Genomic DNA, 226,445 nt, shown 5'->3' with positions numbered 1-226,445 from the left:
AGGGCGAGATTCCAGCTTGCTCACATGCAACGATTTCCGTGCCTGTGTAGTAGCCCCGGTCGGCAACGACATTCAGCGATTCAGTACCGATTTGGTCACGCGCTTGCTTCGCCATGTTGCTCAACTGGCCGCGATCATGACCGACATTCGTCACCTCATGTGCAACGATCAGATGGTGCTGATCGTCAACGGCCGTCTGCACGTTATAGCCAACGGTGCCACTGCCCCGACCACCAACTGACATGGAGCGAGCATCGGGATCTGTGAGAGAAATTTGTTTGTCTGGGGTTTGAAGTAGCTGCGTTTCAATGTCTTTGAGCTTCTGCATCTGCTGTTTCAGCGTTTCGATCTTCTCTTTCAGTCGCTCGGCCTTGGCCACAGCTACCTCCGGCATTGCCCGGTCCGCCGAATCCATCGCTGTCAGATAGCGCTCAATGCTCTGCTCGACTTGCTGCATACGGGCCTTCACCTTGGCCTGGGTGAAGTTACGGTCGCGATTGTTCACGGCTTTGAACTTGCTGCCGTCGATGGCAATGATTGAGTCAGAGAACAGGTTGAGGTTGCGACAGAGGATCACGAACTGACGGCAGACACTGCGAATGGCTTTACCGTTGTCCTTGCGAAAGTCGGCGATGGTTTTGAAATCTGGAGCCAGACGCCCCGTAAGCCACATCAACTCGACATTGCGTTCAGCTTCACGCTCGAGCCGGCGGCTGGACTGAATGCGGTTTAGGTAGCCGTAGATGTAGATCTTCAGCAGGACCGCTGGATGGTAGGCCGGGCGACCTGTTGCTGCCGGATCGACGCCTGCGAAACCGAGCGCGCTCAGGTCGAGTTCATCGACAAAGACATCGACCACTCGCACTGGGTTTTCATCGGTGATGTAGTCATCTAGGCACTCTGGCAGCAATGTGACCTGCGTCCGAGCCTCACCTTCGATGAACCGCTTCATGATTGTCCCCGCCACGATCACGACGGTCAGAAGGTTAGACAACTGCGGGCGTTTTCACACAGCCTGGGTCGAAAGCAGCCGGTCGTGAGTGACCGCTATCGACCCAAAGCCGCCCGTTGTGGAGGGCGCTAACGGCCAAAATCGGACAGTGATAGAAAAATAAATCTGTCGCCTTTCGATCGTCTTTTTTGGCTGTGGGTTGTAAGCAGTGGCAATTGCGGGCAACGTTGTACCGCTCAGCTATCACGACTTTCAAAATAAGGACGGGTCATGAAACTCAAGGAATGGGCTCAACTCGAGGCCCTTTATAAAATCAGTCGTAAACAACCCAACAAACACATCTTCAAACTCCATAATGCTCGCAAGTTATGGCCAATGTGGTCAGCTGTAGGGTCAACCGCATTGCTTTTTGTGTTCGCAATGTTCGGCATCAAGAACCCTACGCTAATTCCTTACACCTACATGGCACTGGCTCCTTGGGCTCTTCTACTCTATGTCACGCGCCTTAAGGCATTGCGCATAGTTTACCCGAAGCAGTTTGCAGATCACGCGATTGACCAGCAGCCGAGCCTTGAGCGGGAAAACACCCTTTGTTATGCCTTCTTTCTGGAGGGATTGCACAAGGAGGGCTACACGGTAGAGAAACTACGCGAGTTGTCAGCTTATGCAGGCCTGACCGGAAAACCCGCCAGGCCTGCTTTATCGCAGAACCTGAGTTTCGCCTCTCTGATCGCCCTAATGATCGCGTTGTGCACGGAAATTATTAAAGCCACGCCTTTGTTCACATGGGGCAAGGGCTCGGTGATCGTGGTGCTGGGTATGGGCGCACTGTTCTTGAACTGGCTGGTACTGGACGGTATTCGCAGCGTTTCCTACGAGCGGATGTGCATAAAACGCTATGTCGAAATGGCCGTTTTCGACTTGGGTGAACTTCTTGAGAAGACGGCCGAGGTACCTGTGGTGCAGCAGCTACCGGTGGTGTTGAGCATCGCAGAACGAGACAGTAGCGTCAGCCCTGTCGCTGATTTGTCCTAGCTTTTTGGCTGCGAGGTAGATGCAGCCTTTTCAAGGTATTCAGGTAGAACAGGCAATAAGTAACCTGTGGCGAGCGGGCTGAGGGTGTCAGAAATTTTGTGTTCGGGCATAACATGAGTAAGAGGTGCATGTATGCCAACCAAAAAGAAACCCTTGCGTGACCTGCCCAAAATCCCCAAAGAGCTGCTGGAGCAGTTCGGTGAGGGTCTGATGACCGCAGAGGCTATCGAGGATGCCTCTGCGGCGTTCAAGAAGGCCTTGATCGAGCGCGCTCTGCATGCCGAACTTGGCCACCACCTGGGCTATCCGCCGGGCGCGCAGCGCCCAGAGGATGAAACCAATCAGCGTAACGGCAAGAGTGGCAAGACGGTTTTGACCGGTGATGGCCCGCTGCGGCTGGAAATTCCTCGTGACCGAGACGGCAGTTTTGCGCCCATTCTCATCCCCAAGCATGAGCGGCGGTACACCGGTTTCGATGACAAGATCATCGCCATGTACGCCCGTGGCATGACGGTCAGAGAGATCCGGGCCTTTCTGTCCGAGCAGTATGGAACAGAGGTCTCACCCGACTTCATCAGCTCTGTGACAGACGAGGTCATGGAAGAGATTGGCACGTGGCAACAACGGCCACTGGAGCCGATGTACCCGGTTATTTTCTTCGATGCGCTGCGGGTGAAGATCCGCGAAGAAGGCTTGGTGCGCAACAAGGCCATTTACTTGGCGCTGGGCGTTCTACCCGACGGGACGCGCGATATCTTGGGCATCTGGATCGAGAACACCGAGGGTGCGAAGTTCTGGATGAAGGTCTTCAACGATCTCAAGACACGTGGTGTCGAGGATGTGCTGATTGCCGTGACCGATGGCCTCAAAGGCATGCCAGAGGCTCTCAGCGCCGTGTTTCCAGAGGCGACGCTGCAGACCTGTATCGTGCACCTGATCCGCAACAGCCTGGACTACGCGGCCTGGGACAAGCGCCGGGCACTGGCCAAGGCGCTCAAGCCGATCTACCAGGCCATCAACGCCGAAGCGGCTGAGCAGGCACTCGATGAGTTTGAAAACGGGCCCTGGGGCAAGCAGTATCCAACGGTCGTTGCGGCCTGGAGACGCGCCTGGGATCGAGTGATTCCCTTCTTTGTCTTCCCGCCAGCCATCCGGAAAGTGATCTACACCACCAACGCCATCGAGAGTATCAATGCCCAGCTGCGCAAGATCATTAAGACCCGAGGCCATTTCCCGAACGATGACGCAGCTACCAAGCTGATCTGGCTGGGGCTGCGAAACATCACGGCGAACTGGGGCTCAGCGGCGCATGATTGGAAAAGTGCAATGAATCAATTCGCGATTTTGTACGGAGATCGGTTCATCAGGGCGACTTGGTGAAAGTCAGGGCCTGCCTGACGGCAGGCCGTTACCGGCCCGCACACAAAAAATCTGACACTTCCAGCGGGCTTGTCCCGCGTTTGGTTGCGAAGCAGCCCCAAAACCAGCAGTCGAAGAGTGCCTGACTCACCGTACTCTTTCTTTTGGGGTCGCTTGGCAACCCAACGAAAAGGGGACAGATTTATTTACCGTTCCTCAGTCCGCTTCTGGCAAATTGCTGCCCCTCGTGAAGGGCAGCTTTGGGTCGTAAGTAGCCATCCACGACCGGCAACTTTCGACCCTTATCGGACGTCCAGCGAATGCGTAGCCCTTGCAAGTAGGCAATACGTTCTTTCTACGCGTCGTACCATGGTCACAAACGCCCTGGGCTGTTCGACTTCAGATTCCATTCAGATTCGGTTCCGATAATCCCTCCGTCGAACCCAAACGGGGGGAGTTTCATGACCCAGCCTCACTGGAGCACTCTGCTCCCGCTACCCATTGGTAGCCATGCCGACCATCACGCGCACCTGACGCTTCACATTGCAGGTGATCCGGCACGCGAAGCCTTGCAGCATTTCATCCACCAGTGCTTTGCCACCGTGCATCAGGCAGATGTGCAGCATTACTTGCCAGAACTGCTGGCATTGCATGACAGTCGTGGCCGACTGATTGCTGCCGCCGGCATGCGACCGGCGAGCGACGGTCCTCTGTTCCTCGAGCGATACCTGGATGCGCCTGTAGAGGCGACCATCTCGCAGGTCGCCGGCGTTTCCCTGGACCGGGCATGCATGGTCGAGGTGGGCAACCTGGCGTCATCCAGCGCCGGCAGCGCGCGGATCATGATCATTGCCGTGACGTGGTTGTTGGCCATGCGTGGTCTGGAGTGGGTCGCATTCACGGGTGCGGCGACGCTGATCAACAGCTTCCAGCGGCTGGGGCTGATGCCCACGGTATTGGCGGCGGCCGACCCGGAACGTCTAGAGGGCCAGGTGGATCAGTGGGGTAGCTACTACGATCAACGCCCCCAGGTATTCGCCGGCAACATCGGCTTTGGCTTCGATGCCCTGACCCGCGCGGGTGTGTTTCAGCGCCTTGGGTTTCCCTGTCTAGCCCAGGAGGCCGGTCATGCCGCATGAACCGAGCGCCTTTCGGGCCTTGCTGCTCCAGCATGCCGAGCACAAAGCTGATGCTGTAGCTGTGCAGGGCCCCGTTCAGCGTTATACCTACCGGCAACTCCTCGACGAGGTTGAGTCCCGTATAGCCCGCTTGCAGAGCCAGCCACCGGGCGCGTTCGTGGTGGTACTGGATAACGGTCCTGAAGTGCTGTTCTGGGACCTGGCGGCACTGTTCGCCGAGCGTCCGTGCGTGATCGTACCGTCGTTCTTCAGCGCGGCTCAGTTTCGACATTGCCTGAAGCAGAGTGGTGCGACGATTGTTTTGTGCGAACCACCATGGACGGCCCAGCTCCTTGAGCAAGGCTTTGCCCAGCAGCCAGGGGGCTTCTGGACGCGACCGCACGGCGCCATTGCGATGCCGGCGGGCACGGCAAAGATTACCTACACCTCTGGCAGCACCGGGGCACCAAAGGGCGTGTGCCTGGGAGCAGAGGCCATGTTGCGGGTGGCGCGTGAGTTGGAAGCTGCCAGCCGGCCAGCCGAGCCTCAGCGTTATCTGGCCGTACTGCCTCTGGGCGTCTTGCTGGAGAACCTGGGCGTGTACGCCGCGCTTATGGCGGGTGCCTGCGTCCAGCTCTATCCACAGCAACAACTGGGCATGGGCGGGGCAAGCCAGGTGGATTTCAAGCGCTTGCTGGGGGCCATTGCGCTCAGTGGCGCGCAGAGCCTGATCCTCGTGCCGCAGTTGCTGATGGGGCTGGTCACCGCCGTCGAGCGCGGGCTTATGCGTGTTGGCCCGCTGCGCTTCGTGGCGGTGGGCGGCGCGCGGGTGTCACCCAGCCTGCTGGCCCGGGCCGAGACGGTGGGCTTGCCGGTGTTCGAGGGTTACGGGTTGTCCGAGTGCGCCTCGGTGGTGGCGCTGAACCGGCCAGGGGCCGTGCGCGTTGGCAGCGTCGGCAAGCCGTTGCCCCATGTGCGGGTGCGCATCGCGGGGGATGGCGAGGTGCTGGTGGCCGGCTCGACCTTGTTGGGCTATCTGGAGGACACACCGGTCAGCGACAAGTGGTGGGCAACGGGTGACCTCGGTCACCTCGACGAAGAGGGTTACCTCTACCTCGACGGTCGCAAGAAGCACCAGTTCATCACCAGTTTCGGGCGTAACGTCAACCCGGAATGGGTGGAGTCCGAACTCACCCAGGGCGGTGTGATTGCCCAGGCGTTTGTGCATGGCGAAGGCCTGCCGCGCAACCTGGCACTGCTCTGGCCACTGGACCCCACGGCCACCGACGAGGCCATCGAGCTGGCCGTACAACACTGCAACGCGCAATTGCCCGATTACGCCCAGGTACATACCTGGCGCCGTCTTCCCGCTCCCTTGAGCGAGCGCGACGAAACCCTGACTGCCAACGGCCGCCCGCGACGCGAGGCGATCCTGCAGCGCTATCACGCCCTGTTATCCGACATTTCGCTGTGAGGTTGACCATGTCCTTTTTCGACACCCTGCAAATACAAACTACTCAGGAACGTCAGGCGCTGTTCGCCGTGCCGGTCATCCGGGACGCGCTGGCCGGCCAGGTCAGCCTGGACAGCTACATCGCCTTCCTGACCCAGGCCTATCACCATGTGCGCCATACCGTCCCGCTGATGATGGCTTGTGGCGCGCGGCTGCCTTCGCGCCTGGAGTGGCTGCGCGGCGCGGTATGCGAATACATCGAGGAGGAGTACGGCCACGAGCAGTGGATCCTCAACGACATCAAGGCCTGCGGCGGCAATTGGGAGGCCGTGCGTGATGGTCGGCCAGCGCAATCGATCGAGCTGATGGTCGCCTACCTCTACGACTTGATCGCCCGCGGCAACCCGGTCGGGCTGTTCGGCATGGTCAATGTGCTCGAAGGCACCAGCATCGCCTTGGCCACCCAGGCTGCGGGCACCATCCAAGGCACGCTTGCCCTGCCTGATACCGCCTTCAGCTACCTGAGTTCCCATGGTGCGCTCGACCAGGACCACATGGTGACCTACAAGCAGCTGATGGACCGCCTCGACGATGACGCTGACCAGCAAGCCGTCATCCACGCGGCCAAGGTCGTCTACCGCCTGTACACCGAGATGTTCCAAAGCCTGCCACGCGCCGGGCAGCACGAGGTGCGCCATGCGCTTGCCTGAATCCGTGGTGATTCTCACCGGTGCCAGTGGTGGCATCGGCCTGGAGCTGGCCGAACAATTGTGCGCAGCCGGTGCCCGGGTGCTGGCGGTCAGCCGGCACATGGGCAAGCTGGCAGGCCTGATGAACCGCTACCCGGACCGGCTGCGTTGGCAGACCGCCGACCTGCGTAACCAGGAGGGGCGCGAGCAGGTGGTCGCTCGGGCCCGCGAAATGGGTGGCGTCAATGTGCTGATCAACGCTGCCGGGGTGAACCGCTTCGCCTTGCTCGACCAACTGGACGAGCACGCGCTCGACGAGTTGCTGGACATCAACCTCAAGGCCCCTCTGCAATTGACCCGTGCCTGCCTGCCGTTGCTGCGCGCCCAACCCAAGGCGTTGGTGGTCAATGTCGGCTCCACCTACGGCTCGATCGGCTACCCCGGCTATGCCACCTACTGCGCCAGCAAGTTCGCGTTGCGCGGCTTCTCGGAAGCGCTTCGCCGCGAGCTGGCCGATACCACGGTGAATGTGCTCTATGCAGCGCCCCGGGCAACGCGCACGGCAATGAACAGCAGCGCTGCAACAGCGCTCAACCAGGCTTTGAAGGTCGGTATGGACGACCCGGCGGATGTTGCCCGTGCAGTGCTCGAGGCGGTGCAGTCCGAGCGCAGCGAGCTGTACCTGGGTTGGCCGGAAAAGCTCTTCGTGCGCATCAACGGCATGTTGCCGGGTGTGGTCGACCGAGCACTGCGCAAACAACTGCCTGTCATCCGCCGCTACATCGGTAGCCATTCCAAGGAATCGATCAAATGAAGCGACTGCTTATCGCCAGCTTGCTGGCCTTCGCCCCCTTCACCTGGGCGCTGGACCAGGCAGGTACGCAGCACCTGAGCGATCTACAACAGCGCTGGGCGCAGATCCAGTACCAGTTACCCAAGGACCAGCGTGCCGACGCGTTCGAAAAACTGGCAGGTGACGCGGCGGCATTCGTTCATCAATACCCCGGCACAGCAGAGCCACTGATCTGGGAGGGCATCATCAACAGCAGCTGGGCGGGAGCCACTGGCGGCCTTGGCGCACTGAGCAAGGTCAAGGCGGCGAAGGCCAGCCTTGAGCAAGCCATGAAACTTGACCCCAATGCCCTGCAGGGCTCGGCCTATACCAGCCTGGGCACACTGTACGACCAAGTACCCGGTTGGCCGATCGGTTTCGGCGATGCGCAGATGGCCGACAAGCTGCTGCGCAAGGCCTTGGAGATAAACCCCGGCGGTATCGACAGCAACTATTTCTGGGCTGATCATCTGTATCGACAAAAACACTACCCAGAAGCAACTGCAGCCCTGCAGAAAGCCTTGCAGGCTCCGCCTCGGCCGGGGCGTGAATTGGCCGATCAGGGTCGGCGTGCCGATATCGATGCTTTACTCAAGGCCATCAAGGACAAGCAGGACTGAACATGCGGCTGTTGCTGGTTGAGGATGACATTGCACTGGGGGAAGGGATCTGCGACGGCTTGCGCCAGGAGGGCTACACCCTCGACTGGCTGCGTGATGGCGTCAGCGGCTTGCATGCGTTGCAGCACGAGACCTTCGATCTGGTGATTCTGGATCTGGGCTTGCCCCGTATGGATGGCATTGAACTGCTGCGGCGGGTACGCGCCGGTGGTGACAGCCTGCCGGTGCTGATACTCACCGCACGGGACGCCCTCGACGATCGTATCACCGGCTTGGACGCCGGTGCCGACGATTATCTGGTCAAGCCGTTCGACCTCAACGAGTTGAAGGCGCGCCTCAGGGCTTTGCTGCGGCGCAGCGCCGGGCGCGCCAAGGTGTTGATCGAACATGCCGGGGTCAGCCTCGACCCGGCCACCCAGCAGGTTCACTACCACGGCGTTGAAGTGGTGCTGACCCCGAAGGAATACGTGCTGTTGCACGAACTGCTGGCGCAACCCGGCAAGGTATTCACCCGTGAACGGCTGACCCAGCTGCTGTATGGCTGGGACGAGGAGCCCGAGAGCAATACCTTGGAGGTGAACATCTACCACCTGCGCAAGAAGCTGTTCAACGGCCTGATTCGCACGGTGCGCGGTATTGGTTACCTGGTCGAGGCCAAAGCATGAGCTCGCTGCGCCAACGCACCCTGTGGCGGGTGATGCTGTTGTTGCTGATCGGCACCGGCTTGCTTGCCTTGTACAACTACCAAGACAGCCGCCGCGAAATTAACGAGGTGTATGACGCCCATCTCGCCCAGAACGCCCGCCTGCTGCAGGGTGTCATGAGCATGCCGGTGCAGGAAGGTGCGCGTGAGGCGCTGTACCAGGCGTTCAACGATGCCTTGGGCAAAGCTGGGCGACACCAGGTGGGCCACCCCTATGAAAGCAAGTTGGCCTTCCAGGTTTGGCAGGACGGCGCTGGCCTGCTGGTGCACACCCCCAGTGCACCGACCATCGAGCCGCCACCGACTACACCTGGGTTCTATGACTTTTCCAATGCTGGTGAGCAGTGGCGCGGTTTCGTGCTGCCGGTACCTGAGCGGCACTGGGTGATCTGGGTCGGCGAGCGCGACGATGTCCGCTACGACCTGATCGACCGCATCGTCCGCCATACCCTGTTCCCGTTCCTGCTCGGTAGCCTGGCTTTGGCGCTGTTGGTCTGGGCCGCCATCGGCTGGGGGCTGCGGCCCTTGCAGAACATGGCTGATGTCATCCGCGGGCGCCACGCCGACTCGCTGGAACCGTTGCAACTTGTGCCGCTACCCTCGGAACTGGAGCCCATGCAAGCGGCCATCAATCGCTTGCTGGCACAGATCGAGGACCTGCTGCGGCGTGAACATCGGTTCATCGCCGATGCCGCCCACGAAATGCGTACCCCCCTGGCCGTTCTGCGTCTGCATGCGCAGAACGCGCTGGAGGCCGGCAACGATGCCGAGCGGCAGAAAGCGCTGGGTTTTCTGATGGGCGGGGTCGACCGGCTCACCCGGGTTGTCAATCAGTTACTCACGCTCGCCCGTGTGGAGCCGCGGCTGGGGCAGCGCGCGAGCACACAGGTCGACTTGGCCGAGGTGGTCACCGATACCTTGGCTGACCTGACCCCATGGATACTGGACCGTGGCCTGGAACCTTCACTGGATATCGGTGAAGGCGACCATCACCTGGCAATCGATGCCGGCGCCCTGGGTATCGCTTTGCAGAACCTGGTATCCAATGCGGTAGAGCATTCACCGCCTGCCGGACGTATCACCGTGTCACTCAGGCGCCAGGGCAATCACTTCGAGCTGGTCGTCGAGGATGAGGGGCCAGGTATCGATGAAGCGAGCCTGTCGAGGGTGTTCGAGCGCTTTTACAGCCGTAACAGTCCGAATGGTGCAGGCCTTGGGCTCTCCATCGTAGCGACCATCGTAGAGCGGCTTGGCGGGCAGGTGCGCCTGGACAACCGGGCAAGCGGCGGGCTAGCCGCCACTTTGCTTTTTCCAACGGGCTGAATGCTCCAGCCCAGGCGCTGACGGCCATGCAGCCGGCAGCTGACGCGGGTGACTTCAGACTTCTTTAAGCTTGAGCCAGCAACCTGACACTGTCCGGTTGCCGGGAATGGCTCCTCCATCGCGCCTTGTGGCAACGGATATCCCCCTAATTGTGCGAGGCCATGGATATGAAGCGCGATTCAACTACTGACCGATATGGTCGACTGTCCATCATCATGCACTGGAGCATGGTCATCTTGTTCATCGGCATTTATGCCTGCATCGAGTTGCGTGGCGCATTGCCGAGAGGGAGTGCACTGAAGAGCCCATTGCTTGGGATTCATGCGCTGATGGGGATCGCCGTATTCGCATTGGTATGGGTACGCCTGATCGGTCGGCTTAGCCCTCGTCCTCCCATTCTGCCCAAGCCACCTGCCTGGCAGGCGGCGATGGCCAGCGTCACCCACCTGGCCCTGTATGGGTTGATGATCGTCACGCCGCTGTTGGCCTGGCTGATGCTGGGCGCTGAGGGTAAACCATTGCCGTACTGGGGCATGATTCTGCCTTCGCCGCTGCCTGTCGATCCAGCTTTGGCCAGGACGCTGAAGGACTGGCATGAACTCATTGGCAACGCCGGCTACGCCTTGATCGGGCTTCATGCCTGTGCAGGGCTTGCGCACCATTATTTGATCAAGGACAACACCCTCAAGCGCATGCTGCCTGGACTGTAGTTGGCGGCCTGCATTACTTAAAGATGCTTGTGCAGAACGCAGAGGTGTCCCGACAGGTCTATCATTGTTTTCTTGCTCCGGGCGGTAGCACGAGGGTGAACATATGACCGAAGATGATCGCCAGAAGTTTACTGAAATGCTGCGTTTGTGCGCCGAAGCAGTTGAGTCAAAGCAAGAAGATGAGAGGAAAGAAGCGATCTGCCGTCTTGAAGAAAAACAAAAGGAACGCCTGATGAAAAATATCACTCGGCCAGTTTGTGAGTCTTCTTCTAAAGGCGGGAAATCTATCTCGAAGAGAACTGCTGACCTCGCTAGTAGTCAAGAGTCGACAAGGGACAGCAAAAACGCGGGGCGAGACTTGGGCTAGGACAGTTAATCAGAGATATTTTTTGAACGTCGTAGTGGTGATCGCCACCGTGAAACCAAGTAGGACTGCGCAAGGCAGCAACACACATATAGGATTGAGTGTCCAAGGCAGAGAGAGATAGATCACCCATGGGCTCACCATCAGCGGGAAAATTGCCCTCTTTGCGCGATGGTAGACGAAGCTGCTTTCGCGGTCTGCCCCGAACTTGCGCAGGTCGCGACGCATAAGCCCATCGACAGCGCCGGTGATCACCGCAAGCAAGAACAGCGGGGTGGCCAGGGTCAAAACGGCTAGACGCACTACGAAAGTAAATACTGTAAACAGGGCCGCCAGCAGGTAGTCCTGCATCACAACGTAGACCTGCGCGAACTGCCCCTGCATTGACGTTTCTCGACTGAGCAGTTTCAGCTGGGTATCGGATTGCGCCCAACCAGAGCGCACCACGAACCAGTGGTTCAGCTGTTCGAGGACCTTGGCGGTCGCTTGCGCCGGTTCTTGCACGAGCAACGAACTCTTGAAGTGATTGCTGAGCCAGCCCAATTCGCTTAGCCACATGGCATGGCTGTGATGCCAGCCCTGCTCGGGCCAGAACCAGAGCATGCCCACCAGCTCCAGCACGATGGAAAAAAACAGCGAAGCGAACAGCAGGCCGAGCAGCCGCAGACACAGCTCGAGCATGCCCAAGATGAGTCCAGGACTTCGCTGTGGAGCAGGTGGGCTAGCTGGGGGGGGCGGCATAGGGGCTCCACAGTCCTCGGTTGCTCACGACGCGTTCATTAGGAGTGCCGGCGTCCGGGTGGAGGCATCTCGGGATCGAAATCGACCGTCGGAGCACCGCCGGTGGTGCTCCACCAACTCCCCGCATTGGCGTTGTAGGATTCGCGCATGCGTGCGGTTAGGGCCTGCAGATCCGCCGGCATCGCATCGTCGCTGGCCGGCTTCGGTAGGGGCATACGCACCTTCCACAATTGTCCTCCCTCCTGGAAAGAGAACATCTGCCCCTTGGGCAAGGCGATGATGTGCGCGGGTTCAATCAGTGGTACCGAAGTGGTGGTGACTCGATCCTGCGAGGAAGAGGTGAAGTCGGTGCGGGCATCAGGATCGGCAGTATCTGTCGCGCTGGAGACCAGCGTGCGGGTCTGCACGTTGACCTTGGGCAGTTGGTTGGTCAGCAGTTCTGCGGTGGCGGTTTCCCGCACCCGCAGCATCTGCAGAGTATTGAAATTGCCGATGACCTGGCCGGCCTTGGCCCGGTTGCCGATACGCGCCTCGATGTCGCTCAAGGTCTGGGTGTAGGCAGTGACTTGAATTCCGGCGCCACCACCTTTGTTGATCAGCGGAATGAATTCGTCACCCATCAGCTCGTTGAACTCGTCGGCGTGCAGGTTGATCGGCACCTTGTCCGCGGCGCTGGAGGATCCAGGCAGGCCGTGATCAATGCCGTGTTTGTAGATATGGCCAGCGACCGAAACCAGGTCGGCAAACATCGAGTTGCCGACGGCAGCCGCCACCTCGGCGTCGGACAGCGCGTCCAGGCCAACGTAGACGATGCCGCGTTTGCGGATGACCTGGAGCCAGTCGAAGATCGGCCGCGGATCGTCGAGGTCGGTGTAGTTGGGGGCGAGCAGTTGCGCGGTCTTGCCGCTGGTGAGTTTTTCCAGCAGTGGCAGCAGCGAGGCCACGATCTTGTCGAAATAGGTGCGGTCGTAGCGCACTGCCGAACGCAGGCCGTCCATCACCGGATCGAAAATGCGCTTGGCAGTCAGGTACTGCTCGATGGCGACCACGCGCTTTTCCCGACCGATCATGTGCCGCGGTATGTTCTTCTCGTTCAGGCGACCTTCGATCTGCACGATTGCTTCCCAGGCCTGCGGATCATGGCGGGCGAAGAAGTGCTGAGCGTACTCGATGAACAGCGCATCGATGTTCACCACGTGCCGCTGAATCTGCAGGTAGTCAGGGCGCCGGCCGAGCTCGATCAGCGCCCGGGCGATGATATTGACGAAGCGCCAGGCGAACTCGCGAAATGCGGCCGAGTTGCCTTCGCCGCTCAGTTGGCCAGCGATGCGGGTGGCGACTTCGGAAATGCGGCCGAAGCGGCCGATGGCGTTGTAGCGGGCGGAGATCTCCGGCCAGCCTAGGTGGAAAACGTAAAACTCTTGCTCACGGCCGGCGCGCCGCGCTTCCACGTACATGCGCTTGAGCAGGTCGGCATCGCCCTTGGGATCGAAGACGATCACCACCTCCTGGCTTGGTCGATGAATGTCCTGGGTGATGTACACCTCGGCCAGGCGCGTCTTGCCGACCCGCGTGGTCCCCAGCACCAGGGTGTGGCCGACGCGCTCGCCCAGTGGCAAGCCGGCTTCCTGTTCCTTAGGCTCGACGCCGTGCAGCAATGGCGAGCCACCCACAGGCGGCAGCGGACGCACGGGATTGAGTGGACTGTCCCAGGCGGTCAGGCGAGGCAGCAGTGACAGCCCGGGCGGGGCCTTCTCCAGCAGGTGTTCCATCCGCCGCGCCCATTGGTGGGCGGCCGATTGATTGACGTAGCGGGCCAGCGCTGGGTCTTGTGCTTCGAGCAGACGCTGGGTGTGCAGGCGGGTCCAGCGAAAGCCGCGGCCCATGAACAGGCGCTTGCCGCTGATCGGAATTTGTCGGCTGGTCAGCGAGTAGCGCGGCAGGCGGCGGATATTGCGCCGGTAGCGCAGGACGATCCGCGCCTCATTGAGCCGCTTCAGGCCAAATGCGGTATAGGCCAGGGCCATGCCTGCGCCTACCTCGGGCGACAGCGCCACCGCCCAGGGCGAATGCAGGCACAGCGCGCCGGCACCGGCGCAGATGCCCACGGTGTACAGTTCCACCGCAGGGCGCAGCAGGGACTCCATCGCATGTTCGGTCATGGTGCACCCTCACTGTTCCAGGCCGGTGGGCGTGATCAGCACCGGGTAGTGCTCCAGCTCCAGGCGTTCGGCGATGTCGTCACCACTCACCGGCCAGATGTCCAGCCCCGGGGCTGCCGCCTGGATGCGGCGCAAGGCTGGGGCGTCGGCCACTTCAACCGCCAGGCCGCTGGCGCCCAGGTCCTGCAGGGTCTGCGCATGCTTGGCCAACCATTCCAGAGAGGCGGCGTCGTGCCCGACCAGGAACAGCGGCGTGAACCCTGGCAGCTTCAATGTCCTTGGCGACACGGCACCGGGTGACAGGCGTGTGCTGTGTACGGGCAGGGCCCATGTCAGCGCGCGGGGATCGGGTAGCTGGCTGGGGGCACCGAGCGCGCCAACCGTCCACCAGAGACAAATACACAGCGTTACCCAGCGCCGACGGTTCATGGCCGTGGCCCTCTCGGAGATCCCACAACTGCCTGAACCCGCTGCCAGTGCTGGCTGAACTGTCGGCGGTACTGCGCTGCGGGTTTACCGCCGGCAGGACGGTGATAGCGGCCTGCCGCCACGACCCAGTCACCGCTGTCGGCATAGTGGGCGCGCAGCAGCTCGGCAGTCACAGCCAGGTTGGCGCGTGGATCGAGGGCCTCGCAGGCACTGTGATAGCGGTCCAGGTGGTAGCCGAGGTTGGTCTGCCCCAGCCCGACATCGATGCGCTTGGGGTCGTGGCGGATCAGCGCCTGCTTGAGTGCAGCACACGCCTCATCACGGCGGGCGAAGCGCAGCGGTGTGCCGGCGACATTCAAGGTCCAAGGCCAGGGCATGAGGTGACCCCGCAGCGGCGTACCGCTCTCCTGCAGGGCGATGGCGAACAGCACTGACGCTGGGATGCCAGCGCGCTCGGCGGCCAGTTGATACGCCGGCGGCGGCAGCGAGCCCGCATGAACGGCCGTAGTGCCGGTCAAGGCCAGCGCCAGGATCAGTCGATACGCTGCCATTTGCCGTCCACCTGCTGGAAGCGCGCTGGCAAGGGGCGGCTGGCGCCCAGGGCGAACCAGCGGCCGCGGTCATGGTTGAGGGTGATCTGGCCACTGCTGACCTGGGCGGGGGTAATACCGGCATCGCGTGCCCACTGGCGTAGACGCCCATCGTCACCCTGGCTGCCGACCAGGTACACATCGAGGCGCGCGCCGCCATGCAGCCACTGCTGGGTGTTGGAGACGCAGGGCGGGCAGCGTTCTTCCACAAACAGGGCAAAGCGGCCGGCAGCGGTAGCCGCAGAATCGTCGGCCATACCCTGTACGGGCAGCATCCCAGGGAACAGGCGTGCCCAGGCGGCGGTGTAGGCCTTCTGGTAGGCCAACTCGCGCTCGGCGCGCTTGGCCTCGAGACGGACCTGCAGCTCGGCGTAGCGTTGCCGTTCCTGGTCCGAGTCGGCCTCCACACCGAGGGTGGTGAGTGGGTCGAGCTGCGGCGACCAATAGAGGCGGGGCCCAGCCTGCAGGCGCTCGAACTTGGCCCACTCATCCTCGGTCAGCCCCCAGGCCTTGGCCCGAGCCGCAGCGGATGCCTGCCGATCTAGCGGCGTCTGTTCGCTGAACTGCGGGGCCGAGTCGACCAGCTTGGGCGCGCTCCACGCCAGTCCTGCAAACAGGCAGCCGGGGAGCAGGATGAGCGAGAGAATGGAGAGCCGAGTCATACGCACCTCGTCACGGCAGTGGCAGTGTGTGGTCGCCATGCCCCGGGACATGGAACACCACCTGATCCGCGCGGATCGCGCGTAGCTGCCAGCTGTTCAAACTGTCGCCGGGCTGTAGCAAGTGCACAGTTTTCAGCGAGTGCGCACCAGCAGGCAGGGCGGACACGAACCTGACTTCACCTCGGGTCTCGATACCCAGCAGGGTGAAGGGCGGGGCTAGAGGCTTGGCCTTGGCTTTTTCACTGGTTGAGGCCTTTGGCTGCGTGGTGTCGGCCGTAGGCACAGCAAGGCGTGCCGACAATTTCTCTAACGTCGCCTCTGCCGTGGCCAGCCGATGTTCCAGCGCCTTCAGATCGGTGCGGCTTGGACCTGGCGGTGCTGCCTGGAGCGTCTTGAGCGAGGCGGCCAGCTCATCCTGCTGCTGGCCGAGGGCGACCTGCGCCGTGGTGTGTCGACCTTGCGACTCGCCCAGCGCCACGACCTGCGGTTGTAGCGTCGTGAGCTTATCGGCCAACGCATCGATATCGCGGCGTAAGGCTGGTGCTGGATCGGCCGGGGCATTGCGGGCGGCAGCCTGAAGCTCGGCCAATTGCTGATGATGGTTGTAGGTTTCGGCGGCGAGCACGGCGGCGCTCAGGCACAGGGCACCGACCACCAGGGCCTGAAAATGAAGGACCTTCATGGCGTAAGCTCCAGGGTCGAAAAGGGGGGCGCGGGCGAAGGCACGCGCAGGACATAGCACACGGTCCGTTCGACCGGTTCGATGTCGAGTCGCCAGGCCGGGCCGCCGATGATGGTCAGGGCGTCCAGCAGCGAGATCGGTCCGAGCCGGTGCTGTACCGCGGGCAGAGGGCGACGGAACAAGCGATCCACCGCAGCGCTATCGGCACACAGCGCGTAGCCTGAGCGTTGCAGCACGTGGTGCAGGGCTTCACCGACGGTGGCATGCAGGGCTGGCGTAATTTGTACGTTGACCAATTGATACAGCGGCTGGCGCTGCTCCAGCGTTGGCCGGGTGGTGACCAGGGTGTAACGGTCCTGGCGCACCCAACCCGGCAGCTGGCCTTTCGGCTTTGGCAATACCGCCGGTAATGCGGGTGGTGCTACGGGAGCCGGGGCCGGAGGCGGTGGCGGCGTGCTGCAGCCCGCCAGGGCGATCATCAGTCCGAAGGTGGAGAGTGTGGGTGTGTGCATGACCGTGTCTCGACAAATGTTGCCTATACGATGGCGAAGGCGTGAGTCGAGTCCCCACTGGAAAACCGAATCTGGCCAGCAAGCTTTACAGCCGGCTACCACAAAAAAGGCGCCCGGGAGGGCGCCTTGGTCAGTCTTCAGTGAATAGCGGTAGCTCCGCCAGTGGTGCGGCGTCAGGGTCAAAGATCAGCAGGCGGGTGTCTGCCTGGCCTGCCAGCATCAGCAGCTGGAGCAGCACCGGCGGGACATGGTCATCGCGCATGCGCGCACAGACTTCGCTGGCGCTCCAGCCGATCCTGCTGGCTTCATGTGTCGCTACCCACGGTGTCGAGTACAGCTTGCACCCCATGGCATGGTTGCTGTTGAGCTCGAAGCACTCGAAAAAGCCCGCTGGCGAATTGCACCAGGTGCACACCTGCAGGAACTCGAACTCGTCTGCGGGGAGGTGCGCGCTGCTGATCTCCCAACTGCGGCTGTAGTGTCCGGTGGCAAAGGACAGTTGCTCGATCAGGTTACGCGCAGCCTCGACGTTGCCGAGGTCGCCGATATGCATCGAGCGTCCGAGCTGATTGCCCAGGATCTGGTAGAGCACCGTGTTCACCAGGCCATCGGCCGGGCAGTGCATGCGCAGAAACTCGGGTACGCACACACCATCGGTGATCACCGCGACGTCGTCATCGAACAGGCACGGCTGCAGGTTGATGGCTTCATCGGGCAGCTGGTTCTGAGCCGGGTGCAGCGTGCGGTAGCACGGTAGGCAATCGTCGGCATAGCTGATCTGCAGGACGCGCTCATAGCGCAGGTCTTGGAAACCGCGAAGAAACGGATTGGGCAGGGAAGGGTGCATGGTGATTCTCCGGAAGCGCCGAGGCCACCCCGAACGGGCGGTGACCTCAAAGGCAAGGTGGGCTGTCACATCCAGCCGTACTCGGCCAACGAAAGCGGGGTTCCTTCGCCGACGATGATGTGGTCCAGGACACGCACCTCGACCAGGGCCAAAGCCTCGGTCAGGCGGGTGGTGAGTACCCGATCGGCGCCGCTCGGTTCAGAGCAACCGGAGGGGTGGTTGTGGCTGAAGATCACGGCGGCGGCATTGCGTTCGAGGGCCTTGATGACCACCTGGCGGGGATACACGGAGGCACCATCAATGCTGCCGGTGAAGAGGATGTCGAAGCTCAGCACACGGTGGCGCGAGTCCAGGCAGAGCAGGGCAAACACCTCGTGGTGGTAGGGGGCGAGTTGCAGTTTCAAGTAGGCCGCAGCATCGGCGGGGGTTATCAGCACCTCGCCGCGCTGGAAGTGACGCTGGTCCAGCAGCTGCAGGGCCCCGGTGATCAGCGCGTCCTCACGGGCGCGTTGGGCCAGTACGGGATCGAGCGGATCGACCAGGTTCAAGGCAGTGTTCATGGGCAATTCCTCGTGAGAGATGGAGCGCCCTCCTGGGGGCGTGCCCCAGGCTGGTTTAGGTGTGTGATCAAAGGCGCGTGAAGCGATGTCGCGTGCCATGCAGCGGGCTTTGGCAGCCCACGCACGGTTGCATGGAGAAGGTTTCGATACCGGCGCCGGTATGCGGATCGAAATCGGCGCTCAGCGGTAGCAGGGCCTGCAGTTGTGCGCGCATGTGAGCAATGCGGTGTTCGATTTCAGCCTCGCTGTAGTACAGCGACAGCGCACTGAAATCGTCGTAGGCGACCGCCTGCAGGCAGTCCTCGCAGAGCCAGAAGCTTTCCATGGCGACCTCCGATGTGAATGAACAACAGGCGCTCATGAGAGCGCCTGCTGCGAGCGGCCAACCTGCCTTAGGCAGATTGACGTGCGGCGGTGGATTTACGTGCAGCGGGTGGGGTTGGCTGGCCTTGGTCAGCGTCACCGTCAGCCGGTTCCGACTCTGCTGATTCAGCAGCCTCAGGGGCGGCGGTGTCGGTGCGAGCTGGCGCACGGTAGCTGAATTGGCCATCGACTTTGATCCACTCGATGAAGATCAGTCGGCCTTTGAGGCTGGCGCCGGGTTGCCCCTTGCGTTCGCCTTTCTCGTACATGAACGGATCGACCCAGAGGTCGCCGATGCGAAACGCGATGAGGACCTTGCGTTCCGCGCGGACGTCTTCCAGGTGTTCACGGATCAGCCGGTCGGCTTCACCGCTGGCGACCTTGCAGTCGAAGCGGGTGTACTCGACGTCGTCCGAGGCACCGTGCAAGGCAGCGATGTCACAGGCCATGAACGCTTGGCCGCGGCGAACCGGGACTTCGCGAACTCGGTTCAGGTAACCGATGCCTTGGGTGTGCAGGTTGAAGTAGGTGGTGGGGGCGTTATTGCTTGCAGTAGTCATGATGGAGCTCCTGTTCAGCAGAACGCGGACATCCACCGGCCCTGGCGGCTGGTGAGTTCCGCAAGGGGAGGTGCAAACACATGATCGGTCGAGAAGGCGCTCATCACCGATGGGACGGTGACCGTGCGAGCTGCCGAGCGCGAGTCGCACTTTGGGGGAGAACCACCCGAAACGGGCGTAGCCTTGAAGGTCCTGGCTACCTGGGTGCTGTCAACGACAGCGGTGTGCAGCTCATCTATAAAACGCCATGAAAGGCCCGTCAACCCTGGTCCTCAGGCGCTCTGAGCGGGCGGAATCGGGTGGCTTTCGGTGGATTGTTGGCGGCGAAAAAATAGCCCGACGGTCATCAGGCTAGGAGGAGTTGGACCACCCTTGACCCGGCGATGTGGCACCGGAGTCCGTCGCAGAGCTCCACTGCCGATCCACCTGGATCAACCGACCCTTGTCGTGGCCTGGGTCGGAATCAACTGGCACGCATCCGCGCACAAAAGGTGCCCAGTGTTTCGCCGGCGGGCACCGGAGCTGAGCATCGTCGCCGAAGCGGATGACCCCTACGGCTTGATACAAGTCGCACGGGTCATCCTCCTGGGAGACTTGGAACGCTGAGAAGTCATCCGCAGATGTGCTGAAGTGTGGCTCCGAACTCTAGGAGTCTGACCGAGCTGCCCGGAGCGAATCGGTCTTGGTCGCCAAGCGGCGAGGGGCCAGATCACTACACCAGCGCTGTGGTGTGCCGTCAAGTCATGTGTTTTTCGCCCGCTTGGTTTTTGCCACCGGTTTGGTGCCCTTGCATTCGGGGTAGCGGATACACGACCAGAAGCTGCCGGTGCGACCTTTGCGTTGGCGCATGGCGCTGCGGCAGACCGGGCAGAAGGGCCCCTTGCTGGGGGGCGGGCGCAGGGTGAGCGTCGCGTTACTGCGCACCAGTCGAGTCAGCCATTCTGTCTGCTTGGCGAGAAAGGTCTCGACGCTCAGTTGGCCCGACTCGATACGGTCCAGCGCCTGCTCCCACAGTGCGGTCATGACCGGGTCGGCCACCTCTGGTGGCACCGCTTCGATCAAGGTATGCGCCGCCGCGGAGGCAGCCAGGCTGCGTTTCTTCTTGGTCAGGTAACCGTGATCGATCAGGCCCTGGATGATGGCCGCGCGGGTGGCCTCGGTACCGAGCCCGCAGCTGTCCTTGAGCTTCTGCTTGAGCCGCGAATCAGCCACCTGGTTGGCGATGGTTTTCATCGCTCTGACCAGGGTGCCTTCGGTGTAGGCCTTGGGCGGTTGTGTGCGCTGTGCGTTGAGGGTGGCGTCGATCAGCGCCACCGTCGCGGATTCACGCAACGTGGGTAATCGCTGCGCCTGTTCGGCCGGCTCGTTACCGTCGGCCTCGTTGATCACTGCCTTCCAGCCGCGGGCCAGGATCTGTTTGCCGCGCGCCACCAGGTGATCTGCCTGGCTGTGCAACTGCGCCTGGGTTTTCAGGTACTCGTGCTCGGGCATGAACTGCGCGAGGTAGCGTGCGCGAATCAGCGTGTAAACCGCACGCTCGCGCTCGGAGAGCTGCGCCAAATCCAGCGTGACGGCGGTGGGAATGATGCCGTGGTGCGCGGTGATCTTGCTGCTGTTCCAGGCACGGGAGCGGCGGCTGGGGTCGACCTCCTTGAGGATTTCCCCCAGCGATGGTGCGGCGGCGGCCAAGGCGTGAAGGACGCGCGGCACCTCATCGAGCATGCTCTCCGGCAAGTAGCCGCAGTCGCTTCTCGGGTAGGTCGTCACCTTGTGGGTCTCGTACAGGGCCTGGGCAGTGGCCAGGGTCTCCTGTGCTCCGAGTCCGAGCTTGGCCGAGCAGATCTCCTGCAGCGTGCCCAGGTCGAACGGCAGTGGCGGACCTTCCCGCACCCGCTCGACCTCGACGCTGTCGATCTGTGCGCTGCCAGCTTGAGTGAGGCGCCTGAGCGCCTGCTGCGCGGCGGTTTCGTCGATACAGCGTCCAACCGCATCGCTGACCGCGTTCGGGGCCTGCCAGCGCGCGTGAAAACGGATCCCGTCCTGTTCCAGGTGCGCATCGACGGTCCAGAATGGTAGCGGCACAAAGCTGGCGATCGCCCGGTCGCGCTCGACCACCAGGCGCAAGGTGGGGGTTTGCACACGTCCCACCGGCAGCAGGCCATCGAAGCCAGCGCGGCGGCCGAGCAGCGTGAACAGCCGGCTCAAGTTGATGCCGACCAGCCAATCGGCACGGGAGCGGGCGAGTGCACAGTGGTACAGCGGCAAGGTCTGCTCCCCCGGGCGCAATGCGCTCAAGGCTCGACGGATCGATGTTTCATCCAACGCGGACAGCCACAGGCGCAGAATCGGCCCCTGATACTGGCATCGTTCGAGAATCTCCCGGGCGATCATCTCGCCTTCGCGGTCGGCGTCGGTGGCGATCACCACTTCGCTGCAAGTGCGCAGCAGCTGGCTGATCACCTTCAGCTGGCCAGCGACCTTGGGTTTGGCCACCAGTTGCCAGCGGCTGGGAATGATCGGCAGGTCGTCCAGCGACCAGCGTTTGTAATCGCCATAGGTTTCAGGAGGCGCGGTCTCCAGCAGATGACCGACGCACCAGGTGACGGTGAGGTTCTGACCCGTCAGGCAACCATCACCGCGGCGGCTGGCCTGCAGCACCCGGGCGATGTCGCGGGCTTGGGAAGGTTTCTCGCAGATGAACAGGCGCATACACGTGCCCTCTCGGTGGGTACCGACAGGGTGGGGGTGTGGTTGCGAAGCGCCAGGGTAAATCCGAAGGTGCCGCGTTCATATCGACTGGCGGGTGTTACTTGCGTTGTGCGAGGTGGTTCGCCAGCGTTTGCAGAAACTCCAGGGCGAACTGCTTATCCGCTTCACCCAGCTCCTTGATGATCGACGTGATCTGCTGGCCCTGATCCTGGGGGCGGGGGCTGATAGCCAGCAGCAACTCATCGGCAGGGCAGCCATACAGGTCGGCCAATTTCAGCAACTTGCTTACGGAAAGCTCAACCTCGCCTCGTTCGAGGCGCGATACGGCTTCCCCGGAAATCTTCAGGTACTCACCCACCTTCGCCTGAGTGAGGCGGCAGGCACGGCGGTAAGCCGCCAACTGGCGACCAATGTGATGTGGGCTAGGCTCTTTCACGGGCAATGGGGGCGCTCTCCAATTCGACTTATATGGTCGAACAGCAACCCAAAGATATGAACGACTCAGAAGGTTGACTAACAACTCTATGAGGCGTATCACCAGAAAAAGATGGATGACTCGACCGTCACCACGGAGGCAACAACTTGCACGGAACCCACCAGAGTGAGGCAGATGCATTAGCGATCAAGGCCTATGAGCTGTTCATGGCCACCCATCTGGAACCGGACAAGGAGCAGGCTCGGGCCCGGCTAGTCGCCTGGGTTCAGGAGAGTCCACTGCACTGGCGGGCATTCCTTGCCCTAGACCAGTACTTGGCGGAAGTGAAGCAAATGCTGGAACATGAGCGGCGCAAGAGCTTCCGGCGAGAGTGAATCAAACGGCAGCAGCCGGTGTTGCCCGCCTAGCTGTCTGCATCGTTTCAGTGGTACCGCGCTGCAGGCGGCGATTCCACTGAGTACCACGCACTTACCCGGACTTGCGTGGTGCCTTCTTGCCACCCCCTTTACGCGAACTATTGGCGTTATCGCTGGCTTTCTCGCGCATGGTCACCGAGGCCAGGCGGTGCGGCAGAATACCGATGCGCCGCGCCTCCACCTTGAACGTCACGCGGGCGTTGTCCTCGCTGTCCTCCCATTCCTCCTTGACCGTGCGCCCTTCAACCAGAACGCGCATGCCTTTCTGGTACAGCGTGGCCCAGTGTTCGGCGTCACGGTTCCAGAGCTCGACGGGCGCCCAATAGCCGCCGCGATCCTCGTAGCCACCTTCACGCGGTACCGGGTTGTCGAAATAGACATTCAGCCGCAGCAGGCGCCGCGGCTCATCCGGGTTGGTGTTGAACTCCTGATACTCCGGCACGCTGCCGATGTTGCCTTCACCAACAAACAAAGTGCTCATGCGGGTTACTCCTCGGTGGGGGAACGGGTTAGGACGAGCTCGGCGGCCTCGAGCTTGCTGGCACCAGTGATGGCCTGGCGATACAGCGACTGCAGGCTGCTCATCTGCAGGTTCAGCACCACGCGATTGCTCTCCAGCTGATACAGCGCCTGCCGCAGCTCAGGGTGCAGACGCGGCTGAACCACCGCCTCCTGCCACACCTGCACGCCCATGCGCAGAAAATCCGGGCTGCGCCAGCGCAGGAAATCGGTGCCCGTCGCGCTGTGCTGGACGACTAGTCGCAGGTCCAGCAACGAGAAGGGTGGCTGGGCCATGATCGCCAGCATCACCGCCATCAACTCGGCGACTTGGGTGCGCAGATGCAGGATCGTCTCGGCGAACTGCTGCAGCTCCCCCTTACCCTTAAAAGGCTTTAAAAGGCCTTTTAGGGAGGCACCTTGTGCGAACTCGCGATAGGCATCGGCTGACAAACGCCGGGCGATGGCTTCAGCCAGGGTCATGCCTCACCCCCGTCGTTCGGGGTGTCGGCTGTGGGCTGTTCCTCACCTTCGGCCGGATTAGGGCCTTCGATCTCGGACGGCGCTTTGCTGCGGGCGATTGGCGGGGCGAACTGGGAGCGGCGTGTCCCTTCGAGAATGTCCTGCGGCAGGGTGCCGAACTTGTCGATGGCTTCGCGGGCGCGGGCGTTGTTGGCGGCCATGTCGTCGCGGCTCACCCCGGCCAGGCGGTAGCGCTGCGCCAGGCCGAACAGGCTGCGCAGCAGATGGGCGCCGCCATCGATCCAGGACTCCATGTCGCCCCGGCCGATCAGCGCCGTGTGGTGGGCAAGCAGCACCCGCCGGACCAGGGTGTCGTAGTCGGTGAGCAGGTAGATCGCGAGAAAGCCCAGCTGGCTGCCGATGAACAGCGGCAGGGTGACGGGGTGGATATTGAGGTTGTCACCGACATCGACCTGCGTGGGCAGGGCTCGTTCCACTCGGCTCATTTGCTGCGTCAGCGCGGCCATGTCTAACCTGGCCTGCAGCAGCTTTTCCTCCAGCTGCAGCATGAACCAGTCCGCGTACGGATCGCCTTGGCTGCAGGCCTGCTTGAGCAGGTTGGTGACACTGATGTAACCGGGCATTCCGAGAATCGGATGTACCCCGTCGCGACCGCTGCGCCCCTGCCACAGGCGTGCCGCATGGTGGGTGTGCAGGGTCAGGGTGATGCTGCTGCGCAGGGAGCCCAGGTTGAGTTGGTAGTGATCGACCATCGCCAGTACCTCGCCGTCGGAATGACGCCGACGATGGGCCGATCCTTGGCTGGCGATGCGGATCTACCTGAAGGTGGATTGCTCGCATTTTCCCGAGAGTGGATCCCCCTGGAATCGATGGCATCGACATTAGATCCATTGAGTTCCAGCCCTATGTAGCCGCAGTGATCCCTCGGCAGCGTTGTTTCAGTTCCTCCAGGCAGGAGAGGGCAAGTGGCGACGCGGTGCGCTGACCGCTGCGCTTGGATCGCTCGCGGGGCGGACTTTCCGACGCAGGCTTGGCTGTGCGTGAGGGAGGGGTTGTAGATTTTTCATCCTCGGTACGCGCGGCCCACAGGGTGAACTCGCCCTGGCAGGCGCGCTTGATCAAACCCATCAAGTACGCGACGGGTTTTCGGATCTCACCGCGGGCACAGCGCACCGCCGCTTCATTGATCACCGCTTGTTGCTGTTCCGGCTCGAGCTGACGCATTGCCTGGGAGGCCATGCGCCGCTCGTTCGGGTTCAGTGGTAAATCTTCGGGCCATCGCGCTCGACCGAACTCCACCTGCCCCAGTACCGTACTTTTTTTGCTTTGGTCTTTCTGTACTGTACGGCCAGCGTCGGCATTCCGAACCACAGCCAAATCCGCTGCATTGCCGCAGGGTTCGGAATCTGTTGCGCCAGCCGGAGAATCCCGAACGAGGTCGAGTGCGCCAGGTTCGGGATCCTCTGTCTTTGTTTCATCGTTCATCAGCGGCAGTGTTTGCTGTTGGACTAGCGGCAGCGAGCCGAGGCTGTCTTTGTCTATCTGAGCTACCTGCGGGTCCGCTTGGATTTCCGCGATCACATGCTTCGCCACGTCCCGGACCCCTTTGGTGGCATGAGAGAGGTTCTGTCGCAGCAGCGCCGCATAGCCGCTGTCCAGCTCCAGTTGCTCGGTCGCGGTCAACGGATCACCGTGCAGCACATAGACGCAACCACGCAGGCAGCCGTTGGCATCGCGTGAGCGCTCCACCAAACTGAGCCAGCGGGTGGTGCGCAGGACATTGAGCGCCCGGGCGATGGTTTCCCGCGAGGCCTGGGTACCGCAGGGACTGGTCGCCAGGTAGGGCTGCAGGTCCCGGTAGCGTGGCGTCTTGACCTTACCTTCGGTGATCAGCCAGCGCAGTACCTGCCAGGTGTTGCGCTCCAGTGGCGTCAGCCGGCGATCCAGCAGCAAGGTCTGCGGCAGCGGGTTGTTGTCGCCGTAGTAGATCGTCCGCACCGCGGGCTCCTCGGTGGGGACAACCAGTTTGCCGTTCGCTGCGTACCACTCATTTCGGCGCCGAAGGGCGTCGTAGCACTGACGCACCACGTCCTGCCAGTCGACCTCGTAAAAGCTCAGCATGGTGTGCCTCCGTACAGTTCGACCTGTTGCCAGACCAGGGTCAGGCTGATGTGTTGCTCCTCGGCCAGCATCATCATGGTGTCCAGCGGATCGTTGTCCGGATCTTCCGTGCGCAACTGGCTCCAGCGATTCCACACGGCATGCTCCTGCGCTTCACTGAGTTGGACCGGTCGACCGCGGTGCGTCTCGATCTTCAGCACACGGCGGCGCAACGCGGTCTCCGAATGGTCCAGGCCAAAGCAGCGGTACATGATGGTGGAGCTCGCGCCCAATTTGAGCGCACGATTGATCAATCGCTCGTTCTGTTCGTCCCGTTCGGCCTGAACGATCAGACGGCGCAACACGGTAATGTCGACCTTTACTTCGACCCAGGCGATCGAAGAGTGCGCCAGGTGAGACAAGGTGGTCGGCGGCAGCGACTGCAGCACCTCAATGTCTTCATCGGCCAGGCCCAAGGCTTTGCAGCGCTGTAACCTGCCATGGCGCAGCTCATGCAGCACCTGGTTCAACATGGCATGGTTCAACAGATTGAAAGTGGTGCTCATGAGGTGGCTCCTCACGTTATCGAGTGGACGACAGCGTCAGTTCGATCAACTGCCGGGCGTGGCGGATCAGCGTGAACAGCTGCTCCAGCTGGTCATCAGGAAGCCGTTCAAGGCCCACCGTCAGGGCTGGGCGGTCGGTGAAGGGCAGGTCGTAGACGCCGATCAGCAGCTGACCAAACAGCGCTGCCGGCAACTGCTGACGTTCCTTCCAAGCCACGTCGTCCTGCAGGCGCAGCAGGGCCGAGAGCAGCAGCTGGATACCGGTGCGCCGCGAGCTGAGTCGCTCGCCATGCCCCGGTGAAAGCGTGAAGCCCAGGCCGTCCACGATCGGGCTGACCATGTCGCTGGCGTCTGCGTAAGCGGCAAGGTCTGCGGCTAGGGCGGCGCAGCTCGCGCGCAAGTCGCTGATATCGTCCAGCGACCCGGAGCATGACGGTGCTGAGCCGATCGGGCTCGGAGTATCCTCGAGCTCTTCCTGGTGCTTTTCAGGCAACGGTTCTTCACGCAGTGCTTGGCGTATATCGGGTAAGCGTGGTGCCTGCAGTGGCTGGAGGGGCTCTGCAGGCTCTGGCTTGGGCGCCGTGGTCTTTCTTCCCGGCGCATGGACAGGTGTTGGCGAGGCCGCAGGGGAATCCTCAGACAGGGCTGAAAGCGGCGGACGTTGCCCCTGGTGGAGCTCCAGAGCCAACAGGCGAGGTGTCTGTTCCAGGCTCGCTGCCATCTTGGCAATCAATTCGTCCTGCAGCTCACTGGAATCCAGCTCGGGCTTTTCACCGTCGAACGCTGACAGCACTTCAAACCACAGCAGCGGGAACTGCTCGGGGCTGCCGAAGTACCGGTTCCAGATAGCCTCAGCCCGCCGTCGCAAGCTGATAAGGCGCCCGATGGCGTTTTTGCCCAGGCCCGCGTACAACACCTGCGGGATGACGGGTAGCAGGTGCTCGAGTGCGTCGAACATGCGGCTGATGTGTGACTGCGAGATGGGGTAGCCACCCTCACTCAAGCGCGTCGCGAGTTCGCGCTGGGTGAGGTGGGCGTCGCTGGGCTGAAACATGTCCTGGAGCTTCGCCACGGCCAGCGCCCGCTCGATAAACGTCAACTGGCCGTGCAGGTCACTCTCGGCCAGATGACCGAGCAAGGCATGCGCTTCCGATTGCCAAGGGCGGAACAGGCAATGGATACGGAAGAATCGCTCTTCGCGCGTTTCCTGCCACAGCTCGCCGAGGATGCTCAGGCGAGTGTTACCGCCGTTGCGGATGATGAAGTGCGGTTCATCGGGGCGGCGGGTGATGGAGGGTGGCTGATCCAGGCCACGCTCGCGGATCGAGGCCTTGATGTCCTCATACAGCGGGTTGCGCACCACCCGCGGGTTGAGCTCGTAGGGCCGCAGTTGCTCGAGACTGACTACCATCGGTGTATCGCCAACGGGGACTGCTGTGAGGTCGCGTCCGTGTTTCTGCGGAAAGTGCGACTGCTGCAGTTGGCGCGTGATGTCTTCGGAGGTTGGCGGCTTCATCACTCATTCTCCGGTCAGCCGCGATGGATCAGCCTGGCGCTCGGCAGTGGCCGGGCGGCCAGCTACAGGCGCGGCGTGAGTACCGAGCTGCTCGGCCCATTGTGGGAACAGCTCAATGGCCAAGCCGCGCATGATCTCGGCGGCACAAGGGCTGCGGCTGCCGGGCGGTGGAACTGGTTCTACCCGGTGCACAGGCAAGCCGAGCGAGGCGGCATTCGGATAAGCCACGCGGTCGGGAATCACCATGCTACAGACGCTGACATGCGGGTCATCCTGAAAAGAGGCTTGCAGGCTCCGGATGATCAAGCGGGTATCGCGGCGATTGGCGTTTACCTGGTTGAGCAGCAGCTTCACCGACGGCAAGGCAACGCCTAAGTAGCGGTAGGGCTCCAGTTCTTCGAACAGGCCAAGCGTACCGCGACGCAGCTCGCGCGCGGCAAGCATTTCCGGTGGGACCGGGCACAGAGCGCAAGCGGAGGCGAGGATGACCATCTCCACCACCACGCTGCGTGCGCCCTGGGTGTCGATGATCAGCACATCGTAATGATCCTCGAAGGCAGGCAGCAGGTTACGCAGTCGTAGTCGGCCATCGGCCGCGTGAAGCAGCAGGGTGCTGATATGTCCGGCGCGGTCGTTGGAGACGATCAAATCGAGGTGCTGAATGACGGTGGTGGAGATGACCTGCTCATGCGCCGTGAGCCGTTGGGCAATGAGCTCGTAGCTGCCGCCCTCCCGGGACTCGCCCAAGGCGAAGTAACTGGACAGCGTTGGTTGGCTGTCCAGATCGAGCAGTAGAACGCGAAGGCCGGCATCGGCGAGCACACCGCCCAGGTTGGCGGCGACGGTGGTCTTGCCTGCGCCGCCCTTGGTCGAAATAAGTGAGAGGACGTCCATGGTCACTCTCCCGTGGACAGCCGGTCCTGGACCCATTGTTCGATTTCCAGTGAGTCCCAACCGACGGCGCGCGTCCCGATGCGCCGGCATTGTGGGAACTGGCCGGCCTTCATCAGGTTGTAGATGTGCGAGCGTTTGAAGCCGGTTTTTTGCTCCACTTCATCGCGGCGCATGATGTGACGGTTGACTGGCAGAGGGGCAGGGTTGGTCGATTGCATGATGTCACTCCGTAGCGCCGGGTGGCGCGTGGTGGGAAGTGACAGTCAGTGAAGGTCGGAACAGGGTGAAAAACATTGTCAGGCAATGCCGAGCATTGCCTGACAATGCGGCGTCAGCCCCGTTTTACCTGGGCTATAAGACGGCGCGCGTCGGCAAATCGCCGATCAATGGTACTTTTGCTCAGGCCATCCACTCCTGGAAAACGCAGCAGGATGGCTTGGACCAGTGCTGCTTGACTGGAGTAGATCGACTGCTGCTTGCCGTTTGGGTTTTTCCCGAGCGTGGTCGCGAGCATGGCGCCGATCAGCGTGTCGTGCATAGCTTCCGAAGTCTCAGACGGGATGCCAAGCGACTCGAGTCGCGCTTTCAGTTTGTCGTTAAGCGCGGACAGGGATGCCATCTCATCAGTGGCGGCAGTATAGGTTTGTTGCAGTTGCTCAATTGTATGCAGGGCATAGTCGAGCTCGGCTTGCTTGGCTAAATGCGCATTCAGGCTGACGCATCCTGAGTGGTCAACGTCTTGGGTAAACAGGAAGGCGGGCTTCTGATCGGGCTGGCTGCGTAAGAACCAGAGCAGTAGATCGGCGCGCCGAACGGAGTAGTACACTCGGTGGACAATGCTATCCGAAGTGATCGGCTGCCCCAGGTAGGTGGCGGGCAATTCGCCGCTGAGAATGGCGTCGTAGATGCACTCGAGATGGTCGTGTAGACCCGGCCACTGCGAGAATTGCTTTCGCAGGCTGCCAGGGTGGGAAAACTCCACCTGCAGAATCTCTTCTTCATACTCTGAAAGGCCACACCACAGAATTGCGGCATCAATCGGGTGGTACGAGCTTCTTATCGAGATCATGGCACACAGCCTCCTGCTGCGTTTCTCCTGAAATCGCTGGCGGGGGCTGTTGCTTTGGCCCCTGTCTAGCGAGCCGGGTTCCGAAAAACCATTTTCGGATCCATTGATCATGACAATGCTTTTTTGAGTTTGTTCGATGGAGGGCATTTGGGAGCGACAGGTTTCGCCGCGCCTGAGCTGTGGCGGCTTATGAATACTGTGCTGAGGGGGGAGACAAATCCCTATTCTCAAAGTCTTACTCTTGACAGCGGTTGCCGAGAGACTCAGATCTAAGATGGGCTGCAGATCCCCAAATCCCTGCTCACTCGAGCTTGAGCTTTTCCATTATTACGCGCAGTGGGGTTCATGAAGGACGGCCAATGTTCGTTACAGGATTGGTTCTCCGCTGTCGCCAGGCTCGGGAACGAGATGGTCGCTGGCTCGAACTGTACCATGCCGGCAGCGGTTGCGGTGCCGTCCAGAGTAGGCAGTCCGTCATCACCGCCTAGGCGCAAAGGGGGGCCGTTGAGGTTGACTTTCTTAGCATTCAGGTTGGAAGCCTTCAATGTGAAGCAGTTTGCGGCAGAGGGTTAGATCAGCGTGCTGGTCTGATGTTGGTCGGTATTGATCACGAGCATCGCCACACCATCGGTTATACCACGCAGGCAATGGGCGTTGACGTGCAGGCTGGCACGGTTAACGACGCCTGGATCCAGTGCGGTAGTACCCATCAGCACGACTTTGACTTTGCCAGCCTAGGGCTTCTTGGCCTGACGTTGATGAACCGTTATATCCAGGGGCGCGACATCGATGTGTCCCCGGCAGACCATAATGGCAAAGAATTGATACGCGAATCAGAACTCGCCTATTCGGTACAGACCGGGACGTTCAAGGACCTGGTGCTTTAATGGCGCAGCGCCACGGTGAGGCGTGATTATCAGGGTAGGCAGGACTTCGACCAGCATCGGTTGATTTTGGTCTATCCGCCGACACTCCATTGAAGTAATGGGCCTCAAAGGCATGAAGCGGTGAATCGACATGACTCTATCGGCTACGTGTTGCGTTCGATCATTCAAGGAAGCTGCTCATGATCTTCAAATTACAAGGTTCTAGTGTGTTGCTGGCAGGGGTTTTCATCGTGGCGTCTCAGGTGGTCATGGCAGCAAATACACAGGCAGTGACTCAGATTTATGCGGGGTCCGAGGGCAACGTAATCGGTTACTCCCTTGCGTTTGATGGCATAATCACGCAGAATAGCGTGATTCAATTGCCTGCACTCTTACAGTTCGCAGTTGCCGAAAAAGGCAATCGACACCTTTATGTTGCGTCCAGCAACATCGACGATGCCAAGCCTGGCGACTTTCACAGGCTTAGCGCTTTCACCATCGATCATGCTTCAGGTCACTTGGAACCCCTGGACGACCCAGAGAAGTTTGAACAGTGGCCAGTCTATCTGACGCTCGATCGCGATGGCACACATTCCTGCTGGCCTACAATCTGGCGCCAACTCTCACCGTTCATGCGCTGGGGTCAGATGGTCGTTTCGGTGTACAGATCAAGCAGGATCAACCGATTAAGTCGGGGGTTTTCACCCGTCAGGTCACGGTCGTACCCAAACAACAGATTTGTGATATCACCGGGTCGTGGCAATGATGCGAGCTCCAGCAACCCGGAAAATTTGGGGACGCTTTCCACATATGCTTATGTGCACGGCAAGTTTCCCCCAGTGGGGGGCGATACCTTTGCATCCAAGGTTGGTCCATGCCATGTCGTCTACCACCCTTGTGCGCCCCTGGCGTACATGGCGAAGGAGCGAGGCAGCAGTATCTACACCTATCGGTTGACCCAAGAAGGGCGGTTGGCCAACGAACCCGTGTTCAAAACCAGTATCCTCAACCCGCACTGGCAAGCCGAAGACGATGAGGGCATCAACAAAGACGGGGTGATTCTGGTGCGGCCAGACGGCAAGTATCTATACGGCACGAACCGCTCCGATAAGCTTCACACGATCGGAAAACCCGCCGTGTTCAAACATGGGAAAACGACGTAGCGGTGTTTGCACTGGATGCAAAAACGGGTGAGCCGAAGCGCTTGCAACATATTTCGACGCATGGGGTAGAAGCCCTCACGATCAGTGTGGCACCCGGCAATCAATGGCTCATCGTGGGCAACCAGAAAGACGGGCAAGTCCAGCGTGGCCCGGTAACGGAAAGGTCAGCGCCAACATCGCAATATTCCGCATCAAGCCCGACGGAATCTTGGCGATTTACCGCAAGTACGACATGTCCGAAGCTGGTAAGTCGCTGATTTGGGTTGAAGCGTTGCAATTGTAACTGCAGGGCTGTTCGATGCCCGCCGGAGCCACGCAAGGTGGCTCAGGCCAAAAAATTGATGAGTGTTTTCAATCGGCACTTGTGCCCAGAGTGCATTCAAATGTGCCATCAGAATAAAGAGAGTTCACGCCTCCGAACATCCTAACCCTCTCAGGGGACCTTGAAGTCAAGTACGCAACAGGAGAAAACCCATGCCCTTCGAACCACCTTCAGATCAGCACCGCGACGGTGTCGATCCGATCACGTCAGGAGGCGTAAAGTCGATTCCTGCGCCTGAGCGTAGTAAATTTGGCGGTACCGATCGCCTGTCCAGGCGTCCAAGCTACGATGACGATACACCCGTATCGCGCAGCGACCTGAGCAAAGGCCATGACGAACTCGTCGAGCATCGTGAGGTTCATATCAACTGGAGCGTCTTGTTGATTTCGTCAGTGGTGATACTGTCGTTTTCCATCACCACGATCCTCATGCCCGATGCTGCACGTGTGGCAATGAAGCAGATCACAGACTGGATCGCGACGAACCTGGGCTGGTACTACGTACTGACGATGACCCTGGTGATCGGGTTCGTGCTATGGGTGGCGTTTTCCAAAGAGGGGGACGTGCGTATTGGCCCCGACCACTCGCGGCCGCAGTACAAGCTGGTGACGTGGGTCGCCATGCTGTTTGCCGCAGGGGTCGGGATAGACATGCTCTTCTATTCGGTCACCGGCCCGGTCGTGCAGTATTTGCACCCGCCCAGCGGCACCGGCGGGACTGCCGAGGCTATACAGGACGCAGTGATCTGGACCATGTTTCACTATGGCATCGCAGGTTGGGCGATGTATGCCTTGCTGGGCATGGCCATGGGTTACTTTGCCTATCGATGGGACATGCCGCTGTCGATTCGCGCTGCGCTCTATCCGCTGTTTGGCAAACGCGTGCGCGGCCCGTTGGGCGATGGCATCAGCATCATTGCTTTGGTCGGTACCGTGTTTGGCGTCGCCACATCGATGGGCATCGGCGTGGTACTGTTGAGCGTGGGTTTCTCGCTGATTTTTGGTCTGGATCAGGGCCTTACCTTGCAGACCGTACTGGTAGTGGGGGCTGTGGCACTGACCATTGCGGCTACCACGTCCGGCGTCGACCGTGGTATCCGCTGGATCGCCGAGCTGAACCTATGGAGCGCCGTGGCCATGATGCTCTACATTCTACTGACCGGGGAGACGGCATTCCTGCTAAACGCACTAGTGTCGAACATTGGGCAATTTCTTGTCACGTTCCCCGCGCGTACCTTTCAAACCTTCGCCTACTCGCCCGATGGTGCCGGATGGATGGCGGGCTGGACGTTGTTCTTCTGGGCCTTCTGGCTGGCATGGGGGCCATTCGTTGGCGTGTTCCTGGCGCGGATTTCGCGGGGGCGCACGCTGCGCGAATTCGTCCTGGCGGCAGTGACCGCGCCGGTGCTGTGCGATTTCATCATTGTTTCACTGTTTGGCAATTCCGCACTGTTTGAGGTGCTGCAGGGCAATACCGCTTTTGCCCAACTTGCGATGGACAGCCCCGAGCGGGGTTGGTACGCACTGCTGGAGATGTTCCCGGCCCCAATGTTCTTGATTGGCCTGGCGACGCTGTCAGGTCTTTTGTTCTACCTCACCAGCGCCAATTCCGGGGCAATGGTGATGTCGAATTTTTCGGCCTCGATTCCCGACCCTTCCCATGACGGGCCAAGCTGGCTGCGTATCTTCTGGGCCTTGCTCACGGCCATGCTCACCGTGGCGATGCTAGTTGCGGGAGGGGTCAAGACAATGGAGTACGCCACGCTGATCTTCGCGCTACCGGTGACGATCATTGCTTATCTGGTGATGGCATCGTTCTACAAAGTATTGCGCATGGAGCGCGCTGAACGCGAGGGAAGGGTAATACGTCGTCCTTCCACGACAGCTATCGGGGGGCATGTCCCGGAGCGCTCCTGGAAGCAGCGGCTCGAGCACTTGCGGGCATTCCCATCGCTGCGCCAAGTCACCCAGTTCCTCAACCGTATTGTCGGGCCAGCACTGGACGAAGTCGCGGCCGAGTTTCGCAATCAGGGGTATGACGTCACACGGGAAAGTGTGGTCAACAGCGATGGTTTCGAGGAGCCGTTGCTGCTGGTCTCGATGGATACGTTCCGCGATTTCCATTACCACGTGGCCATCGTAGAGGCGCCAGTGCCCATGTTCAGCGGCCGTATGACGCGAGAGATCGATGTCTATTATCGGTTGGAGGTGTATACCCAGACCGGGTCTGGTGGATATGACCTGATGGGGCTGACCAAACGGCAGGTCATCGACGATGTACTCGATCGATATGAGACCCACCTGGCGTTCCTTGTCTTTTCGAGCGAAAATGCTACTGCCTCTGTTCTGACACCCAGGCAGTACCAGCCCCCTGAGGCGCCCGATGAATCCGGGCAGGGCCCGCGCTGATACGTCGATGCGGATTGACAGCAGGTGCCCAGGCCCGGGAGCCAATCAGGTTCTTGCCCTGTTCAGTACTGTGGCAGAAACCGCATTGCGTGGCGAAAAGGGCCTTGCTTTGAGCGGCATCGCTCTCGGCCATCGTCAGGGGGCGTGCAGGAGCAGTGCGCTGGCAACCAGCAGTTGTGGAGGGTTCATTTGATTTCCTTCGGATAAAACCGCCAGGTCAGGCATGGCGGGGCTTTAAGAACAAACGGGAGTCGATCTGACTCCTGTGTTTGCCAAAATGGGAAGGCAAGGCGATATCCTGCTCGAGGCCACCCAGCAATTGATAACGTCGCAATTCGCTAAGCGTGATGCGGATTCGTCTTTTGCCCAACCCTACTTGCTAGTATCACTGCGGTGGCGTTACTACTCGGCGCAGTGACGGCCTGGACCATCACTCGGCAAATCACTACACCGTTGCGGCATGCCCTCAAGGATGCAATCGCATTGCCTCCGGCGATTTGAGTCAGGATGTGCTGGTCAATCGCCACGATGAGTTGGGGCAATTGCAAATCAGCCTGCAATAGATGACCACCAGCCTACGCGAACTGATTGGCGGTATCGGCGCTAGCGTCATCCAAATCGCCAGCGCCGCCGAAGAGCTGTCGGCGGTCACCGAGAAGACTAGTGTCGGAGCCAACAGTCAGAAGATCGAGACCGACCAGGTGACCACCGCCATGAACGAAATGACCGCCACTGTACTGGAAGTCACACGGAATGCTGTGGAAGCATCCAAAGCCGCCGTCGTCGCCGACCAACAGGCTCGCAAAAGCGACAAAGTCGTTGGCGAAGCCATCGCCCAAATCGAACGCCTAGCGCTCGGGGTAGGAGGGTCTACTCAGGCCATGAGCCAGCTGAAGCAGGAAAGTAACAAGATTGGCAGTGTTCTCGATGTGATCAAATCAGTCGCCCAGCAGACCGACCTGCTGGCGCTCAATGCTGCTATTGAGGCTGCGCGGGCCGGTGAGGGCGGGCGCGGCTTTGCCGTGGTGGCTGATGAGGTACGCAGCCTGGCCCAGCGCACCCAGCAGTCCACCGAGGAAATCGAGGAGTTGATTGTTGGTCTGAAAAGTGGGACCGAGCACGTCGCGAAGGTGATGGAAAGTAGTCACGACCTGACCAATATCACTGTCGAGCTGGCCCGCCGGGCCGCCTGCTCACTGGAAAGTTTCACCCGCTCGGTGTCGTCAACCCAAGCGATGAATCAGCAAATCGCTGCCGAGCAACAAGGCACTGTGGCTGAAGACATCAACCGTGATGTGCTTAGCGTGCGTGAGATCTCTGAACAAACCGCCAGTGCTAGCGATGAGACCGCCGCCTCAAGTATCGAATTAGCACGCCTTGGCCATGAGCTTGATTACTTGGTTAAGCGCTTTCGACCATAGACCTATGCCTTTGTTGCTGCTGAGCTTCTCAAAGTTCGTCTCCAAAAAGCCTAGATACCGCGTTAAGCCGGATGGCTAGTATGCGACTTCCTTACCACCCGGCAGGAGACAATCATGTCCAAGCAACCCAACTTCATCAGCCAGCAGCGCCATTCGCAGAACCACAGATCGGATGCACTGAACAATAATCGCGGCACGTCGGGTAGCAACCCGACTAATGCTCTCGTTCATGGCAATCGCGGCAAACAGCTCAACCCAAGCCAGCGCGAGGCGTGCGTTTCCCCAGTCATCATTGGCCGGGGGTATCAAGGATTTCAGTTGAGTAGAGATACTTGCTTGGTCACCGAATGCGAGTTGGTCAAGCTGGCCTTCGATGCATTCGGCGTGCTTCTCCGCAAGGAAGCCAGTCATGATAAAATCGATCAGACGCAGAAGAAGACCATCCAAAAACAGTTGGCGAGACTGTCCCAAGAAGAAGGGGGCTTGCTCGACTTGTCCAGATAGAGAAGTAGCTGAGAGGGAAAGACATTAGCTCGATAGTTGGCTGCCACCAGTCGGATGGCATGGGGTAGCGCATAAAGATAATGGGTAGAGTGGAGAGTCATACAATATCCCATCGTTGGAATTTACGGGAGGGCATTTCGATACTTGGGCCTGTTGACCGCGGTCATGTCCTTGTTGAGTGAGTGAAAATGATCGATTTCAGGTAGCATCATTACAAGTCCCTGGCACTTTCTTCGGTATGCTTGCTGAGACTCAACCGCAAGCGGTATCGGTCATGGCATAGGAGCATTACTGATATGTCCCTTCTATTTCTAAAGTTAATGTCTTCGGCGAGCATTGACGCCGTGGTACAGTCCGATTTTTTCATGCGCGAGCCAGTCAGAGGGCACCAGATGCAGAGCCTGACGGGTGTAGAGCCTTGAGCTTGACCCTTAATGAAGTCCTGCACCTGCCCGGCTTGGAGGGCATGAGGGTCCGCGCAGGCGAGCGTTACTTGCAACGACGAGTATGCTGGTCATACGTGGCGGGAAATGAGGGTATTACCGCGTGTAAAATGGGCGGCGAACTGGTATTTATCTCGGAAATCAATTACCTATGTGACGAACCCAAGCTGCTCACTTTGGTCGAGGTTGGTGCTGTGTTGGGCATTGCCGGGGTAGTGGTTCTTACTGGCGGCTCGTTTCCCCAGTGCATTTCGTCCTCGGTAATCGCTCGTGCTGAACAGTTGGGCTTACCGCTGATCGAGCAACCCTCATCGCTGAGGTTGGTATTTGTGACCCACCTGATCGATAGGGCCCTGATGCATATGACTCAAGTACGACGCTCGCGCAACCACATTCTCGGCCAGTTGCTGACCGGAGATTACTCGAGCTTGGCCATTGCACGACAGCGGGCTGCGCATTTGCAACTGACGCTTGATATCCCACGGCGACTGGTAGCGCTGCGTTTGTTTGGTATCGAGACGCTGTTTGAGCGCCAAGGCCTGGCTCAGGGCGAGCAGTTGTGGCAAGCCACTCGGCAGGTCTTGGAAGACCAACTTGAAGCCTGGAGCCGCAGCCGCCCAGGAACGGTGACGGTAGATATGCAGGGCGACCTCTTCGTGCTGCTGCTAGTGGATGCCGATGACCTGCCGGCAGCCTTGACCACGTTGCGTCGGCAACTGATCGGAGTGGCAGGGGAGTTGGAGGTGTACATGGGTCTGTCGAGCCTGGCTGAAGACTGCGGACATTACTGCCGACTGCTCAACGAAGCGCGTCAGGCGCTGAATGTGGCGCAGAACCTGCGCCCGGAGAGCGGTTACTGCGATTTCAACAAGTTGGGCGTGTTGGGTTTGCTGCAGGGGATAGTCGACCACACGCTAATCGATGACTTCGTCGAAATGACACTCGGCCCGCTGTTCGTGCCCGGTCGTAAACACCCTAATGTACTTGTACATACCCTCGAGGCTTTGCTCAAGGAAAACGGCAACGGGATCAAGGCTGCCCAGCGCCTGGGACTTCACCGCAACACTATTAATCAACGTATCCAGCGCATCGAACAAAGGAGTGGGAAATCCTTGGATGATCCACTTTTTCGTATGAATGCTTCGATCGCTATTATGGTATGGCACATGTCTGTAGCCCGAGGTAAGGAATAATGACATGAACATCATCGATGCGCTCCTGCGTGGCAAGCGTAGTCCGCTTCGCCCTGAATGGCATGACATCTAGCCAGATCGTAGTGATAGCCCAAGGCAGGACGGGGGTGACCTCGATTTCCGGCAGAACAATGGTGATGTCGCCTACATGGAGCGCCACATCCTGGATGTCCCCCACATTGCAGGTCCGCTGAGGGGTGTAGCATGGCGAGGGCCCCTAGACCGCGCGAAGAAAACTAACGACAGGGTTGTTCAGTGATGTGAAGAGGCTACTTTTTTTCGCTCGCCGATTGGTGAGACACCAAAGAAGCGACTGTAGCACTTTGAGAAATGCGCTGGCGAAATGAATCCACAGGCGAGGGCAATATCACGCACTTGAGATTCACTGTGCAGCAGTAGTTGCCTGGCCCGTGTCAGGCGAAGCTCCAAGTAATACTGACTCGGTGTGTTTTGAAGGTGCTTGTGGAACAAACGCTCCATTTGCCGAACGGAGATCTCATTCAGTTCGGCAAGCTCTTCCAAGGTCATAGGGTCTTCAAGGTTGGCTTCCATGATAGTAACAATCTGACTGAGTTTGGGCTGGGAAGTGCCGAGTTTTTGCCGCAAAGGCACACGCTGGCGCTCTTGCGAACCACGTACTCGATCACACAACAACAGTTCAGCCGCATGACTGGCAATGTCTCGTCCGCCAGGTTCTCGGGCAATTAGTTGTAGGAGCATGTCCATGGAGGCCACGCCGCCGGAGCTCGTGAAGCGGTCACGGTCAAGCTCGAACAGTTGGTTGGAAATGATAATGCCGGGAAATCGCTCCTTTAGCGCCTCGATATCTTCCCAGTGGATGGTGCACCGATAACCCGTGAGCAGATTGGCGCGCGCTAGCAAATGGCTGCCCGTGCAAATACCGCCCAACGGCACCTGGTCATGTGCCAGCTTGCGAAGCCAGTTGAGGATGGGGCGGGTATTCTGATCGGAGACGATCGGGTTTGGCCCGACCACGAACAGCATGTCCAGCTTTGGGGCATCTTTGATACTGAAGTCGGGCAGGATGCGCATGCCGTTGCTGGCACTCACTGGCTCCATGTCGGCTGCAATGATCAGGGTCTGGAACATGGTTTTGCGTGCTGCCAGGTTGGCCATGCGCAAGGTTTCCACCGCCGAGGCGAAGCCAATGGTGGTGAAATTGGGAGTGATCAGGAAACCGACGACCCTCAGCAGCGGGGCATCATTGACAGGGTATTCCGGTGCCAACGGCGAGGATTTTAACGTACCCATCAATATGACTCCTTGAATGCAAAAAATGACGTGCTCTGCGTCTGTTTGCCGTGAATCGGCAATTCATTATGTTTAGGTTGATGCATTTGTCCGAGTGATAGTACACGCAGTGCCTGAGCATTGGGAGGCGCCCCAGCGAAAAGCAAAAAACCCTGCGAAAGCAATGCCTTCACAGGGTGGGTAGCGACTGGGCCTGGTCAGGCAGGCTTGCTCGCCACAGTGGCCGAAGTGCTTTTTTTAGACGAGAAAATAGCGCTGATACAGACGATGGACAGCGCCAGCGCGCCGGTTGCCACCACTTCCATGCGATGCCCTGGCATCACCAGCATCATCGTCAGAATGCTGATTATGGAGCAGATGACCAGGTAGCTGAGCCAGGGGAACATCCACATCTTGAAGTCCAGCGCAGTGCCTTGGCTGTCCATCCGCTTACGCAGAACCAATTGCGAAACAGCGATTGCCAGATAGACCAGAAGCGCTACCGCCCCCGAACTTGCCAGCAGGAAGGAAAACACCTCGTCGGGAGCAAAGTAATTGAGTGCAGTGGTCAAGAAGCCCACTGCGGTACTGGCCAGCACTGCAATCACTGGCACGCCCGCCGCTGAGGTGCGCTGCAGAACGCGTGGGCCGTCGCCGCGCTTACTCAGCGAATAGACCATGCGCGATGCGGTGTAGATGGCTGAGTTGAGGCAACTGGCGACGGCAATCAGCACCACGATATCGACGATCATTTTGGCGTGCGGGATGTTCATCAATTCAAGGGCCCGTTGATAGGAACCGACCTGCACCAGCATGGGGTCGTTCCAGGGGACGATGGAGATGATTAGGAACACCGAGACGATGTAGAAGATCCCCATTCGCCACACCACTGAATTGGTGGCACGGGTGATTTGCTTGGAGGGATTTTTCGACTCGGCGGCGGCAATGGTGACAATTTCAGTACCCATGAAGCTGAACACGGTGGTGAGCATAGCACCGATGACCGCGGTCATGCCGTTGGGCATGAAACCCCCAAACTCATGGCTCAGGTTGACCACGCCGCTGACCGAAACATCGGGCAACGCGCCGGTCAGTGCCAATGCACCTAGAGCAATGAACCCCAGCACCGCGATAACCTTGAGCATCGCAAACCAGAACTCGAATTCACCGTAGCGCGCCACACTGAACAGGTTGGTCAAGGTCAGCAAACCGGTGACCGCCAGGGCGAATTCCCAGGTTTCTATCGCGGGGAACCAGGCATGCAGAATGGCCGCTGCCGCAATGGCTTCGATTGGAATGACCAGCACCCAGAACCACCAGTACAGCCAACCGATGGTAAAGCCTGCCGTACGTCCCATTGCCCGTTCGGCGTAGGTCGAGAATGACCCGGTATCGGGCGAGGCCACCGCCATTTCTCCGAGCATGCGCATGACCAGAACGACCAGCGTGCCAGACATGATGTACGCGAGAATTGCCGCAGGACCGGCCGCAGCAATGGCATGCCCCGATCCGATGAACAGGCCGGCGCCGATAGCGCCAGCGATTGACAGCATGGTGACGTGACGCTGCTTGAGGCCGGGGGCCAGAGTTGAGTTGCTGGACATGCTAATTACCCTTTTTATTCTTGAAGGAGGGTGAACTGCGTACGGCGGTAGTGCTCTGGGCTGGAGGGTGGTGCTATTTCTGCAGGTCGAAGGCCTCCCGCACAGCGCTGCTGATGCCCTCTACGCAAACCCGCAGAGTCAACTCGCCTTTTTCTCGGCTGGCGCCCTTGGGCGAGGAAAGCGTTCCGCAGGCGGGGGTGCGTTCAGGGATGATGGGGAAGACGTCGTAAGGTGGGAATTTTGCCGGTGGGTGGTCGACGGCGCGGCTCAGGTCGACCTTTTCAGGGTGCAGGGCCAGCATCAATGAAGTTTCGAAAACGCCACCGTGCTCGATGTCCCAACCGAGGAAACCTTCGGGGTAGAGCTCTTCGATGACCGCCGGCGCATTGACGAAGTCCCAGTAGGACAGAACCACCACCTTGAAGTCGGTGATACCGCCATAGCGCAGTTCGCGCAGCGCCAGGTCAATGCCTTCGACGATGAACATCGAGTTTTCATAATGGCCATTCATCAAGACCAGCTTGCGCGCCCCATGCCGGGCGAGCTCGCGGATGATGTCCTGGATGGTATGGGTCAGCGTTGCGCCATCCAGGCTGGTGGTGCCGGGGAAGTGGTTGCCGCCGCCGGACTTCTGCTGTGACTTGTAGCCGTAGGCCAAGGCGGGCAACACCAAACCGTCGACTTCTCGTGCTACCGCCTTGCACAGGGCGGTAGGCAATAGCACATCCACTTCCATGCACATGTGATGACCGTGCTGCTCCAAGGCGCCCACCGGCAAGAAAATCGTGCTGCCGGACGCTACCTTCTGTGCGTACTCAGGCCAGGTGAGTTCGCCAACCACTACGCTCTCGTTCATCGGTTATCTCTCTATGTTCTTGTATTCTTTGAAGTAGTCCGTTTGCAGCGAGCCAACACTTACAATGATTTGATCAGATCACAACGACATTCATTTGTCAGTTCCCGACCTGAATTTGACAAATTCTGACGGACCTGCGATTCAGGTGGGTCGGTCTGAGAGGGGGCGAATTTGACAAAATACAGGTCGGAAAAATACAACTTGCCCTAGTGGCAATCTGCTGCAATCGGTAATCACACAGGCGGTGAAAACCTTGGGAAAGCGGGGCGAAAGCTCGGCTGGGCCAAAGCACTTTTGATTACCGAGGGTATCTCCATGACGTATCGCGCCGATCTTTCACGCCGCACCTTTATCAAGAGCAGCAGCATTCTGGCCGGTGTCGCGGCGCTTTCCGGGGTACTGCCGAGCAGAACCTTTGCCGCGGCCGAAAAAGAACTGGTGATACTGGCGTGGGCAGGCCACGCCGCGCCCGACATCGTCGCGGATTTCGAGCGCGAGCATGGGGTCAAGGTGCGGGCCAAGTACTACACCGGCGGCGATAACATGCTGGGGCTCATTTCGCAGTCACCACCGGGCACCTTCGACCTGATCCTGTCGGATGCCGAGTATGTGCAACAACTCAACGCCGCCGACTATATCGAGCGACTGGACCCTGCCGATTATCCTTTCGATGACTTCTACCCAGAGTTTCAGCACTTTCCAGGGCACTGGCAGGGCGATGAATTGTACTCGGTCATGGTCCGCTTCGGCTTTCTCGGCATCGCCTTCAATACCCAGCTGCTGCCGGAGTCCAAGGCGAAAAGCTACCAAGTGTTCTGGGACGACAGCCTCAAGGGCAAGGTCGGTCACTTCGACTGGCACCTGCCGAACCTGGGGCAGATCAGCTTGCTCAATGGCAACAGGCTGCCCTACGACATCGACGCGGCGCACTGGAAGAGGCTCCAGGAGAAAACCATGAGCCTACGCGGGCAGGTGGCCGGGTTCTTCGATTATGGCAGTACCTTCTCCTCCCTGAAAAACGGCCAGATCCACGCGATGTGTGGCATTGGTGACTGGATTACCGGGGTCTTGCAGCGTGCCGGGGCACCGGTAAAAACAGTGATACCCGAGGAGGGCGGCCTGCAATGGACCGAGTCGTATTGCATCGCCAAGAAAGCCCGCAGCCCGGAACTTGCGAAGAAGTTCATTCAATACATCACCTCTCCTGAAGGCCAGGTGAAGTCGGCGAAGATGGAGGCTTACCCGGCGCTGATTCCCAACAAGCGCGGCTGGGAGTTGCTAAACACTACCGACCTTGCCGAAGCCAAACGCCAAGGCATGGTACTGGGCCAGCGCAATGTCATGGATGACATCCGCGAGGGGCGTATTCAGTATCGCGCGCTCCCCGTGCAGCAGAGCCTGGAGGACTGGAACGACTTCTGGTCGCAATACAAGGGCGCTTGATGGCGCTTACCGAGGAGCGGCGTAATGATTTCGAACAAGCTATCGCCCCCACTGCCCGCCAGTGAGGAGCCTGCACGCACGCGTGGGCAGTTCGGCAAGCGCACCTGGCGCCTGCCGGGGTATGGGCTGAGCCTGTCTCTGCCGATACTGGTCTGGCAACTGCTGTTTTTTGTAGCGCCCTTATTGTTTCTGCTGACCATCAGCTTTTGGCTGGTGCGCAACTTTCGCATGGTCCCTGCGTTCGAGTGGCTGAACTGGAAGTACCTGTTCAGCCGCGAGTACTTCTGGGATGCGTACTTGCACACCTGGGCGATGGCGGCGGGCGCCAGTGTGCTGATTAGTGCCGTGGCTTTTCCGTGCGCTTATACCATTGCCTTCAAGTTCCGCGAATCAACCCGGCAATGGTTGGTGCTGATGTTGATCACGCCATTTTTTACCAGTTACCTGGTGCGCACCTATTCCTGGCAAGTCTTTCTCAGTGACCAAGGGCTGCTCAATAGCGCCCTGGCGTTGCTGGGGGTTGGCCCGTTGCCCATGCTCAATACCACCTTTGGCAGCTATGTGGGTTACTTCACCCTGTGCCTGCCGCTGGTGGTGTTGCTGCAGTTGTTCAGCCTCATGTACATCGACCGCACGCTGATCGAAGCTGCGCACAACTTGCGCGCGGGCCGCTTGCGCACGGTATTTGGGGTAGTGCTACCGTCGACGCGGGTCGGCATCGTCATCGCCGCGCTGTTCTGTTTCATCATGACCTTCGGTGACTTTGTCAGCCCGCTGTATCTGGGGGGTGGCCAACCACCAACCTTGAGCACCTTGATTACCGACACGACCAAATCGGGGCAGCAATGGCCACGCGCTGCGGTTATTGCCACAACGATGATCGTGACTTTGCTGGCGACAGCGTTCCTGATGGTTCGCTACGCCTACAGGAGGCGCGCATGAACGAACATCGAGTCATCAATTTCATGCTGCGCAGCTTCGTAGTGCTGGTGTTCTTGTTCATCCTCACGCCAATCATTGGCAGCTTCGTGTTTTCCTTCGACGTCGACCGCTTTCCTTCCTTGCCCTTGGGTGGCTTCAGTTTGCGCTGGTACGAGGCGATTGCCGCCGACCCGCAAGTCTGGCAAGCCTTCAACAACAGCCTGGTGGTTGGTGTGGTGGTATCGCTGGTTTCCACGCTGTTGGGCTTCACTGCAGCCTACACCGACTTTCGTTATCACTTTTTTGGCAAGTCGGTGTACATGGCATTGGCACTGCTGCCACCGACCATTCCGGTAGTGATTCTGGGCCTGGCGATGCTCGCGTTCTTGTCGCGAATCGGCCTGTCCGGCGAGCTGTATGCCGTCATGATCTGCCACATCGTCATGTGCTCACCCTTCGCCATGGCGGTGATTCGCATGCGCCTGGCGCAGATGGAGCCGCAGCTGGAGGCCGCTGCCTGGAACCTGGGTGCCAGCCAATGGCAGGCCATGCGCTACGTGATCCTGCCGTTCACCGCCCCGAGCATTTTCGCCGCACTGTTCGTGACCATGGCCGTGTCGTTCGACGAGTTCGCGGTGGCCTGGTTCGTCTCGGGGCTTAACGAGACAGTCCCGGTACGCATCCTCAATACCTTGCAAGGGCAGGTCAGCCCGACCATCAATGCGATAGGCACGATCGTTTTCATGACCACGATTACGCTGACGATCGTTGCCCAGGTTTTGCTCATGCGCCGGCAGAAGAAACCGGCATACGGCAAAAACAGCTGAACATCCAATGCCGACGCAGGAGCTCGCCATGACTCAACCGTTAGTGGTATTCGATAACGTAGCCAAAAACTTTGGCAGTTACGTCGCTGTCGAACCGATGAACCTGGAAATCCACAAGGGCGAGTTCGTTGCGATCATGGGTTCCAGTGGCTGTGGTAAAACCACCACGCTGCGCATGCTTGCCGGGCTCGACAAGCCCAGCAGCGGCGAAATTCGCTTGAACGGCGAGCGCATCAACGACCTGTATTCCTGGCAAAGGGACACCCCACTGGTGTGGCAGAACCTGGCGCTGTTCCCCTTTCTGACCGTGCTTGAAAACGTTGAGTTCGGTTTGCGCATGCGCGGCATGGGCAAAGCCGAACGGCGCAAAAAAGCCCTGCAATGGCTAGAGCGCCTGGACTTGGGCGAGTTTGCCAAGCGTGATATCAGCATGCTTTCTGGCGGGCAACGGCAGCGGGTGGCGCTGGCGCGTTCACTGGTTACCGAGCCCCCGATACTGCTGCTGGACGAACCGCTCAGTGCCCTCGATGCGCACCTGAGCGTGCGCATGCAGGCGGTGTTGACTGGGTTGCAGAAGGACCTTGGCATCACCTTCGTCTATGTCACTCACAGCCAATCAGAAGCCTTCGCCATGGCTGACCGCGTGGTGATCATGAGCCGTGGCCGGGTCGAGCAGATTGGCACGCCCAAGGCTATTTTCTTCGAACCGCACAACCGTTTTGTCGCTGAGTTCGTCGGCGGCAAGAACATGTTTGACGGCGTCGTGCTTGGCCTCGACGACACCGGGCTGGTGCAACTGAACTCGGCGCATGGCCGCTTTCTGGCGCGCTTGCCCGAAGACCGACCTGTCGAGGTAGGTGAAGAGGTCACCCTGTGCATCAGTGCCGAGCATATCAACCTGGCCGTACAACCGACCAGCACCAGCCGCCTGGAGTGTACCGTGGTGGGAGAGGAGTTCATCGGTTCGATGGTCAACGTCTACCTGGAAACCGCCAACGGGCTGGAACTGCAAGTGCAGAGGCTGCACGCGGATTACGACTTGCTTGGGCTCAAGGGTGGGCAGACGGTGCATGCCGGGTGGGACGACGCGCGGGCGCTGATTTTACGTGGCAATTAGAGGTCGATATCTGACATCTCTGCAGGGGCGGTGGCGTGGACAATGGTAGATGTACCCACGCCCAGTTGACCCGAAGGAGGCAGTACATGCAGCAATTGACTGAAACCAGCGAAAACCTGGCCAGCGCCGTGCGTATTGGCTTCCTGCTGGCCGAAGGGTTCGATTTCTACGCCTTGGCCGCTGCGCTGGAACCCTTGCGCCAAGCCAACGACGTGGCCCGCTGCGTGGTCTGCGAATGGCAGATACTGAGCCTTCAGGGCCAGCCGCTGAAGGCCAACAATGGTATCGTGATGGCTACCGTACAACTAAGCCAGGCCAAGCCTCTGGATGTGCTGATTCTGTGCCTAGGCAGTGAGTTGCAGTTGTGTACCGATGACAGCGTGCGGGAGTCGCTGGCGCTGCTGACCAAACCTACTTGCCGCACGCTCGATGTGGGCGAATTGACCGAGCTGATCGGAATCGCCCGGTTGAGCCCGTAGCGCGTGCTCGCCCGCTACCAGAGATGAACCTGCCTCGAGCATTATCTTGATCCGCACCTGCAATGGGCGCGGCATTGCACGTTTCCTCTCCTTCATTTTACCTCATCGATAGCCTCTGCATCTGCTTTCTGCAGCGAGGCCTGAACGGCCGTTGCGGGCAATATTGTCCTTTCCAGAGCGGTATTTACAGCAAGGCGGATCTGATCATCTAGGGGTCGGATTCGCACAAAAAAGCCCCCCGTTTATCTGTTCGAATGATCTCCAGTGGCACCGACAACAGGGCCTCTCTACTGATCACCTACCAAGGACTGAAGACATGCAAATGCCGAAAACAATACAGATTCACAACGGCGAAAAAGTTAAGCCGACGTTCTCGCACCAGGAATACGCCAACCGTCAATCCAAGTTGCGCAGCTACCTGGCCCAGAACAATATCGATGCCGCCGTCTTCACGTCGTATCACAACATCAACTACTACAGCGATTTCCTGTATTGCTCGTTCGGCCGTCCTTATGCCCTAGTGGTGACTCAGGATGCCGTGGTGTCGATCAGTGCCAACATCGACGGTGGCCAGCCATGGCGACGTACCGTGGGCACCGAAAACATCATCTACACCGACTGGCAGCGCGATAACTATTTTGTCGCGATTCAACAAGCCTTGCCCAAGGCCGGACGTATCGGTATCGAGTTCGATCACCTCAACTTGGTCAACCGCGACAAATTGGCCAGCCGCTATCCGCAGGCCGAGCTGGTGGACGTTGCCGCGCCGTGCATGCGTATGCGCATGATCAAGTCGGCTGAAGAACACGCCATCATTCGTCACGGCGCCCGGGTTGCCGATATTGGTGGTGCTGCGGTGGTCGAGGCCTTGCGAGACCAGGTGCCTGAGTACGAAGTGGCGCTGCACGCCACCCAGGCCATGGTCCGTGAAATTGCCCGCACCTTCCCCGATGCCGAACTGATGGACACCTGGACCTGGTTCCAATCCGGTATCAACACCGATGGCGCGCACAACCCGGTCACCTCGCGCAAGGTCAACAAGGGCGACATTCTGAGCCTCAACTGCTTCCCGATGATCGCCGGTTACTACACCGCGCTGGAGCGCACACTGTTCCTCGACCATTGCTCCGATGAGCACCTGCGCCTGTGGGAGGTAAACGTCAAGGTCCACGAGGCCGGCCTGAAGCTGATCAAGCCTGGCATGCGCTGCAGCGATATCGCCCATCAGTTGAACGAGATTTTCCTCGAGCACGACCTGCTGCAATACCGCACCTTCGGTTACGGCCATTCGTTCGGCACCCTGAGCCATTACTACGGTCGTGAAGCGGGCCTTGAGCTGCGCGAAGACATCGACACCGTGCTGGAACCTGGCATGGTCGTGTCCATCGAGCCGATGATCATGCTGCCCGAAGGCCTGCCGGGTGCCGGTGGCTACCGCGAACATGACATTCTGATCGTCAACGAAAACGGCGCTGAAAACATCACCAAGTTCCCATACGGCCCGGAACACAACATCATCAAGAAGTAAGCGAGCACGCCGTACAGGAAACTGTGCGGCTTTTTTTATCTGCATGGCTTTGTCATTGCCCAAGGTTCAAGGAGGACACGCGTGGAGCACACAGCAGCGCACGCTCGCAATGAACAGGAGCTGCCGCAACCTGGCGCAATTGCCAAGGGCTCGCGGCTTTTTTATTTCGCCTGCAGCATTATTTTCGTAGCCTTCAACCTGCGCACTGCATACCCAAGCCTTGCGGCTGTGCTTGCCGATATATCAAGCAAATTGGGCCTGCCGCCTGCCGCCGCCAGTGCAATTACCACGCTGCCGGTACTCTGCCTGGGGTTGTTCGCGCCCGTGGCGCCCTGGCTTGCCCGCAAAATGGGCACAGAACGCACGATATTGGTATTGATGGCGGCGTTGTCCGTGGGACTATTGATACGTGGCGCTGGGAACGTCAGCGGCCTGGTGGTCGGTTCGATCGTTATCGGCAGTGCCATCGCCGTCATCAACGTATTGCTGCCTGGGCTTATCAAACGTGACTTCGCCAATATCACCGGGCTGATGGCCGGCCTCTACTCCATGGCGCTGTTGAGCGGTGCGGCGACTGCCGCAGGGTTCACCCTGGCGCTGCAAAGCACCTTGGGCGGTGGCTGGACAACGGCGTTGGCGCTGTGGTCAGTGCCCGCAGCGGCAGCCTGTGCCTGCTGGATTTTCCAACTGCCCAAGGGCAGGGCGCTGGCACCCAAGGCTGCGCCGCGCGTACTAGGGGTGTGGCGTTGCGCGCTAGCCTGGCAACTTACGCTGTTCATGGTGCTGCAGTCGATGTATTCGTTCACCGTGCTCGGCTGGTTGGCCCCGTTTCTGAATGGCCGGGGGATGACGCCGCTGCAGTCCAGCGTCGTCGTCTCCAGTTCGATCCTGCTGCAAATTGTCGCTTGCCTGCTCGGGCCGCTGATAGCCACACGCTTGCCGAATCAATCCTGGTTCAATGTGGTTGTGGTGGTGCTCACCACGGTCGGTTTCCTTGGATGCCTGTCCGCGCCGCTCGGCACTGTATGGCTATGGGCTGGGGTACAAGGCATCGGGCAGGGCGCCCTGACTTCCATCGCCATCACCATGATTGTGCTGCGCTCGGCAAATGCACAGGTCGCGGCAGAGCTTTCGAGCATGGTGCAAGGCGTCGGTTACGGCCTGGGCGCACTCGGGCCGCTGCTGGTCGGGGTACTTTACAGGCCGGCCATTGGCTATGCGCACATTGAGATATTTCTTAGCGTGGTAGGCGTAGCGATGCTGTATTTCGGGTATACCTCAGGTCGACACCGGCTCGTAGCCGCTCGCTAATAGCGCTATTTTGAAACTAACACCTAGTCATCGGGGCGCTGGGAACATGAAGCAATAGACGAAGCGGTACAGATCCGCTTGGCATATAATCCAGGAAAGATGGAGCTGCGCCGACACCGCTGAGGATTTCTTTCAGCCAGGTAATGGCATCCGTGCGCAGAGAGCCGACAGGCCGGACCGACGAGTGAGTGGGCGGCGAAATGCTCCAAGAGTGCGGGGGCTTCTTGATGGACGTACCGATCATAGTGTTTGCGGTGTGCAAACGGTACCTCGGCGCGATATCGGGCGCTGCGTAAAAGCATATTGTCGCTCTGGCTGACCCACAAAATGCTCGAAGAGGCCGATCCCATCCAGAACATGATTCGGTTCAACGAAGCGATTGACGAATCACTTGTAAAATCAATTACGGGGTATGGATCAGTTGTCACAGCGCACGCTGGAGTAACTTCCTGATCAATGATCTACTTGATCTGGCCCGTTGCAAGCTGGGAACAGGCATTCAGTTGACTTGCGGAAGGTGGAGTTGAACTCGATTTGCCGCGATATTGTTGCTGAGCTAAACACTGCGGTTTCGCAAGCGAAGATCTTTCTGAATAAACAGGTGCGAATCACCGGTCAATTCGACTCTGACCGCATATCTCAGTTGTTCACCAGCCTGATAAGTAATGCCCTGCTCTATGTTGATTCAACGGCCTCAATCAAGGTTACGGTGGGTAAGGTGTGGGATTCCACGGATCAGTGTTCGCAATTCGGGTGAGCCTGTCCCCCAGGCGCTATCATACATCTTCGAGCTGAAGCGGCGATACTCACACTATTCAGCCGAGAAAAGGGGATCTGTGGCGGGACTTGGTCCCGGACTATTCATTGTGTCGGGAAACGTCGCGAAAGATGGTGTCTGGATGGAGGTGGAGTTAACTGAAGAGGGGAACGACAGTCGAAGCGATTATACTCTCTTCATCCGGATTAGGCATTTATAACCTGGTGCTGCCACAGCTGCCACGGCATTTCCAGCTTCTTCGTAGGAGTAGTTTTGTGGGTTTTCCTGCCGACGGTCTAAATGAGAGCCGACAATCTCCTTGAGAGTTGAAATCTTACCACCCCGCGCTATGTTGTTAGACTAGAAAACTAAAATCGCAGGAGAGCGGCATGCGGATACGCGGTGAGGTTTTTTGGGCTTGGGCCGATCCAGCGCTTCATCACCGGAGTCATGACGAGGAGCTGAATGACGGTACCTCGATTGATGTCCAGGTCAGGCTTGCCCGAACTGGCCAGACGCAGATGTTCATTGGCGTGTATGCACACTGCGGGATGGCGCTTTATGAAGAGGTATTCTTATCTCGACCGGGCGAATCTATGACTCGGGCATTGGCTTGGGGAGTGGGGTGTGCAAGACGCCTTGCTGCCGATCAGAAATAAAATGTGAAGCATGTTGCATAGGCCTCCCGCGCCGCAGGTGGCCTTTACTCACGGACTTTAGCGACCACCATCTTCGTCGAATCCTGACTGCCTGCAGAGGATCCAGGCTATGTGAAAACACCTCGGGTACATCGAATAGGAAGAAATGTGGGCTTAGCGCTGATCGATCACACATATGCAGCTGAGCTATCCGGCCCCGCGGCAGCGGACCAAATAGTGTTGCCGTTGAACGAAAACTGACCCAGGTGTTCAACTGCTTCTGCTCACTTTAAGAGCAGGAAAGCTCCCGGTGATCAGTGAAATGATGGCGGGAAATTCGGCTGAAGCTGATGTACTTAATCGTGATCGGGCCCCGGTAGATAATCACATCTATGGCGCGTTTGGACGGGACTTTGAAACCGCTGATGGTCAGCGTCTCATGGTCGCTGCTATAACCGCATCACAGTGGCGCTCGCTCGTTGCATGCTGCGACCTTGAACTTCAGATTGTTCAGTTTGAGGCTCAGCATCGCCTTGATTTCAGTGATGAAATACAGCGCTATGAAGGAAGAAACGCTATCGTCGGCCTGCAGGAGCCCTGGTTCCGCAGTCGCTCATTAACAGTGTTGCAGAGCGGCTCGATCAGTTCCAAGTGTCATGGGGCAAGTATTCGAGTGTGAAGCAATTGCTCGATGACGATCCTCGCGTTGGGCTCCACAATCCTATATTCGAAACCCTCAACACTCAGGGCGTCGGTTGCCACATAAACGCTAAAATTGCAGCCAGATTTGAAGGGATTGCTCCAGGGCTTGGTTCGCCTGCTCCGTTGCTGGGTACTCATACCGATGAGGTACTGCACGATGTCCTAGGCCTGTCAGGAATCGAAATTGCGCGTCTGCATGATTCTGGTGTGATCGCCGGTGCGGACGCTGACCCATTAGCCCGAGCCTAAATCGCAGTAACCGTCTTCGCTTTGTTGGTCGCAAAGTAAGGGCCATTTTTTATTGGCCCTTTTTTTTACTTCGCACCTTTATCAGCCAGCTTGGTTCACTTGACGAGGCAGACGCAGGCGTAAGTGGAAGGTGCGATGTCCAGCAAGCGTCTAAGCCTCTCGCTGAAACTACCGAACGTGAAACCGAGTTCATCAACAAACGCGCTCACGATGGAGCCCACGAGCAAACGTGCTGAGGCATAGCCGAATGTATCGCGCCAAGCACTGCGGCGAGAGCAGGGGGCTTGCCTACCGCAGAGAATGAGTCCAGAATCAAGGCTATCTCTGTTTCAGGGATTGCTGAAAAGCCTTAATTTTCAACGGCTCGGAAGGCGGATGTGAGTCTCGTTTCCCGCTCCAAATTCGATCCCCAGTGCGTCGCTGGGATCACAAAAAAGAGGCCTAAGGGCCTCTTTTTTTTTGTGCCTGCGATTTGGCAGGTTACCTGCGTGCCGGCGACAGCGCCCGCCCAGGCGAAGAAGGCTTAACGGCCTAGCGCACGGTGCGCGGCTCGGTCGGCATCTGCATGCGGATTCCACGACACTTGGACACCCAGCCCACGATCATTTGGACGCTCATTCCACGCTCACTCGGACAGGCAGTCGGAGCGCAGCGACGCAGGTTTGAATTGTTAGTCTGAAGCCGCTGCCGCCGTCAATTTCGTTGCGCGCCTGCGCATCGATTCGCCCTTCAGTTCGATCCGATAAGCGTTTTGCACCAGCCGGTCGAGGATCGCATCGCCCAAGGTCGGATCGCCGATCAACGCATGCCATTTGTCCACCGGCATCTGGCTGGTGACCAGCGTCGAGCGGTTGCCGTAGCGGTCGTCCAGCAGTTCGAGCATGTCGCGACGTTGCGCTGCGGTAAACGGTGCCAAGCCCCAGTCGTCCAGGATCAGCAGGTCAGTCTTGGCGTATCCGGCCATCAATTTGGCGAAGCGACCGTCGCTGCGGGCAAGGCCCTGGCCCCAGGGCGACGCAATCCGGTGTGTACCCATGCTCATTCAGGCATCGGTCGCTGATCGGTCGGCACTGGCGCTGCCGGTGGAAACAGCCGTCGATTCAAAGGTAGCGTTTTCGCCACTTGAACACTGTGGTTGAAGTGATCTCTAACTGCTCACAGATGGCCTTGAGGTCACCCCTTCAGCGAGTAAAAGAAGTATCCGCGCCCGTTGCCCGAGGCTTCGCTCCAGCATCCTCCTGCGTAACCAATGTTGAAGCGTAATGGCGTCAGCAGGTTGCAGTTAAAAGGAAGCGATGGGTCGGGGCATCCGAGAAACCAGGCGAGGTATGAAGGCAGGCAGTATATCAATATTCGTTAGAAAATTAACTAACCGCTCACGACGCTAGTACATGTTTGCTATTTGCGGCTTTGGTTTGGGGTGGCGCTTTTGAGCTTGTAAGAATTTTCTGTTCTGGTGTGGCTTGGTGGAAATAACTTGCATTTTATGCATGTTGATCATTATTTCGTCTGTGGTTGTTTTTGTTGATCTGGGTCAATGCGTCGATGACGGTCGGGTTGCTCTTATTAAATGCATCAATATTGGCGCTCTGGTGTGCTGCTTCGAACATTTGTTGTCATCTTAGGTATGTCTTGTAGGACGCTTCCTTATTTTAGAAAGGGGGTGGCGCGGCGCGAAAATATGCGCCATGGTTATCGGGGAGGCACTTCCGGGTAGCGCTTCCGCCCAAGCAGTCGTACGCAATGGTTCGACTGGTCTTAATTGATTTTGTTGGGGGTTCGGTGGCGCTCATTTGGGCGTTGGTTCTCGCTAGGAATCCCGGTTCGCAGGAGGTGGTATGGCTTCAAATAGCTTTCAGAATGAAGTGCCGAAGGCACGTGTCAATATCAAGCTTGATCTGCATACAGGTGGCGCCCAGCGCAAGGTGGAACTTCCCCTTAAACTCATTCTGATGGGAGACTACAGCAACGGGAAGGAAAAGCGCCAACTGTCAGAGCGGCCGAAGGTAAATATCAACAAGAATAATTTTGACAGCGTGCTGTCCGATCTCTCTCCGAGTCTCAAGGTCATTGTTGACGATACGCTGTCGGGCGAGGGTGGGGAAACACCGGTCGAACTGAGCTTTCAGCGCATGAAGGACTTCGAGCCAGAACAGGTTGCTCTGCAGATTCCTCAGTTGCGTGCACTATTGGCGATGCGAAATTTGCTGCGCGAATTGAAGGCCAATCTTCTGGATAACGCAACGTTCCGTGCTGAATTGGAGCGGATACTTAAAGATGAAGCACTGAGTGACGAGTTGCGTAAGGAACTTGCTGCCCTTGCACCGCCAAGCGAGCGCTAGAAAACCATCATCTCGACAGACTGGAATCTAATATATGTCCGAAGATCAATCTTCTGCGCAATCGCGTGGCGCCACCGTGCAGGTGGAAGAAAACCAGAGCGTCTATCACGCGCTGTTTGAAAGAATAAACCTTGAGCCGCTTGAACAGATGGGTGGCATTGAGGTGTTCCAAAGTATCGATGCGTTGTCAGAAGCGACAGCTAATGAGCGCGTTACTGCTTCGGTGAGCGTTTTTCTGGACCGTCTCAAACAAGTCTCTCCGAAGGTGGAAAGGCTCGACAGGGCTCTACTGGATGAGCACATCGCCTCGATTGACGCTCAGATCAGCAGCCAGCTGGACGCGGTCATGCATCACCCGGATTTTCAACGGGTCGAATCAATCTGGCGCGGCGCGAAGTCGTTGATTGACCAAACGGATTTCCGTCAAAACGTCCGAATTGAGCTGCTCGATATCAGTAAGGAGCATCTGGCGCAGGACTTTGAAGACGCGCCGGAGATCGCGCAAAGCGGTTTGTATCTGCATACCTATACCCAGGAATACGATACGCCTGGTGGTGAGCCTATCGCGGCGGCAGTTTCGAATTATGAGTTTGGGCGAGGGGCGCAAGATATCGCATTGTTGCGCAATGTTTCGAAAGTGGCGGCTGCATCCCATATGCCGTTTTTGTACTCGGTTGGTCCGGCCTTCTTCGGAAAAAACACCATGGAGGAAGTGTCCGCGATCAAGGATATCGGTAACTACATGGATCGTGCGGAGTATATTAAGTGGCACGGCTTCAGGCAAACTGACGATGCTCGTTATGCGGGCGGGATAACACCCCGCACATTAGGGCGCTTGCCTTATGGGCCTGATACGAACCCTGTGCGATCTTTCAACTATGTGGAGCGAGTCAAGGGGCCGGATCACAGCAAGTATTTATGGGTAAGCTCGACATTCGCGTTCGCGGCGAACATGGTTAAGAGCTTTATTGCCAATGGATGGTGCGTGCAGATTCGAGGGCCACAGTCGGGTGGCGCGGTTACCGACCTGCCGATTCATTTGTACGACATGGGGACGGGTAGTCAAGTCAAGATCCCCTCGGAAGTTATGATTCCGGAGACCCGAGAGTTTGAATTTGCCAATTTGGGCTTGATTCCGCTCTCGTATTACAAGAATCGTGACTACGCATGTTTCTTCTCGGCCAACTCAGCGCACAAGCCGGCAATCTATGACACGGCGGAGGCCACGGCAAATAGTCGTATCAATTCGAGGTTGCCCTATGTGTTCCTGCTTTCTCGCATTGCACATTATTTGAAAGTTATCCAGCGGGAGAATATCGGTACAACTAAAGACCGTCGCCTGTTGGAGTTGGAGCTCAATAGATGGGTCAGTGGCCTGGTCACCGAGATGACCGATCCGGGAGATGACTTGCAAGCTTCCCACCCGCTGAGAGAGGCAAAAGTGGTTGTCGAGGACATTGATGACAACCCGGGCTTCTTCAGGGTCAAGTTGTTCGCTGTGCCGCATTTCCAGGTTGAAGGTATGGACATCAACCTCTCATTGGTTTCGCAGATGCCCAAAGCAAAATCTTGATTGCGGTCGCAGGAGTGTATGTCGTGAAAATCGACCGGCCTTTATGGGCGTCCGGAGTGGTGTTGTCTGCGCAGCAGTTTCAACAGCAGGCCCGCTTTGAATCGTGGACCAACCAGAGTATTGCCTCACTGGGCTTGGTCCACCCTTGGGGCATCCGAAGTGTGGCGTTTGATGCAGATGCGCTGAGGTTGGGTAAGCTGATGGCCACTCGGCTTCAGTTGTGCCTACCAGACGGTACTTTGATCGACACCGATCGGCTGGATCGACTACCCAGAGCCCTGGAACTCTCTCGGGTATTGCCCGGAGATATCCAGACGGCAACGGTTGTGATCGCTTTGCCACTGGAACAGGCCAATGGTAACAACTGCCTGTTTGAGGGTGGCAGCGCTGAGCGGCCCGTCAGATATCACCAGGTATGGCGTGATACCAAGGATCTCTACACCAGTGAAATACAGTCAATCAGCGTGCTCGAACATGCGCTGAGCTTGCGTCTGGCTGATGACGATAATGCGGATTATCTGACCTGCCCGGTGGGTCGTTTGCTGCGTGATGGCAAGGATGGGTGGGCCATTGATGATACCTACATCCCGCCGTTGCTGAAGTTTGATGCTCATGCTGGGTTGTTGCTTCAACTCGACAACCTGCTCACCCAGCTGTCCGCCAAGCGTGAGCGTTTGATGGGAATGCGCCGGGAGAGCAACCAGCGAATGGCGGATTTCGCTGTTGCAGATGTCACGTTGTTCTGGTTGCTCAACGCACTGAACACCTATCAGCCGGTGTTGGCAGACCTAAAAGCGCAGCCTGCTCGCCATCCGGAGCAGGTATATCAACAGTTGGTGAAGCTTGCAGGTGGCCTGCTGACCTTCTCGTTAGACCAGCACATAGAGGACATACCCGCCTACCAGCACGCGGACCTTGAGGCGGTTTTCCCGCCCTTGATGCGTACCCTATCCACATTGCTGGAGGCGAGCCTGCCGTCCCGCGTGCTGGCGCTGATCCTGGAGGCGCGTAGCGCAAACCGCTGGCAGGTTTCTCTGAGCGATCCACGTCTGCTTGAGCCTGAAGGTGCTGACTTCTATTTGTCGGTCCGTTGCCGGCTGCCAGCCGTACAAGTTCAAAGCCAATTCCCAAGGCTGTGCAAGATCGGTTCCCCCGATGATGTGGACCATCTCGTCAATGCGGCACTCGATGGCGTTCCACTGAAACCTTTGAGCCATGTGCCCGCCGCGATACCGCTGCGGCTGGAGAATCAGTACTTCGCGCTCGACCTCAGCCATGCCAAGGGCCGCGCCATGCTGGCTGATGGGGTCTGTGCCCTCTATGTCCCGAGTGTGTTTCAGGATGTCCAGCTCGAATTGTTCGCGGTGCTTCGCTCATGAGTCGCGCGATGCAGAAGCACAGCGCAGCCAAGGTGGACATCGACGCGTTGCTGCAGGACACCTATCTGTTGGTTGTCGAGTTGCGACACGGTACCGATGCGCACAGTAGTCCGCAGCTGTGGTCAAGGTGCGTGGCTGATGTCGAGCATGTACGAGCCATGCTTCAGCAGGAGGGTCTGGACCGCCGCAGCGTCGATCTGATCAGTCATGCGCAGTGTGCGCTTCTGGACGAAACAGTACTTGCCCGCGCCGAAGGCAGTGCCCATGAGGATTGGGCGATGGAGACCTTACAGGCAAGGTTTTTCAGCAGCCATCAGGCGGGGGAGTCGCTCTACGAAGATATGCGCTCTGCGCTGCAGGAAGCCTCTGTGCACCCTTGCGTACTCATAGTATTTCATCGAGTCCTGATGCTTGGATTCCTGGGGCGCTACCGAGAAGCAAACCACCCGGAGCGGCAGCAGTTGTTGACTGCCATCTCCGCGCAAGTGCCGCCTCTGGATACAAGTCAGTCGCTGGTCGTCCAGTTAGGCAGTGGCCCACGGATGCCGATGTGGGGTTGGGTGCGGTCTCCTCTGCTTCACATCGTGATGGCAGCGGCTCTGTTGGTAGGTGCTTGGTGGGGGCTTGATCACGCGTTAGGTGAGGCAGTGGCCTCGCTCTTGCCGGTGCAGGAATGAGCGCAATGGCGCAGGTACACAAACAGGGGCTTTGGCTATGGGCCGGTGCGCTGTCCTGGTTGTTGATTGCCACGTTGCCGCTGGCTGTAGAGGTTCAAGCCATCGCTACTCTGGTAGTCACTGCCTTGCTGGTGTTGGGTTGGCGCCGGACTCAGCGCGCTGCCAAGAAACGTACACCATTGCAGTGGGGCAGCGGTGTCCGCCTGCCTGCTGGCTCGTATCGTCATCCTATCGTTCTAGCGGTCGGCGATTGCTTGGCTGAGCTGTTTGAGGCCGCGTCTGCTGAGCAGTTGGTGCCACGGGTAACAGCGGAGGGGTGTTATGTGCCAGTGCCCGATCTCTTGAAGTTGTGCGCAACCGTGGCCGATCTGCTGCTGGAGCGGCCAGAGTGGGACGGGCAGCTCAGTGTCATGTGGCTCGTCAATCCCAGTGCCCATACTGACGGCGCAGTGCTTGCGAACCAGATACAAAGCTTGTGCCACCAGGTTGCGATATTGCGCAAGCGAGGTAGACCGCTTCCGCTGCTGATTGTGGGCTACTTCCCTAGCGCAGTTGGGGTGTCGCCCTGGTTCAGCTGGGAAACTGAAGCATCAAGTGTGCGAGCGCGTGAGGCGGGTGAGTGCCTGACGCTGTCCGAATGGGAGCGCAGGGGCACAGAACCTGAGAACCAGGCTGATCGATTACGAACCACGGTGCAGTTGAGCGCTGCCGTGGGTTGGCTGAATCAAGCGTGCTTGCCGGAAATTGGCAAACGTAATTCCCGCGAGGGGATCGTAACAGCGGTCGCCGTTGCGGTTGCATTTTGCCCCAAGTCTGAGGGCGCGCGTGATGGCAACCTCTGGCACCGTTGGCTACAGGAGCGGACTGGCCTTTCCTTCGCAGGTAGTGGGTCTAAACATACAAACGCGTCGTTACCCTTTCCTGATGCACTGCTCCATGTGTTGCCTGGCAGTACTCCACACAGTCGGCGAAGCAAGGCTGTGGTGATTGGAATCTGGTTGTTCGTACTGACGGCTTGCGTTGCGCTGATTAGTTCGGCGAGGCAGAACACGCTCTTGATCCGTCAGGTCACCGATGATTTGCGACGCTACAGCACGGCTTCGCTGAGCCCCGATTCGGACAAAGTATCGCAACGCCAGGAGGCACTGATGGTGCTTCGCCAGGATGCGCAGCGCCTGGATCACTACTACCGCCAGGGGGAGCCGTGGTCACTCGGTATCGGGCTGTATCAAGGCGAAAGATTACGGCCTTCACTGCTGGCTGCGATCAGCGGCTATCGTATTCCGGCGATGCCCCAAGGCGTGCCTGACAAGCCACGCACGGTTCGCCTGGACAGCTTGTCACTGTTCAACAGTGGCAGCGCGCAGTTGAAGCCAGAGTCGACCAAATTCTTGGTGAATGCGTTTGCGGGCATCAAGGCCCAGCCAGGTTGGTTGATTGTGATCACTGGCCATACGGATGCGACGGGCAGTGACGAACAGAACCTGCGCTTGTCGCGAGCACGCGCCGCAGCAGTTCACGACTGGATTCAACACATGGGTGACATACCCAACAACTGCTTCGCAGTGCAAGGCTTGGGGGCGAGTGAGCCCGTTGCAAGCAATGACACGGAACAAGGACGGTCGACCAATCGCCGAGTTGAAATTCGCCTGGTGCCGGAGGCGGGGGCTTGTCAGTCCTCGACTACTGCTTCGGGACTGCAACCCCTGTCGCACTCCGCGACTCCCAACGCTTGAAATGAGGAACTTCTAAATGGCTATTCCTGTTTATCTGTGGCTGAAAGACGATGGCGGAGCCGATATCAAAGGCTCGGTGGATGTAAAGGGTCGTGAGGGTAGTGTTGAAGTGGTCGGTCAAGATCATGACCTGTATATCCCCACCGATAACAATACCGGCAAATTAACCGGTACGCGCATCCATACGCCTTTTGTTTTCACCAAGGAAATAGACGCGTCCTCTCCTTATCTCTACAAGGCCGTGACCACGGGGCAGACGCTGAAAGAAGCAGAATTCAAGTGGTACAAAATCAATGATGCCGGGCAAGAGGTGGAGTATTTCAACACCAAATTGGAAAACGTCAAGGTCGTGAAAGTTGCACCAAAAATGCACGACGTCAAAGACCCAGCGAAAGAAAAGCACAATCACTTGGAATTGGTCGAGCTGCGCTACGAAAAGATCACCTGGGCATTCAAGGATGGGAACATCATCCATTCGGACTCTTGGAATGAACGCCCTAGCGCCGCTGCGGCAGGGTAAATCCTGATTGTCAGCCCTGGCTGGTTGACAGCCTCCAGTGTCTTGGGTTGAGCGTCCGTGCGCGGGCGTTCAGCCAAATACACCTCAGATATTCAGACGCGCTCGCACTTGCGGCGACATGCTGATCATTGACGACAAGGATGCCCTGTATGGCACACGATCCTGCACGTTTGCTTCGCCGGCTCAACTCATATTGTACCCAGGCACTCACGGCAGCGGCATCTTTATGCCAGACACGTGGGCACAGTCATATCACTGTTGAACATTGGCTGTTGAAATTGTTTGAACAAGGTGAGGGCGATCTCGTGGTCATCGCCCGCCGATATGAGTGGGATATAGATGCCATCTGGCAGGGACTGCTTGACCACTTCAATACATTGCCGCGCAGCGTTCTCGGCAAACCTCAGTTGAGCAGTGAGGTGCAGCAGCTGATCACCAATGCCTGGTTGTTGGCATCGTTGGATCGTGACTGTGGACAATTGCGGTCCATTCACTTGCTGTGGGCGCTATTTGAAGCGCCAAACTTGCTTAAGTGTTCAGCCGCTTGGCCTCTGTTGAGCATCGGTCCTACGCAATCGGAGCAAGTGAAAACGCTGCTTGAATTCGATTCGGAAGAACGTCAATCAGAGCAGAATTCATTGTTTAAGCCAGAAGTGCCAGAAGAGGCTAAGGCTGTGGTCGGCACAGGAGGTGATTCGGCACTGCTCGCTATCTTGGATCAGTTCAGCCATGACGTTACTGCAAAGGCTGCAGCAGGGCAGATTGACCCGGTGTTCGGCCGTGACGATGAAATCCGCCAGGTGATCGATGTACTGAGCCGTCGGCGCAAGAACAACCCCATTCTGGTAGGCGACCCGGGTGTCGGAAAAACCGCACTGGTCGAGGGGCTGGCTTTACGCATCGCCAGCGGCGATGTGCCCGATAGCTTGAAACCCGTGTGTATCCGTACGCTGGACCTGGGGTTGCTCCAGGCGGGCGCAGGGGTCAAAGGCGAGTTCGAGCAACGGCTGAAGAACGTAATTGAGGCCGTCCAGCGGTCAGAGACGCCGGTGCTGCTGTTCATCGATGAAGCGCACACCTTGATCGGTGCTGGCAATCAGGCAGGGGGCGCAGATGCGGCGAATCTGCTGAAACCGGCTCTGGCGCGTGGCGAGCTGCGCACCATCGCTGCCACCACTTGGAGTGAATACAAGCAGTACTTCGAGCGCGATGCGGCGTTAGAGCGTCGCTTCCAGATGATCAAGGTCGATGAGCCGGATGATGCCAATGCTTGTGTGATGCTGCGAGGGCTCAAAGCGCGTTATGCCAGCTACCACGGCGTGCATGTTCAAGACGCTGCGGTGCAGGCGGCGGTCAGCTTGTCTCGCCGCTTTTTGACCGGGCGCCGTTTACCGGACAAAGCTGTGGATCTGATTGATACCGCCTGCGCGCGTGTTCGCATGAGCTTGGACTGCGAACCTCAGGCCTTGGTCCAGCTGAAGTCGCAGAAAATGGCCTTCACGGCAGAGAGGGTGGTGCTGGAAGAGGACGCGCAGCTTACCGGTATTACGGATGAATCTCGCTTGGCGAAGATCACTACCCAGCTGGTGCAGCTGGAGAGTCAGCAAGCCGCGTTGGAGCTGCAGTACCAACAAGAACTCGACCTCACCCACCAGCTGCTCAATGCTCGCCAGGGCGAGCAGGTTGATACAACTGTCTGCGCTCAGCTGCAAGAACACCTCAGCTACGTGCAGGGGAGTCGGCCACTGCTGTCCCTCGATGTGTGCGCACGCAGTGTGGCTGAGGTGATCGCAGACTGGACGGGCGTGCCTCTCGGTAGTCTGCTGAAAGACGAACACGCCAGCTTGTTGAACCTGGAAGATCAGTTGGCCGAGCGTGTTGTTGGCCAAGACCCGGCGCTGGTTGCTCTTGCCCAACGGTTGCGCGCCGCCCGAACGGGCCTCACTGACGACAAGGCATCGATGGTTGTCTTCCTGCTGGTCGGTACCAGTGGCATCGGCAAGACGGAGACGGCGCATGCACTGGCCCACAGTCTGTTCGGTGGCGAGAAATCCTTGATCACCCTCAACATGTCGGAGTATCAAGAGGCGCACACCGTCAGCCAACTCAAGGGTTCGCCGCCGGGTTATGTGGGTTACGGCCAGGGTGGCGTACTCACCGAAGCCGTTCGCCAGCGCCCTTATAGCGTGGTGTTGCTGGACGAAGTCGAAAAGGCCCACCGTGATGTGCTCAACCTGTTCTATCAGGTGTTCGACCGCGGCTTCATGCGTGATGGAGAAGGAAGGGAGATCGATTTTCGCAACACGGTCATCCTCATGACTTCGAACCTGGGAAGCGATCTGCTGCAAGGTAGTATCGAGCGGCAGCCAGGCATTGAGGAAGCGGCACTGCATGAGATATTGCGTCCCGTGTTACGCGAGCACTTCCATGCTGCACTGTTGGCTCGTTTCCAGACATTGATCTTCCGCCCATTGGGGCCCGATGCACTCAAGCGCATTGTCGCCATCAAACTCGATCAAGTGGCCAAGCGCTTGCTGCGTCATTACGGCCTGCAATGTGAGGTTGATGACTCGCTCTACGAAGCGCTGGTCGCCGCCTGCCTTTTGCCCGATACCGGCGCTCGCAATATCGATAGCTTGCTCAATCAACAGATCCTGCCGGTGCTCAGCCAGCAGTTGCTGCAGCGCCAAGCCCTCGGCCAGCCAACACAAGCCGTGACGCTCGGGTACTGCGAAGACGCTGGTATCAGTTTGAGCTTTGCAGATGAACACCACGCAGCCGCGGTGGCTGCCGAGGGGGTTTGATCATGACGAAGCCAATAATGGGTTTCACCCATAACCACTACCAGCTTGAAGTCGACCAGCTTGCTGTTGAGCTTGATGTACTGTCGTTCAAAGGTGAAGAGTGGCTGAGCAAACCGTTCAAGTACACCGTGGTATTCACTTCCCCGGAGCAGGATATCGAGGCTGCGCAGATCCTCGGGAAGGATGCCAGCTTCTATCTGGGCAAGTCTCAACCCACCGTCCAGCTCTCAATGATTAACGCTGCTTCACGTACGCTGCATGGCGTGATCACCGGTTTCAAGCGTGTCTCCGGCTCCCGGGATGAAGCCCGCTACCAAGTCACACTCGAAGCGCACCTGGCATTGCTCGGGCGTGGCAAGCAGTACCGGATCTACCAGCATCAGTCGGTGCCGGAAATCGTTGAAAGTGTTCTCCGTAGTCGCCACCAGTTCGAAGGGCAGCACTTCTTGTTTGACCTGGCGCGCGAGTATCCCAAGCGTGAACAGGTCATGCAGTACGGTGAGAGCGATCTGGCCTTCATCAGCCGCCTGCTGGCGGAGGTCGGCATCTGGTATCGCTTCACCCACGATGATCGCCTTTCCCTCGATGTGGTCGAGTTTCACGACCATCAACGCCACTACCAGTTTGGACTCACGCTGCCGCATCGCCCGCTGTCGGGTTTGACCAGCAATGGGCAGGAGGGCGTATGGGCGCTCCAAGTTGAGCATCAGGTGGTGGAGCAGCACATCAATGTGCGGGCTTATCACCACCGGGACGCGGCCGCCTTCCTGGATGGTGAGGTTGATCACAGCCGAGGTGCCACCACCACCTATGGCGAAGGCTATCACTACGGCGAACCCTATACCGCGCTGGGTGACGCCATTGACCAGGATGAGGACCTGCTCAGCGAAAGTGGCTATTTCTATGCGCGCCTGAATCATGAACGCTTTCTCAACGACCAGACGCGTTGCAATGGCGTTAGCAGCAGCGTGACGCTTGCCCCAGGGCAAGTGCTGACGGTCTCTGACGGGGCGCCACAGGTGTTCGAGCCTGGGGTGGTCATTACACATTTGACCGTCGAGGCAGCACGCGACCGGAGCTTGGAGGCCAAGTTCGACGCGATTCCCTACTCGGAGGCGATAGGCTTTCGGCCAAAATTGCTGGGCAAGCCACAGATTGCCGGTACGGTGCCGGCGCGGGTCACCAGTACGCAAAAGAACGATCCTTATGGCCATATCGATATGGAGGGCCGCTACCGGGTCAATTTCCTGTTTGACCGGGACACCTGGCGTGCAGGCGAGGAGAGTGTCTGGCTACGACTGGCACGGCCTTACGCGGGTGACACCCATGGCCTGCACTTGCCGTTGATCTGCGGTACCGAAGTGGCGGTGGCGTTTGAGCAAGGCGATCCGGACCGCCCCTACATCGCTTATGCCTTGCACGACAGTGAACATCCCGACCACGTGACGCTGCGCAACTACAAACGCAATGTGCTGCGGACTCCGGCCAACAACAAGTTCCGGCTGGACGATACGCGTGGACAGGAGCACATCAAGCTCAGTACCGAGCACAGCGGCAAGAGCCAGCTCAATCTGGGGCATGTGGTTGACGCTGAGCGCAAACCCCGAGGGGCGGGGGCAGAACTACGCACCGATGGGCATGTCGCCATGCGCGGTGGCAGCGGCATCTTCATCAGTGCTGATACGCAGCCAGGGGCCAAGGGGCACATGCTCGAAATGGCTGCTGTCCTGGAGCGCCTGGATCAGGCCAAAGAGCAGTTGGAAGGGCTTTCGGATGACGCTCAGGCGTGCAAGGCGGAGCCTGCGGATGTCCAGGCCCAGCTGGACCTGCTTAAGCAAGATCTGGAACAGCTCAAATCCTCGGTCCTGATACTGAGCGCCCCTCAGGGGATCTCGCTAACCAGTGGCGGCCATCTTCAGCTGGCAGCGCAAAAGAACCTGATGCTCAACGCCGGTGGTGAGGCCGATGTCAGCGTGGTCAAGCGGTTGTTTGTTGGGATAGGACAGGGGCTGAGTGTGTTTGTGCGCAAATTGGGCATCAAGCTCATTGCCAACCAAGGGCCAGTCAGTATCCAGGCGCAGAACGACGCATTGTCGCTAATTGCACGGCATGGTCTGGAAATTTGTAGTACTGAAGATGAGATCCGGATCACGGCGAAGAAGAAGATTACACTCAATGCGGGTGGGAGTTATATCGCGATAGATGCGTGCAGTATTGAGTCTGGGACGGAAGGCGATTGCCTAATCAAGGCTGCAAGCTTCGAATATTTAGAAGAGCCTGCAAAGAAGATGATAGATGTTCCGTCCATGCCTCCTTTGGCGAATCATGATCCAGAATCGCTAAATACCACTGTATTTTCAGGTTAGGAAAGGTGGGGGGATGCCTTATGTCTGAAGGTTTACTTAAATGGTTCAGTGATTGGTTCGGAAAAGATGCCGAGCCAGAAACAGATGCTGCCGTTCGTCCAGTCGCTGAAGAAGTACCGAATAACTCGGTGTCTTCTCGTGGCGTGGCAGTGACCGATGACGCTCAGGATATGCCGAGAGTGAATGTTAGCTGGCTTCTTGTGCAAAATTGGAGTCATCCATTTAAGCAAAAAGGGTATGTCAATATCTTGCACCAACTCACGCAGTTGGCGAATGCGAGAGCTGGGTATTTCCCGTTGGGGGGTAGCGGGCTATGGCATGGCGGAATTCACTTTGATAGTTGCACAGGGAGTGTTCTTGATCAAGGTAGCGTGTCATGCATAGCAGATGGTGAGGTGGTGGCTTACCTAATAGATATGGAAGCGTCAGAGACAGAATACGTAGTTAACAAAGCTGCCAAAAAGTGCCAGTTCTCTCGCAATTTTGTACTTGTCCGCCATCGGATGGAAGCGCCAGAAATTGACGGTAGCAAAGAATCCCCTCCCTCACTAATTTTCTATAGTCTGTACATGCATTTGCAGGATGGATCGAGCTATCGTGATAGCTCCAACCTTGATCGTCCAGCATTCTGGCAGGACAAGGGGGATTATATTGTCTCTCCGTCTGCGAAGGATAGAAGCAAAAAAGACTCGACCGTGCTGGGCGCGAACGTGCGACATCAAGTGAGCAAGGGGATTGTAATAGATCACCTGCCTCAAGGTAGTCGCATACTGATCAGTGGAGAAGGTGATTATCGCAAGTTGGAAAATACCTCTGGTCCCGCCGGGCTGTTGGATGACAGTGGCTTGCGAGGTTATGTTCGATTCGATCAGTTGGATCCCCTTGAGGATGGTTTTCGTGCAAAAGACCAGCTAATAGTATATTCGCAGGCAGATGGTAAGGGTGATCGGGAGAGCCTGAGGCTACCGAAGGACACGCAAATTAAGATTAGTGGTGAAGGCTCGCTGCGCAAGTTGGAGAGCGTTGCGCAGTATGTGTATTTTGGTTCTTTAAGGAGTCTTCTGGAGCCCTGTGCGTATAATGAAATAGTGGTGCTTGAGAAGCCGTTTCCTATAAAGGCAGGGGGCTTGATTGGGCATGTGGGTAAATACCAAGACTGTTCAGCGGCTGAGCCGGAGGCAAGGCTGCATTTAGAGGTACTTACTGCAGAGGATGTGAAAACGTTCATTGATAGCTGTCGTAAATGGAGCAAGGGTCTATCGCCGGATCTAAGAAACTGGCTGAAGTTTAAAAAGGGCACGGTGGTTGTAGCGCACCGAGAAGGCTTCAGTAAAAGCAATCCACCTGCCGAGGTCTCAGAACATTCGATAAGTGACGCCGATCTGCTACTTCCCAAAGCCTCGCTGGATGGGTTGCCTCCAGTGCATAAGATTACTGTGCCCGCCACAGAGGGACGTAATGCCTGTAACTGGTACTACCTTGAAGATGTACTCAATGACGCATCAAACAAGATGCTGAAGGGTTGGGTAAAGGAAGAGATAGGCGTCACACCCTGGGTAAGTGCGTGGGAATGGGACGGGTATGAAGTCATTACAGATTACACAACTCCTGCGGAACTGATGGCTGCGTCGTTCCGGTCAGAAAAGCGTCTTACGGAGGAGCAGTTTAAGCAATATGGGCCAATAGCAGATGAAGGCGACAAATCGAAAGTAAAGGTTCGCTTGCGTCAACTGATTGATCGAGACGGTGATGGGAAGGTCACTGCGAATGAACTGCGGTCGGCACTTCAAACGCCTTCAGGTGCCCAAAAGCTCTCGAAGCTGGTGGTCAATTACGAAAGTGAATGGTACTACGCGGCGCACAAGTCGGATGCTTTAGATGAGATATTTGGGCATTCGGGCTCGACTCCAAATGTCAATTGGTTGGCAGAGAAAGAGCGAATTAAACAATCAAGTTGGTGGCCTGAAGTGGCCGCGAAATTGTGGCTTCCTGCGGATGGCCGGGTCTATCATTTTAACCCTATGGGCCTGTTGGTGAATCTCGGATTGGTCGATGATAATGATCTGAGATGGTTAAGCGTTCCTCATGGGCAATTCACCTTCGATGTGGAAGGTAATGATATTCCAGGTCATAGGCATTTTAGCCGAGTTGTACACTGGCCTGGAGGAGAATCTGGAATAACTATTGGTCGAGGTTATGATCTCGGGCAGCGAGCTAATCCTGCGAAGGATTTGGTTGGTGCTGGGATTGGGGAGCCTCTACTTTCGTGGTTGCTAAATGCCAGCGGCCTTACTGGTGGTAAGGCTCAAGCTTATTACAGCAGAGCCCCTTCGATGGTGAGGGCGCACGTAATTACCCGAAAGCAGCAGTATGAGTTATTTATCAATATCTATGAGTTTATGAGAGGTGAGGTTTTTAGAATTTCTCGACAGGTAAAAAATGTTGAGGAGTTCGGTGAATTAAAGTGGGAGTTGGTTGATCCTAGAATTCAGAATATTATGATAGATCTTGTGTATAGAGGGGATTATGTTATTGAAACCAGAAGGTTCATTCAGAAGCCGTTTGTTGAGAATGACTTAGAGTCTGTGCGGTCTGCTCTTAAGGATAGAAGTAATTGGACTCGACGAAATGTGCCGGGTGAGAGGTTTCGCCAAAGAGTTGAGTATATTAAATGAAGATTTTTTCAGCGATGGCGTTTATTTTTTTATTTGTGTCAGATGCGCTTGGGACTGGCGGCTTTGACTGCAGCCGGTTGCTCATGGCAGGGACAGGGCGCGCTGGTGGGCAATTGGTTCGTTACGTAGTAACTAGTCAAGATGCGTGTCTTGCCATTCATAATCTTGTCCCGGGAGGTAAAGGGCGGATTGCTGCTGAGTCGCGAATTTGTGATCTGAATGGTAAGGATTTTAATTCGGACTTTGCTGATGTTGATTTTAAGCGGGGCTACTTTGCGGATGGTAGGCTGTTTTTTGAAATTGGCATTACTCCACTGAACCCAATTGGGGAGAAGATTGTGAATTGCGAGGTGAAATTCGTACGGGGTGTGGCTGATCACTTGTCCTGTGAGGGAGAATTTATTGACTAAGGAGCTTCCCCTTTTCTTTTTAGGTGCAGCAGTAGGCACCCCGGAATTTTGTTTAGATTCAAGGAGTTTTGATGAGGGGAGTGATGCGAGTTGGCGACAGAACAATCGAGGGTGGAACCGTGCTTGCTGGTTCTAGTTCAATGCGCTTTGGCGGTACTCACGTAGCTCGTGAAGGGGATCCCGTCAGTTGCCCTGTTCCTGGCCATGGACGCACTGTAATCGCAGAAGGGCATTCCGCTTTCAGAGATAACGGTGTGCCAGTTGCCTTTGACGGACACCGTTGTGCGTGCGGGTGCGTTCTAATGTTAAAATTTACAGTATTTTCAGGATGAATGTTCTCTGAGATATGGAGTGATGCGTCATGGCTGAGCGTAGCTTGAAGTGGTTGACTGATATGTTTGGAGGGGGACTCGATGAATCTAAGACGGAGAAGTCTGTAGGTCCGATCTATCCGACGCCTGATGGAAAACCAATCAGCTCATCCGCAGCCGATGTCAGTACGCTCCAACCCGTAAAGAATTGGAGCTATCCCTTCAAACAGAAAAATAAAGCCAGTGTGATAGATCAGCTTACCCAACTGGCGAATTCGACAGCGGGCTATTACCCGCTGGGAGCTGGCGGGCTGTGGCATGGAGGTGTTCACTTTGACAGTGGCACTGCGGGTGTGCTTGATCAGTCCAGCGTTGTTTGCATAGCAGATGGTGAGGTGGTGGCTTACCGTACTGATATGAACTCCGTCGTGACGAGTTACGTTGAAAACAAAAAGCCGGCGCCTAAGCCCTTTTCTCGAAATTTTGTATTGGTTCGTCATCGGCTGGAAGCACCTAAGCTTCAGGGAAGCAATGATACTCCGCCATCCTTGATTATCTATAGTCTTTACATGCACTTGCAGGATGGGGCGGTCTATCAGAGTACGCCTACGATAGCGCGCCCGCAGTTTTGGGAAAAGAAGGATGACTACATTGTTCCGATGACCGCGAAGGATGCAGATCCGAATCTGTCGGCAAGGCTAGGGCTTAACGTGCGCAACCAAGAGAAAAGAGGGATCGTCATTGATCTGCTGCCGCAAGGATCACGAGTAAGGGTCAGTGGGGAAGGAGCGTATCGCAGGCTGCAAGATACGATGGGGCCCGCGCGATTATTGGATGCAGGCGGGTCAATGCTCGGGTATGTTCGCTTCGATCAGTTGGAGCCGGTCGAAGGGGGAGAGTACCGTACAAAGGCTGGGCTAACTATTCATGATGAAATTAATTCCAAACCTAGCCTCCGCAAACCTGGCCTGCCCAAAGGTACGCAGGTAAAAATCAGTGGCGAGGGTGAATTTCGCAAATTGGAGCGTGTGGTGCAGTTTGTTCATTTCGACTCGCTGCAGGCTTTGCCTGTGCCTAGAGCGCACGGTGTAATATGTGTTCTTGATAAGCCATTACCTATTAAGGCAGGCGCATTGATAGGCCATATCGGCCAGTACCAAGATTATTCTGCAATTCAGCCCGAGCGAAAACTGCACTTGGAAGTTTTTAGTGATCGCGACGTGGGGCGCTTTATTGCTCAGTGTCGAATCTGGGAAAAGGGGCTTCCGGCAAAAGACAAGACTTTGCTTAAGCTGGCAAAGGGCACGGTCGTGGTGGTGCACAAGCACCACTTCGGAGAGATGCTCCCGCCGACTCAAAACGACGAAAGTCAACTAAATGGTGCCGATTTATTCGTCCCCAGGTCTTTGCTGGATGGGTTGCCCTCTACGCATAAAATTGCAATATCCGAGGCTGGTGAGCGTGAAGCCTGCAATTGGTATCGCCTTGAAGGTTTGCTGAGTAATGAGAAAAACCAGCTTCTGGACGGATGGGTGAGAGTGGAGAAGGGGGGCGAGCAATGGACGAGTCCGTGGGCTTGGGAGGGCTATGAGGTCATTACCGATTACACCTCTCCGCCAGAATTCATGGCTGCTTCTTTACGCTCACTCAAGCGTCTGACAGACGAGCAAATAAGGCGATATGGCCCTGTGGCGGATGCTGGTGATAAGGGGCCTATCAAGGAGCGGTTATTTAATTTCATTGATGGTGATGGTGATGGTGATAAAAAGATCACAGCGGAGGAATTGCGGGCAGTAATTCGAATTCCTGCGCACGCTCAGGCGCTTTCACGCTTGATCATCTATTGCGAAAGCGAATGGCATTACAGACCGCAAAAGTGGGATATTCTGGATGAGATTCTTGGGCACACGGGCTCGACTCCTCATATCAATTGGCTTGCAGAAAAGCAGCGGATAGAACAGCTGAGTTGGTGGGGCGATGTGGCGGAGAAGGCCGGGTTGCCAAGTAACGGGCAGGTTTATCATCTGCATTCAGTTGGTCTGGTGGGGCTGTTTGAGACTCAATCGAGTTGTATAACTCTAGACGAGGCTATCGAGTTGGCGCTTTTGGTAAGCGGTGGTTATGAGGGGCGCCGCTCGTTGGACTACCATGCGTTAGCAGACGATTTTGATGGCCAGGGTACTTCGTTTGGACTCATACAGTGGAACTTCGGGCAAGGTACTCTGGGGGCTCTGCTTTTGAAAATGCTTAGAAGGAACGCTCCGGTCTTCTCTGGATGTTTTCCTTTAAATATGGATTACGCCTCTCTAGAAGCGGCGCTTGTTAATAAAAATACGGCTGCTCAACTTTCATGGGCTAGAGGAGTCCTTCGTACGAACAGGGTAGGGTGGAGGCAGGCGTTCCAAGCGATTGGAGATGTCGAGGAGTTCCAGAAGATTCAGTTGAGTGAAGCGGCCGCGTATCACTCTAATGTTGTCAAATGTATCAGGCACATGAGGGGGGTTGCGCCGTCGGCTATGGAGCGTGTGGGTGTGGTTACTTATGTTGCGCTATACGATCTCTGCGTGCAGCAGGGCGGATTTGAAAAAGGAGCGACTATTCGCAATATCCAAGAGGAAGTTATTTCTGCGAAAAGCATAGATCAAGGCGCCTTGCTGGAAATATGCGTCCGTGAAAGAGCTAAAACAGCATCAAGTCGATGGATGGCTGACAGCTTGAGTCGCAGAATGGGAATTATAGAGGGAGAGCCCTATCTTGCGGTCCTTGGAGGTCGATCTGTTCGCCGAGAAAATCCAAACGTTCATCTTCTATCAAAAGTGAGAGACTTTCATGTCTGTGATATTTAGGAGAGGGGCTATACTTTGTTTGTCTGCTTTTGGGCTGGCTTTGGCGGTAGAGGGTGCTTTGGGTGCATCTGCTGAGGTGGTTGAAAAAAATTACTGCAATGATTCTGGTGAATGCAGCAGGGCTGTTGATGGGGCTGCAGAAATTCTTAAGTGGTGTGAGGCCTCCAGTGCAACGATAGCCTGGAATTACAAAAGAAAAGGTGCTTATTTGGTTTCGTGCGACTGTGAGTGCACGTCGCATGATAATGTGGGTTGGATTGTAGATAGAGATACTGGGGCTGGTAAGAAAGTTGTTCAGAAGCTACAGGTTGGTAAGCAGTCTACCATCGAAAGTGTTCGAAGGTCATCTGGATGGGTTTCAGATGGATTTTCCGCATATCCCTATTGTAGTGCTGTAAATGGCAAAAAACTGAGTAACAGTATGTTTGTGACTCTGCTAAAAGAACCTGCTGGTAGTGATGTGTCTCCATATTGTTTTTATCCGGCTTACATAGTGCTTGGTGAAAGTGGGCTTGAAGTGAAGACCGATAGGGCAGACGATGGATTCGGTGCGTCGCTTATTATTGATGACTCTGGTTTGGCAGAAGTTTCGGCGGTCTTGAGAGCTGTAAGTAATGTTGGTGACTAGTGGTTTAATCGGCGTTTTTTTGTGTGGGGGCTGGCTTTAGGGGGTAGGTGGTTCGCAGGACATATGTAAGGGGCAGACCAGTGAGGCGGGTGCGATGAGGGGTTTATTCGCGTTGGCGACAAGACGACACGGGGCAATACTGTTTTTCAGGTTCCATCACCATGCAGTTCGGCGTTATGAGGTTGGTATGAAAGGAATAATTCGAGTGGGCGACAGGACTACAGGAGGTGGAACCGTGCTTGCTGGTTCTAGTTCAATGCGCTTTGGCGGTATTTACGTGGCTGGCGAAGGAGATCCCGTCAGTTGCCCTATTCCTGGCCACAGACGCACCGTGATCGCAGAAGGGCATTCCGCTTTCAGAGATAACGGTGTGCCAGTTGCGTTTGACGGACACCGTTGCGCGTGCGGGTGCGTTTTGATTTCGTCTATGCCTAGCGGTGGTGCGAGATAGCCCATGGCAGTGGAGCTTGATCGCATACCTGCTCAGGCTGATCGGCCGAGTAGCCCCAGGCTATGGCTCTGGCTGTGTTTGCTTCCGCTTTTCCTGCTTTTCGGATGCGCTGTTGTAGCCCTATTTTCTGAGGTGGATCTGCGAGAACAAACAGCCGTTGTTTGGGGAGCTGCACTGGGTGTGTCACTCCTCGGATGGTGCCTGATATGTGGTCTGCGGATGCTGTACCACCTGGCACGACAGCACAGTGCCGATGGTTGGGACGCCGCTCGTGCAGCTGATCTTGAATCCACGCTCAGCCAGGGGCGACGTCATCAGCAAGTATTGGCGATCAGTGTGTATACGGCCCTATGCACGGAACCGGCAGATTCACTGGAACAAGTGGATGCCATTTTAAAAGGGACTAATGCCCTCAAGGCAAAACCATCTAGATCAGCTGGGGGAACGGTGCGTCATTCCCGTTTGCCTGGTGATGTGAACGAGAGCCCTGAACGTGCGCTTTTGAGGATCCTGAAGACGCTACTCAATGACCTTGCGATTCAGCTCGCGGAACTAGCTGATGAAGTCGAGCTTGCGTTGTCGCTGGAGATCGACAGCCCGCTGCGTGAAGACAGACTGGGCGAGGTCTGGCAGACGGCGTTAGCAGAGTCGGGTATTCGGCAAACCGTTACGCCTATTACCTGGAGGGGGCTGGAGGCGATTGACCAGTGGCTGGACCAACGCAGCGACGATCAAGCTCTGCTCTTGCTCGTCTCAGTGGTGATAGCGCCAGACGCGCCTCAAGGCACAGCTGAAACAGCGGTGGGGCTGTTGTTAGGCAACCCCGGGAGTCAACGTGCGTTACTCCCAGTGGCCAATCTGCATAGGCCGGAACAAGCTCATGGCGAGTCGGCTGGGGCATTGATCCGCGCAACTCAACTGGCACTGTCCTGGGCGTCTTTGCCAGCAAGTGGTGTCGAGCATATTTGGCGATCAGGTATCGGACAGAAGTACCACGCGTCAGTAACGACCCTGATGAGTGAGATTGAGTTGCCGCTGCGTGCTGATCGGAAAGTTCACGACTTGGACGCGTTACTTGGACATCCGGGAGCGGCAGCCCCGTGGGTGGCCGTCGCCCTGGCTGCGCAGACGGTTCAACGTGGTTGCGGACCACAACTAATTTTGAGTGGCGTGCGCTGCGCTGACGCGCTGCTGTGGGGAGCGGTACTGACACCCGTTCCGCCACCTATGACGTAGGGTTTTCATATGCAATTCAAGCGGGCGCGGTTACTGATTGTTGTGCTTTCCTTTGCACTACTGATTCTTGTGCTGGCGGGAGTGGCACTTTGGCTTTATCCCTCAGGTTTGAACTTCGCGTTCGGTAGCGTTCAAGGGTGGGATCTGTCAGTAGTATTGCCTGGGATCGCTTTTCTGATTGTGCTGGTTACTGTTGGGGGCTTGGTGCTTGCCCGTCGCTTCGGTGCTTCCAGTTACCACCATCTCACCGAGGGCGGTGCTCAGCCAGTAGCAGAGATCCGATCCAAAGCCTTGCATGCATTCTACGGCGCGGCTGCAGACAGCCGTCCCTTGAGCCGAATGTATCTTCGCCAACAGTACGGTTGGTTCTGGTCGAGAAGAGTACAGGTGCTGCTGGTGGTCGGCGAGCCTGCCCAAGTCAATGCCATTGTCCCTGGTCTGATTGAACGACAGTGGCTGTCGGGACGGGCAGTTGTGCTTCTTTATGGTGGCAGTCTCCTTTCTAAACCAGACACAACGCTGCTCGACAAATGGCAACAGCAGTTTCGCTGGCGCGGCATTGATGGTGTCGTTTGGGCGCTAAGCGAACGCCAGCTCGACGATGCTGCTTCCATGAGTGCAAGCATTCATCATCTGCAGGAGATGAGCCGTTATCTAGGCAGGCAATTGCCTGTGCATGTTTGGCAAATCTGTGAAAGCCACTGGGACCAGTCGGAGCGTGGCATTGAGGCGGTCGGTGGCTTGCTTCCTACCCGACGAGCCATAGCTCACTGGGAGGAGCATTTGGGTGCCCTGCAGCGCTCGCTGCGCGAACAAGGTTTGGCGCAGATGCAGGTCCAGATAGCGCACGACTTTCTTCTGCGACTTGCGCGTAACCTGCAGGTTGACGGTGCTGCACGATGGTATCGCCTGATCGAGTCCCTCTCAGGAAGTGGCTCCCGAGGCATCCAGGTCCGTGGCGTGTGGTTCAGCTTGCCCGTTCAGAGGCCAGAACTGTCGACGACAATCGAACACCACTGGCCCGAAGACCCAGCATGGTCCGGAATCCTCAACGATCGCTCCGCCCGAGCCCGCCGACTGGGTTGGCACCCAGCCAGAGTCGCCTACGTTTCTGCGCTGGGCCTGGCTTCCATCTGGGGCATCGGCTTGGTGTTGTCCTTTGCCAGCAACCGTGCCGAGGTCGGTCAGATCGCGGCGGCCTACAGCGCGTTGCAGCAGCCTGTAGCAGGCACCGACACTAAACAGGCACTGGGCGAGATGGTGCGTGAACTCTCCCGCCTGGACTACCGATCAGAACACGGCGCACCGTGGTACCAGCGCTTTGGCCTGAACCGGTCGCAAGACCTGCGTGAGGCAGTGTGGCCGCTCTATACGCAGGCCAATAGCCAGCTGCTCCGCGACCCCGCCGTTTCGGAACTGGAAAAACGGCTCAAAGCGTTGGTCAACTTGCCTCCGGCGAGCCCCCTGCGCGCCAAGCGGGCACAACAGACGTACGCCTACCTCAAAGCCTATCTGATGCTGGCGCGCCCGGAAAAGGCCGATGCCGCGTTCTTGGTCCAGACCCTGGGCGCTACCGAACCGGCATTGTGGACGTTCTACGGCGAGCATCTGCCTGAGCACCCTGACTGGGCGATCAAGGCCGACCTCAGGTTGATCGCCCAAACGCGCCAGGTGCTGCTGCGTGCACTGGGTCAGCGAAACGCTGAAAGCAGCCTGTACCAGCAGGTCCTCGACACCGCGGCGAACCACTACCCGGCGTTGGGTTTGCAGCAGATGGTCGGCGACACCGATGCAAGCGCCCTGTTCACCAGTGCAGAACAGGTCCCCGGTGTATTCACCCGCCAAGCGTGGGAAGGGCAGGTTCGTGCAGCCATTGAAGAGGCGGCGCAAGCGCGGCGCGAAGAGATTGACTGGGTACTCAGCGACCACCCCAACGACATTGCCAAGGCGCTGAGCCCCGAGCAACTGAGGGAGCGCTTGACTACCCGCTACTTCCAGGATTACAGCAGTGCCTGGCTGAGCTTCCTCAACAGCCTGCGCTGGCGGCAGGGCCATGGCCTGAGCGATGTGATTGCACAGCTGACACTGATGAGTGATGTGCGTCAGTCGCCATTGATTGCCCTGATGAACACGCTGAGTTACCAGGGCCAGGCAGGCTTCCGTGGCCAGGCCCTGGCCGATTCCCTGATCGAATCGGCACAGAAGTTGGTGGGGCAAAAAGCAGCGCCGATCGTCGATCAACTTCCCCAAACGCCCAGTGGCCCGCTCGACAGTACCTTTGGCCCATTGCTATCGCTTCTGGGAAAGGAAGCTGATGGCCGAATGAGTGATGACCGCCTGAGCTTGCAAACTTTCCTCACGCGGGTCACCGCTGTGCGCTTGAAGCTGCAGCAAGTGGTCACTGCGCCCGACCCTGAGGCAATGATCCAGGTACTGGCGCAAACGGTGTTCCAGGGGAAGGGCGCGGACCTGACCGATATCCAGGCCTATGGCAACCTGATCGCCGCCAGTCTTGGCGCCGACTGGGGGCCAGCGGCCAACACGCTGTTCGTGCGGCCGCTGGATCAGGCCTGGCAACAGATTCTGCTGCCGTCGTCGGCCGGCCTCAACCGGGCGTGGCAGCGCGCGATCGTCGATGAGTGGCAGGGCGCTTTCAGCGGCCGTTATCCGTTCGCTGCCACCAGCAGTGACGCTTCATTGCCCATGCTGGGGCAGATGATTCGCGCTGACTCTGGGCGGATCGAGCAGTTCCTGGCTCAGCAGCTCATGGGGCTGCTACGCAAGGAAGGCAGCCGCTGGGTGGCCGACTCGCGGCAAAGCCAGGGGCTGCGTTTCAACCCGGACTTCCTGACAGCGATCAATCAGCTCAGTCAGCTGGCTGATGTGCTGTACACCGATGGGGGCATGGGTGTGAGCTTCGAGTTGCAAGGCAAACCTGTGCGTGATGTGGTGCAAACCACCTTCGTACTCAATGGTGAAAAGCACCACTACTTCAACCAGCGAGAAAGCTGGCAACGCTTTCGCTGGCCAGGGCAGGGCGACCATCCGGGCATAAGCCTGACGTGGAGCAGCGTCCACACCGGCGAACGTCTATTTGCGGACTACCAGGGAACCTGGGGGCTGATTCGTCTGCTGGAGCAGGCCAATGTAATGGCGCTGGACGATGGCGACAGTCGTTTTCGGGTCGTGCTGGATGCGCCGGATGGTCTGGGCCTGACCTGGCACTTGCGAACGGAGTTGGGCGAAGGGCCGCTGGCACTGCTCAAGTTGCGCGGGTTCAGCCTGCCGCGAGAGATCTTTCTGGTAGAGGGCCGGGATACCCCGCAGTACTCGCAAAATGGGGGTTACGAATGAGCCTGAAAAGACTGGTAGAGAGCTGTTTGCCCACCAGCGAGCCGCTGGTCATTGCCCGCAAACACGGCGAATCCTGGGAGCCTTGGCTAACGCCTATCAACGGCGATGTACCGGTGGGAGAGGACCCGGGCTACGACGACGACTTCCAGCGCATGCGCGAAGAGGTCAACAAACTCTCCGGGGCGGATGTGGACCTTGTTGCGCAACTGGCGCATAAGCTACTCCAGCAGTCCTGCAAAGACCTTCGTGTTGCCACCTACTACCTCTGGGCACGTTTGCACAGGGACGGTGAGACCGGCTTGGCAGATGGCCTGAGTTTGCTGGCGGCGCTGATGGAACGCTATGCCTCCGACATCCTGCCGGCGCGTCCCAATAGCCGCAAGATGGCCTTGGAGTGGCTTGCCGGCAGCAGGGTCCAGGCAAGCCTGTCGCTGTACCCTCAAGTGGTCAAGGCTGAAACCGAGCGAACGGTGGCTGCTTTGGTGTGGTTGGAGCACGGCTTCAGCCATTGGCCAGAAGACCAGCGGCCACGACTGGACGCCTTGTACGGCGCCCTCAACAGTCGACTCGCCGCGTCGGGAGGTGTTGATGCAATCGTCCCCCAGACTGGCAGTGAGTCACCTGGAGACGGTAGGGCGGCAAGCCCGAGCCCGACCCCCATAAAGTCGGGCCGAGATTTGCTGGACAGTGGTAGAGGGCTAGCCAGCTATCTACGTGATCAACCAGAAGGGTGGTTGGCGGCGCATCGGCTGATGAAGAGTTTGCGCTGGGACACCGTGCATCAGGTGCCGCCGCAAACTGCCCAGGGGATTACCCGCCTGGCGCCGCCTCGCGGCGAGTATCGCGCTCAGCTCAAGCGCTTGCACCTGCAGCAAAGCTGGAGCGAGTTGATTGATCAGGTCGAGCAAATGTATGCCGAAGGCGTCAACCACTTCTGGTTGGATCTGCAATGGTATCTCCATCAGGCCTTGAGCAAATCCGCTGAGCCCTACAAAAGCTGGGCGGATATCGTCAAACACGATCTGGCCATGCTGCTGCACCGTCTGCCGGGCGTGGAGCTGCTGTGTTGGAGCGATGGCTCGCCATTCGCCGATGAAGCCACGCGTGAGTGGATCAACCAGCAGGTCAGCGGTAACCGCCCAGAACAATGGCTGCCCACAGCGGCCCCCGCATCGTCGGCGGCTGCATGCGAAATACTCGTCTTGGAACCCGAGGCACTGGCGCAAGCGGATGCTGATGGCGTGGAGCAGGCACTGGCGTGGCTGGCGAGCCGTCCAGATGTGCAGACCGGGCGGCAACGTTGGTTACTGCGTTTGTTGATGGCGCGAGTGGCCGAACAGTGCGGCAAGGCAGAGCTGGCCATTCATTTGTTCACTGAGCTCGACGCTGCCGCGCAACGCCACACATTTGCCGACTGGGAGCCCGACCTGCTCTTCGAGGTCAAGGCGCGTTTACTCAAGCTGCTGCGTTTGAAAGCCCAGCGCAACGATGCTGACCGGCCTGCGTTGGCGCGGCAAATGGAACATCAGTTGGCAGCACTTGTATCCATTGACCCGGTACGTGCTGCAGTCCTGTGCAGCTAATCCACTTTGATCAGGAATCTGTTTTGACTACGGACAACCTAACCCTGCGTTACTTCGACGCTGAAATGCGCTACCTGCGGGAAGCGGGCAAGGAGTTTGCCCAAGCTTTCCCGGATCGGGCGGCGCAGCTCAACCTGGATAAGCCCGGCGCTGAAGACCCCTTTGTTGAGCGTTTGTTCGAAGGCTTTGCGTTCCTGATGGGGCGTCTGCGTGAGAAATTGGACGATGACTTGCCAGAACTGACCGAGGGGCTGGTGAGTCTCCTGTGGCCCCACTACTTGCGCACCATCCCGTCACTGGCCATCGTCGAACTGATGCCAGATGTCAGTCAGATGAAAGGCTGCGAGGCGGTCGCAAGAGGCTTTCAGGTGCTATCACAACCGGTGGGTCAGCACCGTACCCGCTGCCGCTACTCCACCACGCAGGATTTGACGCTACGACCGCTCAATCTGGAAACCGTGCGACTTGACCATGAGTCAGATGGGCGTGCAGTTCTACGCCTACGCTTCGCGCGTGGAGCACTGGCCAGCTGGGATCAACTCGACCTCGCGCATATCCCCTTGTATCTGAATGGCGACGCGGCGCTTGCCAGTGTGCTGCACCAGGCGCTGACATTGAATGTGCAGGCGCTGCATGTGCGCTTGCCAGGCGAGGCGCAGCGCAAGGCATTTGCGGGGCAATTCAAGCCAAAGGGGTTTGCGGACGATGATCGCCTTTGGCCAAAAGGCGACAGCGCCTTCAGCGGTTATCAGTTGTTGCTGGAGTACTTTACGTTCCGCGAGAAGTTCATGTTCGTGACGCTCTGCGGCCTGGAATCGCTCGTGCTGCCTGCGGACGCGCCCTGGTTCGAACTTGAAGTAGTACTCAGTGAGACGTGGTCGCATACGTTTACGCCGACGCAAGAGCACATTCGTTTGCACGCGGTCCCCGTGATCAACTTATTTGCACTGGAGGCTGATCCACTCATCTTGGACCCGTTGCAGAATGAATACTTGCTTCGCCCGATGCGCTTGCAGGACGGTCATACAGAGATCTACTCGGTAGACAAGGTTTCTGGAGCGAAAGACAGCGTTCGTCAGGATTACGTGCCGTTCAGCAGCTTTCGTCACAAAGGGGGGATGCTTCGCGATGAGGCCCCCGAGCGCTATTTTCATACCCGCCTGAGACGCGGCGCCAATGGTCTTCATGATACTTGGCTGATTCTTGGCGGGGAGGGCTTTGACAAGGATGTATTGCTCAATCGCAAAAGCCTGTCGTTGCGCCTGACCGGCACCAATGGCCAGCTGCCGCGCAAAGCCTTGCGCAGCACCTTGCTCGATGCTGCGGCGCAGTCCACCCAGGCAGGTTTGCGAGTGCGCAACCTGACCGCGCCGACATTACCGTGCTACCCACCCAATCGCGACCGTTTTCACTGGCGAGTACTCAGTCACCTGGGGTCGAATTTTCTACCGATGCTCAACAGTGCAGAAGTACTGCGTGGCACGTTGGCCTTGTACGAGTGGACGGGTAGCGAAACCAACCGCCGCCGTCTGGAGGCCATTGTCGACGTCAAGCATCACCTGATCCAGCGCTTCGAAAAAGGCTTCTTGCTGCGAGGTGTGGATATCGAAGTGACGGTCGATAGCAATGGCTTTTCAGGCGAGGGGGATATCTGCCTGTTTGGTGAAATGCTCAGCCGGTTCTTCGCTCTGTATGCGGACATTCATTTGTGCACTCAACTGACGATGATTTTGCAGCCGACGGGGAGGTGCCTGCGATGGAGCGAACATCACAGTCAGCGTATTCCCGGTTGAAGGCCGAGGGCATTCTGCATGTGTTGGCTGAACAGGTATCGACGGCTAACGTCTACCGCTTCTGCCAAGTGCTGGAACAGGTTCTGGCTGAACAACCACCGCTGGGCAGCACTGCACATCCCAGTGATGACCGGGTCAGGTTCCGGCCAGACCCTGGAATGGGATTTCCAGCAGGCGAGTTGAAGGCCATTGAAATCGACGAGTCTGCTCCACACCGACCGCTGACAGTGCGAACCCGGCTGCTGGGTTTGTATGGCGTCGACTCTCCATTGCCCACGGGCTATCTGGATGATATCGCCCAGCGACGCGAAGGCCATGAGGCGCTGGAGCACTTCCTCGATATCTTCAACCATCGGCTATTTACCCAGTTCTACCGGATCTGGCGCAAGTACTCCTACCCGGCAACGTTCGAGCCGGGCGGGCGTGATGCGACTTCACAGTGTTTGTTGGGTTTGATCGGGCTGGGGATTCCCGGTACGGCAGAGCGTATCGCCACACCGATGTCACGTTTCCTGGCCCTGCTCAGCGTGATGCGTCTACCCACGCGTAACGCGGAGGGGATTGGTGCGCTGGTGAAGTTGCTGGCGCCGCACACGGATACGCACGTGACCGGGCATTGGCCGCAGAGCGTTGTGCTTGAGCAGCCCGCCAGCCTTGCGCCAGCGCATCCGGTGACCTTGGGCCAAGGCATGCCATTGGGCGCTGTCGGGCACGACGCGAACAGCCAACTGCGCCTGCGGCTGTGCACCGACGACCAGAATGAGGCGCGTGAGTGGCTTCCTGGTGGCCGGCTGATTGCCGATCTGCGCGTGTTGCTTGAAGTGTATCTGGGGTGGCGTTGTACAGCGCTGCTGCAGCTCTCAATTCCACGTGAGATGGTGCCGGCTCCTGTACTAGGACGCACTCGGTCGATGCTTGGCATGACCGCTGTGTTGAAACGGGCAGAGGGCGTACTCGCATCGGCTCAAGACGACACGATCACGATTAACCTGGGCCGATATCAAGGTCTGCAGCCGAACCCTTGCAGGAAGGAGGTACAGCATGTGGCGTACCGTTTTTAAATGCTTCACGGCATCGACACTTGTTGCAGTACTGAGTGGGTGTGGCCTTGCACAAAAGGTTGCAGACGGTACGGCGTCTACTGCCCAAGCGATCTTCTACAAGCAAGTAAAGACGCTGCATCTGGATCTCAACGGCCGGTCAGCGATAAATACCGATGTCGAAGAGATGAGCGGATTGTCGGTGCCGGTGCTGGTGCGGGTCTACCAGTTGAAGGACAGCAAGGCGTTGGAGAACGCCACCTATGACGAAATGGTAAGTCAAGGTGAGCGAGTGCTTCGCGATGATCTGCTCGATGAGCGCGTGGTGGTGATAAAGCCCGGCGAGGCGGCGCAGCTGAGTACACCTCTACAAGGCGACGCTCGGTATGTTGCGGTGGTTGCGCTGTTCCGAAGTCCAGACGTTATCGAAAATACGTGGCGCGTTGTCTTGCAGCGGGACGACCTCGAACTGGATCAGGCCAGAGTACTCGAACTGGGTGATAACCGGTTGACGCTCCGACAGCGCGTGGAGGGCTGACTGCATGCCTGAAACCAGTCCTTCTCTTTACGAAATCCTGTTGCAGAACTTCCGCAGTGAGCTAGCGCTGGACCAGGTGAATGAAGATGACCAGCTGACACTCTCGGTGCTGGACAACATTCAGCGCATTCTCAACAGCCGTGCAGGTTCACTCTCGCATCTGCCCGACTATGGCTTGCCGGACATGGGCACAGTGCTGCAAGGGCTACCGGCTTCAGCACATGGCTTGATGAACGACATCGCCCGCACCTTGCGCCGCTATGAGCCCCGGCTGGCGCAGGTGAGCGTTCAGCTGATACCTCAGTCTCGCCCTGGCCATCTTGACTATGCCCTTGACGTGGTCATCAAGGGCGGCGGCAGGGCGTCCTTTGGGACCACAGTCGGCGCCGAAGGCAGGGTTGTGGTGCGTCACCTCAAGCAGGAAGGCTACCTTCCCGTGCAATGGAACTGACAGGGGGCCAGATGACGGCACTTTTTGAGATGCGTGTTCGCCTGGGTGGGGATCCAGGCAACTTCGATGAGTTCAAGGTGTTGCACGGTGAGCTGGCCAAGCTCACGCACCCCGCCTGTCCCGATGTGGACTGGGCAAAAGTTGAGGGGTTGTCTTTGCGACTCTTCGAGCTGAACGGGATTGAACTGCAGACGGCGGTGGCGTTCGTACTGGCGCGTAGCTACCGCACGGGTGTGACGGGCTTGACCGAGGGTGTGGCGCTGCTCGCTACACTGAGCGATGAGTGGCCGCGCTTATGGCCAGTGCAGGCGTCAGCTCGCATCGATCTCATTGCATGGCTGTTTACTCAGTTGCATCCCTTGGTTCGCATGGTGGCGTGGGGCAGGTCGAGTTCGGCGGGGTTGAGCGAACTGATTGTCGAGTTGAACCGCCTGGAGCACCGCTTGGAACGCCTTGGCCATGCACCTTTGGTTGCGCTGCAGGTCTTCCGAAACCAACTGGTCAGCCTCCTGCAGCGTATGCCAGGAGGCCGGGTGGCGGCGATGCCGCTTCCTCTGCAATCCTGGGCGACGATTGCTGAGCCATCCATCACGCCTCAAATGGCTGCTGCCGTTTCTGCCCCTTCGACCTACACATTTGTAGTCGAGCCTCCGGCGCAGAAGCGTGTCGTGTTGCCGTGGTTACTGCTGCTGATGGTCACTATTGCATGCTTGGGGTGGTTAGGTTGGCAAGAGTGGTCATCCAGGCAAGCCAAAGAACCCCCTACGTCCGATCCAATCCAACTCGACAGTTTGAACCTGTTCGATCCTGGCAGTGACGAACTCAAGCCGGGTTCAACCAAGCTGCTGGTCAATGCACTGGTTGGAATCAAGGCCCAGCCTGGCTGGTTGATCGTTATCTCCGGGCATGCGGATGCGCGGGGCGATGCAGCCAAGAATCTCGATCTTTCTCGTGCCCGCGCCTCCGCTGTTCGCGACTGGATGCAGCGTATGGGCGATATCCCGGACAGTTGCTTTGCTGTCCAAGGTGTCGCGGCCAGTCAACCGGTCAGCAGCAACGACACCGTGAATGGTCGCGCAGAAAATCGTCGGGTGGACATTCGATTGGTACCTCAGGGAGATGCATGTGGCGAGCTGGAGGTCGTAGGGCATTCGTTTCGGTGAAGAGAGGCAGCGTGATGGCATACCTGCAAACCAATGCGATGCTGAACTGCGCTAACCAGGTAGACTGCGCTGGTAAGCCGCCCAAAGACAGCGTCAAGTTGCTTCACGTTGGCAACGAGAATGCTTGTACTGCGCCCAAGTGCCCCGTGAGTACGTCGCATGCTACCGTGCCAGTGCTTATATGGCTCCGTCAAAGGCGCCATGCGCTCGTTGCCTGATTGAAAGCGAATATGATCGGGTATTTCGGAATTAGCCCACGCCCCCGTCGTGAACATCCTGCTTCCAGAAACTTGCCGGTCTCATACAGATTGCCTCCTTGGCAGTGCGGCGCTACGGGCTCGCTCCGTGTTGAGATTGCTCAGCCGAAGAAATCACCCGGTTATGAAGAATGGAATTACCGTGGCAACCGCCATACCGGCTTGAACCAAGAGCGTTACCGAGAGCCATTTTGGCTCCCGCCGGATAAACCAGTAAATCGCGTTCAATATCATTGAAATCAGGTTGGTGAGCCCCAGGACGGCGAACGCAAGGACGCCCGAGATCTTGACAGGGGAAGTGGTTGGCGATTGCAGCACGTAGAGCGCTAGGATCGGGCCCAGGATCACTGTTGTGATCGAAAGGCCAGCGACGGTTCGGGTAAATCGTAAAGCTTCGTCGGGCGTCATGCCGTGGGATGTCCTTCTATGACCGGGCTTGGGGCATCACTGCCAACTGATCTATTCTGCGACGTTCACATAAGGGTCCAAAAGGACGTCCATGATTCCGGTCGATATGCCGGTCATGTTGCTCGGCTACATAATCTACATTTTTTCCGAGGTTTTTCTCTGGCTTTTCATCGCTGGCCTGATCGCCTTGCTAATTCCGCGAAGCCGTCGTTACATTGTGGCGCGGCGCTGGAGGTTCGGCTTGTTGCTGATGTTGCTGGCAGCCGGCAGTGTGCCATACATCGAGTCCACCAACAGGTTCTGGCGGGATTGGCGTGCGCACAATCCCACCCTCGAACACAAGGAAGTGCTCGGTGACCTGGTGCTTCCAGCTGGTACGCGGGTCCACCTGCAAGACTTGGAGCCTTTCAACGACCTGTCCGGGGATCCCGTGCCCTATGGCATGCAGAGCCTGGATCAGGCTGACTTCGACCGCACGCCAGGCCACATTATGGGCATGCCCGTGCGTCGCCTGGAACTCGCGCAGGGCCATGGTTTCGCGACGGTCGAGACCGTGTCGGCCCATCACCTGGCAGGATGGAAATGTGAGCCTGGTGAGATCGAGTTCGATTTTCCGTTCGGTGCTCATTTCAAGTTTTCCGAATGGAAGATGAGTCGATGCACGCTGGCGCCAGGTACAGACCTGGGCGGCATCGTCTGGCCTGGGCCGGTGAGGGTATTCTCCAACAGTACCGGTTGGGAGGCCAGGTCCGAGGAGCGCCCGGTAAAGGTACTGGGGATCGAAATGCGCTCACTGACCATGATCTGGACCGGCCACTTCAAGCGTGAAGCAATGCCTCGAGCCTGCCCTGGCGATCGAGACTCGCCAAGTCATCAAAGCCGCCGACATGCACGCTGCCAACAAATATCTGTGGGACGGTTCGGCGGTGGGCTCGCTGTATCATCTCCGCTAGGTGCTGGGGTGACTCTTCAACGTTAATTTCGTAAGGAGTGACGCCTTTGCTCTGCAGCAGTCGCTTGGCGTTCACGCAGTAAGGGCAGCGCTGGGTGGTGTAGATAGTCACTTTGCTCATGGCCGTTACCCTCCTAGCGTGCCGATGGCGGGAAGTCGATATCGGTAGTGGCGATGTTGTTCAGGTAGTTGGTCAGGGTTAACAACGTGACCTGGGCCACCACCTCCACGATCTTGCCATCGGTAAGACCAGCCTCGCGGGCGGCAGCGATTTGATCGTCGTTCAATTGGCCGCGGCTTTCGGTGATTTGATGCGCCAGCGCAGCGACAGCGTTGAGTGTGCCGCTACGAGCTTGGCTTATGGCCTCGTCGCTCAAACCCGCCTTGGCACCAAAGAAGGCGTGTGCGGCCAGGCAATAGTCGCAACCGTTGATCTGGGAAGTGGCGAGCGCAACGACCTCACGCTCGGCGGCGCTCAGTGAGCTTTTACCCAAGGCTTGGGCGAGGCCCAGATAGCCATTGAGTGCGGCCGGTGAGTTAGCCAAGGTCTTGAAGGCGTTGGGAATGAAGCCGAGACCTTTTTGAATGCCTTCGAGGGCAGCGCGCGAGCCAACAGGGGCTTGGTCCAGCGAGAGAGCAGGGATACGAGTCATGGTAATTCTCCAGTAGGTTGATTAGGCAGCTTGTCGACCAAGCTTGGAATCAATACTAGGGAAGTGGACTGTCCTTTCGGATCCAGATCGTCGAATCTATGCAACAGATCGTCTAAACTTGGGCGCGCTATGGACCGACTATCAACACTGCTCAATCATTTCAACCTGCATGCGTCCACCTTCCACCAGGGTGGGTTTTGTGGAGCGACTCATTTTCATGGGCAGCAAAGTTTCGGCCACGCACATCTGCTGCGTTCGGGGCGCGTGGCCTTCAGGGACAAACGCGGTCAGTTCATCGAACTGACCGAGCCCAGTCTGATTCTGGCGGCGCGTCCGCAGGAGCATCAGTTGCAGGCGATCGAAGCAGATGAAGCGCAATTGGTGTGCGCCACCTTGCAATTCGATGGCGGAGCCAACAATCCACTGACCTTGGCGTTGCCGGAATTCATCATCAAACCCTTGCACGAACTGCAGGGTCTCAATGGCACCCTCGACTGGCTGTTCGAAGAAGCCTTCGGCGACGAGTGTGGGCGAGATGTAATCCTCAATCGTCTGTTCGAGCTCATGGTGATTCAGCTATTTCGCCATCTCATCGCCAGCCGCAGTATTGCCTCGGGGATGATGGCCGGGTTGGCCAGTGCTCAGCTGTCCCGGGCGTTGGTGGTTATCCACAACGAGCCACAGCGCAAATGGTCCGTGGCAGAGCTGGCTGATCGCTCAGGCATGTCGCGCGCGAGCTTTGCTGCGCATTTTCGCGAGACCGTGGGAGTCACGCCTGCAGATTACCTGGCGAACTGGCGAATCAGCCTGACGCAGAAACGCCTGCGGGAAGGCCGTCCGATCGCATTGATTGCCGATGAGGTCGGCTACGAAAGTCCATCTGCACTGGCCCGCACCTTTCGCCGCAAGGTGGGCGCAAGCCCGAGGGAATGGTTGCAGCAGAACATGCAGGATACCTAGCCGAACGCTATCCCGATTGCGCGGGGGCTATGCTCTGTCTGGTAACACTTGCAGGTGCTCTCGCAGAAAATCGATGAACGCCATTGCCCGGGCCGAATGTCGCCGCTCACGACTGAACACCGCGCTGACTGGCAGCGCGGTGGCCTGGTAATTGTCGAGCACACTTTGCACGCTGCCTCGTTCAACGTCTGCTTCGAAAAGCCATTGTGGAGAGAGGGAAATGCCTAAGCCGCAGAGCACCATTTCACGGATGGCCTCGCTGCTGTTGCTGGTGACGTTGCCTGTGATGGCGATATCGAACTCGTCCGTCCCGCGCGTAAAACGCCAGCGATCGTAGTGCTCAAGCAAGGTGAAGCCGATGCAGTTATGGGCAGCCAATTCACCCGGCTCGAGTGGCAGGCCGTGGCATTGCAGGTATGTAGGCGAGGCGTATACCCCTCGCTTGGTGGTGCCCAAGGACACCGCCACCAGGCCCTCGCTCTTCACCACCCCTATCCGGATCGCCAGGTCGATGTTTTCCACGAGCAGGTCTTCGTTATGATCGTTCAGCCGCAGGTCGATTCGCACTTCGGGATAGCGCTGCAGAAAAGTCCCGATCAGCGGCGCTATGCACAACCGCCCGTAGCTGACCGGTGCGGCGATGCGCAGGGGGCCTGAGATCTGCTCCTGACCGCTGGCAAAGCTGCGTGTGGCGCTTTCGAGTTGCCGGAGAATTTCCTGGCAGTGACTGTAGAAGCGTTGCCCTTGGTCGGTCAGAGCCAAGTGTCGGGTGCTGCGGGCGAATACTGGCCCTCCCAAGTAGTGCTCCAGGGCGCGGACCTGCTTGCTGACGGCCGGCTGCCCCATGTTCAGCTCCCGAGCCACTGCCGAAAAAGACCCACGCTCCACGACCCGGGCGAAGATGCGCATGCTGTCGAACAGATCCATTGCCACTAGGCCTCACTAGGGAATAAGTAATATGCAAATTTAGCTTCTTATCGGAATGAGCGAGGCGGAGCAACCTGTATGCACCCACTCAACCAGAGGTTCCCGTCATGAATCAGACCATGCTTGCCGCTATCGCCGAGTCCGCCCAGGCCCCACTGGTCGTACGTCACATCGCTCGCCCAGTTCCCGGTGAGGGGCAGGTTCTCGTCAGGGTTCATGCCGCCGGGGTCAACCCGCTCGATACCAAGATCGCCACCGGTGCTGGCGCGCACGCCCGCCAAGCACTGCCAGCGGTGCTCGGCCTGGATCTGGCCGGCACGGTCGTCGAGCTGGGCGAAGCGGTGGAAGGCTTCACGCCCGGTCAGGAGGTATTCGGCATGGCCGGAGGGATCGGCGGGGCCCAAGGCACCATGGCCGAGTACATCGCCGTAGATGCCCGGCTGATAGCGCCAAAGCCGCACGCACTCGGCATGCGTGAGGCTGCCGCTCTGCCGTTGGTATTCATCACCGCCTGGGAAGGTTTGGTAGATCGCGCCAGTGTTCGTAGTGGTCAGCGGGTGCTGATTCATGGCGGCGCAGGTGGCGTCGGCCAAGTAGCGGTGCAGTTGGCCAAGGCTCGCGGTGCTGAAGTCTACGCCACCGGTTCCGCAGACAGTCTCGACTTCATTCGCTCGCTAGGGGCCACGGCGATTGATTATCAGGCGCAGAATGTAGAGGCGTATGTCGAACAATATACGGCGGGGGAAGGTTTCGACATCGTGTATGACACCGTCGGTGGTAGCACATTGGATGCGTCATTCAAGGCAGTAAAGCCTTATACCGGGCACGTACTAAGCTGCCTCGGTTGGGGCCAGCACAGTCTCGCGCCTTTATCCTTTAAAAGTGCCACCTACTCGGGCGTATTCACCCTGACACCGCTGCTAACCGGCAAGGGGCGTGAACACCACGGCAGTATCCTGCGCGAGGCAGCTGTTCTGGCCAATGCCGGGCAACTGGCGATCCGGGTGGACCAGCAACACTTTGCACTGGATGAGGTCAACGATGCATTCCGACAGGTCGCGCAAGGCCGCGGCAGGGGCAAGACGGTTATCCAGTTGGTAAGTGAATAGGCTCCTGAGCTTAGCGTGTCCACGAATCTAGGGGCGATTCACATCATCACCCATGCTTACCTAGATGTGGAATCCCAGCGCTTTGATGCAGTACGAACGTCGGCCGATGACCAGCAGCTTCTCAACGCCCGCTGCGGCCAGTTCGTCGAGACGGGCCCGCTATAGGGCTAAATCCACTTAGCCCGCCCTGAGTGCGATTGGAAGCCCCCGTGGAACTGAAACTCTACAAGTGGGCCGTGGGACATCCCCAGAACCGCGAAAGGCATTTGGAGACGGGCCCTGAGTTCCCTGGCGACGACGGCATCCTGCTTCGGGTGGAGCTGAAAGCGGCGCACTGCGGCAGTAGCCAATGGCTGGACTGGTGGAGACTGTGAGACTCGGAAAACTGGATCATCGGTTGGTACTGATAAAAGTTGCACAAAATCCCGTACAACAATGTACCGATGGCGGCGAAATGCTGTACAAGATCAGCTCGCTGTACACCTGACGGGGTTTACTTGCCCACTCCAGCGTCCGCGTCTAGTCAATTAGCCTCGGACACCGGCTCGGAGCCGTTGGGCCGTGTCCGCTGAAACGACCAAGACAAAAGCGTTGATGCTGATGAAGCGGGTGTCGGCAAAACTGTCGCCGGGCCGATAGGACGACACCCAGCTGCGGAACACCACGCTCGCCGGATGCCCGTGGAAGAACGTCTGCAAGCGGCCAGGTTCCGGCATGCCAGTGCGGGTTACGCCGCCGACCCTCGCGCCTATACAAAAAAATGACTGTTAGGTGTCACTTATGCCTTTTTGCAGGGACTTTGTGGCATAAACGCCACCATTGGTTTCACCTTACCTGTACAAAGAGATATATTTGTACAACTTTACGTTGCATACTATGGTCGATATCAGAGTGCTATCTCGTCTTGCCGGATCGGTAAGGGAAACCCAGCCGGTGCTCGAATGCGATAAGGCATCGTCCCCACCCCAGGCCCAACACGCCCCTAGGTACGAAAGATGAACCCGAATGATATTTCCCTCGTATCGAACCGCCCCGTTGGCTGCCGAAACTGCAGGGACGGCCGGAAACTGGATTTTGAGTTCAGTATGGCTTTCCAACCCATAGTCAACGTAAGTAGCCAAAGCATATTCGCCTATGAGTCGCTTGTTCGCGGAACGGATGGAAGTGGTGCCCAGGGAATTCTGGAGAGAGTCTCCGAAGAAAACCGCTATGCCTTTGACCAGGCATGCCGGGTCAAAGCGGTCGAATTGGCTGCGAAACTCGAAGTGCCCTGTTACCTGAGCATCAACTTCCTGCCTAACGCAGTCTACCAGGCGGCAACCTGCATTCGCGCCACACTGGATGCGGCTCGGCGATTCGACTTCCCGACCAACCGCATCATCTTCGAGATAACCGAGAACGAGCAGGTCGTAGAAAAGCAGCACCTCAAGGAAATCATGCTCGAATACAAGCGGCAGGGCTTTAAAACAGCCATCGACGACTTCGGTGCGGGTTACTCAGGGCTCGGGCTGCTGGCGGAGTTCCAGCCCGACATCATAAAGCTCGATATGCAGCTCATCAGGAACATTCACAACGACAAAGCCAGGACGGCCATTACCGAAGGAATTCTCAGTTTCTGCAGGGCACTTGAGATATCGGTGATCGCCGAAGGCGTGGAAACGCGGGACGAATATGCAAGGCTGCGGAGCCTGGGAGTCGAGTTGTTCCAAGGCTACCTATTTGCGCGTCCTCATTTCGAGGCGCTGCCCGAGGTGAGCTGGCCGCCCGAGTCGGATGCTATGGAGCAGCAGGCATGACCGAGGTCTGCGATTTCGAATCAGCCGCACGCGAAGCGTTGGCGTTCCTCAAGCAGACCATTGGCTTCGATCAATGGTTCGTCACCAGGCTCAATGAGGGCGAATGCATTGTCATGGAATCACTGGAAAACCAATCCTTGCAGGCGGGCCACATGCTGGATTGGTGCGACACGCTTTTTGCGAAAATGGTGGTCGGCGGCGCCCCTCGCATTGCCCCGGACCTCAGAGAACACCCCGGTTATCAGGACGCGTCATTCCTCCGAGATATTCCGACCGCAGCCTATATGGGATTTCCGCTCTATAAGTGCGACGGCGACCTGTATGGAACGATATGCGGTATAGCGGCAAGCCCGCAGAAAGAGCTGGCACCCGAGCAAGTGCAATTGTTCGAGCTGATAAGCCGGCTTCTAAATGCCCTGCTGCAGATGGAGATTCGAGCTGAGAACCAGACCCGTCGCGCGGAACGATTCGCCGCCCAGGCCTTGCAGGACTCGATGACTGGATTATTCAACAGGGCCGGATGGGATCAATTGATGGCGAAGGAGGAACATCGATGCCGACGCCATGGCAAGTCTTGCGTCGTCATCGTGATCGACCTCGACGAACTCAAGCAGATAAATGACAGGGAAGGACACCTTGCCGGAGACTCGCTCATTCGCCGAACGGCGGAAGCGCTCTCGGAAGCGGCTCGAAGCGAAGATGTTGTTGCCCGGCTGGGCGGCGATGAATTCGGAATAATCGGCGTGAATTGCGACTTGGTGCACGGCCAGGTGCTGCTGGAACGTGTGCTAGATCGTTTGGCCGAACGCGGCATCGCCGCTTCGGTTGGAATGTCGTCGCGCCCCGCGAAGGGTGGCATCAATGGAGCCTTCATCGAAGCGGATTTGAGGATGTACGAGCAGAAGCGCCTTAAATCATCGAAGAACATTAAGGTTTGACCCTCTTAGCATATGAATAGCGGCGTCCGGGGAGGCAGGCGGACTGGCGATCCATTTGCCCTGGCGTACCTCGTCCTCCATTAAGATTCCTGGCAAGTCGCCACGCATTCGGCACTGTACCGCAGTACGGCCTGCGCAATTCAACCCGGGGGAGAAGAGTTTGCGCTGGCGTGAACTGCACAGCATTGATCATGCCCAGCTTGAGGGGCAACTTCCCGCCCTCCCTTTCGCCACCCACACGCGGAACACCAGCACATACCGCCTGCTTGAACATTGGAGATGGCCGACGGCGCTGGCCACAACGTAATTCTCAAGGGTAAGTCAGATGTTCAAATTCCTTCGCCAAAGCAAAGCCTCGGACGTTGTTAGCGCAATCGAGCAGACACAAGCGGTCGTCGAGTTTGATCTCGAGGGTACGGTTCTGCGTGCCAATCCGATATTCCTCGGCATGACGGGATACTCCCTCAACGAGGTGCGCGGTCGCCCTCATCGCATGTTCATTCAACCCGATGAAGCTGATGGCCGTGCGTATCTCTCATTTTGGCAGGACCTTCGGGCGGGCAAGTCTCAAACGGGTACGTTCAAGAGACTCAACAAGCAAGGCGCCGCGCTCTGGATTCGCGCCACCTATACGCCTGTTTTTCGAAGGAACAGGGTGGTGCGTATCATCAAGTTCGCGATGGACATCACTGCGGAAATGATTGAACAGGCACGCGTCGAATCGCAGATGTCTGCCATCGACCGCGCTCATGCGACCATAGAGTTCAGCCCCGACGGCACCATCCTTGACGCCAACGACAAGTTCCTCAAGTTGATGGGCTATTCGATCGCTGAAATCCTCGGAAAGAAACATCAGATCTTTGTGCCGATAGGGCAGCGCGAGTCCAAGGCCTATGGGCAGTTTTGGCAAAAACTGCGCGCTGGAAAATATGAGACGGCTGAATTCGAACGTTTAGCCAAGGGCGGTCGTTCAGTTTGGATCCATGCCACCTATAACCCGATCCTGAGCCCGGAAGGCGAGGTCACCCGAGTGGTGAAATTCGCCAGCGACATCACTGAGGAGGTCTTGCGCAACAGGGAATTCAAGCTGCTTTCACTCGTGGCGAACGAAACCGACAACTCGATCGTCATCACCGACAAGAACGGCCTTATCCAGTACGTGAATCGCGGCTTCACGAAACTCACCGGATACGACTCGAATGAGGTCCGCGGCAAGAAACCGGGCCCTTTATTGCAGGGACCTGCTACCAACCCGGAAACGGTTGAACGAATCGCGGACGCCATACGCAATCGCCGGCCGATCTACAACGAGATCCTGAACTACAAGAAGTCGGGCGAGCATTACTGGATATCTCTCGCAATCAACCCAGTCTTCGGCGATCAGGGTGAATTGGCGCAATTCATTTCTATCCAAGCCAACATCACACAGACCAAAGAACGCTCATTGGAGTCCGAAAAGCGCTTCGCCGCCATCAGCGTCAGTAACGCAGTGGCGGAATGGGAGATCGATGGAAGACTTATTTTGGCAAACGATTACCTGGTCCGTCACCTAGGGCACGAGAGCGCCCACGGACTGCTTGCCTGCCAGCACAACCTGGCCAGGCTATTGGGCGAGAAAAGGTTTTCGCAGTTATTGGCGGGGCAGCAGCTTCTTTGTGCCCTCGACATACCCGACAAAGCGGGCAGGCCCATTCGGCTCGATTGCGCCCTTTGTCCCATCACTGACTCCGTTGGTCACATCAAGAGAGTCGTCACTTATGGGATCGATGTACAGGCCAAACTCGAGGCCTCGCAGGTTACCAATCGCGAAATGAAACGCGTGCAGGAATCGAGCGTTCAAATCACGAAAATCATTGACAGCATCAACACCATCACGGAAAAGACCAACCTGCTCGCCCTGAACGCCGCCATCGAAGCCGCGCGAGCTGGCGAGTCCGGTCGCGGCTTTGCCGTCGTAGCCGATGAAGTCCGCAAGCTTGCTCAGCAGTCAGCGACTTCCGCTAAGGAAATCACCCAGCTTGTCCAGGAAAGCGCCGCGCGGATCGATCGCCTCAACGCATCGCTGAGCCAGTTGCTGACAACTTCCTGATACACCTCGAATGCGGCGATGGCAAACACCGATCCATCAGTGAAGGTACCGAGACCAAAGTGCTCGCGCCATCGTTCCTCAAGGACGGCCTTGGCGAACGTCATAACGGGCAAATCGGCGCCCGCAGGAATATCACGATCAGCCTTCAGGTTTGCGCTGTACCAGTGGGAGCCGCGCTTGCCGGCGATGGGTCGCGAAGCTGCCCCGGCAAACAGGCGTTCGCCAGGGTGTCCAAAGCCGGACAGTCGCGAAGGACCGACACCTATCCAGGCACCGGGGTCGTCTATGGGAGACCGGCGAACCCTGTGATAATGGGCGCAATTACAAGGGCCATGTCATGCTGATCATCTCCAATAATGTGCATCTACCGGATGCCGAAATCGAACTGACTTACATCCGCGCGCAGGGCGCGGGTGGGCAGAACGTCAACAAGGTGTCCAGCGCCGTGCACCTGCGCTTCGACATCCCGGCCTCATCGTTGCCCGAGTTCTACAAAGAGCGGCTGCTGGCGTTGCGCGACAGTCGCATCACCGGCGAGGGTGTTTTGATCATCAAGGGCCAGCAGTACCGCACCCAGGAGCAGAACCGTGCTGACGCACTGGCGCGTCTTGCCGAGTTGATCATCGCTGCCGGCAAGACCGAGAAGAAACGCCGCCCCACCAAGCCGACCCTCGGTTCGAAGACCCGCCGCCTGGAAGGCAAAGCCAGGCGGAGCAATGTCAAGGCGGGTCGGGGCAAAGTGGACTTCTAGTGCTGGGAGCTGCTACACCGCCTGCGCCAAAAGCGGGTAGTCGATGGTCACGCTCCTGAAGCAGTCAGGCACGGGTTATCGGCGAAGTTCTGCAGCAAACTGCGACGCCTTGAGGTGCAGCTGCGCAGGCCCGCCCCAGAACGCGCCGTGGCGCACGATCACCCTTTCATGCAGCGCTGCCGCCACCGCAGCGGCAGCATTCGGGGCTTTGAACAGCACAAAACTAGCTTCGTTGCCTACCTTCAGACCATAGTCCTTTTTACCCATCACCCCGGCACTGGCTTCGGTCGCCATGTGCAGCGCTACCCGCAGTTCCTCGTCAGTATTGAAGCCCGAACGATAGCCGACCAACATGGCCCGTTGCAGCATGTCGCCATTGCCGTAGGGCCACCACGCGTCCTGGATGTTGTCGTTGCCGGTGAACACCCGCACACCGCCTGCGCGCAAGCGCAGCACGGGCGGGAAAGCGTGCTCGCCCGGGGCGTTGGTCATGATCGACACGCCTGCACCGGCCAGCACTTCGGCGGTGCGGTCCACCACGCTGTCGTCAACTTCACCCAGGCCATAGGCATGGCTGACCGCTACCAAACCTTGCATGCCCAGTGCCTGGGTACGTGCGGCGATGCGTTCGAGCTGGGCTATGCAGATGTCGCCTGGCTCGTGCAGGTGAATATCAACCTTCACCCCGTGCCGGTCGGCGATGCCGAAAACAATGTCCAGCTGCGCTTCGGCGTCACCGTCCAGGGTGGTCGGGTCGATACCGCCCACCACCTGCACACCTTCGCGTACGGCAGCCTCCATCACTTCGGCAGTGCCGGGGCAGGTCACCACGCCGGCCTGGGGGAAGGCCACCAGTTCGATGTCGATCAGGTCTTTCCACTTCTCGCGGGCTTGGAGGATGGCACGCAGGTTGGCAAGGCCGGTAGTGGCGTCCACATCCACATGGCAGCGCATGGCCAGGGTACCGAAGGCGGCGGCCTGGCTGATCAGGGCGTCGGCGCGTTCGACAATAGGCGGGGCGCTGGCGAGCTCGCGCTTTTCCACTGCCAGCCGCTCACGCAGGGAGGCCACGCTCTGGTGCGGGCGCCAACGGTCACCGACGAAACTCTTGTCCAGGTGAATGTGGCCATCGACGAACCCAGGCAATGCCAGCAGGCCTTCAAGGTCGATTGTCTCGCGGGCCGGCTCGCTGGCGCGCTGCGGGCCGATATGGTTGATGCGCCCGTTCTTTACGGCGATGTGCAGGGGCAGGCCATCAGCGTCGATGGCATTGATGAACTCACGGTCATTCATGGTCGGGCCTTTTTCCCAGTCTTAAGTGATGACACACGGTAGGAAGGATCCGCACACGTCACAAATTAATTATCAGGATCGACTGCAGTGCATTTCTGAATGCAGGCAGTGCAAGGGGGCGTATTAAAAGGTGCTTCACGGGTTGTCGGGGAGAGGGGGGGATGAGAAGTGTATGCCTGGTTTAAGGGCGTTGCGGATATCGAGCGCCGCGCGGGTGGCGCTCGATATCCAGCCCGCAGTCGTTGACGAGCGAACATAGGGGCAGGGAAGGGCATGCTACTGCAGTGTCGGCGGCTTCATCTCAAGGGGCATCCCTGTCAGCGTCGCCTCCATCCCCGCGATTTTCCGCGTAAGCCGTTGCGCCTCCTCATCTTTGCCCTGTGCTTTCAGAAGATCCCGCTCTTTGCGTAATGCGAGCAGGCATTTTTGCAGACCCAGGCCAGAAGTATTGAACTGGTCCATGTTTCCCTCATGCTGAAGGCTTCCGTGCCGTTGTAGGAAAAATGGACCCTAGCAGTTCGATCTTGCTGCGGAAACTGAGGTTTCATACAGCAGATCCTCGGCACTAAGATTCGGCCTACAGCTCGAGGGAAAACTTCCTACAAATTAACGAGGAGGCTGTTTCTATTCGTGTAGATCAGAATTACGCATGATGCCCGTAATTGCTGAGCCTGTGAGGATCAGGTCGTTCAAACAGGCACGATGCTGCCGGCAGGCTGGTCAGGTCTGCGCCGAAACTTAAAGTTGCAATTGTATGCAGATGCCGACAGGTCAAACTCGCTCTTGTGCCTTCCCACGAACCCACTTCCCCGTTAGCGAGCACGCTTGGCTGGAAGCGTCTCTGTGATGCTATGACGGCGAGGTTGCCGTTCAGGCCATTCGCATCTGATACGCTTTTTTTCATCAAACCTGAATCTGTATCCGTATCAGCTCTGCGCCGATAATGCTTTCCATCACCGCTATCACATTGAAGAGGTTCCGATGGGCAAGCTCGCGCTGTTTCTGGGTGGTTTTCTGCTGCTGACCCTTTTGGTAGGTCTGCTGGGTACCATCCCTCCAGGCTGACGACTCCCCCTCCGGCCCGCCCTTTTCCCAGGCGGGCCAACGTCGTTCCGTTGCGGCAGTGGTCTTTGGTATACCGTTAGACTGGCGGTAGCTGCATGTCGTTCTCAAGTGAAATGGCCTCGTGTACCCTTCCGCTCGCGTCATAATGAGTCGCGGCAGTGGGCCGGCCTTTTACCTTGGAGTCGACATATAGATGGAATGCAAGAAGGACCCTTCAGCGCTTCTGGAGTGGCGTAGCCGCTTCCTGTCCGCAGGCATTCTCGAAGAAAATGAATACGACCAGGCGTTGCGCAGTGCCGATGCGCTTGAGCAATCAGGCGTGATCAGTGCGGGTGAGTGGGTCGAACTGGTCAAGGCGGCGAATGCAGCACTGCTGGGTGTGCGATAAGTCCTTCTTTACGTGGGGAAATCTGTCCACAAAAAACGTGGGTAGGTCTGTGGATAAAATGCTGTAAGCCAAGCCGTTTGCGGCTTCTGTTGAATTGAGCAGAATTTGAACAGATGTCAGCGTGCCTGCCGGTTGCCTCCATTGCCCGCCTGGCGCAGAGCCAGCAGTAGCTCACGTACCCGTGCAGGCAGCTCGCCGGCAGGATAGACGGCGTGCATTTGCGGGTCTTGGCCGGTACTGGATGTCAGCCGGTAATCTGCGCAAACACGCACCAGCCGGCCGGCACTGACCTGTGCCTCGCCCACCCAGTCGGCCAGGCGGGCAATGCCGGCACCGGCCAATGTACTGTGGTAGACCGCATCGCCTGAGCTCAGTCGCAGCCTTGGATGGGGGCGCAGGCTGGTGATTCGGCCATCGCGGGAAAAGTGCCAGGCCTTGAGAATGCGCGGGGCGGTATGCAGGATCAGCGAATGGTCAGCCAGGTCCTCTGGCCGTTTGGGCATGCCATGGCGCGCCAGGTAGTCCGGGCTGGCATATAGATGGCGTTGGTAGCGCCACAGTGGATAACCAATCAGCTCGCTTGATTGTGGAAACGCACCGCGAACCACGAAATCGAGCTTGCCCAGCAAAGGGTCAAGCGCCTCGTCACGGTAGTGCACATCCAGCGTTACCTGTGGGTGGCGGCGGGAAAACGCCGCCAGCACACCGGGCAGCACATGTTCGCCAAACAATTGCGGCACGCCAAAGCGGATCCAGCCCTGTGCGCTGCCACTGAGCGCGGCCAGTTCATCGGCGGCATCGCGTTGCACATCAAGCAAGCGTTCGGCATGGGGCAGTAACCGCTCGCCGGCGTCGGTAAGGGTCACAGCGTTGGCATTGCGGTTGAGCAGCTTGCACCCGCTATTGTCTTCCAAAGCCTGTATCGCCCGCGTCACAGCGCTGGGCGAGCGACCCAGTGCGCGCGCGGCGGCGACGAAGCTGCGTTTGTGCGCGACGCTGACGAACGCCTGAATCTCGCGCAGCATGTCCAATGCCATGGAGGTCTCCTGGTTGCAGTTTTCGCAATATCGCATTTCAACACAGGCGCGCCGTTTTGATTAGCCTTGCAGTCTGCTTTCACTGCCTGGAACCGCGCCATGATGGATATCGCCGTACTCTCCCTGTTCGCTTTTGCCGCCGGCCTGATCGATGCTGCGGTAGGAGGTGGTGGGCTCATTCAGATTCCGGCGCTGTTCAACGTATTGCCCGCGGCGCAACCTGCGGCCTTGCTTGGCAGCAACAAACTGGCATCGGTGTGCGGCACCGCTTTCGCGGCGCGCTCGTTCATTCGCAAGGTCACCCTGGACTGGGGGTTGATCGTGCCGGCGGCGCTCAGTGCGTTCATCATGTCGTTCGCAGGGGCCGCCACGGTGTCGCTGGTGCCGCCCAGCGTGATGCGCCCGGCAGTGCTGGTGCTGATCGTGCTGATGGCGATCTACACCTTTTGCAAGAAGGATTTCGGCACCTTGCACGCGCCGGCGAAGATCGGCCGCAAGGAGCAATGCCTGGCGGTACTGATCGGCGGCGCCATCGGTTTCTATGACGGCCTGTTCGGGCCAGGTACCGGCAGCTTCCTGATCTTCCTGTTCATTCGCTTTTTCGCGTTGGACTTCCTGCACGCCTCGGCTTCAGCCAAAGTGGTCAACATCGCCACCAATCTCGCGGCGCTGGTGTTCTTCGTGCCATCGGGCAATGTGCTGTACGCCATTGCCTTGCCCATGGCTGCATGCAACGTGCTTGGCGCGCTGACCGGGACCTGGCTGGCCGTGCGCAAGGGCGCAGGCTTTGTGCGCGGGCTGTTCCTGGTCTTGCTGTGTGTGCTGATCGCCAAGCTGTCCTGGGACTTGCTGATGGGCTGAGTCAAATCACCTGGCGCTGCGTCTCTGCCACTTCCACACGATTACGGCCGTGTGCCTTGGCGCGGTACAGCGCCTGGTCCGCACGGGCCAGCAGCTCGTCCAGGGTCGGGGCCGGCTCGTGCCCGGCGCAGCCGTCCAGGCCGATACTGACGGTGATCTGCGGGCGCCCGTCGCCCTTAGCCAGGTGCAGGTCCTGGACTGCTCTGCGCAGCCGTTCGGCAGTGAAGCTGGCCCGCTCCGGTGCCAGGCCCGGCAGTAGTACCACAAACTCTTCACCACCCATGCGCGCCAGCAGCTCGCCGCCGTGCAATTGGTCTTGCAGGGTCCGGGCGAACTGGCGCAGCACCTGATCGCCCACGCCGTGGCCGTGGCGGTCGTTGATCGACTTGAAATGGTCGATATCGAGCATCATCAAGGTCAGCGGTAGGGCCTGTGCGTGTTTTTGCCGGCTGTCGAGCAGGGCGTTGGCGCGGCGGGTGAATGCGCTGCGGGTCAGCGCGCCGGTCAGGTGATCAATGGTGGCCTGGTGCGCCAGGCGCGCCAGCAGGCTGCGATTGGCCTGGCTGACGCACGCGACCACCAGTGGCCCGAGTATCAGCATGGCGATGCCCATTCGGGCCGACATCAGTGTGGTAACCCCAAGCTCGCTTTGCGGCACGCTGAAGTGCATCAGGTTTTGCGCCACCGCGACGATCAGCGTGCTGCCGGCAATCAGTGTCAGAAGCGAAACCAGGAACGGTGAGTAGGTCCACGCACACCACAGCAGTGCTGCGATCGGGAAGGCAATCGCCCCCGGCCCGCCGAAGGCGATGCTGAAGGCCAGCGAGGCCAGCAGCACCAATAAAGGGGCCAGGGCTACAGCCTGGGCGCCGCTGCGCACCAACGCGCGTGCCGATGGTGCCGTTAGTAGTACCGGCAAAAGCAGCACCGCAGTCGAGAACTGTTCGCTGAACCAGGCCAGCCAGGTGGCGCGCAACGATTGCTCGAACCACGGAGTAGCCATGACGCAGGCCAGGCTGGCCGCCACCATGGCACCGGCCGCGCACGCGCCGAATACACTGAGCACCCCATGCGGGCTGCGCATGCGCCGGTGCAGGCGCGGCAGGCGTGACAGCAGTAGCCACACGGTCACCACGACGCTCAGGTTGCACAGGTTGAACCACAGCGCTGGCGGCCAGGCGCTGCCACAGGCCAGGTCGGCGGCGACCATACCCAGCCAGACCAGAGTGAACCCCACCAGGGTGGCTTGGCGCGGGTAGCGCAAGAGTACGCCGGTCAGCACCGCATTGACGGGCCAGAACAGCGACAGGGACTCGATCGGCCGTGCCAGGATACCGCCCAGGGTCAGGGCGAAGGTCAGGCCGAACAGAGCGAAATAGGGCAACACGCGCGATTGGGCTGGATAAACCATAGGCTCGACCGACAAGCGGAAACGGAATCCAGGACAACGGCTCTGGGCACCTGGGGCAATAGCGTCTCAGTGTGTTTCCACGGGCCTCTTAATGTCAATCTGCTGCGATCGCGCAGGATAATGGCCAACATCCTCTGGTGTCATAAACCATAGAACCAAGGCACCATCACCACTGCCACCAGCATCACCAGCACAGTGAAGGGCACACCAACCTTGACGAAGTCGGCGAAGCGGTACTGGCCTGGGCCGAGCACCAAGGTATTCACCGGCGATGAAACCGGGGTCATGAACGCCGCCGATGCGGCCAAGGCCACGATCATGGCGAACGGGTACGGCGATAGGCCTAGCTGGGTCGCGGTGCTGATCGCCACAGGTGCCATCAGTACTGCGGTAGCCGTGTTGGAGATGAACAGACCGATCACCGCTGTGACCATGAACAGGCAGGCGAGCATGGCGATCGGCCCGGCGCCGCCCAACAGGCTGACCAGCCCGCCCACTGCCAGATCGATGCCCCCGGTTTGCTGCAGGGCTTGGGCGAAGGGCAGCATGCCGACGATCAGTACCAGGCTTTGCCAGTGGATGGCGCGGTAGGCGCTGTTCATGTCGATGCAGCGCCCGGCCCCCATCAGCAGGCAACCGATCAATGCGGCGATGACATTGGGTACCACGCCGCTGACCATCAGCCCGACCATCACCGCCAGGCTGATCAGGGCATAGGGTGCCCGGGTACGGGCTGGTGCCACTTGGTCGATCTCGGCAGGCAAGCTCAGTACCAGGAAATCCTTTGGCTGGCTTTGCAGCTGCCGCACCGCTTTCCAGGGGCCGACAACAAGCAGCGTGTCGCCAAGGCGCAGCGGCTCTTCCACCAGGCGCTCGTCGATCGCCGTCTGCTCACGGCGCAAGCCAACCACGTTAAGGCCGTAGCGGGTACGAAAGGCGAGGTCCAGGATACTTTTGCCGACCAGTTGCGAGCCGGGGGGCAGGGAGACTTCGGCCATGCCCAGCTCCTGGGACTGGTCGATGAAATAGGCAGCCTTGAAGTGCAGCGGTTCCAGTTGCATGGTCTGGCACAGGTTGCGCAGGTCGTCGCGGTTGGCGAACAGGTCGAGCAGCAGCACATCACCCTGCTGCAGGACGGTGCTCGAATCGGCGGCGATCACCCGCGTGGTGAACTTGTGCTGACGTTCGATACCGATCACGTTGGCGCCATGCCGGGTGCGCAGCTCCAACTCGCCAAGGGTATGGCCGATCAGCGGCGATTGCGCGCGAATGCGCAGACGCCGCTCCCGGCCGTTGAGCTTATAGTCCAGTACCAGGTCGAGCAGGGTACGGCGGCTTTCCACCCGACCATCCTTGCGTACTTCGCCGTTGAGCCAGTGGCGTGTCAGCAGCATGTAACCAATCCCCAGCACCAGCACCACCAGGCCGAACGGCGTGAAGCTGAAGAAGCTGAAACCTTGCTCGCCGTGGCGCACCAGCTCGCTGTGCACCACCACGTTGGGCGGTGTGGCCACCAGGCTGAGCATGCCGCTGATCAGGCCAGCAAAGCTCAGCGGCATCATCAGGCGGCTTGGCGAAATCTGCAGGCGTGCGGCAATGCTCAGTACCACCGGGATAAAGATCGCAACCACGCCAGTCGAACTCATCACCGAGCCCAGCCCGGCCACCGACACCATCAGCAACACCAGCAGGCGTGCTTCGCTATTGCCGGCCCGGTCGCTCATCCATTCGCCGATGCGATAAGCGATGCCGGTACGCACCAGTCCTTCGCCGATCACGAACAAGGCAGCGATCAATACAACGTTGGGGTCGCTGAAGCCGGCCAGGGCCTGCTCCACGGTGAGGATGCCCGACAGTGGCAGGGCGAGAATCACCAGCAGCGCGACCACGTCCATGCGTGGTCGGTTGATGACGAAGAGGGCGATGACGACAGCCAGCAGGCCGAGGACCCAGAGCAGTTCCTGGTTCATGGGGCGGGGGTGTTCCTTCACTCAAGGGGGCACGAAAGACAGTAGCAGTCAGTGTGGCAGCTTGTGGTGAAGAGGGTGTTGATGAGGGTCAGCGGGGAGCGAGTCTGCCTTATTCAGGCGGCTGGAACTTGCGGGGTCGATGCAGGGGGCGGCAAGCCGGGCCCCTGCAAAGGCTGCGCTGAATCAGTGACGGTGACGGCGATGCTTCTTGCCGTTGTTGTCACCCAGGTGGTTGCCAATGGCACCACCGGCCGCGCCGCCCAGGCCGGCGCCGATGGTCGAGCCGGCCGAACCGCCGACCTTGCCGCCCAACAGCGAACCGCCGGCCGAGCCCAGGCCACCGCCGATGGCGGCTTCGGTGCGGTTGCCCTTGCGCGCAGCCACCGCGCTGCCCGCGGCGCCGCCAAGGCCTGCGCCGACAGCTGCACCAGTGCTGCCGCCGAGCTGTTGGCCGACAACATTACCCAGGACGCCACCCAGGCCACCGCCGATGGCGGCGGTACCGTCACCGGCGAAAGCGCCTTGGCACAGCAGCAGGCCAAGGGCAAGGGAAGGCAAAGTCAGACGCATGATAGGGAGCCTCGGAGATTCATCAGGTTAAGAGTGGGTTGCAAAGACGTGTTAGCGGTAGTCGTGGTCACGGTGGCGGCGATCGTTATCGTCGCGGTCATGCCGCTGATGGTGACGGTGGTCGCGGTCGCCATCGCGCCATCCGCCGTCATCATCGTGGTAGCGATGATGGTGGCAGCCGGCAACTAAAAGAAAAGCGGCAATCAGAGAAAGGCTTGCAAGGCGGGTCATCACGATATAGGTCCTTGATCCGCATAGGTTTACGGGACACTTTCTGAGACTGTGATCGATCAGTTTGGTTTCCTGAACGGGCATTTTTTTGCTGCGCCGACGATGAATGGCGTGCCTGCCGGCTGCTGTTCTGTCCCGCTCGGTCATGGCTCGCCTGCGGTTGGGCGCTTAGACTTGCGCACAGGCCGCAAAGAAGACGGCCATCTGCCACACGGTGAATCATGATGATCGCCCATACACCCACGCTGTTCGCCGCCGTTGCGCTGGTCGCGACCATCCTGGCGTTCTGCCTGTTGCTGGTTGGCCAGTCCAATCGCCAAGACAATCTCTGGCTTACCGCTTGCGGCTTGCTCGCCCACGCGTTGGCCTACGTTTGCTACACCGTTTATGGGCACGCCCCGCTGTGGCTCAGCTATGGGGTGGGCAACAGCCTGCTATCACTGGCCCTGGCGTTCTATTCGGCCAGCCTGTTTCGCGTGCGTGAGCAGGCTGTGCCGTGGCGGCAAGTGTTCATCATTCCCGCCTGCATGTTGGTGGGCCTGATGCTGCTGCTCGACACACTGGAGCCGCGCATGTTGCTGGCGACGCTGGTACTGATGCTGCAGTGCGCGCTGATCCTGTACTGGGTGCGGCGTCACGTCGAGCGGCCGGGCAGGGCGCACCTGTTGCTTCAGATTGGCGCCGTTGTCAGCCTGGTCGGGCTGGGCATGCGTGCGCTTGCAGTGGTCAATGGCACGGCCGTGGAAATGCGCTACGACACCAGCAACCTCAAGCAGAGCATTTCCGTCGCCATCGGTACGGTAACGGTGATGATGTACTCCATCGGCCTGGTGCTGATGGCCAAGGAGCGCAGCGAATCACGCCTTAAGCACCTGGCCTTGCGCGATGTGCTGACGGGCACCTACAACCGTCGGGCGATTCTCGAGCGCTTTGCCGTCGAACTGGACCGCGCCCGTGGCGAACGCAGCAGCTTGGCCGTGGCGATGATCGATCTCGACCATTTCAAGCGTATCAATGACCTGTACGGGCACCTGGCCGGGGACGAGGTGTTATGCCATTGCGTACGCCAGTTGGAGCAGCGCCTGCGCCACGGCGACAGTCTCGGGCGCTATGGGGGGGAGGAGTTCCTGTTGCTATTGCCACACGCCGATCGTGACGGCGCGATGGCAGCCTTGCAAGGCCTGAGGGAGGCCATTGCCCTCAGCCCGGCGCACTTTGCCGGTGACCAGATCACGCTGCGCTTCAGCGTAGGGCTGTGGTGCGGTGTGCCTGGCCCGCACGACACTACCGCGAGCCTGCTTGCCCAGGCTGACGCGGCGCTGTATCAGGCCAAGGCAGCCGGGCGCAACACAGTGCACATGGTGGCGTTGACCGCTGCCGGTTGAGTCAGGACGCCGGGTGGATGGCCAGCACTACGCCGTTGGTGATCTGCACCAGCACATAGTGTTCGCCCATGCGTACCCAATGGCTTTCTTTCTCCGGTGCTGGCAGGCCCTTGGCCTTCCAGTCGGTCAAGGCTTCTTCGTCGCGTTTGTACTGGTCGGGTGCCTTGTCGCCCACTTTGAGTTCGCGGTTGTGGGTTTCTGGTGCGGTAATGCTCTCTTCAGCCGAGGGCGCGGCTGACACCATCATCGGCAGGCAGGGCAGGGTGGCGAGTAGCAGCGAAGGCAAAAGACGAGGTACTTTCATGGCAATCTCCTGTTGATGGCATGCCTTATCTGCGACAACAGCCCCCGCGTGACAATTCACTCGCGATGCTGCGCAGTGCTAGAGTCGCTTTCTTTTTTGCCCCGAGGATGGAACATGCGAGCAATTCTGCCGATGGCTGCGGCGCTGGTATTGGTTGGTTGCGCTTCAGCAGCCATGGATACGGCCCGTGGTGGCAAGCCGACTGCACAGCTCGATTCGCAAAAGGCGCCGGAGCTGGTAGCCCAATGCATCCAGTTCAGCTGGCAGAAAGAGGATGTGTTCGGGGATGACGCTAGCGGCTATCTGGAGTCGCGCAAGCAAGGTGGGCTGACGGTGTATACCCGCGAAGCGGAATCGTTCGTGGATGTCTACCCGCAGGCTGGTGGCACACGGGTGGATTACTACGCACAGAAGAATGACGGCGTGGCGTTGCAGCGGCGGGCGGCGGCGGCCACCTGCCTGTAACGCTTGGCGGTTTGATTTTTACGCCCCTTTGCGTTCCTGGGCTCTGTGGGAGCCGGCAATCCTGCTCCCACAGGGCCGCGACTGCGGGCGCAGTCAGGACAGGTAACCACCATCGACATTGAGTGCGGTGCCGGTGGTGTAGCTGGAGGCATCGCTGGCCAGGTACAGCACGGCGCCGGCCATTTCCTTGGGGTCGGCCACGCGTTTGAGCGGGATCTGCTGCAGTGCGGCGTTGAGGATTGCGTCGTTTTTCACCAGCGCCGAAGCGAATTTGGTGTCGGTCAGGCCCGGCAGCAAGGCATTGCAGCGGATGCCGAACTGCGCGCATTCCTTGGCGAAGACCTTGGTCATATTGATTACCGCTGCCTTGGTCACCGAGTAGATACCCTGGAAGTGGCCCGGTGAAACCCCGTTGATCGACGCCACGTTGATGATGCTGCCACCGCCGTTTTCACGCATCAGCTTGCCGGCTTCAACCGACATGAAGAAATAGCCGCGGATATTGACGTCGACGGTCTTCTGGAAGGCGCCCGGGTCGGTGTCCAGCACATTGCAGAATTGCGGGTTGGTGGCGGCGTTGTTGACCAGCACGTCCAGGCGCCCGAACTGTTCGCGGATACCGGCGAACACCTGCTGGATCTGTTCCAGTTCACCGATGTGGCAGGCCACTGCTGTAGCCCTGCCGCCTGCTGCGATGATCGCATCGGCCACCTGCTGGCAGCCCTCCAGCTTGCGGCTGGAAACGATCACATGGGCGCCTTGCTGGGCCAGCATGTGCGCGATGGCTTCGCCGATGCCACGGCTGGCGCCGGAGACGAAAGCGATCTTGCCATCGAGGTCGAACAGGTGGGTCTTGGACATGCTGTTTTCCTTGTTGTCTGTCGTCAGAGCGTGGACTTGGCTATTACCTGCAGGCTCATCTGCTCCAGCAACCGGTTCATGTGGATGAACTGGGCGAAGCGCTTGTCCTGGGTCTGGCCGTGGTAGAAGCGGTAGTAGATCTGCTGCACGATACCCGCCAGGCGGAACAGGCCGTAGCAATAGTAGTAATCGAAGTTGTCCAGGCGTATGCCCGCACGCTCGGCGTAGTAATCGACGAACTGGCGGCGGGTCAGCATGCCGGGGGCATTGCTCGGCTGGCGTCGCATCAGTTGCACCGGCGCCGGGTCGCTCGCCTCGATCCAGTAGGCCAGGCTGTTGCCCAGATCCATCAGTGGGTCGCCGATCGTGGCCATCTCCCAGTCCAGCACGCCAATGATGCGCATGGGGTTTTCGGCATCCAGGATCACGTTATCGAAGCGGTAGTCGTTGTGCACGATGCCTGGGCGAGGGTGGTCGGCCGGCATCTTTTCGCGCAGCCAGGCAATGACCTGCTCCCAGCGCGGCGCATCGGGTGTCAGGGCTTTTTCGTAGCGGCTGGTCCAACCTTCGATCTGGCGCTGCACGTAGCCTTCAGGCTTGCCCAGGTCGGCGAGGCCGCAGGCCTGGTAGTCGACCTGGTGCAGCTCTACCAGGCGGTCGATGAAGCTTTTGCAGAGGGCTTCGGTACGGGTGGCATCCAGGCTCAGTTCGGCGGGAATGTCCGAACGAAGGATGATGCCGTTTACCCGCTCCATTACATAGAACTCGCCGCCGATCAGGGTTTCATCGGTGCAGTGCGTGTAAGCCTTAGGGCAGTAAGGGAAGCCGCTGTTGAGCTGGTTGAGGATGCGGAACTCACGGCCCATGTCGTGGGCCGACTTGGCTTTCTGGCCGAAAGGCGGGCGCCGCAGCACGAACTCACGGCCTGGGTAAGCCACCAGGTAGGTCAGGTTGGAAGCCCCCCCGGGGAACTGGCTGATGCGCGGTGCGCCTTCAAGGCCCGCGATATTGGCCTTGAGGTAAGGGTCGATGACGGCCGCGTCGAGTTCTTCGCCGGGGCGTACCTGGGTGGACTGGTCGGTGAGCGTCATGCGTTTACCTTATTATCGATCGCAAGGATTATTGGCTAATCTAATGGCCTTGATGCACTGGAACAAGCGTGCCAGGTGCCATATAGGTTTGGGTGTTGCCGGCCGATCACTGCACCGAATGCACACTGGCGGGCAAAAAAAAACCGAAGCCGGTCAGGCTTCGGTTTTCGTCTCGCGCGGTGCGCCCCTCACTCAGGAAGGGAACAGCTCGCTGAGCTTCATCGACAGCATCATGTCGCCTTCAACGCGCAGCTTGCCGCCCATGAACGCCTGCATGCCGTCGGTCTCGCCACTGACGATGCCTTTGAGGGTTTCGCTGTCCATGACCAGGGTGCAGTTGGCGTCCGGGTTCTCGCCTTCCTGCAGGTTGCAGGTACCGTCCTTGACGATCAGGGCGTAGTGCTTGTCTTCGTCGGTGATGTTGAAGCCGAACACCAGGTCCAGGCCTTCGGCTGCAGACGGATTGAACTTCTCTTGCATCTTTTTCACGGCATCAGCTACGGAGGTCATGGCGCATTCCTTATTGAGTGATTTCACGTCCCGAATAGGGACACAACAGGCCGGGCTCATCTAAAGGTAATGAGCTCCGGCACCTTCAACAACTGCACATGGGCCTGGTTATTGAAGGAAGCCAGTGCCACGTCACGGCCGCGGAACTTCAGCTGGCTGAGCGACGTGTTGATTATCTGCCAGTTCAGCGCGAAGGCCTGGCTGGGGGTAATTCCAGTAGTCAGGTGAAGCAGGGCGGCAATGGTGCCTCCCGAGGTGAATACCGCGATGTTGTCGCCACTGCCGGCGCTGTCCAGCACACGTTGCAACCCGGCCTGCACCCGCGCGGTAAACGCCTGCCAGGTTTCCAGGCCGTCGTCGGCATGTTCGCCGGCGTGCCAGCGCTGCACCACCAGGGCGAACAGGCGCTGGAATTCGCTGCGGTTCTGGGCACCATTGCGCAGGATGTGCAGGGCCTGCGGCTCTTCGGCCAGCAGGCCGGGCAGCAGGGCACGGATAACACCGTCGGCATCGAACTCATTGAACGCAGGGTCGGTCTCAATGGCGGGCACCGCGCAGCCATTACCGTGCAATGCCTCCAGTACCAGCCGCGCAGTATCTTGCTGGCGGCGCAGATCACCGGCCACGCATCGGTGAAGGCGCAGGTCCAACCGGGCAAGGTGTTCACCCAGTGCCTGGCTTTGCCGCACACCCACCGGCGACAAGACGTCATAGTCGTCGGCACCGAATGAGGCTTGGCCATGTCGGATGAGGTAGATGTTGCCCACGAAGGTGTCCGGCCGCTTTAAGGTTGCTGCGAGGTTAGGATGCGCCACACGGGCTGTCAACGAAAAAACATACAAGCGTTTGAAAAGGTCGTTTGAACTGTGTTGCCAGCGTTTACCGCAGCTGGCAGCGCTACGGGCACACCGGTATGCTTGCTACAGTTTCGCGCCGTACAGGCGCAGGTTCATAAGGAGTCAACGTGGAGTTTCTTGCCGAATACGCAAGCTTTCTCGCTAAAACCGCCACCCTGGTGATTGCCATCCTGGTGGTGCTGTCTGCCATCGCCGGCTTGCGCGGCAAGGGGCGGCGCAAGGCTGGCGGGCAGTTGCAGGTCACCCGTCTCAACGAATTCTACAAAGAGCTGCGCGAGCGGTTGGAAGCGGGCTTGCTCGACAAGGCCCAGCTCAAGGCCCTGCGCAAGCAGCAGGCCAAAGCGGAAAAACAGCAGAAAAAAGGCAAGGTCGAAGAGAAAGGCCGGGTGTTCGTACTCGACTTCGATGGCGACATCAAGGCGTCCGCCACCGAAAGCCTGCGCAACGAAATCACGGCGCTGCTGACCCTCGCCACCCCGCGTGACGAAGTCGTGCTGCGCCTGGAAAGCGGTGGCGGCCTGGTGCACAGCTACGGCCTTGCGGCCTCGCAACTGGCGCGCATCCGCCAGGCCGGCATTCCGCTGACCGTGTGCATCGACAAGGTAGCCGCCAGCGGTGGTTACATGATGGCCTGTATCGGCGAGAAAATCGTCAGCGCGCCCTTTGCCGTGCTTGGCTCGATCGGCGTCGTGGCGCAGTTGCCGAACGTCAACCGTCTGCTGAAAAAGCACAACATCGATTTCGAAGTACTGACCGCCGGCGAGTACAAGCGCACCCTGACCGTGTTCGGTGAGAACACCGAGAAGGGCCGCGAGAAGTTCCAGGAAGACTTGGACATCACGCACCAGCTGTTCAAGGACTTTGTCGCCCGCTACCGCCCGCAGTTGCACATCGACGAAGTGGCTACCGGCGAAGTCTGGTTGGGTGTCGCCGCGCTAAATCGCAAGCTGGTGGATCAGTTGCAGACCAGCGACGAGTACCTCAGCGAGCGCGCCCGCAACGCCAGCCTGTTCCATGTGCACTATGCCGAACGCAAAAGCCTGCAGGAGCGAATCGGCATGGCGGCGAGCGGTGCGGTTGAGAACGCCGTGGTAGGTTTGTGGAGCAAACTTGGCCGCTTGCGCTAACACGTTGAACCCCTTGAATATTTTTTCTGTTCAGGGGGTTGCAAGGTTGGCGGAATGCAGACATAATGGCGCCCATCGAAACGCAGCAAACTTTGAAAAAGGTTCTACGTTTCAAGGAGATAGAAGCGCAAGCAACTAGATCCGAACTTTGAGGCCGAGTAGCAAAGTGGTTATGCTCCGGATTGCAAATCCGTCTACGCCGGTTCGATTCCGACCTCGGCCTCCACATTCGAAAGCCCCGCAGATTAACGTCTGCGGGGTTTTTCTTTGCGCGCTAGAAAACCTGATCGTTTCCGCATCACAAGGCATCGTTTCCGCATCAGGCCGTTACTTGGTTGGGCTGACCACCTCGCTGACGCGACGATAAACTCGCTTGGTGATCTTCTCATTCGCAGGCCCGAGCCGTCGGTGATGAGCCGAGAGTTGCGCACGCCTTGGAGCTTGCGGCGTTCAAGCAGTGTTTCAATGAGCAGGTCACGGCCGGTCGGCTCACTTTCGATGCGCCCTGCGTGCCCTTTCTATTTGCCGACCGGCCAGGGATTGGTTCTTGTTGAGTACCAATTTATGAGCCGAACAGCTCTCTATCACACGCAAGCGGGTGGGTAGCATGGCGCGACTTCCAGAAGGAACCGTTATCCCTAGCCGTTAATGAGGTGTGCCATGCCCAAGGTCGTTCACTTTCACCGTACCGGTGACGCTGATGTTCTGATTCTCGATGAGGTCGCTGTACCCGCGCCGAAAAGCGGCGAGGTTCAGATCGAAGTAAAAGCTATCGGCTTGAACCGTGCGGAAATCATGTACCGCACTGGGCAGTACGTGATTGATCCCCAGTTCCCGGCGAAGCTCGGCTATGAAGCGGCCGGGATTGTCCGCGCGGTTGGTAGTGACGTCAGCGACGTTGTTCCTGGTGACGCAGTTAGCGTCGTGCCGTCGTTCTCATTCGCTGATTACGGCATGTATGGCGAGGTGGTCAATGCGCCCGCGCATGCTGTCGTCAAGCATCCGTCCAACCTCAGTTTCGTGGAGGCAGCGGCCAGCTGGATGATGTTTGTCACTGCATACGGCGCCCTGGTTGAGTACGGCAATCTAAAGGCTGGCGAAACCGTGCTCATCCCGGCTGCGTCGAGCAGTGTCGGCCTGGCAGCGATCCAGATCGCCAACATGCTAGGCGCCATCCCGGTGGCCCTTACTCGCACAAGTGCCAAGCGCCAGGCGTTGCTGGATGTTGGTGCAAAATATGTAATCGCCACCCAGGAAGAGGATCTGATTGCCGAGGTGGCCGCGATCACCGAGGGCGAAGGCGCGCGTATTGTTTTCGACCCCGTTGGTGGCCCCGAGGCAACCAAGTTGATCAAATCCATGGCCAATACCGGAATCTTCTTCCAGTACGGCGCTCTCGATCATCGCGATATCCCGGTTCCGGTCTTCGACATTCTTGGCAAACACCTGACCGTGCGCGGCTACGAGCTGTTCGAAATCACCACAGATATTCAAAAGCTGGCCAATGCCAAGGCATTCGTTGGCAAAGGCTTGGCAGGTGGTCAGCTCAAGCCCGTCATCGACCAGGTCTTCCCGCTCAATGAAATTGCGACAGCACACCGCCGAATGGAGTCGAATGCGCAAATCGGCAAGATCGTCGTCGTGGTTGACTGAATAGCATCCTGCGGCCGTCAGTCAGGCTGCGGTATGCCATCGCTGCTTGCTACCAAGCAGTGATGGCATATTTTGTTTTGGTGTATGAGAGAGGCCGCCTGGCTTCGCTATCGTCCTTAGTGCAGAGTACGTCTGGCCCAATGTACAGGTAACTGGAAGATCGCGATGAACCTGATCGAAGCCATGCAAATGTTCGTGGCAGTTGTTGAGCATGGCAGCTATACCAAAGCGGCCGAGGCGCTCAATGTGCATCGCCCGGCACTCTCCAAACTCATCCAGAATCTTGAGCACGAATTGGGCGTTCAGCTGTTACACCGCACCACGCGCAGGGTGAACACCACGCCCGCTGGCGATGAGTTCTATGAACGAAGCTTGAAATTACTCGCAGAGCTAGCGGACACGCTGGACTGGTTTTCGCCGGCCCGCCCGCCGCGAGGCAAGCTCAGGATCGACATGCAGACCGTACTCGGCCAGGCGGTGATAATCCCGCGATTGCCCGAGCTCATGGATCGCTACCCTGGCCTGGAAATATCTCTGGCAACCTCTGACAATCTGAATGACCTCATCGCGCAAGGCATCGATTGTTCCGTGCGGCTCGGTGATCTGGATGATTCCAGCCTGGTTGCCAAACGTATCGGCGAGGTTGCTTTGGTGACCTGCGCGGCTCCCGCCTACGTACAGAAGTATGGTTTACCCGGCACGCTGGATGATTTACAGGCGCACTTGGCAGTCAACTTCATGGTTGAGCAGCGCCGCCAGATCATGCCTTGGCGATTCAGGGGCAACGGTAAAATGATCAGTGTAAAGATGCGCAGCGCCATCGTCGTCGACAATGCCGGGGCGTTACTCTGCTGCGCGCTGGCGGGGATCGGGATGGTGCAGGGGTTGCGCCCGGCGTTGCAGCGATACATCGATAGCGGGCGCCTGGTGGAGGTTCTGCCGGATGTTCCAGTCGAGCCGAAGACCGTTTCCGTGCTGTTTCCGGATCGCCGGCACCTGTCCCCCAATGTGCGCGTATTTGTCGAGTGGGTGAGTGCGTTATTCCAAGAGGAAAGGCGTTAGGAATTCTCCGATCAGGTCAGCACGCTAGACGAGGGCAAAATCAGTTACGCAGCCCTTTGCGTCGATTGCCACCGTAAGTACCTGAGGGTCGCTCAGGCCCAGCCCCCCCTCCGTGTAGACAAACGCCCACCGAAGCAATCTCAAGTCACCCCGGCTCTCGCAGTTCTCATACGGGCCAAGCAGCCGCTCCAGCTCGCATGATGTGGATTGCCCGCAGACGATGTATTTCAGTTGCTCTTCAACCTGGGTCGAACTGATGTTGAAGTTCTCAAGCAGCATCTTGTGCTCCAGAGCGGTCATCAGGCGATTTGAATCCGTTTGCATCGTCTTACTACACTCCATAACCAGATCGTAGGTTTGTAGGGCAATTACCAGTCGGGTGGGGATTTTACGCATGGAATGTACTGATTAGTACAAAAAGATGACCAAGGGTCGTGCGCGACCTGATCCCACGCTGCGGCGCCCGGTGGTCTGAAAGTCGGCTGCTTCCTCCAGCAGAGTGGCTTGATCAACGAGCACCCGCTACGGTGAGGTAATCAAGGGGATGCGGACATGGCAGACAAATATGTCGGAAAGATCATTGGTGTCGGCACGGACAACGTGCGGTACGTCATCAACATTTATCAGGACGAGACCGTTGAGCGCTCGCCGCACGGCATGGTTCGGCATGAGGGTTTGAAGCATTTCGAAATGCAGGCCGGTGGGGATGTGAAAAAGATTTCTGAAACCGAGTACGAGATTGTGGCTACGGGTGTAAGGGTGACCGTGCTTGACGCTTAGCATTGAGCGCCCGGCGGCACTGGTCCGCCAGAAAAAGAAAACCCGCCAACAAGTGGCGGGCCCAAAGAACGTGAGAAACAATCTCAGTGTGCCAAGGTTTTTGTCATGAATTCGTGAAGAGCATGTCGTTAGCCTGTAATGCCTGGCTCACTCATGGCTCAGTTCAAGTGCGCTGATTACGCACACCGAAGCATCCCCTGGCGGCGTGTCATTGCTGTAGTCCACCTGGTTGTAGACTCCACCGTGAAAATTCAGCGTCTGCGTCGCCCAGGATGGCGCCAGTTGCAGTGCGGTCGTGGTGCCGCTGCGGCCATTGCTGCTTGCGCTGACCGTGCAAGCGCCATCTTCACTCACCACGATGCTCACATCGAAACGCGCACCCAGCGGCACCTCGGCCAGCACGGTGCTGTTGGCTGGCGTGGCTTGGTTAAAATCTGAACGAAAGCCGACAGTGATTTTGCCTTTGTTCCAGAACACCTTGATTGGCGGGCTGTTATTGTCTTTCACATGCAACTGGGCAATTACCACCTTTTGCGCCAGATTGACCTTCTCCAGGGTCATTGTCTGGTGGTTGCGGTGGCGCGCTGCGCTGCCCAGTGACCAATACACGGGTTCTTTCCATTCGCAGCGTGTGCGGTGAGTACTCTTGCTGGACGCACCCTTGGTCGGCGCGGTCATGCGTATCGAGCCGTCACTCTGGCGTGCAACGACGTTGGTCAGGCTAGCCAAGGCCTGTGCGCCGGTGACTTCCAAGGCAACCGGGTTGGAGGCGGATTTCGGCACCGGAGTGGTGATGATGAGGTTATCAATGTTCACTGCCATGGTTTTCTCCTTGAAAATTCCAACTCTTGCAAGGTTTGCGAGCCTGGCAGATGGGGTGTAAGTTCCAGCGAAGAAGTGTGTCGCTGACGAAAGGCAGGGCAAAAAAAGCCCGCCATTAAGGCGGGCAAGTCACGTTTGAAGGGAGAGCCTGCAGGATGAAGGCTACCGGTTAAGTCAGCATTAACCCCCCATCCATTGACCATGCCAGCCGATGCGCTTATACAGGCGTGCCACTTTCCCAGGAGCGATCATGCGCCACGAAGACGACCTGCACGAGCCTGAACACGATCACCTGCTCGACCACGAATTTCTCTACGACGGCTTCGAACCTGAAGCGGATGCGCAGGGTGCCGAGGATGAGGTCGAGGAGGATGATGCGTTGCTGGATGACCTCGATGATGACGAGAGCGACCATCCAGCCTGGCACGACGACCTGGACGATTGACTCAGCGCCCGTCCAGCGAGAAGCGCCCCGGGCCGCTCACCGCCAGTAGCAGCAAGCCGCCAACAATGCTCAGGTTCTTCAGGAACTGGGTCATGTTGGCGGCTCGTTCAGGGTCGACCATGTTCCAGAACGGATGTCCGATCAGCGCGGTGCCCAGCACGAACAGGGCGAACAGGAAGGCCAGCGGGCGGGTGTAGAAGCCGAGGATCAGGATGATGGCGACGAAGAACTCCATGATCACGGCGACTGCTGCGGCAACCATGGGCGCTGGGGCGCCCAGCGATGTCATGTAGCCGACCGTGCCATCGAAGCCGGTCAGCTTCGCCCAACCGGAAATGACGAAGAGGATCATCAATAGCACACGGGCGATCAGGATGATCACGTCGCGTTGGCCAGCGAAGAGGGAGTAGCGCATGGTGGCATTCCAGTGGATGCAGACAAGCTCCACTTTAGCAGCTGCATGGCGAATTTCCGCCGGGCAGCAAAAAGGCGCCGCAAGGGCGCCTTTTCTGGAAGTATGGTGCGAGTGGCGGGACTCGAACCCGCAAGGCTCACGCCGACAGATTTTAAGTCTGCTGTGTATACCAATTCCACCACACTCGCACGCTTGAGGCCGGTACGCTTCTAAGCAGAAGGCCCTGGCAATCAAGCGCGCTTTATAACCCATTGTTATATTTGAGTCAACTATAGCGCCTATGATCTAAGAAGTGGGGTGGCATTTGCACAGGAGATTGACACCTTACTGTCATTAGGCCACTGTGCCGTTCCTGACTGGATCCAATGAGTACAGCGTCTATGTTCCAAGCCAGTCTTGCCCGTGCTGACGGGTGCATCGTCCGCCCATGCTTGGGGGCTACGCTGACCGAACTCATTGCCGCCCAACCGCTGTGCCTGTGGAGTTTGCATGGTTTCAGCCGACTGCATCGCCCCCCCTGTCATGACCGCCAACCGCTACGAGCAGTTGGTGCAGTCTGTGGTGGACTATGCCATCTATATGCTTGACCCCTCTGGCCGGGTGGTGTCGTGGAATGCAGGCGCCGAGCGGATCAAGGGCTATCGTGCTGACGAAGTTATAGGCCGGCATTTTTCGCTGTTCTTCACGCCCCAGGACTGCGCCGAGGGGCGTCCTGACTATTTGCTCAAGCAAGCCCTTGAGCTGGGCGTGGCGCAGGATGAGGGCTGGCGGGTACGCAAGGACGGTACGCAATTCTGGGCGTTGGCCGCCCTCGATGTGATACGCGATGACCTGGGGCACATCATTGGCCTGGCCAAGGTCACCCGCGATATCACCGATCGGCGCGAATCGGCGCTGCAGCTTGACGCCATCCGTGCCCAGTTGTTCCAAGCGCAAAAGCTCGAGGCGCTGGGCCAGTTGACGGGTGGTTTGGCGCATGACTTTAACAATCTGCTCACCATCATCATGAGTTCGGCCAAGTTGGCATTGAGCAGCCAGGACCCGGCGCGTGTGCAGCGTATGCTGGAGCACATCGTGGATGCCGGCCAGCGTGGTACCAAGCTGACTCAGCAACTGCTGACGTTCGCTCGGCATCGGCAGATGGATGTCGCGATGGTCGCACCTGCCACGGTGCTGGCTTCTACGCGCAGTTTGCTGGAACACGCCTTGCCGAGTGATGTTGAGTTGCAGGAGCGCCTACCAGCTGATTTGCCCATGATCGAAGTGGATGCCGGGCAGTTACAGATGGTATTGCTCAATCTGTTGTTCAATGCCCGCGATGCAATCGGTGAGCACGGCACGATCTGCATTGCGCTCGATTCGCTCGTGCTGACGGGCGAAGTGGAAGGGCTGCATGGCCCGTTCGTGTGCTTTGAAGTGCATGACAACGGAACTGGCATCGACCCCCAAGTGCTGCCGCGCATCTTCGAGCCGTTTTTCACTACCAAGCCTTTTGGCAAAGGTACAGGTCTTGGGCTAAGCCAGGCCTACGGCTTTGCCAAGCAGAGCAACGGCGCAATCACTGTGCAGAGCACGCCCGGCAAGGGCACCTGCATACGCCTTTATCTGCCGGCGTCTGAGCGCGGTGCTGATCCTCAACTCCACAGGTAACCCTTATGGTACAGGCACTCATGCGGCTGATGACGGGGATCGAGGGGCTCGATGCCTTACTCAAGGGTGGATTGGTCGCAGGTGGCTCGTACATCGTTCAGGGGCCGCCTGGCGCGGGCAAGACCATCCTCGCCAACCAGTTGGCCTGTGGTCATGTGCGTGAAGGGGGCCGGGTGTTGGTTGCCACCTTGCTCAGTGAGTCCCATGAGCGGCTTTTTCAGTACCTGGCTACCCTGGAATTCTTTGATCCGGCGCTGGTCGGCGACCAGATCCAGTTCGTCAGTGCCTTCGATACCCTTGAACAAGAAGGGCTAGACGCGGTGGTCAAATTGCTCCGCCAGGAAATTGGCCGCCAGCAGGCCAGCCTGCTGATCGTCGATGGCGTCCTCAATGCCCGGGTACGCGCGGAAACGACACTGGACACCAAGAAGTTCGTATCCGAGCTGCAGGGGCATGCCGCTTTTGCCGGCTGTACCGTGCTGCTGCTGACCAGTGCCCGGCTCGATGAAGGCAGCCCCGAGCACACCATGGTCGATGGCGTGATCGAACTGGGTGAACAACTGCTGGGCAGCCGCGCCGTGCGCCATGTGCAACTGCGCAAGACGCGGGGTAGTGGGGCACTGTCAGGGCGCCATGAATGCCTGATCGACGAGGCCGGGATACATGTGTATCCGCGCCTGGAAGCGCTGTACAGCCACCCCAGCCAGCTGGGCTCGGCCACGCTGAGCCAGGTGACCACGGGCGTAACCGCGCTGGATGAAATGTTGGGGGGCGGGCTGGCCAATGGTTCGGTCAGTTTGTTGATGGGCCCCTCCGGCGTCGGCAAGACGTCACTGGGCCTGGCCTTTCTTGGCGCGGCAACAGCCGAGGCGCCCGCGCTGCATTTCGGCTTCTATGAGACACCTGCAAGGTTGCGCCTGAAGGCTGCCTCCTTGGGTTATGACTTCGCCGCGTTGGAGCGGCAAGGCGCTCTGCAACTGAACTGGCAGCCGACGACCGAGGGTCTGCTCGACCAGGTCGGTGCGCGCCTGCTGGAGCTTGTCGAGCAGCAGGGCAGCAAGCGTGTGCTGATCGACAGCCTGGGTGCATTCAGCCGCCTGGCAACCGATCCTGCACGTCTCAATGCGTTCTTTCGTGCCTTGACCGGCGAGCTGCGCGCACGCGATATCAGCGTCATGCTCACCTGGGAGATGCGCGACCTCTTCGGCTCGGAAATCACCGCCCCGGCCCCCGACCTGTCGAGCATCGTCGATAACCTTTTGCTGATGCGTTTTGTCGAACTGGATTCGCAACTGCGGCGCATGCTGTCAGTGCTCAAGGTGCGTGACAGCCATCACGACCCCGCGCTGCATGAGTTGCGCATCGGGCCGCAGGGCATCCACCTGCACAAGGCTTTCGAGGGCTCATCCGGTGTGCTCTCGGGTACTCCGGTGCCCCAAGGCAGTGGGTGACGGGCCTACTGATGAACACTATCCTGATCGTCGATGACGAATACCTGATCGCCGATATCCTGGGCTTTGCCTTGGAGGACGAAGGCTTTCTGGTGGAAAAGGCGAGCAACGGGCGCAAGGCCTTGGAAGCGTTACAGGAAAAACGCGTGGATCTGGTGATCACCGACTACATGATGCCGGTGCTCAACGGCGAAGAGTTGGTGCTGGCGATCCGCAAAGAGCTACAACTGCCCGACCTTCCGGTGATCCTGATGAGTGGCGCGCAGGCCAGCCAAGGACGCCCGGAGCTGTTCGCTGCGGCGTTCGACAAACCGTTCGACGTGGACAAGTTGATCGCCAAGGTGCGCGAGCTGCTTGGCGCCTGAGGCTCGGGCTGCGGTGTGTACCCAATCGATCAAGCGCGTCCGTGCGGCTTGAAGTGTCGCAATCAGTGTTGGTCGTCGTGCTTTTCCGGGGCAGGGCTGCCGGCCTGGATACGCTTGAAGATTTCTTCACGGTGCACCTGAACATCCTTTGGTGCATCGATGCCAATCCTCACCTGCATCCCCTTCACGCCCAGAATGGTGACTTTGATGTCATCGTTGATGACGATGCTTTCGCCAACCTTACGGGTGAGTATCAGCATGTAGTTCTCCTTGGTGATATCGAAATCCACCCGGCAAGTGCCGCAGTGGTGGGAGCCTGTCCCTCTTCCTTCTCATTAAAGACGCTTTCGGCGGATATTAATTCCCCGTAAGACAAATTCTGTTGTGTGTCTTTAGTTGCAGGTGCCGTTGTAAAACGCGGTAAGCGTCCCGGCGAAGGTGCTCGGTGGCAAGGATAGGGGGCTTCGGCCTTAATGGGAAATTTCTCTGCATGATTACAGGCATAGGCTCACTCAATTGGCTTGTGCTTGCTCCAGTGCCTGCAAAAACAACAGCAACGCCACTTCTTCAGGATCAAGGCCTTTGCGCACACGGCGGCCAGGAAGCTCTGCCAAGCGCCCCAGGGCATAATGCTCCAGCACGGCAGGGTGGATGTAGCAGCGCCTGCACACGGCCGGGGTGTTGCCCAGGCGCGCGGCTACCTGCTTGACGATGTTCGCAACCTGGCGCTTTGCCTCGCTCTCCGGCTCCCAGGCCAGGGGCCTGAGCAGGCTCAGTGCCAGGCTGCTACCTGCCCAGGTGCGGTAATCCTTGGCAGTGAAATCGGCCCCGGTCAGTTGTTGCAGGAACTGGTTGATCTCACTGGACCCAATGCTGTGCCGCTGGCCTTCTTCGTCCAGGTACTGGAACAGCGTCTGCCCCGGCAGCTCCATGCACCGTTTGAGCAGGTTGGCCAGGCGTCGGTCGCGCAGGGTGACATTGTGTTCCACGCCACGCTTTCCGCGGAACTGGAAGCGGATGGTGCTGCCCTCGACCTTGACGTGGCGGTTGCGCAGCGTGGTCAGACCGTAGGATTTGTTGTCGCGCAGGTAGCGCTGGTTGCCGATGCGGATCAGTGTGTGGTCCAGCAGGCTGACCACCAGCGCCATGACCTTTTCCCGGTCCAGCCCTGGGCGCGCCAGGTGTACTTCCAATTGTGCGCGAAGCTTGGGCAAAGCCTGGGCGAAGGACAGCATGCGCCCATATTTGTGCTGGTCGCGCAGCTCGCGCCACTGAGCATGGTAACGGTATTGCTTGCGGCCACGTGCATCGAGCCCTGTGGCTTGCAGGTGACCCTGCGGGTCGGCGCAGATCCACACATCGGTGTACGCCGGTGGTATCACCAGGGCGGCGATGCGCGCCAGCGTCTCGCTGTCGCGCACGCGTTGGCCTTGGGCATCGAGGTAGATGAAACGGTCGCGCCAGCGGCGCCGGCTCAGGCCGGGCTGGCTATCGTCAACGTAATGCAGGCTGGCGGGTAAGGTACAGTCAAGCATGGGCGGCAGGCCTCGATCAGGTCACTGATCAATGGACAGCGGCCGCGCGTACGATGCTCAGCCCAATAGCGCTACCGACTTTATCTGCGCGTACAAAGCTTGCCCCGGGTGCAGGCCGAGCTGGTCCGCCGAGAAGCGGGTGATGCGCGCCAGCAGGGTATTGCCGCCAGCATCCAGGCTGACCAGTACATGTGCGGGGTTGTCTGCCGGGTGCACGTCACGCACCCGCACTGCCAGCCGGTTGAGGATGCTGGAGGCGCCATCTGCCGACAGCGTCAGGCTGACGTCGCGGGCCTGAACCTTGACGCGCAAGGTGCTGCCCATGTTGTGCGCCGTGTGGGTAATGCGCAGCAACGGCGCTTCACTACCAGGCAGGCGCAGGTCGAGCAAACCGTAATGGGGGTCGTGGCCAACCACCACGCCCTCGAACACTACCCCGGCATCGTCGCCCTGGGCCAGCGACAAGTCCAGGCGGGCGAGTGTCTGGCCAATCGGGCCGCTGGCCGTGGCTCTGCCTTGCTCCAGCAGCACCAGGTGGTCGGCCAGCCGCGCCGCTTCATCTTGGGCATGGCTGACGTATACCAGCGGAATGTCCAGTTCATCGTGCAGGCGCTCCAGGTAGGGCAGGATCTCGCGTTTGCGCGGTCCGTCCAGTGCGGCCAGGGGCTCATCCATCAATAACAGGCGCGGGCTGCTGAGCAGCGCGCGGGCGATACCCACGCGCTGGGCCTCGCCGCCCGACAGGGTTGCGGGCCTGCGCTCGAGCAGGTGGCTGATGCCCAGCAGCTGGCAGGCCTGGTCGAGGCTGACCTTGCGCTCGCCGGGTGCAATTCGCCGCCAGCCGAACTCCAGGTTGCCGCGCACCGACAAGTGCGGGAACAGACTGGCCTCCTGGAACACGTAGCCGACCGGGCGCAGGTGTGGCGCCTGGAAATAGCCGCGCGCACTGTCTTCCCAGACTTCACCGTTGACCTCGATGTAAGCGCTCGCGGCCCTTTCCAGGCCGGCCAGGCAGCGCAAACACGACGTCTTACCCGAGCCGGAATGGCCAAACAGCGCGCTGATGCCGCGCCCTGGGAGCTGCAGGTCGACATCCAGAGTAAAGTCGTCACGCGCAAGCTTGAGGCGCGCCACAATCGATCCGGTCATTTCAGCTCCAGCCAGGCTTGCCACGGCGTCCCGCATACAGCAGAAGCAGCACCAGGAACGAGAACACCAGCATGGCACCGGCCAGCCAGTGGGCTTGCGTATACTCCATGGCCTCGACGTGATCGAAGATCTGCACCGAGACCACGCGGGTCTTGTCGGGGATGTTGCCACCGATCATCAGCACCACGCCAAACTCGCCTACGGTGTGGGCGAAACCGAGAATGGTGGCGGTGATGAAACCAGGCCGAGCGAGCGGCAGTACTACATGCACGAAGGTGTCCCACGGGCTGGCGCGCAAGGTGGCGGCAACTTCCAGCGGGCGCTGGCCGATGGCAGAGAAGGCGTTCTGCAGCGGTTGCACCACGAACGGCAGGGAGTACACCGTCGAGCCGATCACCAGGCCAGTGAAACTGAACACCACGCTTCCCAGGCCCAGCGCCTCGGTGGCCTGGCCTATCCAGCCATGCGGGCCGAGCGCGATCAGCAGGTAAAAACCGATCACCGTCGGCGGCAGCACCAGTGGTAGCGCCACCACCGCACCCACCGGACCGCGCAGCCAAGAGCGCGTGCGCGCCAGCCACCAGGCGATAGGCGTGCCGATGAGCAGCAAGATCAGGGTGGTCAGGCTGGCCAGTTTCACCGTCAGCCAGATGGCACCCAGGTCACTGGCGTCCAGTGGCATCAGCGTTCATAACCATAGGATTTGATCAGTGCGGTGGCTTTGGGGCCTTTGAGGTATTCAACCAGTGCCTTGGCCGCCGGGTTGTCTTTGCCCTTGTTGAGAATGACGGCGTCCTGGCGGATAGGGTCATGCAGTTCGGACGGCACGACCCAGGCCGAACCACTGGTGACTTTTCCGTCTTTGTAGATCTGCGACAGGGCGACGAAGCCCAGTTCGGCGTTGCCGGTGGAGACGAACTGGAAGGCCTGGGTGATGTTCTGGCCTTCGACGATCTTGCCCTGGATGGCTTCAGCCAGGCCAAGCTTGGCCAGTACCTGAGTGGCGGCCAGGCCGTAGGGCGCCGCTTTCGGGTTGGCGATGGACAGGTGCTTGTACTGGTTTTTCTTCAATACCTCACCCTTGGCGTCCACGTAACCCTCCTTGGCCGACCACAGGGCCAGGGTACCTATGGCATAGGTGAAGCGCGAGCCGGGGACTATATCCTGTTCCTGCTCCAGCTTCGCCGGGGTGCTGTCATCGGCGGCGAGGAACACCTCGAATGGCGCGCCATTCTTGATCTGTGCGTAGAACTGCCCCGTGGCGCCATAGGCGGCGATCAGCTTGTGGCCAGTGTCTTTCTCGAAGTCCTTGGCGATGGCCTGGATCGGCGCGGTGAAGTTTGCAGCGACCGCAACCTGCACCTCGTCGGCCCAGGCGCTGTTGGTTGATAGCAGGCAGGCCAGGGCAGTGGCGGCCGGGTGGGGCAGGCGGATACGCATGAAGACAGCTCCCTAGGAGTGCAGGTTATCGTTATAGCGGTAACTATATAGCGATAGACCCCAAGCTGAAAGGTGCTGTCTGGCGTCCTGTAGGAGCCGGCACAGCCGGTGCCATACACCACAGCGCCCTTAAACCGGCGCCCCAGGTAAATTCCTAACGCCCAACCAGCGCCAGCGCCTTCTCTGCAATCTCCCGGGTCAACTGTTCAGCCGGCATTGCCTTGCCCAGCCGCAACGCTTGCCCCGCCCACAAATTGCTGAAGTCGCTGCTGCCTTGCGGGTCGGTGATTGCCCGCAACGGCATCAGCGCGCCGCCAGCCAAGGGGAAGTGTGGCGCCAGTTCACTCATCGGCCCCAGCTCGCGCATGAGGCGGTTGTTGATGCCGCGTGCCGGGCGCCCGGTGAACAGGTTGGTCAGGGCCGTGTCGCTGGCCGGTGCACTGTCCAGCGCACGTCGGTGGGCCGCAGATACCTTGGCCTGCGGGCAGAACAGGTAGGCCGTGCCGATTTGCACGGCGCTCGCACCCAGGGCCAATGCTGCAACCAGGCCGCGGTGGTCAGCGATGCCGCCAGCGGCGATCACCGGCAGGTCCACCGCATCGGCAACCTGTGGCACAAGGGCGAAGGTGCCGATCTGGCTGTTGATGTCTTCGCTGAGGAACATGCCGCGATGGCCACCGGCTTCAAAGCCCATGGCAATGATCGCGTCGCAACCGTTGGCCTCCAACCACAGCGCCTCTTCCACTGTGGTGGCACTGGACAGCACCTTGGCCCCGGATGCTTTCACACGCTGCAGCAACGCAGCTTCGGGCAGGCCGAAGTGGAAACTCACCACCTCAGGGCGCAATTGCTCGACCAGCTGGCAGCTGTGCTCGTCAAACGGTGCACGGTTGGAAACCGGTGTGGGGGCCTGGAAGTCGGCGCCAACCTCTGTGTAATAAGGTTGGAGTGCCAGCTTCCAGCGCGTGTCGCGGTCGATGTCGGGGGCGGGCGGCTGGTGACAGAAAAAATTAAGGTTCAGCGGGAGGCCCGGGCAAGCACTGCGAAACGCGACAATCTCGGCGCGCACCTGCTCGCCCGTGAGCATGGCACAGGGCAGGGCGCCCAGGCCGCCGGCCTTGGCCACCCCGATGGCCAGGGGCGAGCCGCTGGCGCCGGCCATGGGCGCCTGGAGGATGGGCAACTCGATGCCCAGCAGATCGAGAATACGACGGTCGGGCCAGTTGCTCATGCGGTTCTCCTGGGCCTTAAAGTGCTTTGCTCACCTGGATGTCGCTGATCTTGTCGGCGTCGTCGCCGTGGATCTTGCGCAGGGCATCGAGTGCCTGCTCGTGCGAGGCATCGGGCATGACGGCGAAATCCCAGCGGCGTTCGCCGTCGAGCTTGTATTTGATGACGTACTTGATGTTCTGGGTCATGGCGGTCTTATCTGAGTTTGGACGACGAACGACGGATGACCTTGATCTTGTGGGTCAAGGTCGGCTTGCGCGTTACCGAGATCGGGCGGGTGGTCACGGTGTCGATGGTGATGTTCCAGAAACCGGTGCTGGGTACCGTGATCTTGGCCGGAAAACGCTCGAAGTGGCCGCCGTGGTAAGTGTGTCGGCCGCCATTTTTGAAGCTGCGGAAGTTGGCGTCGTTCATCAGGCGGATGTTGCAGCGTTGAGAGCACTCGATGACAACGATGTCGTCCTCGTTGAGATGCTCGCGCTGGTGTACGAATTTCATGGGGTGCTCCGCAAAGTCGGGTTCTGCAAACGCGAACGATACCACGATGTCGGGATTGGCTGGCGCGCCTTATGGCATGGGGCTAGATAAATCTGCCAAAGCACGGAGCAAAAGTGCCTGGCCGTGGTCTGATGCATTCCTGATAGCTGAGGTATGCCAAATGAAGTGGATGGTGGCGGCGTTGTCCCTGACGCTGGGTGGTTGTGTCAGCGTTTCCGAGCTGGAGCAGTCGCACGAAACGATGGATGTGATCTCTGGCAAGACGCCCCGCGAGTATGCCGACTGTGTCAAGCAGGAGCTGGCGAACACCCGTGATCCCTTGGTCGAAGAGCAGCGCGACGATGGCCTGCGGTTGATCGTGCCGCAAAAGCTGACTGCCGGCGCCGGGCCAGCGGCACTGGTGGACATCGAGGAACGTGGCAGCGGCAGCAGCATCAAGCTGCATGAACGCTTGAACAACTTCCCGCTGCGCCTTGGTGATGTGCGCACGGCGGCGACCAAGTGCATCTCTGGCGGTTGATCTGGCTCAACTAAAGCGCGGTTAACAAGGCCAATTGCCATCTGTTGGTCGGGTTGGCGTTGTTGGCAATTCCCTGGCGGGGCTAGTATCCATTTGCTTATGTGTTTTAAGCCTAAGCTTATAACAAAAGAAATGGAGATTCGTGATGACCCCGTTGAGTCGAGTCCTGATCGGCAGCCTGCTGATCCTGGCCTGGCCCATGGCGCACGCCGCCGATGGCCAGAAGATCTTCACCCAGGGTGGCGCCAACCCCGCCGCCATGGCTTGTATGGGCTGCCATGGTGCGGACGGCAAGGGCATAGCCGCCGCTGGGTTCCCACGTTTGGCCGGCCTGCCGGCCGGCTACCTGAGCAAGCAGTTGCATGACTGGCGTGCCGGCAGCCGTAAACAGGCAGTGATGGAGCCGCTGGCCAAAGCCTTGACCGAGGATGAGATCACGGCCGTCAGCGACTACCTGGCCAGCCTGCCTGGCGACCCGACCCCCGGCTTGCGCCGCCAGCAAATCGCAGACGACCCCACCACCCGACTGGCCCTTTACGGCGACTGGAGCCGCAATATTCCCGGTTGCGTGCAATGCCATGGCCCTGGTGGCAGTGGAGTTGGCGAGCACTTTCCGCCCTTGGCCGGGCAGCCTGCCAGCTACCTGGTGGCGCAACTCAACGGCTGGCGCGATGGCAGCCGCAGCAACGACCCCAATCAGCTGATGGTCGGTGTGGCCAAGGCCATGACCGATCAAGAGGTCATGGCAATTGCCGAATTCTTTGCCAAACCCGCCAGCCAGGAGGTCAAGCCATGAAAGTATTGATGCCAGCGTTGCTGCTGTCGGCCATGGGGCATGCTGTTGCGGCGCCCATCGCCATGGAAGACCAGTCGCAGCTGAATATTCCGGCTGCCCAGGCCGCAACGCAGTTCGAGCCTCCTGCTGAAAGCGAACTGCCAGACAACGCCTTCGGCAAAATGGTGCGCGAAGGCCATGCGCTGTTCGTCGACACCCGCCGACTGATGCCCGAGGCGGTGGGTAATGGCATGAACTGCAGCAACTGTCACCTGGACCAAGGCCGCTTGGCACACTCCGCGCCGATGTGGGGTGCTTACCCGATGTACCCGGCATATCGCAAGAAGAACGACAAGGTCAACACCTACGCCGAACGTATCCAAGGCTGCTTCCAGTTCAGCATGAACGGCAAGCCCCCCGCCGCCGACAGCCCGCAGATGACTGCGCTGTCGGCCTATGCCTACTGGCTGTCCACCAAAGCGCCTACGGGTGTGGAGATCGCCGGGCGTGGGTACCCTGAAGTACCGCAACCCCAGGGTGGCTACGACTTCAAGCGCGGCCAGCAGGTCTACCGCGAACAGTGCGCCATCTGCCACGGTGATAATGGCGAGGGGCAGAAAGTGGCCGGCGAATACGTGATGCCGCCCTTGTGGGGCAAGGATTCCTACAACTGGGGCGCCGGCATGCACCGGATCAATACGGCGGCCTCCTTCATCAAGCACAACATGCCGCTGGGCCGGCCAGGCAGCCTGAGTGATCAGCAGGCGTGGGATGTGGCGGCCTGGGTCAATCGCCACGAACGGCCGCAGGACCCTCGGCTGGTGGATGGCTCTGTCGAGAAAACCCGGGTGAAGTTCCATGCCAACGACGGGGTCAACCTGTATGGGCAGAAGGTCGAGGGGGTGCTGATCGGGCAGGGAACCGGTAGCTGACGCGCTCATCCTTGGCCTCACTGTTCTGTCATCCCGCCGTCACCGCGTTGCAACCCCCGTGGGGTAGCAATGTCCGCTATCTCACTCAAGGAGCGCGGCCATGGACCTCTGTGTGATCGGGGCAGGGTATGTAGGGCTGGTGACGGCAGCCTGTTTCGCCGGGATGGGCAACCGGGTGGTGTGCCTGGAGCGCGACCCGCACCGCCTGGCACAACTGCGTCAGGGCCAGTGTCCGATCCATGAACCGGGGCTGCAGGCACTGCTGCAGTCTGGGGTCGGCCAAGGGCTGCTGAGCTTCAGCGACCAGTGGCAGCCGTCGCTGGCCAAGGCGCAGGTGGTGTTCATCGCTGTCGGCACGCCCAGCCAGGAAGATGGCTCGGCCGATCTGGAGCACGTGCTGGCCGTGGCCGACAGCCTTGGCCGCCATTTGCCGCGCAGTTGCCTGGTGGTCAACAAGTCCACCGTGCCAGTCGGCACCGCAGAGCGCGTGGCCCGGCACGTGATGCAGGGCCTGCGCGACCGCAGCGCCGGTTTTACTGTCGAGGTGGCGAGCAACCCGGAGTTTCTCAAGGAAGGCAGCGCCATCGACGATTTCATGCGCCCGGACCGCATCATCATCGGCACGGACAACGAGGCAGCACGGCAGTGCCTGCAACGCCTCTACGCGCCCTTTGTGCGCAATCGCGAACGTATCCTGGTGATGTCCCCGCGTGCGGCCGAGTTCAGCAAGTACGCAGCCAATGCCTTCCTGGCAACCAAAATATCGTTCATCAATGAACTTGCCGGGCTGTGCGCACACCTGGGCGTGGACATAGAACAAGTGCGCCACGGCATTGGTAGCGACCGGCGCATCGGCAGCCATTTCATCTATGCCGGCTGTGGTTATGGGGGGTCATGCTTCCCGAAGGATATCCGCGCGTTGGTCCGCACAGCCGAGCAGCAAGGTTATCAGCCTGCAATCCTGCGGGCAGTACAAGCGCGCAACGATCAGCAGAAAACCCTGTTGTTCACCGCGCTGCAGCAGCATTTCGGTGGGTTCATGCGTGGGCGTACCGTGGCGGTATGGGGGCTGGCTTTCAAACCGGGCACCGATGACCTGCGCGAAGCGCCCAGCCTGGTGCTGCTCGATGCCTTGCTGGCCGCAGGTACACGCGTGCAGGCCTGTGACCCGGTGGCGCTGGCCGGGGTTGCCGAGCGCTATGCGCAGGCGCTGGCCAATGGCCAACTGAAACTCACCGATGACCCCTACGCCTGCGTGGAAGGTGCCGATGCACTGGCCCTGGTGACTGAATGGAAGCAGTTCCGCCAACCGGATTTCAGCCGTGTGCGCGGGCTGATGCGCATGCCGGTGATATTTGATGGCCGTAATATTTACGATCCCTTGGAACTATCTACACTGGGTTATCTCTATCATGGCATCGGTCGGCCGCAGGCGGGGCATTGTAAGGTGACTGCCGCCTGATTAGACTGCGCCGAATTCCACAGGCTCTGCCTTTGTTTAAGGACGTATATGATCAAGAAATGCTTGTTCCCGGCAGCCGGTTACGGCACTCGCTTCCTGCCTGCTACCAAAGCCATGCCCAAGGAAATGCTGCCGGTGGTCAACAAGCCACTGATCCAGTATGGCGTTGAAGAGGCCCTGGACGCTGGCCTGAACGAGATTTCCATTGTCACCGGCCGCGGCAAGCGCGCCCTGGAAGACCACTTCGACATCAGCTACGAGCTGGAAAACCAGATCAAAGGCACCGACAAGGAAAAATACCTGGTCGGCATCCGCCGCCTGCTCAACGAGTGCTCGTTCTCCTACACCCGCCAGACCGAAATGAAAGGCCTGGGCCACGCCATTCTGACCGGCCAGCCGCTGATCGGTGACGAACCGTTTGCCGTGGTGCTGGCGGACGACCTGTGCGTCAACCCGGAAGGTGATGGCGTACTGACCCAGATGGTCAAGCTGTACAACCAGTTCCGCTGCTCGATCATCGCCATCCAGGAAGTCGATCCGCAGGAAACCAACAAGTACGGCGTGATTGCCGGCGACATGATCCGCGATGACATCTTCCGTGTGACCAACATGGTCGAAAAGCCTGCGCCGGAAGACGCCCCATCTAACCTGGCGATCATCGGCCGCTACATCCTGACCCCGGATATCTTCGATATCATCCGCAACACCCCACCGGGCAAGGGCGGCGAGATCCAGATCACCGACGCACTGATGCAGCAGGCACAGAACGGCTGCGTGATCGCCTACAAGTTCAAGGGCCAGCGTTTCGACTGCGGTGGCGCCGAAGGCTATATCGACGCGACCAATTTCTGCTTCGAGAACTACTACAAGACTGGCAAGGCTTACTGATAAGCCCCTGCAGGTCGACGAGCCACCCTTCGGGGTGGCTTTTTTGTTTGTGGCGGCCAACGGCGGTATGCTGAGCGCCAGCCAAGGAGACTGAATACATGGCCTACGATTTTGATCTGTTCGTGATTGGTGCCGGGTCCGGTGGTGTGCGAGCGGCACGCTTCGCCGCGGGCTTTGGCGCAAAAGTGGCGGTGGCCGAGAGCCGCTACCTGGGTGGCACCTGCGTCAACGTTGGTTGTGTGCCCAAGAAGCTGCTGGTGTATGGCGCCCACGTCGCCGATGAGCTTGAGCAGGCAGCCGGCTACGGCTGGTCCTTGGAAGAGGGCCACTTCGACTGGGGTACCCTGATCGCCAACAAGAACCGCGAAATCGAGCGCCTCAACGGCATCTATCGCAACCTGCTGGTCAACAGCGGCGTGACCTTGCTGGAAGGCCATGCGCGCATCACCGGCGCCAACGAAGTGGAAGTGCAAGGCCAGCGCTACAGCGCCGGGCACATCCTCATCGCTACGGGTGGCTGGCCACAGGTGCCGGATATCCCGGGCAAAGAACTGGCCATCACCTCCAACGAGGCGTTCTACCTCAAAGAACTGCCACGCCGGGTGCTGGTGGTGGGGGGCGGCTATATCGCGGTCGAGTTTGCCGGCATTTTCCAAGGCCTGGGCGCCGCCACCACCTTGCTGTACCGCGGCGAGATGTTCCTGCGCGGCTTCGACGGCTCGGTGCGTACCCACCTGAAGGAAGAACTGGAAAAACGCGGCATGGACTTGCAGTTCAATGCCGATATCCAGCGCATCGAGCAGCTTGAGGACGGCAGCCTCAAGGCCACGCTCAAGGATGGCCGCGAGCTGGTCACCGATTGTGTGTTCTACGCCACCGGCCGACGCCCGATGCTCGACAACCTGGGCCTGGAGAACACCGGTGTGGAGCTGGACGCGCGCGGTTATATCCGCGTCGACGAGCAGTACCAGACCACCGCCCCGTCGATCCTGGCCATTGGTGATGTGATTGGCCGCGTGCAGCTCACCCCGGTCGCCCTGGCCGAAGGCATGGCCGTGGCGCGGCGCCTGTTCAAACCCGAGCAGTACCGCCCGGTGGATTACCAGAACATCCCCACCGCAGTTTTCAGCCAGCCGCCGATCGGTACCGTGGGCCTGACTGAAGAGCAGGCGCTGGAAGCCGGGCACAAGGTGCAGGTCTTCGAGAGCCGCTTCCGCGCCATGAAGCTGACCCTCACCGACATCCAGGAAAAGACCCTGATGAAGCTGGTGGTGGACGCCGAGACCGACAAGGTGCTGGGCTGCCACATGGTCGGCCCTGATGCCGGCGAGATCATCCAGGGGTTGGGTGTTGCCCTGAAGGCAGGCGCTACCAAGCAGCAGTTCGACGAGACCATTGGCGTGCACCCGACGGCGGCGGAAGAGTTCGTCACCATGCGGACCGTTACGCGCTAAACCTCACGGACCCCATCGCCGGCAAGCCGGCTCCCACAGGTACGGCCCAGCTCTCAAGCTCGGCGCTGTACTTGTGTGTTGGCTTGCCAGCTATAAGGCTATTGAATGCTTGCGCAATCCTTTGCTCAGCCCAATCCCTTCTATTAATAAACCTCGCTTATAGCCAAAACCAATCGCAAGCATGAGGTTTGCCAATGAGCCTTCGTGGCGACCAGCGGTTAGGATTCTCTCCGTCAACTGATTTCAACCCCATGAAGGAGCGTCTCTCATGCCTATCATCAACAGCCAGGTCAAACCGTTCAACGCCACCGCCTTCCACAACGGCGAATTCGTTCAGGTAAGCGAAGCCGACCTGAAGGGCAAGTGGTCTGTCGTGTTCTTCTACCCGGCCGACTTCACTTTCGTCTGCCCGACCGAGCTGGGTGACCTTGCTGACAACTACGCCGAGTTCCAAAAGCTGGGCGTGGAAATCTACGGTGTGTCCACCGACACCCACTTCACCCACAAAGCCTGGCACGACACTTCCGACACCATCAGCAAGATCAAGTACCCGCTGATCGGTGACCCGACCCACGTCATCTCGCGCAACTTCGACGTGCTGATCGAAGAAGCCGGCATGGCCGATCGCGGTACCTTCGTGATCAACCCGGAAGGCCAGATCAAGATCGTCGAAATCAACGACGGTGGTGTAGGCCGCGACGCCAGCGAGCTGCTGCGCAAGGTCAAGGCTGCCCAGTACATCGCCGCTCACCCAGGCGAAGTCTGCCCAGCCAAGTGGAAAGAAGGCGAAGCTACCCTCGCGCCATCCCTGGACCTGGTCGGCAAAATCTAAGACCGTGCGCCAGTCGTGGGCGGTGAGCAGCCGCCAAAGCTGAAGTACTCACTGCCCCGCCAAACGCCCGGGCGCTATTGCCTGGGCGTTTTTGTATCCGAAGATTGAAAAAGGAATCGCCCGTATGTTGGACGCCACGCTTAAATCGCAACTGAAAACCTACCTGGAGCGGGTCACCCAGCCGATCGAGATCGTTGCTTCCCTCGACGACGGCGCGAAGTCCCGCGAATTGCACGACCTGCTGGTGGAAATTGCCAGCCTGTCGAACCTCATTACCTTGAGCGCGGACGGCACCGACGCCCGTCGGCCTTCGTTCTCGCTCAACCGCCCGGGCGCTGACATCAGCCTGCGTTTTGCCGGCATCCCCATGGGCCACGAATTCACCTCCCTGGTGCTGGCGCTGCTGCAAGTTGGCGGCCACCCCTCCAAGGCCAGTGCCGAAGTGATCGAGCAGATCCAGGCCTTGGAAGGCGAGTTCACCTTCGAGACCTACTTCTCGCTGTCGTGCCAGAACTGCCCGGACGTGGTCCAGGCGCTGAACCTGATGGCGGTGCTCAACCCGAACGTACGCCACGTGGCCATCGACGGTGCGCTGTTCCAGGATGAAGTCGAGTCGCGCAAGATCATGGCAGTGCCCAGCATCTACCTGAACGGCGAAGTGTTCGGCCAGGGGCGCATGGGCCTGGAAGAAATCCTCGGCAAGATCGACACCAACGCCGGCACCCGCCAGGCCGAAAAGATCAACGCCAAGGACGCCTTTGATGTGCTGGTGGTCGGCGGTGGCCCCGCCGGTGCCGCGGCCGCCATCTACGCAGCACGCAAAGGCATCCGTACCGGTGTCGCTGCCGAGCGCTTCGGCGGCCAGGTGCTCGATACCATGGCCATCGAGAACTTCATCTCGGTGCAGGAAACCGAGGGGCCGAAACTGGCAACTGCACTGGAAGAGCACGTCAAGCAGTACGACGTCGACATCATGAACCTGCAGCGCGGTGAAGCACTGATTCCTGCCACCGACGGCGGCCTGCACGAAGTACGCCTTGCCGGCGGTGCCTCGCTCAAAGCCAAGACTGTGATCCTCGCCACCGGCGCCCGCTGGCGCGAAATGAACGTGCCGGGTGAGCAGGAATACCGCGCCCGTGGCGTGGCTTACTGCCCGCACTGCGACGGCCCGTTGTTCAAGGGCAAGCGTGTGGCGGTGATCGGCGGCGGCAACTCCGGCGTGGAAGCAGCCATTGACCTGGCAGGCATCGTCGCCCAGGTGACGTTGATCGAATTCGACAGCCAGCTGCGTGCCGATGCCGTGCTGCAGCGCAAGTTGCACAGCCTGCCGAACGTCAAGGTGATCACCAGCGCGCTGACCACCGAAGTGGTGGGCAATGGCGAGAAGGTAACCGGCCTGCGCTACAAGGACCGTACCACCGACGAGCAGCATGACCTGGCGCTGGAAGGTATCTTTGTGCAGATCGGCCTGTTGCCTAACACCGACTGGCTCAAGGGGACGGTCGAGCTGTCGCCGCGCGGTGAGATCATCGTCGATGCCAGAGGTGCGACCAGCATCCCGGGCGTGTTCGCAGCCGGCGATGTGACCACCGTGCCGTACAAACAGATCGTCATTGCGGTGGGCGAGGGTGCCAAGGCATCGCTGGCGGCCTTCGATCACCTGATCCGTACCTCGGCGCCGGCGTAATCCTGAAAACCGGGGGTGTCTATGCTTACTGCAGACACCCTCGGGAATTCAAGCCATGACCCTGATCAGCCGCGAACCCTGGTGGCTAGTGCCACCCCAGCCCGGGCAGCAGGAGCAGGACCTGCACTGGGGTTACCTGGAAATCTACGCAGACGGCCGTACCGTGTTCGTCGACCAGCGCCCCAGTGACCGGGAAATGGCCGAGCGCAAAAGCTGCCGCAACTTCCCAGAACCGGAACACTGAGTGGCTTAGCCTTCAAGTTCGGCCAGGCGCGCCTCCAGCGCGGCAATCCTTGCTTCCAAGGCTTCGATCCTTTCTTCCGACACATTGCCGCCACTGCTGCGCGCCCCACCTTCCTGCTGGCGAGCGGCAAGAATCTGCTCGATTTCTGCCGGGTCACCCAGTGCATGGGTATAGCGGTCTTCGCGCTGGCCAGCCTGGCGTGGCAGGTGCAGTGCCAGGCCGCGGGAGATCAGGCGCTCCAGCTGGTGCTGGATCTGTTCGGTGTCATCGAAGTCGTGCAAGCGGTTGCTACGGGTCAGCAGCTCGTTGAGGGTTTGCGGCCCACGCAGGAACATCAGGCCCATCAGTATCAGCTGGGCCGGTACCAGCTCCAGTGCCTTGTCCACCCGTTGCTCCCAACGGTCAGCGCGGCTGCCCATCTGCAGCCGGGTCATGTCCTGGCTTTCCAGGGCACGCAGCGCCTGGCCAACCTGGCCCTGGGTCAGGTTCATGACAGGCTCACGGCTGGTCTTCTGGTTGCAGGCCAGCACCAGGGCATTGAGAGTCAGTGGGTAGCTTTCAGGGCTGGTGGCCTGTTTTTCGATCAGCGCGCCAAGAATGCGGATCTCGGTACTGCTGAAGCGGCCTTCGTCTGCGGTTTGATTTTCTGACATGGCCAAGTCTCATTGCGAGGAAAAGGCCACTAGCGTAGGTAAAGCGCCCGGGTTAAGCAATCACTGCCCCATCGCCGGCAAGCCGGCGCCCACAGACTGGCCCTGAACTCAAGGCATGTGCAGAGCCTGTGGGGCTGCAGTGTTGCTTGATTTCAAACCTTGACGCCATCTATTGTGGGCCGGCTTGCCGGCGAATGGGCCGCTACGCGGCCCTGGCTATCTCAAGCACTACGGCGCTCTTGCGCCTGGCAGGCCGCCGCAGTGAATAGCACGTCGGTCGAAGAATTCAGCGCAGTCTCTGCCGAATCCTGCAGCACGCCAATGATGAAGCCCACAGCCACCACCTGCATGGCGATTTCGCTGGGAATGCCGAACAGGCTGCACGCCAGCGGGATCAGCAGCAGCGAACCGCCAGCCACGCCTGACGCACCACAGGCGCAGACCGCCGCCACCATGCTCAGCAGCACCGCGGTAGGCAGGTCGACCGGGATGCCCAGCGTATGCACCGCTGCCAGGGTCAGCACGGTGATAGTGATGGCCGCGCCAGCCATGTTGATGGTCGCACCCAGCGGGATCGACACCGAGTAGGTGTCCTCATGCAGGCCCAGGCGCTCGGACAGTGCCAGGTTGACCGGAATGTTGGCCGCCGAACTGCGGGTGAAGAAGGCCGTGATACCGCTCTCGCGCAGGCACAGCAGCGTCAGTGGGTAAGGGTTGCGGCGGATCTTCCAGAACACGATCAGCGGGTTCATCACCAGCGCCACGAACAGCATGCAGCCGATCAGCACTGCCAGCAGGTGCAGGTAGCCAAGCAGGGCATCGAGGCCTGACTGGGCGAGTGTCGAGCTGACCAGGCCGAAAATGCCCAACGGGGCGAAGCGGATGACCACCCGTACTATCAGGGTTACACCGTTGGACAGGTCCTCGACCACGGTGCGGGTGGTTTCGCCGGCATGGCGCAGGGCCACGCCCAAACCGATGGCCCAGGTCAGCACACCAATGAAATTGGCGTTGAGCAGGGCGTTTATCGGGTTGTCGACGGCGCTCAGCACCAGGTTTTGCAGCACTTCACCGATACCGCCAGGCGCGCTCAGGGTGACATCGCCGGCGCTCAGGGCAAGCTGCGAAGGGAACAGCATGCTGGCGACAACGGCCACCACTGCAGCGGAGAAGGTGCCCAGCAGGTACAGCCAGAGAATCGGGCGGATGTGGGTTTCCTGGCCATGGCGATGGTTGGCGATCGAAGCCATGACCAGAATGAACACCAGCACCGGCGCGACTGCTTTCAGGGCGCTGACGAACACCTTGCCGAGAAAGCCCAGGTCGAGGGCGATGGCTGGCGCAAGCAAGGCCAGGGCAATACCGGCGATCAGGCCGATGACGATCTGGGTCACCAGGCTGGTGCGGTTGAGGACGCGGAGGAGGGGGGACATGTGCTGCGCTATCTCGGTATCTTGAAAGGGCGTGACTTTACCATAGACCTTGGTAGGGCCGTCCCGGCCTCTTTGCGTTCACCAATGGAACAGCTCCCGACGCGCCCCCTCGGTAATGGCCACGATCCCGGGGTGCTTGACCTTGCGCTCAACTGAGATGGCGTAGAACGACTCGTGCACCGCCTCGGTCTGCCCGATCAGCTCCACCCCGTACTGGCGGCACACTTCCTCGGCAATCACACTGGGAGCCACGAAGATCCCGCTGCCCGACTGGCCGAATGCCTGCATCAAGGCGCTGTCGTCGAATTCGCCGATTATCCGCGGCTGCACCTGCTGCTCTCCAAGCCAGCGCAGCAGCCGGCTGCGCACCACCGTCTCCTGGCCCGGGATCAGCAATGGTGCATCGTGCAGGCAGCCAGGAAAGACGCCAGCGTGGCGTTGGGCCAAGGCTTTTGTCGCAAAGAAGCTCAAACCGCACTCCCCGAGCTTCTGGCTGTAACCCTTAATATCCAGGTGGTTGGGCATCGGGCTGTCGGATATCACCAGGTCCAGGCGCTGGATCGCCAGGTCTGCCAGCAGGCGTTCGAGTTTGTCCTCCCGGCAGTTGATGCGCAGCACATCGTCCAGCTCCATGGTGGGCGCGAGCAGACGATAGACGATCGATTTGGGCACAACGTCGGCAACCCCCACGCGAAACAGGATCTGTTCCTGCGGGCCGGCGCGCAACATGGCCTCCAGTTCACCGCCGATCTGGAACATCTGCTCGGCGTAGACCAAGGTCTGGCGACCGGTTTCGGTCAGTTCCAGCTGCCGCCCGACCCGCTGGAACAGCTCCAGGCCGTAGGTCTGCTCGAACAGGCTGATTTGACCGCTGATGGTCTGGGGGGTCAGGTTCAGTTGCTCACTGGCGCGGGCGATGCTGCCGGTCTTGGCTACGGCCCAGAAATAGTGAAGCTGTCGATAGTTGAGCATCACTGGGTTCCCGATTCGTTAAAACCGAAGTATAACCGCTGAAAATACGAATTTTCCTGATGTATCGGCATCTTTAGAATTCGACGCCATCAGGCGCATTGCGCGCCGCCGGGATATCGACAAGCGAGGACCCCATGCTGCAATTCAAATCCATTGGCACACCCTTGGTGCTAGCCTTGGCACTGATGAGCCTGGCAGGCTGCGACCAGGCCGAGAAATCTGCCCAGCAGATGCTCGACCAGGCCGCCAAATCGGCCAAGCAGGCCATCGATGACACCAACGAAGCGGCGCAGCAGGCGCTGAGCGACGCTATCGGCACCGAAGGGCAGAAGCCCAAGGACGCCGACCAGCAAGATAAAACCCAGGACATCTGACCCAGAAACGTTGCAGGACTGAAAAATGGAATATTTGCTGGAACTCGCCGCAAGCCCCACCGCCTGGGTAGCCCTTGCCACACTGGTGGCCATGGAAGTCGTACTGGGCATCGATAACCTGATCTTCATCTCGATCCTGACCAACAAGTTGCCGGTCGAATACCGTTCCAAGGCACGCCGTATCGGTATCAGCATGGCCTTGATCATGCGTTTGGCGCTGCTCAGCACGGTGGCGTGGATCGTTCAGTTGACCGACCCGGTATTCGAAGTGTTCGGTAATGCCTTCTCCTGGAAGGACGTGATCCTGATTGCCGGTGGCCTGTTCCTGCTGTGGAAAGCAACCAAGGAAATCCACGAAAACGTCGACCCGCACGGCGCCAAGGAAGAAGCCAAGGTGTCCTCCACGGTTACCCTGGGCTTCGCGGCCGCGATCTTCCAGATCCTGCTGCTGGACATCGTGTTCTCGGTTGACAGCATCATCACCGCTGTGGGCATGACCGAGCACCTGCCGATCATGATCATTGCCGTGATCACTGCCGTGATCGTCATGATGGTGGCCGCTGACCCGTTGGCGAACTTCATCAACGACAACCCGACCGTGGTCATGTTGGCCCTGGGCTTCCTGATCATGATCGGCATGACCTTGATCGCTGAAGGTTTCGGTGCCCATGTGCCAAAAGGTTACGTGTATGCGGCAATGGCCTTCTCGACGGCGATCGAAGTGCTCAACATCCTGGCCCGCCGGGCACGGATGAAGCGCGAAGCGACCGAAGGCTGATTCATGGCGGGGGCGCTTTGCGCCCCATTCGCCGGCAAGCCGGCTCCAGGTCGCTTGACTGGCTGGCATCCGCCGGCATGCCCCTTCCAGGAAGGGTGCAACTGACGCTTACGCCGCTTCGACCTTGCGCGGCGCCATGAAGTACAACCACACAAGTGCAATGAAATACATCGCCGGGATCATGGTGAACAGCACTGCGTAGTTGTTATTGGTAACCGTCAGCACGGTGCCGACGATCTGCGTCATGAACATGCCGCCGATGGCCGCACACATGCTGCCAAAGCCGAACACCGTGCTTATCAGGTGCTTGGGCGTGTAATCCATCAGCAGGCTCCATATATTCGCCGTCCAGGCCTGGTGCGCGCCGACCGCCACGGCAATGGCAAGCACCGCTACCCACAGGCCACTGGCGTTGGCGGCGAAGGTCACGCTGATCATGGTGCAGGCGAAGATGAACATCGATATCAGGCGTGCCCGTGTGGCGCGTACCCCACGGCCTATCAGCCAGGACGACAGGATGCCGCCGCCAATGCTGCCGAAGTCGGCCGTGAGCCAGATCAGGATCAGCGGTATGCCCATCTGGGTCACGCTGATGCCCAAGTTGTACTGCTGGTTGAGAAAAGGTGGCAGCCAGTACAGGTAGAACCAGAACACCGGTGCGGTGATCGCGAACGCCACCGCGAAGGCCCAGGTACCGCGCATGCGCATGATGCGGCTGAAGGGCACACGTACCGCCTCAGGCTCGGCCTCACGCTGGATGTACTCCAGCTCGCTCTGGCGCACAGTCGGGTGCTCTTCAGGGTTGAAGTATTTCAAGCCCCAGAACACCACCCAGACCAGGCCCAGGCAACCCATGGCGATAAAGGCGGCCTGCCAGCCCCAGGCGGCCAGGATCACTGGCAGCAGCGCCGGGGTGACCATCGCGCCAACGTTGGTACCGGCGTTGAACAGCCCGGTGGCGATGGCCCTTTCACCCGCGGGGAACCACAGCCGCGTGGTCTTCACACAAGCCGGATAGTTGGCGGCTTCGGTCAGGCCGAGGATGAAGCGGCAGACCATGAAGCCTGCGGCCGATGTGGCAAGGCCATGGGCACCGGTGGCCAGGCTCCAGAGCAGTACCGCCATGAAAAATGCGCGTTTTACGCCGATTTTGTCGATCAACCGGCCCTGCAGCAGGAAGCCGATGGCGTAACCCACCTGGAACCAGAAGTTTATATTGGCGTAGTCCATCGCCGTCCAGCTCATGTCCTTGGCCAGCATGGGCTGCATGATGCCGAGGGCGGCACGGTCGATGTAGTTCAGTGTGGTGGCGAAGAACACCAGGGCGAGCATGCCCCAGCGCGTCTTGCCGACAGCAAAGGCGTCGCGAATCTTGCTGCCCATGGAAGCATGGGGAATAGGAGGCATGGCCGATGTCCCTGTTTCTTGAAATTGTAATGAGCTGCTGGATGCTTCTGGCCTGCGGGTTTGGCTCAAGGCAGAGAGCACCCGCAAGGCCGTGGCATGGTGAGCAGTGAAGCAGGGACCGTCAATGCCAGAAACCGCGCTACCGTTCGATAACCGAACGATTGCCGTCCGTCATTATTTTGTGGGAAAGAACCGATATCTCTACATAAAGTTGTACATGAAAATATACTTGTACAATATTTGGATATTCCGGTCTTCAGAGTATGGCCATGCGAAGCACTATCCCAGCCCTCAATCTGTTCGTGCTTGCCGCTGCGCTTGCTGTCATGCCACCCGCGGTGGCGGACTGGCGGCCAGCGGTGCCCGAGGCGCGCAGCGTCGGCAGCGGTGAGTTCACCTGGTTTGGCCTGCGTGTCTATACCGCCCGTTTGTGGAGCGCCGGCTCGCCGCAGGGCTGGAGTGAGCCGTTTGCCCTGGAACTTCTTTACCACCGGGGGTTATCACGCGAGGCGTTGGTGCAGGCCAGTCTGGATGAAATGCGTCGCCTGAGCGACCGTCCTTTACCCGAGGCCACTCTTGCGCGTTGGGAGCAAGCTATGAATGAAGCGTTCGTCGATGTGCGCCCGGGCATGCGCATCACCGGGGTGTACCTGCCGGGGCAGGGCTCCCGGTTCTATGTCGATGGTCAACTGCGTCGCGAAATCGCCGACCCGGCGTTTGCCAGGGCATTTTTTGCCATCTGGCTGGACCCGCGGGCCCGGGACCCTCAATTGCGCCAGCGCCTGCTCGGCCTGGCCGGTAATGATCAAGGAGATTGAACATGCGAAGAGTGTTGCTATTGGTTGGCTGCTTGCTGCTCGGCAGTTGCGGCAATGTCGAAGTCGACCATTACGCCCGTGAAAAGCCGGCGCTCGACCTGGTCACGTTCTTCTCCGTGCCGGTGCAGGCCTGGGGCATGTTCCAGAATCGCTCGGGGGAGGTGGTCAAACGCTTCGATGTGCGCATCGACAGCCGCCGCGAAGGTGACCGGCTGATCCTTGACGAGCACTTTGTGTACAGCGACGGTACGCGTCAGCGGCGCATCTGGACCCTGACCCCGGACGGCCCCGGGCGCTGGCGTGGACGTGCGGGCGATGTGATCGGCGAGGCCCGCGGCGAGGTTGCGGGCAATGCCTTGCACTGGCGCTACCGGCTGGACCTGCCGGTCGACGGCCGGCATTGGGAAATGGATATCGATGACTGGATGTACCTGATGGATGAAGACACCCTGATCAACCGCTCGAGCATGCGCAAATTGGGTGTGGAAGTCGGGCAGATCACCTTGTTTTTCCGCCGCCTGCCAACGACATCGCCGTGACTCAGGCTGCTCTCGCCAGACGTAGCATCAACGGAAATGCCACCGCCCAGATCGGTGCCAGTATCAGGGCGGTAGGCAGGGGACCCATCGGCAGTTCCACACCGGCTAGCCGCGCCCCCGCCAGGTAGGCCAACGGCCCACCGAAAAGTCCAAGCATCCCCCCGAGCCACAGAGGGCGGGCAGCCCAAGCCAGGCTGTGGCGTAACCCGCTGGCCAACACCAGCCACATAAGGGCCAGCCAGCCGGGCAGGGGCCACTGGGCAAAAGCGAATACCCCCAATGCCCCCAGCAGACTGTCCAATAGACATCCTGCAAGCCCTATCGCCAGCAGCGCACGCACTTCTGCGCGACGCTCATGGCAATAACCCAAATGCAGCGCCAGGCCTAACGGTACCAGAGCAAGCAGCCAGGGCTTGTGGGCGCCGAGTACACACACCCACCAGCCAGCCTGCAACCACACTGCGTTGGCGATAAGCCAGGTACGTGACATGTTCAGGCACCTGGCAAAGGCGCCCGACGGGCTTGCGGCGCGGCCCACAGCAATTGCGCCACGCCAATGGCACGCTCCTCGAAACCACCCTGGCAGTAACACAGGTAGAACTCCCACAGGCGCTGGAACGTTTCGTCGTAACCCAGTTCCTTGAGTGCCGTGCGCGCCTGGCGCAGGTTATCGCGCCAGTGGCGCAAGGTGCGCGCATAGTCCTGGCCAAAGTCCTCCATATGCAACAGGTTCAACCCGGTCTTGCGGCTGGCGGTGTCCAGCAGCACGCTCAGTGATGGCAGCGCACCGCCTGGGAATATGTAGCGCTGGATGAAGTCCACCGAACGCCGCGCCTGGGCGTAACGCTGGTCGCGAATGGTGATGGCCTGCAGCAGCATCAGGCCATCCTCCTTGAGCAGTGCGGCGCACTGGCGGAAGTAGGTGGGCAGGTAACGGTGGCCGACGGCTTCGATCATCTCGATCGAAACCAGCTTGTCGAAGCGCCCGCTCAGGTCGCGGTAGTCCTCGCGCAGCACCGTGATGCGTTGCGTAAGGCCCAGCGCTTGCACCCGTTGCAGGGTATGGGCGTACTGCGCCTCGGACAGCGTCGTGGTGGTGACGCGGCAGCCATACTTAGTGGCAGCATGGATGGCCAGGCTGCCCCAGCCGGTGCCGATTTCCAGCAGGTGTTCGTGGGGTTGGAGTTCGAGCTTCTGGCAGATGCGTTCAAGCTTGTTCAGTTGCGCCTGCTCCAGGGTTTGCTCGGCGCTCTCGAACTGCGCCGCCGAGTACATCATGGTTGGGTCGAGCAGGCGTTCGAACAAGGCGTTGCCCAGGTCGTAATGGGCCAGGATGTTGCGCCGTGAACCGCGTCGGCTGTTGCGGTTGAGCCGGTGCAGCAAGTGCAGGGCCGGGCGTGCCAGGCGGGCCAACCCGCCCTCCATGGCATCGAGCACCTCGAGGTTGGCGACGAACACACGGGTGACTGCGGCCAGGTCGGGTGTGCGCCAGTAGCCATGGATATAGCCTTCCCCGGCGCCGATCGAGCCATTACTGGCGACCAGGCTCCAAGCGGCCTCGTCAACGATTTCGACCTGGGCGTGCAGAGCACTGCCGGCTTCACCGAAGGTCCACTGACGATCATTGCAGATGACTCGCAAACTGCCGCGGGCCAAGCCGCGCAACTGGGCCAGCACGGCGGTTCTGGCCAGGTTGCCAAGCAGCGGTGTCAGGCCGGTGGACTTGCTAACGCTCAGGGTGGGCTCGGTCATCATCTAACTCCTTGGAGGCGGCTTGGCCCAGGCTCAGGTTACCCAGGCTGGCGCTATGGTCGTGGATGGGCGTGCGCTTGAGCAGTAGCTGCAAGGCCTGCCAGTAGATGGCCGCTACGGTACGCAGGCTCATCCAGGGGAAGCTCAGGATATGGCGGTGCAGGGCGGCGCGATCCAGCGGCCCGCGTTGCAGCGCAAGGTCGGCATCGAACACCTTTTGCCCCTTGCGCCAATTTTCCATGTGGACGTGAACGCGCCGCGCATCAAGCAAGAAACGCAGGCGATACTCCATGTCCAGGGGCATGAACGGCGACACATGGAACGCCTTGGCCACGGAAAACCCGGTAGACAGGCCGTCTTGCACCGGCAATACGTAGTGAAAGCGCTCGCGCCATGGCGTGTTGCGCACCTCCAGCAGGATCGCCTGCAGCTGGCCGGCGTGGTCGTGGCAGAAGTAGACACTCACCGGGTTGAACGAAAGCCCCCAGCAGCGCGGCTGGGTTAGCAGGTGTACGGCGCCTTCAGGCGTTTGCCCGGTGGCCTGGCCGACCAATTGCCGAGCGGCCTGGGCCAATGGCATGCCATTGCGGGTAAGCGCCGGCAGGTAATCGCTTTCGCGCCAGCTCAGCGGCGCCAGTCGCGACCGCCCTAGCCAGCGGCTGAGGCTGAGCAGGCGGGGTTGTTCATCCAGGTCCAGGTAGAACATGCCGATCCGATAGCGGAAGGCATGCGGGCGCGGTGTCAGGCGCCTATGGCTGACCCAGCCGTGGCACAGGCTGCTGATCACAAGCTTTCCCCAAAAAACTCAGCCACTTTCAAGGCGCTGACCACGCCGTCCTCGTGGAAGCCGTTGGCCCAGTAGGCGCCGCAGAAGTAGCTGTGCTGTCGGCCCTGCAGTTCAGCCTGTCGGGCCTGGGCCGCGAGGGCGACGAGGCTGTACTGCGGGTGCGCGTAGTTGAAGCGGGCGAGGATCTGCGTCGGGTCCACCAGCGCGGTCTGGTTCAGGCTCACGCAGAAGGTCACCGGCGCTTCGATACCTTGCAGGATGTTCATCGCGTAGGTCAGCGCGGCCGGTGCCTGCTGCGGGCCGCCGAGTCGGTAGTTCCAACTGGCCCAGGCTTTGCGTCGGGTTGGCAGCAGTCGGGTGTCGGTGTGCAGCACCACATCGTTACTGGCATAGGTGATGGCGCCGAGTACTGCGCGCTCATCGGCACTGGGCGCCTCCAGCAAGGCCAAAGCCTGATCGCTGTGGCAGGCGAACACCACGTTGTCGAAGCGCTCGCTGCCGGCTGCGCTGAACACGGTCACGCCGCCTTCGTCACGGCTGACACGGTCAACAGGGCAGTTGAGGCGGATGCGCTCGGCAAATGGCTTGCACAACGGTGCCAGGTAACTGCGCGAGCCACCCTCGATCACCCGCCATTGCGGGCGGTTGCTCACCGATAGAAGGCCGTGGTTACGGCAAAAGCGCACGAAGAACTGCAGCGGAAAACCGAGCATGTCGGCGCGTGACATCGACCAGATAGCCGAGCCCATCGGCACGATGTAGTGGTCGATGAAGCGCTGGCCATATCCCTGCGTCTGCAGGTAGCCACCCAGGGTGGTGGCTTCGTCGATACGCTGGCTGTCCAGGTCGGCAAGGACCTTGCGGTTGAAGCGCAGGATATCGCGCAGCATGCCCCAGAAGCCTGGCGATAACAGGTTGCTGCGCTGGGCGAACAGCGTGTTCAGGTCATGGCCGTTGTATTCGAAACCGCTACGCGGGTCATGTACCGAAAAGCTCATTTCAGTGGGCCTGGAGGCAACTTTGAGCTGGTCGAGCAGGCGGATGAAGTGCGGGTAGGTCCAGTCGTTGAAGACGATAAAACCGGTGTCCACTGCGTACTGTTGGCCACCCCATTGGACATCGACAGTATGCGTGTGGCCACCAATCCAGTCGGCGGCCTCGAATACAGTGACTTCATGCCGCCGAGAGAGCAGATAGGCACAAGTAAGGCCGGCAATACCGCTACCGATGATTGCGATGCGCATGTCTGTTTCAGTCCTGTTGCTTACGTGCCAGGCGCTGGCCTAGCTTCAGTCGCCAGCGCACCGGCATTGCGCCCAGCAGGCGCAGCACCACAGTGAATACACCGGGGAAGTTGATTTCTAGCAGGCGCTTGGGTAAGCGCACGACAATGTGCCTGGCGGCGCGTTCTGCACTCCAGATCTGGGGCATGGGGAAGTCATTGCGACGGGTCAATGGCGTATCGACAAAGCCAGGGCTGATCAGCGTGACATCGATGCCCTCGTTGACCAGGTCGATGCGCAGCGATTCGATCAGGTAGCGCACGGCCGCTTTGGAGGCACCGTAGGCCCCGGCACGGGGCAGCGCCAGCCAGGACACCGAGCTGCCGATGACCACCAGGTGCGGGCGTTGGCCACGCCGCAGCAAGGGCAGGGCAGCGTGCAGGCAGTGACTGACGCCAATCAGGTTGGTGCGCACTACGCGTTCGACCAGGTCCGGGTCGAAATGGCCCGGTTCCAGGTACTCACAGGTGCCTGCATTGAGAATCACCAGGTCGAGCCCGCCCCAGCTGCGTTCAATGTGTGCGGCAACATCAGCGACCTGCCGAGGGTCACTGATATCGCCGATAGCCAGCAATGTCTGCTGGGGAAACTGCGCGGTCAACGGCGCCAGGTTTTCGGCCTGCCGAGCACCCAGCGCAACCTGATGCCCCTGTTCCAGCAGCTGTTGCGCCAGCGCGGCACCGATGCCGCTGCTGGCGCCAGTCAGCCAGCAGCGGCTCATGCGAGCCTCCCCTTGAGCCAACGGACAGCGCTGCCTACCACCGGCACATGCTCGTAAAGCAGTGCACCGGCGTCGAAGTAGTCTTGATGGAAGTGCACGCGTTCGTGCCAGAGAAGGTGGCTGCAACCCTGCAGGCTGATCAGGCGCCCGTTGGCCAGGCGTGGGTGGCGAAAATGCAGGGTCCAGCGAATGTAGCCGTGGCCCGGTTGGACCTCGTCGGTACCCTCGAAGGTGTAACGCACCTCCTGGGTGTTGGCGTAGAGCTCAGCAAAGTAGGCGCGCAGGTCGCTCAGCCCGTCGATCTTGTGCAGTGGGTCGCGGAACGTGACATCCTCGCTGTACAAGTCACCCAGACGGTCGAGATTGTTCGCATCGAGGCTGGCAAAGCGTTCGGCGAAGGTTTGCAGATAGCTGGACATGCGCGGCCCTGTACAAAAATGGTTTCTTGTACAGGTATAGTCGATTCCACCGCATAAAGCTATACAGGGTCACAATTTTGTACAGTTTTGCGCGGGAGGTGTCAGCTGTCCCTATCATCCAGTTGTCGCCTTAACTGGGCGACCTCTGCTTCCAGCTCTCGTACTCTCTCCTCGGCGAACACTTGGGCCGTGACGTCACGCTGTATACCAATGTAATACGTCAATTGATCGGCCTCGTTTCGTATTGGCGAAATCGACAGTTCATTCCAGAACAGGCTGCCGTCCTTGCGGTAATTGCGCAGTACCTGGCAGCTCGGGCGCCCGTCCCGGATGGCCTGGCGAATGGCATCCAGCGCTTCCTGGTCATGGTCCTGGCCCTGCAGGAAGCGGCAATCCTGATAGAGAATGTCATCGGCTGCGTAGCCGGTCAGGCGCTCGAAGGCGGGGTTGACGTAGATGAGGATGCTGTCGTTTCCTTCCTGCTCGGCAATGACGATGCCGTCGTTGGACGCCTCGACCATCAATTGCAGGAGTTTTGCGTCGATCATGGGGCCTCCTTGAAGTAGTTGCGTATGCTTATGCGCAGCTTAGCCTGCATGCAGCTATAGGTTTAGTATGTGTAACCGTCCTGATGACCCGCCGCAATGAACGAAGCCACCTTCACCGACCTGTTGCCAATGCGTGACGTTGTCAGCCTGACCGGAGTCAACCCGGTGACCTTGCGTGCCTGGGAGCGGCGGCATGGCCTGATCCGGCCGCAGCGCACCGATGGCGGTCATCGCCTTTACACCGCACAGGATGTTCAGCACATCCGCGACATACTGCGCTGGACCGCCAGTGGCCTGCCGATCAGCAAAGTAAGCGAAATGCTGGCCAGACGGCGAGACGCATACGAGCAAACGGTTGAACCGGCTGCCGATGGCTTTGCCGCGTGGCGTGCTGCCGTGCTACGTGCAACCCAGGCGTTCGATGGCCAGGCGCTCGAGGGTATTCACGGGCAGCTTTTCACGCTGTTTCCCAAAACCACGGTGTTGCTCGACGTACTGATGCCTGTATGGCGCACATTACAGTCGGGCAGCTCATACGGCCAGCGTAGCCAGTGGCTGTTTCTCGATGCCTTTCTGCGCGCCCGGTTGCTGCTGCGCCTGCAGTTGAACCAGGCCAACGCCCCGCGCGTGCTGCTGGCCGATACAGGGGGCAGTGCTGAGCTTGAACTGCTGTGCAACGGCTTGCTGCTGAGCAGTGAGCAGCAGCGTATTGACGTGCTGAGCAGCGAACAACCATTGGAGGAATTGCCCCTGTTGTGTGCAGCCATTGCGCCCGCCGCGCTGGTGGTGCTGGTGCAGCCCCCTGTGAGCCGTGGCCTGGCAGATCGTCTGCGCGCCTTGCAGATGGATATCGCCTGCCCATTGGCGCTGCTGGGTGATGGCCTGGCCGAGTCGGCCACTGCACTGAAGGGAATTCCGCTGAGGCTGTTGGATGGGCGGGGTGGCGAGGCAGGCGCGATGCTCAATGCCTTGCTCAGGGGGGCGCTGGAGCTCTCGCCCACCCAGCGTGCAGAAGGGGAGGAAAGCATTGAGCACCACCTCTAGCCGGCTTGGGCTGCTGCCTGCTGGCTCAGCCTCGCGCAGATGACATCGACCAATGCGCCTACTTTAGGAAGCGATTGCCGGCTTTTCAGCCATGCAACGTTGATCGGCAGGCCGATGGTACTCAGCTCAGGCAGGATCTGGACCAGCGTGCCAGCGTCAAGATGTTCCTGCACCAGCCAGGAGGGCAATTGGGCCACCCCCAGCCCGGCCAGCACCATGGCAAGCTGGCCTTCAGCGTTACCGATGGCAATACGGCCCGAGACCACACGCTGCTCGCTGTCACTGGCATGAGCACCTGGGAAGTGCAGTGGATACACACCGCCGTCGGTCCTGCCGTAAAGCACGCATCCGTGCTCATGAAGGTCCCGTTCCGTCTCAGGCACGCCCCGTCGTTGCAGATAACCCGGTGCTGCGCAAAAGATGTGCTGCTGGATGCCAATCAGCCGCCGTTCTACACCCTGGGGCCAGGTCTGCGGCCCGCCAATGCGCACCAGGATGTCGATGTCATGCTCGATGGGATCGACGAAGCGGTCTGTGAGCGTGATATGTGGCATCAGCAGCTCATGCTCGGCAATGAACTCGATGAGTAGGGGTAGCACCCGCAGTTTGCCGTATGACGCCGGCAGGTCGATGCGCACCCGGCCGCAGGGCTCGGTCTGGGCACTGTGCATTTGCATTTCGGCCTCTTCCAGGCTGGCCAGGATCTGCTTGCAGGTCTGGTAGTAATTGGCCCCCGTATCGGTCAGTGCCAGGCGCCGTGTCGTGCGTGCGAAGAGCTTCATATTTAGGCGCTGCTCCAGCCGCGCCACGCTTTTGCTGACTGCGGAGGTGGTCAGGCTCATGCGTTCGGCCGCAGCAGTGAAGCTTCCGGCCTCTGCCACGCAAATGAAAACCGCAATGCCCTTCAAGCGTTGTTCACTGAGCAATGGCGCCTCCAATTGTTGAATAAATTTCTTAATTATCCTTTCTTAAATACCTAAGATGATAATTTTATTCCAGTATACCCTCCTGCTCCATTTTTCTGTTCTGGAGTATTCGCTCATGCATGCCAACCCTGCGTCCCTGTCGGGGGCAGCAGATGCCCGTGCAGGCACCAGCATTCTGATCCTCACGATGGCGGCGTTCGCGGTGCTGACCACCGAATTCATCATTCTCGGCATCTTGCCCGGGCTCGCCCGGGATCTGGGCATTACCGTGCCCAAAGCGGGTCAGTTGGTCACCGTGTTCGCCTTTACCGTGATGCTTGTCGGGCCGTTTCTCACCGCTGCGATATCCCACTGGGATCGCAAAAAGGTGTTTCTCGGGGTTCTGCTGATCTTCGCCGCATCCAATGCGCTGTCGGCGGTCGCTACTGACTTCTGGACCATGGCATTGTCGCGCATCCTGGCTGCTGCCACGCTTCCGGTGTTCTGGGGCACCGCCAGTGAATCGGCAGCCCAGCTGGCGGGTAAAGGCAATGAAGGCAAGGCGGTCGCCCGGGTCTATCTGGGCATCACGGCGGCGTTCGTGTTCGGTATTCCCCTGGGCACACTGGCAGCCGATGCGCTCGGTTGGCGGGGCACCTTCTGGTTGATCTCGGGTCTTTGCCTGGTCATTGCGCTGCTGATGTGGGTGTTCCTGCCACAGCTGCCAGATGCCCCCAAAAGGGCGGGCGGCGAACGCCAGACGGTCATCCTGCGGGATCCGAAGTTCGTCTTCCACGTGGCGCTCTCGGTGGTGGTGTTCACTGCCATGTTCAGCGCATACACCTACCTGGCCGACCTGCTCGAGCGCCTTGCCCATGTGCCCAGCGCGCAGGTCGGCTGGTGGCTGATGGGCTTCGGTGCGGTAGGCATGATCGGCAACGCCATCGGCGGGCGGCTGGTCGACCGCAGCCCGCTTGGCGCGACCATCGTGTTGTTGACGGTGCTGGGCGCCGGCATGGCGGGTGCACCACCCGCGGTCGATACGCTGTGGTTGCTGGTTGTGGCCCTGGCGGCGTGGGGCATTGCGTATACCGCGTTGTTCCCTGTTTGCCAGGTGCGCGTGATGATCGCAGGCGCCAAAGCGCAGGCCCTCGCCGGCACGCTGAACGTCTCTGCGGCGAACGCGGGCATCGGGTTGGGCGCTGTGATTGGCGGCGTTACCATTGAGCAGTTGGGTCTGGCGGCGCTGGGCTGGGTGGGGGCGCTGATTGCAGTGCTGGCGGTGGGCTTGTCACTGCTGTTGTGGATGGCAAGCGATCGGTCCGGTCCTGCTGCTCAAGGCACTCGCGCAACGGCAGCCGCGCCAGTGAAAGAAAGCTGACGTTGAATACGGTCTACTCAAGGGCATATCGATATACCCTTTAATTCTTTGTTTACTGAGCCCGCCTGCTTTCAACTAGCGCCTTTTTGAGCGAGCGATAGTCAGTGGAGCACTGCGAAGTAGTCGTCATCGGGCTTGGTGCCATGGGGGCCGCCACCGTTTATCAATTGGCCAAGGCGGGCGTGGATGTGGTGGGGGTCGATCGCTACCACCCACCGCATACCTTTGGCTCGAGCCACGGTGATACGCGCATTACCCGGCTTTCCGTTGGCGAGGGTGCCCAGTATGTGCCCATCGTGAAGAGGGCCCAGCAAATCTGGCGTGAACTTGAGGCGCTGTCCGGCGAATCGCTGTTCGAGCAGTCCGGTTTGCTGGCACTGACCTCCAGTCCCGACTTCGATCCGGACGATAAAAGCGATTTCACCCTGCGCACCATAGGCCTGGCCCAAGCCTACGGAATCGAGCACGAAGTGCTTGGCGCTGCACAGATCCGTCAGCGCTTCCCGCAATTTGCCAACGTGCGCGACGATGCGATCGGCTACTTCGAGCCCGGTGGCGGCTTCGTGCGCCCCGAACGGTGCATCGACGCGCAGTTGCGCCTGGCAGTGCAACACGGGGCAACGCTGCACACAGGTGAAACGGTTACTCAGATCAGCTCGGATGAAAGCGGCGTCACGGTCTGCACCAACCTGCGTACGTTAAAGGCCCGCAAACTGGTGTTCAGCGCCGGCAACTGGGCGGGTGGTTTGTTGGGCGAGCCGTTCGACCGTTTGCTGCGTGTCTACCGGCAGAAGCTGTTCTGGTTCGAGCTCGAAGCCGAGGCGGGCCTTGAGGGTGCATCGCCAACGTTCATCCTGACCCATGGGCGCGGGGACGACAAAATCAATTACGGTTTCCCTGCGCTGCCGGGTGAGGGCAGCCTGAAAATCGCCACGGCCCAATACCACACGGCATCGCTGCCCGACCTGCTGGACCGGACCGTGAGCGCGGCAGAAGAGCGCGAGATGTACGAGTTGCAAGTACAAGGCCGTATCGCCGGGGTGACCAACAAGGTCGTCAAGTCTGCCGTTTGTGCCTACACCGTCACTGCAGATCGCCACTTCATTATCGACGAACACCCTGCGCTGAAGCACACCCTGGTGGTGTCAGCGTGCTCTGGCCATGGTTTCAAACACTCCGCCGCCTTGGGCGAGGCATTCGCCCAGTGGTGCATCCGGGGCTCGACAGACCTCGATCTGTCATCGTTCACCCTCCAACGATTCCAAGGAAAACTCTCGTGAAGCGCATTGCACTTTCGCTGGCTCTGCTGGCTGCCACGCTCGGTACTGCACAGGCTGAAACGCTCAAGATCGCTGTGGTGCCTGTGCCTCACGCCGAGATTCTGGAATTCCTCAAACCTGAGCTGGCCAAGCAGGGGGTCGAGCTGGATATCAAGGTCTTCACCGACTATATCCAGCCTGACCGCCAGGTAGACGAGGGCCGGCTGGATGCCAACTACTTCCAGAGCAAGCCCTACTACGAGGCGTACAAGAAAGACCGGCCCAATAGCGACCAGGTACCGGTTGTTGCTGTACACATCGAACCGTTCGGGGCCTACTCAAGCAAGGTCAAATCTGTGGCCGAGTTGCAGGACGGCGCCATCGTTGCGATACCCAACGACCCCACCAACTCCGGGCGCGCACTGCTACTGATTGCCAAGCAGGGGCTGATCACGCTCAAGGACCCTGGCAACATAATGGCGACCGCCGCTGACATCACCAGCAATCCGAAACATCTGAAGTTCAAGGAACTTGAAGCCGCCATGCTGCCGCGCGTCCTTGGTCAGGTGGACCTGGCGCTGATCAATGCCAACTACGCGCTGGAGGCCAAGCTTGAGCCGCACAAGGATGCGTTGTTCATCGAAAGCTCCGAATCGCCGTACGCCAACTACCTGTATGTACGCAGGGACAAGGCTAGCGACCCGGCTGTACAGAAGCTTGGGGCATTGTTGAATTCGCCTCAGGTGAAGCAGTTCATCCTGGATCGCTACCACGGCGATGTTGTGCCGGCGTTCTGATTTTTGGCCTTTGGGGGATTGCTGTGGCGTCCACCTCCCGATATCCCGCCCCCGGACAATCCGTTAATAACCTGACTCTTGAGTAACCCCAACCGATCAACGGTTCGGCCATTTCTCCAGCAGAATGGAAACAAACTTTTCAGCCGCAGGTGAAAGCGAGGCTCCACGTCGATACACCAGCCCGAGCGTGCGCGTCACCTCGGGCTCCATCAGCGGAATGCTCACCAGCGTTGGATGGTCGGCAGCCGGCATGGCCAGGCTTGGCATGGCCGACACCCCCAGCCCTGCTTCGACCATGCCCAACGAGGTGGAAAGGTGCTGCACCTCATAGAACCACTTCGGCCGCCAGCTAAGCCCGGACAGCGCATGGTCCAGCAACATGCGGTTGCCACTGAGGCGGCCGACGCCGATGAGCCGGTAATCGGCAAGCTCTGTCCAGGTGACCGACGCGCGGTCGGCCAGCTCGTGATCGCGCCGGCAGGCCAGCACGAAACGCTCCTGCACCAGCGACACGAACTCGATATCCGGATGCTGGCCGCTCATCATGTTGATGCCGAAATCGGCTTCGCCGCGCAGTACCGCCTCCAGCCCCTCGTTGGCACTGAGGTCCAGCAGGCGAATACGGATTTTCGGGTACTGCTCGTTGTAGTCACGAATCACCGAGGGCAGGAAGTAGAACGCGGCGGTGGGGATGCAGGCCAGGGTCACTTGGCCTGTCTGGCGCTCTGCAAGTTCACGAATGCTCAGGATCGAATCTTCAAAGTCATCCAGCAGGCGTCTGGCCTTGGGCAGAAAATCGCGGCCGACTGTGGTCAGGCTCACGCGACGGGTGGTTCGCTCGAGCAGGGGCGTTCCCAGACCCTCCTCGAGCTTTTTTATCCGCCGGCTCAACGCAGGTTGCGAGAGGTGTAGCACCTCAGCCGCCTCGTGAAAGCTGCCAAGTTCGGCGATTTTCACGAAAGATCTTATGTCTTGCAGCTCATATTCCATGATGCGTTCCTAAGGGGAGTTACCGCTTTATTGTTTTGTTAAACGCAATAATAGCTACGATATTTGCATTGGATCGATTTATCAATCTTTGTCACTCTTGTGCCCAGAACATCAATTTCCCCAATTGATCAACAAGAGTCAGTAGTCATGCAACGAATTCCTTGTGTGCTCATGCGCGGCGGTACCTCCAAAGGCCCGTTTTTTCATGCGTGGGATCTGCCAGCCAATGTGGTCGAGCGCGACGAGCTGCTGATCAACCTGATGGGCTCCGGTCACGAGCTTGAGATCGACGGCATCGGCGGTGGCAGCCCGCAGACGAGCAAGGTGGCCATCATCAGCCCTTCGCTGCATGCCGACGCCGACGTTGACTACCTGTTCGTGCAAGTGATGGTTGCCCAGCGCCGCGTCGATACCGCCCCCAACTGCGGCAACATGCTGTGTGCCGTTGGCCCGTTCGCCATCGAGCAAGGGCTGGTCAAGGGCAATGACGGCAAGACCCTGGTGCGTATCCGCAACCTCAACACCAACACTTTCGTCAATTCGCTGGTGGAGACACCCGGCGGCATCGTGCGCTATGAAGGGCGTACGGCGATCGACGGCGTGCCGGAGACTGCCGCCCCGGTTCACCTGACCTTCCTCGATGCCGTGGGTAGCAAGACCGGCAAGCTGTTCCCGACGGGGCAGGCCAAGGATGTGATCGACGGTATTCCCGTCACCTGCATCGACATGGCCATGCCCATGATGATCGTCGATGCCGCACAACTGGGCGTAACGGGGTCCGAAACCCCTGCGCAACTGGATGCGAACACGGCCCTGCTGCAGCGCCTGGAAGCCCTGCGCCTGAAAGCGGGCAAGGCCATGGGCCTGGGCGACGTCAGCGGCATGGTGATCCCAAAGCCCGTGCTGATATCGGCACCACGCTTTGACGGTACGCTGCAGGTCCGGTATTTCATGCCGCACAACTGCCACCGGGCGCTGGCCATCACAGGGTCCATCGGGCTGGCAACTGCCTGCGTCAGCCCAGGCACTGTCGTGATGGACATGCTCGGTGATACTGCCGAAGCACTCACCCAAGTACGCCTGGAACATCCCAGCGGCGGAATCGATGTCGCGCTTTCGCGCGGTGGCCCTGATGGCCAGACCATTCAGGCCTCGGTGGTACGAACTGCCCGCAGGCTGTTCTCCGGATTTGTATACGCCCCTGGTTTTCAGCGTATGGCCGGTTGAAATCTGGCCTGGCGTCAAACCGTGGTAACCCAGGCAACAAAGCGCATCCGCACAATTTCAACAATGGGTGATGCCTCATGAAGATCGCAAAATCACTGTACTTCCAGATTCTCTGCGCCGTCGTGCTGGGCGTAGTGGTCGGGCATTTCTGGGCGCAAGAGGCCGTTGCGCTCAAACCGCTGGGCGATGCCTTCATCAAGCTGATCAAGATGATGATCGCGCCTGTCGTGTTCTGCACCATCGTCACCGGGATTGCCGGCATGACCGACAAGCGTTCGCTGGGGCGCTTGATGAGCAAGACCTTGCTGCTGTTCCTGGGGTTGACCGTTGTCAGCCTGATCATCGGCCTTGCGGCGGTCTACCTCTTTCGGCCTGGCGAGGGCATGAACATCGACCCCGCCACCCTCAGCACTGAGGGGCTCAGCCAGTATGCTGCGTCTGCGGCGAAACTGAGTGTGGTCGACTTTTTCATGCACATCATTCCCGATACCTTCATCGGCGCATTCAACAAAGGCGAAGTGCTGCCGGTGCTGTTCATCGCGGTACTCAGCGGTTTTGCCCTGTCGTCGATGGGTGAGAAGGGCAAGCCGGTGCTGGATGTGCTCGAATCCGCTTCGGCCATGGTGTTTCGCATTTTCGGCTACCTGATGCGCTTCGCGCCGATCGGTGCGTTCGGTGCCCTGGCCTTTACCGTAGGCCAGTACGGCATCAGCTCGCTTGGCGCCCTGGCGAAGCTGGTGGGGACCTTGTACATCGCCTGCGCCTTCTTCGTCATCGTCGTGCTGGGTGGCATCTGCCGCGCGCATGGTTTCAGCCTGTGGAAACTGCTGCGTTATTTTCGTGAGGAGTTTCTGGTGGTGCTCGGTACTTCTTCTACCGAGCCGGTGTTGCCGCGCATGCTGGAGAAGCTGGAAAAACTGGGCTGCAAAAAAGGGGTGGTGGGGCTGGTGCTGCCCACCGGTTACTCCTTCAACCTGGATGGCACGGCGATCTACCTGTCACTGGCGGCAATCTTCATCGCCCAGGCTTGTAACATCGACCTGACCCTGGGGCAGACCATCACCATGCTCGCAATCATGCTGCTGTCTTCCAAGGGCGCTGCCGGTGTGACCGGGAGTGGCTTCGTAGCCCTGGCCTCGACCCTGACCGTCATCCACGACATCCCGCTGGCAGGCTTGGCGCTGCTGATCGGCGTTGATCGTTTCATGTCCGAGGCGCGCGCCCTGACCAGTCTTGCCAGCAATGCAGTTGCCACCGTGGTGGTCTCGCTTTCCGAAAATGCCTGTGAGAGGGACACCTTGATGCGCACCCTGAACGGTGAGCGTGAGCCCCTTGCCGATGAGGTCGGGCCAGCGGTGTCCAGCTGGCCCGCAGAGCCTCGTCATCACGGCTGAACATAACCCTTAACACCCTTCGTTGACTTGAACCCCGCTCAGCATCACTGTGATGCCGAGTGGGGCAGGGGGCCGTCTGCGCGCCAGATGGCCACGCCTTAGAATAAAAACAAGAGAACCCAATCATGCTCGCATTGCTTGGCCTGATCATGGTGGTGACCTTCACCTACCTCATCATGAGCAAACGCCTGTCGCCGATCGTTGCGCTTACCGTTGTTCCCATCGTGTTCGCCGTGATCGGCGGGTTTGCGCCGACAACCGGCAAGATGATGCTCGACGGCCTGAAGATGGTTGCCCCGTCGGCTGCACTGCTGTTGTTCGCCATTCTGTTCTTTGGCCTGATGATCGACGCAGGGCTGTTCGATCCGCTGATCCGCAAGATTCTCAAACGCGTCAATGGCGACCCGATCAAGATCGCCATCGGCACTGCACTGCTTTCGCTGCTGGTGGCGCTCGACGGCGATGGCACTACTACTTACATGATCACCTGTGCGGCCATGTTGCCGCTGTACAAGCGCATCGGCATGAACCCGATGATCCTGGCAACGGTGGCGATGCTTTCGCTGAGCATCATGAGTGGCCTGAGCCCATGGGGCGGGCCGGCGACACGGGCCATCGCCGCGCTGGGGCTCGATGCGACCGAGTACTTCATCCCGATGTTGCCGACCATGATCGGTGGAGCTGCCTGGGTGGTCTTTACCGCGTTCCTGCTGGGCCGTGCCGAACGCAAACGCATCGGCAACATCAAGCTCGAATCCGGTGGCGGCAATTGCTACATCAAGGCGATTCTCGAGGACACGCCGCACAAGCGTCCGCGGCTTGCCTACGTGAACCTGCTGCTCGTGGTAGCGGTGATGATCGCGCTGGTTCTGGGCGTGATGCACGCAGCGATCCTGTTCATGATCGGTTTTGTCGCTGCCTTGATGATCAACTACCCGCAACTCGAGGTGCAGAAAGAGCGCATCCTGGCCCACTCCGGCAACGCCATGACGGTCGTGCTGCTGGTGTTTGCCGCAGGGATTTTCGCCGGCATCTTCTCCGGCACGAAGATGGTCGATGCGCTGGCGCAGACACTCGTGGACTGGATTCCGCAGTCCTGGGGCCACTGGTTCCCGCTGGTGGTGGCGATCACCAGCATGCCGCTGACGTTCGTCCTGTCCAATGATGCCTACTACTTTGGCGTAGTTCCGATCCTGGCTAACGCGGCTGCCGCCTACGGCATCGACCCGGTAGAGATCGCCCGCGCTTCGGTGCTCGGCCAGCCGGTGCACCTGATGAGCCCTCTGGTGGCCTCGACCCTGTTGCTGGTGGGCATGGTCGACCGCGATATCGGCGACTTTCAGAAGGCCACCGTCAAATGGGCGGTGCTCACCTCGCTGGTGATCACTGCCCTGGCCCTGCTCACCGGTGCCTTGTCCTTCTTCGTCTGATCCGCCCAGGGCGCCGCCGGGCGCCCGCTTTCTACTCATTCAAAAACAACAAAAGAGTACCGAACATGTCCCCAACCGCTCTGCGTGCGGCGGCCGCCTGTGGCCTGCTCTGCGGCTGCCTGCCTGTTGCCGGCGCTGCTGGATTTATCGATGACGGCAAACTCAAGCTGCAACTGCGCAACGTTTATTTCAACGAGAATTTCCGCGACGAGCAGGGCATGAGCGCACGCGCTGCCGCCACCGCCAAAAGCGAGCGAACCGAGTGGGCGCAAGGCTTTCTGCTCGACTATCAGTCGGGCTTTACCCAAGGCACGCTGGGCCTGGGGCTCGATGCGATGGGGCTCTTGGGGGTCAGGCTGGACTCCGGCCGCGGCCGCAGTGGTACGGGCCTGCTGCCGGTGCATGACGACGGTCGCGCCGCCCAGGAGTTCGCCAGTGCCGGGGTGACGGCAAAGGCCCGCCTGGGTAGTACGGTGGTCAAGCACGGTACCTTGCTGCCCAAGACACCCGTACTGGTCTACAACGATGCCCGATTACTGCCGCAGACCTACCAGGGCACGCAGCTGACGAGTACCGACATCGATGGGCTGACGCTCACTGCCGGGCATCTGGACCGGTTCAAGCAACGCGACTCGTCCAACAGTACCGGCTTGTACCTGGACGGTTATGGCGGCGCCGAGTCTGGCGACTTCAGCTTCGCCGGCGCCGACTACGCGTTCAGTAAGCACTTGCGCTTGAGCTACTTCCACGGTCAGCTCGAGCACTTCTACCGCCAGGACTTTGCCGGCCTGGTACATGACCTTGCGCTGGCCGGCGGGGTGCTGACCACCGACCTGCGGTATTTCACCAGCCGTGACAGCGGCGCCGCGTACGGTGGCAGCATCGACAACGACATGTTCAGCGCACAGGTGTCTTACGCGCATTCAGGGCACACCTTCGGCGCCGGGTATCAGGTATTGGACGGTGAAGCCGGCCTGCCGTACATCAGTGGTGCAACGGTGTATTCGTTCAGCAACGTTGGCATCGGCAAGTTCATCGAGGAAGAAGAAAAGACCTGGATGGCAAGCTATGCCTACAACTTTGCCGCCGCAGGCGTGCCTGGGCTGACCTTCATGACACGCTACCTGAGCGGGGACAACGGCCGCTCCGGGGCGCAGGGGCTGAGTGAATGGGAGCGTGACGCCGAGCTTGCGTATGTGGTGCAGGGCGGGGCACTCAAAGGGCTTGGGGTACGGCTGCGCAACTATGTCTACAGGTCTGACTTTTCCCGCGGTCGGGACAGCAACCGCCTTTACCTGACTTATGACATTGCCATCTGGTGAGCCAGTGGCCGGGCATGAGCCCGGCCTGTTGACTGCTATTGCCTGGCCGCATGCTTCAACGGTGTCAGGCCGCTGGCCTGGATAGCCGCGTCGGACTGGGCTGATGCAAGATAGTCCAGCAGTTGTCGTGCCTGCGTCTGATGTACGCTGGTGCTGACAACAGCGCCGGCATACAGCGTCATCTTCTGTGCCTGCGCTGGAACCAGGCCAACGATATCAATGCCTGGTACGGGTTTGAGCTCGCTCAGTTGCTGGAAGCCGATCTGCGCCTGGCCGCGCGCCACCACTGCCCCCACTGGCTCGGCGGGAATCATATGGGCTTTGGCCTTGAAGCTCTCGCCCAACGCCATACGGGGGAACAATGAACGTGAGAGATACACGCCGCTGGCGCTATCGGAATAGGCTACCGATGTGCTGTCCAGCAGGGTTTGGCGAAAACTTTTCATACTGCTGATGTCTGGCTTGGGGTCACCCTTGCGTACTGCCATGGCGATATAGGATTTGCCGAGATCGACACGACTGGTCGGCTTGACCAAGCCCTTGGCCTGCAAGCTGTCCAGCGCCGAACCTACCATCAATACAACATCCGCGGGTTCCTGGCGGGCGAGCCGGTTAGGCACGGCCTGTGGGGTCTCACCCATCGAGGGCGCCGCCTGGATGTCGAGTTTGATGTGGTAGGCCTTTTCATAAGCGGGTTGCGCCGCGCGGATAGCTCCCATGATGCCGCCCGAGCTGAGTACGGTGAGTGTTGGTGTCGGCGCGGCAACTGCTGCCGATGCCGCAGTTACCGACAGGAGCAAGGTCGCGCGTAACAGCGTATTTCGCATTGCTGGGAATCCTGGATCAAAGACGCGCAATGTTAATTACGCATGCTCTGCAGGACGGGTGAAATCAGGTTAAACATCCTTAATGAAAGGCTTTGATGAAGGCGCCAGCCAAATTCGTTATGGCCGGCATCGGAAACTGGTATTACATCCGCCCGCGCCTGGCTGTTTAGCATCGTCGATGTCTTCCTGTCGACGAGAACAACAACGTGAACCTTGGAAAGATCATTACCCGCAGTGCCCGCTACTGGCCGGACCACACTGCCGTGGCGGACAGCCAGACGCGCCTGACCTATGCCCAGCTGGAACGGCGCAGCAACCGCCTTGCCTCGGGGCTGGGTGCACTGGGCGTGGCCACCGGTGAACATGTGGCGATCCTGGCTGCCAACCGCGTGGAGCTGGTAGAGGCAGAGGTGGCGCTGTACAAGGCGGCGATGGTCAAGGTGCCGATCAATGCGCGGTTGTCGCTGGATGAAGTGGTACGGGTGCTGGAAGACTCCTGCAGCGTTGCGCTGATCACCGATGCCACCTTCGCCCAGGCGCTGGCTGAACGACGCGCGGCCTTGCCGATGTTGCGCCAGGTGATCGCGCTGGAGGGCGAGGGCGGTGACCTGGGTTATGCCGCGCTGCTTGAGCGCGGCAGCGAGGCACCGTGTAGCCTGGACCCTGCCGACGACGCCTTGGCAGTGCTGCATTACACCTCCGGTAGCTCCGGTGTGCTCAAGGCGGCCATGTTGTCGTTTGGCAACCGCAAGGCGCTGGTCCGCAAGAGCATCGCCAGCCCCACGCGGCGCTCCGGCCCTGATGATGTGATGGCCCATGTGGGGCCGATCACCCATGCCAGCGGCATGCAGATCATGCCGCTGCTGGCGGTGGGCGCCTGCAACCTGCTGCTCGACCGCTACGACGATCGCCTGTTGCTGGAGGCCATCGAACGTGAGCGGGTGACGCGGCTGTTCCTGGTGCCGGCCATGATCAACCGGCTGGTCAATTACCCCGACGTCGAGCGCTTCGACCTGTCCAGCCTCAAACTGGTCATGTATGGCGCCGCGCCCATGGCCCCGGCCCTGGTGAAAAAGGCCATCGAGCTGTTCGGGCCGATTCTCGTGCAAGGTTATGGTGCCGGCGAAACCTGCTCGCTGGTCACGGTACTGACCGAGCAGGACCACCTGATCGAAGACGGCAACTACCAGCGCCTGGCCTCTTGCGGGCGCTGCTATTTCGAGACCGACCTGCGGGTGGTGAACGAGGCATTCGAGGATGTGGCACCGGGCGAGATCGGCGAAATCGTGGTCAAGGGGCCGGACATCATGCAGGGCTACTGGCGCGCGCCGGCGCTCACAGCCGAAGTCATGCGCGACGGCTACTACCTGACCGGCGACCTGGCCACGGTCGATGCGCAGGGTTATGTGTTCATCGTCGACCGCAAGAAGGAAATGATCATTTCCGGGGGCTTCAATGTGTACCCCAGCGAAGTGGAGCAGGTGATCTACGGCTTCCCCGAAGTGTTCGAGGCGGCAGTGGTCGGCGTGCCTGACGAGCAGTGGGGTGAAGCGGTGCGCGCTGTGGTGGTGCTCAAGCCCGACGCACAGCTTGACGCCGCCGAGCTCATCGAGCGCTGCGGCCGCGCCCTGGCCGGTTTCAAGAAGCCGCGAGGCGTGGATTTTGTCACCGAACTGCCGAAAAACCCCAATGGCAAGGTGGTGCGCCGCCTGGTCCGGGAAGCCTACTGGCAACACAGCGATCGTCGTATCTGATCAGGGAGCATGACCATGTATCAACCGAGTGCAAAAGCTGCGCAGATCATCGAAGCCATCGAAGGGTTCGTCCGCGACCAGGTTCGCCCGCTGGAGCAGGAGATGCAGCTGGACTGGGCGCGCCCGCATCCTCAGGCAGTCTTGCGGCAAGTATGGAAGCGCTCCAGCGAGCAGGGCCTTTACACCCTCATGCTGCCAGAGGCCATGGGTGGTGCAGGTTTGAGCGTGGCTGACCTGTGCGCCGTGAAGGAAGCCACGGTGCTGACCGGTTCGATGCTCGCCCCGCATGTACTGGGCGAGCTGTCCGGGCCGCCGCGGGTGGGCCACCTGCTCAAAGTGGCCAGCCCCTATCAGGTGGAGCATTTCCTGCAGCCGGTGTGTCGCGCCGAGAAAGCCGTGTGCTTCGCCCTGACCGAGGCCGAGGCGGGTTCGGACGCCACTGCCATCCGCACCCAGGCGCGCCGCGACGGTGATCACTACGTGCTGAGCGGCAGCAAACGCTACATCTCTGGTGCCACTTACGCTGACCTAGCGGTGTTGCTGGCCGTGACCGGGCCCGGGCAAGGCGCGCAGGGCATTTCGGCGTTCTTCGTCGACCTCAAGGCGTCGGGCGTGCGTGTCGAAAGCGACTATGCGGTGATGTCCGGTGGTGGGGCTCATGGCGACATCGTGCTGGATGAGGTGCGCGTGCCGGCGGCCAACCTGATCGGCGAGGAGGGCCAAGGGTTCAAGCTGGCCATGGGGCGCATTACCCTCAACCGGCTGCTGCACTGCCCGACTTTGCTGGGCATGGCCGGCCTGGCCCTGAACCTGTCGATCGAGCATGCCCGTAGCCGCAAGCAGTTCGGCCAGCCGATCGCCATGTTCCAGGCGGTCAACCATATGATCGCCGACATGGCCACTGAGCTGCACGCAGCACGCAGCATGGTCTACGCCACTGCGCAGGTGAACGATGCCGGCGGTAACATCCGTACCCAGGCGCCGATGTGCAAGCTGTTCGTATCCGAGGCGGCATTCCGCATTGCCGACAAGGCCGTGCAGGTGCATGGCGGTGCCGGGTTGATGCAGGGCCACCCGGTGGAATGGATTTTCCGTGCCACCCGAATGATGCGCATCCTGACCGGTACCAGTGAAATTCAGCGCAACACCATCGCCAAAGGCGTCCTGATGCCCGCGTGACCCTTGGGCCGCCACTGCGGTGGCCTTTTGTTACATTCCACAACAATAACAAGAGTAATCGCCATGACTGTGGATGCTTCCCTGCCCAACCCCCGTACGGCCTGGATGGTGGCCGTACTGCTGGCCCTGCTGATGCTGGTCAACTTTCTCGATAAGGTGGTGATCGGCCTGGTTGCGGTGCCGATGAGTGCCGAACTGGGCCTGACGGCAACCGAGTTCGGGCTCATTGGCGGCGCTTTGCACTGGTTCTTCGCCCTGTCCGCCGTGGTCGGAGGCTTCATGGCCAACCGGCGCCCCACTCGCACACTGCTATTGGGCATGGGCCTGTTCTGGGCGGTGATCCAGTTGCCGATGCTGTTCGCCACTTCCCTGTGGGCCATCGTTGCCTGCCGCGTGCTGCTGGGCATCGGTGAGGGGCCGGCATCGCCGGTCGCCACCCATGCGCTGTACAAGTGGTTCCCCAATGACCGTCGCAACCTGCCTGTGGCGCTGCTGCATGCCGGTAGCGCCATGGGGCTGCTGGTGGCTGGCGCGATGATCCCGTGGGTCAGCCTGCACTACGGCTGGCGCACCAACTTCATCATCCTTTCGCTGATCGGCCTGGTGTGGTGCCTGCTGTGGTGGCGGCTGGGGCAGGAGGGCACCCTTGAGCGCCTGCGCGCCAGCCAGCTCAAGAGCGATGAGCCGGCCATACCGTATCGCAAGCTGCTGAGTGACCCCAGCGTGATGGGCAACTACCTCTGCCACTTCGCCGCCAACTGGTCGCTGGCCTTGACGCTGACCTGGGTGCCCAGTTATCTGCAGGTCGGCTTGGGCATTGACCCGCTGCAGACGGGGCGGATCTTTGTGATGTTCGTGGTGGTGACCACGCCGTTGAGCCTGTTGATGGCCTGGTTGTCACAACGCCTGATGCGTCGTGGGGTATCGTCGCGGGTGGCGCGCGGCGTATTCGTTTCGCTGTGCCTGATACTTGCCGGGCTGCTGTCTGCGTCGCTGATGTTGCCAGGCCTGAGCACCGCCGTGCGGGTTGGTGCACTGACCTTCAGTGGCGGGCTGGCACTGGTCATGTACTCCGTAGGGCCGGCCATGCTCGCCGAGTTCACCCCGACGGCGCAGCGGGGCGGCGTGCTTGCCATCGGTAACGGTATCGCTTCGCTGGCCGGCCTGGCTGCGCCGGTTGTAACCGGGTTGCTGGTGCAAGGAGCGGGCGCCGAGCATCCCGCAGGTTATGCCCAAGGCTTTTTGGTCTGTGGCGCAGTACTGGTCGTGGCCGGGCTGGCGGGCCTGGTGACCTTGAACCCGCAGCGTACCCTGAAGCGCCTGGGTGAACCGGTTGCGGTCGAGCATGGCGTGCCGGTGCGCTCTCAGACAGCCAGCTGAACCCCCGGCACCGACCCGAGCGGCGCGTCATCGCCGCCGATCAGCTCACCACGCCAACGGCCGCCGAGTACCAGTTCGATCAGCAGCCCGCGCACCAGGTCGTGCAAGCAACCGGCGGCAAACGACAGGGGCTTGTGCCGTGAGTGCGCAAGGGCAATGGTGCGGCTGATGCGTGGCTCGACGATGAGCCGCGCCTGCGTCGGTTCGAGCAGCTCACACAGCGGCGGCCAGTTGCTGATGGTCGCCGCCAGCCCTGCGCGCACCAGGCTGGCTATGCCGGGTGCCGCTTGTTGCTCGTAGGCGGCCGCCAAAGGCACGCCGGCTTCCATGGCCGCCTGTTCGATGCGCCGGCGCAGGTGCAGCGCCCTTGGTGGCAGCACCAGCCGCGTGGCGGCGGCTTCGGCCAGGGTAATGGTGTCGGCAGCGCCGGCAGCTGAAGGGCCGACCCAGTACAGCGCCTCGGTAAAGATCGCCTCGGCTTCGACATGTTCAAGCTCCTCGGCGTTGGGCACCACGCCGAAGTCAACCTTGCCCAGTTCGATGGCCTGGCCACCGTTGCGGCTCAGGCCATCCCACACGGTCAATGTCACGCCGGGAAAGCGCTGTTCGGCACGCTTGAGGATTTCCGGCAGCAGCAGGTCTGCGGCAGTGGCCGGAATGGAAATGGCAACGTGCCCCTTGGGGTCACCGCGGCTTGATTTGAGCTCGTCCTTCACCGAATCGAGCTTCTGCACCACCTGGCGGGCCACCTCGTAAAGCTGCCGACCGGCGTCGGTCAGGACAATGCCGTCGTGCTGGCGGTCGAGCAACTGCATTTCCAGTTCACTCTCCAGCAGGCCGATCTGCCTGCTCAACGCTGGCTGGGCGATGTAGGCACGACGCGCAGCCGAGGAAAAACTGCCGGCTTCGACGATTGCGATCAGGTAGCGGAGCTGTTTGAGGGTCATCGCAGCGGTTCCAAGGGTATGCCGAACTGATATGGCACGTATCCGAACACGTTATTTGTGGGGTTCGAAGCGCGGCTCCTAGTATCACCCGGAAAGGGCGTGCCAAGGCAAGCCCGCCCGGCCAGGTCAGCCAACAACAACAAGAGGCCAACCCCATGAAACCTGTCGCCCTGCTGCGAAGCGTTCTGTTCGTCAATGCCAGCCTGCTGGCCCTTCACCTTGGCGCCACGCCACTCACGCCACTGCCCCCGCAGCTGACACCCGTGGGTGCCGAGCGCGCGCCCAGCACTGATGGCCGCATACCGGCCTGGAGCGGGGGGCTGCAACCGGGGCAGGTTTCGCTGGCAGTCAACGGCACGCCGCTGGACCCCTACGCCGATGAGCAGCCGCTGTACACCATCACTGCGCAGAACTACTCGCGCTATCGCGAGCAGCTCACCACAGGCCAAGTGGCGCTGCTCGAGCGTTACCCCGGCTCTTTTCGCCTTCCGGTCTACCCGTCGCACCGCAGTGTCGCGGTGCCCGCTCGGGTGAGCGAGTGGGCCCGGTACAACGCCGCCAGCGCCCATCTGGTCAATGACGGCAACGGCGTGCAGGGTTTTGCCGGGGTACTGGCGTTTCCGCTGCCACGCAATGGCCTGCAGGTACTTTGGAACCACCTGACGCGGCCACGCAACGGCAGTTACAGCTTGGCGTCGGACAGCATCACCCCGCGTCGTGATGGTCGCTTCGTCATGTTCAGCGCGCAGCAAACCTTCGCCCGGCCCGATGTGCTGCCCGGCGGCCAGTCAAGCAACGTACTGTATTACCTGAGCTACCGACTGACCGCCCCATCGCGCCTGGCAGGTGATGCTGTGGTACTGCACGAAACCCTCGACCAGGTCGCCCAGCCGCGCCTGTCGTGGTTGTACAGCAGCAGCCAGCGGCGCGTACGGCGTGCGCCTGCAGTGGCCTATGACAACATCACTCCGGGTACTGCCGGGCTGCGCACCGCCGACAGCCGCGACATGTTCAACGGTGCCCCCGACCTTTACCACTGGACCCTGGTCGGCAAGAAAACCCTGCACGTACCCTACAACAGTTATCGCCTGGCTTCGCCACAGCTCAGCTACACCGCGCTGGTAGGGCAGGGCCACGTCAACCCGCAGCCTACACGCTACGAATTGCACCGGGTATGGGAGCTGGTTGGTACTCTCAAGCCTGGGGCCGAGCATATCTATGCCAGCCGCCGCTATTACCTGGATGAGGACAGCTGGGCCATCGTCGAGGCAGACTTCTTCGACCACCAAGGGCGGCTGTGGCGCACGGCCCAGGCGCACAGTTACTACCACGTCACCGGGCAGGCTCTGGTCAACGCCATGGAGGTGATCTACGACCTGCGCAGTGGGCGCTACCAACTGTCGGGCCTGACCAACGAGCAACCCAAGCCGTTCACCTTTGATGTGCGCACCAGCGCTTCGTACTTCTCGCCTGGAGCACTGCGCAGCCAAGGGCTGCGTTGAGCACCCAGGGTCACACACAGGACAGCCGATGAGTTCCGATCACCATTACAGCGCCTGGGAGCGCTGGTTGCTGGGGCCTGGCAAGCCACCTGACCCGCGCTTCACCCTGGCCAATGAACGCACCTTTCTGGCATGGCTACGTACCGCCCTGGCACTGCTGGGCGGTGCCATTGCCCTCGAAACCTTCGCCGCGCATGCCTGGCCCCAATCCGGGCGCCTGGCCATGGAATTCGCGTTGCTGCTGGCGAGCCTGCTGGTAAGCCTTGGTGCTGGGTGGCGCTGGCTGGTGGTGGAGCGCGCATTACGTCGCGATGCGCCGTTGCCGCTGCCACGGCTGGTACCGCTGCTGAGCGTGGCCTGCGCGCTGGCCTGCGCGGCACTGGTACCGCTGTTATGGGGGCGCTGGCATGGCTGACGGCACTGCCGACACCGGTTTGCAGGCCGAGCGTACGGTGTTGGCCTGGCGACGAACACAGTTGTCTTTAGTGGTGCTGGCTTGCCTGGCATGGCGCGGCGGCATGGAGGCTGTGGCGGGCGCGGCACTGTGTTTGGCGCTGCTGGGCAGGGTACGCGAACGCGCCATCTACCGCCGCGGCCTGGCCATGTTGCGTAGCGAGCGGGGCTGGGCCGCGGCGCGCACCGTACCGCTGACTGCGTTACTGGTGGCCGGGTTGGTGCTAGGGGTGTGGTTGCGCCGCACTGCTTAGCGCGGCGCTATTGCGTACTCAGGGCGTGACGATATTGAAGCGCCCGTCAGGCTCATCCAGCCCAGCCATGAAACGCATGAACTTCATGCGCTCACCGCTGATGTCGATAACTCCCGCTTTGGCTTCCTTGAGAAAACCGGTCTGCTTCAGTGCGATGCGGTCCAGGGTGGCCTTGCTCATATTGATCTGCACATCCGCTTTGGCGTGTTGCGCGTGATCGCGGTGGGTGAGCACGCCGTTGCGCAGGGTAAGGGCGTAGTCTTCGTTGAGGTCGGTGAAGCGCCAGTTGATGGTCAGGTCCTGCTCTGCCGCCTTGGCTGCATCGACGCGTACACCCAGGTAGTCGAAGAACAGCGTCGGGGTCAGTGCGCGTACCAGGTCGTCGGCGCTGCCGCCTTTGCTGGCACCGGTCGCTACGCCGTTACGCAGTTCCTGCGCACCGGTCAGGTAAGCATTGCGCCAGGTGGCGTTCTCGCTCTGGTAGCCCAGTTGCTCCAGGGCATCGGCTTGCAGGCCACGTGCAGCGCTGTTATCGGATTGGGCGAACACCAAGTGCCGGGTGAGCTCCGCCACCCAGCGGTAGTCGCCCTTGCCGTAAGCCTCGCGCGCCAGTGTCAGCACCCGCTCGCTGCCGCCCAGCGCCGCCACATAGCGCTGGCCTGCCTCACTTGGCGGCAAGGGGTTGAGGGTCGCCGGGTTGCCGTCGTAGAAGCCCATGTAGCGCTGATACACCGCCCGCACGTTGTGGCTGAGCGAGCCGTAATAGTCGCGGCTGTACCATTTGTTGGCCAGCCGGGGTGGCAGCGACGTCAGTTCGGCCGCAATCTCGGTAGGGGTGAGGCCGCGGTTGAGCAGGCGCAGCGTCTGGCTGTCGAGGAAGGCGTACATGTCGCGCTGATCGGCCAGGTACTCACGGATCGCCGCCCCGCCCCAGGTCGGCCAATGGTGCTGGGCGAACACCACCTCGGCCTGATCGCCGTAGCGCAGCAGCGACTGGTCCAGGTAGTGCGCCCAGACCTTGGCATCGCGCACCTGCGCGCCACGCAAGGTGAGGATATTGTGCTGCACATGGGAGGCGTTTTCGGCCATGCACAGGGCTTTGAACGCAGGGAACCACAGGTTCATCTCGGCGGGTGCTTCAGTGCCGGGGGTGAGCTGGAACTCGATATCTACGCCGTCGATACGCAGGGTTTCGAAGGGTTTTTCGATCAGCCGAGTGGGGGCGATAAGGCTGACTGTGGCATTGGCCGGCACACCCTTGCCCAGCCCCGCGTCAACCTGCCCGCGGGGCCCGCGTGGCAGCGGCGCACCATACATGTATTGCGCCCGGCGCTTCATCGCCGGCCCAGCCAGTACGTTCTCGCTGATGGCATGTTCGAAGAAGCCATCAGGGGCAATGACCTGGACCTTGCCGGCTTTTACGTCGGCCTCATCGACCACCCCGCGCACGCCGCCAAAATGATCGACGTGTGGGTGGGTGTAGATCACCGCCACCACCGGGCGCTGCGGGCGATGCCTGAAGTACATGGCCAGCCCGGCCCGGGCGGTCTCGACCGACAGCAACGGGTCCATCACGATCAGCCCGTGCTCGCCTTCGATCAAGGTCATGTTGGCCAGGTCCAGGCCGCGCACCTGGTAGATGCGGTCGGTGACCTTGAACAGCCCGGCGATGGTATTGAGTTGAGCGATGCGCCACAGGCTCGGGTTGACCGTTGCCGGTGCCTCGCCCTTGAGGAAGGCGTAGCGCTGCAGGTCCCAGACCGTTTTGCCATCGGCATTGAGCACAGCCTGGTCGACGCTTTCCAGCAGCCCGCGGCGGGCGTTGTCGAAGTCTGCCCGGTCGTCGAAGGGCAGGCGCTGCAGCCACTGCTGGTTGCTTTGGCGCGTCAGGTCGGTGGCATCCTTGGCCGGTGCCTGGGCAAGCACCGCAGAGGGCAGGGCGAGGGCCAGCAGGGTGGGCAGGTAGCGTAGGCGCATGGGGTGGTCCTTGTTGTTATGGGGGCAACCACTCTAAGGACAGAGGTTGCCGGCAAACCAATACCACTCTTGCATGGGTGGCCATACCTCAATGCGATGGCTCAGCCGCCGCGTATGTCCATGATGCGCGCTACCAGCCAGGCCAGTGCCGGGTCGTGCTGACGGTGGGCAAGGTACACCAGTTCCAGCTCGAAGGGCTCCAGGGCGAAAGGCAGGTCAAAGACCTGCAAGGGCAGTAGCTGGGCGAAATGGCGGGCCAGGGCGGTGGGCAAGACCACGCACAGGTCGGAGCTGGCGGCCAGGTGCGCGGCCTGCAGGTAATTGGGCGTGGTGTAGGCAATGCGCCGGGCAAGGCCCTGTTCGGCCAGCCACTGGTCGACCATGCCCCGGGTCTGGCCGCCATGCACCCACAAGTGACGCAAGCCCAGGAAGGCTTGCAGATCGAGCGCGCCATCGACCTCTGGGTGCCCCTGGCGCACCGCCACGTGCAGGGTTTCGCTGCGCCAGTGGCGGCGCTCGTAGCGCGCCGGCACATCGTCGAAGCGCCCCAGCACCAGGTCGAGTTCGCCACGGTCGAGGGCGTCGGCCGGCAGGTTGGGCGCCAGATGCAGTACGTCCACACGCAAATGCGGCGCTTGGGTTTGCAAGGTGGCCAGCAGCCTGGGCATGCACAATTGTTCGGCGAAGTCGGTCAGGGCGATGCGCAGTTGCCTGTGGCTGCGGCCCGGGTCGAAGCTGTCGCCGGCGCCGAGCGTCTGCTCGATCTGTTGCAGGGCCGCGCGAATCGGCCCTTCCAGGGCCAGGGCGCGTGGGGTAGGGCGCATGCGTCGGCCGACCCGCACCAGCAGCGGGTCACCGAGAACGTCCCGTAGGCGCGCCAAGGCGTTGCTCACTGTAGGCTGGGTCAACGCCAGACGCTCGGCAGCGCGTGACACGTTCTGTTCACGCAGCAGCATGTCCAGCACGCGCAGCAAGTTGAGATCGAAGTTGGATATATTCATTTGAAAAATACATGGGATGGAAAATTAGAATTTCAAAAATAGTAGGCGCCTGACTAGGGTGAGGGCAATGCCTTCACCTACCGAATCAGGAGTGTCACGCGTGAGTACTTCCTACAACGTTCAGCAGACGGCCGTGATCGGGGCCGGGACCATGGGCCGCGGCATCGTCATCAGCCTGGCCCGTGCCGGGCTGCCTGTGCTGTGGCTGGACAACGACCCCAGCGCCACCGAGGCAGGCCTTGCCATGCTCGCGCAGACTTGGGCGCAGCAGGTCGGCAAAGGCCGTATCGACCAGGCCCAGGCCGATGCCTGCCTGGCACGGGTGCGGCAGGTAACGGCCTACACCGAGCTTGCCGAGGCCGACCTGGTGATTGAAGCGGTGTACGAAAACCTGGCGCTCAAGCAAGAGATCTTCCGCGCCCTGGACAGCACGCTCAAGCCTGAAGCGATCCTGGCCAGCAATACCTCGGCGCTGGACATCGATGCCATCGCCGCAGTAACCGGGCGGCCTGAACAGGTGTTGGGGCTGCACTTTTTCAGCCCGGCGCATGTGATGAAACTGCTGGAGGTGGTGCGTGGGCAGCTTACCGCGCCCGCAGTGCTGGACGCGGCCGTGGCCCTGGGCCAACGCATGGGCAAGGAGGTGGTCGTGGCAGGCAACTGCCCCGGTTTCATCGGCAACCGCATGCTGCGCACCTATGTCGCCGAGGCCCGGCAGTTGCTGCTCGAGGGCGCCACGCCGCGGCAGGTGGACGGGGCGCTTCAGGGGTTCGGCTTTGCCATGGGCCCGTTTCGCATGTATGACGTGGTCGGCATAGACCTGGAGTGGCGCGCACGTCAACTGGCCGGGCAGGGGATGGATGCCCCGTTGGTCCAGGTCGACAATGCCCTGTGCGCGCTCGGCCGCTTCGGGCAGAAGGTTGGCCAGGGCTATTACCTTTACGCACCCGGCAGCCGCGAAGCCTTGCATGACCCCGAGGTCGATGCCTTGGTGCTGAAGGTCGCTCAGGACCTGGGTGTGCGTCGGCGCGCGATCGACGACGAAGAGATCCGTGAGCGCTGCCTGCTGGCGCTGGTCAATGAAGGGGCGAAGATTCTCGAACAGGGCATAGCCAGTGGTAGCCAGGACATCGATCGGGTTTACCTGCATGGCTACGGCTTCCCGGCAGAGACGGGCGGGCCGATGTGCTGGGCCGATCAACAAGGGCTGGGGCTGCTGCTGGCAAGGTTGGAGCGGCTGCAAGGCCTGTTTGGCGAACATTGGCGCCCGGCTGGTCTTTTGATGCGGCTGGCGGCGGCTGGCAAACAGCTGGCAGACGTGAGCGAGGGCCGCGTATGAACTACCGAGCCCCCTTGCGTGACATGCAGTTCGTCCTGCATGAAGTCTTCGATGTGACGCAACATTGCGCCCGCCTGGGCAACGGCCTGGACCGTGAAACCATCGATGGCATTCTTGAACAGGGCGCTCGCTTTGCCAGCGAGGTGGTGGCCCCGCTCAATCGCCAGGGCGACGAGCAGGGCTGCCGCCTGGAGCAAGGGCAGGTGCTGACCCCCGAGGGCTTCCGCCAGGCCTACCGGCTGTATGTCGAGCAGGGCTGGGGCGGCATGACCGGCCCGGCCGAACACGATGGCCAGGGCCTGCCGCAGATGGTTGCAGCCTGTTTTCACGAAATGCTGATGAGCGCCTCGCTGGCGTTTCGCATCTACTCGGGCCTCACCGAAGGTGCTGTACTTGCCCTGCACCGGCATGGCAGCCCGGAGCTGAAGCGCGACTACCTGGGCAAGCTGGTCAGCGGCGAGTGGGCCGGCACCATGTGCCTGACCGAGCCGCAGGCTGGCACCGACCTGGCGCTGCTGCGTACCCGTGCCGAGCCGCAAGGCGATGGCAGCTATCGCATCAGTGGCAGCAAGATCTTTATCAGTGGCGGCGATCAGGACCTGACCGACAACATCATCCACCTGGTGCTGGCCCGCCTGCCCGATGCGCCGGCCGGAGTGCGCGGCATCAGCCTGTTCCTGGTGCCCAAGTTCGAGTGCGCGGCTGACGGTGGCCCGGGGGTGCCCAACGCCCTGGGCTGCGGTGCCCTCGAGCACAAGATGGGCATCAAGGGGGCTGCCACCTGCGTGATGAACTTCGACGGCGCCCGTGGCTGGCTGGTGGGTGAGGCCAACCAGGGCCTGGCCTGCATGTTCACCATGATGAACGATGCGCGCTTTCAGGTGGGGCTGCAGGGGCTGGGCATTGCCGAAGCCGCGTTCCAGGGCGGCCTGACCTATGCCCGTGAGCGCTTGCAGTCGCGCAGCCTGGCCGGCCCGGTGGCGCCCGAGCGCAGCGCCGACCCGATCATCTGCCACCCTGATGTGCGGCGCATGCTGCTCACCCAGAAAACCCTCAGCGAGGGCTGCCGGATGCTGGCGGCCTACGCTGCCCAGGCGCTCGACCTGGAACATGGTGCGGCGCAGCCTGAAGTGCAGGCCGCCGCCGGGCGTCGGGCAGCGCTGCTGATTCCTGTGGTCAAAGCCTTCCTCACCGATGTCGGCCAAGAGGTCGCCAGCCTGGGTGTGCAGCTGTATGGCGGCCATGGCTACATTCGCGAGTGGGGCATGGAGCAGTTGATGCGCGACAGCCGGATCACCCAGCTGTATGAGGGCACCAATGGTATCCAGGCCCTGGACCTTGTGCGCCGCAAGGTACTGGCCGATGGCGGCGAGCAGCTGCGCCTGTTGATCGATGAACTGCTGGAGGCGGCGCACGAGTGCCGCGCAGATGACCTGACAGGGATGGCCGAGGCGGTGACCCTGCGTTTGCAGGAGTGGCGCAACCTGAGCGCCGAGGTGCTCGATGCCTGCCGCTGCGACCCCCAGGAAATTGGAGCGGTGTCGGTCGATTTTCTTGCCTATTCAGGCTATGTGCTGCTGGCTGCGCTTTGGCTGCGGGCGGCCGAGCGGTCCAGTGCGGCACTGGCTGCCGGCAGCGGCGACAGCGCGTTCTACCAGGCCAAGTTGCACGCAGCGGACTTTTACTGGCGGCGCATCCTGCCGCGCGCAAGTGCCCACTGTGAGGCGTTGCGTGGCGGCGCCCAGTGCCTGATGAGCCTGGATGAAGCGCACTTCGCCTTCTGATCGCTGTGCCGTTCACCCACAAGAACAAAAGGAACATGAACATGCAGCCATTCAGTTTTGCCACCACCGCCCAGCTGCTCTGCGAACCGGGCGCCGCTGGCCGCCTGGCCCAGCTGTGCCAGCAGCGCGGCGTGCGCCGCGTGCTGATCGTCACCGACCCCGGTATCGTCAGCCTGGGGATGCTTGACGATGTACTGCCTGGCTTCACCCGGGCGAACCTGAGCGCGGCGATTTTCAGTGATGTCAGCGCCGACCCCAGCCATGCCTGCGTGCTGGCTGCCGTCGGCCGGGCCCGGCATATCGGTGCCGAGCTGATTGTCGGTTTCGGTGGCGGCAGCTCCATGGACGTCGCCAAACTGGTGGCGCTGCTGGCCCACCCAGGGTGCGACCAGACCCTGGAGGCGGTGTATGGCATTGACCAGGCCAGGGGCCAGCGCCTACCCCTGATCCAGGTGCCCACCACCGCCGGCACCGGCTCGGAGGTCACGCCCATTGCCGTGATCACCACCGGCGAGTGCGCCAAGATGGCAGTGATTTCACCGCTACTGCTGCCTGACCTTGCGCTGCTCGATGCCGAGCGCACCCTGGGCCTGCCACCGGCGATCACCGCCGCCACGGGCATCGACGCGATGGTCCATGCCATCGAAGCCAGCACCAGCAAGTTCAAGCGCAACCCAATGTCCAGCTTGCTGGCCCGCGAAGCCTTGACACTGCTGGCAGGCAACCTCGACCAGGCGGTGCACAACGGCGGTAATCTGCAGGCCCGTCAGGCCATGCTGCTGGGGGCCTGCCTGGCCGGCCAGGCATTCGCCAATGCGCCGGTCGCTGCGGTGCATGCCTTGGCCTACCCGCTGGGGGCGCGTTTTCACGTACCGCACGGGCTGGCCAATGCCTTGGTGCTGCCGCATGTTATGCGCTTCAACCGTAGCGAGGCATTCGCCGACTACGCGGCGCTGGCGCCGGCGCTGTTGGGCGAGCGGCTGGTGCCTGGCGGCCCCCATGAGTTGTGCAGCCAGTTCATTGCCGAACTGGAACAATTGGCATCACGCTGCGGCTTGCCGAGCCGGTTGCGTGATGTCGGCGTGCCCCGGCACAGTTTGCAACAGCTTGCCGAAGAGGCCCTGCAGCAGCAGCGCCTGCTGGTGAACAACCCGCGCAAGGTCGCCCTCGCCGATGCCGTCGAACTCTACCAGGCGGCGTTCTGATCATGGCCAGGGAACGCCCGCTGCGCGGCGCCTATCGCCACTTCCAGCCGATCACCACGCGCTGGCACGACAACGATCTGTATGGGCATGTGAACAATGTCGTCTACTACGGGTTTTTTGACAGCGCCGTGAACACCTGGCTGATCGAGCATGCCGGTCTGGATATCCACCGCGACCCGGTGGTGGCCTATGTGGCCGGGTCTGCTTGTGACTACTTCGCCGCGGTCGCCTTTCCGCAACGCATCGAAGTGGGTATCGCAGTCACGGGGACAGGGAACAGCTCGGTGCACTACGCGCTGGCTGTTTTCGTCGAGGGGGAGCCTGAAGCGTGCGCAGCCGGTCGCTTTACCCATGTGTTCGTTGATCGTCGTGAGCAGCGCGCGGTTGCCATACCAGGCAAGGTGCGCATGGCCTTGGAACTGTTGGCTGTCTGAGGTCATCTGGGGGGCGCTCGATTGACGCCACCCCACCCCGCCCAGGCCATAACAATACGGCATGGCACTGATCCGAAGACGCTATTTGTGAGCCTGCTTCCACTACCCCGATAATCCACATTACCGATACCGCCTGCCTGGGCGGCCGGTGCCTCATCTGCGGTCCCCCACCTTTCACTCTCTAATAAAACAACAAGAGGTCAGGAGTGAGCGAATACATCCATATCTGCCGGCGCCAAGCGCCGCTGGCGGCTCTATGCTGCCTGCTCGCCACCCCGGCGGCTGCCTTGCAATTCCAGGCCGGCCCGCTCGAAGGGCGTTTCGACACGGCGCTTTCGTTCGGCACTGCCGTCAGTACAGCCAACCCCGACAAGCAGCTGCTGCAGGCCGCCAACAGTAATGACGGCCGGCGGAACTACCGCTCGGGTGATGTGTTCTCGGCCATTTTCAAAGCAACCCATGACCTGGAATTGCACCGGGACAACGTTGGGGTGTTTCTGCGCGGCACCTACTGGTATGACACGGTGCAGCGCGACCACAGCCAGCGTGCTGTCGACATCGACGACCACAACCGCCAGGCATCGGCCAAAACCGCCGCAGCGGAACTGCTCGATGCGTTTGCCTATGCCCTCTACGACATCGACGGTGAGCCCGGCTCAGTGCGCCTTGGCAATCAGGTGGTGAACTGGGGCGAAAGCCTGTTCATTCAGGGTGGCCTGAACGTGATCAGCCCGTTCAATCAGGCCGCACTGCGCCGGCCAGGCTCAGAGGTCAAAGACGCTCTGGCGCCGGTCAACCTGTTGTATGTCACGCAAAACCTCAACCAGGCCCTGTCATTCGACGCCTTCTATCAACTGGACTGGGAGCAGACCCGGCTGGACAACTGTGGGACCTTCTTCTCCGGCAACGACTTCATGCCCGAGGGCTGCCAAGGCCTGGATGTCGGTGGGCAGATGGTCACCAACCCGGGGGTTTCCCAAGCGCTGGCGTCCATGGGCGTGACGCTGACAGATGAGGGCTTGCGCGTGCCGCGGGGGGCCGACCAGGATGCGCGCAATGGAGGCCAATGGGGTTTTGCCTTGCACTGGTATGTCCAAGCGCTGGATACCGAGTTTGGCCTGTTCGCGGCCAACTACCACAGCCGCTCTCCCTACTTGGGCACAGTCAGCAGCCGTTACTACGCCAATACCGGTTTTGCCAGGGACTTGTGCGGCAACATTGGCGTGCCACTGTCTGGCTGCGGTGCCTTCCTGGCTTCGAGCGCCGGGCAGACCCTGGCCGGCGCCCTGCGCATGGGAACCTCGCAGTACCTGGCGCAGTACCCCGAGGATATCCGGCTATATGGCATCACCTTCGCCACCACCCTGCACAACGGCACCGCCGTGCAGGGGGAGTTGAGTTACCGCCCCAATCAGCCGGTGCAGCTCAACGGCAACGATGTACTGCAGTCGCTGCTCAACGCCCCGGGCCGCAGCCCGCTCAACGCTGAAGGCCTGCGCCCGTCGACCGACGATACGTTGTTCGACGGTTATCGACGCAAGGAAGTGACCCAGGCCCAAGTGTCGGCAGTGCAGGCGTTCAGCCAGGTCATGGGGGCCAACCAGTTGCTGTTGATGGGGGAGGTGGGCGCAACCTATGTGGGTGGGCTCGAGGGGCGTTTCGGGCCGCGCTATGGCCGCTCCGGGGCCTACGGCAACGGAGAGCTGGCCGACAACAGCCTTTGCCAGGCGATTTCGAAAAGCCCTGGCGACTGCAACGGCGAAGGGTTCGTCACGCCGTTTTCCTGGGGCTACCGCCTGCGGGCAACCTGGAGCTATCAGAACCTTGTCCCGGGCGTGGACATCCGTCCCAACCTGGCCTGGTCACACGATGTGAAAGGCTATTCGCCTGCCGACGGCTCGGGCTTCAATGAAGGCTCGCGCTCGATCAGCCTGGGCGTCGACGTGGCGCTGGCCAGCAAGTACTGGGCAAGCCTTGCCTACACCGATTATCTCGATGGCGATTACGGCACCCGCGGCGACCGCGACTACGTTGCATTCAGCGTGGGCGCCAACTTCTAGACCACCCAGGAGCAAGACAATGTCCAAACGCAGCATGCACGCTTCACCCGCCAACCTGCCGGCCATCGCTTTGATGCTGGCCGGTACACTTGCCCCGGGCATGGCCAGCAGCGCACCGGTAGAGCAGGGCGTGATGCAAGGGTTTCCACCTGCACCGCAGTTGCGCGTGAACCAGGCCAACGCGTTCCAGCCACCGTACCTGCGCTGGTCCATGCGCCACGCCCGCGAGGTTTCGCCGACCCGGGGGATCGGCCGCGCTTCCACGCCGCTAGCCTTGCCTGCCGGCACCGAACTGCCACTGGATCAGGTGGCGTTCGCCGCCGGCGAGCAGCCCCTGACGTTGGCGAGCTACCTGCAACAGACCAGCACCGACGGGCTGATCGTGCTGCACCGTGGCCAGGTGGTGTACGAGCGTTATCTGGAGGGCTTCCAACCTGGCCAGCCGCATATCTGGGCCTCGATGACCAAGTCGGTCACTGGCCTGATCGCCGCCCAACTGATCGCCGAAGGCACTCTGGACCCGCAACGTACATTGGCCCATTACGTGCCGGAACTCGGCGGCACGCCGTTTGGCGAGGCGACGGTGCAGGCCAACCTCGACATGCAGGTGGCCGTGGAGTACCCGCCGCAGGTGCCGCCGGACCTTGGGCTGTTTGCCGCCACTGGGCTGATACCTCGGGCCGAGGGCATGCCGGAGGATATCTACAGTTTCCTCCAGCACGCACGAAAGGCGTCGGGCTCAGGTGCCAAACCGTTGTTCTTCTACCAGAACGGCTCACCCGAAGCGTTGGCCTGGGCACTGCGGCGCATCACCGGGCTGAACTGGGCCCAACTGGTTGAACAACGTATCTGGTCACGCTTTGCCCAGGATGATGCCTATGTTCAAGTCGACCCGCTCGGTACCGAGATGGCCAGCGGCGGTATCAGCTGCAACCTGCGCGACACTGCGCGCTTCGCCGAACGGGTGCGCCGAGAGCTGGCCCGCGACGTCAAGGATGACAGCTTCAACCAAGCGGTGCGCAGCACATTCCAGCCCGCCGACCCGGCGTTGTTTGCCCAAGGCAACCTTGCCCCCGGCCGCCCGGGCTACGCTTACCGCAACTACTGGTTCCAGAAAAACGATGGCGATGGCTCTGTCGAGGCCAGCGGGCGCTTCGGCCAGAAAATCTATATCAACCCGCGCCGTGAAGTGGTGATCGTCAAGCTGTCGGCCACTGCCGACCAGGCCCGGCGCGCCACCCGTGCCGACGGTGAGGCGAAAGTCACTGCGCGCGTGGTGGACTCGCCGGCGACGTTCAACGGCATGGTCACTGCGGTGTTGGCGGCGCTGCCGGGTTGAGCGGTGTGGGGCGCCTGGCAAATCGTTATCATGCCTGCCATGTTGATGTGCTGTTCAACGCCCTATACCAGCTTCACTGCGCCGGAGATGCAACATGAGCATTGATTGGATCAACTTCACACCCTGGACTGCCTTGGGGGGAGGAGCCTTGATCGGGCTGGCCGCCAGCCTGTTCATTCTGGCCAATGGTCGCATCGCCGGCATCAGCGGCCTGCTTGCAGGCTTGCTGCAATGGGGCAGTGAGGGCTGGGGCGAAAAAGCGCTGTTTCTTCTCGGCCTGCTGGTCGCGCCATTGGTGTGGGGGCTGTTCGCCGTGCTGCCGGAAATCGAGATCGACACCTCGTGGCCGGCGCTGGTGATTGCCGGGCTGCTGGTTGGCCTGGGGACACGGTACGGCTCGGGTTGTACCAGTGGCCACGGCGTGTGTGGAGTCTCGCGCTTGTCATCCCGTTCCCTCGTGGCCACGGTGTGCTTCATGGCCAGCGGTTTTGCGACCGTGTACGTCATCCGCCATGTGCTGGGGGCCTGAGAATGAGCAAGTTGACAGCTTTTTTCGCCGGGTTGATCTTTGGTCTGGGCCTGCTTTTGGCAGGCATGGCGAACCCCGCCAAAGTGTTGGCTTTTCTTGATGTGACCGGGGCTTGGGATCCGTCACTCGCACTGGTGATGGCCGGGGCCATCGCGGTGGCGGCTGCACCGCTGAACTGGGCAGGCAAACACAAGCGGTCGTTGCTTGGCGCCCCCATGCAGTTACCTGTGAAAAGGGAGCTGGACGCCCGCCTGATCGGTGGCAGCCTGGTGTTTGGCATAGGCTGGGGCATTGCCGGCATCTGCCCGGGGCCTGCTGTCGCCATCTCGCTTACCGGGCACTGGCAGGTACTGGTATTCGTATTGGCCATGCTGGCGGGGATGTATGCGTTCACTGTGCTGCAGAGGCGTACGTCTTGATGAGGTCTGCGTTCTAATTTTTATGTAGCTATCGGCGTTCGCCCCAGCGCCTCACGCAGCCAGGTACCCGCTTTGCCCAAACGTAAGCCTGACGACCAGACAAGGTCGACGCCTACCGTCCAATCGGTGTACGGGTAAGCTTCCAGCTGCAGTTCCACAAACTCCCCATTGGGACCCAGCGCTTGTATCAGTTGCCTGGGCACTGTGGCCCATCCCATGCCTGCGCGCAGCATGCCCATCAAGGTCAAATAGCTTTCTACACGCCAATGGTTGGGTGAATTCAGGTATTCACTGGTGGGCAAGCGGTCCTGGAAGGGGAGGTAGATCAACTGTCGGTAGTTGCTTAATTGATTGAAGCTGACGGTGGGCATTGCGACCAGAGGGTGTTGGCGGCCGACGACGTTGCTGAACGTGATGCTGCCAAGGCGTATGAATTGCAGATTTCGCGGGTAATGAGTGCGGGTACACATCATGGCAAGCAATAGTTTTTTGTCTTCGATCATTGTCAGTACATCCTGCCCGCAAGGATGCAACACAGTAAGGTCGACATGGGGGAAGCGGCGGGAAAACTCCTCTAGAACAGGTGCAAGGGACTGATAGGGAATCGCCTCGTCGATGCTGATCACCAGCTCAGTCTCCAACGCCTGCGCCAGGCTGCTCGCGCGACTTTCCATGTTGCAGCACTGGCCCAGAATGGCCTCGGCGTCACGCAACAAGGCCCGGCCTTCATTGGTGAGTTGTGGATAGCGCTGACTGCGATCAAACAGGGTAATTCCCAGATCGATTTCCAGGTTGCCAACGGAAATGCTCACAGCGGATTGCGACTTGCCCAATTTGCGTGCTGCGGCCGAAAAAGAGCGCTCACTGACGACCGCAGAAAAAGCGGCCAGTTGTTCAAGAGACAACCTCATCGCTGCTCCATAAAAAAATTAAATGGGACCCATTTTTACAACGGGTACGGGCTGGCGCATGGTGGTGCTGCGCTACCCATAACCACAATAACTATTTATTTCATCACTGCCTCGACAATACGTTTCAGGAGAGGACAAATGACCCCTAGCGTGCACCCGGTAGATCAGCGCTTACCGCTGATACAAACTGCAGTACTTGGCTTTCAGCATGTGCTGGTGATGTATTCGGCCTGCATTATTGTGCCGCTGATCCTCGGCGCTGCACTGAAACTTCCCAAGGACCAGTTGACCCTGATCATAAATGCCGATCTTTTTGCGGCGGGCCTGGCGACGCTCTTGCAGTGCGCGGGCAACCGTTTTTTCGGCATTCAACTGCCCATCATGATGGGCGTGACCTTCGCTTCGGTCACGCCGATGATTGCCATCGCCGTGACCCCCGGCCTCGGCCTGCCGGGCGTGTATGGTGCGATTATCGCGTCGGGTCTGTTTGGTTTTTTGTTCGCCCCGGTGATGGGGCGGCTGCTGCGCTATTTTCCGCCGGTGGTGACGGGGACTGTGTTGCTGGTGATCGGCATCAGCCTGATGCGCGTTGGCATCGACTGGTCAGCCGGCGGACAACCAACGCTGGCTGATGGCGGGCCCAATCCGGATTACGGAAACCCGGTCTACCTGGCTATCTCGCTGGCTCAGTTACTGTTGATTCTAGGGCTCAACCGATTCGCTAAAGGCTTTATTGCCAATATCGCAGTGTTGCTGGGTGTATTGGTCGGTTTTGTGATTGCCTTCATTCGCGGGGATATCGTCCTTGATGGCATCGCTCAAACGCCTTGGTTCTCCACCATCACGCCCTTTGCGTTTGGCCTGCCGACGTTCGACGCCGTGGCCGTGATCTCAATGTGCATGGTGATGTTGGTGACCATGGTCGAGTCGACGGGGATGTTCCTGGCATTGGGAAGCATGGTCGACCGGCCGACCAGCCGCCAGCGCCTGGTGCGCGGACTTCGTGCCGATGGTATGGGCGCCATTGTCGGCGGCGTATTCAATGCGTTTCCCTACACGTCGTTTTCGCAGAACATCGGCCTGGTCACCATGACCGGGGTCAAGAGTCGCTATGTGTGCATAGCCGGTGCGCTGATCCTCATCGCCCTCGGGCTCTTTCCAAAACTGGCGTATGTGGTGGCGTCGACACCGCAATATGTGCTCGGCGCCGCCGGCATGGTGATGTTCGGCATGGTTACGCTCATGGGGGTGCGCATCCTGTCTACGGTTGACTTCGAGCAGTCGCGCTACAACTTGCTGATCGCCGCCACCAGCGTTGGCATTGGCATGATCCCGATGGTTTCCCCGCTGTATTTCCACCACCTTCCCCAATGGAGTCGGGTGTTCACCGAAAGCGGGATCATTCTCAGTGTGCTCACTGCACTGATCCTCAACCTGGTGTTCAACGGACCTACCAAAACAGATGAAGCGCAGGCCAGTGCGGCGCGTAACGCGGTACTTGGCGAAAGCTGAATACCGGCCCTTCAGAAACATTCATAAAAGGTCGAACATGATGATCAGTGAACTCCTGAGGGCTGACGTGGTGCTTACCATGGACGCCTTTAACACCGTCATTGAGGATGGCGCCGTATTGATTTGCGACGGCGTGATTGCCGACGTCGGCCCTGCAACTGAGTTGCTCACGCGGTATCCCGAAGCCAAGGTCCGGCGCCTGACCGATCGGCTGCTGATGCCCGGGCTGGTCAACACCCACTGCCATTCCGGCATCCTTCGCGGCACGGCGGAAGGTTTGCCGGTATGGGACTGGCTGCAGCAGTATATTGACCCCATGCACCGCGTTCTGCTGCCCAGCGAAGCACGCCTGGCTTCCATGCTCTGCTATAGCGAAGCGCTGTTGTCCGGCACCACGACTATTGTGGACATGTGGCGGTACATGCACGGTAGCGCCGAAGCGGCCAATGAGCTCGGCATCCGGGCGGTGCTCGTGCCATACGTAGCAGAGCACCCGGACCATGACTACTTCGAGACGTTGGAGAGTAATGAAACCTTGATCGAGCGCTGGCATGGTGCAGCCAATGGCCGCATCAATGTCTGGGTCGGCTTGGAGCACCTGTTCTATGCAGTGCCCAAGGCCTGGCAACGAATTGCTGACATCTGCAAAGCCAATGACGTCGGATTCCACACCCACAGCAACGAAAGCCGCTTCGATGTTGAAGAAACCCTTCGCCGCCATGGCATCAGGCCCGTCCAGGCTTTGGAAAAGTTTGGCCTGCTCAATGCCAGGAAGGTGTTGCTCGCTCACTGTGTCTGGGTGGACGATGCCGAAATTGCCTTGATGGCCGAGCGCAAAGTCGGAGTGGCACACAACCCGGTCAGCAATATGAAACTGGCCTCGGGTGCCGCACCGGTGGAAAAAATGCTGGCGGCCGGCGTCGCGGTCGGTTTGGGGACCGATGGCGAGAAAGAAAACAACAACCTGGACATGTTCGAGGAAATGAAAGTGTCATCGCTGTTGGCCAAGTTCGTCAGCCTCAATGCTGCTGCCCTCGACGCATGGTCGGTTTGCCGCATGGCGACCATTGACGGCGCCCGCGCGCTGGGTATGGACAAGCAGATAGGCTCCCTGGAAAAAGGCAAGGCAGCGGACATCATCGCGGTGCGCATTGATACGCCAAGAATGACACCGTTGATCACCCAAGGACCGCTGGCCAATCTTCATCACAACCTCGTCCATGCGGTCCAGGGTGGGGATGTCGACATGACCATGGTGGCCGGGCGGGTACTGGTCGAAAACGGGCACTTGAAAAATGCCGAGCTGGATGTGTTGATCACAGAGGTCAACGTCACCGCGCCTGCATTGTTTGCCCGACGTAAAGCCTGGCTCGAGCAAACTGGCGTATCGGTCAATGAGCTCCAGCGCGTAGCGGCTTCATAAGGTCGGCTCCAGGCAGACGGCCGACATACAGGGCACGGCCAGGGCCCCATCCTGACGCGAGCGATGCGGTGGTATCCCTGGGCGTGGTCGAGTCGGATCTGGCGGCTTTCGGTATCGAGCTGGAGCACCAGTGCCTTGCGGCTTTCGCTCAGGCTACCGATTGCACGTAAACCACCCGGTCCCGCCCATTCTGCTTGGCGCTGTAGAGCCCGGTGTCGGCGCGTTCCAGCGCCTGGTCGAGGTGTTCGTCATCGTTGAGCAGCGTGCAGCCGATGCTCAGGCTGACCCGTAGCGGGCCGGTGGAAAGTTGTACCGGCTCGCTGCCGATCATCTGCCGTACCCGCTCGGCAATACCCTTGAGCTCTTCGCTGTCGTTGACCATGACCAGAGCGACGAATTCCTCACCGCCCTGGCGCACCACGAGATCGTCCGGGCGCAAGGCTGCGCGCAGGCGGCGGGCGCATTCGCAGAGCACCTGATCGCCGCTGGCATGGCCATACCTGTCGTTGATGCTTTTGAAATGGTCAAGGTCCGCATAGATCGCCCCCAGGCGCTGGCTGCTCTGTGCTGCCCGGCGCCGCTCGTGGTCCTGAAACGCTGTCAGACCGTTGCGGTTCCACAACTGCGTCAACGGATCAAGCATGGCCTTGCGCTGCTCTCGGTCCATTTCCAGGCGCAAGTCACGGTTACTCTGGATCAGGCCACGCAGCTGCAGGTAACCCTCTGCAAGCGTGGCCAGGTCCTTGAAGTTCGCTTGCTGCGTTTCGTTCAGCGTGCGCGGGCGGGGGTCGAGCATGCACAATGTCCCTATGGCCTTGCCATTCCCCGCGCGCAGGGGGTGCCCTGCGTAAAAGCGGATATAGGGGGCGCTGAGTACCAGCGGGTTGTCGACGAAACGCGGGTCACGCGTGGCATCGGGCACCAACAATGTGTCCTCCCCAAGGATGGCGTAGCCACAGAAAGAAACGTTGCGCGGCGTCTCGCTGGCCGCCAGCCCGATACGTGCCTTGAACCACTGGCGCTCTTGGTCGATCAGGCTGATCAGCACCGTGTCCACGTGTGCCAGTTGCTGGGTAAGCCGTACCAGGGTGTCGAGGTAATGCTCGGCCGGCGTATCGAGCAGGTGCATCTCATCCAGGGTGCGCTGGCGAGCTGCTTCGTCGGTGGGTAGGGGGCAAGCTGGCATGGGACTTCCTTTTTCTGGGGGCGGGCGGCGCCTGTCAAAGGCCGCAGCGCTCTCTGCGAGGTCAGGGTCGGCTGGCGATTGTCTACCAGAACCGGCTGTTCTGGTATAGGAGCCAAACCGCTCCATTTCCAGGCCAAGTGCGGAAATCTGGCGGCCACGCCCAAGCCAGCGCTTCGCTCTACCGACAAATCATCATTGCCGCTTGAACCTTACTTGAGACGCCCAGTCTGAGCCGAGCCCCTTCAAGTGGCTTTGCTGCCGTCATCCTTCTTGAGCCGTTCGCCCATGCGCCACGCTGTCCGCTGCTCCGCCATTTTTTCGTTTTGCCTCATGCCTTTGCTCTCCTTGTTCGTCAGCCCCGCCCATGCCAGCGGGGAGCGGCAACTGGTAGGAGCCATCAACGACTACCGTGCCCAGCCACAGCGCTGTGAGAGACACCTGGTTCAGATATCGACGCCGCTGGCGTTAAAGTCGAAGCTGGCGTTGCCGGTCGGTTACGGCGGTGGTTTGCGGGAAGAGTTGAAGGCTGTCGGCTACCAGGCGGTGAAGGTGCGAGCCATCCGTCTGGTCGGTGCCCGAGATGCCGAGGAGGCCTTTGACATGCTACGCAGCGATTACTGTGCTGCCTTGCTCGATAGTCAATTTGCCGATATTGGTATCAGTCGCGACCGGAACGTGTGGCGGGTAGTGTTGGCGCGTCCCTTGCTCGATGCCCAGCTCGGCAATGGGCAATCCGTTAGCAAAGCGTTGCTGGCACAGGCCAACGCAGCACGGGCGAAGCCGCGCTGGTGTGGCCGCCAGCGCTTCGCCGCTGCACGTCCGTTGGCCTGGAATACCGCTCTGGGCGCGGCGGCGCAGAGACACAGTCGTGCGATGGCCAACGCCAATTTCTTCGCGCACCGTGACCCTAACGGCGATCTACCGGCAGATCGAGCGCGCGATGCCGGGTACCGTGGCCGCCAGATCGGCGAGAACATTGCCGCCGGGCAGGGGGCTGCAAGCAAGGCGATGGCAGGCTGGCTCGCCAGCCCCGGGCATTGCGCCAACCTGATGAACCCGATGTTTACCCATGTAGGTGCTGCTTTTGCCGCGAACTCGCGTAGCGATGAGGGTGTGTACTGGACGATGCTGTTCGGCGCGCCTTGAAAGGGGGCGCGCCTTGGGGGCAAATTCACCTGCGACAGGTGCTGCGGCCAGGATGATGGTTTAGGTCGCCATCACTTCGTTGATCGCCTGCTCGAGGGTGCTGACCGTGCGCTCGATATTGTGTAGTTTTTCGAGCCCGAACAGACCGATGCGGAAGGTCTGGAAATCGGCGGGCTCGTCGCATTGCAACGGTACCCCGGCGGCGATCTGTAGGCCGTGGTCGGCAAATTTCTTACCGGTCTTGATACCCGCATCGTCGGTGTAGCTCACCACTACGCCAGGGGCCTGAAAACCGGCAGCAGCCACGCTTTTGATGCCTTTGCGGGTCAACATGGTGCGTACCCGATCGCCCAGAGCCTGTTGTTCGCCGCGGACCTTATCGAAACCGTAGGCCTGCATCTCGTTCATCACGTCGTTGAATCGCGCGAGCGAGTCGCTGGGCATGGTCGCATGGTAGGCATGCCCGCCCTGTTCGTAGGCCTGCATGATCTGAAGCCACTTTTTCAGGTCGCAGGCAAAGCTGCTGCTACGCGTCTGCTCCATGCGCTCCAGTGCCAACGCGCTGAACATCACCAGGGCACAGCAAGGGGAGGCGCTCCAGCCTTTCTGCGGTGCGCTGATCAGCAAGTCCACTGCACATTTCTGCATATCAACCCAAAGCGTGCCGGAGGCGATGCAGTCCAGCACGAACAAGCCACCCACTTCATGCACGGCGTCGCCGACGGCCCGGACGTATTCGTCGGGCAGGATAATCCCCGATGAGGTTTCAACGTGGGGGGCGAAGACCATCTGCGGCTTCTGCGCCTTGATGGCTGCCAGGACTTCGTCAAGAGGGGGTGGGGCGTAAGCCGCTTGGCGACCCGTGTCTATCGGTCGGGCTTTCAGCACCGTTGTGGCTGCCGGAATGTTGCCCATATCAAGGATCTGGCTCCAGCGATAACTGAACCAGCCGTTGCGTATCACCAAGCATTGCTGGCCGGTGGCAAACTGCCGTGCCACCGCTTCCATGCCGAATGTGCCGCTCCCTGGTACCACCGCAACAGCCTGGGCGTTGTAGACCTGTTTCAGGGTCCTGGAAATGTTTTTCATCACGCCTTGAAATGCCTGTGACATGTGATTGAGCGAGCGGTCGGTGTAGACCACCGAGTACTCGACCAGCCCCTCAGGATCAATACTGGGATAAAGCGTAGACATAGGTGCCTCCTTTGGCATGGATGTCAGTGGTATCGACCCTGCCCCAAGCTTTGGCAAATGACAGGATGAGTCGGGACTGATGTGGCGTCTGTCAAACGGCAGTTACCACCATAGCTTGGGGAGGGCACATTGCGATGCGCTAAGCTGTAATTCTTCAGGATTGAGGTCCCGGCATGGAATGTCACGGCTCGTCGCCTCGACCTGGGGCTGCAACTGCAACGCTTGCGCTTTTGGCGGGATGAAAGCAGGAAGCGTTGCCGCCGGCTGCTTTCGGTAGAGCGGTACCCAGTTAAGGATGACGTTGGCATTGATGCCGTGGCTAGTGGCGAAACTGGAGTTCGCCGTACGCCTACCCGGTTACAGATGTCTGCTACGGGTCGACTGCAGTCGGTCGCGACTGACCGCTGTCGACCCATAGCGGCCGAAAAGGTGCGGCAGCGCCTTATGTTCGGCGTCCGCCATTAGGGTTGTTTTAGCCAAGCCTTCAGTAGCACCTTACCCGAGAGAGCGAAGCTTCGCGATATCTCGGCTCGGTGGGGCCCCAAACATCCGGCTGTATTCACGGCTGAACTGTGAGAGACTTTCATAGCCCACATTGAACCCGGCTGTAGATACATCCAGACCCTCTGAGATCATCAACCTGCGTGCATGCTGCAGGCGAAGTTGTTTTTGATACTGCAAAGGACTCATTGCGGTGACAGCCTTGAATCGATGGTGAAGCGTCGAGTTACTCAGATTGACATAGCTCGCTAGCTCATCAATGTGCAACGGCTGTGCATAATTGTTGTTCAGCCATTCAATGGCCCGAGTGACGCGATGGGTCTGGCTATCGGTTATGGCTATCTCATGTAAACGCTGACCCTGCTGGCCTTTGAGCAGTCGGTAGAAAATTTCTCTTAGTGCTAGCGGCGCCAACGTTGGGATATCCGATGGCACATCCAACAGACGTACCAATCGCAGCATTGCATCGAGCAAGGAGCTATCGATCTTATCCAGATATAGCCCTCGGTGGGGGTGTTGGCTCGGCACGCCGACAGGGCTGACGTCTGCGATCAGCTGAGCGATTTCTGCCGGATCGATATCCAGGCGGATGCAGAAATAGGGCTGTTCTGAGGATGCCTCTGTCACTTGACCCGCTAGAGGCAGGGTTACCGAGACGACCAGATAGTTCAAAGGGTCGTAGACATAGCTTTCTTCCCACAACTGCACCTGTTTACGGCCCTGCACAACGATGCATAGCCCCGGCTTATGGACAGTATGGATCACGTCGGTTGGAGTATCACTGCGTATGAAATGCAGCGGAGCAATTCCCGTCTGAAACACGCCATAGGTGGGAGCATAACGATGCATGGTTGATGCCAGCTCGGCCCTCAGACGCGTCAGCTCTTCGTCCCTATCATCCACTGCCATTACCTCCCATTAGGCTGGTTCTATTGCAAAGAATAAATTGGCCCGCTGCTTTTTGGGTAGATGCTAATGGTCTCCCTTCAAATGCAAGAGCCCGGCGGGCCGGGCTCTCGATAGGAAGGGCTATATGCGTCAGGCATAGGTGGTACGATCCACATCGACTTTAGCCACTCTACGGGCATTAAGACGTTCCGCACCATCTTCAGCCACACGGCGATCATTCAGGCGATCAGCACCGTCCTCAGCCACACGGCGGTCATTCAGGCGATCCGAACCATCCTCGGCCGTGCGCCGGTCATTCAGGCGATCAGCACCACCCTCAGCCACACGGCGGTCATTGAGACGATCCGCTCCACCCTCCACCACAAGGGGAGCCATCACTTCTTTGCAGGTCTGATTGGTCCAACGGCCAATTTCTTTGGCCGGCAGTGCCATCGAACTTGCACTGAGAGCAGATAAGGCAATTCCAATCATCATTGAATGTACAGTTTTCATGACAGCGACTCCGTAATTTGCGATGGATTCGTTGCCGGTTTTTCAGTGCAAAGCGTGACGTGGATTCCTGTTTGTTGCAGGCTAGGTTGCTCTGATGGCCGGCGGCAGAAGCGGGCTCGCTTTCTGCTTGGGCTCAGATTACGGCGGCGATAAGCAGGCCGTTATTTGGTTCCTGCGAGGCTTTTGCATATTCCTGCGCAGGGCTGCTTTCTGGCGGATTCACTCGAGCGCAGGGCCTTCGAGGTTAATCACCGATTCACATCGAACACCAGTTTGCCGCGAGTATGTCCTCCCCGGCTTAGCATCAAAGCCTCAGCCGCGTTGGAAAGCGGAACGACCTCAACCTCGGCGTGGAGCTTCTTCTCAGCAAACAATTTCGCTATCTCCGCTAACTGGCGCCCGTCCGACCGGGTTGCGAAGTTTTTGCCCACTACGCCGTACTCAAAAGCTTTCTGCACGTTGGGCGTGCTGACAGGCGAGACTAATGCCCCACCGCGTTTGATCACCGTCCAGGAGCGATCCTGAGTTTCTCCGCCGATCAGATCAATGACGATATCGACATCGCTGACGAGGTTCTCGAACTGTTGTGCGGTGTAATCAATGAACTGATGGGCGCCGAGTGATTGGAGGTAGTCTCGGTTTCTGGTCGAGCCCGTTGCCACTACATGAGCGCCGGCCAGCCGTGCTAACTGGACCGCGAAACTACCCACCCCGCCTGCGGCACCGTGAATCAAAACAGTCTGGCCTGGCTGGATTTCGGCTTGTTCGTGCAGCGCCTGCCAAGCAGTAAGCGCTGCGGCAGGAATTCCACCGGCGTGAACAAGTGATAGCCCATCGGGTTTGTGCGCAAGCCTGTCGGGCGTTGCAAGAGCCTGAGTGGCGTAACCACCGACTATTCCAATGAATCCGAACACCTCATCACCCACAGCGTATTCATGAATATTCTTTCCAACTGCTGCAATGGTGCCAGCAACCTCGACACCCGGCGTGTAGGGGAAGGACATTGGGATGAACTGCTTCATGGCCCCCGAGAGAATCTTCCAGTCGATCGGATTGATTCCGCTCCCGGAAACGTCAATCAGAACCTGGTCATCGTTGGGCACCAGCTCTTCAAGCTCTATCAGCTCAAGCCGCTCAACCTGACCGTACTCTGCCACTTGTATAGCTTTCATGAACTTCCCCGTCTGTAGGTAATGGTTTATCTAGTCGATAGTTGCCAGCGCGCGTCAGTTACTGGCGACGCGCGTCCAAGCTGAAGCGGCCCGCGCCGTAGGCCACGATCTGCAACAAACCGCCGGCCATCGCGATGTTCTTGAAGAAGTGAATGAATTGATTTTGATCGGCCAGAGCACTGTGGAAGATCACCGCAGTGAGGACACTGAAAAGCGCCAAAACTGCTGCGACAACACGGGTTTTATAGCCGGCGATCAGAGCGACACCGCCGGCTATTTCCACAAGGATGGCAAGCGTCAGCGCTAAGGAAGGAAACGGCAGACCAACTGAACTGATGTAGCCGATCATCATGGCCGGCGCGCTTACCTTGGATACGCCTGAGAGGATGAAGATCGCGCTCAGAAAAACGCGTCCTACTAGTGCGGCGGCACCAGCTGTTGCAGCCGAAGGATGAGAGACTGAGCTTGAAATGGTGGCGGCGTGAGGCATGGCATAGGTTCCTTGATGTAGGCATTCCGGAATGGAACGCTGGTATGAGTAAGTTTGGAACAGCCTCACATAGCTGAATAGCCGCCTAATTTCGTTGTTTACGTTCGATGAAATAGACAAGCATGTTTGCTTTTTGCCCGCTGTCATTGCATGGCCTCAAACGCCGACCGCTTACGCAGGATCGTGCATGTTGACCGGAGGAATCGGATAACCCAGCCCAGCCAAGGCTTCTTACTCTTGCTTCACCACCTGCCTGCCGGCGGTGGCCCCTTAAGCCAGAAACAGGAGTACGAAAATGCACGGCATCGAACAAAAAGTCATCGTCATCACCGGCGCCAGCAGTGGTATCGGCGAAGCGACAGCCCGCCTGCTTGCCAGCAAAGGCGCTCGCGTGGTCCTGGGCGCCCGCCGCACCGATCGCCTGGAAACTCTGGCCAGGGAGATTCGTTCAGCAGGCGATGTCGCTGATGTCCTGGCGCTGGATGTCACCAACCTAGATGACATGCAGTCCTTTATCGACTTCGCTATCGAACTGCACGGACGCGTCGACGTGCTGATCAACAATGCCGGCGTCATGCCGCTTTCGAAACTCGAAGCGCTCAAGGTAGATGAGTGGAACCGCATGATCGATGTGAACATTCGCGGCGTCCTGCACGGCATTGCCGCAACGCTGCCGCTCATGCAAGAACAGCGTGCCGGTCAGATCATCAATATTGCCTCGATTGGAGCCTACGCCGTGAGCCCGACCGCTGCGGTGTACTGCGCTACCAAATATGCCGTACGGGCCATTTCCGAAGGTTTGCGCCAGGAGGTTGGGGGGGACATCCGGGTCACCGTCATTGCCCCAGGCGTCACCGAGTCCGAACTGGCCGACAGCATTTCCGATGAGGGCGGGCGAACCGAGATGCGCGAGTTCCGCAAGATCGCGATTCCAGCCTCGGCGATTGCCCGGGCGATCGCCTACGCCGTAGAACAGCCTGCAGATGTCGATGTCAGCGAACTGATCGTGCGTCCAACCGCAAGTCCATTCTGAATGTTTGGTCGACAGCGAGGAAATGCCATGGGTGAACCACTTGGAGAACAGGATAAATACGTTGGCATGTGGGTGACGGCTGACGGTCGCATTCGCCATGAGCTCCTGCCTGGCGGCCGCTATGACGAAGCCCGCGGAGGGCAACAAAGCGCGTACCAAGGTCGATACTGGCTAGAGGGTGATCACATCGAGTATGTGGATGACAGCGGATTTACTGCCGACGGGGAGTTTCGTAGCAACGTGCTGTATCACGCAGGGATGATTCTATATCCCGAGCGTTGAAGGCCCGACCGGAATGGAGACATTCCGGCTTTTTTTCGACCTTTACCTTTCAGAACACGCATCCAGAGCGGGTTCTTTACATCCCCAAACGGGTCCGCGATGGGCCTTCACCATTGAAAGCCTAGGCTTGAACTTCAAGTCCACCCTGTGAGACCAATGCCCGAGGTGGCTCGTTTGAGCACGCGTACTGACTGAGGTGACAATTCCCATGGATGTCATAGAGCGGACTTCAGCCCATGGTTTGGAGGCTTACATTCGGGGTGAGCGGCTTGCCGCCTCGGACGTCCTGGCCGATAGGGATATGTTGGTGCAGATCTTTAACCGGGAGCGTAACGAAGAGAGCTTTATCGTGCCCGCCGTAGCTGAGCCCTTGCTCGTGTGGATCATCTCCGGGAATGCTGCCGTTCAGGAGCGTGAGCTTGACGGCGACTGGCAATGTAGCCAGGTGTCCAAAGGTGATTTCTTCTTGACTACTTCGGCACAGCCTTACGAGATGCGCTGGAACGTAGACGGTGTAGAACCATTTGAAGTCATGCATATCTACCTCGGCATCCCGCTTTTGGAAAAAGCCATCCATGAGGTCTTGGGCGGGTCTGTGGAAGCGGTTCGACTACGTGAAGTCTCAGGCGGGCGTGACGTTGGGTTGTCCGTTCTATTGGAGCAAGTTCGCCTGGAGCTGACGGGGCACAGGGCCAGTCCACTTTATCTGCAGGGTCTGGCCCAGTGCATCGCCATTCACCTTGCCCGCAGCTACCTAGACAGCTCAGCGGACGATATCGTGCACCGCAACGCATTGCCTGCTTACAAGCTGCGCCGCGTGCTGTCGGCGATGGAGGCGAATCTGGCTGAGGAATTCAATCTCGGGCACTTGGCCGAAATAGCTGGGATGAGCGAGTATCACTTCAGCCGGCTGTTCAAAAAAGCCGCTGGTTATTCTCCGTCGCAGTTCTTCATCAGACTGAGGATGGTAAGAGCCCGGCAGCTCCTGGTCGAAACGGATCGGAGCGTGATCGATATAGGCTTGGAGATCGGATACAGCAGCCCAAGCCATTTTTCGCAGGTGTTCAAACGTGAGGTTGGCGTCACGCCCACTCAATACCGTAAATAGTGAGTGGGCTATGCCAGTCAGAGGTTCTGGGGACGGAATTGCTGGCGAAAGTCCAAGGTTTCTCCAGCCACCATGAATTGACCGCCTCCCCTGTAGTGCAGCGTTCTAGGCTGCTCCACGGAGCGATCTACGTGCGCTTTGACGACTTCCCAGATGAACAAACCGTACTCGCCAATCAACTTCGAGTCGTACAGCTGGCATTCGAAGCTGGCATAACATTCGGCTATCAGCGGCGCTGCAACCCGCGTCGCCGCTGTAGCGGTAAGTCCGAATTGACCAAACTTGTCCACGTCAGTGCCCGTACTGTTTCCCACCGCGACCACCTGGTCCGCCAGCTCCAGAGTGGGTACGTTGATCACGCATTGCTGGCTGTTGCGAATCAGTTCATAGCTATGGTTCCCCGACCAGAGGTAGCAGCCAAAAAGGGCTGGATCGAATTGCATCATCATGTGCCAGCCCATGGTCATGATGTTGCTTTCGCCGTTCCAGGCTGAGGTCACGAGCACGATGGGCCCGGTTTCCAGATGCTGGCGAACGTCGATGAGGGGAAAGTCGGATTTTCGAAGTGCGGTCATGACGCCTCCGCTGAAAAGGTCTGCTAGCAAGAAAACGCGTTGTGCTGCCAATTCAGCACAACGCGGACGAGGCGAAGGATTAACCTACCGGGACGCTCATGCCGCCATCGGCCATGACCACCGAACCGACAATGAAGCTGGCGCGCTCGGAAGCCAGGAAGGAGACAATCTCGGGGATCTCTTCCGGTGCTGCAGCTCGACCGATCGGCGCGGACTTGCCATGCTCTTGCAGGAACCCACGACCGTCTTCCATGAAATGGTTCAACAGGTTGGTAACCACATCTCCCACGCCAATGGCATTGACCCGAATGCCATGCTCAATCGCTTCCAGTGCCTGGGTACGAGTCAACTGTGCTAATGCGCCTTTGGACGCGGTATAGGCCGCGATACCGGGAAATGCGTAGTAGGACGCGTACGAGGCGATGTTCACGATCGCGCCGCTCTTGTTCTTCATCATCTCCTTCATCGCCTCTCGGGAATGAAGAAACGCCCCCGTCACGTTGGTTTGCATCTGCCATTCCCAATCTTCACGGGTCATTTCGACGAGGGGCTTGTATAGGATGCGACCGGCGTTATTGACCAGGACGTCCAGCTTGCCAAACTTCTCTACCGCCAACGCCACCGCTTGCTCGGCAGAACCGTCAACGGTGATATCGGCGACGAAAGGAACCAGGCCGGGACGCTCAAGGGCGTTGACTTTCGGGTCGATATCCTCGGCAATGACTTTCGCTCCACGGCTGTGAAGGAGCTCGGCGATGGCCTTCCCGATGCCGCTAGCCGCGCCGGTTACCAGCACCACTTTGCCTGCCACTTCGTTTGGGGTTGGGATGAAGTCAGTCATTTTGATGTCTCCAAGTCAGGAATTGGTTGTCGCTTTCGACGGTGCCAATTTCTCTCTTTTTGACATGCAACTCCTTGGCGACCTTGCTTTGCCTGTCGGAGTTTTGCTTCTTTCGTGCACTCGGCAGCGCCGCTAGCCTGGCATCACCACGGGGGAGTCCAAGGCGTAAGCCGCCTGGACAGGATCGAAGTACTCACGAATATGCGTCAGCTTACCCTCACGAACGCTAACGAAAACGACATATTCTTGTGAGTAGGTTTTACCCGTCTCAGTGATGATCCCCTGTGCCTTGACTTGCGCGACGGCGGTTAGTGGATCAGTGAATTGTTGAATACGTAGATTGTGGAATTGAAACGACTCCACCGCTCCGACAAACCATCCGACATGATTGAGCACTTGTTCGCGGCCGACCAGCTTCTCCGGGTGACCGAGACTCGGGGCAAAAGGCAGCTCCCAGACGATGTCCGGAGCGAGTAGGGATTTCCACTTTTCATGGTCATCAACAAACATTTCGAAATGGTGGTGGAGAAGCTCGGCTGCTGAACACATAGGTTCACCTTTGTAGTACCGGAGTCTTGCGATTATTGAGGCCCAGGCACCGAAGGTGCGCGTGTCTGGTCTATGAGCAACACCCTAACAGGGGCTTAGCTGGCTAAAAACCAGAAGAATATCGAACGGTTAATACGACTTATTCGACAAGTCTAGAGAGCTTCGGCTTGCTGGCCGAAGCGTTTGATGAGCCATAGCCCAGCCGGCCCAGGCGGCGAATCAGTCCGGTAGATAGCGTCAAACGCGTAAGAGCCGCCTTTGCAATCAGGAAGATCGAGATGGGAAAGATGTCCCGCATTGAGGTCCGCTTGGACCATAGGTAAGGGCATGTTGCCCCAGCCAATGCCTTCCTTGAGGAGCATGTGTTTTGCGCCTAAGTCCGCGAGCCGCCATGTACGGGGGCTCACTACGGCAAAATCTCTGTCCCCGGTAAGCGGTGAGCGGTCTGACAACACCAATTGGATGTGATTTCTTGCCGCGCCAGGCTCGTTGCGGCTGGCGAGGGCAAGTGGGTGCGCCGGGGCTGCAACGGGTACTAACTCAACACTCCCTACGCCGACACGCTCAAGGCCATCCCTTCCCGGGTCCAGGGGGCCACTGATCCCAATGCCGGCTTTTTTCTCAAGTACTAATTGCGTGACCGCACCGAGCGCTTCCATGTGTAGATGCAAAGCCACGGTGGGAAACACCTGTCTAAAAGTCCTGAGCGCATCGACCACCCGCTCCGCTGGCAGCATTACATCCAAAGCAAGATGCACCTCTGCTTCGAGACCGTGCAGCAGTCCAGACACCTTCGATCGCAGTCCGTTGACTCCGTTGATGATGGTTCGTGCTTCGGCCAACACTGTACGGCCAGCCTCTGTCAGCTGTGGTTTACGTGTCGTCTTGCGGTCAAAAAGTGATACGCCGAGCTGCATCTCCAGATTGGAAATGGCATAGCTCACCACTGACGTTGCACGATGCAATTTCCTTGCAGCGCCAGCGAAGCTTCCCACTTCTACGACCGTCAGGAGAACTTTCAGCTGGTCTAGAGTTGGTGTGCCAGGATCTGAGATCATTTTACCAGCTCGGGCATATTGGATTGAGGCATGCTATTTGGGGCGCGTCACTATGTCGACAGGTGAGTCGATCCTCGGCCGATTATGTTTGAAGCGCCTGTCGTTCTACTGAGGCCATGAGCGGCAGCTATGGGTCGGTAGCGGTCAATAGCGACCGGCTGCTGTCGACCCATTGCGGACGTTCGAGGCTTCTACGAAACGATGGTCGATTCACGCCACGATCCGCTATAACGACAAAAATTCCACGCCTCTACCTCAACCGAATTTACTTATGGAAAACCGATGAGTCGGCAGATAATATCAGACTGACATCTCATGATAGGAAGGATGACGGTGACGGTAAATCTGGTGAATTTTGATGAGCTAGCTAGTAACCTTGGTAGCCTGTCATTCAATGTGGCAAATATCAACAAACGCTTTAGCACAACAACCCTTTATGAACAGTTATTGAAAGAAGACACTACTGTTGTGAACGACGTTTCTCTAGACAAGCGGGAGCGTTTTTTCACCACTGCCAATCCCATTTTTTTACGCCGCATCCACTTTACGGGCGCCAATCAAAAAGGGATTGAGTTGGTTATCTACACATCAGAGGGCACCGCTCGGACTGTCCCAGTGCCGCCAGAAACAAAAGGCGGATCTGTAGCTATAATCAACGAGTTCTGCGTAAAATTTTCAATCAAGACCAGCAATAAATTCTCAAAGCCAACGCTGAGAAAGGTTGAGATTTATGGCTTTGAATTCACTAATGCCCAGAAAACAAAAACTGGAATTCAAAACTATATCAATGCAAACAACAACGTTGCAGAATTCATCAAGCAGGCTCGATTGGAGGTGAGCAACCTCCAGGCCAGTCATGATGGACTGACCTCCGACTCCACCTCTTTAGCTGAGTCGATAGAAACCCTGACCGCTGAATCGGCTGAACTCTCAGAAAATGTCAATAAAGAAATGGCTACATTAGGTCAGGTCAAAGCATCGCTCAAAGACTCCGAAGCCGATCTGACCAAGCTCAACGCGGAAGTTGAGGCAAAGCGTAGCAACGCACAACAACTAGATCGGGAGCGCAAAATTCTTAACGACGAAATTGCTTCGCTTAAACAAGAGCTATCAAGCCTAGTAAACGACAGAAGCGTAATTTCGGATGAGTTCACTGACTACGTCAAGGAAGGTAAGGCGCAAGCAAGAACTTATCTCGCACTAATGATACTGCCTTGCCTTACCATCGGTCTGTGTGCATATCTGATTCATAACGGCGCAAGCAACCTAGTATTTACCCATTATGCTGCACGAGAAGACATGATTGCAGCATTGATGCTTCGAATTCCACTTGCGCTCGCACTAGGGGCAGCGATCTATTACTCTTGGCTCATCGGTTCGGCTTTCTTGAAAAAGATTTTCAGCATCCAAGAAGAACGTCTAACCTTAGCCAAGTTGCTCGTGCTGGCGAAAAATACCGTATTCTCTACAGCAGAAGATCTGGGCATTGACCCTAAAGAAAAGTTTTACCTACGAACTAGGCTGAAAATCGAACTTCTGAAATCGCACCTAGCGAAGGATATCGGATCTGAAATGAGATTGATGGAGCTTGAAAAGCAGGCGACACCACCTCGTAATTCCCAAGATACTAAGGATGAGGGTTCCGAGACTGAAGCCAAGTCAACATAGCATTCGAGTTGAGCTAGATGCTCTATTCCGTCAATGAAGAATGGCGTACTAGATTAGAATCTGCCTTCGAGGCTAAGCAGGCAGAATTTTGAATGCAGGTGAATGGCCGCTGAGGGTCGAAAGCAGCCGGTCCCCACTGACCGCTTTCGACCCAAACGGATATCGCCGGGTCTCATGGTCCGAGTTGAGGCAGGCAAGCAGGTTGGTTCATATTTTTACAGATACTTGGCATTATAAGGCCTTAATGAGCCAAACGAAGGATTAACATGCTGCGCATTCTGCTTGTGTTTGCAGTGCCATTAACCATCACCGCCTGTTCGGGTAACGTTTACCAGTATGAGAGCCCTGAGGCAAGGCAGCAGATGAGTCAAGACTTGAAACTGAGCACCATCATCGATTCTTCGAGAATGAACTGGTGCCTTCATCCATACGGCAGCGCTCCGGGGTGCGAGCCTGAAAAGGGAGTTGGCATCGTCACCCCGGATGCTCTGGTGATGGCCCATTTTGTAAATGGCCAATATGTACTGGACCGAGTTCTCAAATCCAAAGATGTCATCTGCTCAACCGTCCCAGGCGGAAGAGCTGCGGATGGCATTTTTTTTGCCTTCACGGCCTCTGATGCATACATGCTGGGACCATTGCAAGCAGACCGAGATGAGATCAACACTCGCTTCAAGAGCCGAATGTTTGATTACTTACACAGTGATGGCCAGCAAAGCTTCAGCGGGCCGGAGATAAACTTCCAAAGGCCTTCCGGAGTAAAAGTGAGGAAGACAACGATTGCTCCAGCTGGTCCGTCTACCTTGATTTTGAATGACATGGTTGATGTGCTGGAGGTCTATAGTCCGTGCTCACATACGTAATGTGAGGGAGGACGTCGGCGACACCCATCCCTGAAAGTGCGTGATCTGGGGAGGGCGTTAATACCGTGTTGACCACAGCCTTGCTCACCCGAAACCACTTGAATTCCTCGGGGCGTCGTCCTGGTTCAGGGCCCTATGCTCGGCGTACTCTTGTTGGAACGTTGGAGTTTTAAAAGCCGTCGCTAGCCACTATAGGCCTCCGAACTTGCTTTGGGCGGTTAGATGCTCATCCTGAAGGGCAGCTATGGGTCGACAGCAGCCGGTCGCGACTGACTGCTATCGACGCTCTGTACCTGTGGGAGCCGCGCTTGCCGGCGATGGGCCGCGAAGCGGCCCCGGTTACAGATGTCCGCCATGGTCGGGCAGTTCAGCCCTTAGTGCATCATGCCCAGCTCGGCATCATCCATCAGTGCTTTGGCCAACGCACTCAGGTAGTGCGAAGCCCAGATCAGCTGTGGTTTATCGTCCATCAAGCCTTCGATGGTCAGGTCCCGCACATAGCCCATCAGCTCTGAAGCCTGTTCGCGGGCATTCTGGCAAGGGATGCCCGCTTCGATGCGAAACAGTGGGTGGGTCTGGTTTTCACCCTGGTAGAACGTGGTCTTGCCGACAGTGACTTTGGTGTCATCTGGGGTCATTGCATTTTCTCCCTGAAGGTTTAGGGCCTGGGCGAACGTCATGACGGGCAACCCGCCTTTAGCTCAGCACCGGTCTCACGCAGCGCGCCGTGCGTATGGGCTTGCCGGCGACAGCGCCCGCCCAGGCAAAACAGGCTTAACGGCCTAGTGCAGAGTGCGCGGCTCGGGCGGCATCTGCAGCTGGATCAGGGCTGATTCGAGCAGCACGCGTAGCGACTCGAGCTCATGCATCGAGGCCATCATCAGAACCGAGGCGGGCGTTCTGGGCTGTAGCGAAACAGCCTGCTGCGCCACGCTCTGCGCGCACAGGGCGAACTCCGCAGCCTGGATGATCGTGTCTTCGAGGGAGTGGTGGTTGTGGGGTGGATCGGGGACCATTTTGAGCATTGCATAGTACCTTCAATTAGGCGGTCACCTATCCGCTGTCAAACAGAAGGGTGGCAGCTGTACATGGGTTGACAGACCGGCGGACTATGCAAGTTCCGGCGCACGCAAGCGTGCCCGCACGTACAGCCGCCATTGAAGGCAAGCCGTATGCATAATACCGTCGCGGCCTGTCAAAGCCGATCGCTGAACAACAGCGACCCGCCGAGACTAGAATGCAGCCCAAGCGACCGCAACGGAAAAAGTGCGGCGAGAGTATGTTTGGGAAATGGACTACAAGGAAGAGGGAAAGTCTGATTTCTTGGTGTTTCCAGCGCTCAAGATGCGGGGTATTGATCGGTCTATGTCAACCAGTCTTGAGATGAATCGATGTTACTGAAACGACGGCCATCCGGCGCTGCTGGCGCTGGACGTCACCACCCTGGCAGGCGGTCAGCCGATCGTGGTCGACGGGAAGGTGATCGGTGCGGTGGGCGTGAGCACCCCGGTAGGGGCCCACGACGATCCGATCTCGCTAGCTGTTGTGGTGTCTCACCCAGCGCAACTCAGCCGGTTGAGCCGTTAACGTCACGCTGTAGTGGATCACCGAAAGATCGATAGCGGTCACCCCTGACTGCTATCGCTAGCTGCCCATGGTAGTGGGCTGCTGGCGAACGCCGAAGTACTCCATTTCGTCAGACGTGATGCCGTGTTTTTAGAATTTCACCGTGTAATCTACATTGACTCTCGTTTCGTTGTCGTCTCTGAAGGTTGCCGCTGAGCTCAGATCGTTTCGGTAAAATGCATGCCGGACGCGAAACGCTAAATCTCTGGCTGGCCCAGACTGTACGACATAGGAAAGCTCCAGGTCTTTCGAAGACTCTGTGAGGTCGCTGCCTCCGAGATGGGGCAAATCAATGTTCGTTCCCCTTAGATAGCGGATCATGCCCGTGAGCCCCGGAATACCCATCGCCACAAAGTTGTAATCGTATCGCAGAAGCATTGTGCGTTCTTTGGGGTTCACGAAATCCGCGCTCATGGTCCCATCACTCAGAACGACAGGCTCGCCTCCAGCGAGATAGGCGAAGGCCGTGTCTCCGGTTTGATACATGTAGCCCATTCCAAACGTATGCCCACCCGTTTGGTAGCTCATCGTCAGCCCAGCATTAAGGTTGTCTACTTTGCCAGCCTCCGCACGCCCGCTTTCCCGACTGTCGAACACTCGCAACTCCGTTTTCAACTTCCCCCGCCCAACTGCAATAGAATGAATACCTCCAATGAAGTCCTGCTCATAGATATTTTCAAGATTTGCGTGGTAATAACGCGCTGTGAAATTTTCTGAAACGCGGTATTCGCCACCCAGGTAGTCGAAGCGATCAGAGAATACGCCAGGCTTGAACCGTCCGTTCGGTGAAGCCATTGCGATGAGCTGGTTGTTTGTCGAGTCCCGAAGGTTGACTCGATCCATCCGCCCGGCCTGTAACGTGAGGTTCTCAACCTCTGAGCTCGTTATTGACGAGCCCCTGAAAGTTTGAGGCAGGAGGCGTGCAGGGCTAGCAGTAATCACGGGAAGCGCGGGAAGTTGCGTGCCTACTGAAAGATTCGTTTGTGAGAATCGAGCTTTCACCGCAACGCCGAGTTCAGAGTACGCGTCTTGTGCTCTGCGCGTCTGTGGATCTATAGGCAGCAGTTGGGTGCCAGATCGTTCAGGTGACGAATCAAGTTTCACCCCAAGCATCCCTGTGAGATCCAGGCCCAAGCCAACGGGGCCATCTGTGTAGCCAGAGTTCGCTTTGATAATGAAGCCTTGAGCCCATTCACGAACTGCCGAAACGGATGAGTCCCCTTTGTAATCTCGATCGAGATAGTAATTCCGGGTGGTCAGGGCAACCGTACTGTCTTCAAAAAAAGCTGCTGAAACAACAGTGCTCATGCAAAGCGATGGCACGCCTAGCGCAAACAGCGGCAAGCAATCGGCAAAACGTCGCATCGGATTTACCTTCTTGTTATGGTTTTTTGGTATTTCAGAGGCTTGTGGCAGCGTGTAGTGCTTTGGGTGGAGTTATTCTCAGCAGGGCGACAGCTATAGCGGCGAGAACGAACGTCATTGCGAACAGCATGTACAAATCAGAAGGGGTCCATTGCGCGTCGATCAGCCGTCCAGCTACAAGAGGGGAGGCAATCGCTCCCGCGCGGCCAATGCCGATACCCCAACCCAAGCCAGTCACACGCTGGCTAGCGTCGTAGATGGAGGGTGTCAGCGCGTAGAGCCCCGCCACACAACCATTCACGAAAATGCCGATCAGGATGGCCAGCGCAAATGCCAGGTTCAGCGTATTTGTAAATTTAACAAAGACGGCCAGCAGCAAGGCGTTTGCAAGGAGGTAGATCATCAATACTTTGGACAACCGGAAACGTGCGGCCAATAGCCCTACCAACGCAGTTCCGAATATACCCCCCACGTTGAGTAGCACGCCCCCGGTGATACCTTGCTCATTGGACAGCCCCGCAGTGACAAGCAATCTTGGGGTCCAGCTCATTACAAAGTAGAAACCGAACATGACCAGAAAGAATGACGCCCAGATCAGCAACGTTGAGCGCAAGAGGGCGGGGGAGAACAGCTGAGCGAACGATGCTCGCAGTGATGGGCGCTCAACCTGGCTCGTTTCAGGTATTTCGGTAAGTGGTGCGAGTTTCACCTTGAGGCGCAAGTGGTTGATCCGCTTGATTGCGCTTTCGGACTTGCTCGACATCAAAAACGCGAGCGATTCTGGCAGCCACAAAAACAACGCGGGAAGGGTTGCGAGCGTGACGAACCCACCATAAAGAAACACGGACCTCCATCCCAGCGCAGGAATCATTTTTGCTGCGATTAGCCCACCAATGGTGGCGCCAAGCGCGTAGGCAGTCGATTGCAGGCTGATTGCGAGTCCCCGCCAGCGCTTGTTGGCGTATTCGCCAGCGATGACATAGCTGCTGGCCAAGATGCCACCGATTCCCAGGCCGGTCACGAAACGGAAGGCTGCAAGCATCTGTGGGCCGGTGGCCTGCGAGGATAGGACCATGCCAGTCCCTGCCACGCCTACACAGACAAGAATCAGCGGCCGACGACCGAAGCGGTCAGCCCAAGGGGCAATGAACAGTGAGCCAATTGCCATGCCGACCAAGCCAGCGCTCAGCAGATAACCAAGCCGCAGTCCGTTGAGCCCCCAGTCAGCGGCGACGGAGGAGGCTGTGAAGGCCATCACCAGAACGTCGAAGCCGTCTAGCATGTTGATTACGAAGCAGAGCGTGATGACCCACCATTGGAAGGCGGACATCTTTTTCTCATCGAGCTGGTGCCCGGCGTAGTTACTCATGACGGCAGGCCTCTTGACTGATGAAAGGCCTGTACGTCAGGTGCGCGGACAGGCTCTGCAGCTTTGGCTGGGCGGTGAGTAGGAGAGACATGGAGTAATCATTTTTTTGTACCTCAACCTTACTGGCCTCGAGATACACAACACCACGATTTCCGGACATAGCTAGGCCTCGCTCTCTTGTAGTTATCATTGAACAAGTTGCACGCTGGTGCTGGGTGTTTCAGAGCGCCCCAGGTGGGGCGGTATTGCGTTTGCGGCGTGTAAAAAAGTGCATAGATACCCGCACGATATAAATGCACTGCGCACTCAACTAACGGAGTTGCAAAGTTTTTCGATGATGCGACGGGCTCTGTTGGCGCCAGCATCGACATGGATGTCGATCATGGGCCGCTCACCGAACCGGCACATGTTCTTGTATTGAGACTCGATGACGACCTTGTCTTCATCGAACGTCATCATTGTTTGCTGGACGACCTTCGCCTTGACCTCTTCGTGATTGCTTTTCGGGTTGGTGGCGATTGTCCAGAAGTAGTGGCTGGTGGTCTCGGTTTCTGGGGTCACACCGTGGAAACCGCGCATATGGAAGCCACCACGTTGTGGATTGTCCAACGACTCGGTCCCCGCATCAGTGGCACCTGTCCAGATACGCAAGTGGCTGACATGGAATTCAATTTCCTGCCATCGGTCGACAGTGTCTTTGAACGGATAAGCGGCCACGTACGTCGGCGGCGGCACAGAGCCGGGCATGTGCCGAACCACACGAACATGATTGTCGTCACTTTCTACTGTCATTTTCGCATTCATGTGAATGCTGGCATTCCCGCCAATCGTGCGTAGGTGCACATAGCCCAAATGGCTCAGATCCATCAAGTTGTCGTGAATGAGCTGATACGGGGCATCGTAGTGATACACATCACCGTCAAAAAGATAGTCTCCACTGCTGTGGATATCGTAAGAGGGTGGTTCAGTAGTAGGCTCAGGATGTTCGGGGCTTGCGAACCAGATCCAGACAATCTGATCTTTTTCCACAACGTGGAAGGCTGCCACCTTCGCTTTACTCGGAATTTTGTCTTGCCCAGGAATCTCGATGCATTTGCCTTCATCGTTGAACAAGAGGCCATGATAGCCACAGCGAAGTCCCCCCGCCTCAAGTGTGCCGTCGGAGAGAGGCAACGCCCGATGGCAGCAGCGGTTCTCAAGGGCCGCTACCTTGCCATCCGCGGTGCGGAACATGACGACTGATTTATTCAACAAGGTTCGGCCTACGGGGCGATCCTTGAGTTCCCAACCCAAAGCAGCCACATACCATTGGTTGAGCGGAAATGTGGAGGGTTTGGCAGGCAAGATGTCCTGGGCCAACGACTGAAGAGAAGAGGCAGTCATAGGAGTCTCCATTAAACAGTTAGGTTTTGTCTGACACTAGAGATCAAGTACGAGCCGATGGGACTTCGCACGAGAGCAACACGGGGTGAAACAATCATTTCTGGCGTGCTCATCGGCCGTCATGAATTGATCCCTGTGATCGGGGATACCTTCCAGTACGCGTGTCACGCACGTCCCACAGACGCCTTGTTCACAGGACGTTTCTACTTCGACTCCCGCTTCGTCCAATACCTCGAACACGGTGCGGTCTGCCGGAATATCGAATGATCTGCCGCTGCGGGCGAGCACGACTTGGAAGGGGGCATTGGCACCTTGGTCAATGACTGGTCCGGCGAAGAACTCTCTGTGCATCCGCTCTTGCGGCCAGCCGGCGGCCTCACCTGTATCAAGGATGTGATTCATGAAGCCGGAGGGGCCGCAGACGTAGAGATGGCGACCCTCATCGACTGCGTCGAGAATTGCTGCCGCATTCAGTTTTTGCTGTTGCGGACCGTTGTCATCGTGCAGCACTACGCGGTCCGCGAAGGGTGCGTCAGCGAGTGCCTTGACGAAGGCTGCCCGGTCGCAGGAGCGAAAGCAGTAATGAAGCTCGAAGTCAGCTTTGCGATGGGCAAGTTCATACGCCATGGCCAGGATCGGGGTAATGCCGATACCACCTGCAAAAAGCAGATGACGTGCAGCGCCATGATCCAGTTTGAACAGGTTGCGCGGCGCACTGATGGTCAGTTCATGGCCTTCGCCGACAATCGAATGCATTGCCTCTGATCCGCCACGGGAGTTGGGTTCCTTGAGGACACTGATCAGATAACGATTGCGCTCTCGGGGGTCATTGCACAGCGAATACTGGCGAATGAGCCCACCCGGGATATGGACATCGATGTGAGCACCGGCCTCGAAAGGTGGCAGGGTTTCACCCTTCACGGGGCTCAATTCAAAGCTGCAAACACCTTCAGCTTCGTTTGCCTTGCGGCTAACGTTTACTTGAAGCATTACTCATCCCCCCACAGTTAAGTGGCTACAAAAAGAATACGGGTGGTTAATTCAACTGGGAGGAGGTCAGCCTGGAGCGAACGGCGGCCGCTCAGGTTTGCAGCTAGACACGCGGAAGGCGAGTGGGTCGCGGATTTTCATGGCACTACCTGATAATTATTTTTGTGAGGTGCTTTGACGGCATATCATGCTGGGCTGGCCCCAGCTATTGGTTGAGTTAATCCTCGGATCAATTAGTTGCGGTGTCAACTAATTTTTCGAGAACTCGATTGGAGGTGTGCGCTCAATGGCCTCGGAACCCCAGCTGGACCTCGCTCGCTACGTGCCAGCGCAGCTGAATTTTTTATCCAACAAGCTCTCGTCAGGCGCTTCCCAGTGCTATCGCAAACACTTCGAGATTGGTGTTGTGGAGTGGAGGATGCTGTCCATGCTGGCTGTGGAAAGCGGGATCACTGCCAATCGGATCTGCCAGGTGATCGGTCTGGACAAAAGTGCTGTGAGCCGCGCGCTGCACGCGTTAGAGGTGGCAGGGCGAGTTCGCACAGAGGCGGATCCTGCTGATGGACGACGCTACACCGTGTCGCTTACAGAGAGCGGTACGCAGTTGTACAAGCGGGTCTTGAAGGTTGCGCTTGAGAGAGAGCGCCGTCTGCTCAGTGGCCTTTCACCTTCGGAAGTGGACACGCTGATCGACCTGCTCGGTCGCCTGAACGCCCAGGTCGCCAACGTCAATGAGTACGATCCAGAGAAACCGTGAATCGATTGCCTTTGTGGGCATGTCCTGTGGCTGAGAAGGGGTTGGCTCACTGGCGATAATCCACAAGCCAAGCTCTCGGCCGTGATGAGCTACACCACTTCCTGGGACGGAACCTTCATAGACTCGAAATTGCTGCAGCGTGGAACTGCCACCGTTACCCGGTACGGGGGCAGTTCCAAGTCCTGGAGACCGCTCAATGGGAATGTCGTGGCATCCCTCCTTCGCGGGCAATCACACGCATGTACAGGGTGGCCGGTTCCAGGCAGCCACCGGTGGACAATTGCCCGACCAATTGGCGGTAGAGCTCTTGCCATGGTGTCTGAGAGATTGGGATGTTCGGCTTCCAGGCTGCGCGACGGCGCTCCACTTCCTTGTCGTCTACCAGCAGGTCGACGCGACGTTGGTTGAGGTCGACGCGCAGCAAGTCGTTGGTCTGAAGCAGTGCCAGGCCGCCCCCGACCGCCGCTTCCGGCGACATGTTGAGAATCGACGGGCTGGCCGAGGTGCCGCTCTGGCGACCGTCGCCCAGGCACGGCAGCGAGTCGATGCCCTTTCTGATCAGCGCCGCCGGTGGCGCCATGTTGACCACCTCTGCACTACCCGGGTAACCCACGGTGCCGGCGCCACGGATCACCAGGATGCAACGCTCGTCGATGTCCAGTGCTGGGTCATCGATGCGCGCGTGGTAGTCCTCGGGGCCCTCGAACACGATGGCCCGCGCCTCGAAGCTGTTTTCCTTGCCGGGCTCTGACAGATAGGTCTTGCGGAAGGCTTCGCCGACTACCGATATCTTCATGATCGCGCTGTCGAAGAAATTGCCACTGAGAACGATGAACCCAGCGCTGTGCTTGAGCGGCTCGTCGAACGGCAGAATCACGTCGCGGTTGCTGGTGACCGTGTCGCTGACCACCTCGCCGATGGTCTTGCCGCTGACCGTGGCGCAGGCTTCGTGCAGGCGGCCTGCCTTGCGCAATTCGTGCATCACCGCCGGTACGCCACCGGCACGGTGGAAACCTTCGCCCAGGTACTTGCCCGCCGGCATGCAGTTGACCAGCAGCGGCACGTCTTCGCCAATGCGCTGCCAGTCGTCGAGCGACAGCTCGATGCCCATGTGTCGAGCGATGGCGATCAAGTGTGGTGGGCAATTGCTTGAGGCGCCTAGCGCCGAGGCTACAGCGATGGCGTTCTCGAATGCTTCTCGGGTCATGATTGATGAGGGGCGTACGTCTTGCATCACCAACTCGCAGATGCGCCTGCCGGTGGCGTAGGCCATCTGCCCGCGCTCCCGATAGGGCGCGGGGATACTGGCGCAACCGGGCAGCGACATGCCAAGGGCTTCGGCCAGAGCGTTCATCGACAGCGCCGTGCCCATTGTGTTGCAGTGGCCAACCGACGGCGAAGCGGCGGTAGTCATTTCCATGAAGCCTTCGTAGTCGATTTCGCCGGCAGCCATCAGATTGCGTGCGTGCCACAGCACCGTGCCCGAACCGATCAGCTGGCCCTTGTGATGGCCGTCGAGCATTGGCCCGCCGGACAGCACAATGGCCGGCAGGTCGGTGGTGGCGGCGGCCATCAAGCAGGCTGGCGTAGTCTTGTCGCAGCCGGTGGTCAACACCACGCCATCCAGCGGGTAGCCATGAAGGATTTCCACCAACCCCAGGTATGCCAGGTTGCGGTCGAGCGCGGCGGTGGGCCGACGGCTCTGTTCGGCTATAGGGTGCACCGGGAATTCCATCGGAATGCCTCCAGCATCACGGATGCCGGCCTTGACCCGCTGGGCCAGTTCCAGGTGGTGGCGGTTGCAGGGCGTCAGGTCACTTCCGGTCTGTGCGATGCCAATGATCGGCCGCCCCGATTGCAGTTCATCGCGGGTCAGGCCGTAGTTCATGTAGCGCTCGACGTACAGCGCGGTCATGTCGGCGTGGCTCGGGTCGTCGAACCATTGCTGACTGCGCAGCGGGCGTTTCGGGGTATCGGTCATATCGCTCTCTCTTGTATTTGTTGGCCACCGGTCAGCGTTGCGGTACACCCGCGCCTGCATGGCTGTGTAGGGGGGAAGCACCGCTTGCCACTGCGTCGTCCAGTGCAGTCAGGTCGCGGCCACGGGTTTCGGTCGACAGCCAGGTGCCGATCAAGGTCAGCCCAGTCAGAACCAGGGTGTAGAGGGCCAGCACCCAGTAGGCACCACCGGCCAGACCGACCAGGAATATACCCAGGATCGGCGCCAGGCCGCCGGATAGCATCGCGCCGATTTCTCGGGCCAGAGCCACGCCGGAGTAGCGGTAGCGATTGCCGAACAATTCGGTGAAATGCGCGCACTGGGCCCCAAGCATGCTATTGGCGGCCAAGGCGAAGCCACCTACTACTGCGATGCACACCAGTGTCGAGTCGCCGCTATCGATCATCCACCACGAGGGGAATGCCCACAACGCGCCGAACAACGCCCCGCCACGGTACACCGCCAGGCGTCCGAAGCGATCGGACAACGCACCGAACAATGGGGTGGTGAACACGCTGAGGATACTGGCGGCCAGCACCGCATTGGTCCCTACGGTGGCCAGGTTGGCGCCATCCTGGCCGAGATGGCGGCTGGCGAAACCGGTCAGGAAGGCTATTGAAACAGTGGCATAGAGGGTCGAGCAGCCAGTTTCGGCCATGCGCATCAAAGTAGTAGCCGCCAGTGGCCGACGGGCATTACGCAACACGGCGCGCATCGGCGATTCGATAACCTGCTGGCTCTGGCTGAGCTGCTGGAACACCGGGCTTTCTTTGAGCTTGAGGCGGATCCATATGGCCATGAATATCAGCACCACGCTCGCCAGGAAGGGTATCCGCCAGCCCCAGTCGAGCAATTGCTCCTGTGTCAGCGAGGTCTGCATCACTTGGAAAGTGATGGTGGCAAGGGCCAGGCCGCTGAACACCCCGATGAAGGGCAGGGCGGCGTAGAACCCTCGCCGCTCACGCGGAGCCAGCTCGGCCATCAGCGTCGCCGCGCCGGTCTGTTCGGCACCAGCACCGAAACCTTGCAGCAGGCGCAGCAGTACCAGCAGCACGGCCCCAGTGGCGCCGGTCGGTAGCAGGCCGATCAGGGTGGTCGCTGTGCCCATCAGGGCAATGGTCAGCAACAAGACCAGCTTGCGCCCTTTGCGGTCACCCAGCGAGCCAAAGAAAAGGCCGCCGAACGGCCGCGCCAGGAAGCCTGCGCCGTAGGTGGCGAAACTGGCGAGCAGGGCGCCAGTCGTACCGAGGGAGGGAAAGAATATATGGCCGAAGACCAGCGCCGAGGCTAGCCCATAAATGGCGAAATCGTAGTACTCGAGGGCACTGCCGATTGCGCCGGTATAGATCGCCCGTCGCAGCTGACGCGGGTCGGGCACTGTGTCCTTGGCTTGGGTTTGCATCTTTTGCCTCGCTTTTTTGTTGTTATGGGCCCGGCAGGAATCGTTTGTTTTACGGCTTCAGGAGCCCTCGAGCGGCTAGGTTTTGCATCATCGCGGCGAGGCCAAAGGTCCAAGGGTGGGCTTGGTCGCTTGTTGTGACTTGGTTATGCAGGTGGCCCAGGAACGTGCTGGCAATGCGTACTCGGTCGCCGGGTTTGTGAGTGAAGCCGGCGCCTGGCTGGTCGCGGTCCTCGGTGGGAGCGAACAGCGTGCCGAGGAACAGCATGAAGCCGTCGGGGTACTGGTGGTTTTCGTTGAGGGTCTGGCGCACCAGATCCTCGGGGTCGCGGCTGATCTGGTCCATCGAACTGTGGCCAAGCAGGCGGTAGCCATCGCTGCCTTGGACTTCCAGATCGACCACACAGCGGCGCACTGTGTCCAGGTTGAAGGTTTCGTCGAACAGGCGAATGAACGGGCCGACGGCGCAAGAGGCGTTGTTGTCCTTGGCCTTGCTCAGTAGCAGCGCGCTACGGCCCTCGAAGTCGCGCAGGTTCAAGTCGTTGCCCAAGGTCGCGCCATGAATCCGCCCGCGGCTGTTGACTGCCAGTACCACCTCCGGTTCGGGGTTGTTCCATGCCGATTGTGGGTGCACGCCGATAGCGCTGCCGCTGCCGACAGCTGCCAGCACCGGGGCTTTAGTGAATATTTCCGCATCCGGACCGATCCCGACCTCCAGGTATTGGGACCACATGCCCTTTTCTTTCAGCAGTGCTTTCAACGCCATTGCCTGAGGAGAGCCGGGCCGCACCGCACGCAAGTTGTCACCGATCACTGTGCGCACTGTGGCACGTACTGCTTCGGCTTTGCTGGCGTCGCCGCCTGCCTGCTCCTCAATGACCCGCTCGATCATGCTGGCGGCGAATGTCACTCCTGCGGCTTTGATTACCTGCAGGTCGACTGGCGCGAGCAGATAGGGCTTGCTGGCATCGAAGGCCGCACCGCTGTTGCTCAGCAGCGCCTCGACGCTACCCATAAATCGGCCTGGCGTGCTGCGTACAGCCTGCAGTGGATCTTCGTGCTCGAGCAACTGACTAAGGGTGGCGAAGCATTCGGACAGGTCGAACACGCCGTCACTACGCAGAACTATCGGCGAGGGGCCGCCGGGTTCACCGGGTGTCCAGGCGCGGCCGATAAGGGTACCGGCCAGGCCGTCGTCGGGAAGAGTATTGGCGCAAGTGAGCGTTATCGGCATGGCAGCTAGGTCTCTTGGATTTGAAAGCTGCACGCTAGGGCAAACCGTGCGATAAACTCCAATGGCATCTTTTCACTATTCGATAACATCAGGTTATTGCACCAAAGGTGGATTCATGTCGGACCTTTCTTTTTCTCACGTCTGCAACTGGCTTAAGTTCCGCCACCTCCTGCTCATCGACACACTCGGCCGCACCCACAACATGCATCTGGCAGCACAGCAGATGAACCTCAGCCAGCCGGCGATCAGCAAGATGCTCAAGGAGATCGAGAACCTGCTCGGCTTCGCCCTGTTCGAGCGTCTGCCACGAAGCATGCCGCCCACCGCCCTGGGCGAGCAGGTGGTGCGCTATGCACAGATCGCTCTCAATGATGCTCGGAACTTCGTCGACCAGATCGACAGCTTGCGCCAAGGAGGCCACGGTCATTTGAAGGTTGGCGGCATCTTTGCCGCCACCGCCGTGGCATTGCCCGATGCCATTGTCGAGATCAAGCAGCGCAAGCCGCTGCTTTCGATCGAGGTGGTGGAGCAGACCAGCGACCATCTCATGGCAATGTTGGAGGACAAGAACCTTCACTTGGCGGTAGCGCGATTCACCGATGTTTCACAGTGCCAACGCTTCGACTTCCAGCCCCTGGCGCCGGAGCCGTTCTGCTTCGTGGTTAACGACCAGCACCCTTTGAGCGAAGCCGGGCCGGTGACGCTACCTCAGTTGCTCGAGTGGCCGTGGATCCTCTACCCCAAAGGCACGCCAATTCGCGGTCGCATGGAGCGCGCGTTCGCCGAGGCGGGCGTCGCAGTGCCACGCAACACAATCGACACCATTTCAATGCAGACCTTCCTCAAGGTGCTGTTGGGTGGCCCGATGATCGGCATGTTGCCCCAGGCGATGGTCGAGCCACATATTGCCAGCGGGGTACTCATCAACCTCGACACGCCGCTGCACCTGCCTCCCCAGGATTACGGCATCCTGACCCGCAAAGGCGAGCTCTTGACCGGTGTAGCGTTGGAGTTTGCCGAGATATTGGTGAACAACGCAGGAAGGGCGCAGACGGACTGATAACACATAGTTATCGGATGATCCCCAAAAGCCATTGGGCAAGAATCGCAGAGCCGCATAGATTAGCGACCACTGTCTTACGCAAGGCGAAGGGACCATTCATGACTTCATTTGCAGGCCAACAATTCATCGGCGGTAGCCGCCGTGCTACTGGAACCGCGACGTTGCACAGCGTGGATGCGCACACCGGGCAGGCGCTACCTGGCGAGTTTTTCCAAGCTACCGAACAAGAAGTGAACGCTGCCGCTCTAGCGGCTGCCGCTGCATATCCAATCTACCGGGCGTTGTCCGCTCTGCGTCGCTCTGAATTCCTCGACGCCATCGCCGAAGCGCTGGATGGTCTGGGCGATGATTTCATTGCTACCGTGTGCCGCGAGACAGCCTTGCCACCAGCGAGAATCATGGGCGAGCGGGCGCGGACCAGCGGGCAGTTGCGGCTGTTCGCCTCGGTGCTGCGCCGTGGTGATTTCGCCGGCGCGCGTATCGACCGCGCGCAGCCCCAGCGCACCCCGCAGCCACGCTTGGACATCCGTCAGTGCCGCATGGGCCTGGGGCCAGTGGCGGTATTCGGCGCCAGTAACTTTCCTCTTGCATTTTCCACCGCCGGTGGCGATACAGCCGCAGCGCTGGCTGCGGGCTGCCCAGTGGTGTTCAAGGCGCACAGCGGCCACATGGGTACTGCGCAATGGGTGGCCGAAGCCATCGTAGGGGCCGCCGAGCGTTGTGGCATGCCTGCCGGGGTGTTCAACATGATTTTCGGCGGCGGCGTGGGTGAGGCTTTAGTCAAGCACCCTGCAATTCAGGCTGTTGGGTTCACCGGCTCGCTCAAAGGAGGCCGTGCCCTTTGCGACCTTGCCGCGGCACGACCACAACCGATCCCCGTTTTCGCCGAAATGAGCAGTATCAACCCGGTGCTGGTATTGCCCGGAGCCCTGGCGGTTCGCGCCGAGGCCGTGGCCCATGAACTGGCTGCCTCGGTGGTGCTCGGGTGTGGGCAGTTCTGTACCAATCCCGGCTTGGTACTGGGGGTGCGATCTCCTGAGTTCAGCGCTTTTGTCGAACACTTGCGTGCGCAGGTAGCCGACCAGGCACCGCAGACCATGCTCAACAAAGGCACCTTGGCCAGCTATGCCCACGGGGTGGCCACCCTCAAGGCACAGCCCGGCATTCGCCACCTGGCGGGTGCCGAGCAGCAGGGGAACCAGGCCTGGCCGCAGCTGTTCGAGGCAGATGCGCGGTTGCTACTGGATGGTGAGCCGTTATTGCAAGAAGAAGTCTTCGGACCGGCCACGGTGGTGGTCGAACTTGCCGACCAAGCCCAGTCGCTTGCCGCACTGCATGCACTTGGGGGGCAACTGACCGCCACGCTGATCGGCGAGCAGAGCGACCTGGCCGCTGCCGCGCCGCTGGTCGCCGTACTGGAGCAGAAGGCCGGCCGGATACTCGTCAACGGTTACCCGACCGGTGTCGAGGTCTGCGACGCCATGGTGCACGGCGGGCCGTACCCGGCCACCTCTGACAGCCGTGGCACCTCAGTCGGCACACTGTCGATCGACCGCTTCCTGCGCCCGGTGTGCTACCAGAACTTCCCCGATGCGCTGCTGCCCGAAGCCCTGCGCGACTCCAATCCACTAGGGCTGCTGCGACTGGTCGATGGTCAGCCCAGCCGCGAACCGATTCGCTGACAGGCTCCACCATCGGGCGCCTGGGTGCCCGATGCTACCTAAATAACAACAATCAGGCGTGCCCGACATGCCAAGAGGCTGGTTATGGACCATCAAGTTGTCGACCCCGTGCGCGATCAGGCTTTTGAAGATCGCACCTATCGCAAAGTAATCGTACGAATCCTGCCGGTCCTATTGCTGTGTTACATGGCTGCCTATCTCGACCGGGTGAACATCGGATTCGCGAAACTGAGCATGCTGGAGGATCTGCAATTCAGTAATACTGTCTACGCCCTGGGCGCCAGCGTTTTCTTCTGGGGCTACTTCTTGTTTGAGGTCCCGAGCAATTTGTTGCTGCATCGATACGGTGCGCGGTTCTGGATCGCCCGCATCATGCTGAGCTGGGCCATCATCTCCATGGCTGTCGCATTTACCCAGCCACTTGCCTCGTTCTTCCATGTCGAGTCCAGCACCATGTTCTACGTGCTGCGCTTCCTGCTCGGCATCTGTGAGGCGGGCTTCTTCCCAGGGGTGATTCTTTACCTCAACTACTGGTTCCCGACCCATCGTCAAAGCAGGGTGATGTCTGGCTTCCTGATGGCAATGCCGGTCAGCCTGACGCTAGGCGGTATCATGTCTGGCTGGCTTATGACCAGCATGGATGGCTGGCACGGTATGGCGGGCTGGCAGTGGATGCTTCTGGTCGAGGGCGTTCCGTCGGTGATCATGGCGGCAATCGTTTTTTGCTGCTTGTGCGACAACATCGACAAGGCTGCCTGGTTGACCCCGCATGAAAAGGAGCTACTCAAAGCCAACTTGAAGCAAGATGAGCACGGCAAAGTTTCACGCCTGAAAGATGTCTTCTTCAGCCCACGTGTCTGGCTGCTCGTATTCATCCTGCTGACTTTCAACACAGGTTTTTATGGCCTGGCCTTCTGGATGCCTTCGATCATCAAGAGCGCGGGTGTGACCAGCAGTCTGGAAATCGGCTTGCTGACCGCCATCCCCTATGGCGTCGCGTTGATCGCCATGTTCCTCAACGCACGCCACTCCAATCGCACTGGCGAACGTCGGCTGCATGCCGCGATCCCAGCGTTTATCGGGGGCTGCGGGTTGATCCTCAGCGCGGCTTTCGCACATGACGTTGTGCTTTCAATCGTATTTCTGACCGTGGCTGCATCAGGGGTGCTTAGCCTGATGCCAATCTTCTGGACGCTGCCGGGTACGGTGCTCTCAGGTGTCGCAGCTGCGGCAGGCATTGGCATGATCAACGCTTTCGGCAACCTGTCCGGTTTTACAGGTTCGATGATTACAGCAGTGGCGGAGAACCTCACCGGCGACATTAACAACGGCACCTATGTGCTGGGCCTGTGCCTGTTCATCAGTGGAGCATTGATCATGGCGATCCCGGCCGCGATGTTGAAGCGGCCCGATTCGCAGCCCCGCACGCAGTTGAAGCTGGAGGCTGCATGAGCATCAGCCAAGGAGCAAGCCAGCGCCAGGCGCTGCTGATGTTGGCGCCGTTGCTCGACGAACACGAAAAAAAGCTCGCCAAGCAATTTGATTTGGTACGAGCGTTTGATTCGAAGGCCCAAGAGGCTGTTCTGGCCGACCGGCCGGAACGTTTCCGCGCGGTGGTGACCAACGGAGTGATGGGGGTGCCAACCACGGCCGTTGGCGCGCTGGTCAATCTTTCATTGATCGCCGTGAACGGTGTTGGAGTTGATGGCATTGATTTGGACCAGGTGAAAGCCCGCGGCATTCGGGTTGAGACGACGATCGATATCCTGACGGATGCGGTGGCGGATCACGCAGTGGCATTGCTTTTGAGCCTGCTGCGCCAGGTCTGCGTGGCTGACCGATTCGTCCGGGCAGGCATGTGGCGTGAGGGCGCGTTCCCTTCGCTAGGTACCACGTTGCGAGGGCTGCGCGTCGGCATAATAGGCCTCGGACGTATAGGACAAGCGATTGCGAGTCGCCTGTTGCCGTTCGGAGTCAAGTTGGCGTACCACAACCGCAATGAGGTGTATGGCTGCAATTATGCCTACCACTCCAACGCCTGCAGCCTAGCCGCCTACAGCGACATTCTTATCGTGGCTGCCGCAGGAGGAAATGCCACGTCGCGCCTGGTCAATGCGACAGTGCTGGAAGCGCTTGGGGCGAAAGGCTTCATCGTCAACGTGGCGCGGGGTAGTGTGATCGACGAAGCGGAACTGGTTGCGCGATTGCAGGACGGGCGGCTTGGAGGGGCGGCCCTGGACGTGTACATAGATGAGCCACAAGTCCCCCCCAGCTTGTTTGACCTGGACAACGTAGTGCTTCAACCGCACATAGGCAGCGCCACTCTGCAGACAAGGAAGGCGATGGGAGACTACGTCGTTAATGCGGTTTGTCGATGTACGCGGTGAAGGAACGGCGATACGTTAGCGCCCGGGGAAGGCACATTGCGATGCGCTAAGCTGTAATTCTTCAGGATTGAGGTCTCAGCATGGAATGTCACGTTCGTCCCGCCACGAGCAGAGATGCAGCAGCGATTAGCCGTGTAGTTCTAGCCGCCCTGCATGAGTCAAATTCACAGGACTACCCGCCTGATGTGATCGCTAAGGTGGAACAGAGCTTTTCTCCTGAAGTCATCACCACACAGCTCGCCAAGCGCAGGGTTTTCGTAGCCTTGCTGGGCGAAAAAATTATTGGCACTGCCGGTCTCGACGGTGACGTGGTCAGAAGTGTTTTCGTTGACCCGGCTCACCAGAAAGGCGGTATAGGTCGGCATTTGATGGATGTCATTCATGCAACTGCTGCCCGCGCAGGATTTGATGCTGTGTGTGTGCCATCGTCGATTACAGCTGAAAGGTTTTATACCGCGTTGGGTTATCAGAAAATCCGCGACGAGTTTCATGGGGCGGAGCGCACCATCGTCATGGAAAAGCGGCTCTAGGATTAGGCCAGACTATTTATGCGCATCACCTCGACCTGGGGCTGCAACTGCAACGCTTGCGCTCTTGGCGGGATGAAAGCTGGCAGCGTTGCCGCCGGCTGCTCTTGGTAGAGCGGTAGCCATTTACGGATGACGTTGGCATTGATGGCGAGACTGGAGTTCGCCGTACGCCTACCCGGTCGCGACTGACCGCTATCGACCCATTGCGGCCATTCGCGGAGGCCAATACACGGCCTATTGCGCCCCTTCGACCCTATCGCTCGATAGGTGATCATGGCGCACTTCGATACAGATATGGCCTAGTTCGAAGCTACTATCTTGGCCCTGTGGGGCTATTCCAAGCGTTGCTACAGTGGGCTCCATCAACCATCCACCCACTACGAGCAACTACCCATGAACAACCGCCTTGATTACTTCAAACTGTCTCCCCAAGCGTCCAACAAACTGGTGGAGCTCACCCTGCAACTGAGCAAGAAGCCGCTACTGGCCGATCTCGCCCACCTGATCATGTTGCGCGCTTCGCAGCTAAACGGCTGTTCGTTCTGCGTGGATATGCATGTGAAAGAGGCCAAGATCCATGGCGAGCGCGAGCTGCGTCTTCACCACGTGGCCGTCTGGCGTGAGTCACAGCTGTTTTCGCCAGCAGAGCGGGCGGCGCTGGAGTGGACTGAAGCCCTGACCCAACTGCCGCCTCATGGTATCTCCAACAGCCTGTATGCGAGTGCGCGTGAGCAGTTTTCCGAGCAGGAGCTGTCGGATTTGTCGTTCCTGATCGTCGCCATCAATGGCTGGAATCGCCTCAATGTGGCTTTCCAGGCGATCCCGGGCTCGTCCGATGAACTGTTCGGCCTGAACAAGGCCAACCTCAACTGAGTAACTTGCTGATCAACGCGCCAAGCTGCTCGCCTGGAGCAGTCGTGGCGCAGTTGGTAAAACTCAGGAGCAGACCTGACTGACGCTGCGATGAGGCAGCCCAGCGCGACAACGCTTGTACCGACATGCCCCTCGCCAGCACCTGCTCGGCCAGGGCGGTGTCGCTTACGTCCTCCGGCAAACGCAGTACCAGGTGCATACCGCCTGGCGAGCGTTCCACCTGCATACCCTTCGGCAAACTCCGCTCCAGTGCTTCGATGGTCAATGCCCGTCGTTCGTTGTAGAGGCGGCGCATGCGTTGGATGTGCCGAGCGAAGTGTCCCTCGGCAACGAACTCCGCCACCAAAGCCTGGGTAATTGACGGTGACCCGGCAGCAAACAAGGCCCGTCCGACGCGCTCGAACGCTGCCACCTGCGCCTGCGGCACCACCAGATAAGCCAGGCGAATACCGGGAAACAGCACCTTGCTGAAGGTGCCGGCATACAGCACGCGCCCATGGCGATCCAAGCTGGCCAGCGCTGGAAGTGGACGGCTGACGTAGCGGTACTCGCCGTCGTAATCGTCCTCGACAATCCAGCCACCGGTGCGGGCAGCCCAATCGAGTAGCAGTTGTCGGCGTGGCAGCGACAGTGCCATCGACAGCGGGCTCTGATGCCCTGGTGTCACCATGACGACCTGAGCAGCCCGAGAACCCGCGATGGCGTGTTCTACGTTCATGCCTTCGGCATCAACCGGCACCGCTTCCAGGTCCAGGCCGAACTGGCGAAGCACCTGGCGCGTAGTGGGATAGCCCGGGTCTTCCACCCAGGCGCACTCGCCTGGCTGCAACAGGGTATGTGCGACTAAAGACAGGCTATTGCGCCAACCGCTGGTGATAAACACCTGATGGGCACCGCAATCGATACCTCGGGACACCTGCAGATACGAAGCAATGGCGCTGCGCAACGCTGCCAGGCCGTGGGGTGCTGGATAGTCCAGATCTCCCAGACGCATCCCACGGAGATACCGAGCACCGAGACGCGCCCATATCTTGCGCGGAAATGCATCCAGCGCCGGTACCCCCATCTGGAACGGCAACAGCTGCGGTGGGCGCCAGAGCGAATCAGGCGCGTCTTCGATCACTTGGCTGCTGACTGGTAATACGGTGGCCGCTGACACAGGCTTCTGCAGTTCAGGATTGATTACGGTGCCTTTCTGCCCGAGCGCCAGGAGGTACCCTTCGCTGGCCATCAGCGAATAGGCCAGTTCGACGGTGCCACGTGCCACCCCCAGCTCCTTAGCCATGGCGCGCGCCGACGGCAAGCGGTCACCGGGGGACAACGTGCCAGCGGCAACGGCGGCCAGCACGCGGTCGTACAGTTGACGATACAGGGGCAAGGCGGACTGCTCTTCCAAGGGAGCAAAAGGCGGCTTGGGGGAGGTCATCATGGCCTAGTTCATATCCCATTTCTTGGCTCAATCAAGTGGGTCAATGGTAGTCCAATATAGCGCCATCACCTACTGACGAGGGCAACTCCCATGAAATTCCCTTTGCACAACTTCATACCCAGCGTGCTCGACCTGGCCGACACCGCCCTGCGTCCCTTGGACAGCACCCATGACCTGTGCAGCGCATTCCCGGTAATGCAGCAATTGCGCCCTCATCTAACGAGCGAAGCCGACTTCGTCCGCCGCATCGAGCGTATGCGCCTTGAAGGCTATCGCCTGATTGGCGCTTATGACGCAGGCGTTCTTGTAGCACTGGCTGGTTATCGCTTACAGGAAAACCTGGTCTACGGCGCATTCCTGTATGTCGATGACCTTGTAACCGCCGAGGCTCAGCGGGGTGGCCAGTGGGGGTCGCGCTTATTGCAAGCCTTGGAACGACTGGCGCGCGCCAGCGGTTGTGCACGCCTGGTGCTCGACACGGGTTTGGCCAACGCCCGCGCGCAACGTTTCTACTTCCGTGAAGGCCTGTTGACGGGTGCACTGCGCTTTCAAAAACAGTTCGATACGCCATAACCCGCATGCACACCCAAGGAGGCAAACCTCATGACGTCGTCCCAACAGCCACTTGCTCCTTTGCGCATTCTTCGCCTGGTCGCCAGCCCCAATGCAGAGGCTTCGGAAAGTCTGAAACTGTCCCAGCAGATCCTATTTGCCTTGGCCAGTCAGGCCGGCAGAAGGGGTATCCAGTTGACCGATTTAGACCTCAACACCTTGGTCCCAGTTGATTCGCCTTACGCCCAGGCGTTGGCCAATCAGCGCGTAGTCATAGCAAGCGGTCAGAAGGGTACGTTGAGCCGTTCCGACGAGTTGATCGACCAACTACAGGCATGCGACGTACTGCTGATTGCCACGCCGATGCACAACTATAGCGTGCCCGCCCCACTCAAGATGTGGATCGACCACGTGGTACGCGTGGGCAAAACGTTTTTGGGCACCGCCAAAGGCAAAGTCGGAAATCTGACGGATCGTCCGGTTTACGTCGCAATCGCTAGCGGGGGCTATATCAGCGGCCCACAGGCCCGTCAACCGGACTTTCTGCGCCCCTACCTGTCCGCCGTCCTTGCCACCATCGGTCTCACTCAGGTGCATTACTTCACCGTTGAGGGTACCGCCAAGGGGGGGGAGTCACTGAATACTGGAAGGGCAACAGGGTACGGTGATGTGCAGGCGTACTTTGTTAGGCATAGCCGTCGAGTGGATCAAGTCTAAAGTCCGCTTCAGGGCCGACATCTACTCCAAGCGTTAAGGTTTGCATCTCAACTGGGCCGTATGCCAACAAGCGGCCACGCTCTTCATCGCTCATACAAAGGAAAAGAAATCATGAATCGTCTCAATTGGTTTGAAGCTTCGCCTGGTGCAGCTAAGGCCCTCGGCGGCCTGCATCATTTCGTGACCACCGCGACAAATTTGCCAGCCTCGTTGATCCACCTCGTGTTTCTCAGAGTGTCTCAAATCAACGGCTGCGCTCATTGCATTGATCTTCACTCACGCGATCTGATCAAAGCAGGTATGTCAGTGGACAAGGTGCTGTTAGTGCCGGTATGGCATGAAGCGCAATATTTGTTCTCGGATCAGGAGCGCTCAGCACTGGCTTGGGCGGAAGAAGTCACCAGGGTAAGCGAGACACAGGTATCCGACGAAGCTTATGCAGCCGCATCGGCGATGTTTGCAGAAAAGGATCTTGTTGACCTGACAGCGGCGATTGCCGCAATGAATGCGTTCAACCGTATGGGCGTCAGCTTCCGACTCAAACCTGCGGCTAGGGCTTGATGACCTAGTGACTCGGCCTGGAGAGGTAATACTTCGAAGACGGCACCTCGCTCCTATCGCGTACCGTCTGCTTCAGGCCATTTGCTGACCTTTCCGAACGACCGCTATGGGTCGATAGTGGACAGTGGTGACCGGCTGCTTTCGACGCAATACAGACACTTTTTACCGGGGCCGCTTAGCGACCTATCGGTCATCCAGGAATGGATATACCGGCATGTAGTAGTGCCGCGATAATAAACGGAGACTTTTTCTCCAGATACTCAGCCATCCCACCCGTATTGCTCGACTCCAGTTGGAGCTTCAGCGCTTCATACTGCTGGCGCATTGAGGCATTGCATCTAAGCAAATCTCTGAACCCCAGCATCTGGGTGATCGCAAGATGGCCACGGGCACAAGCGTGGAGCTTGTGCGTGCGAATCCCATCCACATTACGCCGATAGAAATGATGCCCTTCCGATAGATCACTTCCTCGTACATATCCCAAACCCATCAACACCTCGTCCCGCGCCGAGGCGTTGCAATGATCGTGAACCTCGATGAGTACATCGATCTCGGGCTTCGCCGCGAGCCCTGGAACGGAGGTACTTCCAATATGCTGTATGGCAATCAGTTCATCGCCAAAGGCCGAAGCGATGAGTGGCTTGTCTGCCAGAAAGCGGGCGGGCCAAGTGGGGTTGTAGGGAGTGATCTTGCTGGTCAGTGCCATTTCCGTTCCTTGGTGGCTAGTACCTAATGCCCCGAATGGTCCCGCAAAAATTGTGCACTCGCCAGCGACTGATAACGAGACCCCGGCAGTACGGCAATTTAGCGGATCGATTTCGAATCTGATCGAGGTTGGGTAGCTGTCCTGTCCAGCGTCTACTCCTGGCCGACTGTCGCTCCATGCGACCCGCAACTATCGACCCGAAGCAGACAGCGACCCAAAGCTCTGGGGTCAGTACTGGCCTCATCGCCGGCAAGCCGGCACCCACAGAATGGACTGCCCCAGGAAATCACCAGCCTTCAGGCATGCGCTGTACCTGTGGGAGCCGCGCTTGCCGGCGATGGGCCGCGAAGCGGCCCCGGTTACAGATGTCCGCCATGGTCGGGCAGTTCAGCCCTTAGTGCATCATGCCCAGCTCGGCATCATCCATCAGTGCTTTGGCCAACGCACTCAGGTAGTGCGAAGCCCAGATCAGCTGTGGTTTATCGTCCATCAAGCCTTCGATGGTCAGGTCCCGCACATAGCCCATCAGCTCTGAAGCCTGTTCGCGGGCATTCTGGCAAGGGATGCCCGCTTCGATGCGAAACAGTGGGTGGGTCTGGTTTTCACCCTGGTAGAACGTGGTCTTGCCGACAGTGACTTTGGTGTCATCTGGGGTCATTGCGTCTTCTCCCTGAAGGTTTAGGGCCTGGGCGAACGTCATTCCGGGCAACCCGCCTTTAGCTCAGCACCGGTCTCACGCAGCGCGCTGTGCGTATGGGCTTGCCGGCGACAGCGCCCGCCCAGGCAAAACAGGCTTAACGGCCTAGTGCAGAGTGCGCGGCTCGGGCGGCATCTGCAGCTGGATCAGGGCTGATTCGAGCAGCACGCGTAGCGACTCGAGCTCATGCATCGAGGCCATCATCAGAACCGAGGCGGGCGTTCTGGGCTGTAGCGAAACAGCCTGCTGCGCCACGCTCTGCGCGCACAGGGCGAACTCCGCAGCCTGGATGATCGTGTCTTCGAGGGAGTGGTGGTTGTGGGGTGGATCGGGGACGACCTTTAACATAATGATTTTACCGTTAGCGGGGCCGTCACCCACCTGCTGTCAAACAGTGGGGTGGCAGCTGTACGTGGGTTGACAGACCGGCGGTAAAATCACGAAAAGCTCCGGCGCACGCAAGCGTGCCCACACGCACAGCCACCATAAAAAGGAGACCGTCTGCGTGATTTACCGTCACAGCCTGTCAAAGCTGTATCGTTGATGAGCAACGACCTGCCGAGACTAGAACGCAGCCCAAGCGACCGCAACGGAAAAAGTGCGGCGAGAGTATGTTTGGGAAATGGACTACAAGGAAGAGGGAAAATCTGATTTCTTGGTGTTTCCAGCGCTCAAGATGCGGGGATATTGATCGGTCTATGTCAACCAGTCTCGTGATGAATCGATGTTACTGACTTCCCTAGGCGAATTTTTCACTGCCACGAACAACACGACTTGCGCCCCAACCCTGCCGATGGCGGGGTAGAGGCCGGCCAAATGCGGTAATCACGGCCCTTCTTCATCTCATCACCTGTTGAAGTGTCAGGGTCAACCTTGACTTAAATCAGTTTGCGCCGTTAACCGAGGCCTATGCTTGACTAATCGCGATTCATTTCCTGCCCACCATCCCTGCAAGGATCTGACCAATGAAAGCATCCAAACTTGTCGCCCTCGCTTTGACGGTTATGCTTTTCCCCGGTCTAACCTTTGCCCAGCAGGGTTCTACCACCGTCAATCCGACTCAGCAGCCAATGAGCGTTGAGCAATTTGATCAGGAAATGGCAAAGGCCCAAGAAAACCTGAAAAAAATGCAGGAACAAATGAGCCTCATCCAGAAAACCACTGATCCAGCGCAGCGCCAGAAACTAATGCAAGATCACCAAGTCATGATGCAGCAAGGAATGCACATGATGAATGGAATGTTGGGGTGCTGCGGCGGCGGCATGATGGGCGGTCACATGATGGGGAACGGCCACAAGATGGGCTGGGGACAGATGGGTAGCCATTACTCCCAGATGACACCTGAGCGGATGAAGCAGCACCAATACATGATGGACAGATACATGGGGATGCAGCAAATGATGATGGATCAGATGATGCAGCATCAACAGAACATGGGCACACCGCCTCGCTAAGGAAATCCTGAAAAAGGCTTCCTGATTTGGCAAAGTCCCCGGACACCAATCACCGAGCTTTTCGATGATGAAGCAAATGACCTTAGGCGACGCCGAGTACGCCGGTAAGCGCAAGCCTGCGCCAGACACTGGTGTCGACGATGACTCGGGGCTGGTGCACAGCGTGGTGGTCACTGCGGCCAATGTCGCGGACCTGACTCAAGTCGACAAACTGCTACACCGTGCTGAGAACGTGGTCTGCGCTGATGCGGGCCATACCGGTGTCAAAAAGCGAGTTATACCAAAGTGCGCTTCCGAGGCTTGGCGAAGAACACTGCAGATGGTGAAACTGTTCGCCCTGTCGAACCTGTGGATGGCGCGACGACATTTGCTCTCCAGCGCAGGAGAGGTGCGCCCTTAATGAGACAAATGGCTGCATTTTTTAAGCGGACGCGATCGTCCTTATCGCCAAGACTCCCATCCGCCAGAAGGCTCTTATCCGAGCAGGACCAGGGCGACAACGTTCGCCCCGGTTCTTATTGCCGCTGTTACTGGAGGTGTTGCTTGATCGCCTGTGCAGCCTGGTCCATCGCACTTCGCGTGCCAGGGACTTCGCCGAGGACATTTAGTAGGCCGAAGTCGTGAATCATCCCGTTGTAGCGCACGGCGGTTACCGGAACACCGGCGGCATTCAACTTGCGAGCATAGGCTTCACCTTCATCACGCAGCACGTCCATTTCAGCAGTTTGTACCAGTGCCGGCGGTAAACCTTTCAGCTGATCCAGGCTGGCACGTAGCGGCGATGCGTGAATGTCGTCGCGCTGCTTCGGATCAGTGGTGTAGCTGTCCCAGAACCACTGCATCATGTTGCGTGTCAGGAAGTGCCCTTCGGCGAATTGGTTGTAGGAACTGTTGTTGAAGTTGGCATCAGTCACGGGCCACAGCAGTGCCTGGAAGCGCAACTTCGGTGTTCCGGCTTCCTTCGCCTTGATGGCTACTACTGCAGCCATGTTACCGCCGACGCTGTTGCCAGCCACAGCCAGGCGGCTGCCGTCGACACCGATCTCCTTGCCATGCTCAGCGACCCAGCGGGTGGCAGCGTAAGCCTGGTTGATCGCTGTGGGGAACTTGGCCTCGGGCGATGGCGTGTAATCGACGTAGACCGCCGCCGCACGAGAGCCCACTACCAGGTCGTGAATCAGCCGCTCGTGGGTCGGATAATCGCCCAACACCCATCCACCACCATGGAAGAACATGAACACCGGCAGGTCACCCTTAGCGCCCTCCGGCCGCACTACCCGGATCTCCAGCGGCTGGCCATCGGCCTGGATGGTACGGCGCTCGACCTGAATACCGGACAAGTCGACCTTCACGCTTGCCTGGGCGCCGGTCAGCACTGACCGGGCGTCTTTAGGCGACATGGTCTCAAGCGGCTTGCCGCCGCCTGCAGCCAGAGCCTCAAGGAAGCCTTGGGTGGTGTGTTCCACGCCCGGGCTACCAGCGGCGAAGGCACTGTTGACAGCCAGAGCCAGGAGGCCGGCGGTGAGGGTACGGGACAGTTTCATGGTTTGAGCTCCTAGGGCGTGGGTAGGTGTGGCGAATGCTTTGGGAATGGTCATGATCGTTCTCAAGTGTCTCGTAGGTGTGAGCGATTACTTCGTGCTTGGGATTTACTTTGCGCGATAACATTTTGTGCGCAAAATATATTTCCGCTATGGTCGCGATTAAATTGGTGCATCAGTCTCGGATGACCGCCGGCCCCGCCAGCCATTGATAGGCGCCGTGCTTTGTCCTTGGCAGCGCCATCAGAGGGCTCTCGCCGTCCGCCTAGTCACGCTCGCACCCCGACGAGGCCGTCGAATGTGCACCTGAGCCGTACCAAAGGCTCTCCTCACCACCTGACGTCATCAGCCGTTGGCTGGGATAGGGTCCATTTCAGGAAGTTAAACGATGAGGCCGCCCAGGAATTCATTCCAAGTACCGCCACCTCTACTTTCGCCAACCAGGCCATTACTAGAAATCCATGCATGAGAATCCATTTCATTGCCCACGAATCGTTTGAGGCACCCGGAGCCTATGAGGACTGGGTCAGGACCCTTGGGTACGAGGCCAGCTTGGAGCCGCCCGATCCATCTGAACGCGGTCGTGGCTGATTGCCCGAAGCTGTCTATCACTGGGGCGCGCTCCTTTAATCGAAGAAATCACCTTATGGTGCTTGACCGGAGAGAACGATCGTTCTACATTGAATCCATGAGCAGACCAACGATAGATCACAGAGCCCAGATCCTGGCCACCGCCGAGAAACTCATCTACGAAAATGGGATTCATGCCACGGGCATGGACCTACTGGTGAAGACCTCTGGCGTGTCAAGGAAGGGTATCTACAACCACTTCGCTACCAAAGATGATGTCGCAGCTGCGGCCTTGAGCGCCCGTGACGTACGCTGGATGCAATGGTTCAGGACTGAATGCGACAAAGCCGCTACGCCGTACGATCGCATACTGAGCATGTTTACTGTTTTGAAGGGCTGGTTCGAGACCGATGGTTTCCGCGGCTGTGCGTTCATTAACACGGCAGGCGAGGTAGGGGATCCCGATGACCCCATCCGCCAGATCGCAAAGCTGCACAAGCAAAAGCTCTTAGACTATACGTTTGAGCTGACTGAACAATTGAACACCGATCAACCGTTGGACTTAGCCAGGCAGTTATTTATTTTGATGGAAGGCGCAATCACCACGGCTCGGGTTATGGGTGATTATCACGCTGCGGATAATGCAAAGGAAGTTGCGCAGATGTTGCTGAAAGAGCTCGCGCCCTAAAGCTTGAGCTTCAGAGACACCACTCACACTTATCTATCCAACTAGACTGGAGTCACTACCATGTCCAATGCCCAAACTCGCCCGCCACTTCCTCCTTTCACTCGCGAAACAGCGATTGAAAAAGTTCGCCTGGCTGAAGATGGTTGGAACAGCCGCGACGCGGAAAAAGTCTCGCTCGCCTACACGCTGGATACCAGATGGCGTAACCGCGCTGAGTTTGCTACCAACCGTGAAGAGGCCAAAGATTTCCTCACCCGCAAGTGGAAAAAAGAACTGGATTATCGCCTGATCAAAGAGCTCTGGGCTTTTACCGACAACCGCATCGCCGTCCGTTACGCGTACGAGTGGCATGATGATTCCGGTAACTGGTTCCGCTCCTACGGCAACGAGAACTGGGAGTTTGAAGCTGATGGCCTGATGCACCGTCGCTTCGCCTGCGTAAACGACATGCCTATCAAGGAAAGCGAGCGCAAGTTCCACTGGCCGCTGGGCCGCCGTCCAGATGATCATCCGGGGCTGACTGAGTTGGGGCTGTAACTCCGGCACCGCTATAGATTCTTTCAAGCTCAGGATGCTTGGCTAGGCAGAATGTAATTTAAATTCGATTGCTGCCACTGCAGGTAAAGTACGAACGCCTTCTTGCATAAGCACGACGCTACTGAATGTTTTTCCACGGAAACCAAATTCCGAGGATGCGCACGCCTACATCAATAGCATCTCTATTAATGGCGACCGCTTTCGTCAAGGCGCCGGCAATAGATGTTAATGCTGTCGTTAGTAATGCAGTTCAACTTTCACAGTTGATGGTTTGACGGGCCTTTCTTCAGGCCTGCGATGTACTGGCACTGGCTTACTCAATTATCCAATTAATCTGGAGGCACCACCATGTCCAATACCCAAGCTCGCCCGCCACTTCCTCCTTTTACTCGCGAAACAGCGATTGAAAAAGTTCGCCTGGCTGAAGATGGTTGGAACAGCCGCGACGCGGAAAAAGTCTCGCTCGCCTACACGCTGGATACCAAATGGCGTAACCGCGCTGAGTTTGCTACCAACCGTGAAGAGGCCAAAGATTTCCTCACCCGCAAGTGGAAAAAAGAACTGGATTATCGCCTGATCAAAGAGCTCTGGGCTTTTACCGACAACCGCATCGCCGTCCGTTACGCGTACGAGTGGCATGATGATTCCGGTAACTGGTTCCGCTCCTACGGCAACGAGAACTGGGAGTTTGAAGCTGATGGCCTGATGCACCGTCGCTTCGCCTGCGTAAACGACATGCCTATCAAAGAAAGCGAGCGTAAGTTCCACTGGCCGCTGGGCCGCCGTCCGGATGACCACCCAGGCCTGTCCGAGCTAGGCCTGTAAGTCATCGTTAACCTGATCCTTTTGACTTAAAGGGTCAGGTTTCTTCGCTCAGACGCCATGCGTCATCCCTATTGTGATTTGTGCTACACATCAGCGCGCCGTCGGCGCCTAGAAAGCCAATAGGGGGCTTTCCTCTCCTTCCAAACTCCGCTTCGTCGGTCGCGCAAAGCTCACTGATCAAGATCGCTGGATACTTCTTTAGCCAGCTCGATGAAGATTCGCACCGCCGCGCTCAGAAAAGCGTCTTTGCGCCGCATTAGAACAGCCCGTCGCTGCAAGCGCTCCGGCTCCAGCGTGATGGCCACCAAGTCGTCATGGGCCAACGCAATTCTGGCAGGCAATAAGGTCGAGAGATTCGTTCGTCGAACGATCTCGATCACTGCGCCTAGGGCATTGGCCTCCATCTGAACCTTGGGGCGAATCTCATATTTGCGGCAGTAACGGTCGATTTGCTCGCGAGTCGCAAACTCTGTGCTGAGCAAGACTAGAGACTCAGCACTCAGGCCGTGCGAGGTAATGGAGCGTTCCTCGGCCAGGCGGTGTCTGCGGTTCATAACCAAAGCGAGCGTTTCGTTCAGCAAGGGGATGGCTTCGA

At 59.3% G+C, this 226,445-nt stretch carries 225 protein-coding genes, 2 tRNA genes and 3 pseudogenes (2 of these 230 cut by a window edge); 130 read left to right on the top strand and 100 right to left on the bottom strand.

What is annotated here, in order from left to right; all coding sequences use genetic code 11:
- Positions 1-952, bottom strand: the 5' portion of a protein-coding gene (locus tag JET17_RS16815) for an IS1182 family transposase (protein ID WP_012315158.1). The gene continues 485 nt to the left of window position 1, outside the view; the window shows 952 of its 1,437 coding nt (coding positions 1-952); it begins with the start codon at positions 950-952; its stop codon lies off the left edge, out of view.
- Positions 953-1,222: 270 nt separating this feature from the next.
- Between JET17_RS16815 and JET17_RS16810 the strand changes: the two genes are divergently transcribed.
- The 11 genes from JET17_RS16810 to JET17_RS16760 all read left to right on the top strand — a co-directional run bounded on the left by JET17_RS16810 (position 1,223) and on the right by JET17_RS16760 (position 11,161).
- Entirely contained in the window at positions 1,223-1,987 is a 765-nt protein-coding gene (locus tag JET17_RS16810) for a hypothetical protein (protein ID WP_012315157.1), read from the top strand.
- Positions 1,988-2,119: 132 nt separating this feature from the next.
- The gene (locus JET17_RS16805; protein WP_012315156.1) at positions 2,120-3,367 is read left to right on the top strand and encodes an IS256 family transposase; all 1,248 of its coding nucleotides are present in this window, start codon (positions 2,120-2,122) and stop codon (positions 3,365-3,367) included.
- A 440-nt stretch (positions 3,368-3,807) separates the two neighbouring features.
- Complete coding sequence (locus JET17_RS16800; RefSeq protein ID WP_012315155.1) at positions 3,808-4,485, top strand: thermostable hemolysin; 678 nt, start codon at positions 3,808-3,810, stop codon at positions 4,483-4,485.
- A complete protein-coding gene (locus tag JET17_RS16795; protein WP_012315154.1) occupies positions 4,475-5,938 on the top strand; it encodes an AMP-binding protein in 1,464 nt (487 codons plus the stop codon). Before JET17_RS16800 ends, JET17_RS16795 begins: the two co-directional genes overlap by 11 nt.
- 8 nt (positions 5,939-5,946) lie before the next feature.
- Positions 5,947-6,627, top strand: a complete 681-nt coding sequence (locus JET17_RS16790) for a TenA family transcriptional regulator (protein WP_012315153.1) — start codon at positions 5,947-5,949, stop codon at positions 6,625-6,627.
- Positions 6,614-7,420 carry an SDR family oxidoreductase gene (locus tag JET17_RS16785; protein ID WP_012315152.1) on the top strand — a complete coding sequence of 269 codons (807 nt, stop codon included), beginning with the start codon at positions 6,614-6,616 and terminating at the stop codon, positions 7,418-7,420. Before JET17_RS16790 ends, JET17_RS16785 begins: the two co-directional genes overlap by 14 nt.
- Complete coding sequence (locus tag JET17_RS16780) at positions 7,417-8,058, top strand: hypothetical protein (protein ID WP_012315151.1); 642 nt, start codon at positions 7,417-7,419, stop codon at positions 8,056-8,058. Before JET17_RS16785 ends, JET17_RS16780 begins: the two co-directional genes overlap by 4 nt.
- A gap of 2 nt (positions 8,059-8,060) precedes the next feature.
- A complete protein-coding gene (locus JET17_RS16775) occupies positions 8,061-8,723 on the top strand; it encodes a response regulator (protein WP_012315150.1) in 663 nt (220 codons plus the stop codon).
- The gene (locus JET17_RS16770; protein WP_012315149.1) at positions 8,720-10,084 is read left to right on the top strand and encodes an ATP-binding protein; all 1,365 of its coding nucleotides are present in this window, start codon (positions 8,720-8,722) and stop codon (positions 10,082-10,084) included. The genes JET17_RS16775 and JET17_RS16770 overlap by 4 nt, the downstream gene beginning before the upstream one ends.
- A 167-nt stretch (positions 10,085-10,251) precedes the next feature.
- Positions 10,252-10,794, top strand: a complete 543-nt coding sequence (locus JET17_RS16765; RefSeq protein WP_012315148.1) for a cytochrome b — start codon at positions 10,252-10,254, stop codon at positions 10,792-10,794.
- A 103-nt stretch (positions 10,795-10,897) separates the two neighbouring features.
- Positions 10,898-11,161 (top strand): hypothetical protein, encoded by a 264-nt coding sequence (locus JET17_RS16760; RefSeq protein ID WP_042111570.1) that lies wholly within the window; start codon positions 10,898-10,900, stop codon positions 11,159-11,161.
- Positions 11,162-11,170: 9 nt separating this feature from the next.
- Here the strand turns inward: JET17_RS16760 and JET17_RS16755 are convergent, their stop codons facing one another.
- From JET17_RS16755 to JET17_RS16695, 13 genes are all read right to left on the bottom strand, one after another.
- Complete coding sequence (locus JET17_RS16755) at positions 11,171-11,899, bottom strand: TIGR03747 family integrating conjugative element membrane protein (protein WP_042111569.1); 729 nt, start codon at positions 11,897-11,899, stop codon at positions 11,171-11,173.
- Positions 11,900-11,937: 38 nt separating this feature from the next.
- Positions 11,938-14,061, bottom strand: coding sequence for a type IV conjugative transfer system coupling protein TraD (gene traD, locus JET17_RS16750; RefSeq protein WP_012315146.1), 2,124 nt, complete (start codon positions 14,059-14,061; stop codon positions 11,938-11,940).
- 9 nt (positions 14,062-14,070) lie between these two features.
- On the bottom strand, positions 14,071-14,490 hold the full coding sequence (locus JET17_RS16745) for an integrating conjugative element protein (protein ID WP_012315145.1): 420 nt from the start codon (positions 14,488-14,490) through the stop codon (positions 14,071-14,073).
- Positions 14,487-15,041 (bottom strand): lytic transglycosylase, encoded by a 555-nt coding sequence (locus JET17_RS16740; protein ID WP_012315144.1) that lies wholly within the window; start codon positions 15,039-15,041, stop codon positions 14,487-14,489. Before JET17_RS16740 ends, JET17_RS16745 begins: the two co-directional genes overlap by 4 nt.
- Entirely contained in the window at positions 15,023-15,742 is a 720-nt protein-coding gene (locus tag JET17_RS16735; RefSeq protein WP_012315143.1) for a TIGR03759 family integrating conjugative element protein, read from the bottom strand. Before JET17_RS16735 ends, JET17_RS16740 begins: the two co-directional genes overlap by 19 nt.
- A 10-nt stretch (positions 15,743-15,752) precedes the next feature.
- The gene (locus tag JET17_RS16730) at positions 15,753-16,424 is read right to left on the bottom strand and encodes a hypothetical protein (RefSeq protein WP_012315142.1); all 672 of its coding nucleotides are present in this window, start codon (positions 16,422-16,424) and stop codon (positions 15,753-15,755) included.
- The gene (locus JET17_RS16725; protein WP_012315141.1) at positions 16,421-16,936 is read right to left on the bottom strand and encodes a PilL N-terminal domain-containing protein; all 516 of its coding nucleotides are present in this window, start codon (positions 16,934-16,936) and stop codon (positions 16,421-16,423) included. Before JET17_RS16725 ends, JET17_RS16730 begins: the two co-directional genes overlap by 4 nt.
- Before the next feature lie 130 nt (positions 16,937-17,066).
- On the bottom strand, positions 17,067-17,783 hold the full coding sequence (locus JET17_RS16720; RefSeq protein WP_012315140.1) for a hypothetical protein: 717 nt from the start codon (positions 17,781-17,783) through the stop codon (positions 17,067-17,069).
- Between the two features lie 65 nt (positions 17,784-17,848).
- Complete coding sequence (locus tag JET17_RS16715) at positions 17,849-18,343, bottom strand: JAB domain-containing protein (protein ID WP_012315139.1); 495 nt, start codon at positions 18,341-18,343, stop codon at positions 17,849-17,851.
- A gap of 67 nt (positions 18,344-18,410) precedes the next feature.
- Positions 18,411-18,668 carry a hypothetical protein gene (locus tag JET17_RS16710; protein WP_012315138.1) on the bottom strand — a complete coding sequence of 86 codons (258 nt, stop codon included), beginning with the start codon at positions 18,666-18,668 and terminating at the stop codon, positions 18,411-18,413.
- 67 nt (positions 18,669-18,735) lie between these two features.
- Complete coding sequence (locus JET17_RS16705; protein ID WP_012315137.1) at positions 18,736-19,266, bottom strand: STY4534 family ICE replication protein; 531 nt, start codon at positions 19,264-19,266, stop codon at positions 18,736-18,738.
- 741 nt (positions 19,267-20,007) lie between these two features.
- On the bottom strand, positions 20,008-21,975 hold the full coding sequence (locus JET17_RS16700; RefSeq protein ID WP_012315136.1) for a DNA topoisomerase III: 1,968 nt from the start codon (positions 21,973-21,975) through the stop codon (positions 20,008-20,010).
- A 97-nt stretch (positions 21,976-22,072) separates the two neighbouring features.
- Positions 22,073-22,417: a helix-turn-helix domain-containing protein gene (locus tag JET17_RS16695; RefSeq protein ID WP_012315135.1), complete on the bottom strand. Its 345-nt coding sequence runs from the start codon at positions 22,415-22,417 to the stop codon at positions 22,073-22,075.
- Between the two features lie 140 nt (positions 22,418-22,557).
- Between JET17_RS16695 and JET17_RS16690 the strand changes: the two genes are divergently transcribed.
- Positions 22,558-22,785, top strand: a complete 228-nt coding sequence (locus JET17_RS16690) for a hypothetical protein (protein ID WP_012315134.1) — start codon at positions 22,558-22,560, stop codon at positions 22,783-22,785.
- Positions 22,786-22,879: 94 nt separating this feature from the next.
- Here the strand turns inward: JET17_RS16690 and JET17_RS16685 are convergent, their stop codons facing one another.
- From JET17_RS16685 to JET17_RS16645, 9 genes are all read right to left on the bottom strand, one after another.
- Entirely contained in the window at positions 22,880-23,308 is a 429-nt protein-coding gene (locus JET17_RS16685; protein ID WP_012315133.1) for a single-stranded DNA-binding protein, read from the bottom strand.
- Between the two features lie 5 nt (positions 23,309-23,313).
- The gene (locus JET17_RS16680) at positions 23,314-23,808 is read right to left on the bottom strand and encodes a DUF3158 family protein (protein ID WP_012315132.1); all 495 of its coding nucleotides are present in this window, start codon (positions 23,806-23,808) and stop codon (positions 23,314-23,316) included.
- Complete coding sequence (locus JET17_RS16675; RefSeq protein WP_012315131.1) at positions 23,805-24,560, bottom strand: PFL_4669 family integrating conjugative element protein; 756 nt, start codon at positions 24,558-24,560, stop codon at positions 23,805-23,807. Before JET17_RS16675 ends, JET17_RS16680 begins: the two co-directional genes overlap by 4 nt.
- Before the next feature lie 151 nt (positions 24,561-24,711).
- On the bottom strand, positions 24,712-25,929 hold the full coding sequence (locus tag JET17_RS16670) for an STY4528 family pathogenicity island replication protein (RefSeq protein WP_012315130.1): 1,218 nt from the start codon (positions 25,927-25,929) through the stop codon (positions 24,712-24,714).
- Complete coding sequence (locus JET17_RS16665) at positions 25,923-26,474, bottom strand: DUF2857 domain-containing protein (RefSeq protein ID WP_012315129.1); 552 nt, start codon at positions 26,472-26,474, stop codon at positions 25,923-25,925. The genes JET17_RS16670 and JET17_RS16665 overlap by 7 nt, the downstream gene beginning before the upstream one ends.
- A gap of 16 nt (positions 26,475-26,490) precedes the next feature.
- Entirely contained in the window at positions 26,491-27,990 is a 1,500-nt protein-coding gene (locus JET17_RS16660) for a ParB family protein (RefSeq protein ID WP_012315128.1), read from the bottom strand.
- Between the two features lie 3 nt (positions 27,991-27,993).
- Positions 27,994-28,884 carry a ParA family protein gene (locus JET17_RS16655; protein ID WP_012315127.1) on the bottom strand — a complete coding sequence of 297 codons (891 nt, stop codon included), beginning with the start codon at positions 28,882-28,884 and terminating at the stop codon, positions 27,994-27,996.
- 2 nt (positions 28,885-28,886) lie between these two features.
- A complete protein-coding gene (locus tag JET17_RS16650) occupies positions 28,887-29,102 on the bottom strand; it encodes an AlpA family transcriptional regulator (protein ID WP_012315126.1) in 216 nt (71 codons plus the stop codon).
- 113 nt (positions 29,103-29,215) lie between these two features.
- The gene (locus tag JET17_RS16645; protein WP_012315125.1) at positions 29,216-29,953 is read right to left on the bottom strand and encodes a hypothetical protein; all 738 of its coding nucleotides are present in this window, start codon (positions 29,951-29,953) and stop codon (positions 29,216-29,218) included.
- A 590-nt stretch (positions 29,954-30,543) separates the two neighbouring features.
- On the opposite strand from JET17_RS16645, the gene JET17_RS16640 reads away from it, so the two are divergent.
- The 8 genes from JET17_RS16640 to JET17_RS16610 all read left to right on the top strand — a co-directional run bounded on the left by JET17_RS16640 (position 30,544) and on the right by JET17_RS16610 (position 38,273).
- Positions 30,544-30,840, top strand: coding sequence for an OprD family outer membrane porin (locus tag JET17_RS16640; RefSeq protein WP_012315124.1), 297 nt, complete (start codon positions 30,544-30,546; stop codon positions 30,838-30,840).
- 179 nt (positions 30,841-31,019) lie between these two features.
- Positions 31,020-31,982 carry a lactonase family protein gene (locus tag JET17_RS16635; protein WP_012315123.1) on the top strand — a complete coding sequence of 321 codons (963 nt, stop codon included), beginning with the start codon at positions 31,020-31,022 and terminating at the stop codon, positions 31,980-31,982.
- 2 nt (positions 31,983-31,984) lie between these two features.
- Positions 31,985-32,239 carry a hypothetical protein gene (locus JET17_RS27840; RefSeq protein WP_071536794.1) on the top strand — a complete coding sequence of 85 codons (255 nt, stop codon included), beginning with the start codon at positions 31,985-31,987 and terminating at the stop codon, positions 32,237-32,239.
- Positions 32,240-32,456: 217 nt separating this feature from the next.
- Entirely contained in the window at positions 32,457-34,712 is a 2,256-nt protein-coding gene (gene betT / locus JET17_RS16625; RefSeq protein ID WP_012315122.1) for a choline BCCT transporter BetT, read from the top strand.
- Between the two features lie 509 nt (positions 34,713-35,221).
- Positions 35,222-35,275: a hypothetical protein gene (locus tag JET17_RS27835; RefSeq protein WP_404943979.1), complete on the top strand. Its 54-nt coding sequence runs from the start codon at positions 35,222-35,224 to the stop codon at positions 35,273-35,275.
- On the top strand, positions 35,276-36,133 hold the full coding sequence (locus JET17_RS16620; protein WP_012315121.1) for a methyl-accepting chemotaxis protein: 858 nt from the start codon (positions 35,276-35,278) through the stop codon (positions 36,131-36,133).
- Between the two features lie 114 nt (positions 36,134-36,247).
- Positions 36,248-36,637 (top strand): hypothetical protein, encoded by a 390-nt coding sequence (locus tag JET17_RS16615; protein ID WP_012315120.1) that lies wholly within the window; start codon positions 36,248-36,250, stop codon positions 36,635-36,637.
- A gap of 418 nt (positions 36,638-37,055) precedes the next feature.
- The gene (locus tag JET17_RS16610) at positions 37,056-38,273 is read left to right on the top strand and encodes a PucR family transcriptional regulator (RefSeq protein WP_012315119.1); all 1,218 of its coding nucleotides are present in this window, start codon (positions 37,056-37,058) and stop codon (positions 38,271-38,273) included.
- Positions 38,274-38,525: 252 nt separating this feature from the next.
- Here JET17_RS16610 and JET17_RS16605 read toward each other — a convergent pair whose 3' ends face one another.
- The 3 genes from JET17_RS16605 to JET17_RS16595 form a co-directional block, all read right to left on the bottom strand.
- Positions 38,526-39,545, bottom strand: coding sequence for a GlxA family transcriptional regulator (locus JET17_RS16605; protein ID WP_012315118.1), 1,020 nt, complete (start codon positions 39,543-39,545; stop codon positions 38,526-38,528).
- A gap of 197 nt (positions 39,546-39,742) precedes the next feature.
- Positions 39,743-41,128: a GABA permease gene (gene gabP, locus JET17_RS16600; protein ID WP_012315117.1), complete on the bottom strand. Its 1,386-nt coding sequence runs from the start codon at positions 41,126-41,128 to the stop codon at positions 39,743-39,745.
- A 73-nt stretch (positions 41,129-41,201) separates the two neighbouring features.
- The gene (locus JET17_RS16595) at positions 41,202-41,984 is read right to left on the bottom strand and encodes a creatininase (protein ID WP_012315116.1); all 783 of its coding nucleotides are present in this window, start codon (positions 41,982-41,984) and stop codon (positions 41,202-41,204) included.
- Positions 41,985-42,299: 315 nt separating this feature from the next.
- Between JET17_RS16595 and JET17_RS16590 the strand changes: the two genes are divergently transcribed.
- The 9 genes from JET17_RS16590 to JET17_RS16555 all read left to right on the top strand — a co-directional run bounded on the left by JET17_RS16590 (position 42,300) and on the right by JET17_RS16555 (position 51,684).
- Positions 42,300-43,427, top strand: coding sequence for a polyamine ABC transporter substrate-binding protein (locus tag JET17_RS16590; RefSeq protein WP_012315115.1), 1,128 nt, complete (start codon positions 42,300-42,302; stop codon positions 43,425-43,427).
- Positions 43,428-43,451: 24 nt separating this feature from the next.
- Positions 43,452-44,369, top strand: coding sequence for an ABC transporter permease (locus JET17_RS16585; protein WP_012315114.1), 918 nt, complete (start codon positions 43,452-43,454; stop codon positions 44,367-44,369).
- Positions 44,366-45,175, top strand: coding sequence for an ABC transporter permease (locus JET17_RS16580; protein WP_012315113.1), 810 nt, complete (start codon positions 44,366-44,368; stop codon positions 45,173-45,175). Before JET17_RS16585 ends, JET17_RS16580 begins: the two co-directional genes overlap by 4 nt.
- Before the next feature lie 28 nt (positions 45,176-45,203).
- Positions 45,204-46,292 (top strand): ABC transporter ATP-binding protein, encoded by a 1,089-nt coding sequence (locus JET17_RS16575; RefSeq protein ID WP_012315112.1) that lies wholly within the window; start codon positions 45,204-45,206, stop codon positions 46,290-46,292.
- 86 nt (positions 46,293-46,378) lie between these two features.
- Positions 46,379-46,771 (top strand): hypothetical protein, encoded by a 393-nt coding sequence (locus JET17_RS16570; RefSeq protein WP_012315111.1) that lies wholly within the window; start codon positions 46,379-46,381, stop codon positions 46,769-46,771.
- Positions 46,772-47,087: 316 nt separating this feature from the next.
- Positions 47,088-48,299, top strand: a complete 1,212-nt coding sequence (locus tag JET17_RS16565; RefSeq protein ID WP_012315110.1) for a M24 family metallopeptidase — start codon at positions 47,088-47,090, stop codon at positions 48,297-48,299.
- A gap of 81 nt (positions 48,300-48,380) precedes the next feature.
- A complete protein-coding gene (locus JET17_RS16560; protein WP_012315109.1) occupies positions 48,381-49,610 on the top strand; it encodes a CynX/NimT family MFS transporter in 1,230 nt (409 codons plus the stop codon).
- A gap of 1,146 nt (positions 49,611-50,756) precedes the next feature.
- A complete protein-coding gene (locus JET17_RS27320; RefSeq protein WP_012315107.1) occupies positions 50,757-51,026 on the top strand; it encodes a hypothetical protein in 270 nt (89 codons plus the stop codon).
- Between the two features lie 289 nt (positions 51,027-51,315).
- Entirely contained in the window at positions 51,316-51,684 is a 369-nt protein-coding gene (locus JET17_RS16555; RefSeq protein WP_023047552.1) for a hypothetical protein, read from the top strand.
- Positions 51,685-52,626: 942 nt separating this feature from the next.
- Here JET17_RS16555 and JET17_RS16550 read toward each other — a convergent pair.
- Together JET17_RS16550 and JET17_RS27315 are read right to left on the bottom strand one after the other, a co-directional pair.
- Positions 52,627-52,956: pseudogene (locus JET17_RS16550) on the bottom strand (ATP-binding protein); the annotation flags it as partial.
- Between the two features lie 103 nt (positions 52,957-53,059).
- Positions 53,060-53,238: pseudogene (locus JET17_RS27315) on the bottom strand (helix-turn-helix domain-containing protein); the annotation flags it as partial.
- Positions 53,239-53,794: 556 nt separating this feature from the next.
- Between JET17_RS27315 and tssB the strand changes: the two are divergent.
- The 22 genes from tssB to JET17_RS16440 all read left to right on the top strand — a co-directional run bounded on the left by tssB (position 53,795) and on the right by JET17_RS16440 (position 83,832).
- The gene (tssB, locus tag JET17_RS16545; protein ID WP_012315105.1) at positions 53,795-54,298 is read left to right on the top strand and encodes a type VI secretion system contractile sheath small subunit; all 504 of its coding nucleotides are present in this window, start codon (positions 53,795-53,797) and stop codon (positions 54,296-54,298) included.
- Positions 54,299-54,332: 34 nt separating this feature from the next.
- Positions 54,333-55,871 carry a type VI secretion system contractile sheath large subunit gene (gene tssC, locus JET17_RS16540; protein ID WP_012315104.1) on the top strand — a complete coding sequence of 513 codons (1,539 nt, stop codon included), beginning with the start codon at positions 54,333-54,335 and terminating at the stop codon, positions 55,869-55,871.
- 23 nt (positions 55,872-55,894) lie between these two features.
- Positions 55,895-57,250: a type VI secretion system baseplate subunit TssK gene (gene tssK / locus JET17_RS16535; protein ID WP_012315103.1), complete on the top strand. Its 1,356-nt coding sequence runs from the start codon at positions 55,895-55,897 to the stop codon at positions 57,248-57,250.
- Between the two features lie 8 nt (positions 57,251-57,258).
- The gene (gene tssL / locus JET17_RS16530; protein WP_012315102.1) at positions 57,259-57,927 is read left to right on the top strand and encodes a type VI secretion system protein TssL, short form; all 669 of its coding nucleotides are present in this window, start codon (positions 57,259-57,261) and stop codon (positions 57,925-57,927) included.
- A gap of 5 nt (positions 57,928-57,932) precedes the next feature.
- Complete coding sequence (locus JET17_RS16525; protein ID WP_012315101.1) at positions 57,933-59,663, top strand: OmpA family protein; 1,731 nt, start codon at positions 57,933-57,935, stop codon at positions 59,661-59,663.
- A 16-nt stretch (positions 59,664-59,679) separates the two neighbouring features.
- Positions 59,680-60,183: an Hcp family type VI secretion system effector gene (locus JET17_RS16520; RefSeq protein ID WP_012315100.1), complete on the top strand. Its 504-nt coding sequence runs from the start codon at positions 59,680-59,682 to the stop codon at positions 60,181-60,183.
- A 149-nt stretch (positions 60,184-60,332) separates the two neighbouring features.
- A complete protein-coding gene (tssH, locus tag JET17_RS16515) occupies positions 60,333-62,987 on the top strand; it encodes a type VI secretion system ATPase TssH (protein ID WP_012315099.1) in 2,655 nt (884 codons plus the stop codon).
- 17 nt (positions 62,988-63,004) lie between these two features.
- Positions 63,005-65,353: a type VI secretion system Vgr family protein gene (locus JET17_RS16510; RefSeq protein ID WP_233100407.1), complete on the top strand. Its 2,349-nt coding sequence runs from the start codon at positions 63,005-63,007 to the stop codon at positions 65,351-65,353.
- A gap of 20 nt (positions 65,354-65,373) precedes the next feature.
- The gene (locus JET17_RS16505; RefSeq protein WP_150105130.1) at positions 65,374-68,028 is read left to right on the top strand and encodes a hypothetical protein; all 2,655 of its coding nucleotides are present in this window, start codon (positions 65,374-65,376) and stop codon (positions 68,026-68,028) included.
- Positions 68,025-68,438 (top strand): hypothetical protein, encoded by a 414-nt coding sequence (locus tag JET17_RS16500; RefSeq protein ID WP_042111560.1) that lies wholly within the window; start codon positions 68,025-68,027, stop codon positions 68,436-68,438. The genes JET17_RS16505 and JET17_RS16500 overlap by 4 nt, the downstream gene beginning before the upstream one ends.
- Positions 68,439-68,509: 71 nt before the next feature.
- Positions 68,510-68,770, top strand: coding sequence for a PAAR domain-containing protein (locus JET17_RS16495; RefSeq protein ID WP_012315096.1), 261 nt, complete (start codon positions 68,510-68,512; stop codon positions 68,768-68,770).
- Positions 68,771-68,799: 29 nt separating this feature from the next.
- Positions 68,800-71,595: an EF-hand domain-containing protein gene (locus tag JET17_RS16490; RefSeq protein ID WP_012315095.1), complete on the top strand. Its 2,796-nt coding sequence runs from the start codon at positions 68,800-68,802 to the stop codon at positions 71,593-71,595.
- On the top strand, positions 71,579-72,223 hold the full coding sequence (locus JET17_RS16485; protein WP_012315094.1) for a hypothetical protein: 645 nt from the start codon (positions 71,579-71,581) through the stop codon (positions 72,221-72,223). The genes JET17_RS16490 and JET17_RS16485 overlap by 17 nt, the downstream gene beginning before the upstream one ends.
- A 94-nt stretch (positions 72,224-72,317) precedes the next feature.
- The gene (locus JET17_RS16480; protein ID WP_332875537.1) at positions 72,318-72,674 is read left to right on the top strand and encodes a PAAR domain-containing protein; all 357 of its coding nucleotides are present in this window, start codon (positions 72,318-72,320) and stop codon (positions 72,672-72,674) included.
- Positions 72,675-72,893: 219 nt separating this feature from the next.
- Positions 72,894-73,910 carry a hypothetical protein gene (locus JET17_RS16475; protein WP_190273312.1) on the top strand — a complete coding sequence of 339 codons (1,017 nt, stop codon included), beginning with the start codon at positions 72,894-72,896 and terminating at the stop codon, positions 73,908-73,910.
- 9 nt (positions 73,911-73,919) lie between these two features.
- Positions 73,920-77,264 carry an ImcF-related family protein gene (locus JET17_RS16470; protein ID WP_012315091.1) on the top strand — a complete coding sequence of 1,115 codons (3,345 nt, stop codon included), beginning with the start codon at positions 73,920-73,922 and terminating at the stop codon, positions 77,262-77,264.
- On the top strand, positions 77,261-78,847 hold the full coding sequence (tssA, locus tag JET17_RS16465; RefSeq protein ID WP_012315090.1) for a type VI secretion system protein TssA: 1,587 nt from the start codon (positions 77,261-77,263) through the stop codon (positions 78,845-78,847). The genes JET17_RS16470 and tssA overlap by 4 nt, the downstream gene beginning before the upstream one ends.
- A 23-nt stretch (positions 78,848-78,870) precedes the next feature.
- Positions 78,871-80,640: a type VI secretion system baseplate subunit TssF gene (gene tssF, locus JET17_RS16460; protein WP_012315089.1), complete on the top strand. Its 1,770-nt coding sequence runs from the start codon at positions 78,871-78,873 to the stop codon at positions 80,638-80,640.
- The gene (gene tssG, locus JET17_RS16455; protein ID WP_012315088.1) at positions 80,604-81,701 is read left to right on the top strand and encodes a type VI secretion system baseplate subunit TssG; all 1,098 of its coding nucleotides are present in this window, start codon (positions 80,604-80,606) and stop codon (positions 81,699-81,701) included. Before tssF ends, tssG begins: the two co-directional genes overlap by 37 nt.
- Positions 81,682-82,218 (top strand): type VI secretion system lipoprotein TssJ, encoded by a 537-nt coding sequence (gene tssJ, locus JET17_RS16450; protein WP_012315087.1) that lies wholly within the window; start codon positions 81,682-81,684, stop codon positions 82,216-82,218. Before tssG ends, tssJ begins: the two co-directional genes overlap by 20 nt.
- Before the next feature lie 4 nt (positions 82,219-82,222).
- Positions 82,223-82,669: a type VI secretion system baseplate subunit TssE gene (gene tssE, locus JET17_RS16445; protein ID WP_012315086.1), complete on the top strand. Its 447-nt coding sequence runs from the start codon at positions 82,223-82,225 to the stop codon at positions 82,667-82,669.
- 11 nt (positions 82,670-82,680) lie between these two features.
- Positions 82,681-83,832 carry an OmpA family protein gene (locus JET17_RS16440; protein ID WP_012315085.1) on the top strand — a complete coding sequence of 384 codons (1,152 nt, stop codon included), beginning with the start codon at positions 82,681-82,683 and terminating at the stop codon, positions 83,830-83,832.
- Positions 83,833-84,203: 371 nt separating this feature from the next.
- On the opposite strand, the gene JET17_RS16435 is transcribed toward JET17_RS16440, so the two are convergent.
- The 4 genes from JET17_RS16435 to JET17_RS16420 form a co-directional block, all read right to left on the bottom strand.
- Positions 84,204-84,497 (bottom strand): hypothetical protein, encoded by a 294-nt coding sequence (locus JET17_RS16435; protein WP_052293021.1) that lies wholly within the window; start codon positions 84,495-84,497, stop codon positions 84,204-84,206.
- 190 nt (positions 84,498-84,687) lie between these two features.
- The gene (locus JET17_RS16430) at positions 84,688-85,125 is read right to left on the bottom strand and encodes a hypothetical protein (protein WP_190273311.1); all 438 of its coding nucleotides are present in this window, start codon (positions 85,123-85,125) and stop codon (positions 84,688-84,690) included.
- Positions 85,126-85,315: 190 nt separating this feature from the next.
- Complete coding sequence (gene grxC / locus JET17_RS16425; RefSeq protein ID WP_012315084.1) at positions 85,316-85,570, bottom strand: glutaredoxin 3; 255 nt, start codon at positions 85,568-85,570, stop codon at positions 85,316-85,318.
- Positions 85,571-85,583: 13 nt separating this feature from the next.
- Positions 85,584-86,102, bottom strand: coding sequence for a carboxymuconolactone decarboxylase family protein (locus JET17_RS16420; RefSeq protein ID WP_012315083.1), 519 nt, complete (start codon positions 86,100-86,102; stop codon positions 85,584-85,586).
- 129 nt (positions 86,103-86,231) lie between these two features.
- On the opposite strand from JET17_RS16420, the gene JET17_RS16415 reads away from it, so the two are divergent.
- Positions 86,232-87,062 carry an AraC family transcriptional regulator gene (locus tag JET17_RS16415; protein WP_012315082.1) on the top strand — a complete coding sequence of 277 codons (831 nt, stop codon included), beginning with the start codon at positions 86,232-86,234 and terminating at the stop codon, positions 87,060-87,062.
- Positions 87,063-87,089: 27 nt separating this feature from the next.
- Here JET17_RS16415 and JET17_RS16410 read toward each other — a convergent pair whose 3' ends face one another.
- On the bottom strand, positions 87,090-87,989 hold the full coding sequence (locus JET17_RS16410) for a LysR family transcriptional regulator (RefSeq protein ID WP_012315081.1): 900 nt from the start codon (positions 87,987-87,989) through the stop codon (positions 87,090-87,092).
- A gap of 107 nt (positions 87,990-88,096) precedes the next feature.
- Between JET17_RS16410 and JET17_RS16405 the strand changes: the two genes are divergently transcribed.
- From JET17_RS16405 to arfB, 6 genes are all read left to right on the top strand, one after another.
- The gene (locus JET17_RS16405; RefSeq protein WP_012315080.1) at positions 88,097-89,098 is read left to right on the top strand and encodes a zinc-dependent alcohol dehydrogenase family protein; all 1,002 of its coding nucleotides are present in this window, start codon (positions 88,097-88,099) and stop codon (positions 89,096-89,098) included.
- Between the two features lie 209 nt (positions 89,099-89,307).
- Positions 89,308-89,472 carry a hypothetical protein gene (locus tag JET17_RS16400; RefSeq protein ID WP_012315079.1) on the top strand — a complete coding sequence of 55 codons (165 nt, stop codon included), beginning with the start codon at positions 89,308-89,310 and terminating at the stop codon, positions 89,470-89,472.
- A 621-nt stretch (positions 89,473-90,093) separates the two neighbouring features.
- A complete protein-coding gene (locus JET17_RS16395; RefSeq protein ID WP_012315078.1) occupies positions 90,094-90,894 on the top strand; it encodes an EAL domain-containing protein in 801 nt (266 codons plus the stop codon).
- Positions 90,891-91,832, top strand: coding sequence for a sensor domain-containing diguanylate cyclase (locus JET17_RS16390; RefSeq protein ID WP_012315077.1), 942 nt, complete (start codon positions 90,891-90,893; stop codon positions 91,830-91,832). The genes JET17_RS16395 and JET17_RS16390 overlap by 4 nt, the downstream gene beginning before the upstream one ends.
- A gap of 325 nt (positions 91,833-92,157) precedes the next feature.
- The gene (locus JET17_RS27515; protein ID WP_012315076.1) at positions 92,158-93,921 is read left to right on the top strand and encodes a PAS domain-containing methyl-accepting chemotaxis protein; all 1,764 of its coding nucleotides are present in this window, start codon (positions 92,158-92,160) and stop codon (positions 93,919-93,921) included.
- A 337-nt stretch (positions 93,922-94,258) separates the two neighbouring features.
- A complete protein-coding gene (gene arfB / locus JET17_RS16380) occupies positions 94,259-94,672 on the top strand; it encodes an alternative ribosome rescue aminoacyl-tRNA hydrolase ArfB (RefSeq protein ID WP_012315075.1) in 414 nt (137 codons plus the stop codon).
- Between the two features lie 75 nt (positions 94,673-94,747).
- Here arfB and JET17_RS16375 read toward each other — a convergent pair whose 3' ends face one another.
- Positions 94,748-95,965, bottom strand: coding sequence for an amidohydrolase family protein (locus JET17_RS16375; RefSeq protein WP_012315074.1), 1,218 nt, complete (start codon positions 95,963-95,965; stop codon positions 94,748-94,750).
- 276 nt (positions 95,966-96,241) lie between these two features.
- Entirely contained in the window at positions 96,242-96,427 is a 186-nt protein-coding gene (locus JET17_RS16370) for a hypothetical protein (protein ID WP_012315073.1), read from the bottom strand.
- Positions 96,428-97,223: 796 nt separating this feature from the next.
- On the opposite strand from JET17_RS16370, the gene JET17_RS16365 reads away from it, so the two are divergent.
- Complete coding sequence (locus JET17_RS16365; RefSeq protein ID WP_012315071.1) at positions 97,224-97,418, top strand: hypothetical protein; 195 nt, start codon at positions 97,224-97,226, stop codon at positions 97,416-97,418.
- 116 nt (positions 97,419-97,534) lie between these two features.
- Here JET17_RS16365 and JET17_RS16360 read toward each other — a convergent pair whose 3' ends face one another.
- On the bottom strand, positions 97,535-98,455 hold the full coding sequence (locus JET17_RS16360; protein ID WP_012315070.1) for a LysR family transcriptional regulator: 921 nt from the start codon (positions 98,453-98,455) through the stop codon (positions 97,535-97,537).
- A 99-nt stretch (positions 98,456-98,554) separates the two neighbouring features.
- Here JET17_RS16360 and JET17_RS16355 point away from each other — a divergent pair, with 99 nt between their 5' ends.
- Positions 98,555-99,316 (top strand): sulfite exporter TauE/SafE family protein, encoded by a 762-nt coding sequence (locus JET17_RS16355; RefSeq protein WP_012315069.1) that lies wholly within the window; start codon positions 98,555-98,557, stop codon positions 99,314-99,316.
- Between the two features lies 1 nt (position 99,317).
- Here JET17_RS16355 and JET17_RS16350 read toward each other — a convergent pair whose 3' ends face one another.
- The 4 genes from JET17_RS16350 to JET17_RS27580 all read right to left on the bottom strand — a co-directional run bounded on the left by JET17_RS16350 (position 99,318) and on the right by JET17_RS27580 (position 103,498).
- A complete protein-coding gene (locus JET17_RS16350; RefSeq protein ID WP_042111554.1) occupies positions 99,318-100,742 on the bottom strand; it encodes a GGDEF domain-containing protein in 1,425 nt (474 codons plus the stop codon).
- 125 nt (positions 100,743-100,867) lie between these two features.
- Positions 100,868-102,697: an SLC13 family permease gene (locus JET17_RS16345; protein ID WP_012315067.1), complete on the bottom strand. Its 1,830-nt coding sequence runs from the start codon at positions 102,695-102,697 to the stop codon at positions 100,868-100,870.
- A 183-nt stretch (positions 102,698-102,880) separates the two neighbouring features.
- Positions 102,881-103,267 carry a glycine zipper domain-containing protein gene (locus JET17_RS16340; protein WP_012315066.1) on the bottom strand — a complete coding sequence of 129 codons (387 nt, stop codon included), beginning with the start codon at positions 103,265-103,267 and terminating at the stop codon, positions 102,881-102,883.
- Between the two features lie 51 nt (positions 103,268-103,318).
- Complete coding sequence (locus tag JET17_RS27580) at positions 103,319-103,498, bottom strand: hypothetical protein (RefSeq protein ID WP_080516485.1); 180 nt, start codon at positions 103,496-103,498, stop codon at positions 103,319-103,321.
- A gap of 224 nt (positions 103,499-103,722) precedes the next feature.
- Between JET17_RS27580 and JET17_RS16330 the strand changes: the two genes are divergently transcribed.
- The gene (locus JET17_RS16330) at positions 103,723-104,883 is read left to right on the top strand and encodes a GGDEF domain-containing protein (RefSeq protein ID WP_012315064.1); all 1,161 of its coding nucleotides are present in this window, start codon (positions 103,723-103,725) and stop codon (positions 104,881-104,883) included.
- 1 nt (position 104,884) lies between these two features.
- Here the strand turns inward: JET17_RS16330 and JET17_RS16325 are convergent, their stop codons facing one another.
- A complete protein-coding gene (locus tag JET17_RS16325; RefSeq protein ID WP_012315063.1) occupies positions 104,885-105,187 on the bottom strand; it encodes an RcnB family protein in 303 nt (100 codons plus the stop codon).
- A gap of 114 nt (positions 105,188-105,301) precedes the next feature.
- Between JET17_RS16325 and JET17_RS16320 the strand changes: the two genes are divergently transcribed.
- Positions 105,302-105,652, top strand: coding sequence for a hypothetical protein (locus tag JET17_RS16320; protein WP_012315062.1), 351 nt, complete (start codon positions 105,302-105,304; stop codon positions 105,650-105,652).
- A gap of 93 nt (positions 105,653-105,745) precedes the next feature.
- On the opposite strand, the gene JET17_RS16315 is transcribed toward JET17_RS16320, so the two are convergent.
- The 4 genes from JET17_RS16315 to JET17_RS16300 all read right to left on the bottom strand — a co-directional run bounded on the left by JET17_RS16315 (position 105,746) and on the right by JET17_RS16300 (position 108,881).
- Positions 105,746-106,513, bottom strand: a complete 768-nt coding sequence (locus JET17_RS16315; protein ID WP_012315061.1) for an SDR family oxidoreductase — start codon at positions 106,511-106,513, stop codon at positions 105,746-105,748.
- 23 nt (positions 106,514-106,536) lie between these two features.
- Positions 106,537-107,604 carry a phosphotransferase family protein gene (locus JET17_RS16310; RefSeq protein ID WP_012315060.1) on the bottom strand — a complete coding sequence of 356 codons (1,068 nt, stop codon included), beginning with the start codon at positions 107,602-107,604 and terminating at the stop codon, positions 106,537-106,539.
- 192 nt (positions 107,605-107,796) lie between these two features.
- Positions 107,797-108,114 (bottom strand): SCP2 sterol-binding domain-containing protein, encoded by a 318-nt coding sequence (locus tag JET17_RS16305; protein WP_012315059.1) that lies wholly within the window; start codon positions 108,112-108,114, stop codon positions 107,797-107,799.
- A gap of 56 nt (positions 108,115-108,170) precedes the next feature.
- Entirely contained in the window at positions 108,171-108,881 is a 711-nt protein-coding gene (locus tag JET17_RS16300; protein WP_012315058.1) for a histidine phosphatase family protein, read from the bottom strand.
- Between the two features lie 197 nt (positions 108,882-109,078).
- On the opposite strand from JET17_RS16300, the gene sohB reads away from it, so the two are divergent.
- From sohB to JET17_RS16280, 4 genes are all read left to right on the top strand, one after another.
- On the top strand, positions 109,079-110,098 hold the full coding sequence (gene sohB / locus JET17_RS16295) for a protease SohB (protein ID WP_012315057.1): 1,020 nt from the start codon (positions 109,079-109,081) through the stop codon (positions 110,096-110,098).
- Positions 110,099-110,250: 152 nt separating this feature from the next.
- Positions 110,251-110,324 (top strand) — tRNA-Cys (locus JET17_RS16290).
- A gap of 434 nt (positions 110,325-110,758) precedes the next feature.
- Positions 110,759-111,751, top strand: coding sequence for a zinc-dependent alcohol dehydrogenase family protein (locus JET17_RS16285; protein WP_012315056.1), 993 nt, complete (start codon positions 110,759-110,761; stop codon positions 111,749-111,751).
- 165 nt (positions 111,752-111,916) lie between these two features.
- Complete coding sequence (locus tag JET17_RS16280; RefSeq protein WP_012315055.1) at positions 111,917-112,813, top strand: LysR family transcriptional regulator; 897 nt, start codon at positions 111,917-111,919, stop codon at positions 112,811-112,813.
- A gap of 24 nt (positions 112,814-112,837) precedes the next feature.
- Here JET17_RS16280 and JET17_RS16275 read toward each other — a convergent pair whose 3' ends face one another.
- On the bottom strand, positions 112,838-113,209 hold the full coding sequence (locus JET17_RS16275) for a hypothetical protein (RefSeq protein ID WP_039601981.1): 372 nt from the start codon (positions 113,207-113,209) through the stop codon (positions 112,838-112,840).
- 156 nt (positions 113,210-113,365) lie between these two features.
- On the opposite strand from JET17_RS16275, the gene JET17_RS16270 reads away from it, so the two are divergent.
- Complete coding sequence (locus tag JET17_RS16270) at positions 113,366-113,593, top strand: hypothetical protein (protein ID WP_039601980.1); 228 nt, start codon at positions 113,366-113,368, stop codon at positions 113,591-113,593.
- A gap of 147 nt (positions 113,594-113,740) precedes the next feature.
- Here JET17_RS16270 and JET17_RS16265 read toward each other — a convergent pair whose 3' ends face one another.
- A complete protein-coding gene (locus JET17_RS16265) occupies positions 113,741-114,415 on the bottom strand; it encodes a polysaccharide lyase family 7 protein (protein WP_012315053.1) in 675 nt (224 codons plus the stop codon).
- 250 nt (positions 114,416-114,665) lie between these two features.
- Here JET17_RS16265 and JET17_RS16260 point away from each other — a divergent pair, with 250 nt between their 5' ends.
- Positions 114,666-114,860 (top strand): hypothetical protein, encoded by a 195-nt coding sequence (locus JET17_RS16260; protein WP_012315052.1) that lies wholly within the window; start codon positions 114,666-114,668, stop codon positions 114,858-114,860.
- A gap of 1 nt (position 114,861) precedes the next feature.
- Here JET17_RS16260 and JET17_RS16255 read toward each other — a convergent pair whose 3' ends face one another.
- Positions 114,862-115,275 (bottom strand): DoxX family protein, encoded by a 414-nt coding sequence (locus JET17_RS16255; protein WP_012315051.1) that lies wholly within the window; start codon positions 115,273-115,275, stop codon positions 114,862-114,864.
- A 103-nt stretch (positions 115,276-115,378) separates the two neighbouring features.
- Positions 115,379-115,463: transfer RNA gene (locus JET17_RS16250), tRNA-Leu, on the bottom strand.
- A 301-nt stretch (positions 115,464-115,764) separates the two neighbouring features.
- Between JET17_RS16250 and JET17_RS16245 the strand changes: the two genes are divergently transcribed.
- From JET17_RS16245 to JET17_RS16235, 3 genes are read left to right on the top strand one after another with little or no spacing between them, the layout of a single operon-like run.
- Positions 115,765-116,925, top strand: a complete 1,161-nt coding sequence (locus JET17_RS16245; protein ID WP_012315050.1) for a two-component system sensor histidine kinase NtrB — start codon at positions 115,765-115,767, stop codon at positions 116,923-116,925.
- A 5-nt stretch (positions 116,926-116,930) separates the two neighbouring features.
- Positions 116,931-118,376, top strand: coding sequence for an ATPase domain-containing protein (locus JET17_RS16240; protein WP_012315049.1), 1,446 nt, complete (start codon positions 116,931-116,933; stop codon positions 118,374-118,376).
- An 11-nt stretch (positions 118,377-118,387) separates the two neighbouring features.
- Positions 118,388-118,741, top strand: a complete 354-nt coding sequence (locus tag JET17_RS16235) for a response regulator (RefSeq protein WP_012315048.1) — start codon at positions 118,388-118,390, stop codon at positions 118,739-118,741.
- Positions 118,742-118,803: 62 nt separating this feature from the next.
- Here JET17_RS16235 and csrA read toward each other — a convergent pair whose 3' ends face one another.
- From csrA to JET17_RS16195, 8 genes are all read right to left on the bottom strand, one after another.
- A complete protein-coding gene (gene csrA / locus JET17_RS16230; RefSeq protein ID WP_012315047.1) occupies positions 118,804-119,001 on the bottom strand; it encodes a carbon storage regulator CsrA in 198 nt (65 codons plus the stop codon).
- 252 nt (positions 119,002-119,253) lie between these two features.
- Positions 119,254-120,276 carry a DNA topoisomerase IB gene (locus JET17_RS16225; protein ID WP_012315046.1) on the bottom strand — a complete coding sequence of 341 codons (1,023 nt, stop codon included), beginning with the start codon at positions 120,274-120,276 and terminating at the stop codon, positions 119,254-119,256.
- Between the two features lie 57 nt (positions 120,277-120,333).
- Positions 120,334-121,425, bottom strand: a complete 1,092-nt coding sequence (modC, locus tag JET17_RS16220; protein WP_012315045.1) for a molybdenum ABC transporter ATP-binding protein — start codon at positions 121,423-121,425, stop codon at positions 120,334-120,336.
- 1 nt (position 121,426) lies between these two features.
- Positions 121,427-122,107, bottom strand: coding sequence for a molybdate ABC transporter permease subunit (modB, locus tag JET17_RS16215; RefSeq protein ID WP_012315044.1), 681 nt, complete (start codon positions 122,105-122,107; stop codon positions 121,427-121,429).
- Positions 122,107-122,865: a molybdate ABC transporter substrate-binding protein gene (gene modA / locus JET17_RS16210; protein WP_012315043.1), complete on the bottom strand. Its 759-nt coding sequence runs from the start codon at positions 122,863-122,865 to the stop codon at positions 122,107-122,109. Before modA ends, modB begins: the two co-directional genes overlap by 1 nt.
- Positions 122,866-123,019: 154 nt before the next feature.
- Entirely contained in the window at positions 123,020-124,096 is a 1,077-nt protein-coding gene (locus tag JET17_RS16205) for an NAD(P)H-dependent flavin oxidoreductase (protein ID WP_012315042.1), read from the bottom strand.
- A gap of 16 nt (positions 124,097-124,112) precedes the next feature.
- Entirely contained in the window at positions 124,113-124,283 is a 171-nt protein-coding gene (locus JET17_RS16200) for a hypothetical protein (protein ID WP_012315041.1), read from the bottom strand.
- A gap of 7 nt (positions 124,284-124,290) precedes the next feature.
- Positions 124,291-124,593, bottom strand: coding sequence for a DUF1883 domain-containing protein (locus JET17_RS16195; protein WP_012315040.1), 303 nt, complete (start codon positions 124,591-124,593; stop codon positions 124,291-124,293).
- Positions 124,594-124,753: 160 nt separating this feature from the next.
- On the opposite strand from JET17_RS16195, the gene JET17_RS16190 reads away from it, so the two are divergent.
- The 9 genes from JET17_RS16190 (at position 124,754) to JET17_RS16150 (ending at position 133,387) form a co-directional block, all read left to right on the top strand.
- The gene (locus JET17_RS16190; RefSeq protein WP_012315039.1) at positions 124,754-125,113 is read left to right on the top strand and encodes a hypothetical protein; all 360 of its coding nucleotides are present in this window, start codon (positions 124,754-124,756) and stop codon (positions 125,111-125,113) included.
- 145 nt (positions 125,114-125,258) lie between these two features.
- On the top strand, positions 125,259-125,909 hold the full coding sequence (locus JET17_RS16185; RefSeq protein WP_012315038.1) for a c-type cytochrome: 651 nt from the start codon (positions 125,259-125,261) through the stop codon (positions 125,907-125,909).
- Complete coding sequence (locus tag JET17_RS16180; protein ID WP_012315037.1) at positions 125,906-126,820, top strand: c-type cytochrome; 915 nt, start codon at positions 125,906-125,908, stop codon at positions 126,818-126,820. Before JET17_RS16185 ends, JET17_RS16180 begins: the two co-directional genes overlap by 4 nt.
- 100 nt (positions 126,821-126,920) lie before the next feature.
- Complete coding sequence (locus JET17_RS16175; RefSeq protein WP_012315036.1) at positions 126,921-128,282, top strand: UDP-glucose dehydrogenase family protein; 1,362 nt, start codon at positions 126,921-126,923, stop codon at positions 128,280-128,282.
- 48 nt (positions 128,283-128,330) lie between these two features.
- Positions 128,331-129,170 carry a UTP--glucose-1-phosphate uridylyltransferase GalU gene (gene galU, locus JET17_RS16170; RefSeq protein ID WP_012315035.1) on the top strand — a complete coding sequence of 280 codons (840 nt, stop codon included), beginning with the start codon at positions 128,331-128,333 and terminating at the stop codon, positions 129,168-129,170.
- Between the two features lie 98 nt (positions 129,171-129,268).
- A complete protein-coding gene (gorA, locus tag JET17_RS16165) occupies positions 129,269-130,624 on the top strand; it encodes a glutathione-disulfide reductase (protein WP_012315034.1) in 1,356 nt (451 codons plus the stop codon).
- A gap of 268 nt (positions 130,625-130,892) precedes the next feature.
- The gene (gene ahpC / locus JET17_RS16160; protein WP_012315033.1) at positions 130,893-131,456 is read left to right on the top strand and encodes an alkyl hydroperoxide reductase subunit C; all 564 of its coding nucleotides are present in this window, start codon (positions 130,893-130,895) and stop codon (positions 131,454-131,456) included.
- A 124-nt stretch (positions 131,457-131,580) separates the two neighbouring features.
- Positions 131,581-133,143: an alkyl hydroperoxide reductase subunit F gene (gene ahpF, locus JET17_RS16155; protein WP_012315032.1), complete on the top strand. Its 1,563-nt coding sequence runs from the start codon at positions 131,581-131,583 to the stop codon at positions 133,141-133,143.
- A gap of 55 nt (positions 133,144-133,198) precedes the next feature.
- Positions 133,199-133,387, top strand: coding sequence for a hypothetical protein (locus JET17_RS16150; RefSeq protein WP_012315031.1), 189 nt, complete (start codon positions 133,199-133,201; stop codon positions 133,385-133,387).
- 5 nt (positions 133,388-133,392) lie between these two features.
- Here JET17_RS16150 and JET17_RS16145 read toward each other — a convergent pair whose 3' ends face one another.
- The 3 genes from JET17_RS16145 to nhaR all read right to left on the bottom strand — a co-directional run bounded on the left by JET17_RS16145 (position 133,393) and on the right by nhaR (position 136,445).
- Complete coding sequence (locus JET17_RS16145) at positions 133,393-134,040, bottom strand: YceH family protein (RefSeq protein WP_012315030.1); 648 nt, start codon at positions 134,038-134,040, stop codon at positions 133,393-133,395.
- A gap of 221 nt (positions 134,041-134,261) precedes the next feature.
- Positions 134,262-135,473: a serine/threonine transporter SstT gene (gene sstT / locus JET17_RS16140; protein WP_012315029.1), complete on the bottom strand. Its 1,212-nt coding sequence runs from the start codon at positions 135,471-135,473 to the stop codon at positions 134,262-134,264.
- 78 nt (positions 135,474-135,551) lie between these two features.
- Positions 135,552-136,445, bottom strand: a complete 894-nt coding sequence (gene nhaR, locus JET17_RS16135; protein WP_012315028.1) for a transcriptional activator NhaR — start codon at positions 136,443-136,445, stop codon at positions 135,552-135,554.
- Between the two features lie 134 nt (positions 136,446-136,579).
- Between nhaR and JET17_RS16130 the strand changes: the two genes are divergently transcribed.
- Both JET17_RS16130 and JET17_RS16125 read left to right on the top strand, forming a co-directional pair.
- Positions 136,580-136,819 (top strand): hypothetical protein, encoded by a 240-nt coding sequence (locus JET17_RS16130; protein WP_012315027.1) that lies wholly within the window; start codon positions 136,580-136,582, stop codon positions 136,817-136,819.
- Positions 136,820-136,844: 25 nt separating this feature from the next.
- Positions 136,845-137,597 carry a TerC family protein gene (locus JET17_RS16125; protein WP_012315026.1) on the top strand — a complete coding sequence of 251 codons (753 nt, stop codon included), beginning with the start codon at positions 136,845-136,847 and terminating at the stop codon, positions 137,595-137,597.
- A 108-nt stretch (positions 137,598-137,705) separates the two neighbouring features.
- On the opposite strand, the gene JET17_RS16120 is transcribed toward JET17_RS16125, so the two are convergent.
- Entirely contained in the window at positions 137,706-139,004 is a 1,299-nt protein-coding gene (locus tag JET17_RS16120; RefSeq protein WP_012315025.1) for an MFS transporter, read from the bottom strand.
- Between the two features lie 263 nt (positions 139,005-139,267).
- Between JET17_RS16120 and JET17_RS16115 the strand changes: the two genes are divergently transcribed.
- Both JET17_RS16115 and JET17_RS16110 read left to right on the top strand, forming a co-directional pair.
- Positions 139,268-139,822 (top strand): chalcone isomerase family protein, encoded by a 555-nt coding sequence (locus JET17_RS16115; protein ID WP_012315024.1) that lies wholly within the window; start codon positions 139,268-139,270, stop codon positions 139,820-139,822.
- Between the two features lie 2 nt (positions 139,823-139,824).
- Positions 139,825-140,361 (top strand): DUF3833 domain-containing protein, encoded by a 537-nt coding sequence (locus JET17_RS16110; protein WP_012315023.1) that lies wholly within the window; start codon positions 139,825-139,827, stop codon positions 140,359-140,361.
- 1 nt (position 140,362) lies between these two features.
- Here JET17_RS16110 and JET17_RS16105 read toward each other — a convergent pair whose 3' ends face one another.
- The 7 genes from JET17_RS16105 to JET17_RS16075 form a co-directional block, all read right to left on the bottom strand.
- Entirely contained in the window at positions 140,363-140,851 is a 489-nt protein-coding gene (locus tag JET17_RS16105) for a DUF2878 domain-containing protein (RefSeq protein WP_012315022.1), read from the bottom strand.
- A 2-nt stretch (positions 140,852-140,853) separates the two neighbouring features.
- A complete protein-coding gene (locus JET17_RS16100; RefSeq protein WP_042111550.1) occupies positions 140,854-142,113 on the bottom strand; it encodes an SAM-dependent methyltransferase in 1,260 nt (419 codons plus the stop codon).
- The gene (locus JET17_RS16095) at positions 142,088-142,900 is read right to left on the bottom strand and encodes a DUF1365 domain-containing protein (protein WP_012315020.1); all 813 of its coding nucleotides are present in this window, start codon (positions 142,898-142,900) and stop codon (positions 142,088-142,090) included. Before JET17_RS16095 ends, JET17_RS16100 begins: the two co-directional genes overlap by 26 nt.
- Positions 142,897-144,144, bottom strand: a complete 1,248-nt coding sequence (locus tag JET17_RS16090) for an NAD(P)/FAD-dependent oxidoreductase (protein WP_012315019.1) — start codon at positions 144,142-144,144, stop codon at positions 142,897-142,899. Before JET17_RS16090 ends, JET17_RS16095 begins: the two co-directional genes overlap by 4 nt.
- A 7-nt stretch (positions 144,145-144,151) precedes the next feature.
- On the bottom strand, positions 144,152-144,904 hold the full coding sequence (locus JET17_RS16085; RefSeq protein WP_012315018.1) for an SDR family NAD(P)-dependent oxidoreductase: 753 nt from the start codon (positions 144,902-144,904) through the stop codon (positions 144,152-144,154).
- Positions 144,901-145,323, bottom strand: coding sequence for a nuclear transport factor 2 family protein (locus JET17_RS16080; RefSeq protein WP_012315017.1), 423 nt, complete (start codon positions 145,321-145,323; stop codon positions 144,901-144,903). Before JET17_RS16080 ends, JET17_RS16085 begins: the two co-directional genes overlap by 4 nt.
- Before the next feature lie 101 nt (positions 145,324-145,424).
- Positions 145,425-145,871, bottom strand: a complete 447-nt coding sequence (locus JET17_RS16075; RefSeq protein WP_012315016.1) for a PAS domain S-box protein — start codon at positions 145,869-145,871, stop codon at positions 145,425-145,427.
- 96 nt (positions 145,872-145,967) lie between these two features.
- Here JET17_RS16075 and JET17_RS16070 point away from each other — a divergent pair, with 96 nt between their 5' ends.
- Positions 145,968-146,915, top strand: coding sequence for a MerR family transcriptional regulator (locus JET17_RS16070; protein ID WP_012315015.1), 948 nt, complete (start codon positions 145,968-145,970; stop codon positions 146,913-146,915).
- Here the strand turns inward: JET17_RS16070 and JET17_RS16065 are convergent.
- Complete coding sequence (locus JET17_RS16065) at positions 146,912-147,841, bottom strand: LysR family transcriptional regulator (RefSeq protein WP_012315014.1); 930 nt, start codon at positions 147,839-147,841, stop codon at positions 146,912-146,914. The two genes, JET17_RS16070 and JET17_RS16065, sit on opposite strands and share 4 nt — an antisense overlap.
- A 115-nt stretch (positions 147,842-147,956) precedes the next feature.
- Between JET17_RS16065 and JET17_RS16060 the strand changes: the two genes are divergently transcribed.
- From JET17_RS16060 to JET17_RS16050, 3 genes are all read left to right on the top strand, one after another.
- A complete protein-coding gene (locus JET17_RS16060; protein WP_012315013.1) occupies positions 147,957-149,201 on the top strand; it encodes an MFS transporter in 1,245 nt (414 codons plus the stop codon).
- A 104-nt stretch (positions 149,202-149,305) separates the two neighbouring features.
- Positions 149,306-150,481, top strand: a complete 1,176-nt coding sequence (gene solA / locus JET17_RS16055; RefSeq protein WP_012315012.1) for an N-methyl-L-tryptophan oxidase — start codon at positions 149,306-149,308, stop codon at positions 150,479-150,481.
- Positions 150,478-151,257, top strand: coding sequence for a MetQ/NlpA family ABC transporter substrate-binding protein (locus JET17_RS16050; protein ID WP_012315011.1), 780 nt, complete (start codon positions 150,478-150,480; stop codon positions 151,255-151,257). The genes solA and JET17_RS16050 overlap by 4 nt, the downstream gene beginning before the upstream one ends.
- A 96-nt stretch (positions 151,258-151,353) precedes the next feature.
- Here JET17_RS16050 and JET17_RS16045 read toward each other — a convergent pair whose 3' ends face one another.
- A complete protein-coding gene (locus JET17_RS16045; RefSeq protein ID WP_012315010.1) occupies positions 151,354-152,247 on the bottom strand; it encodes a LysR family transcriptional regulator in 894 nt (297 codons plus the stop codon).
- A gap of 147 nt (positions 152,248-152,394) precedes the next feature.
- Between JET17_RS16045 and JET17_RS16040 the strand changes: the two genes are divergently transcribed.
- The 4 genes from JET17_RS16040 to JET17_RS16025 all read left to right on the top strand — a co-directional run bounded on the left by JET17_RS16040 (position 152,395) and on the right by JET17_RS16025 (position 157,620).
- The gene (locus JET17_RS16040; protein WP_012315009.1) at positions 152,395-153,474 is read left to right on the top strand and encodes a 4-oxalomesaconate tautomerase; all 1,080 of its coding nucleotides are present in this window, start codon (positions 152,395-152,397) and stop codon (positions 153,472-153,474) included.
- 77 nt (positions 153,475-153,551) lie between these two features.
- Complete coding sequence (locus JET17_RS16035) at positions 153,552-154,868, top strand: dicarboxylate/amino acid:cation symporter (RefSeq protein WP_012315008.1); 1,317 nt, start codon at positions 153,552-153,554, stop codon at positions 154,866-154,868.
- Between the two features lie 125 nt (positions 154,869-154,993).
- The gene (locus JET17_RS16030; RefSeq protein ID WP_012315007.1) at positions 154,994-156,298 is read left to right on the top strand and encodes a CitMHS family transporter; all 1,305 of its coding nucleotides are present in this window, start codon (positions 154,994-154,996) and stop codon (positions 156,296-156,298) included.
- A 65-nt stretch (positions 156,299-156,363) separates the two neighbouring features.
- Positions 156,364-157,620, top strand: a complete 1,257-nt coding sequence (locus tag JET17_RS16025; protein WP_012315006.1) for an OprD family porin — start codon at positions 156,364-156,366, stop codon at positions 157,618-157,620.
- Positions 157,621-157,655: 35 nt separating this feature from the next.
- Here JET17_RS16025 and JET17_RS16020 read toward each other — a convergent pair whose 3' ends face one another.
- The gene (locus JET17_RS16020) at positions 157,656-158,447 is read right to left on the bottom strand and encodes a substrate-binding domain-containing protein (protein WP_012315005.1); all 792 of its coding nucleotides are present in this window, start codon (positions 158,445-158,447) and stop codon (positions 157,656-157,658) included.
- Positions 158,448-158,653: 206 nt separating this feature from the next.
- On the opposite strand from JET17_RS16020, the gene JET17_RS16015 reads away from it, so the two are divergent.
- The 3 genes from JET17_RS16015 (at position 158,654) to JET17_RS16005 (ending at position 162,760) form a co-directional block, all read left to right on the top strand.
- Entirely contained in the window at positions 158,654-160,201 is a 1,548-nt protein-coding gene (locus tag JET17_RS16015) for a class I adenylate-forming enzyme family protein (RefSeq protein WP_012315004.1), read from the top strand.
- Between the two features lie 15 nt (positions 160,202-160,216).
- Positions 160,217-161,380 (top strand): acyl-CoA dehydrogenase family protein, encoded by a 1,164-nt coding sequence (locus JET17_RS16010; protein ID WP_012315003.1) that lies wholly within the window; start codon positions 160,217-160,219, stop codon positions 161,378-161,380.
- 105 nt (positions 161,381-161,485) lie between these two features.
- A complete protein-coding gene (locus JET17_RS16005; RefSeq protein WP_190273338.1) occupies positions 161,486-162,760 on the top strand; it encodes an MFS transporter in 1,275 nt (424 codons plus the stop codon).
- Here the strand turns inward: JET17_RS16005 and JET17_RS16000 are convergent.
- Positions 162,745-163,707, bottom strand: a complete 963-nt coding sequence (locus JET17_RS16000) for a LysR family transcriptional regulator (RefSeq protein WP_012315001.1) — start codon at positions 163,705-163,707, stop codon at positions 162,745-162,747. The genes JET17_RS16005 and JET17_RS16000 overlap by 16 nt on opposite strands.
- Before the next feature lie 155 nt (positions 163,708-163,862).
- Between JET17_RS16000 and JET17_RS15995 the strand changes: the two genes are divergently transcribed.
- Genes JET17_RS15995 through JET17_RS15985 form a run of 3 tightly spaced genes read left to right on the top strand, consistent with a single transcriptional unit; the run spans position 163,863 to position 165,916 of the window.
- Positions 163,863-165,209, top strand: a complete 1,347-nt coding sequence (locus JET17_RS15995) for a DUF1329 domain-containing protein (RefSeq protein WP_012315000.1) — start codon at positions 163,863-163,865, stop codon at positions 165,207-165,209.
- 28 nt (positions 165,210-165,237) lie between these two features.
- On the top strand, positions 165,238-165,624 hold the full coding sequence (locus tag JET17_RS15990) for a YidH family protein (protein WP_012314999.1): 387 nt from the start codon (positions 165,238-165,240) through the stop codon (positions 165,622-165,624).
- Positions 165,617-165,916, top strand: coding sequence for a DUF202 domain-containing protein (locus tag JET17_RS15985; protein WP_012314998.1), 300 nt, complete (start codon positions 165,617-165,619; stop codon positions 165,914-165,916). Before JET17_RS15990 ends, JET17_RS15985 begins: the two co-directional genes overlap by 8 nt.
- Before the next feature lie 18 nt (positions 165,917-165,934).
- Here JET17_RS15985 and JET17_RS15980 read toward each other — a convergent pair whose 3' ends face one another.
- Positions 165,935-167,893, bottom strand: a complete 1,959-nt coding sequence (locus JET17_RS15980; protein WP_012314997.1) for an alkyl/aryl-sulfatase — start codon at positions 167,891-167,893, stop codon at positions 165,935-165,937.
- A 101-nt stretch (positions 167,894-167,994) separates the two neighbouring features.
- On the bottom strand, positions 167,995-168,894 hold the full coding sequence (locus JET17_RS15975; protein ID WP_012314996.1) for a LysR family transcriptional regulator: 900 nt from the start codon (positions 168,892-168,894) through the stop codon (positions 167,995-167,997).
- Positions 168,895-168,994: 100 nt separating this feature from the next.
- On the opposite strand from JET17_RS15975, the gene JET17_RS15970 reads away from it, so the two are divergent.
- From JET17_RS15970 to JET17_RS15935, 8 genes are all read left to right on the top strand, one after another.
- Complete coding sequence (locus JET17_RS15970) at positions 168,995-170,233, top strand: 3-hydroxyacyl-CoA dehydrogenase (RefSeq protein ID WP_012314995.1); 1,239 nt, start codon at positions 168,995-168,997, stop codon at positions 170,231-170,233.
- Positions 170,230-172,017 carry an acyl-CoA dehydrogenase C-terminal domain-containing protein gene (locus tag JET17_RS15965; RefSeq protein ID WP_012314994.1) on the top strand — a complete coding sequence of 596 codons (1,788 nt, stop codon included), beginning with the start codon at positions 170,230-170,232 and terminating at the stop codon, positions 172,015-172,017. Before JET17_RS15970 ends, JET17_RS15965 begins: the two co-directional genes overlap by 4 nt.
- 41 nt (positions 172,018-172,058) lie before the next feature.
- Positions 172,059-173,222 carry an iron-containing alcohol dehydrogenase gene (locus tag JET17_RS15960; RefSeq protein ID WP_012314993.1) on the top strand — a complete coding sequence of 388 codons (1,164 nt, stop codon included), beginning with the start codon at positions 172,059-172,061 and terminating at the stop codon, positions 173,220-173,222.
- Positions 173,223-173,224: 2 nt separating this feature from the next.
- The gene (locus JET17_RS15955; protein ID WP_012314992.1) at positions 173,225-173,656 is read left to right on the top strand and encodes an acyl-CoA thioesterase; all 432 of its coding nucleotides are present in this window, start codon (positions 173,225-173,227) and stop codon (positions 173,654-173,656) included.
- Positions 173,657-173,862: 206 nt separating this feature from the next.
- A complete protein-coding gene (locus JET17_RS15950) occupies positions 173,863-175,716 on the top strand; it encodes a DUF1302 domain-containing protein (protein ID WP_012314991.1) in 1,854 nt (617 codons plus the stop codon).
- A gap of 19 nt (positions 175,717-175,735) precedes the next feature.
- Entirely contained in the window at positions 175,736-177,055 is a 1,320-nt protein-coding gene (locus JET17_RS15945) for a serine hydrolase domain-containing protein (RefSeq protein WP_012314990.1), read from the top strand.
- 94 nt (positions 177,056-177,149) lie between these two features.
- Entirely contained in the window at positions 177,150-177,584 is a 435-nt protein-coding gene (locus JET17_RS15940; protein WP_012314989.1) for a YeeE/YedE family protein, read from the top strand.
- A gap of 2 nt (positions 177,585-177,586) precedes the next feature.
- The gene (locus tag JET17_RS15935; RefSeq protein WP_012314988.1) at positions 177,587-178,003 is read left to right on the top strand and encodes a DUF6691 family protein; all 417 of its coding nucleotides are present in this window, start codon (positions 177,587-177,589) and stop codon (positions 178,001-178,003) included.
- Positions 178,004-178,023: 20 nt separating this feature from the next.
- Here JET17_RS15935 and JET17_RS15930 read toward each other — a convergent pair whose 3' ends face one another.
- Complete coding sequence (locus JET17_RS15930) at positions 178,024-178,914, bottom strand: LysR family transcriptional regulator (RefSeq protein ID WP_012314987.1); 891 nt, start codon at positions 178,912-178,914, stop codon at positions 178,024-178,026.
- Between the two features lie 138 nt (positions 178,915-179,052).
- Here JET17_RS15930 and JET17_RS15925 point away from each other — a divergent pair, with 138 nt between their 5' ends.
- Positions 179,053-180,426 carry a nucleobase:cation symporter-2 family protein gene (locus JET17_RS15925; RefSeq protein ID WP_012314986.1) on the top strand — a complete coding sequence of 458 codons (1,374 nt, stop codon included), beginning with the start codon at positions 179,053-179,055 and terminating at the stop codon, positions 180,424-180,426.
- A 37-nt stretch (positions 180,427-180,463) separates the two neighbouring features.
- The gene (locus JET17_RS15920; RefSeq protein WP_012314985.1) at positions 180,464-181,849 is read left to right on the top strand and encodes an amidohydrolase family protein; all 1,386 of its coding nucleotides are present in this window, start codon (positions 180,464-180,466) and stop codon (positions 181,847-181,849) included.
- Between the two features lie 148 nt (positions 181,850-181,997).
- On the opposite strand, the gene JET17_RS15915 is transcribed toward JET17_RS15920, so the two are convergent.
- A complete protein-coding gene (locus JET17_RS15915; protein ID WP_012314984.1) occupies positions 181,998-183,035 on the bottom strand; it encodes a sensor domain-containing diguanylate cyclase in 1,038 nt (345 codons plus the stop codon).
- Positions 183,036-183,365: 330 nt separating this feature from the next.
- Between JET17_RS15915 and JET17_RS15910 the strand changes: the two genes are divergently transcribed.
- The gene (locus tag JET17_RS15910; protein WP_233100405.1) at positions 183,366-184,181 is read left to right on the top strand and encodes a CAP domain-containing protein; all 816 of its coding nucleotides are present in this window, start codon (positions 183,366-183,368) and stop codon (positions 184,179-184,181) included.
- Between the two features lie 60 nt (positions 184,182-184,241).
- Here JET17_RS15910 and JET17_RS15905 read toward each other — a convergent pair whose 3' ends face one another.
- From JET17_RS15905 to JET17_RS15885, 5 genes are all read right to left on the bottom strand, one after another.
- Complete coding sequence (locus tag JET17_RS15905; RefSeq protein WP_012314982.1) at positions 184,242-185,375, bottom strand: aminotransferase class V-fold PLP-dependent enzyme; 1,134 nt, start codon at positions 185,373-185,375, stop codon at positions 184,242-184,244.
- 495 nt (positions 185,376-185,870) lie between these two features.
- A complete protein-coding gene (locus tag JET17_RS15900) occupies positions 185,871-186,785 on the bottom strand; it encodes an AraC family transcriptional regulator (protein WP_039603493.1) in 915 nt (304 codons plus the stop codon).
- Between the two features lie 129 nt (positions 186,786-186,914).
- A complete protein-coding gene (locus tag JET17_RS15895; protein WP_012314980.1) occupies positions 186,915-187,277 on the bottom strand; it encodes a hypothetical protein in 363 nt (120 codons plus the stop codon).
- Positions 187,278-187,525: 248 nt separating this feature from the next.
- Positions 187,526-188,449, bottom strand: coding sequence for an NADP-dependent oxidoreductase (locus tag JET17_RS15890; protein ID WP_012314979.1), 924 nt, complete (start codon positions 188,447-188,449; stop codon positions 187,526-187,528).
- A 58-nt stretch (positions 188,450-188,507) separates the two neighbouring features.
- On the bottom strand, positions 188,508-188,939 hold the full coding sequence (locus tag JET17_RS15885) for a DoxX family protein (protein ID WP_012314978.1): 432 nt from the start codon (positions 188,937-188,939) through the stop codon (positions 188,508-188,510).
- A gap of 295 nt (positions 188,940-189,234) precedes the next feature.
- Between JET17_RS15885 and JET17_RS15880 the strand changes: the two genes are divergently transcribed.
- From JET17_RS15880 to JET17_RS15870, 3 genes are all read left to right on the top strand, one after another.
- Positions 189,235-189,972: an SDR family oxidoreductase gene (locus JET17_RS15880; protein WP_012314977.1), complete on the top strand. Its 738-nt coding sequence runs from the start codon at positions 189,235-189,237 to the stop codon at positions 189,970-189,972.
- Between the two features lie 27 nt (positions 189,973-189,999).
- The gene (locus JET17_RS15875; protein ID WP_012314976.1) at positions 190,000-190,254 is read left to right on the top strand and encodes an Atu4866 domain-containing protein; all 255 of its coding nucleotides are present in this window, start codon (positions 190,000-190,002) and stop codon (positions 190,252-190,254) included.
- Positions 190,255-190,462: 208 nt separating this feature from the next.
- Positions 190,463-191,362: an AraC family transcriptional regulator gene (locus tag JET17_RS15870; protein ID WP_012314975.1), complete on the top strand. Its 900-nt coding sequence runs from the start codon at positions 190,463-190,465 to the stop codon at positions 191,360-191,362.
- 17 nt (positions 191,363-191,379) lie between these two features.
- Here JET17_RS15870 and JET17_RS15865 read toward each other — a convergent pair whose 3' ends face one another.
- The 4 genes from JET17_RS15865 to JET17_RS15850 form a co-directional block, all read right to left on the bottom strand.
- Complete coding sequence (locus tag JET17_RS15865) at positions 191,380-191,937, bottom strand: flavin reductase family protein (RefSeq protein WP_012314974.1); 558 nt, start codon at positions 191,935-191,937, stop codon at positions 191,380-191,382.
- A 79-nt stretch (positions 191,938-192,016) separates the two neighbouring features.
- Positions 192,017-192,778, bottom strand: coding sequence for an SDR family NAD(P)-dependent oxidoreductase (locus tag JET17_RS15860; RefSeq protein WP_012314973.1), 762 nt, complete (start codon positions 192,776-192,778; stop codon positions 192,017-192,019).
- A 132-nt stretch (positions 192,779-192,910) separates the two neighbouring features.
- Positions 192,911-193,327 (bottom strand): nuclear transport factor 2 family protein, encoded by a 417-nt coding sequence (locus JET17_RS15855; protein WP_039604551.1) that lies wholly within the window; start codon positions 193,325-193,327, stop codon positions 192,911-192,913.
- Positions 193,328-193,479: 152 nt separating this feature from the next.
- Positions 193,480-194,385 carry a LysR family transcriptional regulator gene (locus JET17_RS15850; RefSeq protein WP_012314971.1) on the bottom strand — a complete coding sequence of 302 codons (906 nt, stop codon included), beginning with the start codon at positions 194,383-194,385 and terminating at the stop codon, positions 193,480-193,482.
- A gap of 327 nt (positions 194,386-194,712) precedes the next feature.
- Between JET17_RS15850 and JET17_RS15845 the strand changes: the two genes are divergently transcribed.
- Both JET17_RS15845 and JET17_RS15840 read left to right on the top strand, forming a co-directional pair.
- Positions 194,713-196,053 (top strand): hypothetical protein, encoded by a 1,341-nt coding sequence (locus JET17_RS15845; protein WP_150105129.1) that lies wholly within the window; start codon positions 194,713-194,715, stop codon positions 196,051-196,053.
- Positions 196,054-196,319: 266 nt separating this feature from the next.
- On the top strand, positions 196,320-196,916 hold the full coding sequence (locus tag JET17_RS15840; RefSeq protein ID WP_042111534.1) for a hypothetical protein: 597 nt from the start codon (positions 196,320-196,322) through the stop codon (positions 196,914-196,916).
- Positions 196,917-197,290: 374 nt separating this feature from the next.
- Here JET17_RS15840 and JET17_RS15835 read toward each other — a convergent pair whose 3' ends face one another.
- Together JET17_RS15835 and JET17_RS15830 are read right to left on the bottom strand one after the other, a co-directional pair.
- Positions 197,291-197,554, bottom strand: a complete 264-nt coding sequence (locus tag JET17_RS15835; RefSeq protein ID WP_012314949.1) for a DUF3077 domain-containing protein — start codon at positions 197,552-197,554, stop codon at positions 197,291-197,293.
- Between the two features lie 144 nt (positions 197,555-197,698).
- Entirely contained in the window at positions 197,699-197,941 is a 243-nt protein-coding gene (locus JET17_RS15830; protein ID WP_012314969.1) for a hypothetical protein, read from the bottom strand.
- A 394-nt stretch (positions 197,942-198,335) separates the two neighbouring features.
- On the opposite strand from JET17_RS15830, the gene JET17_RS27830 reads away from it, so the two are divergent.
- Entirely contained in the window at positions 198,336-198,503 is a 168-nt protein-coding gene (locus JET17_RS27830) for a heme-binding protein (RefSeq protein WP_080516484.1), read from the top strand.
- Positions 198,504-198,632: 129 nt separating this feature from the next.
- Here the strand turns inward: JET17_RS27830 and JET17_RS15820 are convergent, their stop codons facing one another.
- From JET17_RS15820 to JET17_RS15805, 4 genes are all read right to left on the bottom strand, one after another.
- The gene (locus tag JET17_RS15820; protein WP_012314968.1) at positions 198,633-199,907 is read right to left on the bottom strand and encodes an OprD family porin; all 1,275 of its coding nucleotides are present in this window, start codon (positions 199,905-199,907) and stop codon (positions 198,633-198,635) included.
- 34 nt (positions 199,908-199,941) lie between these two features.
- Positions 199,942-201,276 (bottom strand): MFS transporter, encoded by a 1,335-nt coding sequence (locus JET17_RS15815; protein ID WP_012314967.1) that lies wholly within the window; start codon positions 201,274-201,276, stop codon positions 199,942-199,944.
- 306 nt (positions 201,277-201,582) lie between these two features.
- A complete protein-coding gene (locus JET17_RS15810; RefSeq protein WP_012314966.1) occupies positions 201,583-202,659 on the bottom strand; it encodes an aromatic ring-hydroxylating dioxygenase subunit alpha in 1,077 nt (358 codons plus the stop codon).
- Between the two features lie 36 nt (positions 202,660-202,695).
- On the bottom strand, positions 202,696-203,649 hold the full coding sequence (locus JET17_RS15805) for a PDR/VanB family oxidoreductase (RefSeq protein WP_012314965.1): 954 nt from the start codon (positions 203,647-203,649) through the stop codon (positions 202,696-202,698).
- 286 nt (positions 203,650-203,935) lie between these two features.
- Here JET17_RS15805 and JET17_RS15800 point away from each other — a divergent pair, with 286 nt between their 5' ends.
- Entirely contained in the window at positions 203,936-204,406 is a 471-nt protein-coding gene (locus tag JET17_RS15800) for a MarR family winged helix-turn-helix transcriptional regulator (protein WP_012314964.1), read from the top strand.
- A 193-nt stretch (positions 204,407-204,599) separates the two neighbouring features.
- On the opposite strand, the gene JET17_RS15795 is transcribed toward JET17_RS15800, so the two are convergent.
- The 3 genes from JET17_RS15795 to JET17_RS15785 are packed head-to-tail and all read right to left on the bottom strand — an operon-like array spanning position 204,600 to position 209,038.
- Positions 204,600-206,387 (bottom strand): IlvD/Edd family dehydratase, encoded by a 1,788-nt coding sequence (locus JET17_RS15795; protein ID WP_012314963.1) that lies wholly within the window; start codon positions 206,385-206,387, stop codon positions 204,600-204,602.
- 31 nt (positions 206,388-206,418) lie between these two features.
- On the bottom strand, positions 206,419-207,807 hold the full coding sequence (locus JET17_RS15790; RefSeq protein ID WP_012314962.1) for an MFS transporter: 1,389 nt from the start codon (positions 207,805-207,807) through the stop codon (positions 206,419-206,421).
- 49 nt (positions 207,808-207,856) lie between these two features.
- Positions 207,857-209,038, bottom strand: a complete 1,182-nt coding sequence (locus JET17_RS15785; protein ID WP_012314961.1) for a fumarylacetoacetate hydrolase family protein — start codon at positions 209,036-209,038, stop codon at positions 207,857-207,859.
- A 115-nt stretch (positions 209,039-209,153) separates the two neighbouring features.
- Between JET17_RS15785 and JET17_RS15780 the strand changes: the two genes are divergently transcribed.
- From JET17_RS15780 to JET17_RS15755, 6 genes are all read left to right on the top strand, one after another.
- Positions 209,154-210,098 carry a LysR family transcriptional regulator gene (locus JET17_RS15780; protein ID WP_012314960.1) on the top strand — a complete coding sequence of 315 codons (945 nt, stop codon included), beginning with the start codon at positions 209,154-209,156 and terminating at the stop codon, positions 210,096-210,098.
- A gap of 101 nt (positions 210,099-210,199) precedes the next feature.
- Positions 210,200-211,783 (top strand): aldehyde dehydrogenase (NADP(+)), encoded by a 1,584-nt coding sequence (locus tag JET17_RS15775; protein ID WP_012314959.1) that lies wholly within the window; start codon positions 210,200-210,202, stop codon positions 211,781-211,783.
- 84 nt (positions 211,784-211,867) lie between these two features.
- Complete coding sequence (locus JET17_RS15770) at positions 211,868-213,235, top strand: MFS transporter (protein ID WP_012314958.1); 1,368 nt, start codon at positions 211,868-211,870, stop codon at positions 213,233-213,235.
- Positions 213,232-214,170 (top strand): 2-hydroxyacid dehydrogenase, encoded by a 939-nt coding sequence (locus tag JET17_RS15765; protein ID WP_012314957.1) that lies wholly within the window; start codon positions 213,232-213,234, stop codon positions 214,168-214,170. Before JET17_RS15770 ends, JET17_RS15765 begins: the two co-directional genes overlap by 4 nt.
- 80 nt (positions 214,171-214,250) lie before the next feature.
- Positions 214,251-214,700, top strand: a complete 450-nt coding sequence (locus tag JET17_RS15760; RefSeq protein WP_012314956.1) for a GNAT family N-acetyltransferase — start codon at positions 214,251-214,253, stop codon at positions 214,698-214,700.
- A 393-nt stretch (positions 214,701-215,093) separates the two neighbouring features.
- Positions 215,094-215,573, top strand: a complete 480-nt coding sequence (locus tag JET17_RS15755) for a carboxymuconolactone decarboxylase family protein (protein WP_012314955.1) — start codon at positions 215,094-215,096, stop codon at positions 215,571-215,573.
- Here JET17_RS15755 and JET17_RS15750 read toward each other — a convergent pair.
- Positions 215,566-217,002 (bottom strand): PLP-dependent aminotransferase family protein, encoded by a 1,437-nt coding sequence (locus JET17_RS15750; RefSeq protein ID WP_012314954.1) that lies wholly within the window; start codon positions 217,000-217,002, stop codon positions 215,566-215,568. The two genes, JET17_RS15755 and JET17_RS15750, sit on opposite strands and share 8 nt — an antisense overlap.
- Positions 217,003-217,092: 90 nt before the next feature.
- Between JET17_RS15750 and JET17_RS15745 the strand changes: the two genes are divergently transcribed.
- From JET17_RS15745 to JET17_RS15735, 3 genes are all read left to right on the top strand, one after another.
- On the top strand, positions 217,093-217,575 hold the full coding sequence (locus tag JET17_RS15745) for a GNAT family N-acetyltransferase (RefSeq protein ID WP_012314953.1): 483 nt from the start codon (positions 217,093-217,095) through the stop codon (positions 217,573-217,575).
- A gap of 30 nt (positions 217,576-217,605) precedes the next feature.
- Positions 217,606-218,271 (top strand): FMN-dependent NADH-azoreductase, encoded by a 666-nt coding sequence (locus tag JET17_RS15740; RefSeq protein WP_012314952.1) that lies wholly within the window; start codon positions 217,606-217,608, stop codon positions 218,269-218,271.
- A 111-nt stretch (positions 218,272-218,382) separates the two neighbouring features.
- The gene (locus tag JET17_RS15735; protein ID WP_012314951.1) at positions 218,383-218,832 is read left to right on the top strand and encodes a carboxymuconolactone decarboxylase family protein; all 450 of its coding nucleotides are present in this window, start codon (positions 218,383-218,385) and stop codon (positions 218,830-218,832) included.
- Between the two features lie 190 nt (positions 218,833-219,022).
- Here JET17_RS15735 and JET17_RS15730 read toward each other — a convergent pair whose 3' ends face one another.
- The 3 genes from JET17_RS15730 to JET17_RS15720 all read right to left on the bottom strand — a co-directional run bounded on the left by JET17_RS15730 (position 219,023) and on the right by JET17_RS15720 (position 220,583).
- Positions 219,023-219,538 carry a GrpB family protein gene (locus tag JET17_RS15730; RefSeq protein WP_012314950.1) on the bottom strand — a complete coding sequence of 172 codons (516 nt, stop codon included), beginning with the start codon at positions 219,536-219,538 and terminating at the stop codon, positions 219,023-219,025.
- Between the two features lie 394 nt (positions 219,539-219,932).
- On the bottom strand, positions 219,933-220,196 hold the full coding sequence (locus tag JET17_RS15725; RefSeq protein ID WP_012314949.1) for a DUF3077 domain-containing protein: 264 nt from the start codon (positions 220,194-220,196) through the stop codon (positions 219,933-219,935).
- Between the two features lie 144 nt (positions 220,197-220,340).
- Positions 220,341-220,583 (bottom strand): hypothetical protein, encoded by a 243-nt coding sequence (locus JET17_RS15720; protein ID WP_012314948.1) that lies wholly within the window; start codon positions 220,581-220,583, stop codon positions 220,341-220,343.
- Between the two features lie 617 nt (positions 220,584-221,200).
- Between JET17_RS15720 and JET17_RS15715 the strand changes: the two genes are divergently transcribed.
- Positions 221,201-221,689 (top strand): hypothetical protein, encoded by a 489-nt coding sequence (locus tag JET17_RS15715; RefSeq protein ID WP_012314947.1) that lies wholly within the window; start codon positions 221,201-221,203, stop codon positions 221,687-221,689.
- A 67-nt stretch (positions 221,690-221,756) separates the two neighbouring features.
- Positions 221,757-222,089 (top strand): annotated as a pseudogene (locus JET17_RS15710) (transposase); the annotation flags it as partial.
- Positions 222,090-222,216: 127 nt separating this feature from the next.
- Here the strand turns inward: JET17_RS15710 and JET17_RS15705 are convergent.
- Complete coding sequence (locus JET17_RS15705) at positions 222,217-223,233, bottom strand: alpha/beta hydrolase (RefSeq protein ID WP_012314945.1); 1,017 nt, start codon at positions 223,231-223,233, stop codon at positions 222,217-222,219.
- 685 nt (positions 223,234-223,918) lie between these two features.
- Here JET17_RS15705 and JET17_RS15700 point away from each other — a divergent pair.
- The 3 genes from JET17_RS15700 to JET17_RS15690 all read left to right on the top strand — a co-directional run bounded on the left by JET17_RS15700 (position 223,919) and on the right by JET17_RS15690 (position 225,850).
- Positions 223,919-224,488, top strand: a complete 570-nt coding sequence (locus JET17_RS15700) for a TetR/AcrR family transcriptional regulator (RefSeq protein WP_012314944.1) — start codon at positions 223,919-223,921, stop codon at positions 224,486-224,488.
- Positions 224,489-224,548: 60 nt separating this feature from the next.
- On the top strand, positions 224,549-225,025 hold the full coding sequence (locus JET17_RS15695; RefSeq protein WP_012314943.1) for a DUF1348 family protein: 477 nt from the start codon (positions 224,549-224,551) through the stop codon (positions 225,023-225,025).
- Between the two features lie 348 nt (positions 225,026-225,373).
- Positions 225,374-225,850 carry a DUF1348 family protein gene (locus JET17_RS15690; RefSeq protein WP_012314942.1) on the top strand — a complete coding sequence of 159 codons (477 nt, stop codon included), beginning with the start codon at positions 225,374-225,376 and terminating at the stop codon, positions 225,848-225,850.
- A 170-nt stretch (positions 225,851-226,020) separates the two neighbouring features.
- On the opposite strand, the gene cynR is transcribed toward JET17_RS15690, so the two are convergent.
- A protein-coding gene (cynR, locus tag JET17_RS15685) for a transcriptional regulator CynR (protein ID WP_012314941.1) crosses the window boundary here: on the bottom strand, positions 226,021-226,445 show its 3' portion. The gene runs 463 nt beyond the window's last position; only the last 425 of its 888 coding nucleotides appear in the window; the start codon falls outside the window, past its right edge — the gene reads right to left on this strand; the stop codon is at positions 226,021-226,023.

The sequence above is a fragment of the Pseudomonas putida genome (assembly GCF_016406145.1).
Taxonomy (GTDB): Bacteria; Pseudomonadota; Gammaproteobacteria; order Pseudomonadales; family Pseudomonadaceae; genus Aquipseudomonas; species Aquipseudomonas putida_E.
Note: the sequence above shows the minus strand (reverse complement) of the source record. Positions and strands in the feature narration are given on the sequence as shown.

Coding starts and splice junctions, on each gene's coding strand:
- JET17_RS16810 (WP_012315157.1), top strand. CDS start 1,223: ATGAAACTCAAGGAATGGGCTCAACTCGAGGCCCTTTATAAAATCAGT.
- JET17_RS16805 (WP_012315156.1), top strand. CDS start 2,120: ATGCCAACCAAAAAGAAACCCTTGCGTGACCTGCCCAAAATCCCCAAA.
- JET17_RS16800 (WP_012315155.1), top strand. CDS start 3,808: ATGACCCAGCCTCACTGGAGCACTCTGCTCCCGCTACCCATTGGTAGC.
- JET17_RS16795 (WP_012315154.1), top strand. CDS start 4,475: ATGCCGCATGAACCGAGCGCCTTTCGGGCCTTGCTGCTCCAGCATGCC.
- JET17_RS16790 (WP_012315153.1), top strand. CDS start 5,947: ATGTCCTTTTTCGACACCCTGCAAATACAAACTACTCAGGAACGTCAG.
- JET17_RS16785 (WP_012315152.1), top strand. CDS start 6,614: ATGCGCTTGCCTGAATCCGTGGTGATTCTCACCGGTGCCAGTGGTGGC.
- JET17_RS16780 (WP_012315151.1), top strand. CDS start 7,417: ATGAAGCGACTGCTTATCGCCAGCTTGCTGGCCTTCGCCCCCTTCACC.
- JET17_RS16775 (WP_012315150.1), top strand. CDS start 8,061: ATGCGGCTGTTGCTGGTTGAGGATGACATTGCACTGGGGGAAGGGATC.
- JET17_RS16770 (WP_012315149.1), top strand. CDS start 8,720: ATGAGCTCGCTGCGCCAACGCACCCTGTGGCGGGTGATGCTGTTGTTG.
- JET17_RS16765 (WP_012315148.1), top strand. CDS start 10,252: ATGAAGCGCGATTCAACTACTGACCGATATGGTCGACTGTCCATCATC.
- JET17_RS16760 (WP_042111570.1), top strand. CDS start 10,898: ATGACCGAAGATGATCGCCAGAAGTTTACTGAAATGCTGCGTTTGTGC.
- JET17_RS16755 (WP_042111569.1), bottom strand. CDS start 11,899: ATGCCGCCCCCCCCAGCTAGCCCACCTGCTCCACAGCGAAGTCCTGGA.
- traD (WP_012315146.1), bottom strand. CDS start 14,061: ATGACCGAACATGCGATGGAGTCCCTGCTGCGCCCTGCGGTGGAACTG.
- JET17_RS16745 (WP_012315145.1), bottom strand. CDS start 14,490: ATGAACCGTCGGCGCTGGGTAACGCTGTGTATTTGTCTCTGGTGGACG.
- JET17_RS16740 (WP_012315144.1), bottom strand. CDS start 15,041: ATGGCAGCGTATCGACTGATCCTGGCGCTGGCCTTGACCGGCACTACG.
- JET17_RS16735 (WP_012315143.1), bottom strand. CDS start 15,742: ATGACTCGGCTCTCCATTCTCTCGCTCATCCTGCTCCCCGGCTGCCTG.
- JET17_RS16730 (WP_012315142.1), bottom strand. CDS start 16,424: ATGAAGGTCCTTCATTTTCAGGCCCTGGTGGTCGGTGCCCTGTGCCTG.
- JET17_RS16725 (WP_012315141.1), bottom strand. CDS start 16,936: ATGCACACACCCACACTCTCCACCTTCGGACTGATGATCGCCCTGGCG.
- JET17_RS16720 (WP_012315140.1), bottom strand. CDS start 17,783: ATGCACCCTTCCCTGCCCAATCCGTTTCTTCGCGGTTTCCAAGACCTG.
- JET17_RS16715 (WP_012315139.1), bottom strand. CDS start 18,343: ATGAACACTGCCTTGAACCTGGTCGATCCGCTCGATCCCGTACTGGCC.
- JET17_RS16710 (WP_012315138.1), bottom strand. CDS start 18,668: ATGGAAAGCTTCTGGCTCTGCGAGGACTGCCTGCAGGCGGTCGCCTAC.
- JET17_RS16705 (WP_012315137.1), bottom strand. CDS start 19,266: ATGACTACTGCAAGCAATAACGCCCCCACCACCTACTTCAACCTGCAC.
- JET17_RS16700 (WP_012315136.1), bottom strand. CDS start 21,975: ATGCGCCTGTTCATCTGCGAGAAACCTTCCCAAGCCCGCGACATCGCC.
- JET17_RS16685 (WP_012315133.1), bottom strand. CDS start 23,308: ATGAGCACTTTGTTTGTTGGTGAAGGCAACATCGGCAGCGTGCCGGAG.
- JET17_RS16680 (WP_012315132.1), bottom strand. CDS start 23,808: ATGACCCTGGCTGAAGCCATCGCCCGGCGTTTGTCAGCCGATGCCTAT.
- JET17_RS16675 (WP_012315131.1), bottom strand. CDS start 24,560: ATGGTCGATCACTACCAACTCAACCTGGGCTCCCTGCGCAGCAGCATC.
- JET17_RS16670 (WP_012315130.1), bottom strand. CDS start 25,929: ATGCTGAGCTTTTACGAGGTCGACTGGCAGGACGTGGTGCGTCAGTGC.
- JET17_RS16665 (WP_012315129.1), bottom strand. CDS start 26,474: ATGAGCACCACTTTCAATCTGTTGAACCATGCCATGTTGAACCAGGTG.
- JET17_RS16660 (WP_012315128.1), bottom strand. CDS start 27,990: ATGAAGCCGCCAACCTCCGAAGACATCACGCGCCAACTGCAGCAGTCG.
- JET17_RS16655 (WP_012315127.1), bottom strand. CDS start 28,884: ATGGACGTCCTCTCACTTATTTCGACCAAGGGCGGCGCAGGCAAGACC.
- JET17_RS16650 (WP_012315126.1), bottom strand. CDS start 29,102: ATGCAATCGACCAACCCTGCCCCTCTGCCAGTCAACCGTCACATCATG.
- JET17_RS16645 (WP_012315125.1), bottom strand. CDS start 29,953: ATGATCTCGATAAGAAGCTCGTACCACCCGATTGATGCCGCAATTCTG.
- JET17_RS16640 (WP_012315124.1), top strand. CDS start 30,544: ATGTTGGTCGGTATTGATCACGAGCATCGCCACACCATCGGTTATACC.
- JET17_RS16635 (WP_012315123.1), top strand. CDS start 31,020: ATGATCTTCAAATTACAAGGTTCTAGTGTGTTGCTGGCAGGGGTTTTC.
- betT (WP_012315122.1), top strand. CDS start 32,457: ATGCCCTTCGAACCACCTTCAGATCAGCACCGCGACGGTGTCGATCCG.
- JET17_RS16620 (WP_012315121.1), top strand. CDS start 35,276: ATGACCACCAGCCTACGCGAACTGATTGGCGGTATCGGCGCTAGCGTC.
- JET17_RS16615 (WP_012315120.1), top strand. CDS start 36,248: ATGTCCAAGCAACCCAACTTCATCAGCCAGCAGCGCCATTCGCAGAAC.
- JET17_RS16605 (WP_012315118.1), bottom strand. CDS start 39,545: ATGGGTACGTTAAAATCCTCGCCGTTGGCACCGGAATACCCTGTCAAT.
- gabP (WP_012315117.1), bottom strand. CDS start 41,128: ATGTCCAGCAACTCAACTCTGGCCCCCGGCCTCAAGCAGCGTCACGTC.
- JET17_RS16595 (WP_012315116.1), bottom strand. CDS start 41,984: ATGAACGAGAGCGTAGTGGTTGGCGAACTCACCTGGCCTGAGTACGCA.
- JET17_RS16590 (WP_012315115.1), top strand. CDS start 42,300: ATGACGTATCGCGCCGATCTTTCACGCCGCACCTTTATCAAGAGCAGC.
- JET17_RS16585 (WP_012315114.1), top strand. CDS start 43,452: ATGATTTCGAACAAGCTATCGCCCCCACTGCCCGCCAGTGAGGAGCCT.
- JET17_RS16580 (WP_012315113.1), top strand. CDS start 44,366: ATGAACGAACATCGAGTCATCAATTTCATGCTGCGCAGCTTCGTAGTG.
- JET17_RS16575 (WP_012315112.1), top strand. CDS start 45,204: ATGACTCAACCGTTAGTGGTATTCGATAACGTAGCCAAAAACTTTGGC.
- JET17_RS16570 (WP_012315111.1), top strand. CDS start 46,379: ATGCAGCAATTGACTGAAACCAGCGAAAACCTGGCCAGCGCCGTGCGT.
- JET17_RS16565 (WP_012315110.1), top strand. CDS start 47,088: ATGCAAATGCCGAAAACAATACAGATTCACAACGGCGAAAAAGTTAAG.
- JET17_RS27320 (WP_012315107.1), top strand. CDS start 50,757: ATGCGGATACGCGGTGAGGTTTTTTGGGCTTGGGCCGATCCAGCGCTT.
- tssB (WP_012315105.1), top strand. CDS start 53,795: ATGGCTTCAAATAGCTTTCAGAATGAAGTGCCGAAGGCACGTGTCAAT.
- tssC (WP_012315104.1), top strand. CDS start 54,333: ATGTCCGAAGATCAATCTTCTGCGCAATCGCGTGGCGCCACCGTGCAG.
- tssL (WP_012315102.1), top strand. CDS start 57,259: ATGCAGAAGCACAGCGCAGCCAAGGTGGACATCGACGCGTTGCTGCAG.
- JET17_RS16525 (WP_012315101.1), top strand. CDS start 57,933: ATGGCGCAGGTACACAAACAGGGGCTTTGGCTATGGGCCGGTGCGCTG.
- JET17_RS16520 (WP_012315100.1), top strand. CDS start 59,680: ATGGCTATTCCTGTTTATCTGTGGCTGAAAGACGATGGCGGAGCCGAT.
- tssH (WP_012315099.1), top strand. CDS start 60,333: ATGGCACACGATCCTGCACGTTTGCTTCGCCGGCTCAACTCATATTGT.
- JET17_RS16510 (WP_233100407.1), top strand. CDS start 63,005: ATGGGTTTCACCCATAACCACTACCAGCTTGAAGTCGACCAGCTTGCT.
- JET17_RS16505 (WP_150105130.1), top strand. CDS start 65,374: ATGTCTGAAGGTTTACTTAAATGGTTCAGTGATTGGTTCGGAAAAGAT.
- JET17_RS16500 (WP_042111560.1), top strand. CDS start 68,025: ATGAAGATTTTTTCAGCGATGGCGTTTATTTTTTTATTTGTGTCAGAT.
- JET17_RS16495 (WP_012315096.1), top strand. CDS start 68,510: ATGAGGGGAGTGATGCGAGTTGGCGACAGAACAATCGAGGGTGGAACC.
- JET17_RS16490 (WP_012315095.1), top strand. CDS start 68,800: ATGGCTGAGCGTAGCTTGAAGTGGTTGACTGATATGTTTGGAGGGGGA.
- JET17_RS16485 (WP_012315094.1), top strand. CDS start 71,579: ATGTCTGTGATATTTAGGAGAGGGGCTATACTTTGTTTGTCTGCTTTT.
- JET17_RS16480 (WP_332875537.1), top strand. CDS start 72,318: ATGAGGGGTTTATTCGCGTTGGCGACAAGACGACACGGGGCAATACTG.
- JET17_RS16475 (WP_190273312.1), top strand. CDS start 72,894: ATGCTGTACCACCTGGCACGACAGCACAGTGCCGATGGTTGGGACGCC.
- JET17_RS16470 (WP_012315091.1), top strand. CDS start 73,920: ATGCAATTCAAGCGGGCGCGGTTACTGATTGTTGTGCTTTCCTTTGCA.
- tssA (WP_012315090.1), top strand. CDS start 77,261: ATGAGCCTGAAAAGACTGGTAGAGAGCTGTTTGCCCACCAGCGAGCCG.
- tssG (WP_012315088.1), top strand. CDS start 80,604: ATGGAGCGAACATCACAGTCAGCGTATTCCCGGTTGAAGGCCGAGGGC.
- tssJ (WP_012315087.1), top strand. CDS start 81,682: ATGTGGCGTACCGTTTTTAAATGCTTCACGGCATCGACACTTGTTGCA.
- tssE (WP_012315086.1), top strand. CDS start 82,223: ATGCCTGAAACCAGTCCTTCTCTTTACGAAATCCTGTTGCAGAACTTC.
- JET17_RS16440 (WP_012315085.1), top strand. CDS start 82,681: ATGACGGCACTTTTTGAGATGCGTGTTCGCCTGGGTGGGGATCCAGGC.
- JET17_RS16435 (WP_052293021.1), bottom strand. CDS start 84,497: ATGACGCCCGACGAAGCTTTACGATTTACCCGAACCGTCGCTGGCCTT.
- JET17_RS16430 (WP_190273311.1), bottom strand. CDS start 85,125: ATGAGCACCGAACGGAAAATCGAACTCGATCTCACCAGGCTCACATTT.
- grxC (WP_012315084.1), bottom strand. CDS start 85,570: ATGAGCAAAGTGACTATCTACACCACCCAGCGCTGCCCTTACTGCGTG.
- JET17_RS16420 (WP_012315083.1), bottom strand. CDS start 86,102: ATGACTCGTATCCCTGCTCTCTCGCTGGACCAAGCCCCTGTTGGCTCG.
- JET17_RS16415 (WP_012315082.1), top strand. CDS start 86,232: ATGGACCGACTATCAACACTGCTCAATCATTTCAACCTGCATGCGTCC.
- JET17_RS16410 (WP_012315081.1), bottom strand. CDS start 87,989: ATGGATCTGTTCGACAGCATGCGCATCTTCGCCCGGGTCGTGGAGCGT.
- JET17_RS16405 (WP_012315080.1), top strand. CDS start 88,097: ATGAATCAGACCATGCTTGCCGCTATCGCCGAGTCCGCCCAGGCCCCA.
- JET17_RS16395 (WP_012315078.1), top strand. CDS start 90,094: ATGAACCCGAATGATATTTCCCTCGTATCGAACCGCCCCGTTGGCTGC.
- JET17_RS16390 (WP_012315077.1), top strand. CDS start 90,891: ATGACCGAGGTCTGCGATTTCGAATCAGCCGCACGCGAAGCGTTGGCG.
- JET17_RS27515 (WP_012315076.1), top strand. CDS start 92,158: ATGTTCAAATTCCTTCGCCAAAGCAAAGCCTCGGACGTTGTTAGCGCA.
- arfB (WP_012315075.1), top strand. CDS start 94,259: ATGCTGATCATCTCCAATAATGTGCATCTACCGGATGCCGAAATCGAA.
- JET17_RS16375 (WP_012315074.1), bottom strand. CDS start 95,965: ATGAATGACCGTGAGTTCATCAATGCCATCGACGCTGATGGCCTGCCC.
- JET17_RS16370 (WP_012315073.1), bottom strand. CDS start 96,427: ATGGACCAGTTCAATACTTCTGGCCTGGGTCTGCAAAAATGCCTGCTC.
- JET17_RS16365 (WP_012315071.1), top strand. CDS start 97,224: ATGGAATGCAAGAAGGACCCTTCAGCGCTTCTGGAGTGGCGTAGCCGC.
- JET17_RS16360 (WP_012315070.1), bottom strand. CDS start 98,455: ATGGCATTGGACATGCTGCGCGAGATTCAGGCGTTCGTCAGCGTCGCG.
- JET17_RS16355 (WP_012315069.1), top strand. CDS start 98,555: ATGATGGATATCGCCGTACTCTCCCTGTTCGCTTTTGCCGCCGGCCTG.
- JET17_RS16345 (WP_012315067.1), bottom strand. CDS start 102,697: ATGAACCAGGAACTGCTCTGGGTCCTCGGCCTGCTGGCTGTCGTCATC.
- JET17_RS16340 (WP_012315066.1), bottom strand. CDS start 103,267: ATGCGTCTGACTTTGCCTTCCCTTGCCCTTGGCCTGCTGCTGTGCCAA.
- JET17_RS27580 (WP_080516485.1), bottom strand. CDS start 103,498: ATGACCCGCCTTGCAAGCCTTTCTCTGATTGCCGCTTTTCTTTTAGTT.
- JET17_RS16330 (WP_012315064.1), top strand. CDS start 103,723: ATGATCGCCCATACACCCACGCTGTTCGCCGCCGTTGCGCTGGTCGCG.
- JET17_RS16325 (WP_012315063.1), bottom strand. CDS start 105,187: ATGAAAGTACCTCGTCTTTTGCCTTCGCTGCTACTCGCCACCCTGCCC.
- JET17_RS16320 (WP_012315062.1), top strand. CDS start 105,302: ATGCGAGCAATTCTGCCGATGGCTGCGGCGCTGGTATTGGTTGGTTGC.
- JET17_RS16315 (WP_012315061.1), bottom strand. CDS start 106,513: ATGTCCAAGACCCACCTGTTCGACCTCGATGGCAAGATCGCTTTCGTC.
- JET17_RS16310 (WP_012315060.1), bottom strand. CDS start 107,604: ATGACGCTCACCGACCAGTCCACCCAGGTACGCCCCGGCGAAGAACTC.
- JET17_RS16305 (WP_012315059.1), bottom strand. CDS start 108,114: ATGACCTCCGTAGCTGATGCCGTGAAAAAGATGCAAGAGAAGTTCAAT.
- JET17_RS16285 (WP_012315056.1), top strand. CDS start 110,759: ATGCCCAAGGTCGTTCACTTTCACCGTACCGGTGACGCTGATGTTCTG.
- JET17_RS16280 (WP_012315055.1), top strand. CDS start 111,917: ATGAACCTGATCGAAGCCATGCAAATGTTCGTGGCAGTTGTTGAGCAT.
- JET17_RS16275 (WP_039601981.1), bottom strand. CDS start 113,209: ATGCGTAAAATCCCCACCCGACTGGTAATTGCCCTACAAACCTACGAT.
- JET17_RS16270 (WP_039601980.1), top strand. CDS start 113,366: ATGGCAGACAAATATGTCGGAAAGATCATTGGTGTCGGCACGGACAAC.
- JET17_RS16265 (WP_012315053.1), bottom strand. CDS start 114,415: ATGGCAGTGAACATTGATAACCTCATCATCACCACTCCGGTGCCGAAA.
- JET17_RS16260 (WP_012315052.1), top strand. CDS start 114,666: ATGCGCCACGAAGACGACCTGCACGAGCCTGAACACGATCACCTGCTC.
- JET17_RS16255 (WP_012315051.1), bottom strand. CDS start 115,275: ATGCGCTACTCCCTCTTCGCTGGCCAACGCGACGTGATCATCCTGATC.
- JET17_RS16245 (WP_012315050.1), top strand. CDS start 115,765: ATGGTTTCAGCCGACTGCATCGCCCCCCCTGTCATGACCGCCAACCGC.
- JET17_RS16240 (WP_012315049.1), top strand. CDS start 116,931: ATGGTACAGGCACTCATGCGGCTGATGACGGGGATCGAGGGGCTCGAT.
- JET17_RS16235 (WP_012315048.1), top strand. CDS start 118,388: ATGAACACTATCCTGATCGTCGATGACGAATACCTGATCGCCGATATC.
- csrA (WP_012315047.1), bottom strand. CDS start 119,001: ATGCTGATACTCACCCGTAAGGTTGGCGAAAGCATCGTCATCAACGAT.
- JET17_RS16225 (WP_012315046.1), bottom strand. CDS start 120,276: ATGCTTGACTGTACCTTACCCGCCAGCCTGCATTACGTTGACGATAGC.
- modC (WP_012315045.1), bottom strand. CDS start 121,425: ATGACCGGATCGATTGTGGCGCGCCTCAAGCTTGCGCGTGACGACTTT.
- modB (WP_012315044.1), bottom strand. CDS start 122,107: ATGCCACTGGACGCCAGTGACCTGGGTGCCATCTGGCTGACGGTGAAA.
- modA (WP_012315043.1), bottom strand. CDS start 122,865: ATGCGTATCCGCCTGCCCCACCCGGCCGCCACTGCCCTGGCCTGCCTG.
- JET17_RS16205 (WP_012315042.1), bottom strand. CDS start 124,096: ATGAGCAACTGGCCCGACCGTCGTATTCTCGATCTGCTGGGCATCGAG.
- JET17_RS16200 (WP_012315041.1), bottom strand. CDS start 124,283: ATGACCCAGAACATCAAGTACGTCATCAAATACAAGCTCGACGGCGAA.
- JET17_RS16195 (WP_012315040.1), bottom strand. CDS start 124,593: ATGAAATTCGTACACCAGCGCGAGCATCTCAACGAGGACGACATCGTT.
- JET17_RS16190 (WP_012315039.1), top strand. CDS start 124,754: ATGAAGTGGATGGTGGCGGCGTTGTCCCTGACGCTGGGTGGTTGTGTC.
- JET17_RS16185 (WP_012315038.1), top strand. CDS start 125,259: ATGACCCCGTTGAGTCGAGTCCTGATCGGCAGCCTGCTGATCCTGGCC.
- JET17_RS16180 (WP_012315037.1), top strand. CDS start 125,906: ATGAAAGTATTGATGCCAGCGTTGCTGCTGTCGGCCATGGGGCATGCT.
- JET17_RS16175 (WP_012315036.1), top strand. CDS start 126,921: ATGGACCTCTGTGTGATCGGGGCAGGGTATGTAGGGCTGGTGACGGCA.
- galU (WP_012315035.1), top strand. CDS start 128,331: ATGATCAAGAAATGCTTGTTCCCGGCAGCCGGTTACGGCACTCGCTTC.
- gorA (WP_012315034.1), top strand. CDS start 129,269: ATGGCCTACGATTTTGATCTGTTCGTGATTGGTGCCGGGTCCGGTGGT.
- ahpC (WP_012315033.1), top strand. CDS start 130,893: ATGCCTATCATCAACAGCCAGGTCAAACCGTTCAACGCCACCGCCTTC.
- ahpF (WP_012315032.1), top strand. CDS start 131,581: ATGTTGGACGCCACGCTTAAATCGCAACTGAAAACCTACCTGGAGCGG.
- JET17_RS16150 (WP_012315031.1), top strand. CDS start 133,199: ATGACCCTGATCAGCCGCGAACCCTGGTGGCTAGTGCCACCCCAGCCC.
- JET17_RS16145 (WP_012315030.1), bottom strand. CDS start 134,040: ATGTCAGAAAATCAAACCGCAGACGAAGGCCGCTTCAGCAGTACCGAG.
- sstT (WP_012315029.1), bottom strand. CDS start 135,473: ATGTCCCCCCTCCTCCGCGTCCTCAACCGCACCAGCCTGGTGACCCAG.
- nhaR (WP_012315028.1), bottom strand. CDS start 136,445: ATGCTCAACTATCGACAGCTTCACTATTTCTGGGCCGTAGCCAAGACC.
- JET17_RS16130 (WP_012315027.1), top strand. CDS start 136,580: ATGCTGCAATTCAAATCCATTGGCACACCCTTGGTGCTAGCCTTGGCA.
- JET17_RS16125 (WP_012315026.1), top strand. CDS start 136,845: ATGGAATATTTGCTGGAACTCGCCGCAAGCCCCACCGCCTGGGTAGCC.
- JET17_RS16120 (WP_012315025.1), bottom strand. CDS start 139,004: ATGCCTCCTATTCCCCATGCTTCCATGGGCAGCAAGATTCGCGACGCC.
- JET17_RS16115 (WP_012315024.1), top strand. CDS start 139,268: ATGGCCATGCGAAGCACTATCCCAGCCCTCAATCTGTTCGTGCTTGCC.
- JET17_RS16110 (WP_012315023.1), top strand. CDS start 139,825: ATGCGAAGAGTGTTGCTATTGGTTGGCTGCTTGCTGCTCGGCAGTTGC.
- JET17_RS16105 (WP_012315022.1), bottom strand. CDS start 140,851: ATGTCACGTACCTGGCTTATCGCCAACGCAGTGTGGTTGCAGGCTGGC.
- JET17_RS16100 (WP_042111550.1), bottom strand. CDS start 142,113: ATGACCGAGCCCACCCTGAGCGTTAGCAAGTCCACCGGCCTGACACCG.
- JET17_RS16090 (WP_012315019.1), bottom strand. CDS start 144,144: ATGCGCATCGCAATCATCGGTAGCGGTATTGCCGGCCTTACTTGTGCC.
- JET17_RS16085 (WP_012315018.1), bottom strand. CDS start 144,904: ATGAGCCGCTGCTGGCTGACTGGCGCCAGCAGCGGCATCGGTGCCGCG.
- JET17_RS16080 (WP_012315017.1), bottom strand. CDS start 145,323: ATGTCCAGCTATCTGCAAACCTTCGCCGAACGCTTTGCCAGCCTCGAT.
- JET17_RS16075 (WP_012315016.1), bottom strand. CDS start 145,871: ATGATCGACGCAAAACTCCTGCAATTGATGGTCGAGGCGTCCAACGAC.
- JET17_RS16070 (WP_012315015.1), top strand. CDS start 145,968: ATGAACGAAGCCACCTTCACCGACCTGTTGCCAATGCGTGACGTTGTC.
- JET17_RS16060 (WP_012315013.1), top strand. CDS start 147,957: ATGCATGCCAACCCTGCGTCCCTGTCGGGGGCAGCAGATGCCCGTGCA.
- JET17_RS16045 (WP_012315010.1), bottom strand. CDS start 152,247: ATGGAATATGAGCTGCAAGACATAAGATCTTTCGTGAAAATCGCCGAA.
- JET17_RS16040 (WP_012315009.1), top strand. CDS start 152,395: ATGCAACGAATTCCTTGTGTGCTCATGCGCGGCGGTACCTCCAAAGGC.
- JET17_RS16035 (WP_012315008.1), top strand. CDS start 153,552: ATGAAGATCGCAAAATCACTGTACTTCCAGATTCTCTGCGCCGTCGTG.
- JET17_RS16030 (WP_012315007.1), top strand. CDS start 154,994: ATGCTCGCATTGCTTGGCCTGATCATGGTGGTGACCTTCACCTACCTC.
- JET17_RS16025 (WP_012315006.1), top strand. CDS start 156,364: ATGTCCCCAACCGCTCTGCGTGCGGCGGCCGCCTGTGGCCTGCTCTGC.
- JET17_RS16020 (WP_012315005.1), bottom strand. CDS start 158,447: ATGCGAAATACGCTGTTACGCGCGACCTTGCTCCTGTCGGTAACTGCG.
- JET17_RS16010 (WP_012315003.1), top strand. CDS start 160,217: ATGTATCAACCGAGTGCAAAAGCTGCGCAGATCATCGAAGCCATCGAA.
- JET17_RS16005 (WP_190273338.1), top strand. CDS start 161,486: ATGGTGGCCGTACTGCTGGCCCTGCTGATGCTGGTCAACTTTCTCGAT.
- JET17_RS16000 (WP_012315001.1), bottom strand. CDS start 163,707: ATGACCCTCAAACAGCTCCGCTACCTGATCGCAATCGTCGAAGCCGGC.
- JET17_RS15995 (WP_012315000.1), top strand. CDS start 163,863: ATGAAACCTGTCGCCCTGCTGCGAAGCGTTCTGTTCGTCAATGCCAGC.
- JET17_RS15990 (WP_012314999.1), top strand. CDS start 165,238: ATGAGTTCCGATCACCATTACAGCGCCTGGGAGCGCTGGTTGCTGGGG.
- JET17_RS15985 (WP_012314998.1), top strand. CDS start 165,617: ATGGCTGACGGCACTGCCGACACCGGTTTGCAGGCCGAGCGTACGGTG.
- JET17_RS15980 (WP_012314997.1), bottom strand. CDS start 167,893: ATGCGCCTACGCTACCTGCCCACCCTGCTGGCCCTCGCCCTGCCCTCT.
- JET17_RS15975 (WP_012314996.1), bottom strand. CDS start 168,894: ATGAATATATCCAACTTCGATCTCAACTTGCTGCGCGTGCTGGACATG.
- JET17_RS15965 (WP_012314994.1), top strand. CDS start 170,230: ATGAACTACCGAGCCCCCTTGCGTGACATGCAGTTCGTCCTGCATGAA.
- JET17_RS15960 (WP_012314993.1), top strand. CDS start 172,059: ATGCAGCCATTCAGTTTTGCCACCACCGCCCAGCTGCTCTGCGAACCG.
- JET17_RS15955 (WP_012314992.1), top strand. CDS start 173,225: ATGGCCAGGGAACGCCCGCTGCGCGGCGCCTATCGCCACTTCCAGCCG.
- JET17_RS15945 (WP_012314990.1), top strand. CDS start 175,736: ATGTCCAAACGCAGCATGCACGCTTCACCCGCCAACCTGCCGGCCATC.
- JET17_RS15940 (WP_012314989.1), top strand. CDS start 177,150: ATGAGCATTGATTGGATCAACTTCACACCCTGGACTGCCTTGGGGGGA.
- JET17_RS15935 (WP_012314988.1), top strand. CDS start 177,587: ATGAGCAAGTTGACAGCTTTTTTCGCCGGGTTGATCTTTGGTCTGGGC.
- JET17_RS15930 (WP_012314987.1), bottom strand. CDS start 178,914: ATGAGGTTGTCTCTTGAACAACTGGCCGCTTTTTCTGCGGTCGTCAGT.
- JET17_RS15925 (WP_012314986.1), top strand. CDS start 179,053: ATGACCCCTAGCGTGCACCCGGTAGATCAGCGCTTACCGCTGATACAA.
- JET17_RS15920 (WP_012314985.1), top strand. CDS start 180,464: ATGATGATCAGTGAACTCCTGAGGGCTGACGTGGTGCTTACCATGGAC.
- JET17_RS15915 (WP_012314984.1), bottom strand. CDS start 183,035: ATGCCAGCTTGCCCCCTACCCACCGACGAAGCAGCTCGCCAGCGCACC.
- JET17_RS15910 (WP_233100405.1), top strand. CDS start 183,366: ATGCCTTTGCTCTCCTTGTTCGTCAGCCCCGCCCATGCCAGCGGGGAG.
- JET17_RS15905 (WP_012314982.1), bottom strand. CDS start 185,375: ATGTCTACGCTTTATCCCAGTATTGATCCTGAGGGGCTGGTCGAGTAC.
- JET17_RS15900 (WP_039603493.1), bottom strand. CDS start 186,785: ATGGCAGTGGATGATAGGGACGAAGAGCTGACGCGTCTGAGGGCCGAG.
- JET17_RS15895 (WP_012314980.1), bottom strand. CDS start 187,277: ATGAAAACTGTACATTCAATGATGATTGGAATTGCCTTATCTGCTCTC.
- JET17_RS15890 (WP_012314979.1), bottom strand. CDS start 188,449: ATGAAAGCTATACAAGTGGCAGAGTACGGTCAGGTTGAGCGGCTTGAG.
- JET17_RS15885 (WP_012314978.1), bottom strand. CDS start 188,939: ATGCCTCACGCCGCCACCATTTCAAGCTCAGTCTCTCATCCTTCGGCT.
- JET17_RS15880 (WP_012314977.1), top strand. CDS start 189,235: ATGCACGGCATCGAACAAAAAGTCATCGTCATCACCGGCGCCAGCAGT.
- JET17_RS15875 (WP_012314976.1), top strand. CDS start 190,000: ATGGGTGAACCACTTGGAGAACAGGATAAATACGTTGGCATGTGGGTG.
- JET17_RS15870 (WP_012314975.1), top strand. CDS start 190,463: ATGGATGTCATAGAGCGGACTTCAGCCCATGGTTTGGAGGCTTACATT.
- JET17_RS15865 (WP_012314974.1), bottom strand. CDS start 191,937: ATGACCGCACTTCGAAAATCCGACTTTCCCCTCATCGACGTTCGCCAG.
- JET17_RS15860 (WP_012314973.1), bottom strand. CDS start 192,778: ATGACTGACTTCATCCCAACCCCAAACGAAGTGGCAGGCAAAGTGGTG.
- JET17_RS15855 (WP_039604551.1), bottom strand. CDS start 193,327: ATGTGTTCAGCAGCCGAGCTTCTCCACCACCATTTCGAAATGTTTGTT.
- JET17_RS15850 (WP_012314971.1), bottom strand. CDS start 194,385: ATGATCTCAGATCCTGGCACACCAACTCTAGACCAGCTGAAAGTTCTC.
- JET17_RS15845 (WP_150105129.1), top strand. CDS start 194,713: ATGACGGTGACGGTAAATCTGGTGAATTTTGATGAGCTAGCTAGTAAC.
- JET17_RS15840 (WP_042111534.1), top strand. CDS start 196,320: ATGCTGCGCATTCTGCTTGTGTTTGCAGTGCCATTAACCATCACCGCC.
- JET17_RS15835 (WP_012314949.1), bottom strand. CDS start 197,554: ATGACCCCAGATGACACCAAAGTCACTGTCGGCAAGACCACGTTCTAC.
- JET17_RS15830 (WP_012314969.1), bottom strand. CDS start 197,941: ATGCTCAAAATGGTCCCCGATCCACCCCACAACCACCACTCCCTCGAA.
- JET17_RS15820 (WP_012314968.1), bottom strand. CDS start 199,907: ATGCGACGTTTTGCCGATTGCTTGCCGCTGTTTGCGCTAGGCGTGCCA.
- JET17_RS15815 (WP_012314967.1), bottom strand. CDS start 201,276: ATGAGTAACTACGCCGGGCACCAGCTCGATGAGAAAAAGATGTCCGCC.
- JET17_RS15810 (WP_012314966.1), bottom strand. CDS start 202,659: ATGACTGCCTCTTCTCTTCAGTCGTTGGCCCAGGACATCTTGCCTGCC.
- JET17_RS15805 (WP_012314965.1), bottom strand. CDS start 203,649: ATGCTTCAAGTAAACGTTAGCCGCAAGGCAAACGAAGCTGAAGGTGTT.
- JET17_RS15800 (WP_012314964.1), top strand. CDS start 203,936: ATGGCCTCGGAACCCCAGCTGGACCTCGCTCGCTACGTGCCAGCGCAG.
- JET17_RS15795 (WP_012314963.1), bottom strand. CDS start 206,387: ATGACCGATACCCCGAAACGCCCGCTGCGCAGTCAGCAATGGTTCGAC.
- JET17_RS15790 (WP_012314962.1), bottom strand. CDS start 207,807: ATGCAAACCCAAGCCAAGGACACAGTGCCCGACCCGCGTCAGCTGCGA.
- JET17_RS15785 (WP_012314961.1), bottom strand. CDS start 209,038: ATGCCGATAACGCTCACTTGCGCCAATACTCTTCCCGACGACGGCCTG.
- JET17_RS15780 (WP_012314960.1), top strand. CDS start 209,154: ATGTCGGACCTTTCTTTTTCTCACGTCTGCAACTGGCTTAAGTTCCGC.
- JET17_RS15775 (WP_012314959.1), top strand. CDS start 210,200: ATGACTTCATTTGCAGGCCAACAATTCATCGGCGGTAGCCGCCGTGCT.
- JET17_RS15770 (WP_012314958.1), top strand. CDS start 211,868: ATGGACCATCAAGTTGTCGACCCCGTGCGCGATCAGGCTTTTGAAGAT.
- JET17_RS15765 (WP_012314957.1), top strand. CDS start 213,232: ATGAGCATCAGCCAAGGAGCAAGCCAGCGCCAGGCGCTGCTGATGTTG.
- JET17_RS15760 (WP_012314956.1), top strand. CDS start 214,251: ATGGAATGTCACGTTCGTCCCGCCACGAGCAGAGATGCAGCAGCGATT.
- JET17_RS15755 (WP_012314955.1), top strand. CDS start 215,094: ATGAACAACCGCCTTGATTACTTCAAACTGTCTCCCCAAGCGTCCAAC.
- JET17_RS15750 (WP_012314954.1), bottom strand. CDS start 217,002: ATGATGACCTCCCCCAAGCCGCCTTTTGCTCCCTTGGAAGAGCAGTCC.
- JET17_RS15745 (WP_012314953.1), top strand. CDS start 217,093: ATGAAATTCCCTTTGCACAACTTCATACCCAGCGTGCTCGACCTGGCC.
- JET17_RS15740 (WP_012314952.1), top strand. CDS start 217,606: ATGACGTCGTCCCAACAGCCACTTGCTCCTTTGCGCATTCTTCGCCTG.
- JET17_RS15735 (WP_012314951.1), top strand. CDS start 218,383: ATGAATCGTCTCAATTGGTTTGAAGCTTCGCCTGGTGCAGCTAAGGCC.
- JET17_RS15730 (WP_012314950.1), bottom strand. CDS start 219,538: ATGGCACTGACCAGCAAGATCACTCCCTACAACCCCACTTGGCCCGCC.
- JET17_RS15725 (WP_012314949.1), bottom strand. CDS start 220,196: ATGACCCCAGATGACACCAAAGTCACTGTCGGCAAGACCACGTTCTAC.
- JET17_RS15720 (WP_012314948.1), bottom strand. CDS start 220,583: ATGTTAAAGGTCGTCCCCGATCCACCCCACAACCACCACTCCCTCGAA.
- JET17_RS15715 (WP_012314947.1), top strand. CDS start 221,201: ATGAAAGCATCCAAACTTGTCGCCCTCGCTTTGACGGTTATGCTTTTC.
- JET17_RS15705 (WP_012314945.1), bottom strand. CDS start 223,233: ATGAAACTGTCCCGTACCCTCACCGCCGGCCTCCTGGCTCTGGCTGTC.
- JET17_RS15700 (WP_012314944.1), top strand. CDS start 223,919: ATGAGCAGACCAACGATAGATCACAGAGCCCAGATCCTGGCCACCGCC.
- JET17_RS15695 (WP_012314943.1), top strand. CDS start 224,549: ATGTCCAATGCCCAAACTCGCCCGCCACTTCCTCCTTTCACTCGCGAA.
- JET17_RS15690 (WP_012314942.1), top strand. CDS start 225,374: ATGTCCAATACCCAAGCTCGCCCGCCACTTCCTCCTTTTACTCGCGAA.